Origin of the sequence: Bradyrhizobium sp. 186 (assembly GCF_023101685.1) — a bacterium.
Classification (GTDB): domain Bacteria; phylum Pseudomonadota; class Alphaproteobacteria; order Rhizobiales; family Xanthobacteraceae; genus Bradyrhizobium.
The window spans coordinates 7,956,810-8,187,495 of the sequence record NZ_CP082164.1 but is presented as its reverse complement, the minus strand read 5'-3'; the positions used below and the strand labels follow the sequence as shown (position 1 = coordinate 8,187,495).

Below are 230,686 nucleotides of genomic sequence, written 5' to 3'. Positions count from 1 at the left end.
CCGGCATTGGTGAAGTAGTTTGCGCACTCAGCTCAATGTGACTGTGTCGAGGATCGGAGCGATAGCATTTTGGGCCCCACCCGATCACGGACTTAGCCACATCGGCCGGCCACTTTCTATTTGGCATACCAGTAGCTCAAATTGCTGATGGCGGCTAAGGCGTGCGCGCACTCAGCGCATCAACGCAATTGGTATATCCTGAACCGTGGAGACTGGAGATGCCGTTTGTAACCTTCACCGTCCGGCGCGGCCTCAGCGCCGCCGACAAGTCCCGCTTATCGGAGGCAATGTTAGAAGCCCAGGTAGCTGCCGGCTATCACCGAGTCGACCGCTTTCACCGCTTTCTCGAGGTCGACCGGGATGACCTTCTGGTAGATCCCCGCTTCCCCGACTACGCAACGCAAAGCGGTCGTTGAGGTGTGGAAGTTAGATCTCGCAAGCTTCCGCTGCCTGTCCAAACTTCCTCTTGATGCTGGGGCCGACCATCATTGTCATGCCTCGCACCCCCTGCTGAGGAGCCGTACCCCTCTATGCCGAGATGGTGGCATCGGCCGCACTTGGGGAACTCAACCGCTCCGATTTGTGCAAAGGCACTAGATCATGCTCGATCATTTCGGTTCCGAGATCAGCCGTGACCAAACGTGCAAGTGGGGTATCGAGTGGGATACTTGTGCACCACGATTATTGTGTGTGTGGCTTCCGAACAAAGCTCTCTGCATTCGGCGACGATTTTCCAACGAAGTCGCTTACTTACTCGAACGAGGCAGAGTTGGAGTTTCAGTCCGCGCGCGCATATCGCGTTGTAAAATAAAGAAAAATCTGGCGCACCCGACACGATTCGAACGTGTGACCTTTGCCTTCGGAGGGCAACGGCCCGCGCCCAATTTCGCGGGGGCAGGCTGAGATGTGCCCGCGTTGGCTCAAAAAGTTGGAAATTTCGATCGCCCGGCGTCGCATTGCGCGGTGTCCTGTGCCGGACGCGCTCGTGATCCAATGCGCTCACGGACCGATCTAGCAGTGCGATCCAGTTTCATCATGTTGCTCACGTTCTATTGAGGTATTTCCTGAACTACGCCCGACGTCGCGGCACCTATGATTACCTCGCGCTGGCTTTGATCAATGCCGCCCTCACTGCCAAAGCTGATTTTTATTTCGCTTGAACGTGCATCGTTCTTGGCGTTTTCATTGCGAGGTGGATGGAGAAATGAGTGATTCCGGCCAGTTTCCGGAATGCAAGGAGTGAAGTTCGTCGTACGTGTGCAGTCGGTTTTTGGCGTGCACTATCCATGCAGTGAGAGTGCAGAAGTAACGATTTCGCTGCCAATTGGAGCGGATGTGATCCTAGAACGATCAACATGCGAATGGGAGGGCAAGATAAAAGCACTGACGCCCAGGACCTTCCGTCGAAAGGGTACTTCACTGCAAGCCGGGCGCCTTTAATGGCTATAGATTGATCCACGGACGAAAGTGACACGAGCAAATTAGCATCGTATCTGAGGCGGTTGGTAAAAGGTCCACTTCCAACCGTGCAAGAAATGCCCGATTTTATTGGTGGGCCCGGCAGGACTCGAACCTGCAACCAGACCGTTATGAGCGGCCGGCTCTAACCATTGAGCTACAGGCCCCGCCGCGAGGCGGCCGCGGGAGGCGCGGCCGGCAACGGTGCGCGGTCCGTTTACAGGGCCTGAGGCGAGGGTGCAATGCCGGCGCTAGCCGATCGAAACGCCGGCACCGCACCGACGGTAATTTCCGAATTACCGAAACGGGCGATGATGCGCTTATGCGCCTGTTTTGCCCGACGAGTCAAATGCCCCTGCGGTGCTCATTTTCGCTCGGGGTAACTCGCTGTGATCGCCCGCCTTTTCTACTGTGCATGGGGTTGTTTTCGCGTTTTTTGATTCGAGGGGGCCGCCGGTCACCCTATGTCTTGCCGGCGAGCTACAGGCGCCGCGGCGGGCCAACCCTAGTCCACCGAAACCCCCGCGAACTCCACCACCTTGCGCCACTTCTCCGTCTCATCCGTGACCAGCTTGCCGAACTCGGCCGGCGTCATCGGCTTCGGGATGCCGCCGGTCTCGGCGAGCCGTGCGACCAGCTTCGGGTCCTTCAGCGCTTCGCCGACGGCCTTGTTGAGGATCTCGACCACCTCGGGCGGCGTGCCCTTCGGGGCGGAGATGCCGTAGAAGCCGACCGACTCGAATCCCGGCACGGTCTCGGCGATCGCGGGCACATCGGGCACGATCGGCCAGCGCTGCGGCGAGGTCACCCCGAGCGCACGGACGTTGCCGCCCTTGGCCTGCTCCAGCGCCGACGGCAGGTTGTCGAAGATCAGCTGCACCTTGTTCGAGATGATGTCGGGGAAGGCGATCGCCGAGCCGCGATAGGGCACGTGCACCATGTCGCACTTGGTCATCACCTTGAACAGCTCCGCGGACATGTGCACCGAGGTGCCGTTGCCGGACGAGGCAAAGGAGATTTGTCCGGGATTGGCCTTGCAGTAGTCGATGAACTCCTGGACGGTCTTCACCGGCATCGCGTTGGCGACCACCAGCATGTTGGTGAGCTGCATGATGCTCGCGACAGGGGTGGTGTCGCGCAGGAAGTCGAACGGCAGCTTCTTGTAGAGCGAGGTCGAGATCGCGTTGTTGGGTGCGACGAACAAGAGCGTATAGCCGTCGGCCGGCGCGTTGATCGCGGCGGCGGCGGCGATGTTGCCGCCGGAGCCCGCGCGGTTCTCGACGATGAATTGCTGGCCGAGGCGGTCCGACAGCCACTGCGCCATGATCCGCGACACGATGTCGACCGGGCCGCCGGCGGCGAAGCCGATGATCCAGTGCACGGGGCGGTTGGGGTAGTCGGCGGCGGAGGCGGGAGGCGCGGCGCTGAACAGGCCTGAAATGATCGCGAGCCCGAAAACAGCGCTCCGCAGAATTCGCAACATGACGTCTCCCATTGCATTATTGTCGTTGGGCCGCATGCTTTCACAAAAACCGCCCGCTGCCTACATCGTCTCAAGTCGATGTTGACGCGGAGCGGCCGGGAATCATCATGAAATTCGCATCGATCACACTTCTCGCCGCGGCGCTGCTCGTGAGCCCCGCGGCCGCTCAAACCGGAGACAAGGCCATTTCGACCACAACGATCAGCCTTACGATCAGTCTTGGCACCGCGACGCCCGGCGGCGGCTTTCCGCTCTATGGCAATACCTTTGCGGAGGTGATGAACGCGGCCGATCCGTCGTTGACGATTGCCCCGCGCAACACCAAGGGCAGCAACGAGAACATTCCGCTGCTGGAGAAGGGCGAGCTCGATCTCGCGCTGGTCGCGGGCGAGCCGGCCTACGAGGCTTTTGCGGGCATCGGCCGCGCGCCGGTGCGGCTGAAGATCCTCACCGCGATCTATTCCAATCCCGGCATGTTCGTGGTGCGCGCGGACAGTCCCTACAAGACCATCCGCGATCTCGTCGGGCAGCCCGTCGCGTTCGGCGCCAAGGGCTCCGGCCTGCCGATCCTGGCGCGCTATGTGCTGGACGGGCTCGGCCTGAAGCAGGACGAGGACTTCAAGGCGATCTATCTCGATCGCGCCGGCGATGGCCCCGCGATGGTCGAGGACGGACGCGCCGTGGCGCTATGGGGCGCCGGCATCGGCTGGCCCGGTTTCGCAGCCGTGGCGTCGAGCGCATCAGGCGCGCGCTTCATCGCGCCGAGCGCCGAGGAGATCGCGCGCATCCGCGCCAAACATTCCTTCCTGAAGCCGCTGACCGTTCCGGCCGGCAGCTATCCAAAACAGTCCGAGCCGATCGCCTCGCTCGGCTCCTGGAGCTTTGTGCTGACGCGCGAGGACCTGCCGGACGAAGTCGCCTATCGGCTGGCGAAGACGCTGCATGGCGTCGAGGCGACGTTCTGCAACAAGCTCGCGCAGGCCTGCGAGACCACGGCCGCGAACACGCTCGCCGCCGCGCCGAAGCCGAAACTGATTCATCCGGGCGTGATGAAGTACTTTCGCGAGGTCGGCGTGGTGAAATAGCGAATGGCGAATGGCGAGTAGCGAGTAGCGCGGCCCGCTCCCATTCGCCACTCGCTACTCGCCATTCGCCCGTCTCACTTCTTCACCATCGCGCACGCCGGGTCCGGCGGCCCAAAGGCCTTGTCGCCCGAAATGGTCGTGAGGATCTTGTAATAGTCCCATGGGTACTTGCTCTCTTCCGGCGTCTTCACCTGCACCAGCCAGAGATCGTGCACCATCAGATTGTCCTCGCGCAGCCTGCCGTTGCGGGCGAAGAAATCCTCGATCGGCTTTTCCCGCATCTTCGCTGCCACTTTGAGCGGATCGTCACTGCCGGTCTCCTTGATGGCGTTGAGATAGTGCATCACGCTCGAATAGACGCCGGCCTGCCACATCGACGGCATCTTGTTCATCTTGGCGAAATAGCGCTTCGACCATTCGCGGGTCTTGTCGTCCATGTCCCAATAGAACGACGTGGTCAGCAACAGGCCCTGCGCGGCCTGGAGGCCGAGGCCGTGGATGTCGGTGATCAGCGCCAGCAGCGCCGCCATCTGCTGGCCGCCCTTGAACACGCCGAACTCGGAGCCGGTCTTGATCTCGTTCATGTTGTTGGGAGGACCGGCGGCAATGCCGATGATCTTGGCCTTGGAGGCCTGTGCCTGGAGCACGAAGGAGGAGAGGTCGGGCGTTGCCAGCGGCGGCCGCACCGAGCCCAGCACCTTGCCGCCATTGGCGGTCACGACGCTGGAGGCGTCGCGCTCCAGCGAATGGCCGAAAGCGTAGTCGTCGGTGATGAAGAACCAGCTGTCGCCGCCGCGCTTCACCACCGCATCCGCCGTGCCGACCGCGAGCGCGCGGGTATCGAACACCCACTGGATCGCGTAGGGCGAGCAGAATTTGCCGTGGAAATCGGCGGTGCCGGTGGAGTGGGTGATGAACAGCCGCTTTTTCTCGTTGGCGATGTTCTGCACCGCGAGCCCTACCGCCGAGACCGGCACGTCGACGATCAAATCGACCTGGTCGACGTCGTACCAGCGCCGCGCGATGGCGCCGCCGATGTCGGCCTTGAGCTGGTGGTCGCCGATCACGATCCTGATCGGCTTGCCGAGGACCGTGCCGCCGAAATCGTCGATCGCCATCTGCGCCGCAGTCACCGAACCCTGGCCGGTCGGCGCGGAGGCCGGGCCGTTCATGTCGGTGAGCACGCCGATCTTCACGACGTCGTCGGAAACCTGTGCCGACGCCGCGCCCGACATCAGCGTCGCCGCCAAGACGGCAGCGACCGGCAGTCCAAATCTGGCTGGATTCACGCTTGTCCTCCCTCATCCGGCTCGTTGGCCGGTGTTGCCCCGGGTATGGCCCGGCTGAATTGGTTTCTTTTGCAACTATTTGGGGGCGGGCGTCAACGTCAGGCCGCGAAGCGGATCTGCCCCGCCGGCGAGGGATCGTAGCCGGTCAGCTCCTCGGCGCGATGCCGCAGCCGTCTTTCGCAGAGAAACCGGATCAACGCCTGCATCGGCGGCCGGAAATAGCTGCGCTGCCGCAGCGCGAGATCGAAGTTTTCCCAGACCAGCGGCACGAAATCGAGGCCGGCGGAGCGCGCCGCCGCGCGCGTCGCCATCCCGCAATCGGCTTGGCCGGCGCGGATCACCTCGGCGAGATCCGGACCGGTCAGGCTCGGCGTCTCCACCCGGCGCAAATCCCGGGGCGAGGCGCCGGCACGCTTCAAGAGCACCTCGAGCAGCATCTGCGCGCCTGCGCCCTGTTGCCGCATCGCCATTCTGGCGCCGAGCGCGAGCACGTCGGACAGGCTGCGCAGCCGCTTCGGATTGCCATGCGGCAGCACGAGGCCCTGCTCGCGGCGCACGAGGCCCACCAGCACCGCATCATGCAGGTCCGGCGCGCCGCGCAGCGCCGCAACATTGGCGTCGTTGGCGAGATTGTCGGAAGCATCGAAACTGTGAAAATGCACCGCCGCGGCCATCACCTCGTCGCGCTGCAAGCGCTCGAACCCGCGCGCGGTCCCCTCGCTCAGCGAGGCGAGGCCGGAGCCGGATTGGCGCAAACTCCAATCCAAGAGGTCGTCCTGGCTGCCGCCAACGACAGGCGGCGGCTCGGCGGTCAGCATGCCAGCGGGCCGCGCCAGTCCCGACAACACCCAGAGGTCGAGCTCGTGCCGCGGAAACAGCCATTTTCCGGTCACCTTGGTGCAGGGGATCGCGCCGTTGGTGACGAGTTCGTACAGCTTGCGTTCGCCGAGCCGGAGATAGTCGGCGGCTTCGCTGGTCGTCAGGAATTCCATCCTGCATTCCTATGCAATTTCTTGCTTCCTTTTTGACGTCCGACGCAGGTGGAATTCTGCAGTTCATTTTCGTTCGCGGGAACCATGCCTGATGATCTCGCTGCTTTGCAACATATCCCGACTGCCGAATCGAATTCTCGCGCGTTCGCTTGGTGTGGGCCTTGCGCGCGTCGCAACGTGCTGCGTATCGCGACGACCATCTGCCAGAGGTAGTGGTTCGTATCTTGATCTATCTATTGTTGTCACGATCCGCGCAGTTCGGCGCGGAATCGCGTCACGAGCGCGGCGCAATCCGCCATCAGGATCATCCCGATTTCGCACCTCACGGGAACCAGCCCATGGCCCTTCGCCGCCTATCCGTTGCATTTGCGGTTCTCTGCGGCCTTGCCGTAGGCATTGCGGCGTCATTCGCGGAGGACCGCGCGATCGTCCTGGCCTCGACGACATCGACGCAGGATTCAGGCCTGCTCGATTATCTGCTGCCGATCTTCACCGCCAAAACCGGCATCGACGTGATAGTGATCGCACGCCGCGCCGACGAGGTGCTCGACGGAGCGCGAAGGGGTGAGGTCGATGTCGTGTTGATGCATGCGCGGCCGCAGGAAGAGAAATTCGTCGCCGACGGTTTTGGCGCAAAACGCTTCGACGTGATGTACAACGACTATGTGCTGATCGGGCCGAAGAGCGATCCTGCCGGGGTGAAGGGCAAGGACATCGCGACCGCGCTGAAAGCGATCGAGGCCAAGGGCGCGCCGTTCGTAACGCGCGGCGATCGCTCCGGCACCCATGCCGCGGAGCTTGCGCTCTGGATCGTCGCCGGCATCGATATCGCCAGCGTCAAGGGCGCCTGGTACCGCGAGGCAGGGCAGGGCATGGTCGCCGCCCTCGACGCAGCGCGTGCGTCGAATGCGTACGTACTGTCCGATCGCGGCTCCTGGATTTCTTTCAAGGAGCGCGGCGATCTCGACATCGTCGTCGAAGGCGACAAGCGGCTGCTCAACCAATACGGCGTGATGCTGGTGAACCCGGAGAAGCATCCGAACGTCAAGAAGGAGCTTGGGCAGATCTTCGTCGACTGGCTGATCTCGCCGGAGGGGCAGATGGCGATCGCCGGCTACAAGGTCGACGGGCAGCAGCTGTTCTTTCCCAATGCGGCCAAGTCGGGCGGCTGATGTCCGCATCACGAGCGATTGCCAAACCGCACGATGCATGGTCCATCATGGCGCATGATCCAGCGCCTGCCGCCCTCGCTCACATCGCTCGACACCGCGCTCGCTGCGTTGCTGCGCGGCGTTGATCCGATCGCGCCGATCGAGTTGCCGTTGGCGGAGGCCGCCGGCTGCATCGCGGCGGGGACGCCATTGCTGGCGTCCTATCCGCCCTATGACGCCGCCGCCGCGGACGGCTGGGCGTTGCGCGCAAATGATCTCGTCGGCGCGTCCTCCTATTCGCCGCTGCCTCTGACAAAAGCGCCGGCATGGGTCGAGGCTGGCGAGCCCATGCCCTATGGATGCGATTGTGTGCTCGATGCCGATGCGGTCGACATCTCGGGTCCGCTTGCGCAGGTGCTGGCAGAGGGGGTGCCGGGGCAGGGCGTCAGGCGCGGGGGAAGCGACATCGCCGAACACACGCCCGCCGGCGCGGAGGGATATCCGGTCAGCGCGACCGCTCTGCTGCTCGCGCGCGTCGCCGGGGGTAACGGACTGAGCGTGCGCCGGCCGCGGCTGCGCATCGTCAATGTCCCCGATGCGACGGCGACGACGCATATGATCGCCGACATCGCGTGCGCAGTGGGACTGGACGTGGAGACGCACCAAGCCGGCACGCGCGATGCGGCATCGATTGCGGAGGCTCTTGACGCTTCCGCCTGCGATCTCCTGCTGACGATCGGCGGCAGCGGCGTCGGTCGCCAGGATGCTGCCGTGAAGGCGCTGGCTCAACGTGGTGACGTGATCGCCCATGGGCTTGCGCTCCAGCCCGGACGCACCGCCGCGGTCGGGCGGCTCGGAAAAGTTCCGGTGGTGGCGTTGCCCGGCTCACCCGATCACGCGCTCGCCGTCTGGTTCGCGCTTGCGCTTCCGCTCATCGATCGATTGTCGGCGCGGCGACCGCGGCGGTCGGCGACCTTGCGGCTTGCGCGCAAGATCGCCTCCAATGTGGGGATCGCCGAAATCGTGCTGCTGGCTGAGGAACATGATGCGTGGATGCCGCTTGCGGTCGGCGAATGGCCGCTACAGGCAATTGCCGGTGCGGATGCATGGCTGCTCATTCCCGGCAGCAGCGAGGGCTTTGCGGCGGGCACATCGGTCGATGCCTATCTGATGCGGGAGTGATATGGGTTCCGGCATGACGACGATCCCACGACCGCGAGACCGCAGCGCACACGAGCAGGAGCAGTTCCTCAAGATCCTCTCGCGCGAGGATGCGCTGGCGCGCTTTGAGGCGGCACTCTTCCCGCGCGCGATCCCGAGCGAACCAAGCAATCTGGCCGATGCGCTCGGCGCGGCGCTCGCCGAAGACGTCACTGCGCCGATCGACGTGCCACCCTTCGACCGTTCCAATGTCGACGGGTTTGCCGTGCGCTCGGCGGATCTCGCCGCGGCGGGCGAGGGCGCACCTGTTCGTCTCGTGTTGAACGGCGAGACCATCCACTGTGGCACCGCGCCGACGCTGCAAGTGGCGACGGGAACCGCGACGCCGATCGCCACCGGCGGCCCGCTGCCGCGCGGCGCCGACGCCGTCGTCATGGTCGAGCACACCCAGCCGGCTGGATCGGATGCAATTGATGTCCGCCGTGCCGCATCTCCGGGGCAATTCGTCTCCTATGCAGGATCCGACATCGCGCGCGGCGAGGCGCTGTTGCGCGCCGGCACGATCATCGGCTCGCGTGAGATCGGCATGCTGGCTGCTTGCGGGATTGCCAAGGTGATTGTCGCGCGCAAGCCGCGGGTCGCCGTGATCTCCACCGGCGACGAACTGGTCCAGCCCGGCGAGGTGCTCGCGCCCGCCGCGATCTACGACACCAATGGCGCGATCGTCGCCGCCGCGATCGACGAGAACGGCGGCGAGGCGATCTTCCTCGGTGCCATTCCCGACGACGAAGCGAAACTCGAATCCGCCATGCGTCGCGCGCTGATTGATGCCGACATGCTGGTGCTGTCCGGCGGCACGTCCAAAGGTGCGGGCGACCTGTCCCATCGCATCATCGACCGGCTCGGCAAGCCCGGCATCATCGCGCATGGCGTTGCGCTCAAGCCCGGCAAGCCGCTGTGCCTCGCGGTATGCGACGGCAAGCCGGTGGTGATCCTGCCGGGCTTCCCGACTTCGGCGATGTTCACCTTCCACGACATGATCGTGCCGGTGCTGCGCAAAATGGCCGGCCTGCCGCCGCGCTCCGACGCCAAGGTGAGCGCGACCGTGCCGGTGCGCATTGCCTCCGAACTCGGCCGCACCGAATTCGTCATGGTCTCGCTGGTCGAGGGCAAGGAGGGCTTGATCGCCTATCCCTCCGGCAAAGGCTCGGGTGCGATCACGTCCTTTGCGCAGGCCGACGGCTTTCTGCGCATCGATGCGCTCGCCGACCAGATGCCGGCCGGCACCGAGGCCGAGGTGACGCTGTTCACGCCACATGTGCGCGTTCCGGATCTCGTCATCGTCGGCAGCCACTGCACCGGGCTCGATCTCGTCACCGCGCCGCTTGCGCATGCCGGCCTGACCGTGCGCTCGATCGCAGTCGGCAGCCTCGGCGGGCTTGCTGCAGCACGGCGCGGCGAATGCGATCTCGCGCCGATCCACCTGTTCGACGACAAGAGCGAGACCTATAACACGCCCTATCTCGTCGATGGGCTCGAGCTTGTGCCGGGCTGGCGGAGAATGCAGGGCATCGTGTTCCGCAAAGGCGACGAACGCTTCGAAGGGCTTGGCGCGAAGCAGGCCGTCGCGGCTGCGCTCTCTGACCCCGCCTGCATCATGGTCAACCGCAACCAGGGCGCCGGCACGCGCATCCTGATCGACCGGCTGCTCGGCGGTGCGCGCCCGGAAGGATACTGGAACCAGCCGCGCTCGCATAATGCGGTGGCCGCTGCGGTCGCGCAGCATCGCGCCGACTGGGGCATGACCATTGCGCCGGTCGCCCATGCCTCCAAACTCGGTTTCATTCCGCTCGCAGAAGAGCATTATGATTTCGCGCTGGTCACGGCGCGCAAGCAACGCCCGGCGGTGCAGGCCTTTCTCGACGCACTCGGCTCGGACGAAGCCCGCGTCGCCCTGGAGCAGGCCGGATTTCGGCCGGCGTAGACGTACGACCGCGCGGCGTTCAAGCCGGGCGCGCCGCATCCAGCGCCGCCAGCCGTTCGGCTTCGGCGATATCCTCGACGGTGTTGGCATTGAAAAAAGGATCGAGCGGCTCGGTCGGCCATATCACCGTCGCGAGCGGGTAGCGCGCGGTCCAGCGGTCGATCTTGCGCAGATCCTCGACCACCAGCGCATGGCGCAGCTCCTCGCGCAGGCCCACGCGCCACAGCCCGATCACCGGATGCGACTGGTCGCCTGATGCCGCGACCGCGAGCTGGGTGTTCTCCCGCTCTCGCGCTTCATGCAGGCGCTCGACCAGATCGCGCGGCAGGAACGGGCAATCGCCGGCGGCGCTGAGCACCCACTCCACCTCCGGGCGGTTCGCAGCGATCCAGTCCAGCGCCGCAAGGATGCCGGCGAGCGGCCCGGGAAATCCGGGAACGTCATCGGCAATGACCTGCAATCCGAACGCAGCGAAGCGAGCCGGATCGCCATTGGCATTGAGGATCAATCCGTCGCACTGAGGCTTCAGGCGCGCGATCACGCGCTCCAGAATGGTGCGGCCGCCGATGGTGCGCATCGGCTTGTCGCCGCCGCCCATGCGTCGCGCCAGGCCGCCGGCGAGCAGCACGCCAAGAGTCGCTGGAATGCTCGTCGACGGAATGCTCGTCGCCGGAATTCTAGTCGTCACCAGCTTCACCCTTGCGCTTGTGCTTCGCGGACTCCTCGTCGACGTAAGCGAGGTTCTGGTCGTAGACGATGCGCTCTTCACCCGCCAATGCGATGAACCGCTTGCCTCGCGCGCGGCCGACCAGCGTCAAGCCCACCTGCCGGGCGAGATCGACGCCCCAGGCGGTGAAGCCGGAGCGCGACACCAGGATCGGAATTCCCATCCGCACCGTCTTGATCACCATCTCCGAGGTGAGGCGTCCCGTGGTGTAGAGGATCTTGTCGGAGGCGTCGACGCCGTGGCGGTACATCCAGCCCGCGATCTTGTCGACGGCGTTGTGACGGCCGACATCCTCGGTGTAGCACAACGGGGTGCCTTCCTTGCACAGCACGCAGCCGTGGATCGCGCCGGCTTCGAGATAGAGCGAGGGCATGGTGTTGATGGTCTGCGTCATCTGGTAGAGCCAGGAGGTGCGCAACTCGGCCTTCGGCAGCGCAACGCTCTCGACCGCTTCGAGCAGATCACCGAAGGCCGTGCCCTGCGCGCAGCCTGAGGTCTGCGTGCGCTTCTTCAGTTTCGCCTCGAAATTGGTGTGGTGCTCGGTGCGCACCACCACGACCTGGAGGTCGTCGTCATATTCGACCTCGGTGACCGCGTCACTATATTTCAGCATGTTCTGGTTGAGCAGGTAGCCCAGTGCCAGATATTCGGGATAGTCGCCGATCGTCATCATGGTGACGATCTCCTGGGCGTTCAGGTAGAGCGTCAGGGGCCGCTCCACTGGTACCTTGATCTCGACTTTTGCGCCGCTCTGGTCGATCCCGGTCACGCTCTCGGTCAGGCGCGGGTCGTCCGGGTTCGGGACGATCAGGGGGACCGGGGCTTTGTCGATCTTCATCATGGCCGCGACGTTAGCATGACATTCGGATCAAGCCGATATAAGCATGGCGAAGGAAAGCGAAATGCCTCCCCTCGTCATTGCGAGCGCAGCGAAGCAATCCAGAAATTATCCGCGGAGGCACTCTGGATTGCTACGCCGCGCTCGCAATGACGGAACGGGCGGTTCCAGCCGGGTGATACGGCTGGCGGAGATCACGCTGTGATGAAAGTCATCGGCCTTGCAGGCTGGAGCGGTGCGGGCAAGACCACGCTGTTGACGCGGCTGATTCCGCATTTCAACGCGCAAGGCCTGCGTGTCTCCGTGATCAAGCACGCCCATCACCAGTTCGACGTCGACGTGCCCGGCAAGGATTCCTGGCTCCATCGCGAGGCGGGCGCGGCCGAGGTGCTGGTCGCTTCGTCAAACCGCTGGGCCTTGATGCATGAGTTGCGCGGCGCGGCGGAGCCTCGGCTGCCGGAACTATTAGGCAAGCTGTCCGCCGTCGATCTCGTCGTGGTCGAGGGCTTCAAGCGCGAGCCGCATCGCAAGATCGAGGTGTATCGCGCCGCCAACGACAAGCCGCTGCTGTTCCCCGACGATCCCGGGATTGCCGGGATTGCGAGCGACATCGCAGTTGAAACCCGGCTGCCGACCGTCCATCTGGATGATATCCCGGCTGCGGCAGCGTTGCTGCTGCACGCGGCGATGCCGGTCGAGGAAGCGGTCGCTAGAAGCGCTGCGATGCGCTGACGAGGCACCATGGCGCAACTGTCCGACGATTGCTTTGCCTTCGGTGGACCGATGATGTCGGTCGACGATGCCGTGAGCCTGATCACGACCCGCGTCAACGCGGTCACCGATCTCGAGACGGTGGCACTCGTCGATGCGGACGGACGCGTGCTGGCGCACGACATCGCGGCGCCCCTGCCGTTGCCGCCTTTCACCAATTCCGCCGTCGACGGCTATGCTGTGCGCAACGCGGACCTTCCGCAGGGCGAGGCGCAGGCGGTCCCGCTCGACGGCCGCATCCAGGCCGGCGGCCTCGCGCAAGTGCCGATCAAGCCCGGCCACACCGCGCGCATTTTCACCGGCGCGCCGATGCCGGCGGGCGCCGGAACCGTCTTCATGCAGGAAGATGTCCGCATCGACGAGGCCGGCAAGATCGTGCTGCCGCCGGGGCTGAAGCCCGGTGCCAATGTTCGTCCCGCGGGCGAGGACATTCCCGAGGGGCATATCGCGCTGCGTGCCGGCCAGCGGCTGCGGCCGCAGCACGTCGCGCTTGCCGCGGCGTTCGGGCTGACGCGCCTCGATGTCGTCCGGCGTATCCGCGTCGCGGTGTTCTCGACCGGCGATGAGCTGGCTTCGCCGGGCGAGCCGCGAGCGGCGTCGCAGCTTTTCGATTCCAACCGCTTCATGCTGATGGCGATGCTGCGCCGGCTCGGCTGCGAGGTCAGCGATCTCGGCATTCTGCGCGACGAGCGAACGTCGCTCGCGAATGGCCTGAAGCAGGTCGCGGGCGCGCACGATCTGATCCTCACCACCGGCGGCGTCTCGACCGGCGAGGAGGATCACGTCAAGGCGGCAGTCGAGAGCATCGGCTCGCTGGTGCTGTGGCGAATGGCGATCAAGCCCGGCCGGCCCGTGGCGATGGGCATCATCGATGGCACGCCGCTGATCGGGTTGCCCGGCAATCCCGTCGCAAGCTTCGTTACCTTCGTGCATGTGGTGCGGCCGACCGTGCTGGCACTCGCCGGTAGCTTGCCGGAGCCGCTGACGCCGATCCCGTTGCGAGCCGCTTTCACCTACAAGAAGAAGGAAGGCCGCCGCGAATATGTGCGCGCCTCCTTGCGGCGCGGAGACGACGGCACGTTGGAGGCGGTCAAGTTCCCGCGTGAGGGCGCCGGGCTCTTATCCTCGTTGGTCGATACCGACGGTCTCATTGAACTCGGTGAGGACATCAAGCGTGTCGAGCCGGGCCAGAGCGTAGGTTTCCTCTCCTATGCCGATCTGATCTGAGCGGCTGCGTTGACGCCATCGACTCGCCCCGCCATGTTGCGCCCATGACCAGAACCACACTTGATCTCACCGGGTTGAAATGCCCGTTGCCTGCCTTGAAAACTCGGAAGGCGCTAAAACCATTGCAGCCGGGGGACCAACTTGAAGTGCACTGCACCGATCCGTTGTCGGTAATTGATATTCCGAACCTGATCCGCGAGACCGGCGACAAGGTTGAGATCACCGAGCGCAACGACGCGGGCATCGTGTTCCTGATAGAAAAAGCAAATGACCCATTAGAGGACGTCAATGGTGCGTCGCGCTCCTGAGCGTTACCTCGCGGGTACCGACCTTTTATCTATCGACATCGCTGACGGCTTCTGACCCAATTGACTTTCTCCGTTGAGGCACGGAGGTTGAGTCTCGTCTGCCACACATGGATCAAACGGGCCGCTCACGACGCCCGCACGCCGTGTCGGGCATAGACCCCTGGCTCAAGGGGTTAGTGTCTCGTACGCGCGTGATGATCCTGACGCGCGTTCAACGATTGTGCGGAGCAGCAGGGACGCAGGCTGCACTGCATCGGGCTGAGGATGGGATCATAGCGGCAGATTTGCTCAGAAGGGCGGCTGCAGGGGAGGGACGTATGTCTACCATTGAAAGCGCTGGCAGAATTTCGAACGCTGGCGCGGGAATTCTCGATCGCGAGCATACGGTCGCAAAGGCCGGCTTCAATCGCTGGCTGGTGCCGCCGGCTGCACTGTGCATCCATCTCTGCATCGGCATGGCCTACGGCTTCTCGGTGTTCTGGCTGCCGCTGTCGCGCGCCATCGGGATCACCCAGAGCAAGGCGTGCGCCGACATTTCGTTGTGGCAGGAGCTCTTCACCGCGTCTTGCGACTGGAAGGTCGCGAGCCTGGGCTGGATGTACACGCTGTTCTTCGTCCTGCTCGGCGTCTCCGCCGCGATCTGGGGCGGCTGGCTCGAGCGCTCCGGGCCGCGCAAGGCGGGCGTCGTTGCGGCCTGCTGTTGGGGTGGCGGCCTGCTGATCGGCGCCTTCGGCGTCTATGTCCACCAGCTCTGGATCATGTGGCTGGGGTGTGGCGTGATCGGCGGCGTCGGCCTCGGTCTCGGCTACATCTCGCCGGTCTCGACGTTGATCAAATGGTTTCCGGATCGTCGCGGCATGGCGACCGGCATGGCGATCATGGGCTTCGGCGGTGGCGCGATGATCGGCGCACCATTGGCGAATCTGTTGATCAACTATTTCAAGACGTCGACCTCGGTCGGGGTCTGGGAGACGTTCGTCACCATGGGCGTCGTCTACTTTGTCTTCATGTTGATCGGCGCCTTCGCTTACCGCGTCACGTCCGCCGGCTGGCAGCCCGATGGATGGACGCCGCCGAGCGAAAAGAAGTCGATGATCTCCGAGCATCACGTCCACCTCAACAATGCGCACAAGACGCCGCAGTTCTGGCTGATCTGGTGGGTGCTCTGCCTCAACGTGTCGGCAGGTATCGGCGTGATCGGCATGGCGTCGCCGATGCTCCAGGAGATCTTCGCGGGCAAGCTGATCGGGCTGCCCGAATTGACCTTCAGCCAGCTCTCGGTCGAGCAGAAGACCGCGATCGCGGCGATCGCTGCCGGCTTCGCCGGCCTGCTGTCGCTGTTCAACATCGGCGGTCGGTTCTTCTGGGCCTCGCTGTCGGATCACATCGGCCGCAAGAACACCTATTACACGTTCTTCCTGCTCGGCATCGCGCTCTATGCGCTGGCGCCGACCTTCGCGGCAATGGGCTCGAAACTGCTGTTCGTGCTCGGCTTCGGCATCATCCTGTCGATGTATGGCGGCGGGTTCGCGACGGTGCCGGCCTATCTCGCCGACATGTTCGGAACCCAGTTCGTCGGCGCCATCCATGGCCGGCTGCTGACGGCGTGGTCAACCGCCGGCATCATCGGCCCCGTCGTGGTGAACTACATCCGCGAATTCCAGCTCGCAGCGGGTGTACCGCGTGACCAGCTCTACAACACCACGATGTACATCCTGTGCGCGATGCTGATCGCGGGCCTGATCTGCAACTACCTGATCAAGCCGGTCGATCCGAAATGGAACATGAGCGAGAAGGAGGTCGCCGGGCTCCAGGCGGCGAGCGCCAAGAGCGAGGCGTCGATCCAGCACGGCTCGTTCGGCATCGGCAAGGGCGGGCTCGACGGCAGGGCCGCGCTGTTCTGGGCCTTCGTCGGCATCCCGCTCGCTTGGGGCGTTTGGAAGACGCTGGAGAGCGCGCTCAAGATCTTCTGAGCGCACTGTGATTGCCGTGGCGCGCGTCGCGCGCGCCACGGGCGCCTCACCATGAAAAAGAACATCTGGGGGATTTCGATGGTTCGTAATTTCGTTTGTGTCGCCGCCATGCTGCTCGTTGCCGGCGCACTCCACTCCGCCTCCGCGCAGACTGCGACTGCGCCCGCGACGCCGGCGCCTGCGGCGACGACCGATGCCAAGCCGCCGGGCAAGATCAAGCTCACGATGCAGAAGCTGAAGGATATGAAGGCGAAGTGGTCCGCCAACAAGCCGAAGCTCAAGGCCTGTCGCGCCGATGTGAAATCCAAGGGTCTCGCCGGCGACGACCGCTGGTTCTACATCGAAGAGTGCATGAGCAAGACGTGAGGCCACGCCAGATCGAGCGTCGATGAGGGGCATGGAGCCTGGCGGCTGCATGCCCTTAAATGCTTATCGGAACGCATGAATTCTCTTGGCATCTGGTATGCCAGGGGCTAGACTTGGACTTGTTCTAAGGAAGAGTGACGAGACGCATCGATGAGCCACGACGTGCAACAAGTCCGCTCGTTCGAACATCCGGGCGAGGGACGGAAGCGAGCCAAGGCCACGCCCAAGGGCCGGCAGGTCGATCCCACCGCCGCGCATGAGATCGAGCAGCTCATCGGCGATCGCCCGCGGCGGCGCGATCTGCTGATCGAATGTCTGCACCTGATCCAGGACAAATATCACCAGATCTCGGCCGCGCATCTCGCGGCGCTGGCCGACGAAATGAATCTCGCCTTCGCCGAGGTGTTCGAGACCGCGACCTTCTATGCGCATTTCGACATAGTGAAGGAGGGCGAGCCCGATGTTGCGCCGCTCACCATCCGCGTCTGCGACTCCCTCACCTGCGCGATGATGGGCGGCGAGAAGCTGCTGGAAGATCTGCAGAGCGCGAGCGGCCCCGGCATTCGCGTGGTCCGCGCGCCCTGCGTCGGCCGCTGCGATACGGCGCCCGTCGCGGAAGTGGGACACAACTTCGTCGATCATGCCACCGTCGGCAACGTGCTTGCGGCTGCGAAGGCCGGCGACACCCACGCGCATCTGCCGAAATATGTCGACTACGAGGCCTATGTCGCCGGCGGCGGCTACAAGTTGCTCAACCGACTGCGCTCCGGTGAACTGTCGACCGATGATCTCCTGAAGGCGCTCGATGACGCCTCGTTGCGCGGCCTCGGCGGCGCCGGCTTCCCGACCGGACGCAAATGGCGCGCGGTGTTAGGGGAGCCCGGCCCGCGGCTGATGGCGATCAACGGCGACGAGGGCGAGCCCGGCACGTTCAAGGACCGCGTCTATCTCGAAAGCGATCCGCACCGCTTCATCGAGGGCATGCTGATCGGCGCGCATGTGGTTCAGGCCTCCGACGTCTACATCTACATCCGCGACGAATATCCGGCGGCGCGCGAAATCCTCGAACGCGAGCTTGCAAGGCTGCCTGCGGGCGGACCGACGCTGCACATGCGGCGCGGCGCCGGGGCTTACATCTGCGGCGAGGAATCCTCGCTGCTCGAAAGCCTCGAGGGCAAGCGTGGTCTGCCGCGGCACAAGCCGCCTTATCCGTTCCAGGTCGGCCTGTTCGGCCTGCCGACGCTGATCAACAACATCGAGACGCTGTGGTGGGTGCGCGACATCGTCGAGAAGGGCGCCGACTGGTGGAAGGGCCACGGCCGCCACGAGCGGCACGGCCTGCGCAGCTTCTCGGTCTCAGGGCGCGTCAAGAACCCCGGCATGAAGCTCGCGCCCGCCGGCATCACCGTTCGCGAGCTGATCGACGAATATTGCGGCGGCATGGCCGACGGCCATCAGTTCTACGCCTACCTTCCGGGCGGCGCGTCCGGCGGCATTCTGCCGGCGTCGATGGACGACATCCCGCTCGATTTCGGCACGCTGGAGAAATACGGCTGCTTCATCGGATCGGCCGCGATCGTGATCCTGTCGACGCAGGACAGCGTGAAAGCGGCGGCGTTGAACCTGATGAAGTTCTTCGAGGACGAGAGCTGCGGCCAGTGCACGCCGTGCCGCGTCGGAACCGAGAAGGCGGCGCTGTTGATGCAGAAGCCGGTCTGGAACCGCGCATTGCTGGAAGAATTGAGCCAGGTGATGCGCGATGCCTCGATCTGCGGGCTCGGACAGGCGGCGTCGAACCCGCTCTCAACCGTGATCAAATATTTCCCTGACGAGTTCAAGGAAGCGGCCGAATGACCAGGATTACGTTCGAGCTCGATGGCAAGCAGGTCGAGGCCAATCCCGGCGAGACGATCTGGCAGGTGGCCAAGCGCCAGGGCCGCGAGATTCCGCACCTCTGCTATTCACCGGAGCCCGACTACCGCCCCGACGGCAATTGCCGCGCCTGCATGGTCGAGATCGAGGGCGAGCGCGTGCTGGCGGCCTCCTGTAAGCGGACGCCGTCGGTCGGCATGAAGGTGAAGTCGGAGAGCCACCGCGCGGTCGCCGCGCAAAAAATGGTGATGGAGCTGCTGGTCGCCGATCAGCCGGCGCGCGCGACCTCGCACGACCCGGAGTCCAAATTCTGGCACTGGGCCGAGACCACCGGCGTTACCGAGAGCCGCTTCCCCGCCGCCGAGCGCTGGGAAACCGATGCCAGCCATCCGGCGATGCGCGTCAATCTCGACGCCTGCATCCAGTGCGGCCTGTGCGTGCGCGCCTGCCGCGAGGTTCAGGTCAACGACGTCATAGGCATGGCCTATCGCAATCACGATTCCAAAATCGTGTTCGACTTCGACGATCCCATGGGTGAATCCACCTGCGTCGCGTGCGGCGAATGCGTGCAGGCCTGCCCGACCGGCGCCCTGATGCCGGCCGTGATGCTCGACGACAAGCAGACCCGCGTCACCTACGCCGACAAGAAGGTCGACTCGCTCTGCCCGTTCTGCGGCGTCGGCTGCCAGGTGACCTACCAGGTCAAGGACGAGAAGGTGATCTATGCGGAAGGCCGTGACGGCCCCGCCAATCACAACCGCCTCTGCGTCAAGGGCCGCTTCGGCTTCGATTACATCCACCATCCGCATCGGCTGACAAAACCGCTGGTGCGGCTGCCCAATGCGAAGAAGGATTCCAACGACCAGGTCGATCCGGCCAATCCCTTCACGCATTTCCGGGAGGCGAGCTGGGACGAGGCGCTCGACATCGCAGCCAAGGGTCTGGTCAAGATCCGTGACGAGAACGGCGTCAAGGCGCTCGCAGGCTTCGGTTCGGCCAAGGGCTCGAACGAGGAAGCCTATCTGTTCCAGAAGCTGGTGCGCACCGGCTTCGGCTCCAACAATGTCGATCACTGCACCCGTCTGTGTCATGCCTCGTCGGTGGCTGCGCTGTTCGAAGGCTTGAGCTCGGGCGCGGTGTCGGCGCCGTTCGCCGCCGCGATGGACGCCGAGGTCATCATCGTGATCGGCGCCAACCCGACCGTGAACCACCCGGTCGCCGCGACCTACATCAAGAACGCGGTCAAGGAGAATGGCGCAAAGCTCTTCGTCATTGATCCGCGCCGGCAGTCGCTGTCGCGTCACGCGACCAAGCACTTGCAGTTCAAGCCCGGCTCCGACGTCGCCATGCTGAACGCGATGATCAACACGATCATCACCGAAGGCTTGACCGACGACCAGTACATCGCGGGCTACACCGAGGGCTTTGACGACCTCAAGGAGAAGATCAAGGAGTTCACGCCGGAGAAGATGGAGCCGATCTGCGGCGTCCCGGCGCAAACCCTGCGCGAGGTGGCGCGAACCTATGCGCGGGCGAAATCCTCGATCATCTTCTGGGGCATGGGCATCAGCCAGCATGTCCACGGCACCGACAATGCGCGCTGCCTGATTGCGCTAGCGCTGATCACCGGCCAGGTCGGCCGTCCCGGCACGGGTCTGCATCCGCTGCGCGGCCAGAACAACGTGCAGGGCGCCTCCGATGCCGGCCTGATCCCGATGTTCCTGCCGGATTATCAGCCGGTCGGGCGCGACGACATGCGCGGCAGTTTCGAGAAGCTGTGGGGACAAGACCTCGATCCCGTGCGCGGCCTGACCGTGGTCGAGATCATGAACGCGATCCATGCCGGCGAGATCAAGGGCATGTATATCGAGGGCGAGAACCCCGCGATGTCCGACCCCGATCTCCAGCATGCGCGCCACGCGCTTGCCATGCTCGATCATCTCGTGGTGCAGGATCTCTTCGTCACCGAAACCGCGTTCCACGCCGACGTCATCCTGCCGGCCTCGGCGTTCGCGGAAAAGGACGGCTCCTTCACCAACACCGATCGCCGCGTCCAGCTTGCGCGCCAGGTGATCAAGCCGCCGGGCGATGCGCGGCAAGATCTCTGGATCATCCAGGAGATCGGCAAGCGCATGGGCTTGCCGTGGAATTATTCCGGCCCCGGCGAGGTCTTCACCGAGATGGCGCAGTTGATGCCGTCGCTGAAGAACATCACCTGGGAGCGGCTGGTGCGCGAAGGCGCGGTCACCTATCCCGTCGACGGTCCCGACGAGCCCGGCAACGAGATCATCTTCACCACAGGCTTCCCGACTGAGAGCGGCCGCGGCAAGATCGTGCCGGCCAAGGTCATCCCGCCGGATGAGCTGCCCGACGCCGAATATCCGATGGTGCTCTCGACCGGCCGCGTGCTCGAGCACTGGCACACCGGTTCGATGACGCGCCGCGCGCAGGTGCTCGACCAGATCGAGCCCGAGGCGGTCGCCTTCATGTCGCCGAAGGACATGCGCAAGAAGCAGCTCGCGCCCGGCGATTTCATCCGGCTGGAGACCCGCCGCGGCGCGGTCGAGGTCAAGGTTCGTTCCGACCGCGACGTGCCGGAAAACATGGTGTTCATGCCGTTCTGCTACGCGGAAGCGGCCGCGAATTTGTTGACCAACCCGGCGCTCGATCCGTTCGGCAAGATCCCGGAGTTCAAGTTCTGCGCGGCCAGGGCGGAGCGCGCGGAGATGAGGGACGCTGCGGAGTAGGGCGCGCGGCAGTCTTTTGGCGACACCGTGCCACCAAATCCTCAGTGTCGTCCCGGCGAAGGCCGGGACCTATACCGCGTGATCTCTCGGTCATGGACAGTGGAAGTCCCGAACGACGACTCTTCGCCAAACTTATCCCTGTGGTTGATGGGGTGGACGGCCCCCTACGGCATCAGTGTGCCAGAATGAGGTTGTCAGAAACTCATTCGCAGGAGCCGCCCGTGAACCAGATTATCCGTATTGGGATGGATACGTCGAAGTATATTTTCGTGCTGCATGGGGTTGATGCGGCGGAGCAGCCGGTCTTGCGCAAGAAGCTGTCGCGCAAGCAGGTGGCGGAGTTCTTCGCCAAGTTGCCGCCGACCGTGATCGGGATGGAGGCCTGCGGGGCTTCGCAATATTGGGCGCGAGAGCTTCGCCAGCTCGGCCACGAGGTGAAGCTGATGGCGCCGCAACTGGTGAAGCCCTACGTGTCGCGGAACAAGAACGACGGGCGGGACGCGGAAGGGCTTTGCGAGGCGATGAGCCGACCGACCATGCGGTTCGTGCCGGTGAAGAGCGCCGAGCAGCAAGCCGCATTGATGCTGACGGGCGTCCGCGACGGGCTGATCGCCCGGCGCACTCAGTTGACCAATACGATCCGCGGCCATGCGGCGGAGTTTGGCCTGATTGCGCCCAAGGGGCTGGACAAGATCGAGCCGTTGCTGGCGCAGATCGCACTCAACAGGCCGGACATATGGATGCAAGCGATCCGATCTCACCAAAAAGCTCTTGTGCCACGGGGGCCGTCCACATATGGGTCCCGGCCTTCGCCGGGACGACAGCTGAGGGTGGGCGTGTATGTGTACCCACACCGTCATTGCTAGCGCAGCGAAGCAATCCAGATTGCCTCCACGGGGAGACTCTGGATCGCTTCGCCGCGGGCAATGACGGTGCTAGACGTAACGCATGTCCAAAGCCACCCCAGCCACCCGCGCGCTTGCAGCCGCCTCGATCTCCTTCACCGTCCACGCTTACGACTACGATCCCGACGCGGAAAGCATCGGCCTTCAGGCCGCATCAGCGTTGGCTGAGGACCCGGCGCGCGTGCTGAAGACGCTGATGGCGCTGGTCGACGGCAAGCCGGTCTGCGTCATCGTTCCGTCCGACCAGGAAGTCTCGATGAAGAAGCTCGCCGCGGCCGCCGGCGGCAAGTCGGCGCAGATGATGAAGCCGCCTGAAGCCGAACGCATCACCGGCTTCAAGGTTGGCGGCATCAGCCCGTTCGGGCAGCGGAGACCCGTGCGCACCGTGATCGAGCAAAGCGCAATGGCGCACGATCAGGTCTACGTCAATGGGGGCCAGCGCGGACTGCAGGTGCGGCTGAATCCGCGCGATCTGTGCGACGCAATGAAGGCGATAGCAGCGGATGTGATCGCCTGAGCGTCTCGCTGCTATTGCTTCTGCAACAGCTTCAGCCGGCAACGCAGCGCTTCGCGGATATGCGTGCGTGCGAGTTGCTCGGCCCTGTCGCCATCGCGTGCGGCAATGGCATCGATGATCGCCTGATGCTCCCCATGGCTGGTCAAGGGCCGGCCCGTCACCGTGAAGGTGGTCGGGCCCAGCAGCGCGATCCAGTCCTGCAACTCGCGGGAGGCATTGTCGAGATAGCGGTTGCGCGCGGCGCGGCAGATCGCCTCGTGAAAGCTGCGGTTGAGCCTCGCCATCCCGGCTGCGTCAGTCTCGGAGGCCTCGGTGAAGGCCTGCTCGATATCCCTCAGCGCATCGATCTCGGGCGCTGAGGCGTGCTCGGCGGCGAGGCGGGCGGCTGCGCCTTCCATGATCTCGCGCATCGCATAGAGCTCGAGCACCTCGGAAATGTCGAGGTTGCGCACGATCAGCCCGCGGCCGGCCGCCGGCTCGACGAAGCCGCGCGCGGCGAGCCGGCCGAGAGCTTCGCGGACCGGCGTGCGGCTGACCTTCAGCCGCTGCGCAACCTCTTCCTCGCGCAGGCGGTCGCCGGCGCGGTAGCTACCCGCCTGGAGCGCTTCGCAGAGCGAGCGGAACACGGCTTCGCCCAGCGCGAGGCTTCCGCCGCGCGCGATTGATCCGCCTGCCTTTGCCGGGCGCCTGGCCATGTGTCCTCGGGCTCGCGAACGCATCCTGCCCATGCAGAGATGCGGCTTGCAGCATCTCTGTATATCTTTGTATACAAAAGTACGCAATGCCGCGCCGAGTTGACCGAGGCCGCCGGCGAGCAGAATATCTCTAACTTCGTCGCATCGGGCAGACGGCATGAGCAGCAAATACGACGTGCTGGTGATCGGCGGCGGCAATGCGGCGCTGTGCGCCGCCATCAGCGCGCGGCGCGGCGGGGCGTCGGTGCTGGTTCTCGAGGGCGCGCCAAAATTCTATCGCGGCGGCAACACCCGCCATACCCGCAACATGCGCTGCGCCCATGACGCCGCCACCGACATCCTGACCGGCCCCTATACCGAGGAGGAGTTCTGGGAGGATCTTCTGCGCGTGACTGGCGGGCAGACCGACGAGGTGCTCGCCCGCCACATGATCCGGGAGTCCAAGGACATCCTGGACTGGATCGTGGAGCAGGGCGTGCGCTGGCAGCCCTCGCTCGGCGGCACGCTGAGCCTCGGCCGCACCAACTCCTTCTTTCTCGGCGGCGGCCGCGCAATGCTGAACGCACTCTATCTCACCGCCGAACGGCTCGGCGTCGAGGTTGAGTACGACGCCGAGGTCACCGACCTCGTGATCGAGGACGGTATGTTCCTCGCCGCCCGCGTCAAGCGGCCGATCAAGGGCGAGACCGAGATCCGTGCGACGTCGTTGGTCGCCGCGGCCGGCGGGTTCGAGGCCAACATCGAGTGGTTGAAGCAATATTGGGGCGAGGCCGCCGACAATTTCCTGATCCGCGGCACGCCCTATAACCGCGGCTCGATCCTGAAGATGCTGCTTGCCAAGGGCGTGCAGGAGGTCGGCGATCCCACCCAGTGCCATGCGGTCGCGATCGACGCCCGCGCGCCGAAATTCGACGGCGGCATCATCACGCGCCATGACTCCGTGGTGTTCGGCATCGTCGTCAACAAGCACGCCCAGCGCTTCTACGACGAGGGCGAAGACATCTGGCCGAAGCGCTATGCGATCTGGGGCCGGCTGGTCGCCGCGCAGCCCGACCAGATCGCCTACATCATCTTCGATTCGACCGTCGTCACCTCGTTCATGCCGACGCTGTTCCCGCCGATCGCCGGGCAGACGATTGTCGAGCTTGCCGGCAAGCTCGAGCTCGATCCGGCCGCGCTGGAAAAGACCATCACCGAATTTAACGCCGCGGTGCAGCCCGGCACCTTCGACCACACCATCCTGGACGACTGCCGCACCGAGGGCATCACGCCGCAGAAGACCCATTGGGCGCGGCGTATCGAGACGCCACCCTATCTCGCCTATCCGGTGCGGCCCGGCATCACCTTCACCTATCTCGGCACGCGCGTAACGAAGGAGGCGCGCATGCTGATGGCTGACGGCAAGCCGTCGGCCAACATGTTCGCGGCCGGCGAGATCATGGCGGGCAACGTGCTCGGCAAGGGCTATGCCGCCGGCATGGGCATGACCATCGGCAGCGTGTTCGGGCGGATCGCAGGACAGGAAGCGGCGAAACATGCACGGAACTAGGATTTTGGACGAAGCCGACCGTCTGATGACGGTCTGCAATTCCTGCCGCTACTGCGAGGGCCTCTGCGCCGTGTTCCCCGCCATGGAGATGCGACGCGCCTTCTCCGACGGCGACCTCAATTATCTCGCCAATCTCTGCCATGGCTGCGGTGCCTGCTATGTCGACTGCCAGTTCTCGCCGCCGCATGAATTCAACGTCAATGTTCCGCAGACGCTCGCGGTCGCGCGCGCCGAGTCCTATGCGGCCTATGCCTGGCCGCGGGCGCTGTCCGGCGCCTTTGCGCGCAACGGGCTCGTCATCAGCATCGTGGCGGCGCTCAGCATGGCGGCCTTTATTTTCGGCTTCGCCGCCATGAACGACCGCAGCGTGCTGCTCGGCGTTCACACCGGCCCGGGCGCCTTCTACAGACTGATGCCGCACAATGCGATGGCTGCGCTGTTCAGCGCCGCGTTCCTTTACGCAATCCTCGCGCTGGTCATGAGCGTGCGCGCGTTCTGGCGCGACATCGGCACGCCGATCGGCGGCCGAGCGGAGGGTGGCTCAATCTTGCAGGCCATCCGAGATGCCGGCGAGCTGCGCTATCTCGATGGCGGTGGCGTCGGTTGCTACAACGAGGACGACAAGCCGACCGACCGACGCAAGCTGTATCATCACCTGACCTTCTACGGCTTCATGCTGTGCTTCGCCGCGACGTCGGTGGCCACGCTCTATCATTATCTTTGGGGACGCGAGGCGCCCTATCCATGGTGGGATCTGCCTGTCGTGCTGGGCACGTTGGGCGGGATCGGCCTCGTGGTCGGCCCGATCGGGCTGTTCGCGGCCAAGATGCGGCGCGATCCCGCGTTGCTGGACGAGCAGCGCTACGGCATGGATGTCGGCTTCATCGCCATGCTGTTCCTGACCGGTTTCACCGGCATGGCGCTGCTGATTCTGCGCGAGACCGCCGCCATGGGGCCGCTGCTGGCGCTGCATCTCGGTGCCGTGTTCGCGCTGTTCATCACCATGCCCTACGGCAAGTTCGTGCACGGCATCTATCGCTTCGCCGCACTGGTGCGCTACGCGCAGGAGCGGCGGGCCGAGGCCTCCTGATCGGACGAGGGCGCGCCAGCGCTGACGGCCATCAGCCTCGCGCTGCGGCAATTTCGCGCTGCCGCGACGCGACCAGCACGACGTCCGGTCGCGCAGTGTCGACCTGAACCCGGTTGCGGCCCTTCTCCTTGGCGTGATAACAGGCGGCGTCGGCGCGCCGCAACGCGTCCTCGAGCGTGGTAGTTGCCGTCGGCGATGCAGGCAACGCCGATGCTGGCCGTCACCGCAAAGCAGCGGCCGTCCCAGGCGAAGCTGAACAGCTCGAGCGAGGTGCGTAATCGCTCGGCGATATTGACGGCATCGTAGGGCGAGCACTGCGGCAGGATCAGGCCGAATTCGTCGCCGCCAAGCCGGGCCACGAGATCCTGCGGCCGCCGGTTCTGCTGCAACAGGCGTGCGATCTGGCACAGCAGGCGATCGCCGGCGAGATGGCCGCAGGTGTCGTTGACGCTCTTGAACTGATCGAGGTCGAGCAGGATCAGACCCAGTGAAGCGCCACCCACGCCGTCGAGCTCGCTTTGCAGGCGCGCCGGTTGGCGAGGCCGGTCAGCCAGTCATGCGAGGCCTGCCAGGCGAGGCGGTCCTTCTCGGCATGCAAAGCGTCCTCGAAAGCCTGCCGTTGCAGCACCAATCGTCGCGTGTGCCAGATCAGGAGCAGGATCAGCGCTGCGGCGGTGACGACGTTGACGAACGTCAACGTCACCTTGATGGCGCGGGAACCCTCGCCGAGGACGGTGGAGAACCGCTTGGCATGTCCTGTGAACTGGCTGTTCAGCTCCGAGAGTCGCGACGACAGATATTGCAGGCGGTCGCTGTCGCGACTGGGCCCGTTCGTCCACTCAGACCGGATGACCTCGCCGAAAACGCTCAGCTCCAGCAGCACGGGATCGGTGGCGGCCCACTCCCGGATCGCGTCCCGCAGGAAGCTCACCTGGTTGAAATGGCGGAACAGCCACATCAAGCCGGGGACGTCGTCAGGATGGTTGCCGCCTTGCAGTAAGCCGATGCGGGCGGCCTCGACGTCGACCGGATCGCGCTCGAGCGCCCACCGCGCGAACTCGTCGCCGATCGGGACGGCAAGCGAGGCCTGATATTGCGCGAACTGGCTGGCGTCGCCCGAATGCAGATAGAGGTTGAGGAAATAGACGGCGTTCTTCTGTGAGCGCGACCACATCGCCTCGCCCGCGACATAGGCGCGGACCGACGACATCACCTCCAGGCTGAAGCCGGCGATCGCCGCCTGGAGCACGACGACCATGACGAAAGGCGAGACAAGTTTGATGACGTGAAGGATGCTGCGTCCCTTCGTCGACGTCGCTGTTCTGCGAAGCACTTTGCGTTCCCCAAGTCGCTCAACGACCCCAGCGGAGCGTCCGCTCATAACGCGGATTACGCGCAAACGGTGCTTAACTCGACCTGAAAATGTGGGGAGACTGCGTCGCAGGGTGAAGGCGTTGTGAAGTGGATGCGCGCAGATCGTTGCAAATGCCGCCAAACCGGAACTGGCGCGGCATCTGCGAGCCGATGTCTCGAATTCGTCCTGCGCGGTTTACTCGATCGAGAGCAATTGGCTTGCCGCTACACCAGCACCGGCTTGCGCACGCGGCCAGCGTCGCCGAACACGCGCAGGTAGCGCTCGATCTCCGAGGCCATGCCGGTCGCCTTCTCCGGGTTGTCCGAGAGCTTGACGGCCGGGCGGCCGTCGACCGACGACACCTTGCAGACGATCGAGATCGGATCGAGATTGATCGAGGCGTCCGGCGGACAGCCGACGAAATCATTGGTGAGGTTGGTGCCCCAGCCGAACGAGAGCCGCACGCGGCCGCCGAAGTGATGATAGGTCTCCTCGATCGAGCCGACGTCCATCGCGTCGGAGAACACGAGCAGCTTGTCCTTGGGATTACGGCCCTTCTGCTCCCACCATTTGATGATTTCCTCGCCCGCCTGGATCGGCGGCGCGCTGTCGGGGCGGAAGCCGGTCCAGTCGGCGACCCATTCCGGCGCATCGCGCAGGAAGGCTTTCGTGCCGAACGCGTCGGGCAGCGCGATCAGCAGATTGCCGCCATAGGTCTGGCGCCACTGGTCGAGGATGCGATAGGGCGCCCAGCGCAATTCCTCGTCGTCCTTGGCCAGCGCAGCCGCGACCATCGGCAGCTCATGCGCGTTGGTGCCGATCGCTTCGAGATCGTTGTCCATTGCGAGCAGCACGTTGGAGGTGCCGATGAAGGACGGCCCCAAGCCTTCTTTCACCGCCTCCACGCACCAGCGCTGCCAAAGGAAACCGTGGCGGCGGCGGGTGCCGAAGTCGGACAGGCGCAAATTCTCGAGCGTCCGGAGCCGCTCCACCTTGGTCCACAGCTTGGCCTTGGCGCGGGCAAACAGCACGTCGAGCTCGAACCGGCCGCGGCCCTTCATCGCCGAGCGCGAGCGCAGTTCGTTGAGGATGGCGAGCGCCGGAATCTCCCACATCGTGGTGTGGCTCCACGGCCCGTGGAAGTGCAGTTCGTACTGGCCTTCCACCTTGCGCAGCTCGTATTCGGGCAAACGGAATTCGGCGAGCCAGCGGATGAAGTCCGCCGAGAACATGTGGGTCTTGCCGTAGAAGGTGTTACCGGCAAGCCAGATCAGCTCTTTCTTGGTGAAGCGGATGGTGCGGGCATGGTCGAGCTGGGCCCGCAACTCGCCCTCGTCGATGATCTCGGCAAGGCGCACATGGCGCGAGCGGTTGATGACCGAGAAGGTCACCTTCTGACTCGGGTAGTATTCCCGAATCATCTGTAACATCAACAGCTTGTAGAAATCGGTATCGAGCAGGCTGCGGATGACGGGATCCAGCCGCCAGCTGTGATTGTAGGTCCTGCTCGCAATATCGGTCACGGTCATGGGGGAATTCTAGCGTGGCTGCGGCGGCGCAACCAGTGGGTTTGGCGAGGATCAGGTTTTCGCGGGGCCGGGGCCCATCGCTCAGGCCTCGGCCATCGCCGCCACGGTCTCGAGCTGGCTCCTGATCCAGCGATGGGCCGGGTCCTTCTGATAACGCTGGTGCCAGACCATGAACATCGGCAGCTCGGCCAGAGTCCTGGTGCGGGACGCCAGTGGAATGCGCGCATGCGCGAAGTCGTGCATCACGCCGGACGCCAGCAGGCTCGGCATGCTTGCCAGCATCCGCGAGCCGCGCAGGAACGACGGCACGCCGGAAAAGCTCGGCACGGAGATCGCAATGTCGCGGTGGAAGCCGCTCGCCGCGAGCCGGCGATCGAAGTCGAGCCGTTCATTGTCGGTGTAGACTACTGTGATGTGGCGCGCCGCGAGATAGGCGCCGCGGCTCGCCGGCGCGGTGCGTGCCCCGGGATCGTAGTAGCAGACGTAGTGATCCCTGAGCAGGCGCTTCTGTACAATGTCGACGCCGGACGGCGGCAGCGGCGTGATCAGCAGGTCGCAGCGGTTTTCGCGCAACATCGCAGGCGAGGGTGACTGCGAGGGGATCACGCGCAAATTCAGGCTCGTCACCTGCGCCATGACATGGCCGAAGAACCGCGGCAGCAGCAGGTCGCGCTGGAAATCGTTGGCGGCGACCGTGAGCGAAAGCTGCGCGCTTGCCGGATCGAACGTGACGCCGCCGGCAAAGCTCCGCATCTCGTCGATCAGTGCGCGCGCCTTCGCCGCGAGCGCCTGGGCGTGCGCGGTCGCGACGATGCTGCGGCCGGACTTGACGAACAGCGGATCGCCGGCGATCCGCCGCAGCTTGTTCAGGGCGTGGCTGACCGCGGATTGCGTCAGCCCCAGCCGCGTCGCCGCCGCCGTCACCGAGCCTTCCTCCAGCACGGCCAGGAACAGTTCGAGCGCGTGGCCGTCCAGCGCCAAATGATCGATTTCCTTCATGGAATTCATTATAATCGATCTATTTATCTTGAGAATAGCCGAGCCCATGATCGCCCGATAAGCCGTGCGCCCAGACGGGGCGACAGAGGGAGAGACAACGCCGATGAATGCCCAGGCGCCAGCCTTGCAGGATCCCCGCCTCAACCGTCCCGAACCGTTCACGGCTCGCGACGGCGGCTTCTTCCAGCGCGACCGCTCCATGCATCCGCCGGCGCATGCGCCCGGCTACAAATCCTCGGTGCTGCGCTCGCCGCGCCAGGCGCTGTTGTCGCTGGAGAACTCGGTCTCGGAGATCACCGGGCCGGTGTTCGGCCACAACGATCTCGGGCCGCTCGACAACGATTTGATCCGCAACTACGCCAAGGACGGCGATCCCGTCGGTGAGCGCATCATCGTCCACGGCCGCGTGCTCGACGAGACCGGCCGCGGCGTGCCGAACACGCTGGTCGAGTTCTGGCAGGCCAATGCCGGCGGCCGCTACCGGCACAAGAAGGACACCTATCTGGCGCCGATCGATCCGAATTTCGGCGGTTGCGGCCGCGCGCTGAGCGACGACACCGGCTACTACTATTTCCGCACCGTGAAGCCGGGGCCCTATCCCTGGCGCAACTACGTCAACAGCTGGCGCCCCGCCCACATCCACTTCTCGGTGTTCGGCTCGGGCTTCGCGCAACGCCTGATCACCCAGATGTATTTCGAGGGCGATCCCCTGATCCCGGTCTGCCCGATCCTGACGACGATCCCGGACAAGGATGCGCTCGACCGCCTCGTGGCGCCGCTCGACCTCAACGCCTCGACGCCGTTCGACTCGCTGGCCTACCGCTTCGACATCGTGCTGCGCGGGGCCCGCTCCACTTATTTCGAGAATCGCACCGAGGGAAACTGAGCCATGCCGCAGCCGCTCAACTATCTCAAGGAAACCGCCTCGCAGACCGCCGGGCCCTACGTCCATATCGGCCTGATCCCGGCCATGGCCGGCTTCGACATTTTTGAGAAGAATTTTTCCAACGTGCTGGTGACGCCGAATACCAAGGGCGAACGCATCACACTGGAAGGCAAGGTGCACGACGGCAGCGGCACGCCGTTGCGCGACGTGCTCCTCGAAGTCTGGCAAGCCAACGCGGCCGGCCGCTACAACCATCCGGCCGATCGCTCCGCTGGCCGGCTGGAGGAGGATTTTCGCGGCTGGGGCCGCGCCGGCTCGGATTTCGAGAGTGGGCTGGTGACGTTCGACACCATCAAGCCCGGCGCCATCACAGATAAAGCGGGCCGCAAATGCGCGCCGCATGTCAGCCTCTGGATCGTCGCGCGCGGCCTCAATATCGGGCTCAACACGCGGCTCTATTTCTCGGATCAGGAGGCCGCGAATGTCGCTGATCCCGTGCTCAACCTGGTCGAGCCGCCGGTCCGCCGCAAGACGCTGATCGCCACCCGCAGCGAGCGTGCCGGCAAGGTCGTGTATTCCTTCACGATCAATTTGCAGGGGCCGGAGGAGACTGTTTTCTTCGACGTCTGACGATCCGACGTGGTCCTATGCGATCATTCCACCCGGTCGCCTCGATTGATCGCTCCGCGCGCGGTGAATTGCGGTGGTTGTTGACGCATCTCGCGCGATCCCGGCCGTTCCGCCGGATCGCGCCCCACTCTTGGCTTCAGTTCCGCCAAGTCAATGAAGATGTCCGCTTGCCGGCGCAGTTCGTCGGCGACCATGGGCGGCTGGGTGGCCAGCGTAGAGACGACTGTCACGCGGACGCCACAGCGTTGCACGGCTTCCACCAGCGAACGAAAATCCCCATCGCCCGAGAACAACACGATCTGATCGATGTGCTCGGCGAGCTCCATCGCTTTCACCGCGAGTTCCACATCCATGCTGCCCTACACCTTGCGGCGGCCGGTGGTGGCGTCGACGAACTCCTTGGTGAGCTTGGTGACGACGGTATACCCGTTATAGGCGAGCCAATCGATCAACGGGCGGATTGACGAGTATTCCTGATCCTCGATGACGGTCGTGTAGTAGAAGGCCCGCAGCAACACACCTCGGCCGTGAAATTCGCTGAGCAGACGCCTGTAATCGATATCGAAACCGAGCGCCTTGGAGGTGGCATGGAGATTGGAGCCATCGATGAAGAGTGCGATCTTCTCAAACGAAGACATTATGCACAAATCTCCAGTTTCGCATGGAAGCCGGCAGTTTCGACCGCGAGGGCCCGATGTGTCGGCCGGAAAACTCGAAGGTCGCTGAGGGCTTGCTGAAAAAGTAGCGCAGACGACCGGCCAGGGATGTGGCCGTCTTGCGCCAAGTACGGGAGGTCGATGCCACCAGCGCCAGGGCGCCGAATGCAGCCACGTTAAGGCGTGGGCATTCCGGGCTCAATCGTACGGAGGTAAACGAATCTTATCCAAAGGGTTGGACGATCTATACGAAGGTAAGTAGATGCGCCGGAAATGGCGGCGAGCCCGGTCCAAATTGGCTGATCCCGGCTATGGCCGCCTTCTTTTTCGAACGATGAGCGCGCCGGCAAGGTCGTGTACTCCTTCGCGATCAATTTTAGGAGCCGGAAGAAACAGTCTTCTTCGACGTTTGCTTCATTTGGTCCGGAGTTGATCGGCCCCATTCCAAGATGGGGCCGATCCTGCCGTCACTAAAATCCCGTCGGTCCCACCGCTCCGATCCAGTGCTTGACCTTGCTGGGATCCTTTTCGTCCATATAGAAGAAATGGGCCATCGTCGGTCTCACCGGCGCGATGCCGGGGTCGTCGAAGCGCATCGAGACCTTGCCGTGAAATATCTTGAGCAGGGGGCTGTCCCAGTACTCGACGACGTCGTGGAGCGCGGTAAAGCCGCGGTCGATGAACTGCCGCAGATTGTTGCGGATCGTCTCGCGCCCATGCCAATCGGTGACGCCGAGATTGCAGATCGCGTCCTCAGCAAAGCAGTCAAAACCCTCGCCGAATGTCTTGTCGTCGATCTCCTTCCACATGGCGAGAAGCCATTCCGGCGGCGCGGTTTTCGTGAAGGTCGTCGTGCTCATGGTGTCTCCTGAAGTTGGTCGAACGTAAGGTCCTGCAACTGCGTGGCGCGCGGCTTTCAATTGGCGATCACTGGTGGCCTTCAATCCGGTGCATCGTTCACTGCGCCTATCCAGGGCAGCGGTCTGTGGCGAAGCTGCCAAACAGCCCTCAATTCGAGGGTGGACAAGTCCAGCCTAACGACGCAGGGTATGGCCGAAATGCCAAAGTCCCCTCGTTTTCCGCCAACGCCAGTTCTGCGCACCACTCGCGCGCCAGTTCGGGGCAACGTCGCTCGCGTCATCGAGGTGCTGGCTTTCCCGTCGGTGCAGTTGCTCGACGTCACGGGACCGCTACAGGTGTTCGCATCCGCCAACGAGCACATCGAGCAAAGCGGAGGAACGTCGCCCTATATCCTTCGGGTGGTGGCGAAAAAGTGCTCGCGCGTGACAGCCTCGTCCGGACTGGAGATCGCAACGAGCCCGCTGCCACGTAGTGCAAGCGCCCTCGATACTTTGCTGGTCGCGGGCGGCCCGGGTGTCGATCTGGCCACCGCCGATCCGGCGCTGCTCGATTGGCTGCGGCAGCGCGTGACGAAGGCGCGTCGCGTCGCGTCGGTTTGCACCGGAGCATTCCTGCTCGGTGCATCGGGCGCCCTCGACGGAAGGCGTGCGGTGACCCATTGGTCATACTGCGCCGAGCTCGCGCGCCGCTTCCCGGCCGTGCGCGTCGAGTCAGATCCGATCTTCGTGCGGGATGGCGCGATCTGGACGTCCGCAGGCGTGACCGCCGGCATCGACCTGGCGCTGGCCCTGGTCGAGGAGGATCTGGGCCGCGCCACGGCGCTGGCGGTGGCGCGCTATCTCGTCGTCTTTCTCAAGCGGCCGGGCGGGCAGGCGCAGTTCAGCGAGGCGCTGTCGCTGCAATCGGCCGAGGACGAATTCGGCGTGCTGCACCAATGGATCGACAAGCATCTCTCCGGCGACCTGTCGTTGCCCAGGCTGGCCAGCCAGGCCGGGATGAGCGAACGCAGTTTCAGTCGGCACTATACGAGAGCGACCGGACTGACGCCGGCGCGAGCCATCGAGCGATTGAGGGTGGAGGCCGCCCGGCGCATGCTGGCGGAAACGCGCCTGCCGGTGAAGAGCGTATCGCGACGCTGCGGCTTTGGATCGGAAGAGACCATGCGCCGCAGCTTCCTGCGCCTGCTGGCCGCGACGCCACAGGATTACCGCAGCCGGTTCGGCTCCTAGTTCAATTTAATGCGGCTACTCCACACCATGGAGCTGCGCGCGAAAAGCGCGCGGCGAAAGACCGGTGGCGGCGGCGTAGACCCGGCTGAAATAGGCGGGATCCTCGAAGCCGAGCGCATAGGCGATCGTCGAGACCGGCAGGTTGGTGTAGACGAGGTTGCGCCGTGCCTCGCGGATCAGGCGGTTGAGGATCAGATGCGAAGCGGTGTCGCCGGTCGCCGCCCGCGTCACCCTGTTGAGATGGGTGGGCGTGATCGACAGCGCTCTGGCGTAGTCCGCAACGCTCCAGCGCTCCAGATGATGCTGCTCCAGCAGTGCCTCGAAGCGACGGAACAGGCCGGATTCGGCCGTTCCATTGCCGCCGCTTTCGACTGCGAGCGCGCGTGCGACGAGTCCGATCATGGCCGCCGACAATGCGCGCAGCACATGCGCACGGCCGAAATTGCGCGCGGCGTGCTCGGCGAAGATCTGCTTCATGGTGGCGCGGATCTGTGGCGTGCCGCGCACGACGGCCGACCGCGACAGGGCGCCGCGCAGGCCTTCTGAAGCCAGCAACGCCTCGTCCAGGATTTCCGCGGCGATGGTCAGCACCCAGCCTTGTGTTCCCGGCAAGAAGCGAAAGCCATGGACATGGCCGACCGGCACATTGACGATCTGCATTGGCTTCAGCGTCGCGACGCGCCCGTCGAGCGTCGCCTCGCCGCCGCCGCGCTCGATCAGCAGCACCTGGTGCAGCCGGGCATGCCGGTGCACGGCCAGCGTCCAGTCGTGCAGCACCGAGCGGGACGCGATCGTCTCGCAGTGGACGACATCGGGCAGGTCGCCGGACTCGCCGAAGAGGTTGTAGACCCGGATCGCCGGGGCGGGGGCTGCGGTTCTCATGTTCGAATTGTACAAGACAAAGGCAAAACCCTCCATCGGTCCGTAGCAAAGAATCTGCAAAAAACGCGCGGACGGAGGACATAAAAATGAAAGTTCAGGTCTGCATCATCGGCGGCGGGCCGTCCGGGCTGCTATTGTCCCAGCTGCTGCACCTGAAGGGCATCGACACGGTCGTGCTGGAGAAATACAGCCGCGACCACGTGCTCGCTCGCATTCGTGCCGGCGTGCTCGAGCACGGCTTTGCCAAGCTGATGCGCGAGGCACAATGCGGCGAGCGGATGGACCGCGAAGGCGAGATCCACAAGGGGTTCGAGATCGCCCATGACGGGGTGCTCTCCCATGTCGACCTGCACAAGCATTCCGGCGGCAATTCGGTGCTGGTCTATGGCCAGACCGAGCTGACGCGCGACCTCTACGAGGCCCGCGACCGTCTCGGCGGCAAGATCGTGCACAATGCCGAGGACGTCACGCCGCACGATCTGACATCCGACCGGCCGTACGTGACGTACCGCTCGAACGGCGACAGCGTCCGCGTCGATTGCGACTACATCGTCGGCGCCGACGGCTTTCACGGCGTCAGCCGCAAGTCGATCCCGAAGGACGTGCTGCGCGAATATGAAAAGGTCTATCCATTCGGCTGGCTCGGCGTGCTGTCGCGCACCAAACCGGTATCGCCGGAGCTGATCTATGCGAAGCATGAGCGCGGCTTTGCGTTGTGCTCGCTGCGCTCCCAAGTGCTCAGCCGCTACTACATCCAGGTGCCGCTCACCGACAAAGTAGAGGATTGGCCGGACGATGCGTTCTGGGACGAGCTGAAGCGCCGTTTGCCGGACGAGGTCGCCGCGCGGCTGATCACCGGGCCTTCGATCGAGAAGAGCATTGCCCCCTTGCGCAGCTTCGTCGCCGAGCCGATGAGCTATGGCCGCCTGTTCCTCGCCGGCGATGCCGCCCATATCGTGCCGCCGACCGGCGCGCGCGGGCTGAACAGCGCCGCTTCCGACATCTACTATCTCTACCACGCCATGCTCGCGCATTATCAGAACGGCGACGATTCCGGGCTCAAGGGCTATTCGGCCAAGGCGCTCGCGCGGATCTGGAAGGCGCAGCGTTTCTCCTGGTGGATGACGATGCTGCTGCATCGCTTCCCCGACCGGCTCGACTACGAAGACAGGCTTCAGCAGACGGAGCTGGAGTATCTGTTCTCCTCCGAGACGGCGCAGCGGCTGCTGGCGGAGAACTATGTGGGGTTGCCGTTTTAGAGCGTGGTGATTGGTTGGCAAACTCGACGCACGAACCGACGCATTTCCTTCTCCCCTTGTGGGAGAAGGTGGCGCGAAGCGCCGGATGAGGGGTCTGCCTTCAGCAAGTCCAAACGCGAGAGGTTCGCTAGCGGAGAGAACCCCTCACCCGGCTTCGCTACGCGAAGCCACCCTCTCCCACAAGGGGCGAGGGTGCGCCGGCGTGTGTGGCCGCGCCGTTACTTCCCTTCCAGCGTATTGACCGGCGTCCAGTCTGGCGGCGGCGGATTTACGGCGAGGGCTCTGGCGCGTTTCCCGAATAGCGCTGACGCCGGATCGATCGTTGCCATACTCTCGAACGCTTCAACCGACTTGGCAAACTCCCGCGCCCGCCAGCTTGTCAGCCCTTCTGCGTACGCCACTGTCACCTTCTTCTGTTCGGCGCTCTCCGCGCCCTTCTCCGCTAGCGGCTCGAACACCTTGATCGCCTCACCGCGTCCGAGCACCTTGATCGCATCGAGCTCGCGCCAGGCGAAAGCGTCCCCGGTCTGCGCCATCGTCGTCTGCGAGGCCATGATCGCGGTGCCGTAATATTTGTTGGCGCCTTCGAGCCGCGAGGCGACATTCACGGTGTCGCTCATCACGGTGTAGTTGAAGCGGCGCCGCGAGCCGATATTGCCGACCACGGCCTCGCCGCTGTTGAGCCCGATGCGGTGCGACAGGCCGCGGCCGGCGAAGGCTGCGCTGCCGGCATTGAGCTCCGCGAGTCTTTCGTGGCACTTCAGGGCCGCTCGGACAGCGCTGCGCGCATGTTCGGGATCGTCGGCCGGGGCACCGAACATGGCGACGATGGAATCGCCGATATATTTGTCGACATAACCGCCATGGCTTTCGATGATGTCGGTCATCGCCGACAGATATTCGTTCATCAATGTCACCAGCTCGCCCGGCGTCATCGTCTCGGCAATCGATGAAAAGCCGCTGAGGTCGGAGAAGAACATGGTGACGTTGCGCATCTCGCCGCCGAGTGCCGGCATCTTGCCGGAGGCAACCATGGTGTCGATCACCTCGGGTGCGAGATAGAACGCGAAGCTCTTGCGCAGAAAACGCTCCTCGCGGTCGGCGACGACAAAGCGGTAGCCGATCATCATCGCCAGCGCGGTAAGGCCTGCGAGCGCAGGCTCGGTCAAGGGCAGCGCCAGTGCACGATTGAACAGAGCCAGGGCGAAGCCTGCATAGACGGAGGTGAGGCCGAGCCAGGTGATCACCGCGCCACCCGGCGCCAGCAAGCAAGCCGCCAGTGCGACGATCATCGCAAACACGATCGTGAGAACAGCCCGCATGGCGAAGCCGAGCTCGGTCACACCATCGCGCTCGATCAGATTTCGCACGACCGTGGCGTGCACGAACACGCCGGCGATGTCGCTGCGGGCCTTTGGAACCGCGCGCGCCGGGGCGGGCAGGGCGCATCGTGCGCCGGGCGTCCCGTCATATCCACCGGACAGGCGCACCGAGGTGAGCTTGCGGTCCTCGAAATTGAGGACAGTGCCGAGCAGCACGACCTTGCCCTCGAAGGCGCGGCGGAAGAAATCGCGATCGCCGTTCTCGACGCATGCGCGCAGGTCGGCAAAGGAGTATGTCGGAACGTCGCGGCCGAGCCCTCGGAAATTGAGCGTCAGCGTGTTGCTCACCGTGCTCGGGATGGCATAGCCGGCCAAGCCCGTCATGCCGGACGACGAGGTCTCCGGTTTTGCACCGAGCGCGCGGGAGGCCAGCTCGACAGCCATAGCGGGGACCGGCCTGCCTTGGATGGGAAAGCTCAGCGGCATCCGCCGGATCACGTGGTCGGTGTCGGTATGGACATTGAGCGCGCGGACGTTGTTGCGCACCGCCAGTTGCTGTGCACGATAAGGCACTTCCGGATGATCGTTGCTCAGGATATCGCCGAGCACGAGTTTGCCGCTGTCGGAGATCTGTCGCAGGGCGATCAAGTAGTCGCGATCGAATCCCTTCATGCGGTCACCGAGCGGCGCGTCGCCAAAGGGAATCTCCGACTGCTCGATCGAGCTCGGAAAGATGACGTCGAAGCCGATCACCTTGGCGCCGCCATCGGTGATGCTTCCCAGCACCCGGCCGATCTCGCGCGTCCAGGTCTGCGTCGGTGAACCCTTGAAGGGCGGCGTGTCGTAGGTCTCCCCGTCGATCGCCACGACGACAACCGGAGACGTGGCGGGATCGCGGCGGTCGCCGATGAGCTTGCCTCGCATTGCCGTAAGGATGTCGAGCGAGAGGCCTTGCAGCATCTGGAGCGGCGGGGACGTGAAGATCACGCCCGCAAGGAGCGCGATCAGGATCGCCGCTACGATGTCCCGCCTGCCGATCCCTCGCATCGCGCCGTCGCGGGCTGTCTATTCGAGCCGCAACAGGCGGCCGACGATCGGTGTCGGCGACGAGGTGGCGCTGGCGTCGACCTGGAAGGTGTAACGCTTGGCGCCGAGGGTCGCGAGATAGGTGCCGCCCGGGGTCAGCGACTTCCCGGCTTTGGCAAAGTCATAGAATTTGCCGCGGACCATGACGTCACTCTTGAGCGGCACGCTGATCGTCGGCTCCTTGCCGTCGGTGCGCTCGATGACGAGCGTGCTGCCGCTCTTGGCCTGGACCAGCGGCGCGACGCCGTAGATCGTCGGCAGCTTCGGCGGAGCGACCTTGGTGTCGGACCGCATGGTCCGGAACGTTGTCGCGGCGCTCTGGTTCGCCTCGCGCTCTGAGAGTTGCGCCGCGTTGGCATCGCAAGGCACCTTGACGCGCTGCACGTTGCCGAGCTGCACGGTGCTCTGCTCGGCGCCGACCAGGACGACGCCCTCTGTGATCGTTTCACGCCAGCAGGACTTGAGATAGCCGAGCGTGATGCTCGCCTTGGGTCCGAGCTTGATGATCTTGCCGGGCGCCACATAGTCCATGAACTCGACGCCGTCGACCTTTCCTTGCACGTCCTCGACAATCGCGGCCGGGATCTCCGCGAAGGCGGGGGCCGCCAGACAGAACGCGCCGACAGCGGCGCCGATCAGGCTTTTCATGGGTATTCTCATCCAATTCGACCGATGCTTTGCCGGTCCCCGTCCTGGTCCGATGCTTAGCAGCGCAGCGCCCAGGCAAGTGTGACCAGAATCACTCTTTAATATTGGTGCACTCTAGCAGGAAGAGGTTCAAACCCGTGATGGCAGAAAGCGGAGCTGTTGCAAACCGTTGCCGAACGGGCGACGTCAGGCCGCCGGGGCGGCCTGGGGTGAACGGTCTTCGACCGGACGGCTCTCGGCCGTTCTCTCCATCATGGGCACCAGTGCAGCCTCCGCTTTCTGAAATGGCGTGGCCTGCTGCCCGGCGGCGATCTCCATGACCTCGTCCCAGCGCGACAGAAAGGCCTCGACGCATTCGGGATCGAATTGTCGTCCTTTGTTCTCGACCAGGTAGTCGCGTGCGACCTCGAGCGGCATCGGCTCCTTATATGGACGCCGCGTCGTCAGGGCGTCGAAGACGTCGGCGACCGCGACCACGCGCGCGGCAACCGGTATCGCGTCCGCCTCGAGGCCGTTCGGATAGCCCGTGCCGTCCCAGCGCTCGTGATGGCCTGCGGCAATTTGCGCGCCGAGCTGGATCAGCTCGCAACCGGAGTTCGCCAAAATCCGTTCACCGATCGTCGCATGGGTCCGGATCACCGCCATCTCCTCGTCGGTCAGCCGGCCAGGCTTGAGGAGAATATTGTCGGGAATGGCGACCTTGCCGACGTCGTGCAGCGGCGCGGCGAGATAGATGTCGCGGCAGAGCCGGGCCGGCAGGCCGAGCTGCTCGGCGATGATGCGGCTGTACCTGGCGACGCGCAGCGTGTGTTCTCCGGTGTCGTTGTCGCGGTATTCGACCGCGAGCGCGAGCCGCAGGATGATCTCCTCCTCGCGCTCGCCGAGCTTCTGGGTCGCAGCCGCGACCGCACTCGCCAGATCCGCGGCGCGATCGTTCTGCTTGCGCACGGCTGCGCCGAGCCGGACCAGGTTGCGCAGGCGCACCGTCATCTCGACGCTCTGCGGTTGCTTGGGCAGGAAATCGCTTGCACCCGCCTGCAGCGCTTCCATCTTGATGTCATCGGTCTGACGCGAGGTGATCATCGCAATCGGGATATCGGCGCAGCCGGGCAGGGTGCGGAAGGCGCGGATGAAGCTGATGCCGTCCATATGCGGCATCTCGTAGTCGACCAGCACGAGGTCGAAGACGCGCTCCCGCGCGCAGGCCAGCGCCTCGACGGGATCGAGAAAGGAGGTGGCTTCGACCAGCCCTTCGGCCTCGATATGACGTTTCAGGAAGTTGAGGACGGAGCGGCTGTCGTCCACCAGAAGCGCTTGGGTCAGCATTGGGGCCGGGGCTCTCTTCGCTGGCAAAGGCACGAGCCCAAGGCATAACCCGATGGAATTTAACGAGGAGCAAATGCGTGGGCTGGGCAACGGTGCCGCGGATATGCGCGCCCCGCATCAGATTTCTACACGCTATGCATGTTTGCATGCAACTGCGCGAAGTTCCAGGTAATGTGACCCGTAGTTGTACGGACCGCTGCGTTAGGGGTTTGCTCATTCGGTTCGCGTTAAACGTGTAATCGGAATTCAGCAAAGGCGGGGCAGCGATGGCGCTCAATCCCACGGAGCCGAAGTGGTCGTTGCGGTTACCGGCCGATTGCAGCATCGCGGCCATTCGCGGAGTCTACGAGCTCATTCGCGAGGCCTTCGGTCGGCAGGACCGGCTCGAGATCGACTGCTCCCACGTCGACAAGGCTGACGTGACCTCGATCCAGCTGCTGCTGTCGACCGCCAGAACCGGCGAGGCCCAGGGGCGGCCGGTGGTCCTGACCTCTTTCTCCCAATCTCTGCGCAACACTCTTCGCCGCGCCGGCTTTGCCAGCGAGGCGATGATCGATCAGCATTTCCCGCAAAAGAAAGATGGCACCTAATGGCCACGATTCTGACCGTCGACGATTCCCCAAGCATTCGGCAGATGATCAAGGTCGTGCTCGAGCCGGCCGGTCATAGCGTGATCGAGGCCGGCGACGGCGCGCAGGGGCTGGCCAAGGCGCAGGCCGGCAAGCTCGACCTCGTGATCACCGACCTTAATATGCCCGTCATGAACGGGCTGGAGCTGATCCGGGCGCTGCGCAAGCTGCCGGGCGCGGTCGGCATGCCCATCGTGTTCCTGACCACCGAATCCAACGACACGGTCAAGCAGGAAGCCAAAAGCGCCGGCGCCACCGGCTGGATCACCAAGCCGTTCAAGCCCGAGCAGTTGCTCGCCGTCGTCGCCAAGCTGGTGCGTGCATGAGCGCGATGGACCCGACCGAGGTCTTTCGCCAGGAAGCCAGCGAGCTGTTCGAGGTCCTGGAAGGGGCCCTGCTCGACCTCGGCCTGCGTCCCGACGACCGCGAGCTGGTCGATTCCGCCTTCCGCGCCCTGCACACCATCAAGGGTTCGGGCGCGATGTTCGGCTTCGACAAGGTCGCCTCCTTCACCCACGAATTCGAGACCGCGTTCGACCGCGTCCGCAAGGGCGAGATCAAGCCGACCCAGGAGCTGATCTCGGTCGCGCTGGCCGCAAAAGACTATATCCGCGCGCTGATCGAAGATCCGCAATCGACCGACGACATCATCGGTGAAGGCATCCTCGACGACCTCAAGCGCTTCGTGTCGTTCGACCGGCCTGACGCTCCGGTCGCCGAGCTCACCGAGGCGCCGCCGCTGGCGCCGGCCGATAGCAAGCAGGCTGGCTGGCACCTGCATCTGGAATTCGAATCCCACATCCTGCGCAACGGCTCGAACCCGCTCGATCTGCTGGAAGATCTCTGCAAGCTCGGCCCCTGCTTCGTCGTGCCGATCACCGACGGCATCCCGTTCCTCGACGAGCTGGAGCCGGACGACTGCTATCTGAAGTGGGACGTCAAGCTGCACGCAGCCTGCGACAAGGACGCGATCGACGACGTCTTCATGTTCGTTCAGGACGAGATGAAGCTGACGCTCTCGCCGCTGGAACATGTCGAGGCGCCCGCGCCGCTGCCGTTGTTCCAGTTGCTCGACGAGGAGCCGGAGCCTGTAGCCGAAATGCCTGCGCCGGCGATCGAGGTTGTTGCGGAGCAGCCCGTCGCAAAGTCGGAACCAAAGTCCGAGATCAAGCGTGACGCGCCGCCCGCGCGCCGCGAGGAAGCCAAGCGCGACATCGCCACCGTTCGCGTCCAGGCCGAGCGCCTCGACGAGTTGATGGACCGGGTCGGCGAACTCGTCATCGCGCAGGCGCGGCTGACGCAGCTCGCCGCCTCAGGCTCCGACCTCTCGATCAAGATGATCGCCGAGGAAATCGAGCGCCTCGCTTCCAGCCTGCGCGACACCACGATGGGCGTGCGCATGGTGCCGATCGGCTCGCTGTTCGGGCGCTTCCGCCGCCTGATCCACGATCTGTCGCGCGATCTGTCGAAGCCGGTTGAATTCGTCACCACGGGCGAGGACACCGAACTCGACAAGACCATGATCGAGTGCCTGGCTGATCCGCTGGTGCACCTGATCCGCAACGCCATCGACCATGGCATCGAGGATACCGCGTCCCGCGCGGCCGCCGGCAAGAGCGAGCAAGGCCGGATCGAGCTCGCCGCCGTTCATTCCGGCGCGCAGGTGCTCGTTACCGTGAAGGACAATGGCAGCGGTCTTAACACCGCGCGCATTCGTGCCAAGGCCGAAGAGCAAGGGCTGATCGCAGCCGGCGCCGTGCTCTCGGACCACGAGATCCACCAGTTCCTGTTCCATCCGGGCTTCTCCACGGCGCAGACCATCTCGGCGCTGTCCGGCCGGGGCGTCGGCATGGACGTGGTCAAGCGCACCATCGAGAACATGCGCGGCTCGATCGATCTGTCGACCAGGCCGGGCCAGGGCACCACGGTGACGCTGCGCCTGCCGCTGACGCTCGCGATCATCGAGGGCCTCCTGATCCGCGTCGGCGAGGGTCGCTACATCATCCCGCTGTCGGCGGTGGAGGAATGCGTCGAGCTGACTGCCGAGGACGAGCGCTCGCGCGGCCGCAACTTCCTCAACGTGCGCGGCAATCTCGTGCCATTCCTGCGCTTGCGCGAGATCATGACCGCATCGGGCGCGCCCGACCGTCACCAGAAGGCGATCATCATCTCGACCGGCGAGACCCGGGTGGGTCTCGTCGTCGACCAGATCATCGGCAACCACCAGACCGTGATCAAGTCGCTCTCCAAGCTCCATTCGGACGTCACGATCTTCTCCGGTGCGACCATTCTGGGCGACGGCACGGCCGCGTTGATCCTTGATGTCGCGCAGCTCGTCGCGCTGGCGCAGTCGAAGATCGAGAAACAGCACATCAGCGAGGCGGCGTGATGAACGAGATGCAGGCTGGCGAGCATCAGGCCGGCGCGATGCAGGTCGTGATGATCGGTCTCGGCGAGGAGAAGTTCGCGCTCGATGCGGGCCTGGTGCGCGAGATCATCGACCCTGTTCCGGTGACCAGGGTCGCCGGCGCCCGATCCTTCGTTCCGAGCGTGATCAACGTGCGCGGCAACGTGATTCCGCTCGCGGACCTGCGCATCCGCTTCGGCATGCCGCAACTCGAGGATTCGGCCGACACGCGCATCGTCGTCATCGAGATCGAGATCGACGGCGAGCCGGTGCTGGTCGGCATGACTGCCGACAAGGTCTACGAGGTCACGGAAATTTCGCAAAGCGACGTGCAGCAGACGCCGCGCGTCGGCATGCACTGGAAGCCGGAGTTCATCCGCTTCATCGCCAAATGGCGCGAAGAGTTCGTCATCGTTCCCAACATGGAACGTATTTTGAATTGAAATGAAGTCCCGCGGGCGGGGCTTGAGGTTGGACTTGGGACTTAGGGGCTGGAAATGAGATTTACGGTCAAAGCGAAGCTTGCCAGCGCGTTCGGCGTGATTCTCCTGCTGTCGATGGCCGCGGGCGGCGTCGCCTACATGAAGCTCAGCGATATGATCGCCACCACCGAAAGCCTGGTGGCTCGCGCCGGACGGATGGAGCGTGCAGCCGAACTTGAGAAGGGCATTCTCCTGCAGGTTCGCGCTGAGAAGAACTCGATCGTGGCGCCCGACACCGAGTACGACAGATTTTCCTCGGAGATTGCGAAGCTGCGCGAGGGCTTGATGAAGTCGAAGGATGAGATCCATTCGGCAGCAACACCCGAGGGCAAGAAGCTGCTGGAGAGCTTCTCGGTGGCCTATACCCGCATGAACGCCGTCCAGGACGAGGCGCTCAAGCTTGCGAAGGTCGATAAAGCCAAGGCGGCCGAGCGCTCGATGACCGACGTCCGCAAGGCTGTCGGGGAGGCGATGGAAGCCGCGAACACCTACGTCGCCTATGTCAAGAAGACGATGGACGAGCAGTCGGCGCAAGCCCACGAAGACGGCAACCGGGCTCAGTTCTTGCTGATTACCTTCGTTCTGTCGTCGCTGGCGATAGGCATCGTCGCCGCGATCTGGATTTCGATCAGCATCGCTCGCGGCCTTGGCCGTGCGGTCGGCCTGGCCGGCGCGGTTGCCGATGGCGACCTCAGCCAGATGATCAAGGTTTCCAGCAATGACGAGATCGGCGACCTCACCAAGTCGCTGAACGTCATGGTCGAAAAGCTGCGGCAGATCGTGTCGGAAGCCCTGACCGCCGCGCAGAACGTCTCGGCCGGAAGCCAGGAGCTGTCCGCCAGCGCCGAGCAGCTCTCGCAGGGCGCGACCGAGCAGGCCTCGTCGGCGGAGGAAGCCTCCTCCTCGATGGAGGAGATGGCGTCCAACGTGAAGCAGAACGCCGACAACGCCAACCAGACCGAGAAGATCGCGGCGCAATCGGCCAAGGATGCGGAGGCCAGCGGCGCCGCGGTCGGCCGCGCGGTCAACGCGATGCAGACCATCGCCGAGAAGATCACCATCGTGCAGGAGATCGCGCGGCAGACCGACCTGTTGGCCCTGAACGCTGCGGTCGAGGCCGCGCGCGCCGGGGAGCACGGCAAGGGCTTTGCGGTGGTCGCTTCCGAAGTGCGCAAGCTTGCCGAGCGCAGCCAGGCTGCAGCGGCTGAGATCGGCACACTATCGACGGAAACCGTCAAGGTCGCCCAGGAAGCCGGCGGCATGCTGTCCAGGCTCGTGCCCGACATCAAGAAGACCGCCGAACTGGTCCAGGAGATCACCGCGGCCTGCCGCGAGCAGGATGTCGGTTCGGCCCAGATCAATCAGGCCATCCAGCAGCTCGACAAGGTCGGGCAGCAGAACGCCAGCGCGTCCGAGCAGGTGTCCTCGACCTCGGAAGAGCTGGCCTCGCAGGCTGAGCAGCTCCAATCGACCATCTCGTTCTTCCGCATCGAGCACGCGACGCGCAAGGAGAAGGCCGCAGCCGCGCCGATCGACCGCGCCGTCAGCCAGCTCCGCACCAAGGCCGCGCACATGGCGGCGGCCGATCGCGGCGCGAAGAAGCCGGCACCCGTTCGCCAGCCCGCGCGTGCGGTGAAGGTCGCCAATGGCGGCGGCTTCGCCTTCGACATGCATGACGGCGAAGACGACCGCGACGCCGAGTTTCAACGCTGACCAGCGGGGTCCGGCCCCGCGCCGGACCGCCGCTTCGGAACTCATCACCACCTGGAACGCATCATGGCCGCAACCTCGCAATATCTGACCCTCGGGCTCGCCGGCGAGACCTTCGGCATCAGCATCCGCAATGTCCGCGAAATTCTCGACATGCGGACGATCTCGCGATTGCCGCACGCGCCGCATTTCCTGCTCGGCATGATCGACGTGCGGGGCAGCGGTTATCCGATCGTGGATCTCAGGACCAAGCTGGGCTTGCCGAACGTGGCGGCGACCGAGGCCACCCGCATCATCATCCTGGACGTGCCGATGAAGGATCGCCTGGTCGGGGTCGGGTTCGTCGCCGATTGCGTCTTCGAGGTCACCGACATTGACGAGCAGGCGATCGAGCCCGTGCCCGAGGTTGGCGGCAAATGGCAATCCGACTATGCGGCCGGCATCGGGCGCAAGGGCGAGAAGTTCGTCGTCATTTTCGATCTCGCCAAGCTGATGGCGAACGACGAAATTCCGGAAGGGCGTGGCGCGGCTGCGGATGCATCTCGCGCCGCCTGAGTTTGCAAGCATGAAGCGTTGTCAAGCGTAAGCACCCCAATTCGAACCAACGAGACCAACATGAGATTCACCGTCAAAGCCAAGCTTGCGAGCGCCTTCGGCGTCGTCATCCTGCTCTCCATGATCGCCGGCGGGGTCGCCTATCTCAAATTGAGCGACATGGTGGGCACGGCTGAGCACCTGTCCGCACGGGCTGGCCGCTTGGCGAAGGTGGCGGAGCTTCAGGAAAGTGTCCTGCTTCAGGTCCGGGCCGAAAAGAACGCGATTCTTGCCGCTGAAGCCGACCAGGACAAGTTCATCAGCCAGATCGCCCAGTTGCGCGAACGCGCGACGAAGGTCAAGGAAGAGGCCTACAAGGGAGCCAGCGAGACCGGCAGGAAGATGATCGATGCGTTCTCGACCGCCTATGCCAGTTGGAGCGTGGTGCAGGACCAGACGCTCAAGGCGTTGAAGCAGGACAGGGCCAAAGCTGCCGAACGTTCGATGACCGAAGGCGTGAAGGCCTCGACGCCGGCACTCGAAGCTGCCAGCGAGTACATCAACTATGTCAAGAAGCAGATGGCCGAAGAGAGCGAGGCGGCCGGGATCGAGGGGACCCGGGCGAAAATCGTGCTGCTGAGCCTCATTCTGGTGTCCCTGATCATTGCGGTTGCAGCCGCTTCCTGGATCGCGCTGAGCATAAGCCGTGCTCTGTCGCGCGCCGTTGACCTTGCCGACGCCGTCGCGATTGGCGACCTCAGCGGGAAGATCGACGTCGTCAGCAATGACGAGCTCGGCGATCTGATCAAGTCCCTCAACAAGATGACGGTCAACCTCAACGGCACGGCCGCGGTCGCCAACGAGATCGCGCAAGGCAATCTCATGGTCGAAGCCAAGCCGCTGTCGGACAAGGACATGCTGGGCCTTGCGCTCGAGCGGATGGTGGAAAAGCTCCGCCAGATCGTGTCGGAGGCCCTGACCGCGGCGCAGAACGTCTCCGCCGGGAGCCAGGAGCTCTCCGCCAGCGCCGAGCAGCTTTCGCAGGGCGCGACCGAGCAGGCCTCGTCAGCGGAAGAGGCGTCCTCCTCGATGGAGGAGATGGCGTCGAACGTGAAGCAGAACGCCGACAACGCCAACCAGACCGAGAAGATCGCCGCGCGATCGGCCCAGGACGCCGAAGCCAGCGGCGCTGCCGTCGGCCGTGCCGTCAATGCGATGCAGACCATCGCCGAGAAGATCACCATCGTGCAGGAGATCGCACGGCAGACCGACCTGCTTGCCCTGAACGCCGCGGTCGAGGCCGCGCGCGCCGGCGAGCACGGCAAGGGCTTTGCGGTGGTCGCTTCCGAAGTGCGCAAGCTTGCCGAGCGCAGCCAGGCTGCAGCGACTGAGATCGGCACACTATCGACGGAAACGGTCAAGGCCGCGCAGGAAGCCGGCAATATGCTCGCCAAGCTTGTGCCGGACATCAAGAAGACCGCCGAGCTGGTCGAGGAGATCACCGCGGCCTGTCGCGAGCAGGACGTCGGCTCGGCCCAGATCAACCAGGCGATCCAGCAGCTCGACAAGGTCGGCCAGCAGAACGCCAGCGCTTCCGAGCAGGTCTCCTCGACCTCGGAAGAGCTCGCTTCGCAGGCCGAGCAGCTCCAGTCGACGATCGCCTACTTCCGCATCGAGCAAGGCGGGAAGAGCCAGGCGGCGGCGCCGATCGATCGCGCCATCAATCAGTTGCGTGCCAAGGCCGTGCACATGGCGGCGGCCGATCGTCCGGCCAGGAAGCCCCAGGCCAAGCCGGCGCGCGCCGTGAAGGCTGCCGGCGGTGGCGGCTTCGCCTTCGACATGAATGACGGCGAGGACGATCGCGACGCCGACTTCCAGCGCTAAGACCTTTGAGGCATCGGCCCGCCCTTCACAGGCGGGCCGATCCGTCTTCAGCGGTTTTAGTAAAAGTGTAGGAATCAAGATGGCCCGTATGGCCCGATATGCGATGCAGGCGGCCATCCCGGGCTCGGGCAGGCAACCATGATGCCTGCCGTGCATGATACCGCCGTGCATCTGTCGGACCGTCACTTTCGGACCATTGCCGAGCTGATCGAGGGCCAGGTCGGCATCAAGTTGCCGCAGGGCAAGCGGCTGATGCTCGAGGGACGGTTGCACAAGCGCGTGCGCGCGCTGAATTTTTCCGATCTCAACGAGTATGTCGACAACCTGTTCGTGGCGGATCATTTCGACACCGAGCTCACCCATCTCATCGACGTGGTGACCACCAACAAGACCGACTTCTTCCGCGAGCCGCAGCATTTCACCTTCATGCGGGACGTCGCGATCCCGGCTCTGCTCAAATCGCACGGACGCAGGACCGCGAACCTGAAGATCTGGAGCTCGGCCAGCTCCACCGGCATGGAGGCCTACACGACGGCCATGGTGCTCGACGACATGACGCGGGCCGGATCACGGTTTCAGTATCGTATCCTCGGGACCGACATCTCGACCGCTGTGCTGCGCCTCGCCAAGACCGCGATCTACACCCGCGACGTGCTGGCGCCCGTGCCCGAGGATTTCCTGAAGAGATATTTCCTGTCGTCACGCGATAAGTCGCGCGGCGAGCTCCGGGTGGCGCCGGAATTGCGGCGCATGACGCATTTCATGCGGATGAACCTCATGGATAAGTCCTATCCCGTCGACCGGGATGTCGACATCATCTTCTGCCGCAACGTCCTGATCTATTTCGACAAGCCGACGCAGCGCAAGGTCGTCGAGCAGCTCTGCAGCCATTTGCGGCCCGGCGGCTATCTGCTGGTCGGACATTCGGAATCGATGATTCACAGTGCGGTCCCGGGTCTGAAGCAGGTTCAGCCCACCATTTTCCAGGTCTGATTGGAGCGCCGCGCAAAATGCCGAAGGGGAAAGTTCGCGTACTGATCGTGGACGATTCGGCGTCGGTGCGCCAAATCCTTCAGACGATCCTCAACGAAGATCCCGACATCGAGGTGATGGGGACGGCCTCGGATCCGTTCGCGGCGGCGCGCCGCCTCCAGAGCGAAATCCCGGACGTCATCATTCTCGACATCGAGATGCCGCGCATGGACGGCATGACCTTCCTGCGCAAGATCATGGCGCAGCGACCGATCCCGGTGATCATCTGCTCCTCCCTCACGGAGGAGGGCTCGAATGTGATGTTCGAGGCGTTCGAGGCCGGCGCCGTCGACATCGTGCCGAAGCCGAAGATCGACACCCGGCAGGCGCTGCTCGAGTGTTCCACGCGGCTGCGCGAATCCGTGAAGTCGGCGGCGCGCGCGCGCGTGCGTCCGCGCGCGGAGCGGCGGGCGATCGAGAGGAAGCTGACGGCCGACGCAATCATCCCGCCGCCGGTGCAGGGCCGGTCGCGACCGACGACAGAAGGCATCGTCTGCATCGGCGCCTCCACCGGAGGCACGGAAGCGCTGAACGACGTGCTGGAGATGCTGCCGGCAAGCTGCCCGGGCATCCTCATCGTGCAGCACATGCCGGCGGGCTTTACCGCTGCGTTTGCCAGGCGTCTGGACGGTGTCTGCCAGATGCGGGTGAAGGAAGCCGAGGACGGCGAGCCGGTTTTGCCGGGCTGCGCCTATATCGCGCCGGGCGCCCGTCACATGCTGCTCCAGCGCATCGGCCTGCGCTACCAGATCGCGATCAAGGACGGTCCGCCGGTGTCGCGACATCGCCCGTCGGTCGACGTGCTGTTCCGCTCGGCGGCCCAGCATGCCGGCGCTAATGCGCTCGGCGTCATCATGACCGGGATGGGCGACGACGGCGCGCGCGGGATGCTGGAGATGCGCAAGCTCGGCGCTTCCACGCGAGCGCAGGATGAAGAAAGCTGCGTGGTGTTCGGCATGCCGAAGGAAGCCATTGCCCATGGCGGCGTCGAGAAGGTCGTGTCGCTGCACCACATCCCGCGCGAGATCATGCACTGGTATCAGGCCGGGCACGCAGCGGTGGCGGGTTGATCGCAATGTCCGCCGTTCCTGCCAGCATGCTCACGGAGGCGATTGCCGCGATCGAGGACGTCTCGTCGCGTATCGAGGATGTTTTCGCGCGCGTTGGTCACCAGCTCGGTCGCGGCCACATCATCTTCAAGGAACTGAACCAGGGTCTTGCGACGCTCTCCGAGGAACTATCGGGCGCCGAGATCGAGGGGGCCGCGACCGCGTTGCAGGAGATCGCCGCGCAGCTGAGCGAGCTGGCGCAGGCGCTGCCGGCCGAGAGCGCCCTGCTCGCGGCGATCGGCAAGAGCACAGCGGAGGCGTCCTCGCTGCTCAAGCCGCTGTTTAAGCACATCCAGATGATCACCATCATCGCGCGCTCCGCCCGGATCGAGGCCGCTTCGCTCGACGTCGATCGCGAGGGCTTTCTCGCCTTCACGCAGGAGGCCTACGATCTCGGCAAGGCCGTGCAGCGGTCGATCGAAGGGTGCGCACGGGATCAGCAACGGCTGTCGGAGGCGGTCGCCACCGCGTCCGGCCGGCAGAAGGAATTCGAGAGCCGTTACCGGGATCAACTGGTGTCGGAGAGCGCCGAACTCGGCGCGGCCTATTCCGGATTGCGTGACCAGCGCAGCAAGAGCAGCCATCTCGCCGACCTCGCGAGCTCCAGCACCAGGAAGATCGCCGAAGCGGTGGGCAGCGCGATCATCTCCTTGCAGGCCGGCGACAGCACGCGCCAACGCCTCGAGCATGTCTGTCACGGCCTTGGCCTCGCGTCCGGATCCGGCCCTGGCCTCGTTCCGGAACCGGTCGCGAGCGACGACGGCGCGCGCGCGGTCTGCCAGTTGCAGGCAACCCAGCTCAGGGACGCCCAGCGCGAGTTTGGCGGCGACATCGGCCAGATCGTTCGCACTCTGACGGCGATCCTGAATGATGCGGGCAATGTCGTCAGTCACGGCCGCTCGCTGTTCGGCGCCGAGGATGGCGGCTCGTCGTCGTTCCTGGCGCGCATCAAGCATACGCTGGCGCAGGCCTCGATCTTGATCGCCACCTGCGAGGGCGCAGGCCGCTCGGTCGACGATGCGCTCGCGATCGTCGAGGAGACGCTGGCGAAGTTCCGCGAGGCGATCGCCGGGCTCGCCGAGGCCACGGTCGACATCACCCTGATCGGGATGAATGCCGGCCTCAAGGCCAGCCATCTCGGCAGCCGTGGCAGCGCCTTCGTGGTCATCGCCAACGAGCTCAAGGCGACCGCCGACCATGTCTCGGCGGGCGCAGGGCGCTTGAGGCCCGTGCTTGACGGCATCGAACGGTCGGCCAACGAGCTGAAGGAGCTCCGCGTGCAGGGCGATCCCACGCAGCTCGCCAAGCTCGAGCCGCAGATACTCCAGGCGCTGCGCGAGGTCGAGGCCGGCAACGAACGGCTCGGCAGGCTGATGAGCCGGCTGATCGACGAGGGCGCGGAATTCGAAGGCTTGATGAATTCGGCGCAAGGCCTGATGACCACGCTCGGCGAGGGCTCCGCGGCATTGCCTGCGGTCGCCGCGCGCCTCGAGACCGCGAGCGCGGGCGTGCAGCGGCTGCAACCGCACGACGAGGCGATGCTCGACGATCTCTTCGCGCACTACACGATGGCGCGCGAGCGGGACGTCCACCGGGAATTTTTGCAAACGCTTGGGCTTGCGTCGATCGCCGCTACGCGCCGGGTCGAGGCGGTCGAGACCGCCGATGACGGCATAGAATTGTTTTGACGCCGGCCGCCGGCGTCGCCTGGCGCGTCGGGCAGCAATTTGACGGGTTGGCTTTGCGGGGCGTTAACCGTAGCGGAATGCTCACTGCATCGGTCATTGTCGCGCCCTAGAGTTCGTCGCAAATACGGATGAATTTCACGACGGATGTTTTTCATGCTGAGAGACGGCAAATACGCTGCCTGGTTCAGGACCCCGCATGGTCAGGGCACCGGCCTCGTGTATCTGACCGAGGGCCGGATCTCGGGCAGCGACAGCTTCTTCACCTATGGCGGTTCCTATCGTGTCGATGAGCTGCACTTCTCGGCCGTCCTGACCGTGTACCGGCATGCCGACGGCCCGCCGAGCGTGTTCGGGCCGGACGAGGTCGAGGTCAATCTTTCAGGTGTGTGCAACGGCTCGGTTGCGACGTGCGCGGGGACGGCCAAGGAAGTGCCCGATGTGAAGTTCGAGGCGACGCTGATCTACAGCCGGGAAGACGTGCCGGCCGCCGACGCCGGAGGCGCGGTCGTGAAGCTCAACGCCGACAAGCTGCCCAAGGGCCTCGACAGCCGTTCGCGGCCGCGCCATCCGTTCGTGCCGGGAACGCTTGGGTCAGAACGGAATCGACCATAGGACACTCGTCACGCGCTCTGATTGACGTCGATGACGTTGTCAGGCCCGCTTGAGCGGATGCGCCTTCTGGTGCCAGGCCCAGGCGGTGCGGATCACGCTCGGCAGGTCGGAATGGCGCGGCACGAAGTTCAGCACCTTTCGCGCAGCGGAGGGGTCGGCGACCAGATAGGTGGGGTCGCCGGCGCGGCGCGGCTTGATGGTGTGGGGTACCTCGCGCCCGGTCTCCTGCCTGATGGCGGTCAGAATCTCGCGCACCGAAAAGCCGGAGCCGGTGCCGAGATTGAAGCTGCCGCCGGCATGTCCCTGTTCCAGCAGTTTCAGCGCCGCGACATGCGCCGCGGCGAGATCGGTGACATGGATGTAGTCGCGGATCGCGGTGCCGTCGGGCGTGTCGTAGTCGTCGCCGAACACGGCAAAGTCGACGTGACCCTGCAAGGCCATCATGGCGCGCGGAATGAGATGGGTTTCGTTGTCACGCAACTCGCCGATGCCGCCGGCCGGATCGGCACCGCTGGCGTTGAAATAGCGCAGGCAGAAAGCGCCGAAGCCGTAGGCGGCGCGGTAATCGGCCAGCATGCGCTCGATCATCCACTTCGATGCGCCATAGGGGTTGATCGGCGCGCAGGGAAAATCCTCCGGCAGTTCCTTGGAATCGGCGTTGCCGTAGACGGCGCCGGTCGAGGAGAACACGATACGCTGGCAACCTGCGTTGCGCATCGCCTGCAACAGCGACAGCGTGCCCTGCAGATTGTTGATGTAGTATTTCTGCGGGTCGGTCATGGACTCGCCGACGAGGCTCGCCGCCGCGAAATGCATCACCGCCGTGACCTTGTAATCGGCGAAGGCGCGCGCCAGCGTCGCGCCGTCGAGCAGATCGCCGGTCACCAGTGGGCCGGCAACGAAGCTGCGATGACCTGTCGAGAGATTGTCATAGACGACGGGCTGGTAGCCGGCGGCGGACAGCGCGCGGCAGGCATGCGAGCCGATATAGCCCGCGCCCCCTGTGACGAGGATAGTTGGTCCGTTGGTCATGCCTGCTTACCTCAAAGCGAAATCAACAATCATCCAGGCAACCGCCGCCAGCAACAAATCGGCACAAAGCACCAGGAGTGCAATCGTGAGCCATTCGGGGCCTTTGCGGCGAAGCCGGGCCATACGTCGGCCAAGCGCCGTGGAGAAGGTCAGAGAATGCCGAGCGGCTGTCCCGGAGATGACATGACTCAAAGGGAAGGCTGTCGGAGTGACCTGTTCCAATGTGATTGCCCCTAAACTACCAGTGGATCGATCTGGGTAGCATAGAGCGATCTTCGCTGTACGCAACCTGGTAGTGTCTTAGTACGCTTGTCGTTCTGGCCGCCCGAGGTCTTCAGCTCACAAAATCAAGATTTAGCGGTGCGCCGGGTGCGCTCATGCCGATGCGGAAATGGCGGGATTACCCGCGGTTCGATTTGACGTCGATCCTACCGTACTGAGATGCGCTCGCGACGGGACCCAGACGTGCAGCCGTGAAAGGCAATTCCGAAAAGCCCTGACCTCTCGGTCTCGTAATCCGCTCGTGTCAAAGGTCTTTGTCTTAGCCTTGCGTTGACCCTGTTGGTACGAAAACGGTTTGCGACTGCGTCGCAGCAACCGTACCTTTAGGCACGAGAATTAGGTTGATGTTCGTGTAAAGGACGGACTGGAACATGCCACAGATCTGGATGACGTATGACGAACTGGCGGCACTTAGTGAGTGCACGCCCGCAGAAGCCAGAATGCGGGCCATCCATTTGTCGCTTGACCGTCGCAAAAGCCGCGATGGGGCAACCCGCGTTAAACTCGATCTGGCGCTAACGGCCAAATTCTTCGCGTCTGTCCGCGAGGCCGATTTTGATCTGGATAGCACCATCGAGGCGCTCCAGGCCACGCATCGGCAGATGGCAGAGCTCCTGACGCCGAACGAGTTCCTTGGCAGGCGCGGATCGGCTTGATCCGCCGCCCGCTGGCTTCAGGATGGGGGTCTGGGTATGAAGGCCAGAATCGTCTGGGCGAGGATCACACCGACGGTGCCGCCTGCCGCTTTCTGCAGCACATCCAAAAAGCCCGGATCACGATCGGGTGTGAGCGCCTGCAGGAGCTCCAGCCCCATTGCGACGGCGACGACAAGCGAGCAGGCCAAAGCGAGCCGTCCGGGCAGCAGGAAGGACAGAAGAAAGCCCAACAGGCCATAGGCGCTGAAGCGCTCGATCACAACGACCCAATAGGCCTCGTGATGACCCATGAGCGCCGGCCTCCCCGCAAGCCTCGCCAAGGTGGCGTAGGCGATGAGGGCGAGGCAGATTCCCGCGGCTACGAACAGGTGATTTCGGCGCATTGCCCAGCATAGCCGGTCGAGGGGCGGTTCGCTTCGAAAGACGAGAATATCGTTAAAGTGCTCGCTCCCAGCAGGGCGCTGGAGCGGAGGCCTTTGGCGGATGGGCGGCTGTCGCGGTGAACGCTCGAATTCGGTCAGGCGACACAACACCGCTCCCGCGGCCTCACGCCTGAAACGTCACACGGTCTGTAAGCAGCGTCCAACGAAGGAGACTTGTCTGGATGGTCCGGGAAGTGCCGAAAATCCTGAAGGCTGAGCGTACGATGGTCTCACCCTGGCTCGAGGTCATCGCTCGGGATGTGAGACTCTCTGCGGAGTCTTCCGTTGAGACCTATTATGCGATTGCGCAGCCGGACTATGTGGCCGTCCTGGCCATTACGCCGGACTCGCGTGTGCTCCTGGTGCGTCAATATCGTCCGGCGATCGAGCGCTTCTCCCTGGAACTACCCGCCGGCATGGTCGATCCAAACGAAGATCCGCTCGAGACCGCCAAGCGCGAGCTCCTGGAAGAGACCGGCTATCCCACGATGAGCATCGAACTCATCGGCAAAGGCGCGACCTGCTCCAGTCGGATCAGCAATACGACTCTTTCGTTCGTCGTCAGGACTGGCGATCGCGCGCCCGGATTTGTCGAAGAGCCAGGTGTCCAGGTCAGCTCTGTCTCAACGGATGAACTTCATAGCCTCGTCTTGTCAGGCGAGTTCGGCGAGCAGACCCATTTGGGTGTGCTGGCTCAGGCATCTGCGAGGGGGCTTCTGATCCTCTAGCGTGCATGAGGACCTGTTCGCCGTCATCACGAGATCGTTCGCAGATCACCGCAGCACGGGATCGCGGGCTGCGCCCGAGCGCAGGCGGAATGCTGCCGTTCTCGACGCATCGCTTCCGATTCTAGGCCTTCTTACCCGTCCTCGGTTTCAACGAAAGACCAAGCCGCAAGGCCATGCGCTTGATCGCATCGGGCGAGCGCCCGAGCTGTTTCGCCGCCTCTTCCAGCGAAGTCGAAGACTTGGCCAACTCCATCAGCCGGCGGTCTTCCTTGAACGACCAGGGCCTGCGCGCCATAACTGAAATCATCCTCTCGTCGACACAAAGACAAAGCCGCCAAGCGGACCCATGTTCGCTCGACGGCTTTGCTTGGGTGGGGCCGGGCCTGGGGGAGCCCGGTGAGGCGATGGATAAGCGATCGGTGAGACTTCGCAACAAACAACGCGGATTAAGCTAACCGCTCAACCTTACCGGGGCAGGATCGCGAGTCTGCATCCGTATAATCACGGAGATCTCCGCTCACCGAGTCCAGTTTGGGCGTGTTGATGGCCGCAGTCGAGAATGTCCCGTTGTGATTTCCGGACGTCGCAGCACCAACGCGTCGCCGCTCCCAAGATTCGCGCGGGCGTGCGCCTGCCGAGCTCGCGTTCGAGCTTGCGCACGTCCGAGGAACAAGCGCGGATCGAAGCCCGCGATCGATCTTGATCTGGTCACGAACAGAGGGTTCGGCACCAGGTCGAGCGGTAGAATGGTCGAAACGCGCGCTTCGACCCGAATGCCTCGCCGATGTCACTCTTTCAACAAATCAATTGCGGCATGACGGCCGGATCAGCCTGCTGCTTTTTGCGGGCGACTAATCTTCATGCAACCGGCTGCACAAGCTTCATCTTGATCTGACAAAACTTTCAGCGACACTGGACCTTGAAGTCGCCACAACTAGACGATGAAATGCCCCGGGAGGAACGTTCCGCAAATGTGGACACATTCCGATGTTGCCAGTTCTGGTCTTATCTTCGATCTTCGTGGCAGGCTTTTGTTGCGGCTATGGCGTGAGGGCCTGGCGCTCCCACAAGCGATCGGTGAAATACCGCCTCTACGCGCCCTATACGCCAGCTTCAGCTGGACAGAGTCAGACGCAGCGCCCATCGTGATGACGGCTGAGTGACGCGTCGCTGGATTAATCATGGTCGAGGTGTGGTCTCAGCGGAAGTAACCATGCGCGGTTAGGTTAACCCCGCGCTTTCCTTGTGGATTTTGGGAGTGGCGGCCTAGACGGGATCACTTTAATTGCACCGGTGGTTGTCCCGAATTGCGCGGGGCAGAGAAGCGCGGATGGCGTATTTGGTCGTGATGCTTGCCGTAACGGTTGGCGTTGTCGCTTTTGTGCGGGCGTACGGGCGTCGTCTTGAGGCTCTCTCCGGTCCTTGGATCGCGAAGGAGAATCTCCAACATGATTGACCAGAACAACAATGCGCCTCGCAGGTATTTCGTCGACGGAGCTGGGCGCCGCGTCTTGATTGGTCTCTCGTTGGAGGAGACGGTCGAGTTCGAGAGGTTGGAGGAGCGGGCCGCTTCTGGATCAGACGGCTTGCGAACTCACCAGAGTGGGGAGCCCGCCAAAATGCAGGAAGCGCGATGGCTCGAGCTCTATGCCAAACATAGCGAGGCATGGAAGGCCTGGATGGCGCAAAGTCGCGCGGAGCGGGTCGTTGATTTAAGCTTTGTTAACTATAGTTGACCGAAGCTGCAGGCTTCATTCGAATGGGGATGGCCCAAATGTTCCAGCTATTCCTGAGGGCGCGTGCATACAACCTGCTGAACCTTCGGCGGGACGACGAGCGCTTCAAGGCGCGGTCCGCCGAGCGCGACGCCAAGACCGACCGTGCTCGCATTGGCTCGGTGATGGCGGTGATCGACTCCGCCTTGAAGGAAGCCGAGAGGGAGCAGGCGGGACTGACCCGGCGTGTTGACGACGCGTTGGCGCGTGCTTCCGTGACATTCGGCAATGGCACCGACGAATATCTGGAGCGGGAGCCGCTAGATAACTACCACCAGGATTTGTTTGCCGCCGACATCTCCAACGGCCAGCGCCGGCTCAAGGAGCTGGCAAGCACAATCGCGCATCTTAAATTCGTCAAAACCACGATGCTGACCCGTTTCCCCGATTTCAAGCCGCCGCAGCTCAACAGCTAACTGTAGGCACGAGCCGCCGCCGTTCGACGCCTTCTCTCACGCCGATTGCCGGTAGCGGCCCTCCCGCCGAATGCGGCTGCCGAGCAGGCCGTGGCAAGCGATGACATCAGTGGTTGAGACTAGTCGTTGTTGCCGGTGCCCGTCCCCGGTGCGCCGATCGGGTTGCCGTTCGGAGCGTGGCCGGCCCCTGCATTGCGCCGGGCCTGCGCCTGCGCGGGCGTCTCTGTTGTCATCCCGGTGGTTTGCCCGGGCTGAGCATTCGGGGACCGCTGAGCATTCGGGGACTGTTGCGTGCCGGTTCCTGCCTGGGACGATGCTGTGCCCATCGTTCCGGTCGGTTGATCGGCTACCCCGGTGCCCGGGGTCGACATCTGCGAATTGCCGCCGGCGGTAGAGGTGCCTGTGTTTCCGCCGGTATTGGACGATGTCCCTGTTCCCGCCGAACTTGATGCGCTTCCCGTCCCCGACCCAGCGCTGGCGCCCCCTCCGCCCTGCGCTATCGCAGCGGTCGGAGCGGATATAACGGCGGCTGCCAGCAACAATGCGAGCTTGCGTGATGTCATCATTACGTCCTCCAGGCTTACCCCCAAGACCAATCAGCCCTATTAATCCGCCTGCAGCAGCAGCCGTTCCTCGGGCGGCAAGCTTTGCGGTCAGGTCGAGAGGCGGGCGCCTCCGGGTCTCGCTCAAGCAACAAATCAGACCAGGCAATCGACGGGCCGCGCCGCTTTCGCCTTTGGCCTGTGGAAGCTTTTTGATATGGTTCTGCGGGTGAATGCGGAAATGGATTGGGGAACGGGCCAAGTGTCAGTCAGAAACATGCGAAAGACGATCGGGTTTGCCGTTGTCCTGGCGTTGGCCGTGCCCGCGACGGCTTCGGCCATAACGGCAGATGTGGCCCGCACATGTGACGCGGCAGTTGCGAAGGCATTTCCGCCAAAGCAGATTGGCAATCCCGCCGCCGGTAGCACCAAGGGATCTGCCAAGGAAAAGCGCGATTATTTCAACAAATGCGTTGCGAACAACGGCAAGGTCGACGATCCGCCAGCGGATACGCCGAAGGACAGCAAGGCCAGCAAATAGCTACCTTCGCGGCGGGCAGGGCGAGTAAAATGCGCCGTTCGCCGCGTTGATGCGCTCGACGCATTGGCTGGGATCGGTCACCGCGCCCGCCACAGTGAAGTCGTAGCCCATGCCTTTGACGACCACGACGTAACGGCCGGGCGACAGCGCGAAGCCATCGGTTTCGGGCTGCAGCAACAACATCCTGGGTTGATCCTCCACCGGGCCCACCTTGTAGGGGAAGGACATGCTGCGAATGACCCAGGAATCGCCGGCGCTGACCATGGCGGCTTTGCCGGTGGCATCGACGCCCATCGCCCGGGAGACCTTCGCGACCACCCGAACCTCGGTCCCGCCTGCATCGACACCCCCGTCGGGCCGGAACACAATGAATCTGACGTCTCCACTCGTCAGCGTCGTCGCGCTCGGCGTGTTGATTGCTGCTGAGATCGCGACACGGCGATCCGGAATCTTTCCCGGGACCGGCTTGAGTTCCTGGAGCTGGCCCTCACTCAGGGCGTAGACACCGAACGTTGTCGGCAAAGGCATCGAGGGTTGCGCAGCTGGCGCCGGCTCCTTTGGATGATCCGGTGTCCGTTCGACTGTCTCACTGCTCGATGGAATCGGGGTGGCAGTCGGTTGCGGCTCGGCGCTTCTCAACGCGCGCTCGGTTAATGTCGCGGACTGCCACAGTGCGACGGATTGTGTCCTCAACCGCGGCCAATACGTAACCGCCGCACTGGCGCCGACAATGACCATGAGGATGGCGGTGAGGCGAACAAGAGAGTTGATGGTGCCGCTGCGCCGGGGGTGGTCAAGCGGTCTTGGCGGTGCGACAGGACGGCTTGGGGTTTCCGCAACCTTCGCAACGGCCGACACAGTCGGAAGGGACGGGGGAGCAGGGGTATTGGCCGCAGGAGGATCTGAAACGACGGCGGGCGTTAGATTGGGCGGTGCGGACACAGCATTGCGCTCAGCAGTGCTGCGCTCAAATGCAAGTTCAACCTCCCGAATGGCGCGTTCGAGCACTTGCTCGAGCTCGCGGGATTCCCGCGTGTCGGCGTGGGTGAATTGTTCCAGAAGCTTGATGCGGGCCAGCTCGTAAACGATCTCGCGGATCTGCCGCGGGTCGTCGGATAGGTCGCGGATCCGGCCGGACAGAAGACGGACAAACCCGGCCTTGATCTCATGCGTCTTTGAAGCGCTGGCCGCAGTGTCGCTGGGGTCGGTCATCAAGGCCGATCAAGTAACCCGGAAAAGGCCGTTTCGCTAGGCTTTTCCGCTTCGAACCCCTCCGCGTGGCAGGTCCGCGTCCATTGTAAGGTCCGCAAAGGCCCGGTCTTGGCCGACCAAGGTGCTTGCTTTTGGGCAAAAACCTGTGACATTTCGCCGAGCTCCTCTTTCCTTTCCGGTGGTTGACCATGCGCGGCGTTTTGACAGCACTCACGTTTTTGTCCTTCATGGTTCAGTCCGCCGTTGCGCAAGGGGTCAAGGATCAGGCCAATGTGACCAGCAACAGCATCCTGACGACACCCACAAAGAAGACGCAGACGACCCAGACCGCCTCACGGCCGACCGCTGTCCGGAACCTTGCCGGCAGCCTGCCCGCCGGAAAGGCGGCCCAGGGGGTCTGGCGGGATGGCAAGCTGATTGCTGTGCCGCGGTGAGCTCCCAAGCAACCGTGAAGGAACGGTGATCGCCTCCCTGACGTTCTCGCTCGGGAGATATCGTAATGAAACGATTAGTTTTGATCGCAGCGACGCTTCTTGTGCCCGCCAGCACCTCGGCCCAGGGAGTCAATGATCCGTCGACGCCCAACCGCAACGTGATTATCGTCAATCCGTCGCAGCCCTCGCCGAGCACGGCGACGCCGAATATCCCGAGCCAGATTCAGGCGCCACTGACTCGCGGAGGGCGCGCTCGTCCCTATTACGGAAGCAGAACCCGCGGTAGTGGATCGAGCTGGCGATAGTCGAAGCATAAGGCAGACTATTGAGGATTCACCTCGACCTCTAAGTGTCTGTCCGGGAACATCTTGAATCATCGGAATCATTTGTGATTCAAGGGTGGCGGTCCGATTCGAAGGGGCGCCCATGTGGACGAAGGAGAACCGCGGTCGTTACGACCGAAGCCGGCTACGCTATCCAAGCGATTTGACTGATGAGGAATGGGCGTTGGTGGAGCCGCTGATTGCGCCAGCCAAGCGAGGCGGCAACAAGCGCACGGTCGATGTGCGCGAGGTGATCAATGGCCTGATGTATGTGCTGAGCACCGGTTGCCAATGGCGAGCGATCCCGAAGGACCTGCCGCCACGCAGCACGGTGCACGACTATTTTGACTTGTGGGCTTGGAACGGCACGCTCGATCGCATCCATCACGCGCTCTATGTACAATGTCGAGAATTGGCTAACCGAGAACCCAGCCCGAGCGCCGCCATCATCGACAGTCAAAGCGTCAAGAGCGCGGAAAAAGGGGGGCGTGGATCGACCCGCATGGCTACGATGCGGGCAAGAAGATCAAGGGCAAGAAGCGCCACATCCTAGTCGATACTCAAGGCTTGCTGCTCCACGCCCTCGTGCATTCGGCGGACATCCAGGATCGTGACGGTGGGGTGCTGGTGATGGCCACGCTGTTTGGCCTGCATCCATTCCTGCTGAAGCTCTATGCTGACGGCGGCTATCAGGGGCCGATCTTTCAGTCCGCCGTTCGCAAAATCCTCCGGCAAATCGACGTCGAGATCGTCAAGCGCTCCGATACAGCAAAGAGTTTTGCGATCTTGCCCAAGCGATGGATCGTCGAACGCACCATCGCCTGGCTCAACCGCTGCCGCCGTTTGGCCAAGGATTGGGAGTGCCTCAACCGAAAGGCATTGGCGTTCTTGCGCCTCGCCTCAATCCGCCTCATGCTGCGAAAGCTCTGCCAAAAAACAGCATGATCCCGGACAGACTCTAACATTACAGTTGCTTTGTTTGCGGGTTTCTGAATCCATGGGCAACCATGATTCGAATGTCGTGGACGCGGGCCGCGTCGGTTGAGGAGACGCTTGCGTTGTGGGCGGCGTCGCTTCGAGAGATCAAGCAACGGATACGTCCGTTGTTCACGCAAGAGCGTGTGGCGACGAATGCAGGCTTGTTCCTGGAAGGTCTGCTCGGAGATGAGCAGCGCAAGACCGGCTGGATGCGCGCGGAGGCGGCTGGCGATCCTGGCCCATGGCGTCAGCAGGCAATTCTGGGTCGTGGAGATTGGGACGCTGATGCCCTGCGCGATATCGTCCGCGACTATGTCATCGAGCATTTGGCGGATGACGATGCGGTGCTGGTGATCGACGAGACCGGCTTTCTCAAGCAGGGTAAGGCCTCATGCGGAGTGGCACGGCAATACACTGGTTCGGCAGGGAAGATTACGAACTGCCAGATCGGCGTCTTCGCTACCTACGTTTCGCGTCATGGTCATGCGTTCATCGATCGCGCGTTGTATCTTCCGAAGGAATGGACTGACGATCCAGATCGTCTGGAAGCCGCATATGTGCCTGCCGATGTCGGCTTTGCGACCAAACCAAAGCTTGCGACGAGAATGATCGCACGTGCGATAGCCGCGTCTGTACCATTCAAGTGGGTTGCCGGTGACACGGTCTACGGTGTTGGCGATATCGAACAGCAGCTACGGCGGGCAGGCAAAGGCTATGTGCTCGGGGTCAGCAGCTCTCATGTCTTCCGATCCTGGGGCAAGCGACAGCCGGTCGCCGGCAAGGCCGAAGACATCGCCCGGACGCGGCGCCCGTCCGACTGGAAGCGCTTGTCGGCGGGAGCCGGAACCAAAGGACCGAGGCTGCATGACTGGTGTTATCTCGAACTGGCCGATCTCGAGGTCGAGCAGTTCAACAGCGCAAATGATGGTTTATGGACGCGCGGTCTGCTGATCCGTCGCCATATCGCCGATGGCGATCTCGCCTTCTTCACCACCTGGTGCCCAGCGGGAACATCAATTGAAACGCTGGTCGCGGTCGAAGGCCATCGATGGGCGATCGAGGACAGCTTTGAAACCGCGAAAAACGAGTTCGGGCTCGATCACAACGAGAGCAGGTCCTGGCATGGCTGGCATCGCCACGTGTCCCTGGTGATGCTCGCCTTCGCCATGATGGCGGCGATCCGCCATCGCGCCAATCCGCCACCGCCCAAAAAAACCAAACGCCGCCCCCCGGCAAAAGCCAAAGCACACCCACGCCGCCACTGATCCGTTGGTCAATCCAGGAAATCCGCCGCATCGCCATCAGGCTTGCTCGAAAGCGGATCCAACCCGCGCATGTCATCGCATGGTCATTCTGGCGCAGAGCTCACCAGGCTGCCGCTCAGCGCGCGCATCTCAAAGCAAAACGGCAACTGTAATGCTAAGGTCGATATGCCGGCATCATGACGGTTTCTGCCCGAGATCAGAAGGGTGAACCTATCGGTGCCTGGCTTTTCGGCTTCTGCCGAATAACGGAAGCCGGATCCAACCAGCGCCAGCTGTCCTCTTGATGGTCCGCTCACGACCGATACGTTGAAGATTTGCATATACGACCAACGCAGTCCTTGGATGCAGTCGGCCCCGGGCTGGATCGGCATCATCCACTTCACCGTGTCCTCTGACAGAGCAAACGGCGTCCGCTCCTTGACGCAGAGGGGGCTCGCTTGAGCCGCCATGCTGAACATCACGGAGGCTGCGATGCAGACAGCTAGCAGCAATATTGGCCTTTGACACATTCTCGGCAACCCCATGAGTGGAGTGTCCGAGACTAACAGCGAGGACCTAACGAGGTCTTAGACGCACGATCTTGCCAGATCGGCCGTCAACCTCGCGCCGGCCGACCGCGGCGATCAGCTGTAGGGGATGGCAGGCTCGACGCGGCGGGCTGGCTACTGTCCGTTCGGCGTCATCCCGCCGCCGGTGGGGAAGTTGCTGGACTTGAGGGTCATTCCGCTGACGCGGAAGCGGACATTGCCCGCCAGGTACAAATAGTCCGAGGCCGTACTGCTGACCGTCCGCACCTCGACATAGGTCAGTGTGATCGACCCCACGCTCGGGGTAATCTGGGTGATGTCGACAAACCGGGCTCCCGGGAAAAGCTTTTGGTCGAGGCCATAGAAGATCTTTTCCCGCTCTGACCACAGCACGAAGTGACCGCCGGCCTTCTGATCAACGGCTTCGTATTGCGTATGGATGACTTGCGGGTATTCGATCTGGCCTGCCGTTGCAGATTGAGTCCCAAACCAGATCACCAGAGCCAAGAAAGCAATGCTGCGAACCACGGGCTAAAATCCTCGCGAGCTAAAGCACGAAGCTTGCCCGCGAATTGGCTTTCTTGCAATCGGCAAAGGTATAGGCTGAAGAGGAAGAGATAAGGAGGGCTAGCCAATGATCGTCCTTATGACCCGTCTTTGGAGTTATCGGAGTGCGACCCGTTCGGCGTGACCACTCGCTAGCCGATGCAAGGCGGTTTGCGGCGCTGTCTCGAGCGGTCACCATCGCTGGTGGACTCGCCCTTGGTCTGGCCTGTTCGCACCCCTGTCTTGCTCAAACAGAGCCGGAGCCCTCGCTCAATGACTACCTTCCGCCAAGCGAGCCCGAACTGACGCGTGACGAATGGCGGCAGCGAATCGAAGATGCAAGGCGACGGGGCAAGGAGGTCGCGCGCGAGCGGCGCGAACACCCCGAACTCTATGTGCCGGTCCCGGAAGATCCAGAGATCGTCGCAACCGAGCGCGTGCTCAACGACGAAAGCCTGCAGCGAGGCGACATCATCTCGACCAAGAAGGGGATGTTCATCTACCAAGGGCGATCGGATCAACCCCGTCGCGAGCAGGACTTTGTGCCGATCGCCCCGAAATCGGCGCGTTGAAAATTCACCGCAAGCCGCAAGCTAAATCGCGATTGAACGTCAGTACCGCCGCAAAATCTGGTTGAACTTGGGATCGGTCCCCTGGGTGGCCTCCAGAAGCAGCGACTTGCCTTGCGGCGTCGCCTGCACGTAGGCCGCGATCAGAAGCTGCTCGTAGCGAGCGCGGTTGGCAAGCGCCGAGCGAATGTCCGATTGCGCCAGGAGCTTGATCTCTTCGTCGGCTGCCGCCGCGCTCGAGGTCACAGTCTGGATCCGCGCGAAGGCAACGGCGATCGGCACGGCGCCGGCCAAGTAAGACATTTTCACCGCAGGCGTCACCGGCTCGCCCGCCTGCGCCTTCAGCGTGCCGAGCGTGAGCCATAGCGCGGGCCGGATCGGCGATACTTTCAGGGCCGCAACCACGGCATCTTGGGCCGCCTTGTTCTCGGTAGCCCTGCTGTTCGCATCGGCTGCGGGATGGTGAAGAAAGTCCGCGGCTTTCGCTGCCGCGTAGTTCGCAAGCAAGTCGCCATCGAATGAAAAGGGCGCCAGAACGCCCGATGAGGCTACATTGACCTTCTCGGGCGGAAACTCGCCCAAGAACAAATCGCTCGCCCGAAAGTTCGATCGCGTGAGATCGCCATAAAATTCCAATCCGGCATAAAGCAGCAATATCACTGCGATGCAGACGCCAACGATGCGAAGCAAGATCATGCGGCTCATAATGAATTCGAGAGGCTCGGGAGGCGGAGCGCGGGAGTTGGCCAGCAACTCTGCAAAAGCCCTAAATTGCGAGCAGACTATCGCCCTGGATCGTGAGCAAGGTCAAGTTGCCGGTCGCGTAAGCGCCGGTGTCGATATTGATCCGGTTTGGCCGGATATCCGGAGCGCTGACCGGGGTATGGCCGTGGACGACATATTTGCCGAAGCGTCTTTCGGACTCGAGGAATTCCTCGCGGATCCAGAGCAGATCCTCCTCCTTTTGACGTTCGAGGGCTACGCCGGGCTTGACCCCGGCGTGAACAAAAAAGAAGTCGCCACACGCGAAGGACGAGCGGAGCTGCTGAAGAAAGGAAAGATGCTCCGGCGGAAGCGCGCGCCTCAAGCCCTCGATCAGCTCAATCTGCTCCTCCGGCGTCGGATTCATCGTCGGGTTAATGCCGTAGGAGACAAGTGTCAGCAGGCCTCCGTAGTGGCGCCATTCCTGCAACCGTGCCGGATCCTTGAGGACCTCGAGCAGGAAAACCTCGTGGTTGCCCTTGAGACAGACCGTCTCATGCGACTTCGAGCGTGCGATCAGGATATCAAGCACGGCGCGTGAGTCCGGACCCCGGTCGACATAGTCGCCAAGAAACACCTGGATCGCTCGTTCGGGAGCTGAGCGAGCAAGGTCGGCGTCGATGACGGTTAAGAGCGACTGAAGCAAGTCGGCGCGTCCATGCACATCGCCCATGGCATAGATCCTCACGCCGTCGGGAAGCCGAGGCTTGACGTTCTTACGAAAGCGCTTGGAAAGGCCCATCAGCTGGTCGAATCGCGTCTGGCGTCATGAATGGACGTCATGATCGCTCATAGCAGAACAAATTACGCATCGGTATTCTTAATTGTTTCTGACGGAGTCGCGGCCGTTTTGATTAAAGGATGGCTCGGCCTTTGAGCCGGATTTCAAGACGTCTCGCGTAGCGTTGCCCCAACAAAAACGGGGAGCGCGACATGCGCAAAGTTGTAAAGTTCCTGGCGGTGGCCGCCGCTCTATTGGCTGGGGGCCAGCACAAGGCCGAGGCCGCCTTTGTTGGTGCGCCGTTGGCGTTGCGCGGCGCCATCCAGTACATCAAGTTCGACCAGCCGACCTTGGCGCCGATGGCGTTCACGATCTTTTGCCTGAAGTACGAGGGCGAGTGTAAGCCGCGACCGCAGCAAATCGTGTTCAGGGGCGGTCGTCTAAAGCTCACGGCCGAACGCATGGCTCTGCTTCAGGAGGTCAATCACCGGGTCAACAGCGCGATCCGACCCGAGCCCAATTTGGACGGGCTGCGTGGCGAGAAGTGGCTGCTGCATCCTGCGAGCGGCGACTGCAACGATTACGCTGTGACAAAACGCCACGATCTGATCGCCAAGGGCTTCCCGGCGCGTTCGGTGTTGCTCAGCGAGGTCGTGACGACCTGGGGTGAGCATCATCTCGTGGTCGTGGTGCGCACGTTCTCCGGCGATCTCGTGCTGGACAACCTCACCGGGCATATCCTGCCCTGGTCGAAGAAGTCCTATCGCTGGGTCCGCATCCAGATGCCCAAGAATCCGAACTACTGGGCCTCACTTGGCGGCGATCGCAACGCCTGATGACCGGCGCGTCTATCGTGAGGACTGGCTGACGCTCTGCGACAATCCCAGTCCCACGATCACCGCGAGGCAAAGGATTGCTGCCGGGTGCAGCAGTCCCGGACCGGCGAAGCCCTGAACGAGCACGAAGACAACGCAGGCCGCCGCCGCCGCAGGGAAGAACGAGTCGCGGCCGCGCTGCAAAGCGCCGAAGAACAAGCGTCCCAGAGCCATCATGCCCGCCAGCAGCGCGGCAGAAAGACCGATCCATCCCAAATCCGCGAAGATGGCAAAAGCCGTTGAGGGTGCCATCAAAGCCGCGCCGGAATCGCTTAGATAGATCCTGGCCACGGCCGAAAATGTCCCTGCGCCCGCACCGAACCATCGCGTGTCGGCCAACATGCGTTCAAGCGCGGCTCTGGTTTCGGCCCCCACATCGGGGACAAGCCGCAAAAGAATCGGCCCGGCATTCTTTTCGAAGAGGAAGCTCAGGACGATAACCGTTCCGATCAGCGCGGCCAGCGACAGCGCGCCTGCGGCCAACGGCGATAAGTCGATCCTTCGAATGACGAGGATCAGCAGAATTAGCACGAAGCCGAAGGCTACGGCGATCGCGCTGTTCGTGCCGGACAAGCCAAAGATCGCAAGGGCGCTTGCCAGAGCGCCCAGAAGGCCGCAAAGGCCGATCGCAATCGAGCGAACGAGCGAGTGACGCGTTTCGGCCCGCTCAGCGGCCAGCTGCATGACGGCTAAATTCAGCATGGTCCCGAGGCCGGCAAAGCTTGTCGCCAGGTCGGAGGGGGCGGCGCCCATAAGTCCCGGCGAGAGCCAATGCAGATCCAAGGCCAGGGCGCCGGCCGTTGCTATGCCGCTCAGGACAAAAAGAACCAATTCGGCGCGGCCGCGGTCGCGGACCACCACGATGGTAACGCCGAGAAGAGCGAGAGCGACAAGCGCCAAGAACAGCGCGTTCAACGTCAAGCCGAGGTCGGCCGTGATTGGCCCAAAGGCCAGCCCGCCCAAGGCATCGTGTACACTCGCCCAGATCGGATGGGCCCAGCTCAGCCAGAGCGGCGCGAGTTGGGCTGCGATACAAAGAGGAATGGCGATCAGAACCCAGCGGCCCCAAGCGGTGGCACGGAGATAGTGCTCGTAGTCAGCCTTTCGTGCGCTGAAGGCGGCTGCCAATACGCTTAAGGCCGCAGCCATCATCCCGGGCTGTGCGCCGAATTTGGCGCCGGCAATTTCGAGAGCTGAAGCGGAAACAATAGCGACGATGAGGGCAAAATAAGCGAGGGACAAACGGGCGCCTGATGAGGAATCCTGAACCGGTCAGGTCACCATACTAGCCGTCGATCGATTTTCAAACAGAGCTGGGCTCGCAATGAACGCAGAATCGCAGACCCAACGAAGCTTTGCCCGGCGGACTCTCAGGCGGGCTCTCGATCGTCCCGCTGAAGAGGTCAGCGAACGGTGTTGACCGGCCGAGCAAACACCCGGGCGGCACGAGCGCTGGCAAGGGCAAAGCGCGCTGCCGAGCCGAACAGATAACCGGCCTGGAGAGCAACGGCCGCGAGCACCAGGTTCTTCAGGCTTTCAAGGAAGGTGACATTGGCCATCCATCCAACCGGGATGGCGACGAGCACCATGACAAAGGTTAGCGGCAGGAGCACCAAGACCCGAAAGCGTTGGCCCAGCACCGCACCTACAAGAAAGCAAAAAATCAAAAGCTCGGTCATCCGAAACACTCCGTGCTCCGGACCTTAGGTTCCGCCCCCTGAAAAGACCCTTAAGTCGTATGGCTAAATTTTGTCTACTGGCCGCAATTTGCCAGCAACGAGTTATAAGCCTCGCGGAGCCCGTTCAACGCCACCACGCCTTTGATTTCGCTATCGGTTTCTTTGACCAGGACCGTTAGGGAAGGCGTTGTCTGCCACTTCCCACCGGCAAAGGCGGAGACCTCGTCAGGCAAAAGGACGGCGGCACCAGCCGCGGCCATGCTGGCCTCGAACGTCAAGGTGCCTCCTGCCGCGGAGGAAAGCGTGACCTTGGGGTGGCTTCTGGGCGGGAACGGCCGGATCAAGGCCACCAACACGTCGATCTTGCCATGAGGCGCGCAGCGGACGATCAGGCCGGCGAAGTCCAGGTCGGATTTCGGCGGTCTTCATGATGGAGGCGAAGGTCTCACCTTCCTTTGTCCCTTGGGTGCGGGTGAACTTCCAGCTCGAGGCGGGCGCCGCTACGGGAATTAGAGGCTGGCCGAGGCAAGCCAGGTCGGCGCCACAGGATCGGCCGCCTGGGGGCTCCAGGCAATAAACAATGCTGCGACTGCGAAAAGCGCCACGTCAGAAATCCATTCAATCGGCCCGAATTTCTCCCAGAGACGCAGGCGAGCGGGAGTAGCCGGATTGCCTGATTAAGCAGCACACAGATTATAACAAAGGGTCACAAAGGCTTAATGCGGGTTCCCGAAAGTTGCGGAAGCGCAACACTCCCAACCAGATCGCACCGTTAACCACGCATTTGGGCTGCGAAGCCTTGTCGCAGTTCGCGGCGCACCGTACCAATTGACTCAATAGGGGAACCACCGGGCGCCTTCATGCATGCATTTGTGACGACTCGTGTTTTGACGCTGGCGCTTTTGAGCGTCGGCTTGGCGCTTGGGGGCTGTTCGACCAATCCCGGCTCGGGACCGTTAACCGACGACGTCAACAACCACATTCAGACGGAAAGCGCGCCGGCCTACGAGCTCGTGCCGATCAATCCGGCGACGGTCAACATCCTGCACACCCATGAACCCAAGGGGCTTGCGGGTGCGTTCACGGACAAACGGCCGCCGGCCAGCATCGTGTTCGGCATCGGCGACGTCGTCAGCGTCACCATCTTCGAAGCCGCGGCGGGTGGTCTGTTCATCCCGGCCGAAGCCGGCGTCCGTCCGGGCAACTTCGTGACGATCCCCGATCAGTCGGTCGACAATGACGGCTTCATCACCGTGCCCTACGCCGGGCAGGTCAAGGCCAACGGCCTCACGGCGGTCCAAATCCAGCGCTCCATCGTTGAAAAAATCGCCAACCGCGCCATCGAGCCGCAGGTCGTCGTTGCGATGTCCTCGCAGCGCACCCAGCTCATCAGCGTGCTCGGCGAGGTCAATACGCCGGCCCGTTATCCGGCGAGCGCCGCAGGCGCAAAGGACAAGGTGCTCGACGCGATCACCCGCGCCGGCGGCATCAAGGGCCAGGGCTTCGAGACCTGGGTCATGCTGGAACGTGCCGGCAAGCGCGCGACCGTGCCGTTCGAGAATCTCGTGATGGCGCCGGAGAACAACATCTTTGTTCGTCCGGACGACAGCGTCTATGTCTATCGCGAACAGCAGAAGTTCCTGGCGTTTGGCGCCAGCGGTCAGAGCGGCGAGTTCAACTTCGATGCCTGGCGCATCAACCTCGGCGAAGCCGTGGGCAAGGCCGGCGGCCTTCTGGACGGCCAAGCGGATCCGGCATCGGTGTACCTGTATCGCCGCGAGCCGCGTGAGGTCGCAGCTCAGCTCGGCATCGACGTCAGCAAGTACACAACCGAGACGATCCCGGTCATCTTCAACGTGAACTTCCGCGATCCGGGTGGCTTCTTCCTCGCCACCAAGGTCATGATGAAGAACCAGGACATCATCTACGTCTCGAACTCGCGCAACGTCGAGGTCACGAAGTTCCTGACCTTCCTCCGGGTGATCATGGCGACCGGCAGCGACGCGGTGAACCTGTCGAACGACGCGCTGATCTTCCGCAACAACATCAAGTTGGCGCCGTAAGGCGGAGCCAACCTGATCTAGCAAAACCGATGGCACCGGGGCTTTGTCCCGGTGCCATTTTCGTTTAAGGATCCAATCGGTACTGTCGGGCTATGGATCAAGGCACCACCGAACAAGGCGCGCCGGTCATCGGTCACCCCCGCAGTGTCGCGAGGCCTCATGCGCTTTCGACGACGAGCATTCTGGTGTTTTCTAACCCTCGTCCTCGTGGGCCCTGTTCTGCTCGAAGACGCTGTCGCCGCGGCGGGGGAGTTCGGAGTACGCCACCGGATCGATGTGGTGGTCTCAGCCGAGCCCGAGGCGCCGATCTTCCAGCGCCTCCGGGGCGCCAAGGGCGAAGTTTCATTCACCGTCCGATTGTCGGCGAACGCCAACGAGAGCCGCTTCTTCGGGATGCTGCATCCGTCCTTCCCGGATATCGTTGTCCCTGACAGACCAGACAAGTCGCTGGTCCAGCAGACCAAGCTATGGGAGGAGGAGGCCTGCCATCAGCGGCGCGGCTTGCCCAAGGTGACAGTCACCCGGGTTGGCGGCCACTTTGGCGAGGGGGAGGGGCGGGTCGAGATAAGCGGCATCAACCGCCATATCGGCCTTTTGGTCCCGCCCGATGAATTAACGCCTGGAATAAAACTCGATCCGGGCAGTGATAGCTTGGGGACATTCTATGCATTTCGGGCGCAGACCCGGAACAGCCGCCTTAACGTGGATCTAAAGATCTATCCGATCGACTGCTTCCTCTAGAAGCTAGAGCAAAGGCCGGCTTGAACGACGATGCGCCTTCGGCTTCCCAACATAAGCTGGTCGTGGAGCCTGCCCGCCACGTTCATCCTGTTCTTCGTGGTGGCCGGCGCGCCGTTTCCGTTCGGCTCGACCAACGACCTCTCGATCGCGTTCTGGTGCCTGTGCCTCGGCGCGGCATTGATCTTCGCGCCGACGCGAGACTTGCGAAGACCGCACTTGTGGATCATCGCTGGCATTGGCGTCATTGTTGCCGGCTACGCGTTCGTCTTGCACGAGCAGTTGTCCGACCACCCCTGGGTCGCGCCGTTCCAGCCGATCTGGAAGCAGGCGTCGGTTCTGTTGGGCGTGCCGATCGCCCCCTCGGCGTCCATCGTCAAGAACGAGGCATTCTTCGCGCTAGGCGCGCCGCTCGCCAACATTCTGGCGATCCTCCTCGGGATCACTGTTGGCGCGGACCGCGAGCGCGCCCGACGCATGTTGTGGGTCATTGCCGTCTCCGGAGCGCTCTACGCGCTGTATGGCGTCTTGTCCTTCCTGATCGAGCCCACTCTGATCCTGTGGCGGGACAAGACCGCCTATGTCGGCAGCGTCACCGGCACGTTCATCAACCGCAACACGGCGGCGGCTTATTTTGGCTCCTGCGCGGTGATCTGGATGCTGCTGATTCTGGAAGACGTCCGACGGCGTATTCCCGAACGGCACCTCGAATGGAAGCGACTGTCGCTTGATTTGCGGGCGATTCCGCCACGGAAAATCCTGCCACAGCTTCTTTCGCTACTGATCTGCCTGATGGCGATGTTCATGACCGGCTCGCGCGCGGGCGTCAGCCTGTCGCTGCTCGCTATGATCGTCTCGTTCATCGTGCTCCTGCGCAAGGATCTGCCACCCAAAACAGGCATCTGGATATCGCTCGGCTCGGGCCTGGTGGTCGCGCTCGGCCTCATGCAACTGCTGGGCGGGCGCGTCTCCAGCCGCTTCGATAGCCAGGGGCTGGTCGATGAGGGGCGGGTGGAAGCCTGGAAATCCACTCTCAAGATCATCGCCGACAACCCTTGGTTCGGCACCGGCATGGGCACCTTCCAGTGGGCATTCCCGCCGTACCGCAGCCCCAACATCTCGATTCGCGGCATCTGGGACATCGCACATTCGACGCCCCTGGAGCTTGCCTCCGACGTCGGCATTCCCCTGGCGCTTTTGGTGGCGCTCGCCTGGGCGATCATGCTGGTGATCCTTGCGCGCGGCGTGTTCGGCCGGCGGCGCGATGTGATCATTCCGCTCGGGGCGGCCGCGACCGCGACCTTGTCGCTGATGCACTCCTGCCTGGACTTCACGCTGCAAATTCCTGGCTACAGCATTCCGTTCTTTGCGCTTTTCGGTACTGGACTGTCGCAATCGTTCCGCTCTGACAAAGCTTCGCCAACGCTCGACGCGAGGCGGCAGGAGGATGGACGCGGAGACAGGGCCGAAAGGACGTCCTCGCGCGTCGCCGAGCTTCACAAAACTGTCTAGTTTTGAAGCAGTTGCGCTGTTTACGAAGTTTTTAGGATATGTGGACAGTCGCTTCTACTTGCGATAGCTTCCGCGCCGTAAAGCCATTTGCCCGCGGCAGGGGGCAGCAGATATTTTGGAGAGATATATGAGCGTAATTAGTGTTGCGCTGCGGTTGGCTGCGGCTGCGGCGGTGGCCGCAGCGATTTCAACGGCTGCCAGCGCGGCCGTCTATCCTCCGCAGCGGCAGCTACCCGTCCAGGTGACTTCGGATTTCAAGAGTTCACCGAACAGCCTCTTGCAGCAATATCCGACCGGTGGTGCGCAGATGGTCTCGCGTGTGCGCGACCTCGGTGCTTCCGATCCCGCGACGCTGCCGGGCCTTATCGCGCTCTTAAAGGATCCTGCGACGACGACAGACCAAATGCGCGCGATTGTGGCCGGGCTTGCGCAGGTCGCTCGCATGGCCGCACAGAGCGACGCCGCGTTCGCCAACGAAATCCAGACCGCGATTGCCAGCATCGGCAACGCAGACGTCATCGCTGCTTATCAAGCCGCGATCGGCGATGTTGCGATTGCTGCCACTGGCGGCGGCGGCACAGGCGGTGGCGGTGCGACGGGTGGCGGTGGCTCGACTGGTGGCGCCAACACCAGTTCAACGACGTTAGGCAACAACGGGACCCCCAACACGGCTCCGAATTTCAGCGGTTCGGTCGCTGCCGCGACGAGCAGCGTCAGCCCGCGCTGAAACACCCGGACGGTTATTAATAAGGCGTTGTCGCAGGCTTGCCGAGCGACAAAGGATCTTGTGAGGCGGCGCCTTCATGGCGCCGTTCGGCGCCTTTGATTGTTAAGCTTCATTCGATTTCTATGGTGTCGGCCGCGTTTGCACAGCGGCAATTCAGTTTCATGTTCGACGTCGGCCATGTTATTCCCTCTGTTCGCGTAAGTTCTTTTTTGAGGCGCATACCCTCCGGCTCGATCGTCCGTCCGGGGCGATCTCAAGACCAGTAAATGGGTTGATGACCGGACGGTTTCAGGAATTGCGATATGCTGCAGGTGAACAAGCCGAAGTCGGAAATCAACCGGGAGCTGATCGAATTCGAAGGTCCCGCCTCGCAGACGCTCACTTCTTATCTTGACATCGTGCGTCGCCAGTTTCCGACGATGATTGCCATCATCTCGGCCTGCCTCATCCTCGCGTTGCTCTATCTCTTCACCGCCGCGCCGCAATTCACCTCGACCGCGACGATGGTAATCGATACCCGCAAGGTGCAGCTATTCCAGCAGCAATCGGTGCTCGGCGACATTGCGATCGATTCTGCGACCGTCGAAACTCAAGTGGAAATCCTGAAATCCGAAAATATCAGCCTCGCCGTCGTTCGGGATTTGCATCTGATCGATGACCCCGAATTTACGGGGAGCGGAGGCGGCGTGCTTGGTGCGATGATCGGCTCGTTCACCGGGCTATTTTCGAGTGGATATGCCATCTCAGAATTCGAGCTGACACGGAAAGCGTTGCAGCGCTTTGAGCGCAGCCGGACGGTCAAGCGGTTGGGCCTCACCTATGTCATGGAGATCGGCTTCACCTCGCGCGATCCAGCCAAAGCTGCACGCATCGCCAATGCGATCGCGGACGCCTATATCGTCGATCAACTTGAGGCGAAATATCAGGCAACGCGGCGCGCCAGCGTCTGGCTACAGGACCGCATCAAGGAGCTGCGCACCCAGGCCTCCGCCGCGCAGAGGGCGGTGGTCGATTTCAAGACCGCCAACAACATCGTCGACACCGGCGGCCGATTGATGAACGAGCAGCAACTCGCCGAGGTGAACAGCCAGCTCATCATGGCGCATGCCGCCACCGCCGAGGCCAAGGCGCGGCTCGACCGCATGAACGAGATCCTCAAGCAGGAGGTCCCAGACGCCAACGTGGCCGACGCGCTGAAGAACGACACCATCGTCAAGCTGCGGGCGCAATATGTCGACATGGCCTCCAAGGAGTCGATCTGGGCGATGAAATACGGCTCGGATCACTTGGCCGCGGTCAACCTCCGCCGCCAGATGGCGGAAATCAAGAAGAACATCACGGATGAGCTGAAACGCATCCAGGAATCCTACAAGAGCGACCACGACATCGCGGTGACGCGCGAGGAGAGCATCAAGTCGAGCCTCGCCAACGTCGTCTCGGAATCCCAGCTCACCAACCAGGCGCAGGTGCAGCTCCGCGAGCTCGAGAGCAACGCGCAGTCCTACCAGGCGATGTATGACAATTTCCTGCAGCGCTACATGGAGAGCGTGCAGCAGCAGTCCTTCCCGATCACCGAGGCGCGCGTGATCAGCGCGGCGACCACGCCGCTAGGGAAGAGTTCTCCTAGGAGCATGGTGATTCTTGGTGCGGCACTGCTAGGCGGGCTCATGCTGAGCTTTGGCGCGGCGATGGCGCGCGAGCTTACCGATAAGGTATTCCGGACGACGGGGCAGGTGGAAGAGGTGCTCGGTACGAACTGCATCGCGATTCTGCCGGCGCTGGACGGGGCGGCGGCGCCATCCTTCCTTCCCGGTAAGCTGGGCAAGAAGACCGACGACCCTCAGCGCAATCTCCTGCGTTACGTGGTCGACACTCCACTCTCGCGCTTTGCGGAGGCCGTGCGATCGCTGAAAGTGGCGGTGGACCTCAATTCTATTGTGCGGGAGAACCGGACGCTAGCGGTCACTTCGACCCTGCCGAGCGAGGGCAAGAGCACGCTCTCGAGCAACCTCGCGCAACTGATGGCGCATAGCGGCGCCCGCGTCATCCTCGTCGACGCCGATCTGCGCAATCCCTCGCTGTCCCGCGCACTCTTACCAAACGCTGAGATTGGCCTGGTTGATGTCATCGCGCAGAAGGCCAATTTGGAAGATGCGCTCACGGTGGACCCCGAAACCAAACTGGCAATCCTGCCTGCTGGCAAAACCTCGAAGCTCCTGCACACCAACGAGATCCTCGCATCGAAGGCAATGCATGCCCTCATTACGCAACTGCGGTCCAAATTCGACTATGTAGTGCTAGACATGCCGCCGATGGCGCCGGTGGTGGACGTGCGAGTTACCTCTTCCTTGGTCGATTCCTATATCTTTGTGGTCGAGTGGGGCAAGACCAAGATGGATGTCGTTAAGCATAACCTGCGCAGCGCGCCTGAGATCCAGGACAAGTTGCTCGGCGTTGTGCTGAACAAGGCAGATACCAAGCTGCTCTCGCGCTACGAATCCTACCACGGTCGCTACTACTACCAGAAGTATTACGCCCGTTATGGGTATGTGGAATAGCCGCCGGATGGTGCGGCAGGCGTGGGTGCGAGCGTCGATCCTGCTGCTTGGCTTTGCTGGCGTGCTCTGGTCGTTGGTCGCGTTGCCATCGTTCTGGCGCGTGAATCCGGCCCGCGAGCTGTCGACGCGGATTCTGATGGATGATCGATTCAAGCCAGGTGTGCTGAGCGAAGTGCTGGTGCGGATCGAAGCTCAACCTGCGCCGATCCTCTTGCCCCATGAGCTCGCTCGAGCCGAAGCCCTAGTGCGCTTGCGTATTGCCGAGGCGGCGATCGAACGGAAGAGTTCGGAGGACGCTGATCGCGAAGCGGTGTCCACCATGGAGAAGGTGAAATCCTCTCTTTCGCTGAACCCCGCTGATTCCTTTATTTGGCTGACGCTCTATTCAGTGGAGACCGCCCGCAGCGGCTTCGATCGCAACAACATTAGCTACCTCGACCAATCCTACGCGATAGCTCCGCGGGAGGGCTGGATTGCGCTCCGCCGCAACAAGCTGGCGCTCGCGATCTTTCCGATGTTAAGCGAGGCGATGCGGGTAAAGGCAGTTTCAGAATTTGCTGAGATGGTTGAGGGCGGATTCATTGAAAATGTGGCGATCAATCTAACGACTGTTGGTTGGCCTCATCGGGACCGCCTCCTGGCGAGCGTGGAGCCCGTGGATATCATCCAGCGCAAGTTGCTTGCGAAAAGACTGGTTGCTGATGGCATGAAGGTCAGGGTTCCCGGCGTCGAGAGCGATGAGAGGTTATGGCGGTGATCATCAAATTCTCTTCCCGATCAGTTCCTGCAGCCGCCATTTGTTTCGCTTTTTTGCCCGTTTCGGCCGCCCAAGCGCAAAGCCTATCCCCGGCTGACGATGCAGCGTTCAGCAGAACAGTCTGACAAGCCTGTGGTCCGCGACGCACTCGGCCGACCCTGTCTCGACGTTGAAGCCGCTGCTCGCGTTCACGTCGTCAATCCGGCCGTAGTCGATCATGTTGTCAGCCTAAAGAATAGCTGCCCGCGTTGGATAAGCGTCAAAGTTTGCTACTTGAACTCTGACAAATGCAATTCATTGGATGTGGCCCCACTACAAGCGAACAGACGCGATTCTTGGAACGATGAGCGGAACAAAAAGCTTCAGATATGTCGTTCTGCAAAAGTAGAGGGGCGCGACGTCCAATGGCCTGCAAAATTATGATCAGAGAAGCGGCCTATTTCGCTGTCGTTGCATCGCGTACGTTGCCCAATACGCAATGGATGCGCACCCCAGGAATCTCCAAGTGGCTCCGACATCGTCACGGCGAAGCGTGAGAGGCGGATACGGGCGGCTCGCGCTGCTCGCTCTGCTTGCCATGGCCTTCGGCGTGGCGATCTTGGCGCTCGTGCCAGAGCCTCTGCCGACGAGGACGCGGATTGATACGACCGCGCAACCAAGCTTGCTGCTCGATGGTCCATTCGGCGCGCGGTTCGCGGGGGAAATGATCGCGCACAAGCAAGGATATTTCGCTCCAAGCATGACGCTGCGAGCCGACCCCGGCGATCCCGATTTTGTCGCGACAGTCGCACGCCAGCATGCCATCGGCGTGACGAGCGGCCAGAAGTTTCTCCTCGCGGCTTGGCGCGGCGTCCCGGTGACCGCCTTCGCAGCAAGCTTGCAAGATACCTCCACCGTCATCTTCACCCTGGAGCGCTCCGGGCTGCGGCGCCCGGCGGATCTTGTTGGAAAACGGATTGGCTACCGGAGGGCGAGCGAGGGGGATGTGGTTTTCGACGCAATGATGGCGCAACTCGGCCTTCCACGCAGTCAGTTGACCAAAGTGGCAGACCGCGACACGTTTGACGCCCTTCGTACCGGTCAGGTGGACGCGATCATCGCTGCGATTGGCCAGGAGCCGGGACCGTCCGAGCCGGGCTCTCTCCGACTGAATGCCATCAAGCCACAAGATTACGGGATTCACGTCCCGGGAATGGTGTATTTTGCGAGTTCGGATCTGGTTCATGATCGCCCCTCGGCTATTGCGGAGGTACTCAAGGGCCTCATTAAGGGCTGGCAATTCGTCTACAGCGACTACGCACGCAGCGTGCCGGTTCTCGTCGGCTTTGACCCGGAGAGGCTGAACCGTGACCGCATGAGTTTCGAGCTACAGCAACAGCGCGGGCTAATCCTGCTGACGGGCGGGCGGATCGCGGATTATGACGAAAGCCGCTGGAGAACCCTCCGCGACATTCTGGTCTTTGCGAAGCTTGGGCAGGAAGAGGTGCCTCTTGCCCAATCGGTCAGCTACCAGCTGTTGCGCGACGTCTACCGTCGCTCACCGGATCTTGCCGCACCCGGAGCGTGGGGCAGCGAGAAGTAGGTCGGACATGTCACAGTTCCGGGCTATTTCGTCCCCGGACAAGATTTCGTCAGATGCTACGGTTGCCTTGTTACCTAGCGGGTTGGTAATCTGTCTTGGCTATTTGAGCCCAATGTCTGGGTGGGCAAGGCGCTCGATCACCGTTGGGCCCATTTTCGGTTGGGAATCAGCTAGGCCATCAGCGTCGGTTGGGGCAAAGGGAGCTTTACGTATGTTGAGGACGTTCACGCGGGTTGGTCTTCTGGGGTTGGTCGCATCCTTTTGTGCAGCGAATGGCGCAAGCGCTGCGATGCAGCTTCCCGCGAGCGCGGTGATATTGACAGGCCAAGGCCAGGCAACGCCGGTCACCTTCTGGGCGCAGCCGTATCCCTACCGCTTCGTGCCACGGCATCGCTGCCCAGTGGTCCGCGTCGAAACGCCGTATGGTTGGTACTTGGATCGCGTCTGCGCGGCGCCTGGAGGCCCTGTCCTCCGCCGCGCCTATTGACTGCCGAGGCCATAAGAGACTGCGCGCCTGGTCGAACGAGCAATCGCTTTCGCGCGCTGCGCTGAACTGATTCCCTGAGGCAAGCAGGGCATCCGCACGCCCTGAGTGGGTTGGGTAAGGCCGGACTTCCGGCGCCCACCGCCGTGGAGCATCGCCACCGCCCCCGCTTATTTTCAACCGGAAACGGCGGACCTCGAATCCAGAGGTTGCAATCCGCTAAAACGGACTTGCAAGTGCCCCTCAGGCCCCTCTCAAACCGTTGGGCGCAATAATTTAAATAACTCAGATCTTGCTTTAATTATATAATGTGATTTAAATATAATAGAGTCGAAATTATATAATTACTACAGTAATAATAGGTAGGTTCCGTCGTGAACCGAACGACACCACAAAGATGCCACCTCAATGATGCCATCTGCTGGCGATCCGGCATGGGGGCAGGCAACAAGCGAAGGGGCCTGCATTGAGTGATATAGCCAATGTTACAGCCCTGGCGTTGTTGAACCTCGTCCGACTGCTGGCTGCCGAGCTGGTTGCCGGGGAGCATCGCGATGACTGCGCCAAGTTGATCGAGGCGATGGACAGAAAACTGACCGAGACGCCGTTGCCGCGAGGTACCGACGTCAACGACGCTCGTGCCGGCATAGAAGAGGCGCGAAAGCTTCTGCGCCCTTACGTCCTGCATCTTCGAGATCAGGCCCAAGCCGCGCGAGCCCGCGATCAGGCCGAGGCGGCGCTGGCCGAAGGCGTGGAGATCCCGACGACCCTGCCGAGGTCGAAATACCTCCAATAGGGCGGCCTCCAGCGGCATTCTGTTCCTCGAATAAGCGAGGCTCGATCGGACTGCCCAGGCTTTCGAGGTCATTCGCGCCTGTTAGCCCGAGTTGGATGTTGGCGCGCTCGATTGTAATTTGTCGACGAGCGATAAGGGGCGGGCTCTGAGCATCCGAGGCAATATTTTCTCTCTATGCTTTGACGCGCGACATTATTGTTACGACCACAACGGGGTGTTTATCCTTATCGGTAGGATAATCAGATCGCCGGAAAACGGGCCTGCGTCATTAGCTGGATCGCCTCAAGCACGGGCTCGCTCAGTCCCGCAAGTTCAGTCGAGATTGCGTAGCCCCGGGGCAGTATACCGGCCGAGAAGGCACGGACGTAAGCGAGCCGCGAAGCAATCGGGCCGCAGACCATCTCTCCCATTTCGCCGAGCGCCCCTACGATTTGCTGGCCTTCCAGCGTTCGGGAATCGACCCGATTTGGGACGAGAAAGGTCGGGACGTCGGCGTCCCGTTTGCTGCGCGCGAAGGCGATGGCTGAAATCGTTTCCTCTGTGGCGCTCAGATCGAGCCCCGAAGCTGTACAGGGCAGAACGACAATGTCAGCCACGGCAACCGCAGCGCCAACCGCGTATTCGTGCGGCGGGGTGTCGATAATGGTGACGCTCCCTGGCGATGAGCCGACGAGCCTCGCCCAGCGGGCTGCCTCACCATAATGCAGCGGCACCTCCGAGACGCGAAAGGGAAGCCGTCCAGGCGCAGCCCATTCCGCGGCGGATCGCTGTGGATCGGCATCAATCACATCCACCAAGATGCCGCGGTGGTGCAAATCGCCCGCCAAGCTTATCGCAATGGTCGTCTTGCCCGCCCCGCCTTTCCGCTGCACGACTGAAATCACCGAGCGCATATGCCTGTTCTCTATTCGAGCATTGCGCCCTTTCCGCCGATCGTCTCCCATCAATCCAACGAATGATTTTCTCATTCAAGTCTCGGTGAGTTGCGCCGGCTTTTTGGCCAAGGAGTGTTGCATTCTTGCCTGTCGAGCCTTCGTCCGTCCGGGGCGAGTCGGAGACGGGGAGTGATACCGCATCGCGGCAAATGACTCGCCAAACGTTGAAGATGGCCCTATAAGACGAGCTTAATTTTTCCTTAATTCGGTTACAGCTGAGTCAATATTGTGGCTGACATTACCGACTATCGGCTGTCCCGAGAAGTAGGGGGCGTGGCCAGGGTCTCGGGCCTCCGGCTTGGCATTCCCGGCTATTTGGTTGGTCCCGCAGTATTTTTCGCCGACCTTTGCCTGTTGATCCTAGCGAGTGTGGCCTCTGCTGTCGGCTATCACCGCATCATGCTGCAGGAGGTCGGAGATCTCACGACCTTCATTGGTCTGGCCTGCGCCGTATCCTTCTATCTCTCGATCTTTCTGACCTACCGCGGCACCTATTCCGTGAGACGGCTGATGCAGCCCGTTCTCCAGTGCCGCGAGGTCACGATGGCATGGATCGCGGTCTTCCTCATGCTCGTCACGCTGGCCTTCCTGCTGAAGGTCGGTCCCAATCTCTCCCGTGGTGCGACCGTCGCGTTCTTCCTGATCGGCTGGAGTGCGCTGGTCGGCTGGCGCGCGCTGCTCAGCGCGCAGCTGCACCAGGCGCGCGCCAGGCGCGTCATCGCGCCGCGGCAGGTGGTGGTCGTCAGCGATCGGCGCATCGAAGAGGCGCGCACCTACCTGCAGGATCTCGCCTTTCACGATTACGATGTTGCGCAGTTTCTGGTTCTCCCGGCGTCAGACGACCTTGACGAAATCGGTCGCGAAATGATCGAACTCGCTGGCCCAGAGCATCGCATCGACAGCATCTTTCTGCTGATGGACTGGGGCAGGCCCGATCGTATCGATCGGCTTGCGGATATCCTGCGTGCGGTGCCGCTATCGGTGCGGCTCTTTCCGGATCCCAAGGTTTCGCGCTTTCTTGGAGCGCATGAATTGTCTGTCGGGGGCGTTTGGGCGACGGAGATCCAGCGCGTGCCGCTCGGCCTCGAGGAGCGCCTGGCGAAGCGCACGCTCGACATCGCGGTCTCGGCCGTGCTGCTTATTTTCACGTCACTCTTGATGCTGACATCTGCGCTCCTCATCAAGCTCAGCTCAAAAGGACCTGTGTTCTTTACGCAGGCTCGGACCGGCTTCAGCGGAGTGCCGTTCAGAATTTTCAAGTTTCGCACGCTCACCACGATGGATGATGGTCCTGTGGTGAAGCAGGTATCGCGCAATGACAATCGCCTGACGGGCGTGGGCCGCTGGTTGCGACGGACGAGCATCGACGAGCTGCCGCAGCTGATCAATATTCTGCGCGGCGAGATGTCGTTGGTGGGGCCGCGGCCCCATGCTGCGGCGCATACAGACTACTACGGACAACTCATTGCCAACTATGCCTATCGGCATCACGTCAAGCCTGGCTTGACTGGATGGGCGCAGGTCAACGGTTTCCGCGGCGAGACCACGCTCTCGCAGATGAAAGCCCGTGTCGATCACGACCTCTGGTACATCGACAATTGGAATTTGTGGCTCGACGTCAAAATCCTGCTCAAGACCTGCATCGTCCTGCTCAGATCCCCCGCTTATTGAATGCGGCGAATCATTGGTATTTCCAAGGATTTCAACCGAGAGATGTGTGCCCATTGCATACCGAGGAATGAAAGTTCCGTAAATCTCTGTGTTCACCATCTCATCAAAAGCGTGCTCGCAAATTGGGCGTTATTGCGCGCAGGAGCGGCTGGTCGAGTTCCCGTGCGGTCCATGCTTTTGATCATAAAAGGAAATTTTCTAGATCGCGGTGCACAATTCTAATGATTGACTCATATACCTCTGGCCGGCTATCTAACCAATAGTTAAGCATACCTCGTGTTCCACCTGTCTTTATGGGCAAGTGGGCGTCCGTGGGTGCAAAAGGCGAATTTGTGGAATGAACCGAGGGTTGTTGCAACCTTCGGGCAAAAGGGGCAGTCAATGTCTACTTATGACTATACCGAAGCTCAATTTAACACGCTCATTGGCCCCCACGTCGATCCAACGACGCTTACCGAGATCGATAATTATCTGATTTCAAAGGGTTTCTTCCCGACGGCAGGTGATACGATCCGAGTTGAGGGCCTGAACGGCTATCAACCGATCGATCCGACGGCGAACGTCCTGATTGAAGGCGACTCGCCGGCTGCCATTACGACAGACGCCAACGACGCGCTGATTGTTGTCGAGCCTGGTGGCAACCTTACGGTTCGCGGCACGCAGGACGTCGGCATCGTGATCGCCGATGGTGGTCCCGCTAAGGTCACGCTACTCGATAGCGGCAACGACATCGTGTGGGGGGCTACGGGTGACGATACCATCACCGCAGGCGGCGGTAATGACACGATCTACGCCGGCAATGGCAACAACGTCTTGATCGCTGGCACCGGCAATAGCTCAATCTACGGCGGCACCGGCAACGATGTGTTCGTTGACGTGAACGGTGGCAGCAACCACTTCTTCGGAGGCGGCGGCGACGACACGATGTATGGCGGCTCGGGCAATGACACGCTTGAGGCGTCGGGAACCGGCCACAATTACCTCCAGGCTGGCAGTGGCAACCAGACGCTCATCGCCGGCAATGGCGGTGACACCCTGTATGGTGGCGCCGGCAGCGACTCGCTGGTCGGCGGCGCCGGCAATGATCAGATCGTTTCGCTTGGCTCTGGCAACAACACGCTGATTTCCGGCGGTGGTGACGACAAGCTCCAGGCTACCGGCGGCAACAACTCGCTGCAGGGCGGTTCGGGCAACAGCACGCTGATCGCGGGTACGGGCAACGACACGCTCACCGGCGGCACCGGCAACGAGCATTTTGTGTCGGAGCAGGGTGGCAATACCACCATGACCGGCGGTGGCGGCAACGACACGTTCGAGGCTTACGGCACCAGCAACGTGTCGATGACCGGTGGCAGCGGCAACGATACGATGTACGCCAATGGCAGCGGCAACGACACGCTGATTGCCGGTTCCGGTGCAACCTTGATGTACGCGGGCGGCAGCTCGGGAACCGACACCTTCGCGCTCAATGGCAACGACACGCTGTTCGGCGGTTCTGGCATCGACGTCATCAACATCAGCGGATCGGGCAACCAGGCGCATCTCGATGGTGCCTCGGTCGCGGTCGCCACCGTCACCGGCAGCGGTGCCAACACGGTCTGGGCCGGCTCGGGCAGCGACACCATCAATGGCAGTGCCTCCACGGGCAGCAACCTCTACATCACCGGCTCGGGCAGTGCCTCAATCGCCGGCGGCTCGGGCAACGATCAGTTCGAGATCACCTCGCTCACGAACAGCACGATCGATGGTGGCGCGGGCTCGAACGTGGCCTTCATGGACGGCCTCAACTCGACGGACGTCACGATCAACACGACGGCGGGTGTCACGACCGTCACTTCTGGCGGCAACACGATGACCTTCACAAATGTGCAGGACATCATCTTCAACGACACCGACTACAAGCCGTCTTAAGCCCAATAGCGAGAGATGCTGCAACGAGCGCCCCCGGTTTCGGGGGCGTTTTGTTTTTGCCAATGATCGCTCTCGGCGGCTCCGCCAAACCATTAAACAATGGCGGGTGCCAGCCGAACTCCGGCGCATGTGTCGCTTGGACCTATTCGGTGAAGTCGAGGCCGCCGTTGCGCAATTCCGTCAGGATCTGCGGCTTGTCGGCCTGTGGCATCAGCGCCAGCGCATAGAAGTCGTAACAATTGCCCTTGATCAACAGCACTTCATCGAAGCGGGCCTCCAACAGCAAACGCGCCATCCGCTCGTCGGTGAAGCCGGTGTTGTGGGCCATGAAGTAATTGCCCCTCTCGATGGACGCCGCGTGCCCGTAGATCATGTCGAGTGCGGTAATGGGGCCGAGCGGGGATTCGTAGGCGATCTCCTCGCCGCGGCCCTGGGCGACGAGTGCGGCGATTGGTTCGAGATCCGGTGAGGTGATGAGCGCGAAGCCATCTGGCTTCAGCACGCGGACGATTCCCCGCAGCGCAGAGCGGACGTCGTGGGGATGCAGGTGCTCCAGGCTGTGCGAACAGAAGACCGCGTCAAAGCTCCTGTCGGCAACCGGACTGAGATCCTCGAGTGACCCCACGATGTCCGGGGACACGCGCGGATCGACGTCCATGCGCACTTCTTGCCAGCCGCCGTTGCGGAAGGTGCGCTGTAGTCGTTCGGGATTGACGGGCCCGCTTCCAGCATTGAGGACCTTCTTCACCATTGCACAAAACCCAAGAAATGCATGACTTTCACGGCCAGCGGTTGATTTACAAACACGTGCACCTACTCACTATTCCCAACATCCGCCGCCTCCCAGCTCGTGGCTTAGCCGGCCGCATTTCGGCGCGCTTGGCGCTGCTAGAGGAGGTCGTGTTGAATTTCAACGACATTGATCAAAATCCGGGTGGGAGCTCGACGGATGAGGGAGGCAGATTGACGCGGGCTATCCGCCCCCGGGGAGGCCACGCCAGGGCGGAAAACGGCACCGCATCGAGCGAAAGATTGGGATTGTAGTAGGGATCCTCGAGAAGATGCTCGCCCCATTTGTTGCGGAGGTTCCGGAGCTCGCGCTCAAAGCGCGCGGCTTTGTCGCCAGCCTGGTCACGGCCGCGGCTAGCCGATTCGTGGTGATAAAGCCGGGCCGACGGGGTCCAGACGATGCGTTTCCCCTGGCTACGAAGCTTCAGGCAATAGTCGACGTCGTTGAAGTTCACGGGAAAGCGTACCTCGTCAAGCCCGCCCACGGCCAGATAGTCGCTGCGACGGGTCAATAGACAGGCCGCGGTGACCGACCCGCATTCGCGCGCAACCTTCAACATGTCGCCATATCCTGGATCACTGGCGAGCCGATCAGTACCGATGTGTTGGGCTCCAAAACTCGGACCGAGAGCAACGCCGGCATGCTGGACCATGCCGCTCGGCCACAACAGCAGTGCACCGACGGCGCCGACGTCTGGCTCGGCAAGCCGGCCCTGCATCTCGGCGAGCCAGGCGGCGTCCATCGCCCTGATGTCGTTGTTGAGCAGTAGAACGTCGTCACTGTCGCAAGCCTCGACGGCGAGATTGTTGAGCCGCGCGAAATTGAAAGCTCCGGGGACGGCGAGCACCCCCGTGCCGCCGCGTTTGAGTGCTTCGAGATAGTCGAGCATGTCGGCATCGCTGGAGTCGTTGTCGACGACCAGCACCCGCGCTCGCGCATGGCTGAGCGCCGGCGCAATGCTCGAAAGACAGGTTTGCAGCAACTCCTTGCGATTGCGAACCGGAATGATCACCGTGAGTGTGCGGGACTTCGGCTTTCGAACCACGCGGGCCACGGGCAACAGCGCACCGCGTTGAGCGGTTGCCTCTGCCGTAATCCCGCGTACGGACAGATGGGCGAGGCTTGCTTTGGCCAACAGACGGCTCTGCGCGACCAGATCCGGCAGCGTCATGCGCCCGAGCGGGATCGGTACATGCGCGACCTGCTGCTGGCGCAAGGCGTCATCGTCGTCGAACTGGCTGTTGAACAGGCGGTAGAGGTTGGTTGGACGGGTTTCGAGCGCAGCCTCCACGGAGGCGCGGTCCATCGCAAATAGCTGCGCGCAATAGCCCTGTTCCAGCATCCGTTCATAGTCGAAGGCTGGCAGAGCCAGTGGCCAGGGACGCCGATCCTCGCCATCGATCTCCAGATCGCAATAGATCATGCGAGCGTGCGGTACGGTGGCAAAGCCTGCAACGAGTTTTGATAGTGCAGACCTGTCGAAATCCGTCCCGGCCTGTGCGAACACCACGATTTCAGCGTCGCGTCCGTCGTAAGCCAGGAATTCGCGCAGCTCATCCGGATCAAACGTTCCCGGCCCGTCCAGTGGCGGGAGGGCGGCCGCGACCCAATTGTTGTGCTGTTGCTCCTCCAGGCTCTCCAGTGAGGTGTCCTCGTTGTCTCCCGCAACAAGCACCACGGCAGTGGCGCGGTCGGTGGAAGAGCCCGCACCGGGAGAAGGCGATTGCCCTGTTTCCAAGTCCCAGCGCTTGCGCCAGTCTTCATAAGCCGTGAACGGCGCAGAGGCGGGCAATAGACGATCGAGCATCCGACCGCGCAGACGTTCGGATTCCGTTTCGCCGAAGTCGGCAAAGAACCGCTCCACGGCATCCGGAAAGGCTACAAACGTCAAAGGCGCCGCGGTCAACTGCAACTCATCTTCCGTGATGAAGTGAACCCGCCTCACCCGTCCGTCCGCATAGTCGGTCGGCAGATGGAGATCGAAAGCCTTGACCAGGTTGGCATTGTCGATGCCGCCAACATGGCTGAAGCCGCTGGCGCGCGCTTCCGCGACAGGCTCGCCGTCGACGACGGCGCGAACCATCGGCGACTCCGCCGGTGGGCAGCGCACCCATCCCTGAAACCGCAAGCCGCCCATCCAATCGACAGCGCCCAAGCCGCGGCTATCGGTGGCTTTCTCCAAGGCTTCATCCAGCTGAATTGAAGAACCGATCGCGTCCGCGCCATTGGCGAGGCGGACCTCGACAATCCGGCTGTCGGCCAGCATGTCAGGCGTCAATGCAAAGGAGAAACCGTAGCAGGCATCGCCAATCCCTTCCGAGGCGAGCTCAGGCACATAAGCCTCGGCACGTGCAAGCCGCAGAGGCACACCATCGAGCAGGAGCTCGACCACCAGCCGGCGTGAAAGATCGTTCGGGTCGTAGATGAAGCCGGAGAAATTGGCCTCATCAGTCCGCCCGAATTCATGGCGAAGCTGGTCTATGGCCGAATGCGGCACTGGAGCCGCGCTGGCGCGCGATGGACGGCGGAGCTTCACCATTGTCTGGCGCTCCAGCCGAGTAGGTCTTGCGCGGTTGCGGCCACATTGCTTGAGGGCGTCATCGGCAAATCGGCACCGTGCGTGACGACACTGCCGAACGACCAGTCAAAGAAAGCGAGCGGCACGTCGACCTCGCTGAAGGCCGCCGTCATCAATGGGTGGCCGAACAATGGAGCACGCCGGGCAATCAGAACTCCGCCAAGGCCATGAAGTGCTGCCGTACCGGGCAAGTCCTTGGCGGAGACGGCGCCGGTGACCATCACGTCGCCAAGCGCCATCAGTGCCAGATCGTCGAGGGTTTCACCCAGCACGACGATTCCGGTTTCAGGTCGCTCATGTCGGATGCGTCGAATGAGATCCCGCATGAAGGCAAAATCGAGTGCTGCCAGGCCAACGGGAAGCACGCCGAGTGCCTCGCCACGCGGTATCACTGCGCCCGGCCGCTCGATGCTGTGGAAGACCTCGGAACTATTGACGAGCCTTACCCGCTTCGCGGCGTTCGGTGGCAGCCGTCGTCTCAAGAAGGTCTCCGCCACCGTATCGGGCGCGAGGATACAGCTGTCGCGGGTTAAGAGCTTGAGCCAGCTCTCGGACGTATCGCGGCCGCAGTTGCATTCCTTGTCATCAAGGAGGGCAGGGCAGAGACGGCCCTTTTGATCGAGACCTCCGCGAGAACACCACAGTCCGCCGTCGGCGACCAGGAGATCGACCACCGCGCCTCGGTCAACCAGGGGGCGCACAAGAGCGGTGGGTATATTGGCCGGATCAGCGACGACCACGCGCGGGGGCGCGATTGCGGTCAGGGTCTCGACCAGCGTCGGCTCGTCGGCAGGAAGCCGGAAGTCGAGGGATTGCGGAAAGTCGGAGCCGGCATCACGCATGGCAAGTGTGGTGTTGCCCCGGTTGAGAGACGCGAGAAGCGCTGGCTTGCCGGATTGGGCAGCGAACCGCTTTGCGACCTCCATCACCGCACCTACGCCGGACAAGACGATCGTCGTTCCCTTGCGTTCGGCGATGAGCTCGCGCTCAATCGCGCCACGGCTTGGCTTCAGCGGATCCAATGCCTTGAAGGTTGCGCTTTCATTGCGATAGTCCGGGAAGCGCAAACGAAGCCGTCCGAGATTGAGGACCACCAGGGCACGTTTTTCGGTCTTGAACGAGGCCGAGCCGGAGTGGCCCACATACACCGATGGGGCGCAAACATTGCGAAAGCCGCTCTGTCGCGCGCGAAGGCAGAGATCAACATCCTCGAGATAGCCGCGATGATAATGGTCGGATAGTCCACCGACCGCGTCGAGACAGGCGCGGGTGATGTAAAGGCAAAAGCCGATGCCGTCCGGCATATCGACCAGGCGACCGGCGTTGACGCGCGCGGCAATTGCGTCCAGGTGCGCGACGTGCTGGATCGAAGGCAAGGGATTGGCGCTAAAGGCGAGCGGCAGGCTGGTGGCTTCGCCATTGTTCGACAGCGGCGTGACTGTGCCGATATCGGGAGCAGCGTGGGCTACGTTGCTCAGTCGCTTCACGAAGCCGTCTGGCACCACGGTGTCAGAGTTGAGCAGGATCACATCGCCGGATGGAACGGCATCGAGCGCGCGATTGACGGCACCGATGAAACCAAGATTATCGACGTTGCGGATCAATCGCACGTTCGAGGCCGTTGCAACCGAGTCCAGCAGCATCGCGATGCGCTTGTCGGGCGTTGCATCGTCGACCAAGACTACCTTGATCCCTTTGTCATCCGTGATCGCGCTCATCAGGCTTTCGAGGCAGCGTTCGGTCGCTTCAAAATCGTCATAAACAGGGACGACCACCGTCACTTCGATGGTGCGATCCTTGCTGCGGCCAACCGATTTCGTCGTGACCGACGTGCCATGCTTTACGGCGCAGGCGGCAAGCGGCGCCGGAAAGGCGCTTTCTATCATGACGCGTCGGCCAAGCCGCAGGCTCACTACGCGACGGGTCTTAGAGGCAGGAAACAGCACGCTGAAGCTTGCCGCATGCTCGATTTTACTTGCCAGGGCGTGCTGCGGGTCGCTTTCGATCGCATGAGAGATGCGGGTCTTGTCAGTCTCGATCCATAGGCTCATTTGCTCGTGGCCCTGCCAGGCTGCCCAACCCGTGATGCTGTCCCCGATGCGGTGGATGGCACCCAACGTCGTTTCACCCTTGGCCTTCAGCCGTGCGACGGCTTCGCCCAACGCAGCCATGTCGCGGTCGAGCTCGATCAACCGGCGGGCAGCAGACGCACGTTGCTCGTCGTCGCCCCATTGCATCAGGCGCCGATTGGCGGCGAGGTCGTCTGGTGCGAGTTCGAGTGCTTTGGTGATGTCTGCAAGTGCTGCGGCTGCAAAGCCGGATTGACGGGCTATTTCGGCGCGGAGTGTGTAGTGGCGTGCCTGGGCAACGGGAAGGATGCGGCAGCGACGGTCGGCGAGGCGAAACGCCTCGGCCAGTTCGCCGCGGGCGAGATTTGCGATAGCTGCTCGTTCCAGCGCAGCAGGGTGTTGCTCCGGATCGAGCAGAGCTGCAACTCTGTCTAGCATCGCACCCATCGGCCCTAGCGCTTGCGGCTGGCCGCGGCCCGTTTCGGCCGTGCGGCGCGGCCTGTGGCAGCGATCCTGTAGAAATCCATCAGGCGCGGCAGGCAGACGGTCTCGAGATCGTAACGGCTGACCACGGTCTCGCGGGCGGCGCGGCGCAGGCCAGCAAAGCGGCGCGGATTGGCCAGCGCCTCGATCACGCGTCCGGACAACTGTTCGATATCGAAAAACGGCACCAGGAGGCCATTGGAGCCGTCAATGATCTCGCGCAAGGGGGCGGTATCGGAGCCGATCACGAGGCAGCCCGCGCTCATGGCTTCCAACAGCGACCAGGACAAGACGAATGGATAGGTGAAGTAGACGTGGGCGCTTGAGATCTGGAATGCCTTGAGGAAATCCTCGCGGCTCAAGTCTTCAGTGAAGTGAATGCGGCTGGTGTCGACCTTGCCTTCAATCTCGCGGAAGAAAAAAGAGCGCCAGCTATGGCCTTCCGGCGGTGACAGTCCGTATGGAATGCCGGAGCCGCCGACGATCAGAATCTGGGCCTTCGGTCGGGCCGCCATGATCGCTGGCAATGCGCGCAGGAAGCAATGGAAGCCGCGCAATGGTTCGTGGCTGCGGGTCGCAAAGGTGACGACCTCGTCGGCCTTGGTCAGAACCTTGCCCGAAGGTAGCGTCAATGCAGCGTTGTCTCGGGGACGAATGGCCTCGGTGTCCACGCCTTCGTGGATCACCTCGATTTTGCTCTGGAATTCGGCGGGATAGGTGGAGCGCTGCCACAATGTCGGCGAAAGGCCGGCGTCCGCATCGTCGAGCGCCAGCAGAGTCGCCGCGTTCTTCAAATGAATGCGGACGTGGCCATCCACGCCCATGTCGGGGAATTCGGCATCAAAGCCGACGTCCTGCCCGTTGGCGCGATAGTAGAATTCGCAATAGGCGATGATCCGCGCCTTGGGAAACAGCGGGCGCAAGGGCAGCATCTCGCCCCAGCCGGGATGGGCGACGACCAGATCGGGTATGAAGCCCTGCTGCTTCAAGTTGGAGGCTGAATAGAGCACCTGCTCGGCACGGCGGCATTCCGCCTCAAAACGCCGTGCAAAGGGGTGGGCGGCGGCGAGCTCGCCATCGGGGATCATGTACTTCTTTAAGGAGACGCCAGCAATCGAGCGCGCGTTCGGAGCTCCGATCGCCGCCATCTGGACGTCGTCGCGGCCGGAAAGGGCCTTACACAGTGGTAGAAACTGCGCGGGGAAATTATTATGAACAAAAAGAATTTTCTGCATGAGTCCTTCGCAGCGGCCTGCGTCCCAGTCTTAGCACTGGAATCGCGCACCTTGCAGAGCCGACACAATTTAACGCTAAAAAAGCTTTTGCTAAGCGGGCGCTGGCCTGCATATTGCTTAAGAAGTAGCGGGTTCGCTAAGATAGGGCATCTGGGGGTTCCTAAATGAAGTCACCAACGCTGCAGAAGTCGCTCGATCTGCAGAAGGGCCTGTTTTTGATCCGCTACGACTCGGCGGAGGACGCGGCGCAGCCGCCGAAGGTCAGCCTTTCTATCGATTCCCGAGCTGCTGGCTCGGTGGAATTCCTGCTGCCACCCGACGTTGAGGAGCCGGTCCTGTGGTCGCCGGGGGCCAATGTGGTCGTTCGGTTGTCTGCTCCAACTCGCATTCAGGTTGAGGTGAGTGCGCGGTCGGCCGGCGGTTCACTTGGCGCGCGTATCCAGTCGGCGTCGCTTTCGACGGACCCGCTTGGCTTGGCAGCGTTGGACGAGCCGCCGATTGATCTTTCCGGTCTCCGTCTGCTTGGTCACTTGGCCGGCCGCGGCGACACGTTCGCGGGGCTGGGCGAATGGCTCGGCGGCCCGATGGCCCCAACCCGCATCGAGGGGGTCGGTCTCGATTGGGCGGGGCGGCCGCAAAAATTCGGACTGCGTCATTCGGTTCGGGTGGGTGGACCGGGTGAGCCGAGGGCGACTGAGTTCGTCGAGGCTGGAGGATATTCGGGCACCCGGGGACGGGCGCTGCCGCTGGTCGGGGCTACGTTCGAAGTGTTCGGCGCTGCGGCCCAGCATTACGAGATCACGGCTGACGCCATTTTCCTGGGTTCGCCGCAGATGAAGGTGACAGGACAGCGGGTTGTGGTCTCGGGTCCAACCGGTCGAGAGCCCTTGGTCGGATTGCGACTGCAGATTGCCTCGACAAGGGTTGCGGCGCCGCCTGCCCGATCGGCGCCCGCGACGGCGAGGCAAGATATGCCCGTTGCGCCGGCCATAGCTGAGTCGGCGCCCACTGGTCCCGTTCGTAGTGGCAGCGGACGCGTTCGCGTGTTCCGCAGTCGGGCGGTAAAGGGTTAAAATTAAACGGAAATTTCTTGCAGTGCGGGATGACCGGCCTTGGGTATCGGCGACGGGTCGAGACAGTGTTTGTCAGGAGTTCAAAATCGCAAAATGTGCTCATGATTCAGGCATTTATGATGTTTTAATTCCGCCATGAACGAGCTTTGCCCGCGCAATGAAAGATTGGTTTTCGGCTTTCAAAACGCTAAAGTTGATTGAATGCTTCGCAGGTGCACAATGAAGCGAAGCGGATGCGTCGTCCGGTAGGACCGCTTCAGGAATAGAGGTTTGCATGGCCGTCGATGTTTCATCCGACACTGCTCCGGATGTCTCTCTTGCTGCGGTTGAGAACACTGAGCCTACTGGCCTTGCGGCGCTCGTCATCGTGGCGCGGCAGCATGGACTGCATCTAACCGTCTCGCAGCTCATCCACGAAAACGTGCTGGGCGGCGGCGAGGTTGCGACCTCCGAGATCGTCAAGTGCGCCAATAATTCCGGCATGAGGGCCAAGGTCGTCCATCTCGACTGGGACGGGCTCAGTCACTTGAAGAAGGCGCTGCCGGCGATCCTTGGTCTCAAGGATGGCAGCAAGATGGTGCTGCTGCGCCTGGAGGGCGATGAGAACAACCCGCGTGTCGTGCTGCGGGATCCCAACGTCGGCGAGGACGCGCTGTTGATCATCGACCGCATCCGGCTTGAGGATATCTGGACGGGTGAGGTCGTGCTCGCCAAGCGCGACTATGAAATCTCGGACGAGACCCAGCCGTTCAGCTTTGGATTTATCACGGCGTTGATCTTCCGTGAGCGCCGCATCGTGCGCGACGTCGCCGTCGCCGCGCTCGTGCTCGGACTTCTGGCACTGGCGCCGATCATGTTCTGGCGGCTGCTGACCGATAAAGTGATGTTCTATAGGGCGTTCAATACCTTCTATGTGCTGTGTCTTGCAATGGCCGTTATCATAGCCTTTGAGACGGCGTTCTTCGTGCTGCGCCAATATCTGGTTCACAGTCTGACCGCGCGGCTGGATGTCAAGCTTTCGACCTACGTATTCGAGAAGGTGCTCAATCTTCCGATCGACTACTTCGAACGCAACCAAATTGGCTTGATCGCGCGCGACATGCGCGAAATCTTCAGGGTGCGCACGTTCCTGGTAGGACAGGTCTTCGGGACGATTCTGGATTCGACTACACTGATCTTCTTCCTGCCCGTGATGTTCTTCTTCAGCCCGCTGCTGACATTCGTTGTACTTGGCTTTTCGGGACTGATCGTGGGGTGGCTGATCCTGATGCTGCCCTTCTATCGCAAGAAGTCGGCCGCCGTCATCGCGGCCGAGGGTGCGCAGGGCGCCTTCATGGTGCAGAACCTGAATGGCATTCGGACCGTGAAGTCGCTGGCGCTCGATGCGCGCCAGAAGCACACGTGGGATGTTCATGTCGCCCGTGTCGCCAAGGCGCGGCTGGCCGAGGGTATCGCGGGCGTGACGATCCAGGCGGTCGTGAAACCGCTGGAGCGGCTAACGGTGAGCGCACCTTTTGCGATCGGTGTCTATCTGGCGATCAGCACGGCCGACCCTGTTTATGTGGGAGCACTGTTTGCCTTCTTGCTGTTGTCCCAACGCGTAGCTGCGCCGCTGATGCAGATGGCGCAACTCGTCAACCAGCTCGATGAAGCACGAATGGCCGTCGCTATCGTGGGCAACCTCGTCAACCAGGAGCCGGAGGAGGGACGCTCCGGACACGGCGTGCAGAGCCTGCTGCAGGGCCACGTCGAGTTCGCCAATGTGACGTTCAAGTACAAGGGCGCGGTGTCGCCGGCGCTCAATGGTGTTTCGTTTGAGATTCCGACCGGCACCACGTTGGGCGTCATGGGCAAGAGCGGCTCCGGCAAGACCACGATCACGCGTCTTTTGCAGCGGCTGCATTCTGACTATGGCGGGCTGATCAAGATCGACGGGATCGACGTGCGCGAATACGACGTCGATCACCTTCGCCGCAACATCGGGGTCGTGCTGCAGGAAAACTTCCTGTTCAGCGGCTCGATCCGCGAGAACATCGCGGCGGCCAAGCCGGACGCGACGTTCGACGAGGTGGTGCAGGCGGCCCGTATGGCCGGCGCCGAAGAATTCATCGACAAGCTGCCGCGCGGCTACGAGACCTATATCTACGAAGGTTCGCCCAATCTGTCGGGTGGCCAGCGGCAGCGTCTTGCGATTGCGCGCGCCCTGATCGTCAACCCGCCGATCCTGATCCTGGACGAGGCGACCAGCGCGCTCGATGCCGAGAGCGAGGCGATCGTCAATGCCAACATCTCGCGGATCGCGCATGGCCGGACGCTGATCATCATCTCGCACCGCCTGTCATCGCTGGTCGATTGCGACGCGATCCTCGTGCTCAATCGCGGCGCGGTGGACGACATCGGCAAGCACGAGGAACTGCTAGCGCGCAATGAGATCTACAGCAGCCTCTGGCACCAGCAGAACAGCCACACCCTGCCGGCGCGTCGGCCGCGCGCGAAAGTCGGAGGGCCGACCCTTGTCTCGTAATTCCACGGCGCTCACCACCGTTCGGCAGTTCCAGTCCGAGACCGACGCAATCCGCGAGGCCGCGGAGCCGCTTGCCGCTCGTGCGACCCTGTGGGTTCTGGTCGCCTTTCTGGCCTCGCTCGTCGCGATCATGTTTCTGACGCGACTTGACCGCGTCGTCTCCAGCGTCGGCGGCAAGGTCGTGCCGCTGGACCAGATCAACGTGCTGCAGGCGCTCGATCCGTCGATCATCAAGACCATCGACGTGCGCGAAGGCGAACAGGTTCAGGCCGGCCAGTTGCTCGCGACACTGGATTCGACCTTCGCCTCGGCCGACGTCACCCAGTTCAGGCAACAGGTTGCAAGCCTCGAGGCGCAGGTCGTGCGCGACAAGGCGGAGCTCAGCAATTCACCGCTGGTTTTTCCCGACCGGCCGAATGCTGAATTCAAGAACTACGCCGCCCTGCAAAAGGCATTGTACGACCAAAGGAGGGCGCAATACGCTGCCCAGGTCACGAGCTTCGATTCCAAGATCAGCCAGACCGAGGCGACGATCCAGAAGCTGCAAAAGGATGACGAGCGCTATGGTCAGCGCGACGACGTCTTGCAGAAGATCGAATCGATGCGCTCCTCGCTGGCTGAAAGCGGCAGCGGGTCGAAGCTCAACCTCTATATCTCGCAGGATGCTCGTCTGGAGCTGTTGCGGCAGATGGACTCGACGCACAACAGCCTGGTCGAAGCACAGCACCAGCTCGACTCGCTGAAGGCCGATCGCAGGGCGTTTACCGAGCAGTGGAATGCGCAGCTCAGCCAGGATCTAGTGACGACGCAGAATACATTGGACGCGGCAAAGGCATCCTATGGCAAGGCTTTGAAGCATCAGGACCTTGTTCGCTTGACGGCTGACGAGCCGTCCGTGGTCTTGACCATGGCGAAGCTGTCGGTGGGCTCGGTGCTGAAGCAGGGCGATCCCTTTATTACGCTGATGCCGGTGAAGACGCGCCTCGAAGCCGAGATCAAGCTCGCCTCGCGTGACGTGGGTTTCGTCAGGGCCGGCGATCGATGCACGCTGAAGATCGACGCCTTCAATTTTGCCGAGCACGGCACCGCTGAAGGCAAGATCCGCTGGATCAGCGAGGGGGCCTTCACGACGGACGACAACGGCCAGCCGGTGGACGCCTACTACAAGGGGCGTTGTTCGGTGGACAAGGCGGATTTCCGCGACGTGCCGGCGAATTTCCGCCTGATCCCCGGCATGACGCTGACCGGCGATGTCCATGTCGGCACACGGTCGGTCGCGATGTATGTGATCGGCGACATGCTCAAAGGGCTCGGCCAGGCCATGCGCGAAGCTCAATGAGCATGGCCGCGAGCATGCGCAGGCCCGGACTGCTGAGCCGGCTGAAGCCATGGGCCGCGCTTGGCCCCGATGCGCTGGTCCAGCGCGGCGCAGCCGCCTATGACCGCGGCGCCTTCATGGAGGCCTTCGAGACATGGCGGCGTGCCGCGGAGGGCGGCGCCTCCGAGGCGGCGTTCCGGATCGGCCAGCTCTACGCGCGCAGTCAGGGCGTCGTGCGCTCGTTTCCAGATGCGGTGGCCTGGTACGAGAAAGCCGCCGAAGCGAGACACGTCGATGCGCAGCTTCAGCTCGGCATGATCCTGCTCGACGGCGTGGTGGCGGGTCTCGGCGGCTCGCCGGAAGCCTGGCGCCAGGCAGTCGAGACCAGGACCAGCGGCCAGGCGTCGATCGCAAACATGATGTTTCCGCGCGGGCTGTCGGTCGAGAAGGACCCCGAGCGCGGCTTCGCCTGGATTGCCAAGGCGGCCGCGTCCGGACGGGCCGAAGCGCAGGCGCTGCTTGCGGATCTTCATCGGCACGGGCGCGGCTGCGAGATGGACAAGACGGCGGCGCGGGAATGGTACGAGAAGGCCGCCGGGCAGAATTTGGCGGCCGGCGAATTCGGCCTCGGCGATGTCTACTATCAAGGCCTCGGCGTGCCCAAGGATCCCGAGACCGCCGCCGGCTGGTATCGCAAGGCCGCCGAGAGGGGACACGTCCGTGCCCAGGTCGCGCTCGCTTTCCTGCATTTGAATGGCTCCGGCGTCGCGCAGGACCGCACTGAGGCAGCGCGTCTGTTCAGTGAGGCCGCCCGGCACGAGGATGTGACTGCGCTCTACAATATCGCGCTGATGCGGCTTGGCGGCGACGGCCTGCCCAAATCCGCCGATAAGGCCGAAACCGCGCTGCGCAAAGCCGGCCGGCGCGGGCATCTGCCGTCGATCCTGGCGCTTGGCGAGTTCTATTCGCTCGGCGCCGCCGCCGAGCCCGACCTGCGCGAGGCCGCCTATTGGTACCTCCAGGCCGCCGAGCGCGGCGATGTCCAGTCGCAGTTCTTCACCGGCCGCTTCTACGCCACCGGCCAGGGCGTCGCGCCGAGCGTTCGCGAGGCTGCCAAATGGTTCTTGCGCGCCGCCGAGAATGGCCACCCGACCGCGGCCTATAACGTCGCCGTGTTCTATCTGAAGGGCACCGGCATCGCCCAGGATGTCACTGCGGCGATCAAATGGTTCGAGTTCGCCGCCAATGCCGGCATCTCGGCCGCGCAGGTGCAGCTCGGCCAGCTCTATTCCACCGGCCAGGGCGTCGATCGCGACCACGGCATCGCCGAGCAATGGCTGAAGACCGCCGCAGGTGGCGGCGATCCGGACGCCAGGCTCGCCTATGCGATGTTCCTGCTGCAATCGGACAAGAGCCTTGAGGCGATCGCGCGCTCGGCGGATCTGTTGGGTCTGGCGGCCGAGGCCGGCCACGCCGCGGCCAGCTTTCAGCTCGGCAATCTCCATGCCGGGCGCTTCGGCGGGACGCCCGACTGGGCGCAAGCCGCGAAGGCCTATGCCCGCGCGGCCGATGCCGGCCTGGCCGATGCGATGCTGGCGCTCGGCCAGCTTTATCTCGATCCGGCGCGCGGCATGGCCGATCCGAAAGTCGCTGCCGGCTGGTTCGCGAAGGCCGCGCAGGCGAGCCAACCGCTCGCGCAATTCCAACTCGGGGTGATGTACTGCACCGGCGCCGGCGTCGAGATGGATCTCGAGAAGGGCGTGTTCTGGTACGAGGCCGCCGCCAAGCAGGGCCACCTGCTCGGGCAGTTCAACCTGGCCGTGATGCTCTCCAAGGGCCAGGGCTGCGAGCGCAATCCGGAGAAGGCGTTCGAATGGTTCGCGCAGGCCGCCGAGCGGGGCATGGCGGCAGCGCAGCTGTCGGTGGGGGATGCGCTCTATGCGGGGAATGGCGTGGCGCAGGATATTGAGGCGGCGCGGGCGTGGTACGAGAAGGCGGCAGGGCAGGGGAATGAGGTGGCGCGGCAGCGGTTACACGCGATTTCAGGGCGCACTTAGTATCCGCATGTTGGCCGTTGGAGCAGCCGAGGCTCCGTTAAGCAAGCAGACTTTATTTCAGGCAGTCGAGGGCTGCGCTGTAGGCAGATTCGGTCAGAGTCTTCATGGCCTCGTAGTGGCACCACGCTATTATGTAACGGGACGTGTAGATGTGAGAGCTACGCCACGAAGCACTAACTGACGCGCTGTATGTGGATTGAAAATGAATCAGATGACCAAGTTCGAGTCGAGCATCAGCAAGCTCCAAATTCGAATTTCAGAGCTAAGGCCGCGGCTGCAGGACGTTGCCGCGCAGTTGAGCACAGATCCCGTCGCCGATCCCAAGCTCGTTGCGAGGATCGAGGCGATGCTTGCGTCCATTCGACGCGAGTGCTCCGACGTACTTGTTTCACTGAAGTCGCTATTTGAGCTTGTCGCATCGGCCAAGCCGAAACCCAGTCCGGCGTTGATCAGCAGGCTGCAGGAACTAAAACGCGATCACGAGAGAGTTGTGGATGGGCTTGCTGCTTGCATGGCGATTGGGAAGGGATCATCGACCGCAAGTACAACAGACGCGACCGCGCCAGTTGATATCAAGAAAGTAAGCATTCAAAAAGATGCTGGTGGGCTTGGCACGGATGGAAGTGCTCGATCCAGTTACTCGCAATTGTCGATCGAGAGCATTCTGGACCGCGAAGCGTCGATGCTAGCTCAATACGATCTCATCTTGTTGAGATTCGAGCGGTTGCAGAACGAACAGAGGCAATCCGCCGCCCGCGCAGCCAATTTGGAGCGAGAGTTCGCGACTAAGGAGCTTGCTTTCAATGAAAAGCTCGCCAAGCTAACTCGTGAGCTTGAGCAGGAACGTGAGCATCGCAGTCAGCAGATTGATGCCGCTTCGAAGTTCATCGGCTTTCTTTCAGAGAAGAGCCGGTGGCTGGAGGCAAAGGTGCAAAGGGGTCTTCCAGTACTCCAGTACGCGCTGAGGGATGAGCTGGAGCTATATCGAGAGGAAGAGCGATTCCTGAACCCGGATCTGATCAAAGCTGGTGATCCATCCAAGAGGAAAATATCGAAACAGATAGGATTGATCGCCGAAAGCGGCCTCTTTGATCCTGTATTCTATGCTTTACAATTTGAATCTCCTTTTCCTGCTCGCACGAATCTTGTCGCGCATTACGTGACGGAAGGCTGGCGGCAGGGTAAAAGCCCACAGCCGCTGTTCTCTGTTCCGTTTTACCTGATGCGCAACCAGCGGCTCGCGATGGACGGTGTTGAACCGTTGAGCCATTACATTGAAGTAGGATCAAGCGAGCGAAAGGATCCTCATCCTCTTTTTTCGACGGAGCACTATTCGAAACTGGTCCCCGAGCCCGATGACGGGCAGACTTGGTTGGGGCAATTTCTGCAAGTTGGGCCATCGCCGCCTAGCCCGCATCCTTTATTCGATCCCATCAAATACTCACGCACAGCAAGCGTCCCAGATGGCCACACCGCGCTGGCGCTGCTACATTACGTCACGAAGGGATGGCGGGAGGGAAAGTTCGCGTTTTCTCCGCTCTTCGACGTGGATCATTATAGGTCGCATTTCGGCGAGTCGGTTGAAATCGAGCCCTATCTGCATTTTGCAATCTTTGGTGCTGCGCATGGCATCAGCCCGCATCCCCTGTTCGACATCCAGTATTATCTTGACCAGTCACCAGATCTGGATCCCGCGGATGTTGATCTACTGCTTCATTATTTATTCAAGGGAGAGCAATCGGGGACCCGGCCTTCGCTCTTCTTTGATCCCGGGTTCTATCGCGAGAAATATCTGGAAGGGCACGGTGATACATCCGCGCTGCTCCATTATCTGCACGAGGGATCCGAGAAGTCGCATGACCCTCATCCCTGCTTCAGCGCGGTGCTCTACTCGGATTTGACGAAGGTAGGGAATTCAAGCCCGCAGCCGAGTTCAGGTGTGATCGATGCCCTAAATGGCGGCTTTCGGCAGCTATCTTCGGAAGCAATCGTCGCCTATTTCAAGGAGCTAAAAGTCCCGAAGGATGCTCCCCCAGCGTCCAAGGGCAAGTCGATAGCAACGTCATCTGAAAAGCCGCTCATTTCACGTCAATACCCGGGAAAAGTGGCGTATCGCGATGGGTGCCCCAACGTTCTTTTGGTGGCACACGTTGCCGGCGAGCACTTATTCGGAAGTGAGCGCAGCTTCCTCGACATGGTGGATGCAATCGGCCAGATTCCAGCCAACCTCTTCGTGGTGCTCCCGAGGAATGTTCCCGATTACACGAACGCGATCCGGCCCCTCTGCCACCGTGCGTACATCGTGGATTACCAGTGGTGGAGAAAAGGACAGGCGGCATCGGATCGGTCGACCCAGGCGTTCGAGCATCTCATCAAGACCGACAAAATCGATGTCGTCCACGTGAATACGATAATGCTCCGAGAGGCCTTACAGGCCGCCAGGAAATGTGGTGTTCCAGGGATCGTGCACGTGAGGGAACTCATCCAGCATGATCAAGCGCTTCAAGAGTTGATTGGCGAATCATCCGAGGAGATCATCAATCAGACCAAGAACAGAGCAGACTGGGTGATCGGAAACTCCGAGGTGACAGCGGAGGCATTTGCGAAGGACCGGCGGACCTTTACGATCCCGAACACGATCGACGTCGATGCGATGGACATTCCGAACTCGCCAAAGGACGAGATCAAGTTTGGTCTAATCAGCAGCAACGTGCCAAAGAAGGGAATTTCGGACGTTATCGAATTAGCTCGATTGGCGTCCGGACGCGTCAAGAATGCAAAGTTTGTCATCATCGGCCCAGATACGGATTTGGTCAAACAGCTCAAGGAAGAGCAGAAGGTTGGGGGTGTACCTGACAATGTTGTGTTTGCCGGTTATGCAGCGAGCCCAAGGCAGGCAGTTGAGCAGGTCAACGTTGTTCTAAACTTCTCGCATTTTGCTGAATCGTTCGGCCGGACTGTGTTGGAAGCAATGGCCGCAAGGCGGCCCGTCATCGCTTACCGATGGGGAGCGCTTCCGGAACTGGTGGAGCACAAGAAGAGCGGTTATCTCGTGCCCTTCAAGAAGGTGGAGGATGCGCTACCGTTTATTGAACATCTCTGCGATCAGCCAGAAGCGATAAAGCAGTTCGGAGAGCGTGGCAGAAGAATAGCCGTTTCCAGATTTGGCCTTCCAAGCTACCGGAAGCGAGTTGCTGAAGCCTACTCCCATATCCTCCCGCCCAAGGACGTACGGATCAGTTCGGCCAGTCCTGTCGTACGACCGGCACGCAATCCAACACTCAAAGTGCGGGAGGATCGACCGCGGATTGCGTACTTCTGTTGGCATTTTCCTGTGCCATCCGAAACGTTTGTTTTGAACGAATTGGAGGCGCTCGTCGCCTCCGGAGCGGATGTTCTTGTCTTTTGCCGTCAAATACCCTGGAAGGACTTCAAGCCATCCTTTCCCATTACGTTTGAACGAGTCGATTCACCCAAACAACTCGCGAAGCGGCTGAAGGAAACAGGGCGGACAATTGTTCATGCCCACTTCGTCTATCCCGTTGTGACGGACATGGTTTGGCCGGCGTGTGAAGAGGCGGAAATCCCGTTCACGTTCATTGCGCATGCCCAGGACATATTCCGTCACGACAATGATAAGAAAAATCGTCTCGCGGAGATTGGGGCATCCAGGTGGTGTCGTGCGCTGTTCACGCTGTCCAGGTTCCATCTGAACTACGTGGTCGAGCGGGGATTCCCGCGTGGAAAGGTCATCATCAACCCGAATGCCGTCGACACGAGGCGCTTCTCAGCCGCCTACGATGAAGAGAGGCAGAACAGGACAACAAAGAAGATTGTCGCAGTCCATCGGTTCGTGAAAAAGAAGGGGCTCGATCTTCTCATCCGCGCGGCGCCATTGGTTGCGGATCTTGGGGTGAAGGTGGAGCTCTATGGCTACGGAGATATGGAGGATGAGTACCGCCGCCTCATTGCAGAGACGGGCGCCACCAATGTCGAGATCAAAGGCCAGTTGACGCAGGACCAGGTCATCGAGACGATGAAGACCGCGGATCTGTTTGCGGCACCGTCGGTGCGAACCGAGAACGGTGACATGGACGGGATTCCGACCTCGGTAGTCGAGAGCATGGCGGCAGGCGTGCCGGTGCTCACGACCAACGTCGCCGGGATACCGGATCTAGTTGTTGATGAGGTCACAGGAATAGTGGCCGAGCCGACGCCGGAGGCGCTGGCCGAAGCTATTCGCCGATTCTACGGTATGCCCACCTTGAAGGTGCGCGCGATCATCAGGGCGGCCGCCGCCCGCGCGCGGGAGCGACACGATGTTGCCCGGCTCACACGAGTGCTGATGCGAGTTTGGCGGAATCAGACCGTCGATCTAGTGATCGTGGCTTGGAACAACCTTGACGAATTGAAAATGGTCGTTCGGAGGATAGTGGAAAACACTTCGCTCCCGTATCACTTGATCGTCTGTGACAACCAAAGCAGGCGCGAGCCTGTTGCGGAGTATCTGGATAGCCTCTGGCGAGAGCACGACCGCGTCACTGTCATCCACAATAACGTCAATGCCATGGTTGGCCCCGGCACAAATGCTGCTCTGGCGCAAGGCGACGGCGATTATGCCGTTTATGTCTGCGGCAGGGAAGGCGTTAGCTTTACGCGCGGGTGGGAGATCCCAATCGTGCATGCCTTGGAAGAGCAGCCGGATGTCGGCCTGGTCGGTACGATTGGTTATTCGCCGACCTATCTGTACGGTTCACAATATCCGACCGGCATCGAACTGTTTGACAAGTTCCGGAACAAGGACTTCGCGACCAAGAACCCCGCGCGGATTTTCGGTCACGTCCAAGGCGGTTTGTTCGGCATGAGGCGCAAGATGGTTGCCGAGATTGGAGGATTCAGCGCCGACGTGCCGCACAGCTATACGGATGTAGAATACAGCTATTATGCCGAGAGCAAGGGCTGGAAACTTGCAAATGTGCCAGGCATGCTCGCGCTCTTTAACAAGAGCCGTCCCACACTTTCGCAGAGGTTCGACGAGTCGTTGGTGGTGGCTCATCCGGTGCTTCCTGACGAGCTCGAGCGGTATGATGCAGTAGCCAACGGAAAGTTGAAGCATTGCAATCTCTGTGACTGGCATGGGCCTGCCTTCGCAGAAGGGGCGAAGTGTCCGTCCTGCGAGGCCTTGCCCGAAGATCGCTCGGTTTACAGATGGTTGAGTGATGGCATCCTGATGTATCGGCGCCTACCGGCTCTCGCCGCTGGATTGACTGGCGGACTTGAGAAAGAGTGGGCGCGGCAATTTCAGGGACCGCGCCTGACGATCGAAAGTTTGATCTCCGAGCTCCGGTCTAAAGGCCGTCTTCCCAATCGGCCGGGAACATTCCACTTATCACTTGTCCGATTGGGGCAATCAGACCGAGACCAGCTGTCACTGATTGTAAAGGAGCTGAATCGTTTGATGGTGAAAGGAGGAACGGCTCTCGTTCAAATTGCGGAAACGGATTCCCAATTGTTCAAGGAATGGAAGTACCTCTTACTCGAAAAGATGGAGAAGTCGGGCTTCAAGGCGTTACCTGACATCCAATTTTCTAGTAAGGCAGTTGAGTACTCGTTTGCCCCGGTTATCGCATTCGAGAAAATCTAACTTCGAACTCCTCGTAGGAGGTTGCGTTCGCGATGTGCTCGATCGAGGAAAAAATGGAGGCTGCCAAGGCTCGGCGCCAAGCGGAATTCGACCGGATCAAGGGATCTCCGCTTGAGCTCATCCATACCGAAGCATGCCGCGTGGTACCCACGAGGGAAGACATGCTCGACACTCTGCCGAAAGGTGGCGTTGCGGTCGAAGTCGGAGTCGCTTCTGGCGATTTCAGCGAAGAGATATTGAAGCGTCTTAAGCCAAGTAAATTGTACCTCATTGACGCATGGCAAGACCAGCGCTTTGCGGACGGTCTGCGGTTAGTCGAGCAGAAGTTTGCGCAGCAGATTAGAGAGGGGGCTATAGAGCTTCGCCGCGGGTTTTCGTCAGACGTCCTAGCTTCTTTTCCCGATGGCTGTTTTGACTTCATCTATCTCGATACAACGCACGCTTATGATCTCACCGTTCGGGAGCTGGACATATCCGCCCTGAAGTCGAGTGAACATGGAGTAATCGCGGGACACGATTTCAGTGCGGGCAATGTAGTTGTGCCTCACGTCTACGGTGTAATCCAAGCCACAGCAGCTTTTTGTAGGGAGAGGAGGTGGCGCTACAGGCATATCTCGATCGATCCCGACACCTACTTCAGCTTTTGCCTTGAACGAATTCCTGCCTAATGACAATTCATCCTTTTCGGGCGAGTTCGTCAATTTGGCGAACTCGCATTAGGAACGGGATTCTCCCTGGCAAGATCTCGAGCGCCTTGACTATATATGCGCGAGCCAACTCAAACTCTTGGGAAAGCGCACAAGCTTCGGCCATAACGTCGAAATAGATTGCCCGCTGTTTTTGATCAAACCGATCTTGGTACTTGTCGAATATCTTACCAGCTAACTTTCGGTTGCGCAAAGCCAGTGCGGTCGCAACCCCCGAATAGCGCGCTGGTGAGCGAGCCCTTAACGTCCGCATCAAGCTATGGATCTCGTCGTCTCTTGCTTCGAGGCAAAATTTGAGTAGCTTTATTGTGTTCGGTGCATTGCCCAAAACCTTGATCACTTCGTGACCAACGTTTCGTATCCGGACTAACCTAGTACCCGGCGCAACTTTCGATATGTATTCAGCGTTGCCTCTATCGAAGTCATCAGTCTGATCGTAAAAAATGTAGCAGTTTGCGCTAACGTCTTGGCCCCTGATCGCCATTCCGTCATGGAGCTCTGGCCGAAAATAGCTAGTGTAGCTACTTCGAGTGATTCCGTCCGCAGGGTCGATTGAAAATTGCGGACTGAAAGCAGCACATGCCGTCGCACCGAGTACCTTGCTATACTTCACTGCGCCATAAGCTCCCATGGAAGATCCATAGGTGATGCGCCTCGGCATATGTCGGATTCTTGGCATCACGGACTTCAGTCCTTCCTCGACGAAGCGTCGTGGATACCAATTGTTTTTTTTTGCAACAAAGCCTAGCGCAGAAATTCCGTTCTTTTCTGCAAAATACCTTCCCCAGAAAGCGTCCGTCTTTGTGCTGAAATCTAACGCAGAAAACGTCACTAATAGAAAGTCGCTTGCTCCGGGAAGAAAGGAAACATCTAGCTCCTCAGAGCTAAATAACAGCTCCACCATGCCAACCTCGTGGGACATCGTAACCGAAGCAGCTCGGTCATCCCGCCTATCACATACCCCAGATGAAAATAGGGCTCAAGCTTATTGCAGGTTGCAGAGACCCCCCTCAAAGTGAGCTCAGAGATGGCTAGGTTTCGCCATTGCCCCCACTTTTGTGCTATCTTTGACAACCCTACCAGCGACGATCGGACGTCGATATGAGTGGCTGCAACGACGTCGGCTCCATCTTCGGAGCCGGCCGCGCCACTAACTCTCAGGTCTACTGCTTTCTAGCCGCATCCTCTCGTTCGCGAGCCGCCAACATTTGCTTTGCATAAGCGCGCTGGACGCTGATTGCATAACGCTGCAGTTCTTCGCCCTTCAGTTCGCTCTTAGCGACCACTGCGGCTGCCAGTACTGCGCTCGGCATTTCGAAGTCGGATGGGCTTGCCATAATGGTCTGTTCCTTTCTTGGCGGCTCAATCGGCGGCGCAAAACTTGGTCGCCGCTTTCCTTTCTTGAAGAATGACATGCATTGTTCCTAGATCACTTACGGAAGTAACTAGCTTGAAACGGAGCTGATGAACAACTCCTCAGGCGAGGTAACCTTAATTGAACTCGGTGCAGCGAAGGTTTCTCTCGGTTAGAACGGACTCAGTTGAACCGCTGCCTATTCTGTCGGCAAGAGATCCATACCAAGAGATCCCTACTAGGCATGCGACTCCTATTTCTCCTGTCTTCCTTCACGGACTTTCTTCATGGACGTAAATTGACTAGTTTGTGCCACGGCATTTCGGGCTTTGCGTGAAACAGTCATGATATCTACTCCACATCTAATCGCACCGCTGCAAGTCATCATGCGGGGCTTCTTTTCAGTTCTTCTGCTTGGCGTATCGTTCGTCGCGGCAAATGGGCAAGACGCAGATGCACAGCGTTCAGGCTTGATTTCGTCCCTGCGTTTCTCGTTTGCCAATCAAATTGATACCTCGAAATTCTCAACCCGAGATATGTCTAAGCCGTTCTATTTCAGGATAGGTGGGTCTCATAACTTCGGATCTTACCCGTTCACAGTTGATATAGGATCGAGATTCAACGTATGGTTAGATGAGCGGGTACCTCCGGGAAAACGCGCGTCTATCGGCGATAGGTCTCTCGCAATCTCGCTAACCTCAGACCTCGATCAGAATGTAAAGGATAAGATTTTCCTCGACGCAGTACCTCACCAATCCGAACAGCGGACGACTGTGGACGGGTTGGACAATGAGCGGTTCATCAGTTTCGACATGATGCTCGATAGAAACTATCAGAAGCCGCTCTATTGGGTGATCCACTTTCAGGCATTCCAGTGTTGTGCAGGCCATCCGCCCTTTGTCATTCGAGTTGTTCCTGAGCAGACCAACGATCAGTTCGTGACGATGGAATTTGCGATTGCGAACAACGAGACCGAGGCTCGCGCCTTCGGTAAGCACTTGCGAATCGGCATCATCCAACTCGTTCGCGAGCAATGGGTTCACTTCACGTTGAATCTAAAGCCTTCCCCGTGTGGAGATGGAGCGTCTGGCAAGATTGCCGCTTGGGTGGACGGGGCCCAAGCCGTTAACTGGAGTGGATGTTGGGGATTTGTACCTGATCCAGCTTCAGTGACGGAGCGCGGTGAGGTCAGACCGAGCATAGGTTTCGACATAGGAGTCTATCGACGTCGACAACCGACTACCCAAACAATCTACATCGATAACATACTTTACGGCCGAACATTGGATAGCGTTGGGCGCTGATGCACTCCTGTCACTCTATCTCGTGCAATTGTTCTGGGTTAGCGAATCAAGTTAGACGAGCTGCGGTCGTTGGTGAAACGTGTTTACCTCGGCAATTTCGATGTGGGCTCGATCTTTCATTTGAAGGCATTAACTCTTAGCGTCCAGCCAGGAGTTCCTTCCTTCTCTCTAGGTAAATCTGAGACCTTGAGCGCCTAGCGCGTCGAGCATCGCAAAAGACGCGATTGTCAAAGTTGCCGTAGAGTAGTCTCAGCGTGAATTCGGTAAGTAATTCGGCCTCCCGCAAAAACGGCCCGACGGGATGGGAAGCAAAAGGTAGAGGAACTACCGTCGTCCTGGGAAAGGTGCGTCGAAGAAGCTTGGTGTGTCTGGCGTCGGGGTGCGTCGGATCGCTAAGGATGAAAACGTGCACTTCTGGCGTGCCATCCATTTCATCATCGATAAACGCTGTCCGACTCGCGTCAACCTTCCATCGCTGCTCATATGGAGGCTTAGAAGGATCGGGCGTAAACAGCGGCGACACCGCGACCGCTCGTTTTGCGCCAAGCGCACCAGCAAACTTGATCGCGGCGTAAGCTCCCATGCTACATCCATAGGTGACGAGGTGTTGGCTTCCGGCCGCTTCCCGAATTGCTGCCATAGCTCCTTTCATTTCGGGATATTGATACCAGTGATTTCCAGCGGACTTGATATAGAACCCGTCTATTCTATGAAAAGACGCGAAATCTTGGCCCCAGCCCTTTTCGGCGAGATCGGCCGTGTGCGTCTTTCGCTCAGCGAAAGATACCAAGACAATTTCTGAGCCGTAGCTATCGACCCGGTCAACGCGAATGTTGGGCGTTTCGAGAAACGGCATCAATTGGCTAAATCCCAGGGCCAGCTGAGGAGAGGCGAACAGGACGCCCCTGTTGCTGGATAGCAGCTGCTATTCAAAGATCGCAACAAGCTCCTTCGTCGTCAGGACCTCATTATCGTACAGACGTGCCAATCTTGGAGGCGGCGATAAATCTGTTTTTGTTAGATGATGTCTCAATCGCTTCAAGCCGGCTCCCGATGCTCTGCCCATGATGTCCTGAGCCGTCAATCTGTTCAGTTGGAGAAATTGCTGCCACTCCCTAGTCTCCGATGCCAAAAGGTCGCCCGAGACGACGCCTTCCCGGAGTTCATCCAACGTCAACAGAAGATGGTGCCATGGCGATTTGAAGTACTTGTATAGATGGGATCCGTGAGGAGAGAAGTAGAGGGGATTGCAGCAAACGAATAGTATTCCTCTCTCCGCAAGATGGCTCTTCAGCGTGGAAAAGATCTTGATCATCTTGTCTTCTTTGACGTGCTCAAACACGGACCAAGCATATATCAGATCGAACTTCTCATCTGATAGAGCCGTCAAGGACAGGGTGCGATAGCTCACATTGGAAGGAATGCCGCAGCCAATCTGCTTGTTGAGAAGGTTGCTCAGTTGTTGCTCCGGTACAGGCTCGATATCGACTCCAAGTACGCGAGCTTTCGGGTGTCGGAGAGCGAACGAAGCTGCCGGCACGCCTTGACCGCATCCGAAATCAAGAATGCGCGCTTCGTCGAGGTTAACGCGGCTCCCCACCCATTTTCGGACCTGCTGATACTCAAATGTGGCGCGCGCCTTAAAGGCCTGGTCCGTGGCCTTTTCGAGGGATGCCTCAAGAGAAGGCGTTTCGGCTGCATTTGGAAGTTTTTCCAACATTCGATTTCCTATTCTATGGCGATTGGCCCCAGCCGAACGCCTTGGCAGTCGATTAGCTAAAGTGTTTTAAGCAGAAGCCGAGCGCGCTATCACTACTTGCGCCACTTACTCAGCCCCACCCGCTTCGCCTGATACCCCCGCGCCAGGATCGCCTGCCACCACGGCTTCTGGTCGATATACCAGCGCGCCGTCTTCTCGATGCCGCTCTCGAAATTCTCCTCGGCGCACCAGCCGAGCTCGCGCTCCAGCTTTTGGGCGTCGCTATGCGACGTGAAAGCCGATGAAGCCGGCCGCGCCGGTGATCAGAATTGGGTCTCGTTGCATTGCTTCATCCCGGCGTAGCGCGGATTTTAGCTCATCGTCGCCCGATGCTCTCATATTTAAACCCAAGCCCCCGCACATCTTCCGGCCGATAGATATTTCGTAAATCAACGATCACAGGCGTAGCCATGCTGTTCTTAATCCGCTCGAGATCAAGCGCCCGGAACTGGCGCCACTCCGTCACGATGACCAATGCATCCGCGCCACGCGCGCACGTATAGGGGTCCTCGCAATATTCGATACCCGCTAATTCCTTCTTGGCCTGCTCCATGCCGACGGGATCATGCGCCTTTACCTTTGCGCCGAAGTCGAGCAGGCCCGTGATCAGGGGAATAGAGGCGGCTTCGCGCATGTCGTCGGTGTCGGGCTTGAAGGTCAGGCCGAGCACGGCGATCGTCTTGCCGTGGAGGTCGCCCCCGAGCGCGTTGGCCACCTTGCGCGCCATGGCGCGCTTGCGGTTGTCGTTCGCGGTCAGCGTGGCCTCCACGATTCGAAGCTGGATGCCATGATCGAGCGCGGTCTTGGCCAGCGCGCGCGTGTCCTTCGGAAAGCAGGAGCCGCCGTAGCCCGCGCCGGCGTGCAGGAATTTGGTGCCGATGCGATTGTCGAGCCCGATGCCGCGGGCGATCTCCTGCACATTGGCGCCGACCTGTTCGGCGAGGTCGGCCATCTCGTTGATGAAGGTGATCTTGGTCGCCAGGAAAGCGTTGGCGGCATATTTGATCAGTTCGGAGGTGCGCCGGCTCGTGAACATGATCGGCGCCTGGTTGAGGTAAAGCGGGCGATAAACGTCGCCCATCACCTTCTGCGCGCGCTCGTCCTCGGTGCCGACGACGATGCGATCCGGGTGCTGGAAGTCGCGGATCGCCGCACCCTCGCGCAGGAATTCGGGGTTCGACGCGACGGCAAAGTCGGCCGCCGGGTTGGTCTCCCGGATGATCCGCTCGACCTCGTCGCCGGTGCCGACCGGCACGGTTGACTTGGTCACGATCACGGTAAAGCCCTGGAGATGGGCGGCGATCTCGCGCGAGGCGGCGTGCACATAGCTCAGGTCGGCGTGGCCATCGCCGCGACGTGAGGGCGTCCCCACTGCGATGAACACGGCGTCGGCTTCGGCGATGTCGTCGAGGCCGGTCGAGAACTTGAGCCGGCCGCCGTCCATGCCCGTGCGTACGAGCTGGTCGAGATCGGGCTCGAAGATCGGAATTTCACAGCGCTTCAGCGCGGCGATCTTGTCGGCGTCCTTGTCCACGCACGTGACGAAATGGCCGAAATCCGCAAAGCAGGCGCCGGACACCAAACCGACGTAGCCGGAGCCGATCATTACAATTCGCATTGAAAGTCCAATCCACCAATCCTACACGCGAGCGGCCCCCCGGCCGGGGAATCAGCGCCGCGCCTATTGCTTCAATCCCACCCACGTGTCCGGATTCCCGGCCCATCACTGCGATTTGCGCGGATCGCGCCGCGATTGCTCCTTGGGGCTATTTTTGCCCGATGCATCAACCGCATCGCGGAGTTCACCGGGCACCATTCGCAAGATCGTCGTCTACTGTGCATGGGGTTGTTTTCACGATTTTTGATGGGCATGTCGCGACGCGCCGGCCAGCGGGCGCGTTTTAGACCGGTTATTTGCTCAACCCCACCCGCGTGACCTGATACCCCCGCTCCACGATGGCCTGCCACCACGGCTTCTGCTCGGTATACCAGCGCACCGTCTTCTCGATCCCGGTCTCGAAGTTCTCCTCCGCCCGCCAGCCAAGCTCGCGCTCGAGCTTTGAGGCGTCGATGGCGTAGCGGCGGTCGTGGCCGGGGCGATCGGTGACGAAGGAGATCAGGCCGCGGTGCGGACCGTCCGCGGTCGGGGCGAGGTCATCCAGCAGGTCGCAGATCGTCTCCACCACATGCAGGTTGCTGCGCTCGTTGCGGCCGCCGACATTGTAGGTCTCCCCTAGCTGCCCGTGCTCCAGCACCAGGCTCAAGGCGCGGGCGTGGTCCTCGACGAACAGCCAGTCGCGGATGTTCTTGCCGTCGCCATAGACGGGCAGCTTCTCGCCGGCGAGGCCCTTGATGATCATGTGCGGGATCAGCTTCTCCGGGAAGTGATACGGCCCGTAATTGTTGGAGCAGTTGGTCACCAGGGTCGGCAGCTCATAGGTCTCCCGCCAGGCGCGCACCAGGTGGTCGGACGAAGCCTTGCTCGCCGAATAGGGCGAGTTCGGCGCGTAAGGGCTGGTCTCCGTGAACAGGCCGTCGTCGCTGAGCGAGCCGAACACCTCGTCGGTCGAGATGTGCAGGAAGCGGAAGCGCTCGCGCTTCTCGCCGGCGAGCGAGCGCCAGTGGCGCAGCGCCTCCTGGAGGATGGTGAAGGTGCCGACGATGTTGGTCTGGATGAACTCGCCGGGGCCGTCGATCGAGCGGTCGACATGGCTCTCGGCGGCCAGATTCATCACCGCGTCGGGCTGGTACTTCTCGAACAGCTTTCGCAGGCCTGCCCCCTCGCAGATGCACTGCTGCTCGAAGGTGTAGTGCGGGTTGCCTGTCGCGCCCGGCAGCGAGTCGAGATTGGCGGCGTAGGTCAGCTTGTCGATGTTGACGACCCGCGCGTGGGTATCGCGGAGCAGGTGCCGCACCACGGCCGAGCCGATGAAGCCGGCGCCGCCGGTGACGAAGATCGTGGAACCCTTGAAGCGCATGCGTGCCCCCGCCAATGAATCAGCGCGCGAAGGAGCGCGCCACCGATTTCAGATATTCGCCATAGCTGCTCTTGGCAGACTTTTCGGCGACAATCTCGAATTGCTGCAGCGAAATATAACCTTGCCGAAGCGCAATCTCCTCGGGGCAGGCGATGCGCAGGCCCTGGCGCTGCTCCAGGATCTGCACGAAGTGGCTGGCCTCCACCAATGAGGCGTGGGTGCCGGTGTCGAGCCATGCAAAACCGCGGCCAAGCACCTCGACAAAAAGGTCGCCGCGCTCGAGATAGGCGTTGTTGACGGATGTGATCTCGATCTCGCCGCGCGCCGACGGCTTTACGTTGGCGGCGATGTCCAGCACGTCGTTGTCGTAGAAATAGAGCCCGGTCACCGCAACGTTGGATTTCGGCTGCTTCGGCTTCTCCTCGATCGACAGCGCGCGGCCGGTCGCGTCCAGCTCGACAACACCATATTGCTCGGGTTCGTTGACGACATAGCCAAACACCGTCGCGCCTTTCTTGCGGAACGAGGCGCTCGACAGCATGCTCGGCAGGCCGTGGCCGTAGAAGATGTTGTCGCCCAGGATCAGCGCGACCGAATCGGTGCCGACAAACTCCCGCCCGACGATGAAGGCGTCCGCGAGCCCACGCGGGGTCTCCTGGGTCGCATACTCAAATCGCAGGCCGATGCCCGAGCCGTCGCCAAGCAACCGCTGGAATAGCGGCTTGTCCTGCGGAGTCGAGATGATGAGGATGTCCCGGATTCCCGCCAACATCAGCGTCGACAGCGGGTAGTAGATCATCGGCTTGTCGAACACCGGCAGCAGCTGCTTCGATACCACCGTGGTCACCGGATAAAGGCGCGAGCCCGTACCGCCGGCGAGAATGATCCCCTTCATAGCCCCTCACAAAATTTACTATTCGGAAAGTAGCAGATAGCGTGCACTGCACAAGTTTGTTATCAATCTAGGGTAAACCGTAGAACGCCAGGAATATTTAGGCGCTGAATATGAATGTTATTGCGACCGAGCTTCCGGAAGTCCTGATTATCGAGCCAAAATTATTCGGGGACCAGCGGGGTTTCTTTTTGGAAACCTACCAGTTTCAACGTTACGTAGAAGCGGGCATACATCGTCCTTTCGTTCAGGACAACATGTCCCGCTCGGCCCGCGGCGTGCTGCGTGGGCTGCATCTGCAAAATCCGGGCACCCAGGGCAAGCTGGTCAGTGCGCTGCGCGGCAGCGTGCTCGACGTCGCGGTCGACGTCCGGGTCGGCAGCCCGAATTTTGGGCGGCATGTTGCCGTTGAATTGAGCGAAGAGAACCGCCAGCTGTGGGTGCCCCGCGGCTTCGCCCATGGCTTTGTCGTCCTCTCCGAAACGGCCGATTTCTTCTACAAATGCGATGACATCTACAGCCCGAAGGACGAGGTCTCCATCCGCTGGAATGACCCCGCAATCGGGATCAAATGGGGCGTCGAAAGCCCATCGCTTTCGGCAAAGGACGCGGCTGCTCCGCTGCTCGCCGACGTCAAGAACCTTCCGATTTACGGGCAAGTCTGATGCGGATCCTCTTGACCGGAACTGCAGGCCAGGTGGGTGGTGCACTGCTGCCCCTGCTGCGAGACCAGCATACCGTCCTTGCGCCGCCGCTTGAGGAGTTCGACTTGTCGAAGCCAGACACTCTGGCCAGCAAGCTCGATGCGTTCAAGCCCGATCTCATCATCAACCCCGCGGCCTATACCGCCGTCGACAAGGCCGAAGACGAGGCTGCACTCGCCTTCGTGATCAACGGTGACGCGCCGGCCGCTCTCGCCCGTTGGGCCGCAGCACACGGTGTGCCGATGGTCCATTTCTCGACGGATTATGTGTTCGACGGCAGCGACGGTCGCTTGTGGCGCGAGGACGATCCAACGGGCCCGCTCTCGGTCTACGGCCGCAGCAAGCTTGCAGGCGAGACCGCGGTTCGCAGCGCAGGTGGAGCGCATCTGGTGGTGCGAACCGCCTGGGTCTACGCCGCGCAAGGCGCGAATTTCATGCGCACCATTATCCGTCTCGCCAAGGAGCGCGAGTCGCTGCGGGTGGTCTCGGATCAGCTCGGAACGCCGACCACCGCGCACACGATTGCGTCTACGCTTGTTCAGATCTTGCGGAAAGGCGAGGCAGACTTGGACGCGGTCTTCGCCCAGGCAAAGGGGCTCATCCACCTGACCAATTCCGGTTCGACCAGTTGGCACGGCTTTGCCAGCGCGATTGTGGAGGGTCTGCGGTCCCGGGGCGCGGCCCTGAAGGCAGCCGAGGTGGTCCCGATCGTCACTAAGGACTACCCAACCAAGGCTACTCGTCCAGCCAACTCCCACCTGGACCTGACTCGACTTAAGGTTGCTTACGGCATAGTGCCATCTGCCTGGGAGGACGCGCTCGCTGCGGAACTCGACGCATTTTTGGAGCTCGAGCCAACGACTGGGTGAGTGTGTGAACTGGGTGGAGGGTGAGCTGTCGCGCCGCCTAACCCATCCTCGCTATTGATGCCGCGGATAGGACTTGCCCTCCACAATTCGTTGGCGATGGGCAAAGGTGCAATTTGCACGTTGGCCCACCAAGCCCTTTCATTGCCATGGCGATGCAACTCCTGATGATGCGGGCGGCAAAGAGGAACAGTGAACTCGTCGCTCACCTTCCGGCCTAAAGCCCTCGCTTGGGCAAATTTCAGGTGGTGCGCGTCGGTGGGGCTTTGCTTGCAAACAAGACAGGGCTGGCTCCGGACGAATAACAGGTGCTCCTTGCTTCTCTTCCGAGGAAGCTCTTTGGGAAAGGCAACGCCGCCGGTCTCTATGCCCGTGTTGAAGGGATGTTCGTGCTCCGCCTGGCCATCGGCGCGAGCCGCCAAGTGAGGCGTGCTGACTACCTTCTGCTCCAGATCAGCAGCCACCGCTTCCGCGACAGCATCGGTTTGCGAGGAGGCGACCGCGTCGAGTCTCTTCTGGTAGGCGACTTCGATGATTCTTGCGTCCGCCTCCACGAGGGTATTCTTCAGAGGTAGACTGACCCTCGCCCAGCCCAACAGGCCCTCGCTGCCCATCAGGCTCTCCAATTCTTGAAGGAGCCGTGCTCGAAGTTCGGCAGATGCTTCGGGCTGCAGCATCGAGACGCGGTTCAGGATGACCCTATTGGGCTTTCCTTTCGCGACAGGGACCGGTTGGGGTTCGCGGCTCGGTGCAGATCCGGCCACTACATCCGGCGCGTCCAGGTCGTCCTCTCCGGTAATCCCAACAAGGGCAAAGAGGGCGTAGCGTCGAGCATAGGTCAGTGCCGCCCCCATTCGATGCGGCGCCTCGACATCCTTACTGGCGCAGACCGGTAGGTCAGATGAGATCCATTCCCCCGACGAATGAGCAAGGAGGGTCGTAAGGTGGATCTGCCCCGTGTTGACCTCAGTGCGGGTCGTCTGCACCGTAGCAATCTCCTGCTGGCTTAGCGTCTTGCGGACGATATCCAGCCCACTGGCAAGCGAAGCGTACCGGAAGGTCCGGTCCTCCTCCCTGGGAAAGGGCGAGCGGATCGTGGCGGTAAGGGTTTTCTCAGGATTGGTCAGCTCTGCCTGCGCCTTGGCCAGGGCTGCGGCAATTGCTCCAATGCGCTCACTGGACCGGTGCATGAACGACCTCCATGGAAAGGGCTTCGAAGCTAATGGCGCCCGATTTTGAGCGCTTGGCCTTGAGGCCGTGGCCGGTTGCTTCCTTCGCGTCCTCAGGCACGAGCTTCTTCAGTTCAGCCTTTGCGAGTTCGTGATCTCCGTGTGCAGCCCGGGTGCGGAGGTACGTCGCCGCAAGGTCAGCCCAGGAGTTGGATGAGCCCATATCGACGACCTTGTTGGCTTCGAGCCGCGGACGGGGCGTCTCGATACCAAACAGGTGAGGTGGCTCGCCGGTCTGGACGCACCGCCAGAACTTCTTCTCGGCAGTCAAAAGCAGATGCTGATAGAGCGGGTCGGCATGGACCGTGATCTCAACCCACTTGCCGCCGCCTGTGATGATGGAGAGCACAGCCGAGCGCGCCGCGATCACCCACATGTTGTGTTGAAGCTGGGCCATATGTTTGCCGGCCGCTGCCTCCTCGGAAAAATTCCAGGGCAGCATGAACTTGGCTTCGAATACAGCTCCGGTCTGCTCAACGCGGCCGTCAAGTGTTGCGCCCATCCATTTGTGAATGGGGTGCCGGACCTTTCGCTGGACGTCTTCGACCCTGTGGCCGCTGTTGCGCTCGTACCAGGTCCGGTTGAGGTCCTCGGTGATGCTGCCGAGCTGGACGATCAGTTCTTGGCTTAGGTCCTGAGGTGCGAGCTCGCCGCGCTTCTCGCGCCATAGCCGGATGAGCCTGTCCTGGTCGTCTCCCATGATGATCCGGGCGTCGGATCCGCCGATAAAGGACTTTCGCTCCGAAGCAAAATTCTGGGGCTTTTGGTTAAGAATCACGGCACTTTCCTTTCTTGAATGTCATCAACATAAAATGTTGATTAAGCCACCCGAAAAGGACTGTCAACATAAAATGTTGAAACCCATGTCTCCCTCTCAATGCCGCGCTGCCCGGGCCCTGTTGGACATGACGCAACCCCAGTTGGCGGCTTCCGCGAAAGTCGGTCTCTCAACTGTGGTCGATTTCGAGCGAGACCGTCGTGCCGTTTCGGAGGAGGCTGTGAGCAAGATGCAGCAAGCGCTGGAACTGGCTGGGATTGTGCTGATTCCTGAAAACGGTGGAGGAGCTGGGGTTCGCATTCGAAACCAAGAAGGGCGTTCATAAATCGTACTTGGACGCTATGCGGGTGATCAGGACACTTTGAGAAGCACTCAGTGCGTAGCGAGGAGCAGGGTATCGCGTTCATTGATGCCAACGGAGGCCGCCCTGAGGAGAGTTTTCGCCTGCGGCGTCGTCGATGAAGCGCTTGAGCCCCTGACAGGGCGAGAGCGCATAGCGAATGGCATCGTCGAGTTTGATCCACTGGCTGATGAAGGCCTGCTTGGTAAAACCTAGCCAAGTCTCGAGGCCATGGGCCAGCAGCCGGCTTTTCTACTGCCGCACGACACGAAGCGGCGTACCTCAGGGCTCGGGCCGCAGATATTCTTCCCGATCGCGCAGAACGGGGCGATGTGCTTCAGCGGGGTTCGTAAATGTTGCGCCATGTGCACCCAGCAGAATGCGAGCTCGACCTCGCCTCGCCAACTTTGGATTGCTGTTCTGGAAAATTTGATCGCTAACAGAACTGGAAGCAGGTCGTCCTGAACCTCCATCGCCGCTACGCCTTGGAAAAAGCACTCAGGGAGACCAACAAGCAGTACTCGGCCTTGGCATCTCGGTGTTCATCGTCCATTGCCGCTGAAGCAAGGTCGATACTGTCCGCCTCAAGAACGGACGGCAAGCCAGCTTGCAAAGCTTGGGGCGCCCGCGCCCGATCCCACGCGGCCTGATCGGACCCCGCAGCCCGATAGCGCTCTGGCCCCCGCCATTGCGCTGGACTTCACGGCTGACGGTTGATGGAGATCGTCCCAGGTGGCGCGCGATCGACCGCAACGAGCAGCGCATGCTGAGCCATCGAGAGATCTCCTCTCGTTCAGTCAGGCTGAGCGCCTGTTTGGCACGGTGCCTATCTGGAGGACGAATTCCGCCGGTCGGCGAGATCACGGAGAAGACCGACGAGGACTGCCGGTCAAATCGGCGTCCGATCGAGCTCATCGGCTCGCCGGCCTGCCAGCGATCCCAGATTTCGGATCGCTGGGCTGCCGAGTAATAAATGCGACTTCGCCGTTTCATGTCCACACTCCATCTTTGCTAAAAGATTAGAGTGTTGCGCTGACCAATTGAGCCCGCCGCCAATAGGCGAGATCGCGCGTGCACCCCTCTGGACAGTTTTCTGAGTGAAGACCTTGCGTTCACGCGCAAAGGTCAAAGTGAACACGACTTTTCTTGTTGGCGAACGCTACGGCCGCCGCTCGACGCCGTGCTTGTGCTCGTAGCGGATGAGTACCCTTTTTTGCAAACAATTACGCATCAGATTCTATATTCATATCAACCAAAACTTCCCCGGCGATGATTTCGGGGTCTCCAAGATTAAGGTCAAGCAGGCTTGCTTGAACAAACTTCAGTACTTTATCGTTCGCGGCAATGGCGCTTTCGCGGTCCTCGAATATCATCACAGCGACACCGACGCCTTCGCCCCCGTCCAGTACATAATAAGATCTGAAACCGTGCGATTCCCTTAGGATCTGACCGATGCCGCTTTTGGCGCGACGGGCAGCATCCGCAACCGAACGAACCTTGGTGTACTTTCGAATGACTATGTACATGAGGCCACCCATGCGTCTCAGTTCCAGCCCCACGCATCAAAGCATATCGGGCCGCTGCTGGACTAGACTAGGGCCTACTTCCGAGAATGGGTCAAAAGCGACGCTTTGGCAGTTGTCCGGTCACCGGTCTACCCCGATAAGCAGACGATTTCAGATCCCGCCGTACTTCGCCTTAGGGCCCAGGCCGTGTGAAAATCGCGCAACTTGGGGCGCCACGGCGCATTTCGCGGCCGTCGAGCTTCTAATTCGGTGGAATCGACCTCCGGTCATCTCCCTGGCAACCAGGAGCTCCGTGTAGGCGCTGATTTGGTCGCGCAGCGGCCGGCCTCACGCCTGCATCGCCTCCAGCAATCCACCTACGCCCACGATCATCATCACGCGCTTCATGTTGTAGGCGAGCACGTTGAGCGCCATCTCGGTGGCCACCTTTGGTAGCTTTTTCGTGAGAAAGTGCGTTGCTCCCATCCAACACTTCATCGTGCCGAACGGATGCTCCGCTGTCTGACGGCGGACACCCATTGCATTGGGGTTGTGATGGAGCCGATCCTGAACTTTCTCCAGAACGGCCTCGTGCTCCCAGCGTGAGATGCGGCGCTCGGGGGCTGTCGTGCACTGAGCTTTGAGCGCGCAGGTTTTGCAGGTGCTCGTCCAATAGCGGCGCAGTGTCTTTCCATCCTCTACGTTCGTATAGTGATAGGTTAGCCGCTCGCCGGCGGGACAGCGATAAACATCGTCGGCGGCGACATAGACGAAGTCCTGTTTGCCGAAGCGGCCAGCAGCTTTGGCGCCCGAAGTCATCGGCTTCGGCAACGTCACCGTGATGTCGGCTTCCTCGCAGGCCCTGATCTCCTCTCCATCGTAATAGCCGCGGTCTGCCACGACTTCTAGTGTCTCGACAGCCATCTCGTCGCGAGCCTGCCTAGCCATGTTGGCGAGTTGGTGGCGATCGGTGCCCACGTTGGTCACCTCGTGAGCCACGATGAGATGATGCTGCGTATCAACTGCGATCTGCACGTTATAGCCAACGATCCCGGTGTCCTTGCCACTCGTCGCCATCGAGCGCGCGTCAGGATCGGTCAGCGAGATCTGCTTGTCCTCGCTCTTCATCATCTCCGCATTGATCGCGTTGAGCCGGACGATCTCCTCCTTGAGCTTCTCGATCTTGCCCTTCAACCTCGCAACTTTCGCCTCTGGCACTGCATCGCCATGCCGATCGGCGGTCTCGAGCTGCGAGAGATACCGGGCGATGCTCTCGTCGATCCGCTCCAGCCGTCGCTTCATCTTCGCCTCAGTGAAGTTCTTGTCCCGCGCATTGACGGCCTTGAACTTCGACCCATCGATGGCGACGCTCGCTGCAACAAGCAGGTCAAGCTTGCGGCACAGCGCGACGAACTCGCGGCAGACCTCACGAATGGCCTTGCCATTCTCCTTGCGGAAATCCGCGATGGTCTTGAAGTCCGGCGCCAACTGCCCGGTTAGACGATGGCCTGGCGGGACAGATGGCTGGCCGTGATCTTGGCGCGTTCATTCATCGCTTGCCTCCCTCGTCGACCTGGCCGAGATCATGCGGGCGATGAGACGTGCGAGGATCTCGAGCGCTGCGACGCGCGAGGCTTCGTCGAGCTGCTCCCACGCCGTCGCCGACGGGGCTGCTGGAAAGGGGTTCGGTGGAAGATCGGGGCGGTCGAGAAAGGCCAGGTTCAGTTGCATGGTTGCTCTCCTTGCACTGCACCGACTCGACGGGTCGGTCGTAGAGAGCGTCAATGATCTTGCGCAGGTGGAGCAAATCGCCAAGCCGGCCGAGATCGTGGGCACCACCAGCATCGTTCGCCGGCGTTCGCCTTGCCTGCTCGGCGTTCCAATCGGTCCAGTTGGCCGGAATCAGCGAGCGGCTACCGTCTGGCAAGACCACGAGAACGAGGAGGACGCCGCGCCGCCGGATGCTGCTGATCACGGCCAGCGACTGGCCTTCGAAGGCGTGGCGCTCGCGGGTGATGGTCAGCGAATCTGGAATATCACGGTGATGGGTAGTCTGTGGCCGCTTCCTTTGATCGAGTCAATCACGACAAACTGATGGGCCAGATCGCCAAGCGCGTCGGGGACAAGCGGCTGTTGAAGCTCATCCGGGCATTCCTGAATGCCGGGGTGATGGAGAACGGACTGGTCAGCCCCAGCGTGGAAGGAACTCCGCAAGGAGGACCGCTTTCGCCACTGCTAAGTAACCTCGTACTCGACGAACTCGACCGCGAACTGGAGCACCGGGGACACCGCTTTGTCCGTTATGCGGACGACTGCAACATCTACGTTCGCAGCGAACGCGCGGGTCAGCGGGTGATGGAGAGCATCTCGCGCTTCATCACACAAAAGCTCAAGCTCAAGGTGAATGAGGCGAAGAGTGCGGTGGCACGACCGCAGGAACGAAAGTTCCTCGGGTTCAGCTTCACGGCTGGTCCATGCATCAAGCGCACGATCGCGCCGAAATCGCTGGAACGGTTCAAGCAGCGAATCCGAGATACTACGCGAAGGGCCAAGGGCGTCAGCATCAAGACGACAATGGAGGAACTGGCCAAGTATATGCGGGGCTGGCGTGGCTATTTCGGCTTCTGCGAAACGCCCGAGGTGTTGATCGCCCTCACTCGTTGGGTCCGCTTGCGATTGCGGGCCGCTCTTTGGCGCCAATGGAAAACACCAGGACGTCGTCGAGCAGCACTCATCGCGCTGGGAGTCTCGGGGGAATTGCGCAACATGGCCGGTAGCGGCCGTGGACCCTGGCACCTCGCCCGGAGCAAAGCCCTCTCTGTTGGACTCTCCAATGCCCACTTCAAATCGCTCGGGTTCCTGTCCTTGATCGAAGCGCGTCAGCGTAACTTCTCGAACCGCCGTATACGGACCCGTACGTACGGTGGTGTGGGAGGGGTGGAGCCGCAAGGCTCCCCCCTATCCCGATCGTTGGCCCATCACGTCACTTAGCGCGGTGCAGCGAGATGTCCGGAGCTGGGGGCAAACCGGAGGTGGTTAGCCCACGGCCAAAATGACGCGATTGACCCATTAACGGAAGTCGGCTGGCCAGGTTTTCTCAAGCGCGCGCCCGCCACAGCGTAACCGCAAGCAGTATATAGGCAGCACAAGTCCACAGCGACTGCCAATTGTCCGGCCCTTCGCTAAGCGCCGCATAGATGGCTGCCACCAAGAATACGCCGGCAAATATCGCTTCCGCCATGGGGCGGATTCCTTTCTTGGGGCGATTGAGCTGCGTCATAGCCGCAAAAGGGACCGCCGCCATAGTGAGGGCCGCAAAAGGAAAATCCTTTTCGCGCGGGTCAAACATAAAGCCCAGCGCGGTCTCCGTGCCGATCACGATGGTTACGATCAAGATCAATCCGTGCATGATCGCCAGCCCCGATGGGGTCCGGTAGTCCTTCGGACCCAGCAATTCCAGAAATGTGGGCGGTGCGCGCCCGGACATCAGGGCGTTGGCGCCGAACAGCGGCGAGGCAGTTGCCGCCACCAGAAGTGCGCCCCACAGAAGCCAGCTGCCCGCGTCGTAGCTTTCATAGAACATCTTTTGAGCGGCCACCCCAAACAGGACTCCGGCGGTGGTTGCCGATATTCCGACCGCAAACCATGAGACGAGCCGGGGCTGCGAGGGCTTCCGGCGCGAGGTCAGCCATGCAGCGCCGAACACCAGGATCGCCAGCGCCATTCCGCTGCTCATTTGCAGTTTCCAGAGCGGATAATTGCTGACGGGGATGCCGGGCGGATATTTCAGCGTGCGCTGCGCGGAATCGAATAAGCCCCACGATCCGCCGACGGTGCCCTCGAACTCATGCTTCCACAATTCATCATACGCCTCGAACAGGTTGACGCGGAAATTCTCGCGCCGGGCAACATCGAGGACCTCCGAGATCACCCGCGCCTGATTGGTGCGCGACGGTAGCGCCGAATCGCGCATCCGCCCTTCGCTCGGCCAACCAGTTTCTCCAATCAGGATTTCCTTGCCCGGAAACGCCGACGCCACCTGCTTTCGGACGGCGTCGACGTGAGCAGCGGCAGATTTCGCCGGGACCGGGACATTTTCCCAATATGGCAGGATATGAACGGTGACGAAATCGACGGCGTCATCGAGTTCCCGATAGCGCAGCCAGTACTCCCAGACGTCGGAATAGGTGACGGGGACCGGCACTTGTGCCTTGACCGAGCGGATTAAGGCAGCAAGGTCGGAAGGCGTCATCTTCCGATGCAACAGAACCTCATTGCCGACCACGAGTGCGGTGATGGTTTCCGGATATTGCTGGGCGAGGCGTATGCCCGTGGATATCTGCGTCGCGTTCTTCTGTCGGTCCCTATCGAGCCAAATTCCCTGAATGACTTTCAGCCCCACCTTGGACGCAAGTTCGGGGATCTGATCGAGACCAAGATCAGTCGCATAGGTACGGATACAGTCGGTTATTTTGGCAAGCTGGGCGAGATCTTCCGCGATCTGGTCCCGCGGCACTGGTGTCGGCGACTCTGACGTTTGGTTGTTGCGGAAGGGCGCGTAGGATATGCATTGCAGTTTGGCATTCGGATCGATCGGTGCGCGCGCCAAGTTGATCGGTATGGCCAGCCACCACCACACCGCGGCGATCGCACCTAGGGATATGATGAGAAGCGCCAGAGGCGTGCGAAGCGAAATAGTTCGACCCTCCAACGTAGAGATCGTAGGTCAACCGGCATGCTGTCGTGACCCGACAACAACAGAAATCATTGTCCGCCGGTACCTACTTGACCTGTGAAAGCTGCTGCCAGATCGTCCGTGCCGCAAGAGGCGAGTCAATATCCAACGAAGGCCTTAAGGCTACCGCAGGGCAGGTAGAAATAATCTTCGCCATCTCCCGAGATGGCCTTCGGGGACCGGCAGCAGAGTGGCCTTTCTCTGACGGTCGCCGTGCCGGCTAACGAACGTCGCCTGTTGGCCCGTGGCTGACCTCTGCTCAGAGGGCTGCAATTTCTTGCTTTCAGGAGATAAGCGAACCAGGTCATGCAGGTTGTCGAAGTCAGCCTGTGACCCAAATGTATGGTCCGGCCGCGCGTTGCAAGAGGTTTCGTCAACCTGGCAGATGCGGTCTTGCATCAATGTATCCGGCCTCTGATTGGAGCGTGTTGTGCTCCGGGCCATCATGGATATCGGCGCGCATTCGAGCTAATTAGCGGACAGGCCTCGAAGGGGCCATTCGGGTCACCCGTGTTCGCATGCGCCGGGAAGACCGATTCTCCATCGTCGTCTCATCCTCTCGCAGACCTCGGCGGGTAAGGGATGTTGGTTACGTCATCGATAGCTCCTCACTTCGCACTGTTCCTTTGTTCGTGCCTGGCGGTCGTTCCTTCGTCCCGGCCTGCGCGCGCAGACGCGCCGCGCGCAAGGGCCGTCAAGGCCGGCCGTCGTGCTGTCCTGACGGCTTGCTCGACCGCTGCCAGGCTGCGCCTTGACGGCCCCGAGCACGGCGCGAGGATCAAGCAGGTCGGGACGCCATCTCATCTGTCTTGACGCACTCGAAGGCGCGCCCCTTGTTGAGAACCGCCCAGGCGATGCGGGCGAGCTTGTTGGCGAGCGCAATCGCCAGCACGTTGTGGTGCAATCGTTTCTTGGCGGCTTCGATCCAAGATTTGAGGCCATAGCGCTCCCAACACTTTACCTTGACCAGCACAACCCACGCGGCTTGCACGAACAGAACGCGCAGGTAGCGATTGCCGCGCCTTGATATCTTGCCGAGGATCGTGCGGTCGCCTGTCGATATCTGCTTCGGCACCAGTCCAAGCCAGGCGCCGAAGTCGCGGCCTTTCGAGAACACGTCTCCAGTGCCGATCGCGGCTACCATCGCGCTCGAGATGATCGGGCCGATGCCCGGGACCGTCATCAGTCGCTCGCAGCCTTTGTCTTGACGAGCCAATGCTTCGATCTCGCTGGAGAGGTCCTCAATGCGCGCGTCCAGTCGGCGCCAGTCTCCTGCCAGGTCCTCGATGATGCGCAACATGCGAGGCGCGAGGACATCGGTGCGCGTCGCGAGAATACCCGGCAACTCGGACCGCAGCGAACGCAGGCCTTGCCGCACGGCGATGCCCCGCTCCAGCAGGAACGCACGGATCTGATTGATGACGCCGGTACGCTGACCGACCAATCGCTCGCGCACGCGGTGCAGCGCCTGCAGGTCGAGCTGGTCGGCGGTCTTGGTCGCGACGAACTTCATGGTCGGGCGTTGGACAGCCTCGGCGATGGCTTCCGCATCACGGAAGTCATTCTTCTGTCCCTTCGAATAGGGGCGCACGTATTTCGCGGGCATCAGTCGGGCGTCGTGGCCGAGCATTTGGAGCTTGCGACTGAGATGATGCGCGCCGACGCAGGCCTCCATACCGATTAAGCACGCTGGCAGGTTGGCGAGCCGTGCTTCTACCTGGCCGCGTGACCACTTCTGCCGCAGCACGATTGCGCCGCGCTGATCGTGGCCCACGATGTGGAACGAGTTCTTGCCGATATCGATGCCTATCACGGCGATCGCTGAGCTGAGTTTCTGAGACATGGCGTGCTCCTGTCTTGGGCGCCCCTTGCCAGCTTGTCGTGCTGGCAGGGCCGGAGCACGGCCGGACCATCTCATTAACGGACATTGGGTCGCAGCGTCTGGGTGCCTTTTCTCAATCGCCGCCCCGTCGCAAAATGCTTGGCTACAGCTTGACTGGGCGGGTCAGGAGGGACGTCGTCAACACTCCTTCTCACCTTGTCGTTTAAAGCCTTATCGTGCGGCGCTCTTGTCGAGCTCGCCCAGCGTTTTTGTTATATCGCTATAGACATGGCTGAGACGTCTTTGTGCGAGGGTTGCGTCGCCCATACTGCCCATGTTCAGCACGTCCATGCGCTTGATCAGCGTTCTCGAAATCTCGATGTTCTCGATCATTGACTGCTTGAGAGCAAGCCGAAGGCTTTCGATGCTCTCGGCGAGCTTCACGGAGGGTGGCCGGCCCGGGTTTTTGGTGAGATCGACAAGAAGCGACTTATGCTGCCTTTGCAGCGAGCTCCGTTGCTGATCCAGGCGCAGCGCAGCCTTTTTTGTGTAATACATTTGAACTTTCTTAACGAATTGGCCTCTGGCTTCGTCTCTACGTTGAGCTAAGGTCAACCTCGCTGTGGATGTTCATTTGATTCGTCTTCCGCGCAAGTCCTCGAAAGCGTATTCCTCAAAGTGTCCTGCCCCGTCACGAGGCACGGCTTGGGATCGATGCGGGCGGCCAACGAAGTTTGAGCCTAACGCTCATGCCAACGCATCGGCTTGCGCTCTGGGTCTGCCGAGCGTTGCCGCTATGCGTGTCGTCGCGAGGTCAGTGGCGACCGACTATCCGCGCGTGCTCGCACAATTTGTGTAATTTCGTGCAAGAGTGAAGTTAACCGTGTTCAGCGAGTAGAGTGCTAAAGGACGTCCCTCGTGCCGAAGCATTACCGTCCAGAATCCTACCGGCCGGCGCCGAGCTGGCTGTCGATCTGGGACTCGATCTATTCGGCTCTGGCGCCCCACGCCGTCTCCATTTTGCAGCCGACGGGCTTCTACGAGATATACGACATCGACATTCCGCGAGTGGACGGACCGCGGCAACTCGCGGGAGAAGAGAAAGCCGCGATTGAGAGAATCGCAACGGCGTTGACCGTTGCAGCGCATTGCTCGCACGATACCTCGGCCGGCATCGTCCGGGCCTGGCTCGAGCGGATCGCAAAACAGCCGGCGCTGTTTCGCTCCAAGGGCCTTCCCCCAGGGGTGCACTGGGCCATCGTGTCCAACTACTGCCGTGACGCCGAAAAGCCCGGTACGCATCTGCAGGACCTGTTTGGGCGTCGTCGGGTGCATTTCGAGGCAACAGCCAGAAGGGCGACAGCCTCGAACATTGCAAAGGCTGCCCGCAGGGCACTTGAAGATCAACGGCGGCTGCGTGGTCGTCCCCGCAATGTCGCCAATCGCTCGCTTGCCGAAAGCCTGGCTGTGAGCTTCAAGGCCTTCGGCGGCCGCATCGTGCGGCGGCAGACCCCGATCGATGTGCAAGGCGGTGGCGTGCTCTATGTGGACAGCGGGCCATTCTTCTCCTTCCTTGAAAAGGTGATTGGTCCGTTGCAAGCACACCTTGATGAGCGTGGTTTGCCCGGCGTAACCCTCGAAACAATCGAGCGAATTGCTGCCGAACAGTTCGCTTAGTTTGCCGATTGCGCTGCCCCTTTTCACCCACAAGAAACGAGCTCCCCGGCCGCCGGCAATTCTGGTTTTGCTCTCCTGGACGGCATGCGTTGGTTGCGTGCCGGAAAATCAGGAGCCCCAGACATGGCCGAGAACGTAAAGCAATCTTCGCAAGCGATCCCGCGGTCGCAGCCCATTCCGCGCTTCATCCAGAGCCAGCTCGACCAGCCGCCGATTGGTCCGAATGAAAGTGTTGCCGAATTCAGGTCGCTCTTCCGCGAATTGGCGGAGGCCGTTCAGGGCGGTCACCGTTCGGCAGCGGAGTTCATCATGCTGCTGCAGGCGACAATTCTGACGTTTCGCATTATGGGATTGGAGCGCATTCGCAGCGCCATCATCGGGCACATGCGCCCTGAGGCGGTCGTGGCCTTGATCCGCCTGGCGAACGGTACAGTCGAGCCCAATTCCGTCACGGATTTCGGGGTCAACGACCGCAGGAAGGAATACTTCGCAAACAAGGACGGTAAGGCAAAGATCGAGGCGAGTTTCGCTCGCGTTGGCTATGCAGCGGACGCGGTCGATATCGAGGCATTCCAACTCGCGCTGCCCTCGCTGGCCCCGATCGATCGCCAGATCAATGCCTCCCAGAAGCAACTGATGGCGTTTTTAAAGGAGGTCGATCGCCGCGATGCCAAACGCGCCGAAGACCTGCGCAAGGCCACGCTCAACGCGGTCGTTCGCGCGCGCTCGGAAGTGGCCGATAAGCGCGAGGCGAACTAATGGCCACCGAGAAGCAGATCGCCGCCAATAGGAAAAACGCTGCCCGGAGCACCGGGCCGCGGACGACGTCGGGCAAGGCGCGCTCCAAGATGAACGCGCTCCGCCACGGCTTGGCAGCAGCCCTTGGGAATCAAGGTGAGGGTACGATGTCCGACACTGGCCTCGACCTGGAAGCGCTATCCGAGCGGATCGCGCGAATTGAGGCGGAGCGGGGCAAGCTCACCTTCGAGATCGAAACGCAACTGTGGGAGGGGAATCGCAAAGGCGTCGATGACCTCGTACGCCAGTTGGACGCTCTCGAGCGCTATGCCAAGCGCAGCGCCTCGGCGCTCCGCAAGAAATAGGCGATAAACTTCAAAACTTCAGTTTTGACAGAACGAACCCAATTTTGGGGAGCGAAAGAGGTATTTCAGACGACTTTGCCCACTGGCACTGCCAATTGGCAGTTCGCGGCCTGCCGCGCATTCCAGATTGCTGCGTTGCTCTACAAACGCCTCGAACCAACTGTGATCTACATCACTGCGTTGGTCGAGCCGACGTGTCAGGCTGCGACTCGTAGGCGGCGCGGGGGTAGGCGTGGTGGCGCCCCGTGCCGGCTGACGAACTCCTGATTTAACCAGTTGAACTTCGCGAAAAGTCGTAGAGACTTATCGGACGGACGAGGGGATTATTGGAAGGCGTTCGGGGGCCGTTTCTCGCAAGAGACTTTTGGAGCCGTGCATCCTCGTCGTGTGGCTGAATTTTTCGAACACGAAATGCTTTTCCGAAACATCTGGGGTCTTCGCGGCAATCGGGTCAATTTATCGAGATGACAGCGCGTGTGCATCATGCGTGTCACAACCATGTTGCTGCCATTAAGTTAATGAGGATTTGGCGTGAGCCTTGCTGAGTCGAGCAACGCCGGCTTGAAGTTATTGGGGGCGTCCTGATGAGTGGCAGAACTGTGCCAGAACGGATCAATGAATTCCTCGTCCGCTGTGCCGGGCGGGCCTATTGTGATCACTGCATCCAGGAACGCCTTGGGCTGCGCTGGCGCCAGCAAGTGCAGCTCGTGACCGCCACCCTTGGCGTTACCTCCAGCTATTGCCGCAGCATGTCGGAATGTTGCACCTGTCACGACACCAAGCAGGTTATAAGTTTTGTCGCTCCGGGTTCGCCTTCGCGTCCGAGCGCCACATTGTCCTTGCATGGAACGGCGCGCAGAAATGGGAATCTTCCAGTCGAGCCATCTCGCTCGCAGCAGCCGCCTGGTGACAGACCTGTCGAGATCTAATCAGTCGTCGTGGTTTTCAGGTCGACACCGGCGAGCCGGTTGAGCGCACCCGAAGGCGCGATATCTGATCTGGAGGACGCTCAAAAACCTAGCGTGCGATGGCCCTCTCCTCTCGCCCGTTTCAAGCGCCGCCTTTGTTGACAACAGGCACTCGCCCCCAAAACGTCCGCTCGATGAAATAGGCGAGCACCAGCGGGCCGATACAGAACAAGAGGAAATCGAGGATCTTGTAGCCGCCGTCACGGGCCCACTGCAGCAAAAGTCCGACTATCCAAAAATACGCACAGTAAAAATAGATCGAAATCTGCGGCTGGCAGAAGCGCCGAAACATCTTTCCAAAGAACCATCCGCACAAGCTCAACGTAGTTACCACGCCCAGGTAACCCAAGCTGATCCAACCATCTCCAACGAGTGAGGTGGTGCGAGAGGCGAAGTGACCATAGGCGTCGAGATTGACCCACGATACAGGCGATCCCACTGGCTTGTCCGGCCACAGTATCCGCGGAATGGGCTGGGTGAACATGCCGAGATACTGAGTGAAGTAGGAGTAGGTTCCGCTAACGGCGGGTACCTTGGCGATCACATAGGTGAGGAAATCAAAATTGGCGAAATCTGGATGGGCGCCGAACGAGGACTTTGCAAGGTCGAAGTCGAATTCGATCTCGCCAGTGGTCAGAAATTTGACCATACTGTCTCGATTCTGACCGATCATGACGAACAGCGCAAGAACGACCACCATCCCAGAGTAGTGGACCCAGGTAAATGCGCGCCGTTTGTGGATGTAGAGAGTCATCATGCTGGCGATCAGCCCCGAGATGACAATCTCCCACCTTTCGCCGAGCTGTAGTGCGATCAGCGCGCAAAAGGACATCGCAAGATAGGACCACCACCGCGCACGCGTCATATGGATCAGTAGTGCCGCGAACGGAAAGGCGAAATTGCGTGCATTGACGACATAGGCGGTGGTATCGGCAAACAGCTTTTGACCTGTCGCGGGGTCAACTGTCATGTTGATCTGGCCAAGTTCCAAAAGCACCCCCACGCCGTAGGTCTGGCGCATCGTGAGGGCGAGGAGAAACGAATAGAGGATCAGCGGGACGAGCAGGAGGAAGGCGATCAGGAAGGAGCGCGCTTCCGATTGGGTGGGGCGGATGTAATTGAATGTCGGTTCTACCGGCTTGAAACCCAGCGCTGCAAGGTAGGCCAGGACAAAACTCAACAAGCCCAGGTCGGTTACGAAGAGAGTTTGCAGAAAGACCTCGTCTGAGGGCATGTACCTCATGAACTCAAATTCGGACCGCAGATCGAACAGGTAGACGATCAAGGGCCGTTGCACGAAGACCATGAAATGAAAAGCCAGGTACAAGAAGAGTCCTGAATAGATGTTCAGGAAACCTCTCGCGTTTAATCCCGCGACCAGGGCGACAAAAAAAGCTATGTGAACTGCAAGACCGATTTCGATCATCTGATTGTCATGAATCGCACGAGGAGGTCGCCCAAAGCCGCAACTAGCCTCAGGGTAGTGCAATCTCGCCTGCGAAGTAATTAAAGTTGCCCATTTGTCCAAGTTTTGTGATTGGGAATTCCAGTTGCTTTTCCGCGATCGGCCGACCCTGATCCATGACCTTGATGATCACGGGACCTTCGAACATCTCGAAGCTATAGTGCTGGACGCCCGCCGGCATGGTTGTTGATTGTCGATGGCCTCCCACAGTCACATCGACCGTCAGAGGCCTCGGCAAAAAGGTGGACACGCAAATGCAGTCCACGAGGTTTTCCCATCCTTTCGGGCGTCCTTGTTCGCCGGTCTCGGGAGAGGCGATTCCGTAGGCCGACTTGGGATGGGGGCGATAGAAATAGTAGATTGATGGATGGTCGATGCTCGGGCGCCGCGATGACTTGAACCAGTCGATATAATAACGGCTCGCCTTCAGAAATGCCTCGTGGCTCAGGAGTGAGCCCCAGTGATAGTTCCAAAGATCCTGACGTCTGATGTCTCCATAAGGTGCGACGTAGGTGGATTCGCCCCAATCATTCCATGTCACGATTTCGATCCAGTTCGCCCCCGATTCGATGGCGGCCGTCCATTGTGCCGCCATGCCCTGGAAGCCTCCGCTCTCGAAGACGCGGAAATTGCCGCGTAGGCCCCGATAATATGGGCTAATGCCGATCATCGAGAGTTTGTCGGCCAATTTACTCCGCGCAGCCACCAGCGGACCATCTGTCGGTGGTTTTGCGTAACCGAGATCTGGACCGAACACGAAGTAGCCGTCGATATCAGGATGCTCGCGAAACAGGTCGTCGAGGAATTGCGCCGTCGGGCGGCTGTAGTTCCGCGACCAGAATTTGTCCGTGGGATACTGGTAGTTGGGCACTAGGAATGGCTTTACTCCCGAGGACGACAGCCGCTTCCTCAGAGACCCGCCCCATTCCGGCGTGCCCGAATAGGTGCTTACCACCGGACGGCCTTCAACCCGGAGATAGGCGGAGCTGGCCGAAAGCTCAAGCAACATCGTCGCGCTGTCATCGACGGGGGCATCGTCGAAGGACAGAAAAAGCCTGAACGACGGGGCAGACCGTTCTGCGGCTGCAAATATCCGCCGACTGATAGCCAGATAGTGAGGCTCTCGTGACCAACCCGGCACATTCAGGGCAAACCCATCGAGTCCATAAGATCTCGCGGTGGCGATTTCGCGCTCAAAGTCCTCGACAGTCGCGCCGAGCCCATTCGCAGGGCAGCAAACCATGTAGTGGGCGAAGACCATTTTGGGCGGCGAAATCCGATCCCCCGCACAACTTGTCTGGCCTAACGCTATCCAGGCAGAGATCGTCGCGAGGAGCATCCGGCCGACTGTGCTCAGCATGATCGTTGCCCGGGGTATGGGTGTTAATTGTCGACGATCCGCGTAGATTTCGCGCGGGGTTAACGGTTTGAGAGCTTGATACGAATCTCCTAGTCTTTAGGCAAGCAGGGACGCCGCAACGGCGAATCGGACGTGGGCTTCAGAAAGCGCAATATCGTAATCGCGGCCGCCTTCCCACCGCCGCTCCACGGCTTGTCAAAGATTTCCGATTCGATTGCCTCCGATCTCGCCAAACTGGCGATTGTTCATCGCTTTGACCTGTCGTCGCGTTCGCTTGCGCGGTCACCCGTCTACCATTTGCGAAGACTATTGTCCGTTCTCGTTGCAACCGGGGGTGTCCTGCGCAACAGCTTGCGTCCAAATCCCTGCCTTTATATTCCAGCGGACGGTGGGTTGGGCCTGGTCTATACGCTTTTCCTGACCGCACTTGCGCGGATTTCCGGCCAGACCATCTTCATTCATCACCACAGCTTTTCGGCAATCGACAGGCGGCAGCTAGCGATGTCGATGCTCGTTTCGGTCGCCGGCAGGCGTGCGACCCACATTTTCCTTTGCCAGTTGATGCTGCGCCGATTTCGCGACAACTATTCTGGCCAATGGAAGGGGCTGATTTCGTCGAACGTGGTTCATGTCCCTGGCACCCCAGAAATGCCGTCCCGCGTTACCGACAGGATCACGGTCGGCCTGCTGAGCAATCTGACGCAGGAAAAGGGACTTCATCTGTTTCTCGACCTGGTGCGGGCTTGCGTGAGCCGCGGTATGCCGGTCATGGGCCTGCTCGCAGGGCCGATAAAGGACGCCGCAGACGCAGCCATGGTCGAAGCTGCGCGGTCCGAAATCGGCGAGCATCTGGCTTACCTCGGCCCCCTCTACGGAGCCGACAAGGACCGTTTTCTTTGCGAGCTCGACATATTCATGTTTCCGACGAGGTATCGTAACGAGGCGCAACCCAACGCCGTTTTCGAGGCGATGTCTGCGGGAGCAGCCGTCGTGGTCTTTGCCAGGGGCTGTCTCGGGGAGGATGTGAGCTGCAACTGCGGACTTCTCGTCGAGCCATCAGCTGATTTCGTATCGGCTGCCTGCGAGCAGTTGGCGCGATGGAACGAGGATCGAGCCGCCCTCGCAGCCGCCAAGGCGGCTGCGCGCCAGCGATTTGCCGAACGCAAGGCTGCTGCCGTCGAGGGCTATCAGCAATTGCTCCGCGCAATTGCCGATTGCGAACCGGCTGTTCGGATTTAGATCTTCACGCTCACTTCGCGAATCTGGCAGTGTTCCTTGCCGTGTATGTTTGATGATAGGCAGCAGCTATCAGCTGCGCTGTTGTCGCCATGTCCGGGAAGGTATCGCGGCTTGCGATTGCACCTTGCCGAAGGCTTTGCTGGAGGGATCGCGAAGAGTAAACGTTCAAGATTGCCTCGGCAATTGCCTCCGCCGATCGCGTCGGAACGACAAATCCGTTCACGCCGGGCTTGATCACGTCGCGCGCTCCCACGTGTTCAGTTACGATCGCCGGAAGGCCGCAGGCAAGGGCCTCGGTTACTACGAAGCCGAAACCATCCTGAACCGACGGCAAGACCAAGAGCGAGCTTTCCTGATAGAGACGAACGAGATCGCCGCGTCCCAGCGGGCCAAGATAGGTGAATTGTCCTTCATAGCGTTTGAGAACAGTCTTCATCTCCCGCCTCATGGTACCGACGAAGATCAACTCAGCGTTCGCAAGCTTGAGCGTCTTCCAGGCCTCCAGCAGATAGATGTGTCCCTTGATCGGATTGAGTTCTGCAACGCAAAGCACCCGAAAGGGTAAGTCCTTTGCAGAAGCCCGCGCAGGAACGAAAGTATCAAGATCTGTAGGCAACTGGATTACGTCGATGGCGTCCGCCGAAAAGCCTGCGGCAACGAAACTGTCGCGAACTAGCCCCGAGAGGCAGAAGATCCTATCGCAAAGCTCGATCTCGGCGACACTATTGACGCTATCGGCGAGATAAGGGCCAGGCGCGATCGATAATCGTTCAAGTTCGATCCGCATTTCGCGTTCAAAGAACGCAGGATGGCATACGATGGGATGCCCAAGGATGGCGGCGCCCTGCCGCTTGGCCCTTTGCAAGAGGCTGAATGCCTTCCCTTGGATCACGGCATGCAGCACCTCACAGGGTTGCCAAGCGGCATGCGCGGCCGCAAGCCATATCGAGTCGTAGAGAGGATAGATCGTATCCGCAAAAGCGTGGTTCAGGTATCGCGCATGAAACTGAAGAAGATACTCCTTTAAGAAGATATTCCGCGCCTGGGATCGATCGATTTGAAGTCGTGCCGCATTGTTCGATCGCCGCGAGGCATAGTAGACGCGGCCCAAATGCGCTGCTTTGTTCAATTCGGGGATAAGCTGAAGCTGCTTGAAATCACCGCAGACCGCAATATTGACCGTCGGTCCGGCGGCGTCAGTCATCCTTGCGCCCGCGGCCAGCGACTTCGATAAGTCTTGCTTCGAACTCGTTCAGAATGGTTTCTTTGCGCCACCGCGCGCATGCCAACGCGCGTGCTTGCTCACCCATACGCATTCGCAAGCCGGGATCTCTAGCAAGCTTCGATATCGCTTCGGATAGTGCGTGCCGGTCAGACGGAGGCACCGCAATCCCGGCGCCTTCAATTTCGGTCGCAAGCTGAGTGCCTGGGTACGCCATCGCGACCGCTGGTCTTCCGGAGGCCAGAATTGGAGCAAGCTTGGAGGGCAGCATGAGATCGGAGACCTCGGCGCGTTGTGGAATCAAGTGGATATCCGCGGTCGCAAGCAATTCCCGCATTCGCTCGTCTGGTTGCAAGTCAAGGAATCTCACATTGCATAGGGGAGCCGTGATCTTGACAAGATGTTTCAACGACGCTCCGCCACCGCAAAAGACGAACACGACCTCAGGCACCTTGGCTTGCAACTCCGCTGCGGCCTCTGCAAGACTCTCGATGCCCTGTTTGGCTGCAATGCTTCCTGCATAGAGAGCAACGATGTGGCGATCCGACAAGCCGAGTTGCTCCCGGAATCGGGTCCTTCGATCGGCTGGGCTGATTGCATCCGTGTCGACCCAGTTTCTGAATTTTACAGTGCTTTTGGGCGGAGCGCCCTTCGCGTGCAGCCGATCCATCATGCGGGGCGAGATTGTCGACACCCGATCAAATTGGCGCAAGATGGCAGATTCGACGGACATCGCCGCACGGCGAAGATGGTTGCCCTCGAGCATGCCAAGTTCAAAGGCGGCATCTAGCTCGAAGTCCTGAATGTGGAGCCAGCTTGGAGTCCCAAACATTCGCGAAACTGCCAGAGCTGCAGGCGCGATTAGGAACGAGGGTGTTACGGCCAGCAGGATGTCCGGCCGCAGTTGGCGTACCGAGGCCATTAGCTTGGGGATGCTGGAAATTGCGAACGAGGCATGGCTCATGATCCGACCGCGCTTGCCGGTGGGTACAATCCGGGGCAAGAAGAGCGGGCAACGGCGGACCTTAACCTGGTTCCTTATTTCATGCTGGTAGGACCGGTTATCGTATCCCTCGGCAAGCACCCAAGTGGGGTAATAGGGATGAGCCGTCACGACCTCGACCGTGTGGCCGCGTCCTGCCAACCACTCGCACAGCTCGCTGGAATATTTCCCGATTCCGGTCAGCTCGGGAGCGTAATTGAGGCCGTAGGTCAGAATTTTCATAAAGTCAGAATTTTCATAAAGAAAGTCAGGTTGGGCAGCGCCACCTGCAGAGACACCCCTCAGCTTTAGGCTGTGCGGTCGGGACCACGCAGTTAATATATCGATAATGGCCCCAACCGCCGAGCAACCAAAGGGTCGGCGTAAAGCTCATCTTTAGATGGTATGTTCTATTAACGAAATACCCATTCTGGAACATTCCGGACGATTTCGATGGGTGGTTACCAGCCAAGAGCATTGCCACGATGCCAGATGCAGACAGCGTTCGCGTTCAAGATCTTTCCAGGTATGCGAATCCCAAAGGGCTCCGCGGTCGCTCGGCTCTGTTTGTCCAATTGTGGTGGGTCGTCGAGGCGCTTCTGGTCCGGCCGACGCCGCAGGTCTTCTTTGCTTGGCGAAGACTTATTCTGCGGCTTTTCGGCGCCAAGATCGGTCCAGGTGTACTGATCCGGCCATCGGTGCGCATAGTTTATCCTTGGAAAGTGTCAATTGGAGCGAATTCCTGGATCGGGGACGACGTGCATCTCTATAGTCTTGGCGAAATCGAGATCGGCCAAGACGTCGTCGTGTCGCAAGGGACCTATGTGTGTACCGGTTCGCACGATCACCGGAGTCCTGACTTTCCCATCTTCGTCCGTCCCATCGTCATTGAACCCGAGGCCTGGGTGGCAGCACAATGCTTCATCGCTCCAGGGGTCAGGATTGGTCGTGGCGCCGTCGTGCAGGCCCGCGCTGTCGTGATGGGGGACGTTTCAGCCGGAACAATCGTGGGTGGTCACCCCGCCGCCGTGATTGGCTCGCGGCTTCCGGACGGGCGCCCGTAAACCCCGGTCCCCATCGGTCTCATTTCGATCCAAGCTGCCGCGCCATCCGGCCAAGTATCCGATGACCAGAGAGCGCGCCGCCGATTTCGGGCAGAAGCAAACAGATCCCAATTGTCACCAGGCGACCGGTCCATGGCAGCAGGATCGCGGCGCCTACGATGCCAAGGAGAAGTCCCGTCGCGTAGCCGAACGAGATCAGCCCGACCTGATTGAGAGCGCTTGCTGCAAGCAGTGTCCCGTCGAAATAGCACCCCAGTAGTGCGACAAGCGCAAGTGCGATCATGAGCTCCCAATCCAGCGGAATATGTCCTCCGGTCCACCGCGGAATAATCCAGGGGGCCAGAACCAACTCTGCAACCAGCAATACCGCAGCGAGCAAAATCGCATTGCGGAGCATTCCCCGAACCAGCTGACGAGCACTCTTCGCTTCGCCGTTTGCCCACAATCGACCGATTTCGACCTGGGTGGCTTGCGAGGTCATGGTGGCAAGATTCCTGGCCGTCTTCGTATACGTGGCTAGAACGCTGAACGTTGCCAGCGCGACCGGGCCAAGGCTGTGCGATACCAACAGGCGCGGCATGTAGACGCCCAGAATGTTGACACAGACGAAGATCAGGAAAAAACCCGCAGCCGATCGCCAGATACCGGTGAGGAATTCAAGGTCGAAGTTCGCAAGCGAGAGTGAAAGCCATGCCACCCGGCGAAGCGCCCAGACCAAGTGAAGCGTGACGTTAAGCGTGGCTCCTGCGAGCATGATTCCGGCGACGGCGAGAGGACCTGCTCCAACACGAAGCGCGAAGCCGATGCAGACGAGCTCGATCGCTTTGGAGACTGCTGCAATTGCATTCGGCAAAGCGGCGCCCTGCGCCGCCGAAAGGCTACCGGCGAGGGGCTCGCTCAGGAATGTGATGAGTGTAGCCCCTGCAAGTATGATGACCAGAAGCACTGGGGTAGGCATATTATCGAGCCCTATCCCTGCGAGCGCTCGCAGGTCGGCAAGGGCAAGGATCACTCCTAGAACGACTAGGCCTGCTGCAATGCTCGCCACAATGGTGACGAGCGATGTGACGACGACGCGCGATGCCTTGCTAAACTCGTTCCGCGTCGATTGCAGTATGACTTCGGCGGCGGCTGCTTGTCCAACTCCGAGATTTGCCAGTGCGGCAAAGCCGGCCAGGGCCGCGAGTGCGAGCCATTCGCCGTACGATTGGGCCCCCCAGCTAGACAGAAGCAAAGGGACGAGAATGAGCTGTTCGGCGACCCGAACGGTTCGCGCGAACAAATAGGCAGCAAAGGCGCTGCGAATCCGTCGCCGGACCGCGGAGAAGTTAAGAACGGCGGTTGTCACTGCGGTTGGTCCTCAAAACTTTTAGGACATTAATCCAAAATCGGCAAAATTCAGAGAAACCTAAGCTGCAGTTTGATAGGCTAGCCACATTGTCGCTCGTTGGCATGTCTCGAACAGATCGCATTGGTGATCGAGAAATCGCAATTCGATGGTTAATTTGGCTCCGACCCGTCTCCTTTCGCTTGTTAAGAACTCGATGGTCCCCCCGGGCCGGTGCCCGCGACGCGTCAGATTGGGTCTGTACAAGGATATTGTACTCGATCTCAACCTTCGTTCGCAGAGCCAGATGATGCTAGGACTTTGGGAGAGGGAGACTTACGCCTTCGTGCAAACTGCCGGGACCGACATCCAATGGTTAATCGATATCGGAGCAGGTAGTGGAGAAATGACGCTGTACTTCCTGCGCCAGCCCGCTTCGATCAGAGCGATCGCAGCTGAGCCGGATCCGGCGGAGGTGGATGCGCTCCGACGCCACCTGAAGCTTAATGGATTTTCGGAGGATTCCTGCCAAATCATTAATGGCCGAATCGGCAGCGGTGAAGGAATGACCCCTTTGGCTGATCTGGTTCGTCCTCTGCGGGGGCGAGGCTTCATCAAGATCGATGTGGATGGTGCCGAGATGGAGGTTCTCGACAGTGCAGGAGACTGTCTCGACGAGATCAATGTTGCCATTTTGATCGAGACCCACTCGGAGCAGCTGGAAGCCGATTGCATCGCGTGGCTGCTGAAGCGCAACTACAAGACGTCGACCATCAAGAATGCTTGGTGGCGACGCATTCTGCCAGACGGGCGAACTATTGCACATAATCGCTGGTTATCGGCCATCCGGTAGAATAGGCATCATCCAAATCCCATCTGTTTTGAAAGCGCCGAGCAGCCTTTGGCGGAACCGTAATAAATGGCTCGGTGCTTGCGTCGCCAGCTTGGTGAGGTCAGGCGCCCGAAATGCGTGACGCTGGAGCAGAACAGTCCGGGGAGAAGCACTCTGCGAACATCGTGGATGATCCGGTATTTCAGGCTCGAGCTGCGGGTAGCGGTCTCGCGCTTTGGATCGTTCGGACGGCTAGATCTCAGGCAACCACGCCCGCTGTAGAGGGCTGACCTGGGCGGCCGATATGGCCAAGAAGAACAGAGTTCTAGGTAATTTTCATAAAGGAAACAACGCTCAGGGTTATTTGCCGGACGTGTTTGATAGGAGCAAGGCTTGGGATGAGAAATCGGATCGCTCTGATCACCGGCGTCACCGGACAGGACGGCGCCTATCTCGCCGAATATCTGCTGTCGCTCGGCTATGTCGTGCACGGCATCAAGCGGCGCTCGTCCTCGTTCAACACCGCGCGTGTCGATCATCTCTACCAGGACCCGCATGTCGGCAACGTGCCGTTCCTGATGCATTACGGCGACATGACGGATTCGACCAATTTGATCCGCCTGGTGCAGCAGATCCGGCCGACCGAGATCTACAATCTCGCGTCCCAGAGCCACGTGGCCGTCAGCTTCGAGAGCCCGGAATACACCGCCAATGCCGACGCCATCGGCGTGCTGCAGCTCTTGGAGGCGATCCGCATCCTCGGCATGGAGAAGGAGACGCGGTTCTACCAGGCCTCGACCTCCGAGCTCTATGGCCTGGTGCAGGAGATCCCGCAGAAGGAGACGACGCCGTTCTATCCGCGCTCGCCCTATGGCGTCGCCAAGCTCTACGGCTACTGGATCACGGTGAACTACCGCGAGGCCTATGGCATGTTCGCTAGCAACGGCATCCTGTTCAATCACGAGAGCCCGATCCGCGGCGAGACCTTCGTCACCCGCAAGATCACGCGTGGTGTGGCTCGCATCGAGGTTGGGCTGGAACAGACGCTCTATCTCGGCAATCTCGAAGCCAAGCGTGACTGGGACCATGCCAAGGACTACGTCGAAGGCATGCACAAGATCCTACAGGCCGACAAGCCGGACGACTTCGTGCTCGCCACCGGCGAGATGCGCTCGGTGCGCGAGATGGTCGAGCTGTCCTTTGCAGAGGTCGGCCGCCGCATCGCATGGCGCGGGGCGGGCGTCGAGGAGACCGGAATCGATGAGAACAGCGGCAAGACGGTGGTGAAGGTCGATCCGACCTATTTCCGCCCGACCGAGGTCGATCTCCTCGTCGGCGACGCCAGCAAGGCGCGCGCGGTGCTCGGCTGGAAACCGAAGCGGAGCTTTGCCGAGCTCGTCGCGGAGATGATGGCGAGCGATCTGGCGGACGCCAAACGGGACGCGGCCGGTGGCAAACGCACCGTTTGAGCTGACAGGCGCTGGCGGCGGTGGGATCGCGCCGCCAGCTCAAGGCATTTTGCAGCGTATAGTACTCGGCCTCATCCTCGAACTCGGGCGCGATGCCGACCAGATCGATGCGGCGCAGGGCCGCTGCGATCGCCTGCTGACGCTGGGTCTCCAGCAGCTGGTGGCGCAAACATCGGTAGCGCTGGATCTCCCAGGATAGCTCGGCGATATCGATCGCGAGCAGCCTTTCGATCGTGGATCGCGGCGCGAGATCGGCAAAGATCGCTTGCCGCAGCGCCTGGTGGTGCTCGCGGCTCTCACCGGAGGCGGCACCAGCACTTCCAGCTCAACCGGCATGGCGTTGACCGTGGGCTGCTGTGCGGTCTGGAAGGGGCCATTCATCGCCGTCGCGCCTCTGCGACGACGTGTGCGGACATGCTGCTGTCGACGATCGTTGCCGCGCTGGCAATTCCGTGGACGGGGCTTGCCGCCCACAAGTCCTGCGCGACCGGCAATGGCGCGATCTGCATATCGGACCACCACGCCCGCTCGTTGCCGTGCCGGTGCAGGTCCTGGTGATGGGTGCGGCACAGCGGCACGATGAACTCGTCGCTGACCTTGCGGCCCAGGGATCGAGGTTGCGCGAACTTCAGGTGATGCGGATCGGACGGAGTCTGCTGGCAGACCAGGCAGGGCTGTCCGCGCACAAACAGCCGGTGGACCTTGCTGCGCTTGCGGGGCTCCTTGGGAAAGGCAAGCCCCGCCTGTTCGAGGTTGCGCTCAACGTCTGATGCGGATGGCGGCGAGGCTTTCTCGACGCGTGTCTGGTAGGCAGCTTCGACCAGCCGGGCGTCCACCTCCAACAACGTGTTCTTGAGGGGCAGGCTGGTCTTGGCCCACCCCAACAGGTCCGCGTTGTCTCGCAAGCCGTCCAGTTGCTCCAGCAGACGCTGGCGCAGATCTGCCGAGGGCCTGTGGCCGAGCATCGGTGCGCGGTTGAGGATGCTCTTGGCGGATTTAGCTTTCGAGTTCGTTGGCGGCGCGGCGGGCGGTGGCGCGGTGATCAGATCTGGCGCATCGAGATCGTCTTCGCCAGCAATGCCGACCAGTGTGAACAGCGCGTAGCGGCGAGCATATGTCAACGCTGCGCCCATCCGCTGCGGGGCCGCCATGTCGGCGACGGGACATATCGGCCAGTCCGAGGCGATCCATTCCCCGGAGCTGTGCAGCAGGGTGGTTGTGAGCTTGATCAGTGCTGTCGCCGGCTCGACGGCGGTGGCCTGAATGATGGCGATCTCATGCTTGCTCAGGCACTTGCGCACGATCTCGAGCCCGCTCGCCAATGACGCGTAGCGGAAGCTGTAGCTTTCCTCCCGGGGGAAGGGAGAGACGATGGTGGCCGTGAGTGACTTCTCGGGATTTTCCAGTTCAGCCTGCGCGCGGGCTAACGCGCCGGCGATTTGGCTGATGGATTGACTGAAGGGCTGCATCATCGCTGGCTCCGTGAGGTGGCCAAAAGGCAAAACTACCGCCGGCAGACACGTTCAAGCTGCACCCCCAGCACGACGCCGGCGGCAACGATTTCGGCTTCCAGGTGGGCAATCAGCTCGGCGAGAAATGGATCGTCATGGCAAAGCGATCGGAAGCTGCGCACGCGACCCCAGAGTTCTGCCAGCAGCTCAAAGGCTGCCTGGTAGCGCTCCGGCGGATTGCAGGCGGGATCGAGTGGGGCAAAGTCGAAGAACGACGCCATGACTGGACCCCGGACGCTTGGGAAACAGGCGCGGTCGCCGGCTAGGCCATCGCGCGCGCGAGGCTACTCGAGTGCCGTCAGCTCGAAACTGACCGCACCAGACTTTGAGCGTTTCGCCCGCAGCCCATGGCCGGTTGCCTCTTTGGCATCTTCGGGCACCAGCACCTTCAGTTCGCCCTTGGCCCGCTCATGCTCCAGCGCCGCCGCGCGCGTCCGGCGATAGATCCCGGCGAACTCCGCCCACGAGTTTGAGGCGCTCATGTCCACCATGCGCACCGCCTCAAGACGCGGCCGCGGCGGCTCGATGCGGAACAGCTGCGGTGGCTCCCCGCTCTGCACGCAACGCCAAAACTTCTTTTCCGCGGTCAGCAGCAGATGCTGGTAGAGCGGGTCGGCATGGATCTGGATTTCGACCCATTTGCCGCCGCCGGTGATGATCGAGAGCACCGCCGACCGCGCCGCGACCACCCACATGTTGTGCTGCAGCTGCGCCGCGTGCTTTCCGCAGAAGGCGGAGGCCGCCGATCTGGTGTTGCCCTCGAAACTTGGCGCGATCTTCGCGTCCGCTCGGCCGGTCATTGCGATGGCCGAAGAGGGCGCGGGGCTGGCGGCGGAAGTGACCGGCGCAGGCATCGTAATCCCGCCCGGAGATTCGTCCGCTCTGAAAGTTGCAATATGCCAGCTCAGTGAGGCGCCCGCGCTTCGCCAGCATTACGGCGATGAAGGACGAAAGCGCGCGCTGGATCGATGGGATCGGCGGACCATCGTTCGGCGGTGGGCGGAAGTCATGGCTGGCGAGTCCAACTCAACTGAGAACGAGGAAAGCGGCTCGGCAGGCGCTAACGACAACGTTGCACTGCCGGTGGAGGATGCGGTTCGTGCGCCCTGAGGTGCCTGGTCTCGACCAGCTGCGCCGCGGCTAGCTTTGTCAACCGAGATTAGCCGGAAGTAAGCACCGCGATGAGCGCTCACACCCGAGTCTCGCTCGCTGCGGTGCTTGACCGATACGATCTTCCTCAGAGGGCAGCTTTTAGTTCTGCAGCGAGACGATCCATAAGGACTAGCGTGAAATCGACTGTGAGATGGTTTGCGTCTCTATAGACAACGACGCCGTCACGAATAGCTGGACATATCAAGTCTGTGCAAATCGACGATGTTAGGTCGATCATGCGTGCGTTGTTGATGGACGAGACGGCACGTTGCTCTGCTTCGAACACTTCGTTGCTTGTAGTGAGCGAAAGAGTACGGCTGCACGTGCTGAATGGTAGACCGCGCCATTCCGCCCGAGCGAGACAATTTCCGACCGGGTGGTAAGGAGTGGGATTGTCGCGGATCACAATGAGCTTGGCCTTGGCCGGCTCGAGCTTCTTGAGGGCTCCAGATAATCCACGCTCCCACGTCTCAATGCTCACCGCGTGAGGGCCAAGATTGGTAAATGGTCCCTTGACGTTTCCGCTCGAAAACTGCGCCAACAATATTGCGTCAGGGCCATCTTGAGTTTTTATCATAGCGATTGCCTGCTCGCGCCAGCTTGCGCACTGGGGCGAAAGCCGCCGAAGTCGCAAACTGTAGACTTTGGAAACCGGGATGTCGGCGACAGGACAGGAGGCCTTTAGGTAAGTGATAAGCCGCCATCCTCTCTGTTCAGCAATAGTCGCAAGCGCGGTCGTCCATTGATCGGCGTGAGAATCTCCCAACAGCACAATTGTCTTTGTATAGCTCGATGGGCCGAACACGCAGCGGATGGGACTTTTTGTCGTGAACCCGGCCAGGCAACCACTCTCGCTCGAAAGTGAATATTTCGAAGTCGAGGCGACTATCTTCGCCTGCGCGGCATTCGTGACGTGCTGCGCAATCGCGAACGAGAGGACGCCGGCAACTGTGGCGGTTAGCGTAAGTGCGCCACCCATGACAATTGATCGGACAGATCGTTGTGCCAGCCAGTGACTAGCTCTGATCGGGTATTCGAGCCAGGCGAGGCTGAGCGAGGAGAGAACGACTGTCATGACAAAGAAAAGGCAATTAGCGAGTGCCGTGCTGCCGACAAGCACCGTACCGAGAACTGCAATCGGCCAATGCCAGAGGTAAATGGCGTAGGACCGGGCACCGAAGAACTGAAACGGCTGCGTCCTGAGCAAAGCTGACGGTCCAGCAGGATTGTCCCCCGTGAGCAGCAGCAGTGCCGTAGCTATCACTGGAACAACGGCAACTACTCCCGGGAACGCCATGAAGCCGTCGATAGCAAAGAATGACAGGATGAGAATCGCAAATGACAACCATCCAACGATTGAACTCGCGCCAGGCTGCTTTGCCCACTGCTCGAAGGGTCTTGTTGCGATCAAAGCTCCTGCTCCAAACTCCCACGCTCGAGGGGGCGCGAGATAGAACGCCCAAGCTTGCTTGCCGTAAGTCAGGTGGATGCAGCCAGCGAACGATCCGAACACTACGATCAGTAAAGCTAGCAGGAGGACCTTTTGGCTGAAGCGACCGACAATGAGGAGAAACGCGGGCCAGACTAAGTAAAATTGTTCCTCGACTGAAAGTGACCACGTGTGAAGGAAGGGATTGAGCGAACTTTCGGGGGCGAAATAGTTCATGGACTGGTGGAGGAGCCAAACATTGGCCGCATACAGCGCAGAAGCTGCGCCCGACTTGGCCATCTCCTTCTGTTCAAAGGGCGCCAGCACGAAGTATCCGATGATCAAGGTCGCCAGCGTGACGGCGAGGGCGGCGGGCAAGAGTCTCTTAGCCCTGCGACCATAGAAGCCAAGAAAATCGAGCTGTCCGGTTGCGGCTATCTCCCGAAGCAGAAGTTGCGTGATCAGGAAACCGGATATGGCGAAGAAAACGTCTACGCCGACAAATCCGCCGGTTAAGCCTGGAACTCCGTAGTGAAAGGCGACGACGGATAGAACTGCGATCGCCCTTAGCCCCTCGACATCAGCTCTGAAATGGGTCGCCGCTCGCGATACGGGTTGCATATCTATTGCTGCACACGTTGCATCAAAACGCGGGAACATTCAGTACTGCGCATTTCGTTCGGGGAGTTTGGCCGTTTTCGGTTGTTCGTAGGGCGGCGCCGAGGCAAAGGCAACTGTCGCCGGGTACGCGAGGGAGAACGGGCGCGGCCCACCAGGAGCCGAGAGTAATCAGCAGACCAGATCCGCCTTCGGACCAAAGCCGACAGGTTCGCGTCATTGGGTGACTTCAGCCTTAGACGCGTTCGAACAAGATGTCGAAATAGGCGCCACCAGACGCACGCTTCGCAAACCGGTCCTCGCGTCTCACTTGAAAGCCAAAAGGTTTCAGATACGAGCATAATTGGTCAACGGTCGCACAATTCCGATATGACTCGAAGTCCGCCGCTTCGGTCTTGATAAATCTGAATTGCCCCAAGATTTCTTCCGCGCCCCGCAGAACCAGCAACTCCGAGCCCTGAGTGTCCAACACAAGGGCATTGTATTGACCGGGGTCGACCTCCCATGTTTCAAGAGCCGTTTTCAACGTCGAAGAATGAATCGCTATGTCGCGGACGTAGTGCACATCCGGCCAAAGGTCCTTGTGACCGTGCAACTCCAGAATGGACGATGACAGGCCATCATTATTTGAGACATGGAAAGTATAGGGCTTGCCATCAGTATCCGCGATCAGCGCATTGATTGCCCGCTGGTCAGGCAGCGAACGGATGTTTTGTCGAAGCTTTTCAAATTGCTCCGGTACAGGTTCTATCCACGCCACTTTGAGTTTGTGTCGGGCATAGAGGTCTCGTTCTTGACCAGCATTTGCCCCGACATGAATCACGCCGGAACATAGTTCCAGATAGTAGTCGGGATCGCCGTAAAGGCGCCGAGAAATGTAGCGGCGCAATCGGCCGGCAAAGCGTAGCGGCGCTGTAAGCATAATGAGTTCGCCTGTTCTGTCGCCTGAACAGCCCATCCGGCAATTAGACCTCCGCATGAAGGCAGGTCAACCCGCTCGATGCATAGACGCGCCAATGTTCCCGATCGTCGGACATAATGACGGCAACGCGGCGACGCATTCAATGAAGTACGCAATACGGCCCAGGCGCTTCAAAGTCGGTGAGAGGTCTATTGAAAAAGGCCTTTGCCGAAAGCACGAGAACGTATTGCCGCGATAGAGCGCGCGTTATTGGAGCGCCCGAAGTTGAGAGTGCGATCCGCGAGCCCGAGGTCGCGTGTCATAAATGTGGCAGCGCGGAACTTGACCGCACAGGTCAAATCTTTGCTGCCAACTCCAATGAGTGACGGGCTTGACGTTATGCGCCGGCATGGCGCAGCCTTGGTTGTCCGGAGGTGTCGATAGCTGGTTGTCTGGAGGTGTCGATATGGAGAATTCTTTCGCTGAGCATTACGGTGCGCAGTTCTTCAAGGAGCAGTCAGTCGGGTCTTTCGAATCTGCGTCGGTGATCGTCCCGCTGGTGCTTCGACTTTTCAAAGTGAATTCGGTCGTTGACGTCGGCTGCGGTGTCGGCGCCTGGCTGCACGAATTCGCTAGGAACGGTGTGAGCGATTATCTCGGAATTGACGGCGACTACGTGCCTCGCGATCAGCTCAGAATTCCGTCGGAATGGTTCAAATCCATGGATCTTCGATCCATCACCGATATCGGCCGCAAATTCGATTTGGCGTGTTCGTTAGAGGTCGCCGAGCATTTGCCCGAGAGTAGCGCAAATGATTTCGTCTCCGCGCTCGTAGACGCTGCGCCAATCGTACTGTTCTCTGCTGCCGTCAAGGGTCAAGGCGGTAGAAACCACCTGAACGAGCAGTGGCCATCCTACTGGGCAGAACGGTTCAGCGGCCATGGTTACAGCGCCTTCGATTGCGTCCGACCGCAGATATATGACGACAGCCGAATTCGGCCCTGGTATCGACAGAACCTTCTCGTCTTTTGTCGCGGCGATTGTTGTCCCGAAGGTTTTTCCCCTCTAACCAGCCCCTTCGATCTGGATCGCGTCTTGCCCGACTACTTTGAGTACAAGCTCCAGGAAGTCACCGAAGGCAAGAGTGCGGCGATAGCGGCAAGGCATCTGCTCGGAAACCTTGGGATCTTGGCGAGAGCAGCGAGACGTCGGTCCGGTCTCTAGTCTAACGCCTCGTTCCCCACTGCCGGTGGAAAATGCGGTTCGCTTGCCCTGAAGAGGGATGACACCGCGGTGACTTCGCTTGGCAAGAGCAAAGCGCCGCGAGAGCGCTTACCTCCTTATTAATCGCGATGACGACCTGCCGACAGGCTATTCGTGTCGCGCGAAGTAGCGGAAGCCGTGCTGCTTGATCAACTCGTCCCGCTTCGCCGATTCAACATCTTCCTTCATCATCTCGCGAACCAGGCTCTCGAATGAAGTTTTGGGTTCCCAGCCGAGCTTCTCTTTCGCCTTGGTAGGGTCACCTAGAAGGGTGGCGACTTCGGTCGGTCGGAAATACCGGGGATCCACAGAGACAATGCACTTTCCAGTCTTTGCATCGTATCCCTTTTCGTCCACTCCCGTGCCTTCCCAGCGGATACGCATTCCAACTTCGCTGGCCGCCACATCGACGAATTCTCTCACCGAGTGGCGATGACGAAATCGTCCGGCGTCTCCTGCTGCAGCATCAGCCATTGCATCTCGACATAGTCGCGGGCGTGGCCCCAATCGCGCAGTGCATCCAGATTGCCCAAGTATAGGCGTTCCTGCAGTCCCAAATGGATCCGCGCCATGGCGCGAGTAATTTTGCGGGTGACAAAGGTCTCGCCGCGCACCGGAGACTCGTGATTGAACAGAATGCCGTTGCAGGCGTACATGCCGTAGGGGCAGCAACTTTAGGAAGATGGGCGCCGCTGTCGTCAAGACGATCTCAAAGAGGATAATGAAATGTGGGCAACGAGCGCGACTAACGCTGATCCTGCTCGCTTTGCCTCAAAATGTTGCTCACCGCAGGCACGCTTCTCAATCTAGCTTGCCAAGAGTTGAGCGCAACGCGAGCCAGCATAATGCCAGAAGCAGCCCCGGCAACCTTGGTCATTGCATCTACCAGGCGACCGTGTCGGTCGGGCGTCAGGAGTTGCAGACCCTCAAGGAGGATGGCGCCGCCAACCGCGATTGTGATTGCATGGATCGACCGGTTTGGATAGGCCAGTGAGAATACCAAGCCCAACACCAGAAACGCTGCGAAATGTTCCAGATGAGGCGGCGCAACTTGGGGTCTGTCATGGACGGGACCAAGCGTCACGAACGCTATGGCCCCCAGCGCTAGCCATCCCGCAATGAGATAAAATCTTGTCATGCTTCCTCAATAGCGGGAACGCCACGAGCCCGCAACACATAGGGCTGGCAGCTGGAGCGACTCTCCGCAATCGATGATCAGGCAAAGGAGCTACTGCGCTCGCAATCAGGTCTTCTTTTAGGCAGAAGGATCGAGAATCAGCCTGCAACTGTGCCTGCAAATTGGGGGGCGGACTGCCGCCACGTGAAGGACGGTTAACACGTCTGATTGCCAGGTCTTGATCTGCGTTCAGCGCCAGAAAGCTTGATAGGCCTGGGGCCAGCGGACTGCGATTTTTGGAGACCGCCATCGGATCAAGCTGCTCAAAGAATTGCCTGTCGAGCTGTGGCTCGCCCTCTGGCGATACATCTAGCGAATATCGAAGGCAGGATTGTCCGGCTCAATCCGCGATGTCGACATCCTGCTCTGGAGCGAGATGGTTGATGTCGACCGGAGCGGCCGCAATATCGGTGTTTCGCCGGTGGGTGAGCGCATCCATCCCGTTGCGGTGCAGCCAAAGAAGGCCCCGTGCAAGTTGCCGAAGATCGTTCCGATTGGGACCGACTGGAAGTCGCCGCGCTCGCCTCAGTGCGTCCGCAGCTTGCTTTTCCAATGGCGAAAGCTCTCGTGTCATCCGCCCGACCTCGAAGACCAGAACGCTTGCCGGGCACCCTACTCGATCCTTTAAACAGTTCTGTGAATTAACCCACATCCGAGCACATCACCGCGATTAAATGCATCTGCTTCGCGGATCAGGTCTCCTTTGCAACCCGAGCGCTAGAAAACGGTCTATTTCCATTTTTCATTTTGAGCTGGCCCACCCTACGGACGTCATAACCGGGTCTCTCAACGCCAGCTCTAATCTCTTCGATCACGCTGACAATTTTCCCGGTTTAGGACAGGGGGTTCGCCACTCTGGACGCAGCGCCAGAACTTCTCTCGGCTGTCAGAAGAACGTGCTGATAGAGCGGATCAGCATGAATCTTGATGTCGACCCATTTGCCGCCTCCGGTGATGATTGAGAACGGCGCTGCGGGTAGTTGTGACCCACATGTTGTGCTGAAACTTGGCCAAGTGCTTGTCGGTCGCAGCCACCTCCGTGAATGCCAAGGGCAGCATGAACTTGGCTTCGAACACAGCACCGGTTTGCTCGACGACACCGTCCGGTGTTGCCGCCATCTATTTGTGGGCGGGTGGCGAATACGCTTCTGGATGTCATAGAGGGCAAGCTCCGCCGCTATGGTTGCAAGCCATGACGCGATCAGAGATTTCGTTCATGGAACAGACATCATCGACGCTTCGGCGATCTCTGGAGTGACGACTGTTCAGAGCTTAATAGGCGGGAGCGCCCAAATAGCTGCGCACAGCCTCGCGCGGCTTCAGAACACAATTCTCTACTGCACAGTTCTGCGGTCGGAGAGAAGCAACGTTCGGCGGACACGAAAATTGTTTTGACCAGCGCAATTGCGAATAGTTTGAGGACTTTTTCCACGTCTAACGGTGTGTATCCTGCTACCACAGAAGGCTAATCGATACCGCCATTTGGCTTTCGCCCTGCATTGTGGCGGTCGAAAGAGCAATGGCTAACAGGAACCGCGTTCCCTCGTCATAGTTAATGGCTCGGCCAAGGAGATTGTCCGATGTCCCATGCCATCCCTTTGGTTCTCGCCGCGATCGTCGCGAGCTCATCTCTGTTGGTCCTGGCGCAAGCAGGCGGCGCAAATGCGGGGTCCGCGGGTGCGGGTACGGGGACGGGGGCGAGCAGCGCCAACGCTGGCCCGTCGGCGCCTGCTGGGATGGGGACGCGTGCAGGCAATGCTGGTCCGTCAGCGCCCCCAGGAATGGGGACGAAAGACACCGCCACGGGCGCAAATCTGGGCACCAACGGCCAACCGAGAAATCCGAACGTTCAGCCCGCCACGCCGGTGAAGTCGCGGGCGGCAGCCCAGGCCGCAAGAAATGCCGGGGTTGGTCACGCTCAAAATGGTCTGCCGATCGGCGCGCTTGGGACGGGCACGAGCAATGAGGACCAGCTGATCATTGGCCCGTCGTCCACCCGAAACACATCAGCCCCTGCAGCACAGGCCAAAGCAAACATCAGTGTTGGTCACGCAACAAATGGTCGTCCGGTCGGAACGTTTGGGAAGGGCACCAGTCTTTCGGACGAGGTGAACCGCCCGCGCGCCGCGCGAGCTGGCGATAAAGTGCTGGACGCCAAAGCGCAAGTCGAGCGACGAACAACCGTTTCGGCCAAACGCGTTCTCGGTCGGATCAGGAACGGTTTGTAGTCTGCGAGCGCAGCGGCGAGCAGATTTATCAATATCGGTGCGACGGTCCGGCGGTGGAGGCGGACAGGCGTCTGTGTCCGCTTTACCGTGGACGGTCGCGGCATTTTCAAAGATCGACATTCCCCGCCTGCGCGAACCCATTCCAAGATCGCCGCAAACCTCAGAGGCTACAAATCGAAGCCAATCCGACAGGCCGCAACGCATATCCAACAAACAGGCCTGCTTCATCGACTGCTTAGAGCCTCAAGCTCAATCACAGTGTGTGGGCATGGCATCTGAAGCGATCTATCCAGCACCTGAATTAGGCGGGCATCGAAGGCAGGATTGTCCGGCTCAATCCGCGAGGTCGACATCCTGCTCTGGAGCGAGATGGTTGATGTCGACCGGGGCGGCCGCAATATCGGTGTTTCGCCGGTGGGTGAGCGCATCCATCCCGTTGCGGTGCAGCCAAGAAGGCCCCATGCAAGTTGCCGAAGATCGTTCCGATCGGGACCGACTGGAAGTCGCCGCGCTCGCCTCAGTGCGTCCGCAGCTTGCTTTTCCAATGGCGAAAGCTCTCGTGTCATCCGCCCGACCTCGAAGACCAGAACGCTTGCCGGGCACCCTACTCGATCCTTTAAACAGTTCTGTGAATTAACCCACATCCGAGCACATCACCGCGATTAAATGCATCTGCTTCGCGGATCAGGTCTCCTTTCCAACCCGAGCGCTAGAAAACGGTCTATTTCCATTTTTCATTTTGAGCTCGCCCACCCTACGGACGTCATAACTGGGTCTTCAATGCCAGCTCTAATCTCTTCGATCACGCTGACAATTTTCCCGGTTTTGTGCCTTTTTACGGATTACGGACGTGTGAGTCAGCGCCCGAGCGCGGTGCCCGGGTTGCCAAAAGGCGACAGTGCAGAATTCAGGATCGCAACCAAGTGCGCGAATTAAATGCGCCCACGGTTTTTTCGCGCTCGTCACGGTATTACCGCTCTCTCGCCATTATACCGCTGGTTGCCGAAATTAAATGTGGATTGTGGGACCGTTTTGTAAGCCGTGCCTTGCCCGCTGTTTGGGCTTGATTGATTAATGCTCTTAGAACCGGGGATGGAGCTATGAACATCGATCATCTGAAGTTGCTATCGCTTGACGAGCTTTTGAAAATTCACGACGAGGTGACCGCCAAACTTGGCGACACAATGTTGGCGGAAAAAGCCAGATTGGAGGAACGGCTGCGACGGATCGGAATGGCTCACGAGGTCACTCGGTTTGAGCGCAAGCGCCGCCAATACCCGCCCGTTCGTCCAAAGTATCGGAATCCGAAGAATCCGACGGAGACCTGGTCGGGGCGGGGCAGGGTGCCGCGATGGCTCAAGCCGCAACTTCGAGGTGGCCGGAAGCTGGATCATTTCCTCATTGTCTCAGCTTTTGATTAGACGCGGCAGATGACCTAATCAACGCGGGCAGCTGCACTCAGCCGGCCGAAGGAATATCATAGCTTGGGGTGTGCGGGGCTAGGCGGCGCACCGAGGAATGCCGTGGCCGCAGCGAGCTGATGCGGTTTGAAGGGAGCCCCCGCGGGATGCCCAAGGTCCGGCCATCTGTCGAAAGTCAGGCCGCGCGGCCACAGATCGTGAGCCAAGGCGCAAGCCCGCGCTCGGATGTCGGTCTCGCTCTCTCGCCCGCGGCGCACGGGTTTCTCTCTCAGAGAGCAAACTCGGCCGCTAGGCGTCTGAACAATGAACGCTTTGCGACTTGCATAGCTGCGCGAAGGTGGCCTTAGCCTCGTTACTGCCAAAGCAAAAATGCGTTCCTTTGTCTTGCTTCTCGACCCACCAGTCTGCCTCGCCTTGACGAGCGATGCGGGAGGCCTCAGCTCTCAGCCGGTCTATCTCGCGCGGAGCAGCGCTTACGATTAGACAGTGCACGATTTTGTCCTTCTTCACGAGATCCAACTAAACGACAAGTGACGTCCGGAGATTCAGGAGCGCATCGCGTCGATAGCGTGTGCGATTAAAATGCCCACGCTCAAAACAATTAGAAAAATGAGCAACCAGGTACTCACGTCCACCTCCTGGCTTGGAAGTGAACCTTCCGGTTTATGCATAGTCAAAGGCATCGCGCAGGGAACCGCGATTTCGGGGGCGGCTGAGGATTCATTGCCACACGGGCGGGCTATCGTCGGAACGCAAGGAAAAGGAGTGTGCCGACGACGGCGGTCGCGAGAAGTGGAAACCAAATGTCCGGCACTTCAAGGACTCCGACTCACTGCGTCGGATTAAATGCGCTCTGCGCTCTCAATTCTTCTATTTTTCACTATTCTCCACAGCTCAAAAGAAGTGGATGCAACTCGCAATGATTATTTGCGGTATTATGTTCGTGGTCGAGCGCCGTCAGCATTCAAAGCTTCTTCGATCTGGTGTGTTCGTTTAGCTAGCCGGCCCTCGCGTGCAGATTCATTCCTGTCGGCAGTTCCAGGTTTAACGCTTCTCGCGAGCATCAAGCTTAACGAGTGACATTAGTTGCCAAGTTGCCGAGACGGAATATCGTCGCGTCGATCGGGTATTTTCCCGAACCACCAGTTAGTGGGGGTTGCCTGAAAACAGGCATCGATTTCCATGATTCGATATTCGTCGTATGGAAGTTCGAACTATCGTGCACCAGCCGCGCAGTTCTCCTATCGCGACCCGCTGGAAGCCGAGTACCGTCAGCTCATCGAGCTGCGAGAGCGGGTCAGAAAGGCCGAAGCCGGGGCCTCAAAACGGCCTACGGTCGCGGCAATGAAAAAGAACTCGCCGCAACGAAGATGAATCCGCTAGCAGGGATCTGTTCGGTTGCGCGCGGCCGAGCTTGTGGCGCACGGCGCCAAGATTGTAACCACCAAAGTAAGGTCGTCTAGAGTGGTCGAGATGGCCTTGGCGGCAGGCTTGGGCGAGACCCGGCCCTGAAGGGTGGGCACAGCCAGTCTAATTATCGGAAGTCACGCCGAGCGCGGGGGTAGGAGCGCCGAGTGGAACGTGATCGGCAGAACCTACTTTTCGAGCTCGACGTACTGACGAAGCCTGAAGACGATATCCGGCAAAGCGTGGCGCAGGCGTGCAGCGTCTTGGGAAGTGGTCGAGAACGGTGCGAACCTGATCATGGCATTCCAAGGTCGACTTCCATAGACGGTGATCGAGACTCCGGATTTCGAAAAGCCATCAACTTTGCGAAGCTCACCAAGGACGAGGTCGGCGATCGCCACAGCGGGCAGTCGCGCTAGTTTTTCATCGGGGCCGCCGGCGGACAAGGGAGCGACTGGCTTCGCAGGTGGCGCTGCCGCGGTCACGGGCTCCTCTTGGAGCGTTGGCGGCATCGCCGGCGCCGGAGGCGCGGTGGCGGGCGACGCGGACGGAGCAAAAATGCCGCTGATTAGCGCCGCAAAGCCTGCATCTTTCGCGTCATCGCTCATCGCTCTCTCGCAGTTGAGCGTAGCCTAGCAGCTTTCGGAAAGGATACCACCACGCCCTGAGCAAGCGCAGGGCGGTTCCTGTGTTCGAACATTCAGGCGTGCAAAGTTTCGCTAAGCTCCTCCTCAGCGAGATACCTGATTCACGAAGGGGGCGTCGAAGGTGTTGGGCGGTCTGGTGATGCGCTGGCGTATGCGCAATTTGTTGTTGATTTGTCCATCTTGCAAAAATGCCGCTTCCGCGATCCGCGGGCGCTACATGCTCGGCCAGGAGCGATTGACGTGCGATCGCTGCGGAGCGACTGACTCTGTGACTTTCTGGCGTTTTGAAGGGATAGCTCACCGCGCGTGCGCGATGAGCAGTCGGAAGGACTCTTGCGTTCAGGGCTCGTTAGAACAGCGCTTTTTTTGGGGGGATAAGAGAATGACAAATTGTGTGATCGTTCGGGCCCATGGAAGGCAATTGGATCAGTTGCGCGGAGAGGCATCCCGCATTTCGCGGGCAAACAAAATCGACTGGTGGATCGAGCGCGGAGTCCTAGGCACACGATTTTGCTTTGAGGACGCTGAGGCGAAGAGGGCGTTCGTCTCAATCTGCGAAAACGTCGGTGTTTCGCATATTGATGGCGCCCCGCCAGCGTGAACAGGCGGGAGCGACTGGTTTGGTCGAGGCGTTCTCCGAATGCCTTGATGGCGGCAGCAGCCAACCGGAGCGTGAGCATCGACACTAATTCCATGAGGTTCGGAGCGACCCAGGCTCAAGGCTGGGGGAAAGTTGAGCCCGGCCTTACATCGGAATCCAGGCAACAATAAAAGAGCGAAGAATCGGCTTGGTTCCTATGCGGCCAGCACGTCCTCGCGCGACTTCAGCAGGCGTTTGGCCAGCCGATGGCGTATCCGAGCGCGTCGTCGGACGTCATCGAAGCGAGTGCGCCTTGCATGTCACGCGAATGATCCGGACTGCGCGAGCCGAATCAGCATCGTGAGAAGTCGATCCTGGCCAGCGCTTCACCCGGGTTGTCGCCTTTGCCACAGTCGTCGGGCGGCTTGGGGTTGCAGTCTTTCCGCGGCTGGCAGCAGTCCTTCTGTGAATGGCAGTCGTCGTCCTTGGCGTCTTTCCAGTCACTATCGCGCTTCGAGCAATCGCCCGTGGCGTCACCGGGGCAGTCATCGTGGCCGGTCTCGGCCGATTTCGCACCTTCGGCGGCAAACCCGGTGACAGCGACGTCTTGCGCAGGCCCCGCTTCTCGTCTGAGGCTCGTCATTCCGACCCGAAACGGTCTGGCCGCCGCGGCAAGATGGATGATGATATCCGCTCCGTGGGTGATTTCGGGACGGTGTGCTACGCTCACGCGCGTCATACTAAGGTGCCGGAGATTCGCATTGATTTCCTTCTCCTTCTCGGTGTCGAGATGTGCCGTGCCCTCGTCCAGAAACAGGATCTTTGGTCGGCGATAGAGCGCGCGCGCAAGCAATACTCGCTGTTTCTGCCCGCTGGATAACGAGCTTCCCATGTCGCCGATGAGGCTGTTGTAGCTCATCGGCATTGCCATGATGTCGTCGTGGATGCCGGCAATCCGCGCGCAATCGATCATCGCTTGCAGATCGAATGTTGTGTCAAAAAAGCAAATATTGTCGGCAATCGATCCCGACAGCAATTGATCCTCCTGCATCACCGCGCCAATTTGCTCGCGATAAGCGCGCGGTCCGATCTGGCCCAGCGGAAGGCCGTCGATCAGAACCTCTCCGCTCGTTGGCTCCAGCAGCCCAAGCATAATCTTGACAAGGGTTGACTTGCCACAGCCCGATGGTCCCATGATCGTTACGAATTGTCCGGGAGCAACGCACAGATTGACGTTGTTCAGAATCAGAGACTCTCCTTCTGCATACCGGAAGCACACGTTGCGCAGTTCGATCTCGCCGCGAATCTGGCGGATATAGGACAGGTCTCGGTCGTGCCCGCGCTCGAGCGGGGTGAGCGCAATGTCGGCGAGACGTTCCAGGTGCAGTCCGAGAATGCGGACATCCACCAGCTTCTCGATCAGCAGCGCTGTCCGCTCAGCGAACTGCAGCTTGTAGCTGACGAACGCGAATATCATGCCAACCGTGATGAGGTTGTCCAGTGCGAGGCGAGCGGCGAGGTAGATTGTGATTACGTTCTCCAAGCCGAATATCGTGTCGTTAATCGCTTTGAAGCTGATCCTCGCCCGACCTAGCCGCACGTTGGCAGTTATATACGCAGCATAGCGGTTCAGCCATTGGCTCTCCCGTTCGTTTTCTCGGTTGAGCAACTTTAGGCTTTGCACCGCTCGCACGGTTTCGATGAAAGTGGAGTTCTCGTCTGCCTTACTGTGAATGGCCGCTTCGCTCCGTTGCCGGAACATGCTGAAAAGAGCGAGCCGCAGGCTGGCATACAACGCGAACGCCAGCAGGACGACAAGTCCGAGCTGGACGCTGTAGCTGAACATCAACGCCAGCATCAACACCGACATGAGACCGTCGATCAACCCCGTGATCAGTCCCTCCGCGAGCACGTTGCGGATGGGCTCGATCGAGTTGAAGCGAGACAGGATATCGCCGATGTGCCGCTTTTCGAAGAATGAGAGTGGCAAACGCACCAAATGATGAAACAGCCGGGCGCCGATTTGAAAGCTCAACGTGTTCTGCAGAACAAGAATAATGAACGAGCGGGTCGTGGTCGATGCGACCCGTATCAGAAGAAGCAGAGCGAAACCCAGCCCGAGGACGACCAGAAGATCGACATCGCCTCTGGCGATGACCTCGTCAACGGTGAGCTGCATGTAGAAAGGGGCGGCGAGGAGAAGAATTTCGATGACCACCGACAGAACCAATAATTGGGCGAGGGCACAAGTGTTTCCGTTCATTCCGCTCCAGAATACCGAGAACGGCAATCGCGCTCTCTCGTCTGTGCGGCAGAACTCTTCAGTAGGCGAGAGCTCGAGCGCGACCCCGGTGAGATGTCTAGATGCTTCAGTGAGGGGAAACCATTTCTCGCCGGCTGCCGGATCGTGCACCACGATCCCCTTTTTCCTATATGCTTTCAGAACAACGAAATGAGCCATGTCCCAGTGCAGAATAGCCGGCAGACGCAATTGGCAGAGATGGCCGATCTCGATTCGCAGCGGCCGACACGCCAGCCCCAGGCGAGCTGCTATTTCCATGAGGTCGCGGAGAGTGACGCCTTTTAGGGACACTGGATGCCGGCGCCGCAGGCTGTTCAAGTCAGTTCGATGACCATGATAAGACGCTATCATGGCAAGGCACGCGAGCCCGCATTCCGTCGCCTCCGTCTGCCGAATGACCGGGAGGAATCTGCGTCCGCTGAAATTCAATAGTCCCTGCATGCGCTACATCCTTGCGCTTAACACCGGATCAAGCAGCCACCTCATCAGGGAGCGCTGCTCAAGGATAACGTCGGCCCTGAGCAGCATGTCCGGCTGAAGCGGCATCTTACGGCCATAGGCGTCGATGTCGGGCCGCTCGAGAGCCGCAGTCACACGGTAAGCCGGTTCCTTGAGGGCGATCGGCCCGGTCGTTTCGTTGCCGGTCAGAATCGTGTGAGAGACTTTTGTCACGCTGCCGCGGTAGGTGCCGAATTTCTGATAAGGAAATGCATCGTAAAGTATCCTAACCTGCTGGCCGGGGCGCACAAAACCAAACGCGCGCGTCGGAAAGAACAGCTCCGCCTGCAAGCGCGCATCAAGGGGAATGATTTCGAGCTGCATATGCCGTGGATCAGCGATCTGGCCGACAGTCGCCTGCAGCGTGGACACGCGCCCACTCGTGGGCGCCTTGATAACGTAAGCCTGCCGCCCGTTCACCTCGGCCACGCGCTGTTCGATCGAGGAGAGTTCATTACGCAGTCCTCGGATCCTCTCTGCGGCGATGGTTGGGAGTTGCTCGAGTGTATGCCGAGCGTCTGTCAACTGGGTGCGTCGCGCGGTGATCTGCTGATCGAGCGACACCACGCTCTGCTTTTGCTCAAGTGCGGCCTGCTCGCGGCGCTTGAGCTCAATCGTTGGCAATGCGCCGCTCGCGGTTAGCTTAGCGCCCGTTGATACGAAGCTCTCGGAAAGCTTCAGTCGCTCGTTTTGGATGTTCCGCTGATCCTCGAGTTGGGCAATCTCTCCTTCAATCCCCTTGATCGTGGAACCGAGGCGATCCTGTTCCGAGGCGGTTCGGCGATCTTCCGCATCGATCTGTCGCTCGACCACATTGCGTTGCTGCGTCAGCACCGCAAGTACGGTGGCATTGACGTCCTCGCCATTGGCTGTGATTTGGGAAGTGACTACGGTCAGGAGCGGGTCACCCTCCGCAACCTCCTGCCCCTCCTTCACGTGTATCGCTTTGATGAAACCCTGTTGTGATACGAAAATCTTAGCCGTGCCGGAGGTCGGCGTGAGATACCCGGAGACGGTCTCCTTGCGCGCGTATTGCGCGATGGAGAGAAAACACAAAATGAGTACGACGAGCGCCGCAAGACTCCAGCTAAGAAGCGTGCTCGATAGCGGCTGCAGCAATACGACCTCACCCCAGCTGTGGCGCTGACGCAAAAAGTCGACAGCTTCGTGGCGAAATAGAGCTGGCCGTGTCGCCATGGACGCACCTTATTGCTACGTTGCTTCGCTCTCATTCGTCGATTTGAGGCTGCGCGTAGTAGTCTCTCCGCCGCGCCACGGCTGCGGACGGGTATCGCCTGGTGCGGTGGAGAACCGCTCCCCCGCTATGGAGAAGCGGTTCGCCCGCGCATCTCGCCTTTACGTCTTTTGCACCTGGATCCCGAGGACGTTGACTCCGATGTTTGTGTCGTTGACGTTGACCAAGCCGACTTGTGTGGTTTCGTCGCCACCGCCACACTTGTCGTGGCCGCCGCCGGCGGCTACGAGGTCGAGCTCTTCGTCGCGCAGTTCAACAGGGTACGTAAATTCATGCATGTTACTCTCCTTTGTTGTGTACTATCTTGGGTGTTGATGGCGCCGCACTGACGGCGACCACTTATCCTCTAGTCGGAAGCCGCCAATCTGGATGCACCGTTGCGCAAATTTTTGTACGGCATGTGCTACGTGCTCGTTTTCATTGTGAACCGACAACGTTGTAAGCATGGCGCTTTGAAGTTGGGATCAGTGCGGTTTCGTCAGAGTGTGTTGGACGTTCTGATCTAACTGGCATCTTCGACGGCGGCAGGAATACGACATCGGGCCTTCCGAAGGAAAATGCGTTGCGACGCCATGGGCGGGTTCGCCCCCCAAGAAGCCGCTCAGCCTGTATCGATGGCACCGCACTCATCGCAATGGCTGCGCAAGTCGCCGCTCCGAGGGCAGCGCAAAGGCTTGGAGCCGTCGCAGCCTGATCGCGTTGCGGGCAGGTTTGCATAGAGGGTCGAATGTGAGGGTAGCGATATCGATCTTTTGAAGGGCTGCGAACGACCCTCGAAGGCATTACGGTACATCGGGGAAGTTGGATCTGATGCCTGCTCCGAAGTTATAAATGTGACTTAGCAGACTGTGCCACCCGGCGGCCGTTGGGCTCTCTTCGACAAAGCTGCCGAGCTAAATGACAAGGTCGAAGACGTTTCGCTCGAGAACGTGGCCTCGGTCCGCAAGCGGCCGACGTGGAGCGGCAAATGTGATCTGCGACGGCTTCGCCGGGCCTGAAAAAGACAACACGAATGCCGGGCCGCCTCCGCTCTCTCCGAACAACAGAAATCGACGGAATTCACATTGCACGGCTCACCTGGCCGGCGAGCACGACGTGCTATGGTCCGCCTGCACACTGACGACCACGTCGCCCTTTGGCGATTGGGGAAAAAAATTTTGAAAACTTCCGGGAACGAAGTCGATGCTTGCTGACTTGAGTTCGCCGACAGCCGATTTCGTATTTTTTTAAAATCGATCATTTAAATAAAATTAAATGCGTGGCATTAAATGCCGCAGATGGCCCTGTGCGTGAAAGTAGTCACGCATCTGCTCTGCCTTATGAGGGGTGACTTCGACCATGCCCCATCAGTGCCTCGATTTAACGAAGGCAAAGTCTCGCTCCGGCGCAGCGCGCCATGACAGCTATCTCACTGGCGAGACGGCTCTTAATTACGAAACAGCTCTGCTTGAGTGCGCCTCCGGATCGCAGTCCGCCGTCGGCAAGATCTACGCGCGGGAGAAGGAGCAGTTGCGCGCGATGGCGCACCGTATCGTGCACGACAGATCGCGTTCCGAAGACGTCATCCACGACGCATTCGCGCAGATTCTCCGATATGCGAAGAACTTCGATCCTGCACGCGGATCCGCCCGGGGCTGGATCTACACGATCGTCCGCAACACGGCGCTCAAGATGCGGCAGAACGCCAGGCGCGAACTCGCGCTCGAGGACGATGCATTGAATGCCATCTGTGCGCGGGAGCAGACCGCTCCGAACCCTGCGTGCTGTATCCCGGACAGCATGACGCTGCGAACCATGCTCGATCAACTCGAGCCACAGCGCCGCGCGAGCCTACTTCTGGCGATCGTCGACGGGCGCACGCACGAGGAGATTTCCGAATACCTCCGGGTTCCCGTCGGAACCGTCAAGGCGTGGATCCGGAGAGAGCTCGTGGCCATGCGCCGGCAGCTCGAATGAGGCGTGAATTTATTTTTTCGCCGCTGCATCCATAGGCGTGCTTCGGCGACAGTAGGGGTGACGGCGTGGTGATCCGGGCAGGGCAAGCGCGCGTGACGCACGTGCCTGTGACCGTCGCAAAGCTGAAGCGAGGAGCGAAGCCATGTCTATCCTGAGCAGTGTTACGAGCATTCTCGGGCTGATAAAGCTCGCGGGAACCGGCGTCCCACCCGAGCAATGCACGTCAACCAAGCCCGACGACTGTGGCGACGGCAAGCAGTCAAAGTGGAATGACGATCACAGCGGTAACGACGAGTATTCGAACGGCGACGGCAAAGACAATTATTCCAAGCTTAGCGGCATGGGCGCCTACCCGAAAGACGGCAACTACCCAGAGCACGATGGGGGCTGGAAGGACGCCAAGGACGGCGAATACCAGCCCAACGACCATTGCGATCTCGAGCCGGCTGACGATGGCAGCAGGGGCGACACCGATCGCAGTCCGGGTGACGCGCTGGCCAAGTTCGACTTCTCCCATGGTGAGTTCGCGGGTGATTTCAGCTCGCACGGTCCAGATCATTCGGGTGACATACACGGCGCGCTCGCTTCGATGTCTTCCGACGATGCGCTCGAATACGCCATCGGTTTGATGGGCCCAATGGATCACTTCGACGTAGGGCATTTCGACACGGCGACGGATACGTCGCACGACACGGACGCCTGACATGCCGAAGAGACTCGTCTGGCGGTGAATGCTGCCGGGCGAGGGTGGTTTTTGAATAAGAAAGGCGCCGGTCATGCAGGTAGAAAAGCGCGAATTGTTCGAACAAGAGCGGAAGATATTCGAAGCCGGAGTGCAGCGTGCCGACAAGCGATCCGGCTCTTTCAGTTTCTTGACCCGGTCGTTCTTTATTGCCCAGCTAGTTGCCTGCGAGGAGTTTCTTGCCGCCCCGTTCAAATCTGCGCTGGCCAAGCAAGAAGACGCGACAGCCGCTCAGGCAGGTGCGGGGCCGCAAGGGACAAACGACGAGCTGCCTGCGAGCGATCCCGCGAAACCGGGCGCGGAGGATGAGAGGCCCAAAGGGCCGGCCGCCTCGTCGGACACGCATGTGGCTCAGCTCGATCCGACCTGGGTCCTGGCGGAGCCGCATGAAGACGCGCCCAGACCAAGCACCGCTCGTGGCGAAGCAGTGGCTACTGCGAGCTCTGGGGGTGGGGGTGGGAGTGGCGACGATGTCGATTTTTGCAAGCACCATGCTCACCCCTCAGCCGACGTTAGTTGCGTCAACTCGCTGTCAGCGGATTCCGACCTCGGAAGCACTCAATTGCCCGGTGAGTCACCGCTCGAATCCGTTCGGTCTAATGTGTTTTGCGACTCGTTTAGCCCGTCGATCGTCAGCTCCTTTCCCCCGCTTGGAATGCTCGGCGATCTGAGCAATGACGTGGTGGTAGGGATTGCGCCGGTCGAGGCGGCGGTGCCGCCGACGCTAGCGACGGCGAGCGACACCGTCATCACGGTGCCCAACGACGTGGCCGGCACGATTGCGTCGGTCGCGGCGATGGTGCCGCCGGCGCTCGCGAAGACGAGCGACTCCGTCAGCACGCTATCCGATGACGAGGCCGGCGCGATCGCGCCGCTCGAGGCAACGGCGCAGCCGACGCTCACGACCCTGGCCGACACCGCGGGCACGCTGCCCAACGACGTGGTTGGCGCGATCGCGCCGGTCGAGACGACGGTGCCGGCGCTCGCGACGACGACTGACACCGTCAGCATGTTGAGCCATGGCGTGACCGGCACGATTGCGCCTGTCGAGGCGGCGGTGAAGCCGGCATTCGCCACGGCGACCGACACCGTCAGCACACTATCCAACGACGTGGTTGGCGCAATTGCGCCGGTTGAGGCGGCAGTGCCGCCGGCACTCGCGACGGCGAACGACACCGTCAGCATGCTGCCCAACGACGTGGCTGGCGCGATCGCGCCGCTCGAGGCGGCGGCGCAGCCGACGCTATCGACTCTGGCCGACACCGTGAGCACGCTATCCAACGACGTGGTTGGTGCAATTGCGCCGCTCGAGGCGGCGGCGCAGCCGACGCTATCGACTCTGGCCGACACTGCGGGCACGCTACCCAACGACGTGGTTGGCGTAATTGCGCCGGTCGAGGCGGCTGTAATGCCGGCACTCGCCACGGCGACCGACATCGTCAGCACGCTATCCAACGACGTGGTTGGTGCAATTGCGCCGGTCGAGACGGCGGTGCCGCCGGCACTCGCGACAGCGAGCGACACCGTCAGCACGCTGCCCAACGAAGTCGCCGGCGCGATCGCGCCGCTCGAGGCGGCGGTGCCCCCGGCACTCGCGACGGCGAGCGACACCGTCAGCACGCTACCCAACGAAGTCGCCGGCGCAATTGCGCCGGTCGAGGCGGCGGTGCCGCCGGCACTCGCGACGGCAACCGAAACCGTCAGCGCGCTGCCCAACGACGTGGTTGGCGCGATTGCGCCGCTCGAGGCGGCGGTGATGCCGGCACTCACCACGGCGAACGACACCGTCAGCGCGCTACCCAACGACGTGGTTGGCGCGATTGCGCCGGTCGAGGCGGCGGCGCAGCCGACGCTATCGACTCTGGCCGACACCGCGGGCACGCTGCCCAACGATGTGGTTGGTACGATTGCGCCAGTCGAGGCGGCCGTGATGCCGGCACTCACCACGGCGACCGATACCGTGAGCACGCTACCCAACGACGTGGTTGGCGCAATTGCGCCGGTCGAGGCGGCGCAGCCGACGCTCACGACCTTGGACGATACCGCGGGCACGCTGCCCGACGACGTGGTTGGAACAATTGCGCCGGTCGCGGCGGCGGTGCCGCCAGTACTCGCGACGGCGACCGACACCGTCAGCCCACTAGCTAACGACGCGGTTGGTGCGATTGCGCCGGTCGAGGCGACGGTGCCGCCGGCGCTCGCGACGGCTACCGACACCGTGAGCACGGTGAGCAACGAGGTGGTTGGCCAGACGACGGGTCCAGACACTCAGTCGACCGCGTTGTCGCAAACGGTTGCATCGGACAGCACGGGAACTCACACCTTTGATAGTTCAGCACCCCCCCTTGAGATCGCGGAGTCGGCACTGACCACGGGTAACGGTGCGCCTGGTGATGTATCACAGCCCACCGATGTTGCTGGCAATGCTCTTGCGAGTGGCGCGCCGGTCCTTGAGACGAGCGAGCCTGTGCTCACCACAACAGCTGCCGCTTCGACCAATCCGCCGAGCGAGCTGTCGCATCCGGCCAACACGGCGAGTGTGACTGGCGACGCTCTGGCGAGTGCGACGCCGGTTGCTGACATGACCGAGCCGGTGCTCACCACAACAGCTGCGGCTCCGACCGATCCGCCGAGCCAGCTGTCGCATCCGGCCAACACGGCGAGTGTGGCTGGCGACGCTCTGGCGAGTGCGGCGCCGGTTGCTGACATGACCCAGCCGGTGCTCACCACGACAGCTGCGGCTCCGACCGATCCACCGAGCGAGTTGTCGGATCCGGCCGACACGGCGAGTGTGGCTGGCGATGCTTTGGCGAGTCCGGCGCCAGTCGCTGACATGACCCAGCCGGTGCTCACCACAACAGCTGCGGCTCCGATCGATCCGCCGAGCGACGTGTCACATCCGGCCGACACGGGCAGTGTGGCTGGCGATGCTCTTGCGAGTGCCGCGTCGGTCCTGGACACAAGGGAGCCGGTGGTCAGCACAACAGCTGCCGCTCTGACCAATCCGACCAGCGACGTGTCGCATCCGGCCGACACTGAGAATGTCGCAAGCGACACTCTGGCGAGTGCGGCACCGGTCCTGGACACGAGCGAGCCGGTGCTCACCACAACAGCTGCGGCTCCAACCGATGCGCCGAGCGAGGTGTCGCAAGCGGCCGACACGGGCAGTGTGGCTGGCGATGCTTTGGCGAGTGCGGCGCCGGTTGCTGACATGACCGAGCCGGTGCTCACCACAACAGCTGCGGCTCCGACCGATGCGCCGAGCGAGGTGTCGCAAGCGGCCGACACGGGCAGTGTGGCTGGCGATGCTTTGGCGGGTGCGGCACCGGTCCTGGACACGAGCGAGCCGGTGCTCACCACAACAGCTGCGGCTCCGACCGATGCGCCGAGCGAGGTGTCGCAACCGGCCGACACGGGCAGCGTGGCTGGCGATGCTTTGGCGGGTGCGGCGCCGGTCCTGGACACGAGCGAGCCGGTGCTCACCACAACAGCTGCCGCGCTGACCGATGCGCCGAGCGACGTGTCGCAACCGGCGGACACGGGCAGCGTGGCTGGCGATGCTTTGGCGAGTGCGGCACCCGTCGCTGACACGACCGAGCCGGTGCTCACCAGCGCCGGAGACTCGCTCAGCAACCCCGCGACCGAACCGGTAGAGCCGGCCGTGCCGGACACCAGCAGCGCTCAAACTCCTGGATCGGCCGACACGCTTCTTGCGCTCGCCACTACCGCTGACGCACCGATCGAGAGTTCGGGATCCGCCACCACTGCGCCGGAGAACGTCGTGACGGACACATCAAATGCCGCGGCGACCACCGCCGTCGCGAGCGATGTGATCGCGTTGAACGATGCGCCACCGCCTCCGGCAGATTCGCTGTTCAACGGAACCCAGTATACAGACTATGGCGTCACGCTCAGCAGCGACATCGCGCCCTCCCAGACTGCCGTGTCTCAGGCGGACGCCGCATCGGCTCAAGACGTTTCGGCGCCGGTGGCTGCCGACGTCCAAAAACCCGCGCCGCCGCCTCCCGACATCGTGGATAATACTCCGATCGATCATGTTGGAACTCATGATGCCATCCTCTAGTGGGAGGCAAACATGGCAGCTGTCGAGACACTGGACGATCCGCCGCGCAACCACTCCGGAGCTCAACTTCGCGTCGCACCCGGCGGCGAGGCCCGCGACTATGTCGGACCTGTCAACGCGCTGGCCGCCTGGCGTTCGGTCGCGCGCACCAACCTGATAGCGGTCGCAGCATTTTCGGTCGTTGTGAATCTGCTGATGCTCACGTTGCCGATCTACCTCTTTCAAATATCCGATCGCGTGCTGACGAGCCGTAGTCTCGAGACACTGCTGATGCTCTCGGCTCTCGCGCTGGCGTTCATCGGTATCCTCTCGATCGTGGACATTCTGCGTCGGCAGGTGCTAGGGCGTCTTGCGACCAAGATGGAAGCGGTGCTTGGCGGCGCAGTGCTGGCGAGCAGCATCAACAACGCCAGGGCCGGCGAGGGAGGAACCATCCAGGCGATCCGCAGCCTTCACCAGGTGCGGGGCTTCATCTCGAGCCCTATCATGCTTCTACTGATGGACGCGCCACTCTCGCCCCTCTACTTCGCAGTCATATTCCTCGTTCACCGACATCTGGGCTGGATCGCAGTCGTATCGGGCTTGGTCCTCGCACTGATTGCGCTGATCAACCAGAAAGCGACCTCGGAGCGTCTGAGCGAGGCAGGCCTGCATGCCGCCGAGGCCGATGCGGCGGCCGAGTCGCTGGCGCGAAATTCGCAGGTGATCAATGCGATGGGAATGCTGAGCGAAAGCATTCTCCACTGGGGGCGCCGGCAGGCGCCGGCGCTGACGGTGCAGAGCCAGGCCCTTGACCGGAATTTCTGGATCATCGGTGCGTCGAAGTTCGTCCGGCTCGCGGCCCAGATCACGATCCTCGGCACCGGGGCCTATCTGGCCCTCCACGCCGAAATCACGGGGGGCATGATGATCGCGGCTTCGATCATTGCCGGCCGCGCCCTGCAGCCGCTCGAGGGCTTGATTGAGGGATGGCGCAGCTGCGTTCAGGCGCGATCGGCCTATGCCCGCGTCAAGCAGGCGGTCGAGTCATTCCAGCGCGAGGCGCCTAAGCTGCGCTTGCCCAGACCGCAAGGGCGCCTGAGCGTTGATCGGGTCTTGTATCTGCCGCCCGGCTCGAAGGAGCCGGTGCTCAATGGTGTGTCGCTCGAGCTCGCGCCCGGAGAGTCTTTGGCCATTGTCGGACCGTCCGGATCGGGCAAGTCGACTCTCGCGCGCGTTCTGGTGGGTTGTCTGGTGCCGACAGCCGGCAAGGTCAGGCTGGACGGAACGGAGCTGCGCAACTGGGATCGCCGCCAGTTCGGGGAATATAGCGGTTACCTGCCCCAGGAGGTCGAGCTATTTCCCGGGACCATCAAGCAGAACATCTGCCGCATGCGCGACGACTTGCCCGACGAGAGCATCTATGAGGCGGCGATGTTGTCGGGAATTCACGACATGGTCTGCCAGTTGAAGCAAGGATACGAGACCGTGCTCGACCGCAGTGGCGGGCCGCTCTCGGGAGGACAGAAGCAGCGCATCGCGCTCGCCCGGGCTTTCTTCGGTAATCCGTCCCTTGTCGTGCTCGACGAGCCCAACTCGAATCTCGACGCGGCGGGGGAGCAGGCTCTGACCGAGACCCTGCAGCGCGCCAAGAGGCGGGGGGTCACGGCGGTGGTCGTAACCCTGCGCCCGGCGCTACTGAACAGTGTTGACAAAGTGCTCATACTGCGGGCCGGACGCGCGGAAGCATTCGGCTCTCCGAGCGAGGTGTTGCATCGCCTGGTTCGGTCGCCCGGCAGGGCCGGCGGTGATGAGCCGGAGCAGCCGCAACGCATCGAATCCTCGGGCGGGTGACCAGCGCGGGAGGACAGCATGAGAGCGGTAAAGGACGACATCGGCGAGTGGTACCGCGGTGTTCCGCTGAGCGCCAAATGGCCCATCTTCACCGGCCTCGCCATCCTGGTTGTTTGGCTCGGGTGTTTCGGCGTTTGGGCCGCAGTCGCTCCACTCAACAGTGCGGTCGTCGCCTCGGGCACGTTCGTGGCTACCGGGCAGAACAAGTTAGTCCAGCACTTCGAGGGCGGCATCATCCGCGAGATTGCGGTCAAGGACGGAGATGTCGTCGAGGCCAACCAGGTCCTCGTTCGCATGGACGATACCGCTGCCAACGCCAAGCTGAAACGGCTGGTTTTGAAGAAGTATCGACTGCTCGCCATGAAGGCGCGTCTAGAAGCTGAACTGAGCTCTTCGGATGCAATCGAAACTCCGGCCGAATTCAGCGAGAAGGCTCGTGATCCAGAAATCAAAGCGATTCTTGAGCGGCAACGTGCCGAGCTTCAGGCGCGCCGGGCTAGTCTGGTGAGCGAGGAAAGCGTACTCGTAAAGCAAATCGCTGGGCTAGAGGAAAGCATCCGCGGATATCAGGCGCAAGTTCAGTCGACCAAAGAACGTATTGCCTTGTTCGCCGAAGAGCTGAAGGACAAGAATTCGCTTCTTGGCCAGCAGTTGGTCCGCAAGTCGGATGTGCTAGCGTTGCGACGCTCAGAGGCGAGTCTCGGGGGCGACCTCGGCGAGTATCTCGGCCGCATCGCCGATTCGAAGGAGCGGATCGCTCAGGCGAACGAAAGAATAGCGCAGCTGCACGCGACGGCGCTCCGGGACGCGATCAAGGAGCTGCGCGAGACCGAGGCGGAGCTGGACGACGTCGAGGAGCAGATTCGCGCCGCTCAGGATGTGGTTGACCGGGTCGATGTCCGTTCGCCGGTCCGAGGTATTGTGGTGAAGAACAACTTCCATACGCCGGGCGGCGTCGTCTCCCCTGGTGCCGTGATCCTTGAGCTCCTGCCAATCGGCGACGAGCGCATCATCGAGGCACATGTGAATCCCAAGGACATTTCGCATGTGAGCGTAGGCCAGCAGGCGCTGGTGCGGCTGTCGGCACTCAACCAGCGCATCACGCCCATGGTCGGGGCGAGCGTCATCTACGTGTCAGCGGACACTGTAGCGGAACAGGAGGTAAGGACGGAAACACGCCCTGACAATGACACGCGCCGAGGATACTATGTCGTTCGGGTGCGCCTCGACCAAGATGATGTTGTCAGGCGAATGCCTGAATTCATCCCGACGCCCGGGATGCCCGCGGACGTTTACATCAAGACCGGAGAGCGTACGTTTTTCGAGTACATCATGAAGCCTATCCTCGACAGCTTCTCCCGCGCGTTCCGTGAAACCTGAAGGGAGCGAGCATTTTGGACGTCAATGCTGAGCTCTCGCGAGTACGGTGAGCTCAAGCCTTTCGGTCTAGGCTTGCTAAAGCGGCGCCACTTCGCTCAGCCCTTCTCGCGTTCGTTTTTCATGGCGGCAGGACAGCCCCGAACTCCGTCCTGCTCGTTCCGGCCTCAGGTCCTGAACAGCGACTGCGCGACATACTGCGTCGCTTCCGTGCGGTATCGGCGCGCCATGATCGCGCTAATAAGTTACGCCTAGCGGCCGCAATCGTTGCTTTTGCGGTCTCCGTGCCATCGTTTGGGGTCTGGCGTCGAGCCGTTGGCCCGCGACGACAACGCTCAAACATATGGCGCCAAGATGCATTCCGATGGTAAAGCCTGCATGACATGCCTCCGTTGTTTGACTTTGGAGGCCCGATCGTCCGTGCAGTTCCCGGCCCCTGGCTCGAGCCGGTTGGTGAAGCAACCAAGCCCGGTGCCGTCCCCATAGACCATCTTGATGAGGTTGGCCCTGCGGGCCACGGAACACGAACAGGTGGCCCGCGAACACCGGCGCGGTTCACGGAGCAGCAGACGCGCCGCGATGCCGTCGTGGCGGGCGACCTCCGACAAGGCTGGCGCCGCATCACCTCCGTGACGATCCGTCGTTTGTCATCTTCGCTGAATCCCCGCCGGTGTCCCTCGCGTGGCGGCGGGGCGATCGAGCCGGCGGCTCGTTAGTCATATGACCAAGGCTATGACTTAGCCTATGACTAAGGGTGTGACTCAGGCCTCCGCGCCCGGTACAGAAGCTTTGGCGCCGCCGGTTGTGGTTCGGCCGTGAACTTGGCCGAACGCCTTCAGCGGAATCCCGTGCGCCTCGCAATACCTTCGTTGATTCCACGCGGTCCGCTGCCACGCCTCATGGTGCGCACGCCAAAGCGCCTCGCCATATCGCACACGCAGCTGGCTCTCGTTCGCCATCCTGGTCTCCTTTCATCGGCACATCGAGGAGGAGAACAGATCGCGTCCACGCGCCGCGAAACACGCGTGTGAGAAATGGATGCTTACCCGCCGGAGACTTTTTCCGTTGCTCAGGGCAACGCGAGTCCCTGTTCGCCGGCGAAAAATTCCCTGTTCCGATCCGGGTCGCGGCGCGCCGCGACGCTGGGGATTTCTGGGGATTTTCAGGTACTTCTCGCCAACTCTCGTTGCCAAGGCGGCGCCTTGCGGTGGGCGTTTTCCCTGCAAAAGTCCCTGTTGCCAGGGAATTAATGGCAAACAGGAACCGCGTTCCCCCGTCATGGTTAATGGCTCGGCCAAGGAGATTGTTCGATGTCCCATGCCATCCCTTTGGTTCTCGCCGCGATCGTCGCGAGCTCATCTCTGTTGGTCCTGGCGCAAGCAGGCGGCGCAAATGCGGGGTCCGCGGGTGCGGGCACGGGGACGGGGGCGAGCAGCGCCAACGCTGGCCCGTCGGCGCCTGCCGGGATGGGGACGCGTGCAGGCAGCGCTGGTCCGTCGGCGCCCCCAGGAATGGGGACGAAAGACACCGCCACGGGCGCAAATCTGGGCACCAACGGCCAACCGAGAAATCCGAACGTTCAGCCCGCCACGCCGGCGAAGTCGCGGGCGGCAGTCCAGGCCGCAAGAAATGCCGGGGTTGGTCACGCTCAAAATGGTCTGCCGATCGGCGCGCTTGGGACGGGCACGAGCAATGAGGACCAGCTAATCATTGGCCCGTCGTCCACCCGAAACACATCAGCCCCTGCAGCACAGGCCAAAGCAAACATCAGTGTTGGTCATGCAACAAATGGTCTTCCGGTCGGAACGTTTGGGAAGGGCACCAGTCTTTCGGACGAGGTGAACCGCCCGCGCGCCGCGCGAGCTGGCGATAAAGTGCTGGACGCCCAAGCGCGGGTCGAGCGACGAACAACTGTTTCGTCCAAGCGCATTCCCGGCCGGGTAAAATTAGGTTTGTAGTCTGCGAAGGAAGCAGCGTGCAGAGATACAATATCGTGGAGCGCGGTCGAGGCGGTCCTCGCACCAAGAGCGCTGTCGCGTTCAGCGCGCCCACGCCATCCTAGCCCGACTTCGCGGATTCGCGCTCGAAATCGCGGATTTTGAGATTTTTTGCTCGGCTAAGTGATTGATTTGCAAGGAGCGAGGTCGTCGGATTCGGCCGAAAATGGCTGTAGTGAAGACCTACCCGATTCCCAAGGGCGGGATGATGCGGATAGATTCTGCGCGTCATGTTCCTGCGACGCACCGAGCGAAAGAAGAACGGCAAGGCGCACCATTACTGGAACGTCGTCGAGAGCAAGCGGCTCGACGACGGACGCGTGGTACAGCGGCATGTGCTGTATCTCGGCGAGATCAACTCTTCGCAGGCGGCGGCCTGGCGCAAGGCGATCGAGGTGTTCGACGAGGATGCCGGCCGCCCGCGGACACTGGCGCTATTCCCGGAGGATCGATGCGATGCGGTCGCAGGCGATGCGTCTGTCGTTCAGCTTCGCCTGTCCGAGATGCAGCTTCGTCGCCCACGCCAATGGGGCGCGTGCTGGCTGGCCGGGCAGTTGTGGCAGGAACTTCAGCTTGATCGGTTCTGGGCCGATCGGTTGCCCCCGAGCCGCAAGAAGACGAGGTGGGATCAAATCCTGCAAGTGCTCGCGACCTATCGGCTGATCGCGCCGGGCAGCGAATGGCGGCTACATCGGCAATGGTTCGGCAACAGCGCGATGGCCGATCTCTTGGGGACTGACTTCGGCCTGGCTGAAGAGCACAAGCTCTATGCCTGCCATGACCTGTTGCTCGAGCATAAGGAGGCGCTGTTCTCGCATCTGGTCGGGCGTTGGCGCGATCTGTTCAACGCCGACTTCGACGTGCTGCTGTACGATCTGACCAGCACCTACTTCGAGGTCAACGCCTCGGACTTGCCGCAAGGCAGCAAGCGCCGCCACGGCTACAGCCGCGACAAGCGGCCGGACTGCCCGCAAGTCGTGATCGCGCTGGTGGTGACGCCGGACGGCTTGCCGCTGGCTTACGAGGTGCTGCCCGGCAACACCGCCGACAGCAAGACGCTGCGGATGTTCCTGGGCAAGATCGAACTGCAATATGGCAAGGCGCGGCGGGTCTGGGTGATGGATCGCGGCGTGCCGACCGAGGCGGTGCTGGCCGAGATGCGCAACAGCGATCCGCCGGTGCAGTATCTGGTGGGAACGCCGAAGGGACGCCTGAACCGGCTGGAGAAGCACCTGCTGCAAAAGCCATGGCAGGAGGCGCGGGAGGGCGTGAAGGTGAAGCTGTTGGCCGAGGACGGCGAGCTTTATGTCTTCGCGCAAAGCGCCGATCGGGTCACCAAGGAACGCGCGATGCGGCGGCGGCAGTTGAAGTGGCTGTGGAGGCGGCTCCGGCAAATCGACGCGATGGAGGTCACGCGCGAAGAGCTGCTGATGAAACTCGGCGGCGCGCGTTCGAAGGCGCCGGCCGCCTGGCGTCTGGTTGATATCGAGATCGACAAGGAGCGCCCGAGCTTCACCTTCGCGCTCAATCGCAAGAAGCTGCGAACGACACGGCGGCGCGAAGGCCGCTACCTGCTGCGCACCAATCTCAGCGACAACGATCCCGCCCAACTATGGCAATACTACACCCAGCTCGTCGCCGTCGAAGAGGCCTTCCGCAATCTCAAAGGCGACCTGGCGATCCGTCCGGTCTTCCATCAGGACGAGAAGCGGATCGAAGCCCACATCTTCATCGCCTTCCTGGCCTACTGCATGCAGATCACGCTGACCCGTCGCCTTCATGCGCTGGCGCCCGGGCTGACCGCGCGCAGCGCGCTCGAAAAGTTCGCCGCCGTCCAGATGATCGACGTCCATCTGCCGACCACCGACGGGCGCGAGATCCTGCTCACTCGCTATACCCACCCAGAACCCGAACTGCAGCTCTTGATCGACCGGCTGAAACTCCGCCTGCCACCGCAGCCGCCGCCCAGGATCACCACAGCCGCCGTCACCCAAGCCAACCGCCGTAGTGAAGACCTTTTGACATAAGCCTTTGATTTACAACGACCGGGTATCTTCAAAACCCGCCAATCCGCGAAGACGGGCTAGTCCTGGTGCCCTCTGAAGCGCCGCCCAACTGCCTCCCACACTTGAACGAATGGAAGGACGAAGACGGAAAGAACTCTGATCGCAACCGGAATAATAACACGCCGCAGTGATGGTGGCTCATCATCCAATCGACAGGCCATCTTATTGATCGGTGCCGGGGATGGAGTTTCCTCCGAGGGTCTTGGAGGGGGAACAGGCCTGCGTGAGGGCACGACGACCATAACAAACAGGACGTTGATCAGTAGCCATATTCCCAAAATGAGAAGGATAGTACTCACGAGGAACGACCATGGTTTGATTTAGAATCTGCCGAGCTTACCTCCTGCCTCATACCTAGGATGCAGTCGGCACCACAGCGCGTTGCGAAGGAGCTGCTTAGCGAGTCCGGGCAAAAACGGCCTCGACATCCACCCTACCAAGATGCCGAGGCCGTCAGGCCCGGAGCGCGTTGGCGAGCGCCCGGGATTGGTCGCAGCCTAGTCCGGCGCAAAACTCGGGTCTGTGCGCTTTCGAACATTCACGCACCTTCCTGGCGCCGTGTTCCAACTCATCCGGCGAGGGCCAGACAGGGATGGCTCAGCCTGGGTGGCCCGTAGTCAGCCGCTGGGTAACCGGATGGATCGGCGGCGGCTGGGACGGGATGACAGGGCCCGCCGCGAAACGCCACTCGACATCCTCAGCCCGCAACGTCCGAATTGGGTCCAGAGTCTCGGATTTGGCTAAGCCGCCACGTGGCTCCATATCGCACGGTGAAAAGCGGCTAATTTGCAGCTAAGAAAGAACCAATATCCTGTTCCGGGAGTTGACTCATGCGCCATTCGAACAAGCAAGGTTGTTGTTTGCGCCGAAGATGAGTTTAGAACCTGAGCCGGAACAACATGAAGGACCTCAGGCCACGATTGGAGAAGGTCCGCGCCGAAGCGAGAGGCTTTGCCCATATGAGTCAGCTGGCGACGGACGTAGAAAAGCGCGCGCTGTTTAAGCGCTTGGCGGATGAACTCGCCATCGAAGCTCTTGAGCTTGAGCAAATCGTGAAACAACAGGAGCAATTAGATCCCAGCGACCAGCACGAGGTCGTGGAATTTAAGCCGTCCTCCCAGAAGAAGCGCGGCTGACGCGGGAGAGAAGCTAAGCGGCCGGCTTATCTCCTTATCCGCCCGCGCGTAACGACCTTTGAGCATAGCTTCGTCAACGGCCGCTGCGCCGCCGTCGCCTCATCCCCGCGCACGGATCCGGACATCGCGCTCTTTGATCGATCCTCAAGATCACGGTTCGGCGCGGTCACCGCATTCGGTGCCGTTGTCAGGCGTAGACGAGATGCGGAGCGGGAATCGGTTTGGATTTGCTGCCGCGGGCCGCCGCTAAACTGCATTCACGCTTGGGCCTTGGAGCCTGTCGTCGCCGCGGTGGGCCCTGAAATCCGCCGGGCCGCCGTCATTAACTTTCGGCTAAAGCGACAAACGATTCACATAAGTAAGTGCGGGAACGACCTCGTCGCACTTCATTCACGAGGGCATCATTTTCCGATTCGTCCAGCGGCGGCCATGGTCCAAGCTTTCAAGCGTGGAGTGGAGGCTTCTGCAACATACGTGAACACCGAGTTCGAGCGGTCGACGCCACTGCGCTGCTGTATGAGCACCTAGAATGGCTCACTTCTCAGCGCTACGAATTGGAGAACCTTCGCGTCAGGGTGCGCGAGGCAGAGCGGAAAACGACAGCGACATACCCAAAGCGGAAGAGGGCAGCTGCTGCGGCGGTTAGCACGGCGAAAGCGAAAGCCTCCGCGCATCAAGCGACACGGACTGCGCGCAGTAGCGTCATCAGCCAAATCACAGGCTAGAGCAGGCCGGTCGACGAAGCCTAATGTTGGGTTTGATCCAACGCTTTGAGCAAGGCGTGGAGAAACGCGCTGGCATGGTCATAATTTGCATCGTCGTCCGCCACCGCGCGAGCGCGTGGACCGATCACGCTGCCGTCAATTTCCGGTTCAGGTGCCTCAACGCGCTCTGGCCACTGATCGAGGAGGTCATCGGAGGTAGTTCGGCCCGACGTAAATAGCTTCAGCAGCCGAGATGCACGATCGTGCTGCTTGTCATGTCGGGCCGCGAATACAAAGAGGGCGAATAAGCTTCGCGAATCATCGCGGGATACTGCTCGCATGAACATTCTCCGACGTGAAAACAACGGTCAGCAAATCACACTGACAATATGCGCGTTTTCCAGCCGACAGATATATAACGAAAGTGTTAAGTTGCCCGGCGATCAAGATGCAAGTTAGACCCGGCGGTCGCAAGCTAAACGACCGCCGGGTTTCACCGCGCTGGCATTGGGGTACGCTCTCAGTTTTTCTGCTTTGGCGGCACGCGTCGGTTCGGTTTACGACTCTCATTGCATCCAACAGCCAAATGTTGCGCGAGCGCAACGCAGCTCGGCCGCAACGCCGTCCGGTACATTAGACATCCCGGCCAGGGTTTGATCCGACGGGGCCCGCGGGACTACCCCGGACCATGCGTGCCCGGCTCCGTGGACAAGCCCGACGGCGACGCGATCTCGTGTGGCGAGCAGCTCCGCGCCTCGGCGTTCAAACCGCCGACCGGTCGATCCATTTTATCGAAGTTGCGAGAGGCCGTGCAAATCGGTCGTGCGATTTAATTGAGGCGGAAGAGAAAATCGCCATAGATTATTTCCTGTTTCTGGAATTGCTCCCTGCTCGACGGTGAAAATCCCGTATATTTGCGGAGTTGCGCCCAGTGTGGCGACAAATCAGTTTACTGAAGCTATTAATAATTAAATATCTTTGTGCGGGTGACATATAGACAGTGGATTAAAATTAGAGCATCTTATATTTAATTTAGAATAAAGGGCTTGGGAATCCGCGGCACTCCGGGCAGCGGAGATACGGCATCAAGGCCGGTCGGCCTGCGCGGGAGTGCATTGCCGAATATAAAACAGGGCAGGGATGAGGGCGTTCGGAATCTTTTCACATTAGGTCGCTGCGCAAATAGAAGACAGGCAATTGCCTGTTGACCACGCCTGCTCCGTTTGGGTGTAGGCGCCGGCACTTTGTGAATTCGCTTTCGACTGCAGTCACACCTGCTCTGCGTCAGCAGAGTTGAGGGAGTGCATATTGAGTGGCGTAAATGTTTTCCGCAGTCCCGAATTGTCAGCCGCTTGGTCGCTCATCGAATGGCGCCTGCAAGGGAAATCGAACTCCGCTCTTCTTTCTTCGTCGTTCGATCGGTCGGTCGATGTCGCGGTACGCGCGGCGAACAATGCGCCCGCTCTGATCAATCAGGCGGCGTTGAAGCTGCCATCTCATTGTGGCGACCGGTCGATAGTGACCGAACGCGCTCCGGTTGCGGAGATGTCATCCATCTTAACATCCATTCGATCCCGGCAGAATGAAGCTGTTTCATGTGATTTTCTGATTGTGAGGACGTAAGCCATGGCGACGCAGACGACCGGTGGGGGCAGCACGATTTCGTTCGGAAATGCCCCGCAAGCCAACAATGACAGCTTTGCGTTCACAGAAGACGCCAACAACATTCTTGTTTTGAATGTCATGGCGAATGATCTGGGTGGCGCAGCGAAGACGCTGTTCTCCGTAGATGATGGAACGAGCGCCTCGGCATCGACCAAGACCTATGCACCGGCGGATCTGCTGGTCAAAGATGTCGTCTACAGCAGCGACACAGCCGGAATGACCGGAACGAGCGACCATAGCGCGCTCGGTGCGCGCATCTGGATCGAATCGGACGGCTCCATCCATTACGACAAGGGCGACATCAACGCCCAGCTACAGGCGCTTGCGGTCGGCAACACGCTGACCGACACATTTACCTACGCGATCCAGCTGGGCAACGGGACGCTTAGCTGGGCGACGGTGACACTCCAGTTCAATGGCGCAAACGACTCCGTCTCTATCACATCGAGTCCGCAGAATGGCTCGGTGGTAGAAGACGCGAATGCCACGCCAGATCTCTCGGATTCGCAGGGCGCGGCCGGCACCATCAGCTTCAACGACGCGGATCTCAGCGACACGCATTCAGCCTCGTTCGCGGCGGCCTCCTCCAACACCACTACGCTCGGCACCTTCTCGCTTGATCCTGTTAACGAGGCGCCCAATGCCGCCAACGGCTCTGTGCAATGGCACTACAGCTTGAACAACTCGGCCGCGCAGTACCTCGCCGCGGGGCAGAGCGTGGTCGAGCAGTATACCGTAACAGTGAGCGACGGTCACGGCTCGACGACCAGCCAGCTCGTCACCGTCACCATCCACGGCACCAACGACACCGCCGTGATCGGCGGCGTCGCCACCGGCGACGTCACCGAAGATGTGGCCGTCACCGCCGGCAACCTGACCACCAGCGGCGCGCTGACCATCGCCGACGCCGATCAGGGCCAGGCCAATTTCACCACCCAAGCCGCCACCGCCGGCAGCAACGGCTACGGCACCTTCACGCTCGCCGCAGACGGCAGCTGGACCTACACCGCTGACGACTCGCAGACCGCGATCCAGCAGCTCGGCGCCGGCCAGTCGATCACCGACAGCTTCACCGCCGTCTCCTCCGACGGCTCCGCCAGCCAGCTCGTCACCGTCACCATCCACGGCACCAACGACACCGCCGTGATCGGCGGCGTCGCCACCGGCGACGTCACCGAAGATGTGGCCGTCACCGCCGGCAACCTGACCACCAGCGGCGCGCTGACCATCGCCGACGCCGATCAGGGCCAGGCCAATTTCACCACCCAAGCCGCCACCGCCGGCAGCAACGGCTACGGCACCTTCACGCTCGCCGCAGACGGCAGCTGGACCTACACCGCTGACGACTCGCAGACCGCGATCCAGCAGCTCGGCGCCGGCCAGTCGATCACCGACAGCTTCACCGCCGTCTCCTCCGACGGCTCCGCCAGCCAGCTCGTCACCGTCACCATCCACGGCACCAACGACACCGCCGTGATCGGCGGCGTCGCCACCGGCGACGTCACCGAAGATGTGGCCGTCACCGCCGGCAACCTGACCACCAGCGGCGCGCTGACCATCGCCGACGCCGATCAGGGCCAGGCCAATTTCACCACCCAAGCCGCCACCGCCGGCAGCAACGGCTACGGCACCTTCACGCTCGCCGCAGACGGCAGCTGGACCTACACCGCTGACGACTCGCAGACCGCGATCCAGCAGCTCGGCGCCGGCCAGTCGATCACCGACAGCTTCACCGCCGTCTCCTCCGACGGCTCCGCCAGCCAGCTCGTCACCGTCACCATCCACGGCACCAACGACACCGCCGTGATCGGCGGCGTCGCCACCGGCGACGTCACCGAAGATGTGGCCGTCACCGCCGGCAACCTGACCACCAGCGGCGCGCTGACCATCGCCGACGCCGATCAGGGCCAGGCCAATTTCACCACCCAAGCCGCCACCGCCGGCAGCAACGGCTACGGCACCTTCACGCTCGCCGCAGACGGCAGCTGGACCTACACCGCTGACGACTCGCAGACCGCGATCCAGCAGCTCGGCGCCGGCCAGTCGATCACCGACAGCTTCACCGCCGTCTCCTCCGACGGCTCCGCCAGCCAGCTCGTCACCGTCACCATCCACGGCACCAACGACACCGCCGTGATCGGCGGCGTCGCCACCGGCGACGTCACCGAAGATGTGGCCGTCACCGCCGGCAACCTGACCACCAGCGGCGCGCTGACCATCGCCGACGCCGATCAGGGCCAGGCCAATTTCACCACCCAAGCCGCCACCGCCGGCAGCAACGGCTACGGCACCTTCACGCTCGCCGCAGACGGCAGCTGGACCTACACCGCTGACGACTCGCAGACCGCGATCCAGCAGCTCGGCGCCGGCCAGTCGATCACCGACAGCTTCACCGCCGTCTCCTCCGACGGCTCCGCCAGCCAGCTCGTCACCGTCACCATCCACGGCACCAACGACACCGCCGTGATCGGCGGCGTCGCCACCGGCGACGTCACCGAAGATGTGGCCGTCACCGCCGGCAACCTGACCACCAGCGGCGCGCTGACCATCGCCGACGCCGATCAGGGCCAGGCCAATTTCACCACCCAAGCCGCCACCGCCGGCAGCAACGGCTACGGCACCTTCACGCTCGCCGCAGACGGCAGCTGGACCTACACCGCTGACGACTCGCAGACCGCGATCCAGCAGCTCGGCGCCGGCCAGTCGATCACCGACAGCTTCACCGCCGTCTCCTCCGACGGCTCCGCCAGCCAGCTCGTCACCGTCACCATCCACGGCACCAACGACACCGCCGTGATCGGCGGCGTCGCCACCGGCGACGTCACCGAAGATGTGGCCGTCACCGCCGGCAACCTGACCACCAGCGGCGCGCTGACCATCGCCGACGCCGATCAGGGCCAGGCCAATTTCACCACCCAAGCCGCCACCGCCGGCAGCAACGGCTACGGCACCTTCACGCTCGCCGCAGACGGCAGCTGGACCTACACCGCTGACGACTCGCAGACCGCGATCCAGCAGCTCGGCGCCGGCCAGTCGATCACCGACAGCTTCACCGCCGTCTCCTCCGACGGCTCCGCCAGCCAGCTCGTCACCGTCACCATCCACGGCACCAACGACACCGCCGTGATCGGCGGCGTCGCCACCGGCGACGTCACCGAAGATGTGGCCGTCACCGCCGGCAACCTGACCACCAGCGGCGCGCTGACCATCGCCGACGCCGATCAGGGCCAGGCCAATTTCACCACCCAAGCCGCCACCGCCGGCAGCAACGGCTACGGCACCTTCACGCTCGCCGCAGACGGCAGCTGGACCTACACCGCTGACGACTCGCAGACCGCGATCCAGCAGCTCGGCGCCGGCCAGTCGATCACCGACAGCTTCACCGCCGTCTCCTCCGACGGCTCCGCCAGCCAGCTCGTCACCGTCACCATCCACGGCACCAACGACACCGCCGTGATCGGCGGCGTCGCCACCGGCGACGTCACCGAAGATGTGGCCGTCACCGCCGGCAACCTGACCACCAGCGGCGCGCTGACCATCGCCGACGCCGATCAGGGCCAGGCCAATTTCACCACCCAAGCCGCCACCGCCGGCAGCAACGGCTACGGCACCTTCACGCTCGCCGCAGACGGCAGCTGGACCTACACCGCTGACGACTCGCAGACCGCGATCCAGCAGCTCGGCGCCGGCCAGTCGATCACCGACAGCTTCACCGCCGTCTCCTCCGACGGCTCCGCCAGCCAGCTCGTCACCGTCACCATCCACGGCACCAACGACACCGCCGTGATCGGCGGCGTCGCCACCGGCGACGTCACCGAAGATGTGGCCGTCACCGCCGGCAACCTGACCACCAGCGGCGCGCTGACCATCGCCGACGCCGATCAGGGCCAGGCCAATTTCACCACCCAAGCCGCCACCGCCGGCAGCAACGGCTACGGCACCTTCACGCTCGCCGCAGACGGCAGCTGGACCTACACCGCTGACGACTCGCAGACCGCGATCCAGCAGCTCGGCGCCGGCCAGTCGATCACCGACAGCTTCACCGCCGTCTCCTCCGACGGCTCCGCCAGCCAGCTCGTCACCGTCACCATCCACGGCACCAACGACACCGCCGTGATCGGCGGCGTCGCCACCGGCGACGTCACCGAAGATGTGGCCGTCACCGCCGGCAACCTGACCACCAGCGGCGCGCTGACCATCGCCGACGCCGATCAGGGCCAGGCCAATTTCACCACCCAAGCCGCCACCGCCGGCAGCAACGGCTACGGCACCTTCACGCTCGCCGCAGACGGCAGCTGGACCTACACCGCTGACGACTCGCAGACCGCGATCCAGCAGCTCGGCGCCGGCCAGTCGATCACCGACAGCTTCACCGCCGTCTCCTCCGACGGCTCCGCCAGCCAGCTCGTCACCGTCACCATCCACGGCACCAACGACACCGCCGTGATCGGCGGCGTCGCCACCGGCGACGTCACCGAAGATGTGGCCGTCACCGCCGGCAACCTGACCACCAGCGGCGCGCTGACCATCGCCGACGCCGATCAGGGCCAGGCCAATTTCACCACCCAAGCCGCCACCGCCGGCAGCAACGGCTACGGCACCTTCACGCTCGCCGCAGACGGCAGCTGGACCTACACCGCTGACGACTCGCAGACCGCGATCCAGCAGCTCGGCGCCGGCCAGTCGATCACCGACAGCTTCACCGCCGTCTCCTCCGACGGCTCCGCCAGCCAGCTCGTCACCGTCACCATCCACGGCACCAACGACACCGCCGTGATCGGCGGCGTCGCCACCGGCGACGTCACCGAAGATGTGGCCGTCACCGCCGGCAACCTGACCACCAGCGGCGCGCTGACCATCGCCGACGCCGATCAGGGCCAGGCCAATTTCACCACCCAAGCCGCCACCGCCGGCAGCAACGGCTACGGCACCTTCACGCTCGCCGCAGACGGCAGCTGGACCTACACCGCTGACGACTCGCAGACCGCGATCCAGCAGCTCGGCGCCGGCCAGTCGATCACCGACAGCTTCACCGCCGTCTCCTCCGACGGCTCCGCCAGCCAGCTCGTCACCGTCACCATCCACGGCACCAACGACACCGCCGTGATCGGCGGCGTCGCCACCGGCGACGTCACCGAAGATGTGGCCGTCACCGCCGGCAACCTGACCACCAGCGGCGCGCTGACCATCGCCGACGCCGATCAGGGCCAGGCCAATTTCACCACCCAAGCCGCCACCGCCGGCAGCAACGGCTACGGCACCTTCACGCTCGCCGCAGACGGCAGCTGGACCTACACCGCTGACGACTCGCAGACCGCGATCCAGCAGCTCGGCGCCGGCCAGTCGATCACCGACAGCTTCACCGCCGTCTCCTCCGACGGCTCCGCCAGCCAGCTCGTCACCGTCACCATCCACGGCACCAACGACACCGCCGTGATCGGCGGCGTCGCCACCGGCGACGTCACCGAAGATGTGGCCGTCACCGCCGGCAACCTGACCACCAGCGGCGCGCTGACCATCGCCGACGCCGATCAGGGCCAGGCCAATTTCACCACCCAAGCCGCCACCGCCGGCAGCAACGGCTACGGCACCTTCACGCTCGCCGCAGACGGCAGCTGGACCTACACCGCTGACGACTCGCAGACCGCGATCCAGCAGCTCGGCGCCGGCCAGTCGATCACCGACAGCTTCACCGCCGTCTCCTCCGACGGCTCCGCCAGCCAGCTCGTCACCGTCACCATCCACGGCACCAACGACACCGCCGTGATCGGCGGCGTCGCCACCGGCGACGTCACCGAAGATGTGGCCGTCACCGCCGGCAACCTGACCACCAGCGGCGCGCTGACCATCGCCGACGCCGATCAGGGCCAGGCCAATTTCACCACCCAAGCCGCCACCGCCGGCAGCAACGGCTACGGCACCTTCACGCTCGCCGCAGACGGCAGCTGGACCTACACCGCTGACGACTCGCAGACCGCGATCCAGCAGCTCGGCGCCGGCCAGTCGATCACCGACAGCTTCACCGCCGTCTCCTCCGACGGCTCCGCCAGCCAGCTCGTCACCGTCACCATCCACGGCACCAACGACACCGCCGTGATCGGCGGCGTCGCCACCGGCGACGTCACCGAAGATGTGGCCGTCACCGCCGGCAACCTGACCACCAGCGGCGCGCTGACCATCGCCGACGCCGATCAGGGCCAGGCCAATTTCACCACCCAAGCCGCCACCGCCGGCAGCAACGGCTACGGCACCTTCACGCTCGCCGCAGACGGCAGCTGGACCTACACCGCTGACGACTCGCAGACCGCGATCCAGCAGCTCGGCGCCGGCCAGTCGATCACCGACAGCTTCACCGCCGTCTCCTCCGACGGCTCCGCCAGCCAGCTCGTCACCGTCACCATCCACGGCACCAACGACACCGCCGTGATCGGCGGCGTCGCCACCGGCGACGTCACCGAAGATGTGGCCGTCACCGCCGGCAACCTGACCACCAGCGGCGCGCTGACCATCGCCGACGCCGATCAGGGCCAGGCCAATTTCACCACCCAAGCCGCCACCGCCGGCAGCAACGGCTACGGCACCTTCACGCTCGCCGCAGACGGCAGCTGGACCTACACCGCTGACGACTCGCAGACCGCGATCCAGCAGCTCGGCGCCGGCCAGTCGATCACCGACAGCTTCACCGCCGTCTCCTCCGACGGCTCCGCCAGCCAGCTCGTCACCGTCACCATCCACGGCACCAACGACACCGCCGTGATCGGCGGCGTCGCCACCGGCGACGTCACCGAAGATGTGGCCGTCACCGCCGGCAACCTGACCACCAGCGGCGCGCTGACCATCGCCGACGCCGATCAGGGCCAGGCCAATTTCACCACCCAAGCCGCCACCGCCGGCAGCAACGGCTACGGCACCTTCACGCTCGCCGCAGACGGCAGCTGGACCTACACCGCTGACGACTCGCAGACCGCGATCCAGCAGCTCGGCGCCGGCCAGTCGATCACCGACAGCTTCACCGCCGTCTCCTCCGACGGCTCCGCCAGCCAGCTCGTCACCGTCACCATCCACGGCACCAACGACACCGCCGTGATCGGCGGCGTCGCCACCGGCGACGTCACCGAAGATGTGGCCGTCACCGCCGGCAACCTGACCACCAGCGGCGCGCTGACCATCGCCGACGCCGATCAGGGCCAGGCCAATTTCACCACCCAAGCCGCCACCGCCGGCAGCAACGGCTACGGCACCTTCACGCTCGCCGCAGACGGCAGCTGGACCTACACCGCTGACGACTCGCAGACCGCGATCCAGCAGCTCGGCGCCGGCCAGTCGATCACCGACAGCTTCACCGCCGTCTCCTCCGACGGCTCCGCCAGCCAGCTCGTCACCGTCACCATCCACGGCACCAACGACACCGCCGTGATCGGCGGCGTCGCCACCGGCGACGTCACCGAAGATGTGGCCGTCACCGCCGGCAACCTGACCACCAGCGGCGCGCTGACCATCGCCGACGCCGATCAGGGCCAGGCCAATTTCACCACCCAAGCCGCCACCGCCGGCAGCAACGGCTACGGCACCTTCACGCTCGCCGCAGACGGCAGCTGGACCTACACCGCTGACGACTCGCAGACCGCGATCCAGCAGCTCGGCGCCGGCCAGTCGATCACCGACAGCTTCACCGCCGTCTCCTCCGACGGCTCCGCCAGCCAGCTCGTCACCGTCACCATCCACGGCACCAACGACACCGCCGTGATCGGCGGCGTCGCCACCGGCGACGTCACCGAAGATGTGGCCGTCACCGCCGGCAACCTGACCACCAGCGGCGCGCTGACCATCGCCGACGCCGATCAGGGCCAGGCCAATTTCACCACCCAAGCCGCCACCGCCGGCAGCAACGGCTACGGCACCTTCACGCTCGCCGCAGACGGCAGCTGGACCTACACCGCTGACGACTCGCAGACCGCGATCCAGCAGCTCGGCGCCGGCCAGTCGATCACCGACAGCTTCACCGCCGTCTCCTCCGACGGCTCCGCCAGCCAGCTCGTCACCGTCACCATCCACGGCACCAACGACACCGCCGTGATCGGCGGCGTCGCCACCGGCGACGTCACCGAAGATGTGGCCGTCACCGCCGGCAACCTGACCACCAGCGGCGCGCTGACCATCGCCGACGCCGATCAGGGCCAGGCCAATTTCACCACCCAAGCCGCCACCGCCGGCAGCAACGGCTACGGCACCTTCACGCTCGCCGCAGACGGCAGCTGGACCTACACCGCTGACGACTCGCAGACCGCGATCCAGCAGCTCGGCGCCGGCCAGTCGATCACCGACAGCTTCACCGCCGTCTCCTCCGACGGCTCCGCCAGCCAGCTCGTCACCGTCACCATCCACGGCACCAACGACACCGCCGTGATCGGCGGCGTCGCCACCGGCGACGTCACCGAAGATGTGGCCGTCACCGCCGGCAACCTGACCACCAGCGGCGCGCTGACCATCGCCGACGCCGATCAGGGCCAGGCCAATTTCACCACCCAAGCCGCCACCGCCGGCAGCAACGGCTACGGCACCTTCACGCTCGCCGCAGACGGCAGCTGGACCTACACCGCTGACGACTCGCAGACCGCGATCCAGCAGCTCGGCGCCGGCCAGTCGATCACCGACAGCTTCACCGCCGTCTCCTCCGACGGCTCCGCCAGCCAGCTCGTCACCGTCACCATCCACGGCACCAACGACACCGCCGTGATCGGCGGCGTCGCCACCGGCGACGTCACCGAAGATGTGGCCGTCACCGCCGGCAACCTGACCACCAGCGGCGCGCTGACCATCGCCGACGCCGATCAGGGCCAGGCCAATTTCACCACCCAAGCCGCCACCGCCGGCAGCAACGGCTACGGCACCTTCACGCTCGCCGCAGACGGCAGCTGGACCTACACCGCTGACGACTCGCAGACCGCGATCCAGCAGCTCGGCGCCGGCCAGTCGATCACCGACAGCTTCACCGCCGTCTCCTCCGACGGCTCCGCCAGCCAGCTCGTCACCGTCACCATCCACGGCACCAACGACACCGCCGTGATCGGCGGCGTCGCCACCGGCGACGTCACCGAAGATGTGGCCGTCACCGCCGGCAACCTGACCACCAGCGGCGCGCTGACCATCGCCGACGCCGATCAGGGCCAGGCCAATTTCACCACCCAAGCCGCCACCGCCGGCAGCAACGGCTACGGCACCTTCACGCTCGCCGCAGACGGCAGCTGGACCTACACCGCTGACGACTCGCAGACCGCGATCCAGCAGCTCGGCGCCGGCCAGTCGATCACCGACAGCTTCACCGCCGTCTCCTCCGACGGCTCCGCCAGCCAGCTCGTCACCGTCACCATCCACGGCACCAACGACACCGCCGTGATCGGCGGCGTCGCCACCGGCGACGTCACCGAAGATGTGGCCGTCACCGCCGGCAACCTGACCACCAGCGGCGCGCTGACCATCGCCGACGCCGATCAGGGCCAGGCCAATTTCACCACCCAAGCCGCCACCGCCGGCAGCAACGGCTACGGCACCTTCACGCTCGCCGCAGACGGCAGCTGGACCTACACCGCTGACGACTCGCAGACCGCGATCCAGCAGCTCGGCGCCGGCCAGTCGATCACCGACAGCTTCACCGCCGTCTCCTCCGACGGCTCCGCCAGCCAGCTCGTCACCGTCACCATCCACGGCACCAACGACACCGCCGTGATCGGCGGCGTCGCCACCGGCGACGTCACCGAAGATGTGGCCGTCACCGCCGGCAACCTGACCACCAGCGGCGCGCTGACCATCGCCGACGCCGATCAGGGCCAGGCCAATTTCACCACCCAAGCCGCCACCGCCGGCAGCAACGGCTACGGCACCTTCACGCTCGCCGCAGACGGCAGCTGGACCTACACCGCTGACGACTCGCAGACCGCGATCCAGCAGCTCGGCGCCGGCCAGTCGATCACCGACAGCTTCACCGCCGTCTCCTCCGACGGCTCCGCCAGCCAGCTCGTCACCGTCACCATCCACGGCACCAACGACACCGCCGTGATCGGCGGCGTCGCCACCGGCGACGTCACCGAAGATGTGGCCGTCACCGCCGGCAACCTGACCACCAGCGGCGCGCTGACCATCGCCGACGCCGATCAGGGCCAGGCCAATTTCACCACCCAAGCCGCCACCGCCGGCAGCAACGGCTACGGCACCTTCACGCTCGCCGCAGACGGCAGCTGGACCTACACCGCTGACGACTCGCAGACCGCGATCCAGCAGCTCGGCGCCGGCCAGTCGATCACCGACAGCTTCACCGCCGTCTCCTCCGACGGCTCCGCCAGCCAGCTCGTCACCGTCACCATCCACGGCACCAACGACACCGCCGTGATCGGCGGCGTCGCCACCGGCGACGTCACCGAAGATGTGGCCGTCACCGCCGGCAACCTGACCACCAGCGGCGCGCTGACCATCGCCGACGCCGATCAGGGCCAGGCCAATTTCACCACCCAAGCCGCCACCGCCGGCAGCAACGGCTACGGCACCTTCACGCTCGCCGCAGACGGCAGCTGGACCTACACCGCTGACGACTCGCAGACCGCGATCCAGCAGCTCGGCGCCGGCCAGTCGATCACCGACAGCTTCACCGCCGTCTCCTCCGACGGCTCCGCCAGCCAGCTCGTCACCGTCACCATCCACGGCACCAACGACACGCCCGTTGTGGACCTCAATGGTCCGACGCCGGGAAATGATACGACCGCTTCGTTCACCGAGCAGACGCCCCTGGTGGTTGCGCCTTCGGCGACGATCATTGACATCGACTCGGCCAACTTGACTTCATTGACAGCTACCTTGACGACGCGGCCCGACGGCAACACGGTCGAATCGCTGTCCTTGAATGCGGCGGCAACGGCAGCCGCGGCAGGTCTAACCGTGAGCTATACCCAGACCACAGGGGTACTGTCGGTTACCGGCTCGGCTTCAAAGGCTACCTACCAGACCATCCTGGACGGCATCGTTTACAACGATACCAGCGATACGCCGACCACGACATTGCGGACGGTGAACGTGGTAGTCAGTGACGGCACCGACTCGAGCGTCTCGCACAGCGTCAGCATCAGCGTCGCCGCCGCAAATGACGTCCCGGTCGTGGACCTCAACGGTGCAGGAGCTGGCAACGACGCCACGGCCGCGTTCACGGAACAGACGCCTGTCGTGATTGCACCGTCGGCGACCATCACCGATGTCGACTCGGCCAATCTGACCTCAATGACGGCCACCTTGACGACACGGCCCGACGGCAACACGGTCGAATCGCTGTCCTTGACTGCGGCGGCGGCGGCAGCCGCGGCAGGTCTGACCGTGAGCTATACCCAGACCACCGGGGTATTGTCGGTTACCGGCGCGGCTTCAAAGGCCACTTACCAGACGATCCTGGATGGCGTCGTCTACAGCAACACCAGCGACGCGCCAACCACGACGGGCCGCACGGTGAACGTGGTGGTCAATGACGGCGCCGGCTCCAGCGTCTCGCACAGTGTCGTCATCAGCGTCGCCGCCGTAAACGACGCTCCCGTGGCGGTGAACGACAACTACATCTTGGATACCAGCGTCGGTAATACGTTGACTGTGTCCGCGGCAGGTGTCCTTGCCAATGACAGCGATCCCGACAGTGCGATCACGGCGGTGAAAGACACAAACCCCACCCACGGAACAGTGACGTTGACTGCAAATGGCTCGTTTACATATACGCGAACTGACACCTCCTTCTTGGGCACGGACAGTTTCACTTACCACGCGACGGACGGTTCCCTTTCCAGCAGTCTGGTGACTGTAACAATCACTCTTGCAGGCAGCGTTAGTGGGCACACGATCAATTTCGGAAACGGTGCCGACGATGCGAACTTCGCCGACACGACTTTCGACTTTAACGCGCCATCGGCGCCCGGCAATTGGTCGATATTGATGGGCAATGGCGCTGATACTCTGGTGACAGCGTGGAATCACATCAATGGGACGACCACCTATAACGGTGGAAATGGTACAGACGACATCACGCTGGTTTTCTCCTCCGCCCAGCTCGAACAAATCCTCTCGAATGCAACGTTCGAAAGCGCGTTGCAAAACTACTTTGACGGTTCTCCAACAGGAACTCTCGATCTCCTGGCTTCGAGCTGGCAGGCTAGCGCCACTGCTTTCGAAAACGGAAATCTCGCGATCGCACTCAATGGAGGCGGCACCGCGACCTATTCCGCGATCACCGATAATTTGCCTGATCTGCTGGCGGGGTTAACCGGCAATTCGTCGGATAATACTCTGGTCGGAACCGCCAGCGGTGAGACAATCTCGGGCAGCGACGGCAACGATATCGTGGTGGGCCTCGGTGGCGACGATACCTTGAATGGCGGAAATGGCTCCGATCTGCTTCTCGGAGGTTCTGGGAACGATACGCTGACCGGCGGAGCGGGCATTGACATTCTCTCGGGCGGCACTGGCAACGACACGTTCAGGTATACCGTCGCCAGCGACTCAAACCACGCCGGCTTTGACAGGATCACCGATTTTGCGTCGGGGTCCGATAAAATTGCGGCCACCTCGGGCTTTGCAATCACGTCGGTTGGCACGTCATTGGCCACGGCGACGAGCTCGGTTGCGGCGCATACGTTTGCCTGGTTCGTCGATACCGCCAACAACCAGACGATCGTCTACGGTAACGCCGCGAATGGCGCTCTCAACGGCGGCAACGCCAGCCTGCTGGAAATACGCCTCGCAGGGGTGACATCATTGACTGCCGCCGACTTTGCGACGGGAGTAGCTCCGGCCGGGATCACCGGCGAGCAGATCAACCTTGGCCTGGCCGATCCCTCGTCGGACCTGAACGACCTGATAACGGTCACAGTCAGCGGTGTTCCGTTGGGTTGGAGTTTGAACGCGGGGACGAACAACGGCAACGGTACCTGGACGGTGCAAACGAGTGATGTCCGGTCGCTGGCGGTTACCACACTCGCCGACTTCGCGGGTGCGGTTGTCCTGAACGTCGCCGAAACATGGACGGAGGCCGACGGCACTACGGGAGCCAAATTTGTTTTCGACAATGTTGAAGCCTACGCGGCCGGTTCCCCAATCTTCGCCATTTCGGGGGACGACAACCTGACCGCTTCCAGCGGCAACGACTTGATCGTTTTCGCTCAACCGATTGGCCACGATACGATCTACAATTTTAACACCGCGCACGACCAGATCGACCTGATCGGCTATGCGGAGTTCACCGGCTTTGGCGACATTCAGGCGCACACGGCCAATGACGGTGACGGCAACGCGGTGATCTCAGTGGGAGAAGGTCAGTCGATCACGCTGCACGGCGTCGATGCGAATTCGCTCACCTCGAGCGACTTTGTATTCGATCAAACACCAGTCACGGAAAATTCCGGCAGGCTGGTGATAGGCGATGGTGCGATGCTTCCGTTGAGCGGCATCATCGACAACACCGGCACAATCGAGTTGAACTCGACCGGAAACGGGACAGACCTCGAGCTGATCGAGCACGGTATCACGCTCCAAGGTCATGGGCAGGTCGTGCTGTCCGATAGCAGTCAGAACCTGATCACCGGAACGGCCTCCGACGTCATGCTGACGAATGTGGACAACACGATGTCCGGCGCGGGTCACCTCGGGGATGGGATGATGGGGCTGATCAACGAAGGCACGATCATCGCCACCGGCAGCAATGCACTCGACATCGATACCGGAGCTAACGCCGTAACTAACACGGGCACCATCGAGGCAATCGGAACCGGTGGGTTGGTCATCCATAGCGATGTCGTTAACAACGCCGTCGTCAACAGCGATGGCATAAGTTCGGCGGGGCTTCTCTGGGCGAACGGCGGAAATATAACTATCGACGGCAATGTCAGCGGTAACGGAACGGCTCAGATTAGCGGTTCGGCTACACTCGAATTCGGAGCGGCCTCATCTGCGCATGTAGCGCTTGATGCCCAAGCGGCCGGAACCATCGTGCTGCATGACTCCTTCGACTTTAGCGGGGTCGTGTCCGGATTTAACGGGGACGACCACCTGGATCTCCTCGATGTGGCATTCGGGGCCGGCACGACCGCGAGCTATGTCGCAAATCAGGCCGGTACTGGAGGAACCCTGTCGGTGACCGACGGAGTCCATACCGCCAATGTTACCCTGTTGGGCCAGTACGACCCCGCGGGCTTCCAGACAGAGGCAGACAAGACCACGGGAACGCTTATCAGCTACCACGACCATCTGGCCTGATGCGCTGCGAGGAAATGGGTCGGGGCGAATGTTGCGGCCCGACTTTGGACGACGATGCCCGGCGTTCGGCATTAATTTTGAAGAGGGGCGGATGTTCCGCTGAGCTGTGTGAGTACTCCGTTCAAAAGACCCGACGAACTCCGGCGTTTGCTGCAAAGCTGCCAGGGCTATTTCGTCACCGCCGCGTTCTTCAGCTTGGCGATCAATCTGCTTTACCTGGCAGGGCCGCTCTACATGCTTCAGGTCTATGACCGGGTGATCGCAAGCGCCAGCGGGATCACGCTGCTGATGCTCACGATCGCGCTCTTGACGGCGTTCCTGGCGCTGGCAGGGCTGGACGCCATTCGGGCCCGCGTGTTGACCCGCGCCAGCATTCGCCTTGACCAGACGATCGCGCCCCGCGTCATGACCGCCATCATCGATCGTGCCGCCGGTGGTGCGCGAAGCTACCTGCTGCGCGATTTCGACACCTTCCGCCAGTTCATCACCGGCACCGGGGTTCACGCCATCCTCGATCTGCCCTGGACGCCGATCTATATCGCGGTGATCTTTGGTCTGCATCCCGCGCTGGGCATGTTTGCGCTGGGAAGTTCAATCATTCTGATCCTGATGGCCGTCCTCAACGAATGGATCGTCAAGCCGCCGTTGTCGGAGGCCAATGAAGCGGCGAGCAAGAACTATAATTTTACCGAGATGAGCCTGCGCAACACCGAAGTGGTGCGCGCGATGGGGATGACGGCGGGACTTTTGAAGCGCTGGAGCCGGGATCGCAACCGGATGCTCGAGCGCCAAGTGGTCGCAAGCGACCGCGCCGCCACCATGCAGAGCCTGATCCGTTTTCTGCGGCTGTCGATGCAATCCTTGATTCTCGGTCTCGGCGCCTATCTGGTGATCGAGCGGCTCACGACGGCCGGCGCGATGTTCGCCGCCAGCATCCTGCTTGGCCGCGCCTTGCAGCCGGTCGAGCAGATCGTTGGATCATGGCGCGGCCTCGTCTCGGCGCGCGTCGCCTTCTTGCGCCTGCGCGAGCTGCTGGCTGGCGCTCAAGCCCAGGAGCCCCGGCTCACACTCCCGCGACCCGAGGGCGGCCTTTCGGTCGAAGCACTGTCCTACGCCGCACCTGGCATGCCGAAACCGATTCTCCGTGGCGTCAGCTTTCAGATCGAGCCGGGTGAGGTGCTGGGAATCATCGGCCCGTCCGGCGCCGGCAAATCCACGCTGGCGCGCCACATCGTCGGTGTACAGGCCCCATCGGCAGGCGCCGTTCGTATCGACGGAGCCGATGTGTCCAGCTGGATCAAAACCTCGCTCGGCCAGCACCTCGGATATCTTCCGCAGGACGTCGAATTGTTCGCCGATAGCGTTGCCGCAAATATCTGCCGGTTCAATGACGGCGAGGATAGCGAGGTTATCCTGGCGGCACGCATGGCCGGGGTGCACGAGATGATCCTGCGACTTTCCGCGGGTTATGACAGCCAGGTCGGAGAGGCGGGCGCGATCCTCTCGGGAGGTTACCGCCAGCGCATCGGGCTGGCGCGCGCGGTCTATGGCAATCCAAGTCTGGTGGTGCTGGACGAGCCGAGTTCGAATCTCGATTCGGATGGTGACGCTGCTCTCGCCGCCTGCATCATGCAGCTGAAGAAGCGCGGAACGACGGTGATAATCATTTCGCATCGGCCCACCACCATTGGCGTGGTCGATAAGATATTGGTGCTCCGTGAAGGCGTCGTCGAGATGTTCGGCCCACGCGCCGAAATCCTGGCGCGTTTGACCCGGCCCGTGCCGATCCATGCAGTCCGGGAAACGACGGGTTAGGACACGGCAGATGGCGCTGTTGGAGCTTGCAGACCGATCGAAACGACCCGCAGCGGCCCCGAGCTGGACCAAAGGCGGGCAGGACGGTGTGCCGAGTGATTCCATCCGCCATGTGGCGCTGGCCGGATGGCTGATCATCGCCGTCTTTTTCGGCGGCATCGGCACCTGGGCGCTGACCGCGCCGCTCAACGGTGCCGTGGTCGCCAATGCGGTCGTCAAGGTTGACGGCAATCGCAAAAGCGTCCAGCACCTCGACGGTGGCATCGTCAAGGAACTGCATGTCCGGGAAGGCGAGCGGGTGCTCGCGGGAGATCTCCTGATCGTTCTCGACGAAACCCAGACGCGTGCTGAGTATGAGGTGCTCACGCAGCAATATGCGGTGCTTCGGGCGACGGAAGTACGGCTTCTGACTGAGCTTGATCACAGATCCGATCTCGTGTTGCCAGCGGATCTGAAGGCGCGCACTGAGGATCCCTATTTCACAAGCGTCTGGAACGGTCAGCGCAGCCAGTTCGAAAGTCGACGGGCCTCGCTGGAAGGACAAGGAAGCGTGATCCGCGAGAAGATCAACCAGCTGCGGTCGCAGATCGTTGGTGCGGAGGCGCAGGTCAAGTCGTTTAGCGATCAGATCAGCTCGGTTCGCAACGAGGCAAAAGATATTGCGCCGCTGGTCGAGCGAGGACTGATCGCGCGGCCCCGGATTCTGCAATTGGAGCGGACGGCTTACGGTCTGGAAGGCCAGATTGCTGACACGAACGCCAATATCGCCAAGTTGCGTCAGGCGATCGCCGAACAGGAGCAACAGATCTCGCAACTGGACAATGATCGAATGACCGAGGTCAGCAAGGACCTCCGCGATACGCAGGCCAGACTCCTCGAGGTGATTCCGAAGGCGCTGAGTGCCAAGGCAATAATGGGCCGAATGGAAATTCGCGCACCCTATACCGGCCGGGTCGTGGGACTGAATGTCTTCTCGGTGGGAGGCGTCATTCAGCGCGGCGATAAGATCCTGGATATCGTACCTGACGAGGAGTCGCTCACGATTGAAGCCCAGGTTGCCGTCGAGGACATCAGTGACGTGCATCCGAATACGCGGGCCGAGGTTCACCTCACGGCCTACAAGCAGCGCATCGTGCCGATCATCCACGGCGACGTCATTCAAGTGTCCGCCGATCGCCTGACTGATCCCAAGACCAACAATCCGTACTACACGGCTTTCGTCCGCATCGATCGCGACGAGCTGGCGACCATGCCGAACATACAGCTCTACCCAGGGATGCCGGCAACCGTCATGATCCCGACGGTTCAGCGCACCGCATTTGAATACATCGTTGGGCCGCTGGTCATGTCGTTCAACCAGTCATTCCGGCAGAAGTAACAACATCATCAGTTCGGCGAAAGAGGTGCCGTAGCGCTGGGAGCCTCCGAGGCTCTCGCAAAGGCGGCCGCACCAATGCCTCAACCTCGCCCGGCAGTGCAGCCGCCGTGAGCGGTAGGGAACGGCCGGTGCTGGGCGGCTGCGACCAGCGCCCAGCCGGACACCACCCGGCGTTTGGCATCAACGACAATGGGGAGAACGAATCCGAACTCCTGCAGGCTCGCCGCGAGCTTGCCGATCTGGCTCTTCGCGTGTCGGCGCGTCTGCTGGCCAAGCGGTTTGAGCTCCTCGATCCGCACATGGACGGTAAGCGTTGCGCCGAGGCCCTTCAGATTGTTTGTGCGCAGTCTTGGGAGCACCGCTAGAAGAGTCATCTTCGGCAAGGGTGCTCACAATGGACGACCATTCGGACGACATAAGACGACCGTTGTCGCCGCGTATCGAAGTGTATGCTGGCGTAGGTCGAAAGCATTGGCCGGATGATTTGAAGGCACAGATTGTCGCGGAAAGCCTCGAGCCAGGCGCGGTTGTAACAGATATCGCACGCCGCCATGGCTGCCGGCCACAGCAGGTGCATGATTGGCGGCGCCGGGCGCGTTTAGGTCAATTGGTGCTGCCAGCTTCGACGGATACATTATCGTTCGTGCCTTTGGTGTCGGATTCTTCGGAACCGGCGGCTGCGGAGCCATCCGTATCACCGGAAGCAGCCACTGTTACGGTTGAGCTCCTGGGTGCGCGGGTAGAGGTGCGCGGAACGCCTGGGCTTGCCGTGCTGAGTGATGTGTTTATGGCGTTACGCCGGACACGTTCATGCTGACGGCTCCCGCTGGCCTCGTGATTTACGTTGCGACCCGACCTGTAGACTTCAGGAAGGGCGCGGATGGCCTGGCGCTCTTAGCGAAGGAGGCGCTGGGCCACGATCCGATGAAGGGCGTGGCGGTGGTCTTCCGTGCGAAGCGCGCCGATCGGGTGAAGATTGTCGTCTGGGATGGCAGTGGCCTTGTGCTGTATTGGAAGCGGCTTGAGGGCGGCGGCTTCAAGTGGCCACCTGTTGTTGACGGCGTGATGCGGATGAACGCCGCGCAGTTGTCGGCGCTTCTGGCCGGCATGGATTGGACACGCATGCACACGCACCTCGAATCCCGCAGCCGAAAGCGCTTGCGTAAGGATATAAAATCTTCGCTGCATCGGGGCGCGAAGCATGGCAGGCCAATGAGTGATTTGCCTGATGAGCTGCCGAGCGATCCAGCCGAGCTGCGTGTCTTTGCCGCGGCTCTGCTGGATCGCTGTGCCAGGCTCGAGCGGTTGCTCAAGCTTGCAAAAGATGCGCAGTTCGGTCGATCGTCGGAAAAGCTTGACGCTGATCAGCTACAGCTTGTTCTGGAGGATATCGATGAGGCCGTCGCGGTTCTCGAAGCAGCCGAGGATCGCGCCGATCCCAAAAAATGCGAGAGCAGAACTGCCGAGCGCAGGGCCAATCGTGGCAAGCTGCCGGAGCATTTGCCACGTATCGTCGAAACCCTGATGCCCGCTGAAACCTGTTGCCCGTCCTGCGAAAGCGTCCTTTTTGAGATTGGGAGCGATGAGAGCCAGAGGCTGGACGTGGTACCGGCGCAGTATCGCGTAATCGTCACCCGCCGACCCAAGCTGGCCTGCCGCGCCTGTCATGGCGTCGTTCTCCAGCGCGCCGCGCCGGAACGCTTGATTAGGGGTGGGCTGCCTACAGAGCGGCTCGTCGCGCATGTGATCGATGCCAAGTATCATTGGCATTTGCCGCTCTATCGTCAGGCGCAGATGCTGGCGACCCACGGTATCGCGCTCGACCGCTCCACGCTCGCCTTCTGGGTCGGCTACGCCGCCCAGGAGCTGAAACCCTTGTGGCATCGTCTTCGCGAGATGTTGCTCGCCTCCTCGAAGATTTGTGTCGATGAGACGCCAGCACCGGTATTGGATCCGGGGCGCGGCAGGACCAAGACCGGTTACTTCTGGGCGCTGTCGCGCGATGACAGGCCTTGGGAACCACCTGGGGTGGTCTATGCCTATGCACCGGGCCGTGGCGCCATTCATGGCTTGAGGCTGCTCGAAGGCTACCGCGGCATCATCCACTGCGATGGCTATGAGGCCTACAAGACCATGACCCGGACGACGCGTGCGGACGCACTGTCCGGCACGCTCGCCTTCTGTTGGTCGCATCTACGGCGCCAGTTTGTGAAGATCGAGCGCGAGGCTGCTCCGGCGCCGGCGCCGGTTGCCCGCGAGGCTCTCGAGCGCATCGCCCAGCTCTACGCGATAGAGAAAGCCCTCCGCGGCCGATCTGATGCCGAGCGCCGAGCGGGCCGGCAGGCGCATGCCCAGCCTCTGGCCGCAGCCTTGAAGCAGTGGTTTGAGGCAAAGCTTGGTCACCTCGCGCAGAAGGGTGAGACGGCGAAGGCTTTGCGCTATGCGCTGCGTCATTGGGACGGTCTGACGCTCTACCTTGATGACGGGCGCATCGAAATGGACACCAACGCGGTCGAGCGTGCGATGCGGCCGATCAAGCTCAATGCCAAGAACGCCCTGTTCGCGGGGTGCGACGAGGGTGCCGAGAATTGGGCATTGCTGGCTTCGCTGATTGAGACGTGCAAGCTAAATGGCGTCAGTGCCGAGCACTGGCTTACTGACGTCCTCGCGAAGCTCGTCAATGGTTGGCCTGCGGCACGACTGGATGAGCTGCTCCCCTGGGCATCGACTTACACGATGCATGCTCACGATCCGGGGCTGGCAGCATGAGCCTCAACACGACCGCTGTCCGGATCAAGGTGACCCTCAAGGACGTGAAACCGGCGGTGATGCGGTGCCTCGTCGTACCCATCACCCTGCGTCTTGATCGGCTGCATCTGACGCTTCAGGCGGCCTTTGGCTGGACGGATAGCCACCTCTTCGAGTTCCTCGCTGGCGAAGGGTGGCATTGGGGCATTCCTGATCCCGATAACGATTTTGGCCACCAGCCCATCGATGCCCGCAAGGCGCGCCTCTCCGATATCGTTCACGAGACCGGCGCCAAGACGATCCATTATCTCTATGACTTCGGCGACAGTTGGGATCATGTGATCAAGCTCGAAAAATGGTTCGAGAACACGTCGACGGACGGTCTTCCCCTCTTGCTCGATGCCGTCGGCCGCTGCCCTCCGGAAGATGTTGGCGGGCCGCCCGGCTATGCCGACTACCTCGAAGCCATTGGCGATCCTGCCCACCAGAGCATGAACATATGCGTACCTGGGGCCCAGACCGGTTCGATCCCAACGTCGTCGATCGGGCTGCGCTCGAGGCCGCCGTCAGCGCATTACCGGAAAAGTGGAAGCCGTCGGTACACGACGCGATCAAAATAGACGTCAAGCGTCAATCAAAAGGGCCGCTGAGCTAGGTGTAAGGTCATGTCGCAGCGGATAACCAAACCGTTGGTCCGGGCCCCATCGGTTCGTTAAGGATTCATCGCAGTGCGCGGAGGCCGAGCTTGCATCAGCGGTTGCTTGAGTACACACGCGCTAGCCGTTGCTGATCCGTTGCGCGCGCATCTCTCTGTTTGCCCGGCTGTTTTGCGTGCAAATTCTCTGTTCACGAGGGAAAATTTCCCTGTTCCGATTTGGCGCAACGCAGGCACGACGGCCGGGATCGCTTTGCGATTCCAAGGCGTTGCCGCAGTTTGGGAATGCGCTGGCGGCCCGCGGCAGGCGCGCCTTTCCCTGCAGAATTCCCTGTTCGCAGGGAAAGGAACTTCCTGCGTCTGTGGTGGATTGCGGGCTTCAAACCAAAGGGAGATCGTCCATGATCAGAAAATCCGGTGGTGGCGGAGCAGGCCGGCAAGGCACCACTACGGGCGCGAACCACCGCAATGCTTCGCAGAACAATCCGAACGTCCAGCCCCCTACAACGGAACGTCTCCATCCGCCGCCCAGGCGGATACTGCGAATGGCTTGCCAATCGGCAGTCCAAGCACCGGCACCAGCCACTCATCTCGGTCGACCAATAGATCGGACAGCCCGTGGCCACTGTGTTAAAGCCGGGGATGAAAAGATTCATTTTGGCGACGCTGCTCGTCACGACGCCGGCGGCTGCGCAGAACGAACCGCTACCTCCGAAGGCATCCGTAACCGATCGCGAACGGGTTCAGGCCGATCGCGCGCGGGCGGCCGCGGACGAGAAGGACGCCCCTACAGCGCGCCCCTGGGATAGGGGAGCGGATGGCAAGCGGCCTTGGGAGCGGAGCGCGGCACCGAAATAGCGGCCTCTAAGTAGCAGCCTCAAATTAGCGGCATTGCAGGTAATCGGCTGTCTTGTCCTGAGCAAACGAAGGTTCACTCGCCCAATCGGCTTGAAGGAGCGCCACACCATCGGGCGGCCCAGTGTAACAATAGGGCTATGGTCCGGTTATCGGAGCCCCCCTCTAAGCGACACGACTTTATCGGACAGTCACTTCCACAATGATGACCGATGATCCGCGCTGCCTGCGGTTTTCGCCCGACACCGAAATTCGAAACTGGTCAGGTCCTGGGCTCGGAGGGGCTTGGTAGCGAAACGACGGTCCGGCGATCGTCACGATACCGGTACTCGGCGCCTCGACCAGTTTAACTTCGTCCAAAAGCTGTGTTTTGCCGCGCAGGCCTTGCAGGCATTCCGTCCCGGATGGGATCGAAACAGTCCAATACACGGTGTCAGAAAGCAGTACGAAGCGCTCGGGCCGGGAGACGCATTCACCCGCGGTCGCAGCACGCGCTTGCAACCAGTATTCAGCGAAAAAGCATAGGCTCGCAGCCGCTGTTTTGATTTTCATGCAGCCGCCCATTCAATCGTCATGGTTGGATCGGCTCAAGCAGACCTCAAACAAAACCGCCGCCACCGGCTCCCCGGTGTTGCGGCGGTTCATGGTTGAATGCAGCTACTGACTAAAAGATTCGCCGTTCACCGAGCGTACCAATACCCCCACCAGCGTTGGGACACGGGTCGCGCTTCCGCCTTGAGCGCCGCTACTTCCTCAACAGAGCGAAGATTGGGGCCATAGACCGCAGGCGGGTAAACATCATCCCAAAATACGTAACCAGTTCGGACGTCGGCCGCTCGATGATGCGCCGGAGCCAGCGCGAGCTCCGCGGCTGGAGCTGCGGTCGTTATCAAAGCGAGGCCAAGAACAGAAAGAGCAATGGATGGAGTAAGGGTGCAGAAGTTCATTGGATTGTTCCCTCTCGAAATGGGCGAGAAATAATGCGACGGCCTCTGAAAGGTTGCAAGCGCGACATTCCGCAGAATGGCTGCGAAATCCGTTTTTCCGGTGCGCGCAATCCGCCCCGGACGGAACAGACTTGAGAGCAACCTGCTCAGGTTAGGATCAGGCGTTGAGCAATCTTTCGGCGCCAAGATTCACCAAGAATCATGATGTCGACACACTACTCACTCTTGATGAGCAACCGCACTATTCAGGACGGGCTCCTATGGCTTCTGCATTTGTGTTCGCCTTGATCTTCTGCATCTTCTGCGCTGGTGTCATTTTACGCTATGCGCTGCGCACCTGGCGCCTCCAACGAACGACGACGATCGGGCCCTGCGGCACCTCAGGCCGCCCGGCCCGACCGATTCCCAACTCAACGTTCGGCCACGCCCGACGCGCCTTTTAGGCCTCGTCCAGCGTGCGAGCGGCACCTCGGTTCTCACGACAAGAGATGGTACAGGACATGACCGAGCCGAAGAAGGACGCTCCGCGACGGTATATCGTGGATGGCGCCGGACAGCGCGTCCTTGTCGGTCTGACGATTGCGGAGACGATCGAGTTCGAGACGTTGGACAATCCCGACGGCCGTCCCGGCGCTGACCATCGTATCGATCAGAACAAGCCTGGGCAGCGATGGCTGGAGCTTTACGCCAAGCATGAGCAAGCCTGGAGCAATTGGATGGCCGAAACGGCAGCACTGCGGGAAAAGCCGCTCGCGCTCAACTAGGTGACGCCGTTAGCTCGTGACCTCCGAACTCCACCCGTTCGTTTCGGGGGAACGATCTGCCTCACGAATCAGCGGACATTTCCTGGCTGTTCACACCGCGAGCATCCGGCTGCCTTGTATACTCATGAGGGTCAGATTGCCCGTCGCGTAGGCGCCGGTGTCGATGTTAACGCGGTTTGCCAGGATTTCGGCGGTACGGACCGGAGTGTGACCATGGACAATATACTTGCCGAACTGCTCTTGGCTCCGAAGGAACTCTTCGCGAATCCAGAGTAGATCGCTTTCTCTTTGCTCGGCTAAAGCTACGCCCGGACGAACGCCGGCGTGGACAAAGAAGAAGTCTCCACAGGTATAGCTAAGCCGCAGATCGTCGAGGAACTCCAGATGCTCGCCCGGCATTGCGCGGATCAAATCGCGCAGTATCGACACCGGGTCGTCGCGCTTCAGATCTGGCGGCGCGAGTCCATAGGACATGAGTGTCTGGGCGCCGCCGATGCGAATCCAGTCTTCGAACAAGGATGGCTCTTCGAACACTCTCACCAGAAATGCCTCGTGGTTTCCCTTGAGGAAAACTGCATTCCCCCGACGGCTCCGTTCGACCAAAATGTCGAGGGTGGAGCGCGTGTCCGGGCCGCGATCGATATAGTCGCCCATGAACACCTCTATCGCATAGCCCGGCCGGCTATTGGCGATGTCTGCATCGATGACCCGTAGCATTTGCTCGAGCAAGTGCGCGCAGCCGTGGATATCGGACATCGCGAAAATCCGAACCCCCTCCGGTAGCATCGGCTTATTCTTGGGCGGACGAGATCGGAAAAGAGAAAACATGAGGAGCCTAGGTCCAAAAAGCAGTTGACCGAGTTTTGGTGAGGAGGAGTGGGTTCGAGACCGGTCAAGATGTTACGCTGAAAAGTTCCCAGTGCGAGGTGCGCCTTCTATGAGATGCGCCTTCTATAGGGTCATCGTGAGGCGAACACGAGCACCGACTCCATGGCAGGCGATGCGGAAGTCCAGAGTTTCGGGAACCGAGTTTGTTCCCGCGGTGGCATCTTTTCTAGATCATTTTGTGGGCTCCGTTCGTCCCGGACAGGACCGCCAATTGAGAATTGCACAGAATACAATTGTAAGTTGCTCATGAATTTTGCACATACGTTGGAACTGAGCAAAGGAGCTACGCATACGCTTGTGCGATTGCTAACTAATATGGCACGGCATCAGTGCGTGAAAATATGGCCTACGATAAGTTTGCAATGATACCGCCGCGAGTACAGGCGCAGCGATGAGTCTTGAGGCTTACGATGCAAATCGCAGCGTATAACGCATCAAATAAATCGGCGTCGTCACACAACACATCCCTGCATCGCAAAAATCACGCGTGCAATGCCACAATATCGCTGCGATCAGTTAACACGATCTGCCGCGAAGGTCACAATCTTCAGGGTCGCGACGAGTATCCTGCGCTTCAGGGATTGCGTCTGCTCTTGGAAGCAATCTCAATCGACATGTAGAGGTTAAATGGCTGTAGCAACGTACGGTTCCGATGATGTCCAGCCAGTCGCGTCAGCGCGTGGCGCCGTTCTGCATCGCCCGTTTCAGGTCTTCATCATTGCGGGCGACTTCCTGCTGATCCTGCTTTGCTATGCCGCGGCTTCCCTGTTCTATAGCGGCATTGTCGCTTCCAGTGCTGACGGTGCGTCGATTGGTGCAGGACTAATCGTAGGCGTAGTGTTTGTTGCGATCGCCTATTTCCATGGAGTGTACGCGACACATCGATTGCTGAATCTCGTCTGGCAGTTGCGCAAAGCTGTCATCATTTGGCTCGCGTCACTGACGATTCTTGCCGTTGCGGCGTTTCTACTGAAGTCGACGGACAATCTCTCCCGCGGCACCATCATCGTCTTTGCCGCTGTCGGCGGCCTCGGATTGGTCAGTCTCCGCTTCGCTTGGCAGCTTGCACTCGGCACGAGCTTTGCGAAGGGGCGATTGGTGGATCGCAAGGTTGTGCTGCTTAGCTTAAAGCCGCTTGATTTCACCGCAACCCGGTTCAAGGACCTGCGCAGGAACGGGTTCGATGTCGTGCGCCACTTCGTGCTTGGCAGCGATAACGGCGACAGCGCGTGGGAGAAGCAGATTCGCGACGTCATCCGGCAGTCCGGCACGGCTGACGTCGACGAGTACCTTCTTGCAGTCGACTGGAATGAGCTCCCGATGTTGCCCAAACTTGGGCAACATCTACGCGCGGTACCCCAGCCGATTCGCGTGCTACCAGATAATTCGATCGCCGATCTCGTCTCGCGTCCGTTCTTGCCGGTCAGCGGCACGGTGGCGATCGAAATCCAGCGACCTCCGCTTACCGTGTTCGAGCGCCTGCAAAAGCGCTGTCTCGATGTAGGGGTAGCCTTGTTGGCGCTCGTCATACTTACACCACTGCTGCTGACAGTCGCCGTTCTGATCAAGCTCGGCTCGCCGGGAACTGCCATCTTCCGCCAGTCGCGCCGAGGGTTCAACGGCAAGCCCTTCGAGATCTGGAAATTTCGGACTATGACGGTCTGCGAAAACGGGCGGACGATTACCCAGGCCACCAAGCGGGATGCTCGGGTCACCAAGATCGGGCGTTTCCTTCGAATGACAAGCATCGATGAATTGCCACAGCTTTGGAACGTCTTGCGCGGCGACATGTCCTTGGTCGGGCCGCGCCCGCATGCGCTCGCCCATGACAATTACTATGACGAGATCATCAGCAACTACGTATACCGCCATCACATGAAGCCTGGCCTCACAGGCTGGGCTCAGGTCAATGGCTTCCGTGGCGAAACGCCGACCATCGACCTGATGGAAAAGCGAGTGGAATATGACGTCTGGTATGTGAGGAACTGGAGCATTTGGCTCGACCTTAAAATAATGGCGCGGACCGCATCCACTGTGCTGTTCCAGAAGGAGGCCTATTAGCGCCTGCATGAAGCCTATGGAGAAGCAACCACGATCGTCCGCAGTCTAACCTCGCATTAGGTCATTGCCCCGCGGTCCTAAGTCTCATGTCCCCGCGCCCTCTTCCAAAGTCGCACGATTGCATCACGTAGTGCGATCAGCGGAGAGGCGAGGACAAAAAAGGCTGCCATTGCAAGTGATACGAAGGCATGGCGAAGGGAGGATGGTTCGTCGTGATCGAACCGGTCTTGATGCTTGTCGATCGGCACCGGCGCAAGAGACTTTCCCGACGCGTCGAGTCGAGAGCGTGACTTGCAGGCAGGAACCACAATCAGCACGAACAGAACGTTGAGCAGCAGCCACACGCTCAATATGATAAGTATCTTCAGCATCAGTCTTACCGAAAAAGCAGGATTGAGAGAGGGTCAAGAATTCCTCGGAGCCTCGGAAGGAAAGGGGGCATCGCCGATTAGGGGGTCGGCCGGCTCGTTCCGGCGCTCTGGAACGAAGAGGTCACGAGAACTTTTATGTGAGTTGCGCCACGGCTACCTTTATCAATTCGGGCAAAAGTCGGCTACGGCAACAATCGTCGTTTGTGGATTCCGGGCAACTACGGCCTGCGATTGACGCGACGAGTCACGCCTTCGGGCGGAAGCGCTTGGCCGCACGGAGCCGCTCGCTTGGGGCGCTCAGGCCTCAAGGCGGAGCACAATATCGTCAGAAACAGCCGACGAACGATGTCGGCGCAACAGCTCTAGGGCCCTCAACACGCACGCATTCAGGCCCGCATGGCCACGGTGGGAGCATTCGCTCGATACGAATTGATTGATTGCGCCTGCGATCGAACCAGCGGCTCATAATTGCAGTGCAAGGAACGAGTCAATTTTGTTGGTGCGGCGCCACAATGTCGCTGTTTTTGGCAAGCAACTTCCGTTTGCAGCCCGCGCGAATCCAAGCTTGGATCGCATCAGTTTGATGCAGGCCATTTCGCGTTGTTCTCGCCCTTTTCGCCCCAAATTCGTTGTGTTTATTCGCTTTTGGGTTCGTGCGGCTATCGCCGTTGAAGTGAAGGGATTCGAGATGCCTGCAACCACGTACGGCTCAGATAATCTCCGCGTATCGACGTCGAACCGCGGCAGCCCACTGCAGAGACCGTTTCAGCTTTTCATCATCGCGGGTGACTTCCTGCTCATCCTGCTGAGCTGCAGGGCTGCGAGCGCGCTCTATCGCCAGTTCATGAACTTGCCGATCGATCCGGATGCTTGGATCGGTGCTGGAGTCATAGTCGGCATTGTGTTCATCATGGCCGCTTATTTTCAGAGCGCCTATGATAGCCACAGATTGTCGAATACGCTCTGGCAAACTCGCAAGCTCCTCGGCGCCTGGCTGTTCGCGCTCGCGACGCTCGCCGTCCTCGCCTTCCTGCTGAAGTCGGCGTCCGACCTATCCCGCGGGACAATCATCCTGTTCGCAGTGTTGGGAGCGGTCGCGCTCATCACGCACCGCGTGATCTGGCGCTACTGCCTGTCGTCGGCCTTCGCCAAGGAGCGGTTGCTCGACCGCAAGGTCATCCTGCTCAGCCTAGCGCCGCTGGATTTCACCTCCAACCGCTTCAAGGATCTTCGCAAGCACGGTTTTGATGTCGTGCGTCACTTCGTGCTCAACGCGGAAATGGACCAGGACGACAAGGTCTGGAATCAGCAGATCTCGGATGTGATCCGGCAATCGCGCGCCGCCAACGTTGACGAGTACCTGGTGGCAATCGACTGGAACGAGCTGCCAATGCTGCGGAAGCTCAGCCAGCATCTGCGGATGGTTCCGCAGCCGATTCGCCTTTTGCCCGATTTAACGATCGCGGATCTAGTTTCGCGGCCGTTTCTGCCGGTCAGCGGAACCATTGCTATTGAGTTTCAGAGGCCACCCCTGACGCTCCTCGAACGGCTTCAGAAGCGCTGTCTCGACGTTGGCTTTGCGTCCTTCGCCCTTCTGATGCTGGCGCCGCTCATCATCACGGCCGCGATCCTGATAAAATTGGATACGCCGGGTCCGATCGTCCTTCGGCAGTCGCGTCGCGGCTTCAAAGGCAAGCCGTTCGAGATATGGAAGTTCCGCAGCGTGCGCGTGACCGAGAACGGCTTCGCGATCACGCAGGCCACGAGGCACGACTCGCGGGTCACTCGAGTCGGACGCTTCTTGCGCAAGACCAGCATTGACGAGCTGCCCCAGCTCTGGAACGTGCTGCGAGGCGAGATGTCCCTGGTCGGACCGCGCCCGCACGCGCTGGCCCACGACAGCTACTACGACCAGCTAATCAGCAAATACGTCTGCCGCCATCACATGAAACCCGGCCTGACCGGCTGGGCCCAGGTCAACGGCTTGCGGGGCGAGACGCCCACTGTCGATCTGATGGAGAAGCGCGTCGAGTGCGACGTCTGGTATGCGAGCAACTGGAGCATGTGGCTCGACATCCGGATTATTTTTCGGACCGCAGCAGCGCTGATGTATCAGGAAGCCTAGGTCCAGATAGGATTGCGACGGGCATTTATTGCAGGTTACCCGGCTTGGGCTGCGGTTGCGAGGGTGAACAGCTTCAGGAGGTTGTGGGCGGTGCAGACCACGGCCCACTCACCACACTGCTCACTGCACTCAACCGCGCAGCGTCGCAAGGAACGAGGCATCGATCGATTCAATAGCGTCTTCCAGGAAAGCCTTGCCAAGGTTTGATGCCCGCCGATAAGCCGACACGAGTGCCCATTTCGACTCAGGCCGGCGGTTCAAGATAAGCCGAACGTCGTTGCGTACCAGCTCCTTGACGTCTGGAATAGCAAGCGCATCGAAGCGGCTCGCGATGTCGATCCGCACTGGCATCAACCGCATGTCGTTTGGCGCAATAAAGTACGCCATCTTTAACGCCTCAACCACGACTGGGTCGTACGGGTCGCGCTGGGCTCGAAGCAGCGCCAGCGCCAACCAGAGTTCAGGATTGTAAGGCGAGATTGATAGTGTCCGGCTGACTCTGTCGACGGCATCGGCGTGCCCTGTCGATCGTACGGTCGCCGGCTTTTGCTGGCCTGACTGGATCGCCTGCAGCGCGGCGATCAACGCATGATTGCTCTCCAGCTCCGATCTGAAAGGAGAGAGTGTTATCAGCAGCGAGGGCACGTCACCAGTCCAGCGCGAGCTGATCCTGGATGCATCGGCAGGAAATGTCGCGCGCTCCAACGCCGTCACCTCCGCTATAGCCGAGACGATCGCGTGGGATCCGATGATCAGCGCCAACGCAGTCAGAAGAATGCGAAATCTGCTCGAGGAGGTCATTTCTGATCGACTAACTTGTTGTAAAGACAAACTTATGGCGCGGGCATGCTCCCCTACTGGTTGGCGCCGCTGGTCCGACCCGCAGATTGTGCAAGTCCAAGTCCGACCATCACCAACAGGAGGGTCTGGATCGTGCGGCTTGATAGGCTTGAATCGAGGAAGCTCTCGCAAAGTGCAACCAGAACGCCGGCGGCGGCCGCGGCCGCGAAGAAAAAATCGCGCCCTCGCCGAACGGCGCCGCGAAAGGTAACGAAGAAGAGGTGGGCGGCGAAGCTTGCCAGAATCACGATCGCAAATCGTCCCGACTCAATAGCGACCAAGATCGCGGTGGAAGGAGGTACCGCCGACGCTGTGGCGCCAAACTCCTGATAGGCTACCGAAGTCAGCCCAAATGTTCCGACGCCGTTTCCCAACATCGGTGCATCAAAGAGCAGGTGTTCTGCCGGTGCAACTGCTTCCGGAGGGAGGCTTACGAAACCGAGGAGACCCAAACCAGCGGATCGCGAGTGCGGCACCGCCATGAGCCAGGCGACAGTTGCAACGACTGAAAACAAAATTGCCGATGGCCAGGAGCGAAATCCCAAACGGCGGACAGCGGCGATGAAAACGAGGACAGTGAGCCCCCAGCCAGTGACGGCCAACAAAGCGCCCCGTTCCAGGGCCGACATTGCGGCAAATGCCACGGCCATTCCGAATAGTCCGGAAAGAACCCCGACCCACAACTGGGTCGATGCCAGATTGCGGATGTCCTGTTGGTGCAGGTGGCGTTCGAGTGCCCTGGCAACGAGCGCGCCGTTTGCCAAAATTGCCAAAGCGGCTGCTGCGGGAAACGGGCTCGTAGCCGTGCCTGTTGCGGGAATCGTGCCGGCGAACAAATCAAGTCGGCCGAGCAGGACTTCGACCGACATGAAAGTCGTTACCACGCATAATACGATCAGGATGGTTTCGGCCCTTTGGCGATCCTTGGCGATGATGACGGTCGACACCAGCAGGGCCACGTCGACCAGATAATGAAACAGGCTTTGCAACGTCGCGCCGGGATCCACGCTGATGCGACCCGGTAGCGATGGCTGGTTCAATGCGATCGAAGTCGCCGACCAGATGGGGTTTGCGAGCAAAAAAGTGGGCATCGGAGAAAGTTGCAAAGCCATCCAAATGGCCGGAAGCAGGAAAACCGGCAAAAATTGCTTCAGCGACTGCGCGGCAGATGCGTCAGCTTCCGATCCTCTTACCGCAATGATCAACATCGCGGCAGTAATAAGCGCAACCACGTGCTGTGCAAAGATGCCGTTTGCATTTGCCAAGATCGGAGTCGCAGCCAACAATGCGATTAGAAGGCAATGAGCAATCGATAAACCGTGAGACTTTGAAGCCGGAAGTGAGTTCATTGTGACTAAGGGCGGGCGTTGCTGGCTATCGCATAGCCGAACATGCGACGCCAACGCCGTCTTGCTGACCGCGATGATTGTTGACAGTGTGATTCATCACCAGTCCGCGGCACGCAAATCTGGTCGAACGCAGTCAGTTTGCGGGGATTGACCGGCATGAAAGTTCTGGTCGTCGGCTGAATCATCGAGCGTGGCAGTTGTGCTGCAAGTAACCCAGAGCCGTAGCCAGCCCTGCGATCGGCACCGCTCCACGGATAGCAGTCGGCGTGGCCCCGATTTCGACCGAAAGTTCGTTTGCGTTCTGCCAGTCAATGGTAGCAAGATTCGCGGCGTCTGCGGGCAGTAGCAGTGCCAAGCCGCCCTGGATCACGGATGCTTGGAACTCTGTACGCCTTTCTCCTGCGATCAGCGCCACGTTCGGTCGCGTCGAGCGGGACAGTGGTTCGAGAACGATGAGCAGAACTTCGATACCGTCCTGCCCGCATTGCAGGTTCAAGCCTGCAAGGCGCGTATCCGACTTGGCGCTATCGACGACATGCATCACTGAGATGGCATCGGCGCCGCCGTCAGGATTTTTACTTTTCACCAATCGCCATCCGCCCTCCAGTTGGGTCGATTGGCTACCGGACTGGACCTGCCTGAAGGCCTCTTCGTCACAACGTCGACGCTGTTCGGCGCTGACGCCCGATGCGCAATTCAGAATGCCCGGACGCGGCGGCTCGGCTCGGCTGGAACCATCGATTAGGACCAAGAGACCAGCGCAGAACACGATGACCCGCATGGTCATAAACGCAGACGTAAGCCCCGCTAGAGCCAAATTCTTCATGTCGTACTCGACGGCCAGATCAAAAACATGGTTCATTGCACCGTATAACTTTGTCGCCGCTGGGGCGGAATTGCCAGACAGGGCATTCGGCTCCATGCCGTGAACGGTCACCTGCGGACCAATGGGGTTCGCAAACCCGCCCGCGCATTGGCTGATTTAAGACGGGCTCGACGCCGTGGTCGCGCCCGCTCTATTGCGAGGACGAACAAATCCACATCGAAGCCCTCTTCTTGATTAGGTTTGCTGCTCAAGCCCGGCGGGGCCGATCCGATCTGGTCAGTCCACATCCGATCCGGCCGCCGTGGAACCACCCTCCACGTCCAGATGAACCCTTTATGTCAATCGACGTAACCATACCTCTTGTAGTATCGATTACGATAGTAGGCTCCGCCGTACGTATCGTAGCGGCTCATCACCGACACGTTCACTTTGTTAAGAACCGCACCGAGCATGCGCTCGCGCACAATCGGCGTTTCACTTAGCACCCGCTCGACGATATCCACTTTCGACTTCGCCCATTCGATGACGAGTATATAGGAATTGGCCAGCCCTCCAGTCGCCCGAACGTCGACGACCGGCGCCAGCGGGCTAAGATCGAGAACGATTCGATCATAGTGTTGGCGCAGCTGTTGGAACAGATGTTCCATCTGCTGGGACGCCAGCAGGTCGCTCGAATTCGAGAAGCGCGATGTAACGGCACAAGGAAGAAAATGCAGATTTGTCTGCGGGTCGATCCAGACCACATCCTTCCAGTCGGCTTGGCCGACGACGACGTGGATCAAGCCAAGCTGCGCAGCCGGCGTAAGTCTCGCGGTGAGGCTTGGATTGCGAATATCGCCGTCGATCAGCAGTGTGCGGCAGCCGCTTTGGGCAAGCGTCTGTGCCAGCGCTTCGCTGATGGTCGACTTGCCCTCGTTGGGAAGGGCGGAGGTAATTCCCAGGACCTTGTTGGACGCTGAGCCGTAATTTGCAAGATCGCTGGCCAGCTTGATTGATCGAAAACCCTCTGCGAAGCGCGAAAATGGGGCGTTGATCACGTAACGCCCGACGCTCTCCTCGGTCGAAAGCAAACGCTCGCGATGGGGTTGCGGGTGGCTAGGGCCCGGCTCCGCCCCCTGGAGTGGCAACGTCGTGCCGCGACCGCCGTATCTCGGTGGCGGCGCCTGCTGCGGTTTTGGCTTGCCGCGTTTGCCGAACCGCCAGGCCGCTTTGCTAGGCTGCGTAGAGGTAGCGTTGACGGCACCTTGCTCTATGACCGGAATTGAAGCGAGACAGCTTGTGTGCACGAACTGTTCGACTTGAGAAGCGGTTCGGAAGACGCGATCCATCATGTCGAGCAGGACTGCGACGACACCCGCAAGAATCGATCCGCCCACGAACGCTGCAAGCAGGATGAGTGTCGTCTTCGGCGACGTCTTGTTTGGAAGATTCGACGCGGCCTGGGTGATCACCCTCGCTTCGGTAATGGGAAACGACTGCTGCTGAACCGAGACCATGTACAACTGGAGGAAGTTGTCAGACAACGCGCGGGCGCTCTGCGCGTTGCTTTCCAGATCCCTCAGGACGATTTGCGCTTGGCCGGTATTGTTCGACACCGCGATGGTATCATTCAAGCTCTTCTGGCTTGACTCTTCGCGTGACTTGGCGATTTCAAGGTCGCTCTTGTACACCTCGGCCGTACGTCGCAGTTCGTCAATGATCGAGCGTCGGATTTCGCGCATCTGGTTGCGCAGATTGACGACGGCCAGATGGGTTGATCCATACCGGTTCGACCAATCCGCCTGCTTGGCCGCGTACTCGAGATAGGTCTGGCGCAATTTGGTGATCACCGGGTTGGCCATCGTCTCGCTCACGGTCGCCAAGTCGTTCAGAATGACCTTTGAATCCTCGTTGTCCGCATTCAATATCGCTGTGATGCGTTCGAGCTTGGCCTGTGCCTCGGCACGCTGGCTACGAGCAGTTGTCAGCGAAGTGTTGATTTCGGCGAGTTGCTGCTCGGTGAGCAGTCGCCCGCCTGCGTCGATGATATTGTTTTTGGCCTTGAAGTCGGCGACGGTCCGTTCGGCGGTGGACGCCTGCGACCGCAGTTCCTTCAATCGGTCCTGCAGCCAGACCGCCGCGCGCCTAGAGGCCTGATATTTCGACTCTAGCGAGTCCACGATATAGTCGTCGGCGACCGCGTTGGCGATCTGCGCGGCCTGCTCCTGCGATAACGCCTGAAAGGAGATCTCAATAACATAGCTCACGCCGACCCGCTTGATGCTGAGGCCGTTTGCAAAGCGAGCGAGAGCTCCGCGCAGCAGTTGTTCTTGCGTCGGAGGCTTCGATTCGGAAAATAATCCGGAAATCGTGTTGCTGATGGTGCTGAGCACTCCGGCGCCGTCGCTCATAAACTCTGACGACTCCACAAGCTTCAGGTCCTTGATGACCTTGGAAGCGATCGCTTCGGACTTGAGGAGTTCGACCTGACTATCGACCATCGCCGAGTCGATAGGGTTGTCGGTGCCGGTTGTCTGCGCCTGCGTCTGCAGGCCCTGCATTTTGCGGCTATCGATCATCAGGATAGCGGTTCCGGTATATCGTTTTGGTGCCGTGAACACGTAGACTCCGGCAAGACAGATGCACAGGAGCAGCGTGAAAATCATCACGGGATACTGCCGGCTGACCAGCGCAAGCGCAGAAGAGATCGTCTGCTCCAGCGACGGGGCCTCGGGCGCAGTGGATTCGATCTCACGAGATGTGATTTTGGTTTGAAGCATCCGCCTCGCCTACGTGAACGTGTTGTAGATTGCAACGCGTGGCAGCAGGCTCGCCTTGCCGCCGCACTGAATCCGTGAACGTGTAAAGTGCCGCTTCCAACGGCCTAACGTCAGCAAGAGTTCGACACGGCGGATACAGTGGTCGAGGTCGCAGCGGTCGAGAGTTGACCGACGCCGCCGACACTATCGGTGGAACAGCCAGACAGATTGTTTGAGTAATTGAGGGCTAAGGAATTTTCGGCAACGCCGCCGGGTGCCATTGCCGGTTCCGCTCGCCGCAAAATCGTCATAATGCGCATCTCCGCCAACCCGCCTAGGACCGCGACTTTCAGGATGAAGACAATTTGCACCGCTTTAGAAGGTCATCTTTCGCTGATCTGCTGGATAGGGATCGACCTGATCCCGTACCGAGCAGATGGAACAACGCGGACGAACCAATAAATTCTGCAATGCAATATCGGCCTGAGTGTGGCCGATGGCGAGCAGGTGGATCGAAAACCGCAATGGAAACGCATCCTGTCTCAGCCTTCCGATCGAGCGCGAACGGCACGACTGCGGGGGGAGCCCGTTTTCGGTGCATCCGCTGCGATGGCGAGCATCGGTTGCGAAGCTCCACTGGTGAATTGAATTTGCCCGGATGCTGGAAAAGTCAAGCGGTCGAGTTCTCAATCAAAATCCTTGATGGAGGATTCCTGTTTCCATTCCGCAAGCGAGCTTGCCAGGTCGTAATCGAATCTGAACCCGCTTGCGACCAGCCGCTTCGGCAATATGTTAGTAGAAAACCACAACTTCCTGATCCGGTCGCGATTTATGCCGGTCTTGATGCCGACAGCGTGCAGTATCTCGAATGGAAGTACCGCCAGATTCATCAGCCATATCGGAATGGTTATCGTTGGCTTGGCGTAATCGGCGGCTTGAGAGAAGGCAGAGCAAATCTCGCCGATGGTGTAACGGTGCTCGTAGCAGAAATTGTAGATCGAGAGGCTGTCGTTGCGGAGCGCCATGAACAACATAGACGAGACCAGATCCTTCACGTAGCCGCACGACTTGATCGTGTCGGTTCGGCCGGGATAGATGAAGGCCCGCCTCTCGAGAAGCCTCGACAATCGCGTGAAATTGCCCCGCTCGTAGCGTCCGTAGATCACGGCGGGGCGAACGATCGTGAGCCGCCTGTCCGGGGCCTCCGACTGCCACAGGCGATGGATCGCTTCGGCCGAGAATTTGGAGCGTCCATAGGCGCTGACCGGCGCCGGCGTCGCGTCCTCGTCGAGCGGGGCTTCGGTCGGGCCGTAGATTGATATCGAGCTGGTGAAGATGACATTCCGGCTGCCCGTCTCCTTCGCAAATCGGCAGACGTTCAACGCGCCGAGCACGTTTGTATAGTAATAGTCACCCTCCGGGTGACCCGGAGTGACGTGGATCGCAGCCAGGTTGAAGATGTCGGCAGGCATTCCGCCCCCGAGCTTCGGATCGATCGGCTCACGGACGTCATGATGGACATATTCGACGCCATCGACCTGCGCCCTCGGCTTGCCGATATCGACCGAGACGATCCGGTTATAGCTCCTGGAAACGACCAAACGCGTCATCAGATGTGTACCGATGAAGCCTGCGCCTCCGAATACGATAGCCTGGGTAGGATTGGACATGAGCTCGAGGGTCAACGTGAGTGAGGATACTGAATCAAGTGCGAAGAATTTCGGTCCGGGCGTAATCGACTGAGCGAAGGAGATCGATGAGTTGCACTACGTTCCGCTGCAAGAGCTGTGCCTGCAAAGAGCACGATCGCTTTGACGTGCAGAGCGTTTGCTGGGTGCCGAAAGGTTCCCGCTGCTGCACATAAGCGGACAATCGGGACAGCAGTTGGTTGGTCATCCGTTGATCATGCGGCGATAACATGATTGTGACCCGTAGTGCGTGTGATATTCTCGAGATCATCGTTCCGCCAGAGTCATCGACAAATGCCGCGATGGCTGGCAGCATGAGGTGGACAAAAGGGCGCGTCCGCGAGTTGCTCGCATATTGCTCGTAAGAGTTTGATTGCAATCCAGCTACGGCCGCTCGTCTGCATCGGCGAGCTCAATAGAGCTCGCGATACTCAAATTGAAAGCTGGTTGACCCAGCCGCGACGCCCAGCGCCCTCTGCAGCTTCTGGTAGCCTGCGAGCGGAACGACGATGCAATCGGAGCTGCCAGCATAGCAAACCTGAACCCGGATCGATTCGCCGCAAATGTTTTGAACCAGAACTATTTGGTCGATGATCTTAGGATTCATAGCTTGCGGGTGCGTCAACGGATTGACCGATATGCAAAGCTTCCCGTCCGGCGTCTTGTGATTTGGAGCGTAAGTGCCTTCCATGGGCCGGATTGAACTCGAAGGCCGAGTCGAAATGCCGGAGCCGCCATACATCGGTGGAGATGTGCGGCCGTAGCCGGAAAGTTGTGCATCGGCCGTCGTTGTGAGCAGCGATGAAACGACCGCCACGCATATCGCCACGAAACCATCTGAGCTCGTCGATCGGTCGTCACACATCGTCACTACATATCTCCACTGCTCGTTCTGCATGGATAGCGTTGCAGTTGCGGCAACAGAATGACGAACAAATTGTTCCATCGATCGCAAGCGATCGAAACCTGCCTCTTCCTTTGCGATGGAAAACCCGTGCTAGAGAGTGCACCATTCGTAGATGGAGTGTCTGGTCATTGAACATCTGTCGAATATGATACTGTGTCGGCAGTCATATGATGAGTATCCTCAACGCGAGTATTCCCGGCGTCCAATGCTGAAGCAGACACCAAGTCACACTGTGGTGCGGGGCGCTGAATTGGCGAGCGTTTCCGTCATCATTCCGAATCACAACTACGCCGCTTACGTGGGATCTGCGATCCGCAGCGCGCTGGATATTCGATGGCCGAAAGTGGAAGTGATCGTCGTTGATGACGGTTCGACGGACAATTCGCTTGACGTCATCAACGAATTTGCAGACGAGGTCGCGATCATCAGTCAGGCGAACGCTGGGCAGATGCCGTCTTGTGTGAACGGCTTTCGCAGATCCTCTGGCGACGTCATCATATTTCTCGACTCGGACGATGCCCTGCATCCCGATGTGATGACGGAGATTGCATCCGTCTGGTCGAAGGCCGCGAGCAAATATCAGTTTCAGATGCGCGTTATCGACGCAAGGGGGCAGCCGACTGGAAATGTCCTGCCGCAGTTCTTCTCCCGTCCAGCCTCGGAGGACATCCGCAAGTGGATGACGACGACCGGTGCCTATCCGACGCCGCCCGGGTCGGGAAATGCCTATCCGAGATGGTTTGTCCAGCGTGTTTTCGGCTTTGAATCCGACTTTGTCGACCGGGCGCCGGACAGTTATCTTCTGGCGGCCGCCCCCGCGTGTGGCCATATCGTGACGATTACCAAGCCCTTGGCAGATTATCGCGTGCATGGCCTCAATCACGGGGCCTTCCTTCAACTGGACGATACCCGTTTTGCGAGAGAGATCGACCTCACGCGGCGGCGCTACAAATTCTTTGCCGAGATCGCGAGCACCGAAAAACTACCGGTGGCGCCCGATGCGCTCAACAGAAATGTCATATTTCTTTGTTTGCGGACGGCGTCGTTCAAGCTGCGGCCAGATCTCCATCCAATCGCCCAGGACAGCTCATTGCGCGTCGCTGTCGACGCGCTTCGGGCCGTTGCGACTCCGCAAGGGTTCTCGATATCCCAGCGCATATCGTTGCTGGGCTGGATTTTGTGCGTACTGATCAGTCCGCGGTACTTTCGACGTGCCCTGGTGAGTTTGCGATACGTACCTGCCCAGCGGCCGAAATGGTTGCGCGCTTTGCTCGGTCTATTCCGCGTCATTCGATGATCGGGGCAGCGCTGGACTGCATCCGTTGGACGGAAGCTGGACGGCGGATCGACCTCAGGCGGGCGCTTGGCGGCTGCGACCATACGCACAGCATTGCCATCATGATCAGAAATGGAGCCATGGCGAGGTTGCCGCCGCCGAGCTGATAGCAAGCCAGCATCGTCAATGCGAGCATAGAGTTGTCTTTCCGGAATATCGAGAAGACGAGATAAAACAGGAAAATTATAAGCCCGATAATTCCGTAATCTGCGACGAGTTTGAGAACGGGATTCCCGCTGCCGCCAAAGTAGGCAGGCGACCGCTCCAATCCGCCAGGCCCGGAGCCGATAAGCACTCTGTCGGTCTGAAAGAGATAGTTCCAGGTCTGTAGTTGTGCGACGTAGCGTGCATAGCCGCTCGACTTGGTTGAACTGAATTCATCCAACCTATTGACGATTGGATCGAAGGGTTCCGGCGCAACGAGGTAGGCAGTTCCGATCATCAAGACAGCGATCGCTCCAATGGCGATAACGCGCAGCGATTTGAGCGGAGCAATCAGGGGATAGACGCCGAGGGACACGGCGAGCACCAAGAGGCCCGATCCGGATCGGGTCAGGACGTATGAGATGGCGTACAGCGGAAGATAGCTAAATCGCCGCAAAAGGAAGACATCGACGATTACACCTATAGCGAGCAATTGGGATAGCGCTCCGGGCTCCATCGGGAAAAACCCGTTCGCGCGTCGATTCAAGGACCCATAAAATTCCACCGCATTTTGATTGTACGCAGACTCAACGAGGACCGGATCAAGCGCCGGGATTGCATCCTTGAACGAGAAGATGCGTATGCCGCCGAACTGGAGGACAATCTGAACGATTGCCAGAACGGCGCACAAGCGAACATAGAACAAGAAAGTGGGAAGGACAGCCTCGTTCGAGAATCTTGTTGAGGGTCCGAATAGGAAGATCGAATTCGTGACAAGAACCATCGCAAGCGACGCCGGGCTGGTCTCCACACCGCGATCAGGAGATTCGGCCGCGGCGACTGCGCTGACGAGAAACCAGACGACGACAAGTCCGAACGCGAGAGTCTGTGGCAGGCGAAGGCGCACAAGGCCAACCCACCATCCCCACGTGACGAGCGCAAAGAATCCGAACAGCGAAAAGAAGATCTGTCCGGTTCCTACGAGGAGTCCGAAGCGCTGCATGCAAATGCACAGAATGAAGGCGATATGCGCGAAAATGACGCTGTTGCTCTCGTCACTTGACGCTGCTGCAGCGCGCTTGTTAGACGAGCTTCTGGCTGGGAATGTATCGAGGCTCACCATGTTCGGACTCGTCGATTCCTGTTTCTTGGCGCCTCGGTTGGTAGTGTCCGCTTGGGCGGCGCGGGACAACAATCGCGATCGACCTTGGTCTCGCTCGTGAGGCTGTTAAACCCTCTATACTGGAGCCGGTAGCAACTTCCACATGGAACACGACACGAGCGCAAAATTTAACCCTTACGTTCATGGTGGCAGAGGTTTGTTTTGCCTCATGGTATTCGTCTATCACGTTGTTCATTCCGGACTCCCGACGTTCGAATGGTTTGCCAGGGGGGTGTTGGGAGAAGCGCTGCAGACCGGAAAGTTCGGTGTCGAGTTTTTTTTCGGCATCAGCGGAATCGTCATTCTGCCAAGCCTGTATCGGGCATCCTCGGTCGTGACCTTTATCCTTGACCGCTATGCGAGGATTCTACCGGTCCTCTGGGCGACGGTGATCGCGATTGCGATTTTCGGCTGGCTTTCAGGAAAGGGTCAAAGTCTGCTGCTGGTGGGCGCAAATCTGTTGGCTCCGCCTCCATTTATTGACGTCATTCAAATCAATCCTGCTGCGTGGTCGCTCGGATACGAATTCCTGTTCTATGGCGTATGCGCCGTCGTCTTCCTGATCAGCGGCTTCAGTCGGCCGCTGGCGTTGGCACTGGCCGCCGGTTCTCTGATCTTCGTCGTGTACTACCCCCGCGCGCTCCTAATGATCGGCGGCGTGCTTGTTGCGGAGAAGTATCTATCGTCGACGTTATTGCAATCCTTGGCGAAATACCCGGCTATCTTCTTCGTGCTGTTCTTGACTGTCTGGAGAGGCCTCGAGCTTGCCAGCGCAACGGATTACGTGGGCTTTGTCACGCCGGCGCATCTCTCATTCCATGACTGGATCTCTGCTTTTCCATTTGTCGTTCTTGGTGGCGTCTTTGGGACCATTTTCCTGCTGGGCATGTCCCGCGGAAACGGTCCGTTCGGAAGAACGCTCCGTTGGCCGGTCATGCAGTGGTTGGGGACGATCAGCTTCAGTTTTTATCTCTGGCCGCCGCTCGTCATGGCCGGGGTCAAGCTAATCATGTATCGAACTGGTGTGGTCGATGCGTTGGGCCACGGGTCGCAACTGGTGTTCTTCCTGGTCTCGCTTCCGCCGTCGCTTATCGTTGCAACGATCAGCCATCGGTTCCTTGAAGTAAAGGCGACGGGAAAGATACGAAAACGGATTGATAGGGTCTCGAAGGTGAAGCCGGCAGTCCGGCCGATCATGGAGGACGCGACAGCGCTCAAGGAGGGAACCTGATCGGGGGAGCAGTCAAATGTTCTTGAGTGGTCGACAAGTCATCGCCTCAAAACGATCGCAAGTTGAACATCTGCTCGGGAAAAAGCAGCAGGGCCGTGTGCTTGAGCGTGCCGGCTCGCGACGTGGCAGCGTCACCGTTGCCATAGTCTTTGCGCATTGGACCGGCACAGCGTCCCCGCCGGAGCCAACAGCCGAACCGAAAGGATCTCGATGATGATCGCAGTCGCGCGCAGGCAAGCCCTTTGTGTTGCCTCGATAGTTCTTGCGCTCGGATCGGCAACGCCGGTGTGGTGCGCCGGCTGGGAGCTGGTGTTTTCGGATGAGTTCAATGGCGACAAGCTTGATCGAACCAAATGGGCGACCCGGTACATCTACAACAACGAAACGATGGACCGGTTCAACGACGAAAAGCAGCGCTACCGCGACAACCACGTGGTGTCCGGAGGTGTCCTGAGTCTGACTGCAAAAAAGAATGAGGCGTCGGACACGTTCGATTCCGCGATGATCCGAAGCCACCAGACATTCTATTACGGCTACTATGAGGCGCGGGTCTTTCTTCCGAATGCGCGGGGATCGTGGCCGGCATTCTGGCTCGAAGCCGATTACGACATCGATGGAAAATTTTGGCATCCACCGGAGATCGACATTTTCGAGTACGTCATCAACGGCGTGGAAGACAAGCCGAACATGCTGCACTCGAACGCCATGAGCAAGGACAAGTGGACGCCGCAGTCCTACACCTATTTGGACAACTCGTTCGTGCTCAGGTTTCAGGACATGGTCAGCAAGGAGGACCTGAACAAGGATTGGCATATTGCCGGTTTCGTTTGGGCGCCTGACCGCATTTCGTTCTTCTGGGACGGCCGCCTCATCTACACGCGCACGTACCAGTGGCTCAGGAAGGACGACCAACTGGGGCCGCCGGCGCATATCGATTTTAATTTCGCTGTCGGCGGAGCGGCTTGGGCAGGCCGGCACGGGGTCGATGACGCGGCTTTCCCGCAGACGTTCAAGATCGACTACGTTCGTGTGTGCCAGTTCACAACGTCCGAGCGGGGAGGCCGGAAATGTGGTCCGAGCGACGTGACACCCGATCCGAATGATTTTGGATATACGGCAGCGCTCAACGATATGCCGAAGCCGACATTCCTCAACGTCACGAAGGCGGTAGCGGACAAGAAGCCGAATGCAGGGGTATTGTCGCTGAACACGACCGATCCGCTCAAGATCGAAGTTCCGATCAAGATTCCGGATGACTATCCAACAAATCGAACGCTTCACGTATACGTCTTCGATGAAACGACCGGCGCCATCATCGCATCGGCGAAGAAGCCGCTGCAACCGGTCTCTCGCAAGGAAGGGGAAGATGGCGCCAGTCTAGTCGAATTTGCGCTGCCGGCCGTGCCGCGCGAGGGAAACTACCTGCTGGGCAGCAAACTGACGGCTGACGTTGCGGGCGAGGTTGGCCCCAAAGAAGTCCCCGTTGCCTGCGACACTACGCTGATCCAACCAAAAAAAGCCCGATCTTGCCGTCTATTGTCGCTGCATGTGGGACGCTGATCGGGAAGGGTGGTTCTGGCCCAAGTACAACTCGTCGTGATCTGGATCAGGCCGAGTAGCGCTGGTTCCGATCGGCACGCTGTCCGATGTCGGTCTGAGTTTTGCTTTGGCTGTGGCAGGTGAGCCCCCGTCGTGCGGGCTTACCTGCCACAGTCGGTGTCTTGCAAAGGTAATCGTCCATGAACTCCAAGGTTCGGGCCGTCAGGCAAATCCTCCGTGGTGCATTGCGCGGCAGCCCGAGCCGGCTCTGCGATCATCGCACGTGGCGAAGCGAACATCCGCACACCTGGCTGACTGCAGTCGAAGAAGAGGTGCTTGCGCGGAGGGCGCCGATTCGATTCGGCAGCCGCGACGCAGGGTTCGGTGAAAGCGTTGACAATAGAATGCCTGAGCTGGGCGTTCTCAGCCTGAACAATGCCCGCATCCTCGGTCCGGACGGTTGGCTCGTGACGGAGGATGGATCGCTGCTCTACGAGAGCACCTGGTACGGATCGTCTTTCTCGCGCCATCCAAGATCAATTGCCTACGGGACACCGCTGCCGCTGAGCGGCACCTGTCTCTCGCTGGCGAGCGATTTCGCCGGAGGGAACTATGGGCACTTCCTCCTCGATTGCCTGGGACGCCTGGCGCTTTTCCAGAACAGTGGCCTGTCGCTCGATGATGTGGATTATATCTATTTGCCCAAACCGACGTCCGAAACAGCAGCCAAACTCGTTCGCCGGCTTGGAATTCCAATGCACAAGTGCGTGTGGGCAGGCCAGGACGATATCCAGGCCGATCTCGTGATCGGCACTTCGTTTCCGGGCTTGCGGCGGAACTATGCGCCGTGGCTCACTGAGTTCTTCCGCTCGCAGGTAGCCAAGTCGCCGCTTCGTCACGACGGGCGCGTATACGTTCCGCGCAAAGGGCAAAGGAAGGTCGCCAACGAAGAAGAGCTGATGCCTGCGCTGAAAAAGTTCGGGTTCCAGATCTACGACTTTGATGATGTCGAGGATGAAGCGACGTTTTTCTCGGAATGCTCGATTGTCGTTGGCCCACATGGTGCAGGCCTGACAAATCTCGTATTCTGCCCACCGGGAACAAAGGTCCTTGAGCTGATACCCTCAGACCACGTGCATCCCTACTACTACACGATCGCAACATCCGCCGGCGCGGAATATTCTTACATTGTGGGGCCCAGCAAGGGAACGCGCCCGCAGGGCGCGTTTGGACCAAGTCCATTCGATTTCGAGGTTGCGCCTGACGTCTTCGAGCGCGCACTGGAAACCATCTGTCAATGAACGAGCATTGAAAATGGTCGCTGCTGGTGCGCATGCGGGGCTTCCTTTGTCGAAAAATTCAATCGCCATCGGAGCTGCCTGGATCGGCGTGAGCCGGCTGGTAGTCGCCAGTCTCGGCTTCCTGAACACGCTCATATTGGCGAGAATGCTCACGCCGGAAGATTTCGGCCTGGTTGCCGTCGCGACGGCCATCATTGCTATCCTGACGTCGATGACCGAACTGTCCCTGACATCGGCGCTCATTCACCACAAGGATCCAACTGAAGACCAATTCCACGCCGCGTGGACGTTGAGCTTGGCTCGCGCTTGCTTGCTCGCACTCTTGCTGTCGTTGCTCGCTTATCCGGTGTCGTTGTCCTACGGCGATGGCCGTTTGGTTCCGATCCTGTTGGTCCTGAGCTGCTCGATTGCGATATCCGGTCTTCGAAATCCGATGCTCGCAATGATGCAGCGGCAACTCGTCTTCTGGCAGGAATTCGTGACGAGCATCAGCCGGGCGCTCGCAACCATTCTGGTCTCCTCCGGGATCGCCATTTGCTTCAAGAGCTATTGGGCGCTGATCGCCGGGGCCGTCGCCGCCAATCTCGTCGACGTCGTCGCCTCCTATTTGATCCGGCCGTTCCGGCCAAAATTCCGGATAAAGGGCAGTCGCTCCCTGTGGTCGTTCTCTGTGTGGCTATCACTCGGACAGGCCGTCAGCACGCTGAATTGGCGTTTCGACCAGATCATCATCGGATATTTTCTCGGGAAATCCGCCCTGGGCGGATATGTGCTGGGCAGCGACCTGGCCGCCACACCGACAAGAGAAGCCACAAACCCGCTTGCAGGAACGCTGTTTCCCGCGTTCGTCAAGCTGAGGGACGACAAAGCCGCCCTGCAGCGAGCTTATCTGTCGGCGCAATCAATGCTGTGTGCGATCGCCTTTCCGGCGGGGTTCGGCTTCGCGCTGATCGCCGACCAGTTCGTGCCGCTTGCTCTGGGTAAGGCCTGGGCAGGCGCGACGATCGTGATCCAGCTTCTCGGTGGCGCAATTGCGTTGCACACACTCAGCGCGACCGTCCAGCCCCTTGGTCTGGCTCTTGGGCAGACCCGCAGATTATTTCATCGCGACGTTGCGATCCTGATCGTGAGGCTGCCTATCATCGTTGCCGGCTTGTGGGTAGGAGGGATACTTGGCCTGCTTGTCGCTCGCGTGGCGGTTACGCTCGGCGGTATCGTATACAACATGGTCCTCGTCCGCGAACTGATCGACACTTCGGTCTCCCGGCAATTTCTCGTGAATCTGAGGACCGTTCTGTCCACCTGCACGATGATCATTGCCGGTCTTCTGACCAATTGGGCTTTCGTCACATTTTTTGGCCATGAGTCTCACGTCTATGCTCGATTGATCGCTGTAGTTCTCGTGAGCGCTCTTGCCTATGTCGGGTCACTGTTTGGAGTCTGGCGAGCGGCAGGCTCGCCGACTGGGCCCGAGCTTGAGATCCTGCGAATCCTCGTCGCAATCGCCAACAGGTTTGGGAAACTGGGAAAATCGTCAATGACAACCGCGCAGCCGGGTGAGCAATTATGAATGAAAGGTCGAAGCGCCGCGTCGCGCTGATTACGGGTATCACTGGTCAGGACGGTGCCTATCTCGCCGAGTATCTGCTCGGCCTGGGCTACACCGTCCACGGCATCAAGCGGCGATCGTCGTCATTCAACACCGCCCGTGTCGATCATCTCTATCAGGATCCGCATGCTGGCAACGTGCCGTTCCTGATGCATTACGGCGACATGACGGATTCAACGAATCTGATCCGCCTGATGCAGCAGATCCGGCCGACCGAGGTCTACAATCTGGCCGCGCAGAGCCACGTCGCGGTCAGTTTCGAGAGCCCGGAATACACCGCGAACGCGGATGCGATCGGAACGCTGCGGTTGTTGGAAGCGATCCGGATTCTCGGCATGGAGATGGAGACGCGGTTTTACCAGGCGTCCACCTCCGAGCTCTACGGCCTCGTGCAGGAAGTGCCGCAGAAGGAGACGACGCCATTCTATCCGCGTTCGCCTTACGGCGTCGCAAAATTGTACGGCTACTGGATTACGGTGAACTACCGTGAGGCCTACGGCATGTATGCTTGCAACGGCATCCTGTTCAACCACGAGAGCCCGATCCGCGGCGAAACCTTCGTCACCCGCAAGATCACGCGCGGCGTCGCCCGCATCGAGACGGGCCTCGAAGAAATGCTCTATCTCGGCAATATCGAGGCCAAGCGCGACTGGGGCCATGCCAGGGATTATGTCGAAGGCATGCACATGATCTTGCAGGCCGACGGGCCCGACGATTTCGTGCTGGCAACCGGGGAGACCCGCTCGGTGCGCGAGTTCGTGGAGCTCGCCTTTGCCGAAGTCGGCCGCAGTGTCGAATGGCGGGGCAAGGGCGTCGAGGAAACCGGCATCGACAAGAAGTCAGGCAAGATCGTGGTGCGGATCGACCCGACCTATTTCCGTCCCACCGAGGTCGATCTCTTGATCGGCGATCCCAGCAAGGCGCGCGAGAAGCTCGGCTGGAAACCCAGGACCCCGTTCGCGCAACTGGTCAAGGAAATGATGGCGGGCGATTTGCTCGAGGCCAGGCGAGAGGTTGCCAATGGTAAGCACTCCGTTTGAACTGGCCGGTAAGACCGTCTTCGTTGCCGGCCATCGCGGCATGGTTGGCGCCGCGCTGGTGCGGCGGCTGGCAGTGGAAAATGTCGAGCTGCTGACGGTGTCGCGGAGCGAGGTCGACCTGCGCGACCAGACCGCTGTCGACAAATGGTTCGCTGCAAAGCGTCCGCAGGCAGTGTTCCTTGCTGCCGCCAAAGTCGGTGGCATCGTCGCCAACAACACGCTGCGCGCCGAGTTCCTCTACGATAATCTGGCGATCGCAACCAACGTCATTCACGCAGCGCACGTCAATCGATGCGAGAAGCTGATGTTCTTCGGCTCATCCTGTATCTATCCCAAACTCGCAGCCCAGCCGCTGCGCGAAGAGTCGATGCTGACCGGCCCGCTGGAGCCGACCAACGAGCCTTACGCGATCGCCAAGATCGCGGGCATCAAGATGATCGAGGCGTATCGCAGCCAGTACGGATCAAACTTCATTAGCGTGATGCCGACCAATCTTTACGGTCGCGGCGACAATTATCATCCCGAATACAGCCACGTCGTCGCGGCGTTGATCTGCCGCTTCCACGAGGCCAAGATGTCGGGGGCGAAGAACGTCGAGGTGTGGGGCACCGGCACGCCGCGGCGCGAATTTCTCTTCGTCGGCGATCTGGCGGACGCCTGCATCCACCTGATGAAGACCTATTCGAGCGGCGAGCTCGTCAATATCGGCACCGGCGAGGACATCACGATCGCCGAATTCGCTCGCGTGGTCGCGGCGATCGTCGGCTATTCTGGCGAGATCAGCTATGACACCTCGCGCCCCGACGGCACCCCGCGCAAATTGCTCGACGTCAGCCGGTTGGCGAAACTGGGTTGGCGGGCCAAGACCTCACTCGGGGATGGGCTCAAGCTGGCCTATCAGGCGTATCTCAGCGAAAACGCGCAGGCGGCGGAGTAGGGAGCGCTACCGCTTTGTTGTGCGGGCCAACGGTCGCTTGAACGCGCGCCCGTTGTCGGCGGTTGGCGCGATTGCATCGGAGCGATCACTCCGGGGCGAACCAGCAGTTCGGCAGCGCGACGTCGTCTCTGTCTGTGACGTTTCTCCTGTCGAGGTCGTGAGGAAACCTTTTCGCAGGCGTCCGACGAGAAACGCGATCCTTGCGCAAGAACGAGAATTCCATGATCGGCGGGACCTTGAAGTCCCTGTATTCGATCGGTTTGAAGTAATTATTCGGATGGATGTGTACGACGTCGAAGTGCTTGGTGATCTTCTTGAAAACGGCTCCGATGAGTTTGAGACCGATGGGATTGAGAAGTCTGTCCAAGGAATGGAACTCGATAATCATGATCCTGAAGCGGTTCAGGTAGTCTGAGCTCGTTTCGATGAGAACCTCGTATTCGCCGCCCTCAATATCCATCTGGAGAATGAGGTCGCCGGTCTGAGGGCCCTTTCTCGACATCCAATTCTCTAAAGTCATGAACTTGGCGTTGTTTTCGTTCCCGAGGAATTTCTTTTCGAAATCCAGCAGGTCATTCTGGATCGCGGGTGCATCCACTGAGAAGTCGGCTAGGAAACATGGTATGCCGCGTTTGGATAGCCCGAGCTCGAAATCAGAGACGTTGTAAACGCCCGGGGAAAAGCAACCGACGCATCCATCTAGGTCGTCCGGAACCAAATAGCCACCGTCAGCCAGTCCGCCCAGTCGAATCAAGTTCTTGTCCGTTGCCACAGGGAAGAGGTCCCGGAAGTACTCCCTGAGCTCCTCCTCCTTTGAGGTGCCGGATATCATAAGGTCGTTATCGAGCAGGCGTGACTTCACATAGTCCTTCAACAAACCAATCATGCGGTTGACTCCGAGCTCGCTAACGCGTCCGGGTGCCGCTTGCTGCAAGAAGCGGCACTCCGGGTAGGTACGTTGCCTATGTTCGCTGCGATGGACACATTTGCCTGCCTTAAGACTTCAATAGATTCGATTTTTGTCATGAATATGTGCGGTGCTATCGGTAGTCGGCAGCGTTGCCGACACTGCCTTTGGCTGCTAAGCGGATCTATCCGTTCCCTGGAATCTGATCTGTTCCGCGCCGGCGAGGGACACCAGGGGACGCGAGAGCGTGATTGAGGCAGACGCCGGCTGAGCGCGAAAGATCGAATCTGATGCCTGACGCAGGAAGCCCGGCACCGCAAACTGTCCGGCACTCTCGCTGGCAGCACGCAGATGCGTCCTTACCCAGCTGTAGCAAGTACCTCGCGGAACGCGGAAGTGGATTTGTCGAATGCGGATTTTGGGTAATGCATCAGAAGCCGTTCGATGCTGTGATGCGACCGGCGGCACCGAAGAGTTCAGGACGATGGCCGAAAATCCCATGAAGGGTTCTCATACCCTCATCACGGAATTGCAGAGTGAGATCGACAGGGTCATCGGGCCCTATCTGGAAGGCGTCGACGACTTTGCGCTGGTTGACTTCCCCAACCATCCAAATGTGGGAGACAGCGCGATATGGTTGGGTGAAGAGACCTATCTGCAAAAGAAGCTGGGAAGAGCGCCGTCCTACGTGTGCACGTACGACACCTGGGCAAAGGAGGATTTTGAAAGAGCGGTTCCTGCCGGACCTATCCTCATCCATGGCGGCGGCAATTTCGGTGACCTTTGGCCAAGTCATCAGGAGTTTCGTCTCAGGCTTCTATCGGAGTTTCCCGACCGCCAGATCATCCAGTTGCCGCAAACCATACACTTCTCCTCGAAGGCAAGCCTCCAGCGCGCCGCGGGCATCATCAACGCTCACAAAAAGTTCCTGATTCTGGTTCGCGACGTGCAAAGTTTGAAGGTCGCGAGAGAGGAATTCACGGCGCCCGTCGATCTCTGTCCAGACATGGCATTTTGCCTGGGGCCGCAGAGCTCACGAGCGGCAATAGCGAGGAATTTGTTGCTGCTGCTTCGAACCGATCACGAGAAGGTAGAGCGGGCGCGTTCTCGTCCGCTTCCGAGCTTTGCAGTCGTCGAGGACTGGTTGACGGAACAGCGCGGCTTGGGAAAGTGGTTGTTTCTCAAGGCGCTGCTTGAGACGTCCCTTCTCGTGTTCAAAGGCAGGATGCCATCCGAGCTCGACGTGCGCATTCGATGGTTTCACCTTTTGGCGTCGAACCGTGTAGCGCGTGGAATGAAGCAGGTTGGATCGTCGGCCTATGTGATCACGGACCGGCTTCACACGCACATATTTTGCGTGTTGTTGAATGTTCCGCACTCGGTCCTTGACAACAATTATGGAAAGATCAGCACTTTTGTCGATGCCTGGAGCAAGCCCTTCGAGAAGTTGGGCCGACCATTGAGCACGAGTGTGGACGAGGCGGTCGCAACCTTTCTGGATATATGCAAAGGCGCTCCGGCGTCGCCGGATCAAGGATGACGGTCTAGCATCATCTTCCGTCCAAGCGGCCCGCCGGATTGTGCGCATCGACGGTGAATGTGGTCGCCCTCGTTGTTGTCTGGCCCGCGTTGTTTGTGCAGGAGATTGTCGGGGTGCTGACCCCTGTTGCCGTTGGTGCGCCGGTGATGAGTCCAGTGGAAGCGTCAAAGGAGAGACCCTGCGGTAGTCCTTTAACGGACAGGATCTTCGGCGTCATGACGCCGGCGTCGCACTCCCCATAGATATCGTGGCGGTAGCGGTCGCCCGCGGCGGCCGAAAGGGGGCCGGTCGTCATTCGTGGGCCGCGATTGATGGAAAATCGCAGGGGTTCCATCGTCGAGCCATCGGGCTTGTAGCCATAGACGACCACGTGAGACCGCCCGGCATTGCCCGTGCCGGCGGTGAAGTCCGCCCTGACCGTGCGCGAGGCCGCGTCGTACGAAATTCCTGCCGGGAACTGCGTAAACGTCGTCTGCTCCGCCATGCCCGGTTCGGAGCTGTCGTAGGGTACGACCTGGACGAATTCGGTGACGCTTGCATCACCCCACAGGGCCTTGGCGCTCGGGAGCACGACCTTGCCGCTGCCGTCATAATCGACATTAAGGTCTTCGACCGAAACCAGCGGCTTCCAATGCGCGACGCCTGCCATCCGCCAGCCGCGGATCCAGTCCACATCGAGATAGACCGCGGTCGCCGAGCCGGCCCACGCCGCGGCGTCATACGCCTCGCCCGCGAACGTATTGTTGAATATGTGTGACGTCAGCAGCACAAATGACGGCATATTCTTGGTATTGGAGTCCACGCCAATAAACTGGGATCGAAGGGCACCATCGACGTAAAGCTGGGTGCTTCCGCCGTTTCGAAAGACGAAGCTGAAGACGTGGAACGTATCGTCCATATAGTCGAACGGTCCGGCGCTGTTGTCGGTCGAGATTGCCCTCGACGTGTGGACGATATTGCTGAAGTGCATCCCTTGAGAGTTGCACTCCAGATCCCACTCGTTGCCGGTTGGATTGAGCACGGGTGTGACGGAATAGGTCCAGAATGCTGGATGAAAGCCAGCCGGATTTGTAAGCCTGGAGCTGAACCGAGCACGTATCTCGATGATGACGGCATTGGTGGTCGGGTAGTATGCAAATGCCCCGGCCGTATGGATCATCGCGGAGAGGTGCGGGCGGACGCCTCCGTTGATGGACCGGTCGGTCGGTGTAAGGAATGCCTGCTCGCGCACTGTTGCCTTGCGCGCCCCGAGCCGCAGCACCGAACTGGAAACCCACATGTTGTCGAAGTCGACCGCGACGCCGCGGTTACGGTCTTTGTAACCTGTCGTTAGCGGGTCGGCATCAAAGGCTGTCCCTAGCGACGTGGTATTGCCGCGGATGCCTGGATGATAGGCGCCAGTCGGGAAGAACTTGCCGCGAGGGTTTGCCGGACCAACGATATCGAGGGTGTCGAAATCGTCACCCCAGGACAGCGTATAGCCCGCATACAACCCGCTGCCATTCTGGCCGACGACGGCGCCACCGACGATCTGGCTGCTTCGCTTGAAGGGCGTGATGGATCGCAGGCGCTGTCGCACACCATCGTTGCTCAGGCCTAGATAAAGTGCTGAGCCAGCAACAACCAACGATGCGACGAATAGTGCTGCCATGGTGCCGTTGATTCGACGCTTTGATGGCATCCACGCCTCTCTTGCCTGACCGTCATGATCTTCGCGGCGTACACATTCACTCGCAAGTGTGGAACCTTCGGTTCGCACCAAGGCGTCCGAATGCGGACCATTTCAGCGTATAGCCGCAGATTTCGTGGTGACGGGGATAACAATGTGAAACATCGTCGCGAGCATGGCAGCCTGGGCGCTTGCCTCCTCCTTGTCAGCAGAGACAAGTTCGCGCTAATTCTTTCGAGATCATGTGCAATGCGGTTCCAAGTTGACAGCGCAGGACTGACTAATCAATGGGCAGCAATCTCAGAGTTGTGGCGATTAGTTTGGCCGGTTCCCAGCGCCGCGAGCGCGCGAGTGCAAATCTGGATTCGCTTGGTATTCCGTGGACCTTCTTTGATGCCTTGCGTGTGCCAGCCACGGGGCTCCCGCAATATGATGAAGCGCTGGCCATTCGCTTTTGGGGCAGGGGCCTTTCACGAGCCGAGATCGGCTGCGCAGCGAGCCATATGAGCGTCATGGCGCAACTGGGGGCATCGGACACCGACGATTCATGGACACTTGTGGTGGAAGACGACGTCGTTCTCGATACCGGATTCAGCTTTCGATCGCTTCCGGATATCTGCAAGGCTGCCGAGATCGGTTATCTCCGGCTGTATGGGCGACACATGGCGCCGTGCAAGCACGTGGCCTGGCTGGATCAGCGGGAATTGGTGCGGTTTGAGCGCGCGCCAATGGGAACGCAGGCCTATTTGATCTCCAGCCGCGCAGCACGTCGATTCATCGACAGCGTGACGACGATCCATCGGCCAGTCGACTGGGAGATGGATCGCTTCTGGACAAATGGGCTGTACAACTATGGCTTGTTTCCATTTCCGTGCCTTGAGCTGACGCTGCCATCGTCGATTGCAAAAGCGGCGGAGTCGCTCCGCGAGCCTACTGCGCTTGACAGGGCGGCGTGGTTTGCGTGGAAATCGAAGGAATACGTTCTGCGCTTGTCGGAAAATATTCGCCTTCGCCAGTCCGACAGGCGGATTCGCGCCCGCCTTGCCGGCGTAACCAGTCTTTACGGGCCAATGCCGGGGACAATTCGCAGGATCGAAAGCCTGTGATTGATGCCTGAAGGGCGTGCGACGAGGATCTGACGAGCCGGGTTGCCTTTGCGCCATCGCGCATTCAGGCGTGCTTGCGTCGGATAACGCTGCCGAACCTCAGGAGCGGCCTCAGGAGTTCTGCCCTATTGAACCGGAGCATGATCAGCCGGTATGCAAACCAGGAAGGACTCAAGAATAACGCAGTGAACCAGACGATATGAGAGGCGGCGGTCCGCCATTGTGTCGTCTCGGTCAGAGCCAGCCATATGCCGCGACGCAGAAGCGAACTCGATGTGTCCGTCTCCTGGGCGACATATCTCAGTCCCAATTTTCGGGACGCTAGGCGATAGTTGATAAAGACGATCTCGTTATCGATTGGCCTTGCCGATTGCACATGTACCGACTTCCTGTCGCAATGCGCCTTCAGGATATCGAACTCGGCGACGCGAAACCCGATTTGCCTAGGGAAATCGGGAAAGCGCTGCGCGCGGCCCTTCGCGTCGTTCCGGCTGATATTTCGACCATGGAGCCGATATTGCCCCAAGGTCGCCTGCACCGTGACGACGTCCCCGTAAAGAGGCGCAATCGAGTTGAGAGCGCCATCGTATCCGACGGGCGGATTGAGAGGGATGACCTGACGAAGAAACTCTCTGGAATACGCATTTCCCGACATGACCGGCCAGATGTACGTTCCTGACCGGATAAATTCTGCATGCACGTCCTGTGACGTATACGACGTCGGAAACGCACAAAATGGGCGTCCAAGAGGCGTGCCAGCGCCGTCGATGAGTTCCAGATTGAATTGAACTTTCGAGAGACCCTCGCGCCAGTGTGCGACGACATTTTCCACTGCTGTCGGCATCAGGATATCGTCCGCATCGAGGAACAGCAGCACATCGCCTGTCGCTTCGCGATACCCAACTTCGAATGCTGCGATGTTGCCTTGATTTGCCTGAAATATGGCTCGAATCCTGTCACCATACCCGGCGATGATCTGACGGGAACCGTCGATCGAGCCATCGTCGACGACAACGATTTCATCCGCTGGGCGCGTCTGATTCAACGCGCTGTCGATTGCCAATCCGACATACCGTTCGTAATTGTAGACTGTTATGACGATGCTAATCTTCAACGTGTGTCGCTCAGGAAATCCGCCAGTGTCATCGAAGGCTATCAATCCATGCGTTGATGAGCCAGAAGTAATTTCACGGTCCGCAAGCATGGTTGGTGAGACAATCGCATGAAAATCGCTCTGATCGATCCGTCACTGTTTACCTGGCCGTATGATCTTAAATTAGCCAAAGGATTGACCGATATTGGGCATGCAGCCAGCATTGTCGGGCGCCAGCTTGGGCAGAAGCCGTCCGTCGACGAAGTGCGGTTTCTTGACCGGCATTTTTATCCTGGGATGCAGTCGCGCTTTTTCAAGAAACTTCCGCGCAACGTGCAGCTGGGACTGAAGGGTCTCAGTCACGCTGAATCAATGGCTCGGCTGATCAGGCGCTTCAGGAGAGCGCCGCCCGATGTGATCCATTTCCAGTGGGCGCCTCTGGCGATCGTTGACAGCCAGTTCGTTCCCAAGTTCAGA

Annotated in this window: 176 protein-coding genes, 1 tRNA gene and 9 pseudogenes (1 of these 186 running past the window's edge); 104 read left to right on the top strand and 82 right to left on the bottom strand. The window is 61.0% G+C overall.

Features of this window, described 5'->3' with window-relative positions; genetic code table 11:
• The first annotated feature begins 218 nt into the window (after positions 1-218).
• Positions 219-416 carry a hypothetical protein gene (locus tag IVB18_RS39230; RefSeq protein WP_247985589.1) on the top strand — a complete coding sequence of 66 codons (198 nt, stop codon included), beginning with the start codon at positions 219-221 and terminating at the stop codon, positions 414-416.
• Between the two features lie 1,133 nt (positions 417-1,549).
• Here the strand turns inward: IVB18_RS39230 and IVB18_RS39225 are convergent.
• Positions 1,550-1,625, bottom strand: a tRNA-Ile gene (locus tag IVB18_RS39225).
• 338 nt (positions 1,626-1,963) lie between these two features.
• Entirely contained in the window at positions 1,964-2,941 is a 978-nt protein-coding gene (locus IVB18_RS39220) for a tripartite tricarboxylate transporter substrate binding protein (RefSeq protein ID WP_247985588.1), read from the bottom strand.
• A 107-nt stretch (positions 2,942-3,048) separates the two neighbouring features.
• Between IVB18_RS39220 and IVB18_RS39215 the strand changes: the two genes are divergently transcribed.
• Entirely contained in the window at positions 3,049-4,026 is a 978-nt protein-coding gene (locus IVB18_RS39215; RefSeq protein ID WP_247985587.1) for a TAXI family TRAP transporter solute-binding subunit, read from the top strand.
• A 74-nt stretch (positions 4,027-4,100) separates the two neighbouring features.
• Here IVB18_RS39215 and IVB18_RS39210 read toward each other — a convergent pair whose 3' ends face one another.
• Both IVB18_RS39210 and IVB18_RS39205 read right to left on the bottom strand, forming a co-directional pair.
• Positions 4,101-5,315 (bottom strand): ABC transporter substrate-binding protein, encoded by a 1,215-nt coding sequence (locus IVB18_RS39210; protein WP_247985586.1) that lies wholly within the window; start codon positions 5,313-5,315, stop codon positions 4,101-4,103.
• A gap of 98 nt (positions 5,316-5,413) precedes the next feature.
• Complete coding sequence (locus tag IVB18_RS39205; RefSeq protein ID WP_247985585.1) at positions 5,414-6,307, bottom strand: helix-turn-helix transcriptional regulator; 894 nt, start codon at positions 6,305-6,307, stop codon at positions 5,414-5,416.
• A gap of 338 nt (positions 6,308-6,645) precedes the next feature.
• On the opposite strand from IVB18_RS39205, the gene IVB18_RS39200 reads away from it, so the two are divergent.
• Genes IVB18_RS39200 through IVB18_RS39190 form a run of 3 tightly spaced genes read left to right on the top strand, consistent with a single transcriptional unit; the run spans position 6,646 to position 10,603 of the window.
• Complete coding sequence (locus IVB18_RS39200) at positions 6,646-7,479, top strand: substrate-binding domain-containing protein (RefSeq protein WP_247985584.1); 834 nt, start codon at positions 6,646-6,648, stop codon at positions 7,477-7,479.
• Positions 7,480-7,533: 54 nt separating this feature from the next.
• On the top strand, positions 7,534-8,640 hold the full coding sequence (locus tag IVB18_RS39195; RefSeq protein ID WP_247985583.1) for a molybdopterin-binding protein: 1,107 nt from the start codon (positions 7,534-7,536) through the stop codon (positions 8,638-8,640).
• 13 nt (positions 8,641-8,653) lie between these two features.
• Positions 8,654-10,603: a molybdopterin biosynthesis protein gene (locus IVB18_RS39190; RefSeq protein ID WP_247985582.1), complete on the top strand. Its 1,950-nt coding sequence runs from the start codon at positions 8,654-8,656 to the stop codon at positions 10,601-10,603.
• A 19-nt stretch (positions 10,604-10,622) separates the two neighbouring features.
• On the opposite strand, the gene mobA is transcribed toward IVB18_RS39190, so the two are convergent.
• On the bottom strand, positions 10,623-11,264 hold the full coding sequence (gene mobA, locus IVB18_RS39185) for a molybdenum cofactor guanylyltransferase MobA (RefSeq protein WP_247991838.1): 642 nt from the start codon (positions 11,262-11,264) through the stop codon (positions 10,623-10,625).
• Between the two features lie 16 nt (positions 11,265-11,280).
• On the bottom strand, positions 11,281-12,171 hold the full coding sequence (gene fdhD, locus IVB18_RS39180; protein WP_247985581.1) for a formate dehydrogenase accessory sulfurtransferase FdhD: 891 nt from the start codon (positions 12,169-12,171) through the stop codon (positions 11,281-11,283).
• A gap of 201 nt (positions 12,172-12,372) precedes the next feature.
• Here fdhD and mobB point away from each other — a divergent pair, with 201 nt between their 5' ends.
• The 9 genes and pseudogenes from mobB to ybaK all read left to right on the top strand — a co-directional run bounded on the left by mobB (position 12,373) and on the right by ybaK (position 22,854).
• Positions 12,373-12,900 (top strand): molybdopterin-guanine dinucleotide biosynthesis protein B, encoded by a 528-nt coding sequence (mobB, locus tag IVB18_RS39175; RefSeq protein WP_247985580.1) that lies wholly within the window; start codon positions 12,373-12,375, stop codon positions 12,898-12,900.
• 9 nt (positions 12,901-12,909) lie between these two features.
• A complete protein-coding gene (gene glp, locus IVB18_RS39170; RefSeq protein ID WP_247985579.1) occupies positions 12,910-14,166 on the top strand; it encodes a gephyrin-like molybdotransferase Glp in 1,257 nt (418 codons plus the stop codon).
• Between the two features lie 44 nt (positions 14,167-14,210).
• A complete protein-coding gene (locus tag IVB18_RS39165; protein ID WP_247985578.1) occupies positions 14,211-14,474 on the top strand; it encodes a sulfurtransferase TusA family protein in 264 nt (87 codons plus the stop codon).
• 317 nt (positions 14,475-14,791) lie between these two features.
• Positions 14,792-16,447 carry an OFA family MFS transporter gene (locus IVB18_RS39160; RefSeq protein ID WP_247985577.1) on the top strand — a complete coding sequence of 552 codons (1,656 nt, stop codon included), beginning with the start codon at positions 14,792-14,794 and terminating at the stop codon, positions 16,445-16,447.
• Positions 16,448-16,525: 78 nt separating this feature from the next.
• Entirely contained in the window at positions 16,526-16,813 is a 288-nt protein-coding gene (locus tag IVB18_RS39155; RefSeq protein WP_247991837.1) for a hypothetical protein, read from the top strand.
• A gap of 150 nt (positions 16,814-16,963) precedes the next feature.
• On the top strand, positions 16,964-18,667 hold the full coding sequence (locus IVB18_RS39150) for an NADH-ubiquinone oxidoreductase-F iron-sulfur binding region domain-containing protein (protein WP_247985576.1): 1,704 nt from the start codon (positions 16,964-16,966) through the stop codon (positions 18,665-18,667).
• Positions 18,664-21,432 (top strand): formate dehydrogenase subunit alpha, encoded by a 2,769-nt coding sequence (fdhF, locus tag IVB18_RS39145; RefSeq protein WP_247985575.1) that lies wholly within the window; start codon positions 18,664-18,666, stop codon positions 21,430-21,432. The genes IVB18_RS39150 and fdhF overlap by 4 nt, the downstream gene beginning before the upstream one ends.
• Positions 21,433-21,653: 221 nt before the next feature.
• A pseudogene (locus IVB18_RS39140) lies at positions 21,654-22,157 on the top strand (IS110 family transposase); the annotation flags it as partial.
• Between the two features lie 223 nt (positions 22,158-22,380).
• Positions 22,381-22,854, top strand: a complete 474-nt coding sequence (ybaK, locus tag IVB18_RS39135) for a Cys-tRNA(Pro) deacylase (protein ID WP_247985574.1) — start codon at positions 22,381-22,383, stop codon at positions 22,852-22,854.
• A gap of 11 nt (positions 22,855-22,865) precedes the next feature.
• Here ybaK and IVB18_RS39130 read toward each other — a convergent pair whose 3' ends face one another.
• Complete coding sequence (locus IVB18_RS39130) at positions 22,866-23,549, bottom strand: GntR family transcriptional regulator (protein ID WP_247985573.1); 684 nt, start codon at positions 23,547-23,549, stop codon at positions 22,866-22,868.
• 157 nt (positions 23,550-23,706) lie between these two features.
• Between IVB18_RS39130 and tcuA the strand changes: the two genes are divergently transcribed.
• Both tcuA and tcuB read left to right on the top strand, forming a co-directional pair.
• Positions 23,707-25,098 carry an FAD-dependent tricarballylate dehydrogenase TcuA gene (gene tcuA / locus IVB18_RS39125; protein WP_247985572.1) on the top strand — a complete coding sequence of 464 codons (1,392 nt, stop codon included), beginning with the start codon at positions 23,707-23,709 and terminating at the stop codon, positions 25,096-25,098.
• The gene (gene tcuB, locus IVB18_RS39120) at positions 25,085-26,188 is read left to right on the top strand and encodes a tricarballylate utilization 4Fe-4S protein TcuB (RefSeq protein ID WP_247985571.1); all 1,104 of its coding nucleotides are present in this window, start codon (positions 25,085-25,087) and stop codon (positions 26,186-26,188) included. Before tcuA ends, tcuB begins: the two co-directional genes overlap by 14 nt.
• A 31-nt stretch (positions 26,189-26,219) precedes the next feature.
• Here tcuB and IVB18_RS39110 read toward each other — a convergent pair.
• The 3 genes and pseudogenes from IVB18_RS39110 to IVB18_RS39100 form a co-directional block, all read right to left on the bottom strand.
• A pseudogene (locus IVB18_RS39110) lies at positions 26,220-27,521 on the bottom strand (GGDEF domain-containing protein).
• A 245-nt stretch (positions 27,522-27,766) separates the two neighbouring features.
• Positions 27,767-29,071, bottom strand: a complete 1,305-nt coding sequence (pncB, locus tag IVB18_RS39105) for a nicotinate phosphoribosyltransferase (protein WP_247985568.1) — start codon at positions 29,069-29,071, stop codon at positions 27,767-27,769.
• A gap of 81 nt (positions 29,072-29,152) precedes the next feature.
• Positions 29,153-30,079: a LysR family transcriptional regulator gene (locus IVB18_RS39100; RefSeq protein ID WP_247985567.1), complete on the bottom strand. Its 927-nt coding sequence runs from the start codon at positions 30,077-30,079 to the stop codon at positions 29,153-29,155.
• Between the two features lie 94 nt (positions 30,080-30,173).
• Here IVB18_RS39100 and pcaH point away from each other — a divergent pair, with 94 nt between their 5' ends.
• Both pcaH and pcaG read left to right on the top strand, forming a co-directional pair.
• Positions 30,174-30,956 (top strand): protocatechuate 3,4-dioxygenase subunit beta, encoded by a 783-nt coding sequence (gene pcaH, locus IVB18_RS39095; protein WP_247985566.1) that lies wholly within the window; start codon positions 30,174-30,176, stop codon positions 30,954-30,956.
• A gap of 3 nt (positions 30,957-30,959) precedes the next feature.
• Entirely contained in the window at positions 30,960-31,586 is a 627-nt protein-coding gene (gene pcaG / locus IVB18_RS39090) for a protocatechuate 3,4-dioxygenase subunit alpha (protein WP_247985565.1), read from the top strand.
• Between the two features lie 23 nt (positions 31,587-31,609).
• Here pcaG and IVB18_RS39085 read toward each other — a convergent pair.
• Together IVB18_RS39085 and IVB18_RS39080 are read right to left on the bottom strand one after the other, a co-directional pair.
• A pseudogene (locus IVB18_RS39085) lies at positions 31,610-32,224 on the bottom strand (NYN domain-containing protein).
• 488 nt (positions 32,225-32,712) lie between these two features.
• Positions 32,713-33,102: a nuclear transport factor 2 family protein gene (locus IVB18_RS39080; RefSeq protein WP_247985564.1), complete on the bottom strand. Its 390-nt coding sequence runs from the start codon at positions 33,100-33,102 to the stop codon at positions 32,713-32,715.
• Positions 33,103-33,300: 198 nt separating this feature from the next.
• On the opposite strand from IVB18_RS39080, the gene IVB18_RS39075 reads away from it, so the two are divergent.
• On the top strand, positions 33,301-34,332 hold the full coding sequence (locus IVB18_RS39075) for a GlxA family transcriptional regulator (RefSeq protein WP_247985563.1): 1,032 nt from the start codon (positions 33,301-33,303) through the stop codon (positions 34,330-34,332).
• Positions 34,333-34,347: 15 nt separating this feature from the next.
• Here the strand turns inward: IVB18_RS39075 and IVB18_RS39070 are convergent, their stop codons facing one another.
• Positions 34,348-35,250 carry a helix-turn-helix domain-containing protein gene (locus IVB18_RS39070; protein WP_247985562.1) on the bottom strand — a complete coding sequence of 301 codons (903 nt, stop codon included), beginning with the start codon at positions 35,248-35,250 and terminating at the stop codon, positions 34,348-34,350.
• 50 nt (positions 35,251-35,300) lie between these two features.
• Here IVB18_RS39070 and pobA point away from each other — a divergent pair, with 50 nt between their 5' ends.
• Positions 35,301-36,473, top strand: a complete 1,173-nt coding sequence (gene pobA / locus IVB18_RS39065) for a 4-hydroxybenzoate 3-monooxygenase (protein WP_247985561.1) — start codon at positions 35,301-35,303, stop codon at positions 36,471-36,473.
• 218 nt (positions 36,474-36,691) lie between these two features.
• Here the strand turns inward: pobA and IVB18_RS39060 are convergent, their stop codons facing one another.
• From IVB18_RS39060 to IVB18_RS39050, 3 genes are all read right to left on the bottom strand, one after another.
• On the bottom strand, positions 36,692-38,842 hold the full coding sequence (locus IVB18_RS39060; protein ID WP_247985560.1) for an adenylate/guanylate cyclase domain-containing protein: 2,151 nt from the start codon (positions 38,840-38,842) through the stop codon (positions 36,692-36,694).
• A gap of 18 nt (positions 38,843-38,860) precedes the next feature.
• Entirely contained in the window at positions 38,861-39,529 is a 669-nt protein-coding gene (locus IVB18_RS39055) for a hypothetical protein (protein ID WP_247985559.1), read from the bottom strand.
• 186 nt (positions 39,530-39,715) lie between these two features.
• A complete protein-coding gene (locus tag IVB18_RS39050) occupies positions 39,716-40,855 on the bottom strand; it encodes an HD domain-containing phosphohydrolase (RefSeq protein ID WP_247985558.1) in 1,140 nt (379 codons plus the stop codon).
• A gap of 266 nt (positions 40,856-41,121) precedes the next feature.
• Here IVB18_RS39050 and IVB18_RS39045 point away from each other — a divergent pair, with 266 nt between their 5' ends.
• From IVB18_RS39045 to IVB18_RS38995, 11 genes are all read left to right on the top strand, one after another.
• Positions 41,122-41,445, top strand: a complete 324-nt coding sequence (locus tag IVB18_RS39045) for an STAS domain-containing protein (protein WP_247985557.1) — start codon at positions 41,122-41,124, stop codon at positions 41,443-41,445.
• Complete coding sequence (locus tag IVB18_RS39040; protein WP_247985556.1) at positions 41,445-41,810, top strand: response regulator; 366 nt, start codon at positions 41,445-41,447, stop codon at positions 41,808-41,810. Before IVB18_RS39045 ends, IVB18_RS39040 begins: the two co-directional genes overlap by 1 nt.
• Positions 41,807-43,873 carry a chemotaxis protein CheA gene (locus IVB18_RS39035; protein WP_247985555.1) on the top strand — a complete coding sequence of 689 codons (2,067 nt, stop codon included), beginning with the start codon at positions 41,807-41,809 and terminating at the stop codon, positions 43,871-43,873. The genes IVB18_RS39040 and IVB18_RS39035 overlap by 4 nt, the downstream gene beginning before the upstream one ends.
• Entirely contained in the window at positions 43,873-44,334 is a 462-nt protein-coding gene (locus IVB18_RS39030; RefSeq protein WP_247985554.1) for a chemotaxis protein CheW, read from the top strand. The genes IVB18_RS39035 and IVB18_RS39030 overlap by 1 nt, the downstream gene beginning before the upstream one ends.
• Positions 44,335-44,388: 54 nt before the next feature.
• On the top strand, positions 44,389-46,086 hold the full coding sequence (locus IVB18_RS39025; RefSeq protein ID WP_247985553.1) for a methyl-accepting chemotaxis protein: 1,698 nt from the start codon (positions 44,389-44,391) through the stop codon (positions 46,084-46,086).
• 63 nt (positions 46,087-46,149) lie between these two features.
• Positions 46,150-46,638 (top strand): chemotaxis protein CheW, encoded by a 489-nt coding sequence (locus IVB18_RS39020; protein ID WP_247985552.1) that lies wholly within the window; start codon positions 46,150-46,152, stop codon positions 46,636-46,638.
• Between the two features lie 60 nt (positions 46,639-46,698).
• Positions 46,699-48,501 carry a methyl-accepting chemotaxis protein gene (locus IVB18_RS39015; protein ID WP_247985551.1) on the top strand — a complete coding sequence of 601 codons (1,803 nt, stop codon included), beginning with the start codon at positions 46,699-46,701 and terminating at the stop codon, positions 48,499-48,501.
• Between the two features lie 138 nt (positions 48,502-48,639).
• Positions 48,640-49,494: a CheR family methyltransferase gene (locus IVB18_RS39010; protein WP_247985550.1), complete on the top strand. Its 855-nt coding sequence runs from the start codon at positions 48,640-48,642 to the stop codon at positions 49,492-49,494.
• A gap of 17 nt (positions 49,495-49,511) precedes the next feature.
• A complete protein-coding gene (locus IVB18_RS39005) occupies positions 49,512-50,603 on the top strand; it encodes a chemotaxis response regulator protein-glutamate methylesterase (protein ID WP_247985549.1) in 1,092 nt (363 codons plus the stop codon).
• 5 nt (positions 50,604-50,608) lie between these two features.
• A complete protein-coding gene (locus tag IVB18_RS39000; protein WP_247985548.1) occupies positions 50,609-52,330 on the top strand; it encodes a chemotaxis protein in 1,722 nt (573 codons plus the stop codon).
• A 153-nt stretch (positions 52,331-52,483) separates the two neighbouring features.
• A complete protein-coding gene (locus IVB18_RS38995) occupies positions 52,484-52,942 on the top strand; it encodes a hypothetical protein (RefSeq protein ID WP_247985547.1) in 459 nt (152 codons plus the stop codon).
• A gap of 39 nt (positions 52,943-52,981) precedes the next feature.
• Here IVB18_RS38995 and galE read toward each other — a convergent pair whose 3' ends face one another.
• Entirely contained in the window at positions 52,982-53,974 is a 993-nt protein-coding gene (galE, locus tag IVB18_RS38990) for a UDP-glucose 4-epimerase GalE (RefSeq protein ID WP_247985546.1), read from the bottom strand.
• 653 nt (positions 53,975-54,627) lie between these two features.
• On the opposite strand from galE, the gene IVB18_RS38985 reads away from it, so the two are divergent.
• Positions 54,628-54,912: a hypothetical protein gene (locus IVB18_RS38985; RefSeq protein ID WP_247985545.1), complete on the top strand. Its 285-nt coding sequence runs from the start codon at positions 54,628-54,630 to the stop codon at positions 54,910-54,912.
• Between the two features lie 17 nt (positions 54,913-54,929).
• Here IVB18_RS38985 and IVB18_RS38980 read toward each other — a convergent pair whose 3' ends face one another.
• A complete protein-coding gene (locus tag IVB18_RS38980; RefSeq protein WP_346732577.1) occupies positions 54,930-55,295 on the bottom strand; it encodes a VanZ family protein in 366 nt (121 codons plus the stop codon).
• Between the two features lie 221 nt (positions 55,296-55,516).
• Between IVB18_RS38980 and IVB18_RS38975 the strand changes: the two genes are divergently transcribed.
• Positions 55,517-56,062, top strand: a complete 546-nt coding sequence (locus IVB18_RS38975; RefSeq protein ID WP_247985543.1) for an NUDIX hydrolase — start codon at positions 55,517-55,519, stop codon at positions 56,060-56,062.
• 121 nt (positions 56,063-56,183) lie between these two features.
• On the opposite strand, the gene IVB18_RS38970 is transcribed toward IVB18_RS38975, so the two are convergent.
• A complete protein-coding gene (locus tag IVB18_RS38970; RefSeq protein ID WP_247985542.1) occupies positions 56,184-56,357 on the bottom strand; it encodes a hypothetical protein in 174 nt (57 codons plus the stop codon).
• 1,153 nt (positions 56,358-57,510) lie between these two features.
• On the opposite strand from IVB18_RS38970, the gene IVB18_RS38965 reads away from it, so the two are divergent.
• From IVB18_RS38965 to IVB18_RS38955, 3 genes are all read left to right on the top strand, one after another.
• Entirely contained in the window at positions 57,511-57,798 is a 288-nt protein-coding gene (locus IVB18_RS38965; RefSeq protein WP_247985541.1) for a hypothetical protein, read from the top strand.
• A 38-nt stretch (positions 57,799-57,836) separates the two neighbouring features.
• Positions 57,837-58,253, top strand: a complete 417-nt coding sequence (locus IVB18_RS38960; protein WP_247991836.1) for a hypothetical protein — start codon at positions 57,837-57,839, stop codon at positions 58,251-58,253.
• A 759-nt stretch (positions 58,254-59,012) separates the two neighbouring features.
• Positions 59,013-59,336, top strand: a complete 324-nt coding sequence (locus IVB18_RS38955; protein ID WP_247985540.1) for a hypothetical protein — start codon at positions 59,013-59,015, stop codon at positions 59,334-59,336.
• Here IVB18_RS38955 and IVB18_RS38950 read toward each other — a convergent pair whose 3' ends face one another.
• On the bottom strand, positions 59,337-60,548 hold the full coding sequence (locus IVB18_RS38950) for a hypothetical protein (RefSeq protein ID WP_247985539.1): 1,212 nt from the start codon (positions 60,546-60,548) through the stop codon (positions 59,337-59,339).
• A gap of 188 nt (positions 60,549-60,736) precedes the next feature.
• Between IVB18_RS38950 and IVB18_RS38945 the strand changes: the two genes are divergently transcribed.
• The 3 genes from IVB18_RS38945 to IVB18_RS38935 all read left to right on the top strand — a co-directional run bounded on the left by IVB18_RS38945 (position 60,737) and on the right by IVB18_RS38935 (position 63,548).
• A complete protein-coding gene (locus IVB18_RS38945) occupies positions 60,737-60,982 on the top strand; it encodes a hypothetical protein (protein WP_247985538.1) in 246 nt (81 codons plus the stop codon).
• 426 nt (positions 60,983-61,408) lie between these two features.
• Positions 61,409-62,250 (top strand): IS5 family transposase gene (locus IVB18_RS38940; protein WP_247801096.1). Its coding sequence is split into 2 segments (ribosomal slippage): positions 61,409-61,781 and positions 61,781-62,250, totalling 843 coding nucleotides; the frame shifts between segments, so codons are not numbered across the junction.
• Between the two features lie 62 nt (positions 62,251-62,312).
• The gene (locus tag IVB18_RS38935) at positions 62,313-63,548 is read left to right on the top strand and encodes an IS701 family transposase (protein ID WP_247985537.1); all 1,236 of its coding nucleotides are present in this window, start codon (positions 62,313-62,315) and stop codon (positions 63,546-63,548) included.
• 83 nt (positions 63,549-63,631) lie between these two features.
• On the opposite strand, the gene IVB18_RS38930 is transcribed toward IVB18_RS38935, so the two are convergent.
• The gene (locus tag IVB18_RS38930) at positions 63,632-63,931 is read right to left on the bottom strand and encodes an Ig-like domain-containing protein (RefSeq protein ID WP_247985536.1); all 300 of its coding nucleotides are present in this window, start codon (positions 63,929-63,931) and stop codon (positions 63,632-63,634) included.
• A 279-nt stretch (positions 63,932-64,210) separates the two neighbouring features.
• Complete coding sequence (locus IVB18_RS38925; RefSeq protein WP_247985535.1) at positions 64,211-64,603, bottom strand: hypothetical protein; 393 nt, start codon at positions 64,601-64,603, stop codon at positions 64,211-64,213.
• A 143-nt stretch (positions 64,604-64,746) separates the two neighbouring features.
• Between IVB18_RS38925 and IVB18_RS38920 the strand changes: the two genes are divergently transcribed.
• Positions 64,747-65,193, top strand: a complete 447-nt coding sequence (locus IVB18_RS38920; protein WP_247985534.1) for a hypothetical protein — start codon at positions 64,747-64,749, stop codon at positions 65,191-65,193.
• A gap of 39 nt (positions 65,194-65,232) precedes the next feature.
• Here the strand turns inward: IVB18_RS38920 and IVB18_RS38915 are convergent, their stop codons facing one another.
• Positions 65,233-65,895 (bottom strand): hypothetical protein, encoded by a 663-nt coding sequence (locus IVB18_RS38915; protein ID WP_247985533.1) that lies wholly within the window; start codon positions 65,893-65,895, stop codon positions 65,233-65,235.
• A 61-nt stretch (positions 65,896-65,956) separates the two neighbouring features.
• Complete coding sequence (locus IVB18_RS38910; RefSeq protein WP_247985532.1) at positions 65,957-66,694, bottom strand: metallophosphoesterase family protein; 738 nt, start codon at positions 66,692-66,694, stop codon at positions 65,957-65,959.
• A gap of 191 nt (positions 66,695-66,885) precedes the next feature.
• Here IVB18_RS38910 and IVB18_RS38905 point away from each other — a divergent pair, with 191 nt between their 5' ends.
• Entirely contained in the window at positions 66,886-67,509 is a 624-nt protein-coding gene (locus IVB18_RS38905; protein WP_247985531.1) for a transglutaminase-like cysteine peptidase, read from the top strand.
• Between the two features lie 12 nt (positions 67,510-67,521).
• Here the strand turns inward: IVB18_RS38905 and IVB18_RS38900 are convergent, their stop codons facing one another.
• The 3 genes from IVB18_RS38900 to IVB18_RS38890 all read right to left on the bottom strand — a co-directional run bounded on the left by IVB18_RS38900 (position 67,522) and on the right by IVB18_RS38890 (position 69,505).
• On the bottom strand, positions 67,522-68,790 hold the full coding sequence (locus IVB18_RS38900; protein ID WP_247985530.1) for a hypothetical protein: 1,269 nt from the start codon (positions 68,788-68,790) through the stop codon (positions 67,522-67,524).
• A gap of 161 nt (positions 68,791-68,951) precedes the next feature.
• Positions 68,952-69,227, bottom strand: coding sequence for a hypothetical protein (locus IVB18_RS38895; protein WP_247985529.1), 276 nt, complete (start codon positions 69,225-69,227; stop codon positions 68,952-68,954).
• Positions 69,228-69,301: 74 nt separating this feature from the next.
• Entirely contained in the window at positions 69,302-69,505 is a 204-nt protein-coding gene (locus IVB18_RS38890) for a hypothetical protein (RefSeq protein WP_247985528.1), read from the bottom strand.
• A 582-nt stretch (positions 69,506-70,087) separates the two neighbouring features.
• Between IVB18_RS38890 and IVB18_RS38885 the strand changes: the two genes are divergently transcribed.
• The 8 genes from IVB18_RS38885 to IVB18_RS38850 all read left to right on the top strand — a co-directional run bounded on the left by IVB18_RS38885 (position 70,088) and on the right by IVB18_RS38850 (position 80,444).
• Positions 70,088-71,290: a polysaccharide biosynthesis/export family protein gene (locus IVB18_RS38885; protein ID WP_247985527.1), complete on the top strand. Its 1,203-nt coding sequence runs from the start codon at positions 70,088-70,090 to the stop codon at positions 71,288-71,290.
• Between the two features lie 159 nt (positions 71,291-71,449).
• Entirely contained in the window at positions 71,450-72,031 is a 582-nt protein-coding gene (locus IVB18_RS38880) for a hypothetical protein (RefSeq protein WP_247985526.1), read from the top strand.
• Positions 72,032-72,061: 30 nt separating this feature from the next.
• Positions 72,062-73,540 carry an O-antigen ligase family protein gene (locus IVB18_RS38875; protein ID WP_247985525.1) on the top strand — a complete coding sequence of 493 codons (1,479 nt, stop codon included), beginning with the start codon at positions 72,062-72,064 and terminating at the stop codon, positions 73,538-73,540.
• A 127-nt stretch (positions 73,541-73,667) separates the two neighbouring features.
• Positions 73,668-74,267, top strand: coding sequence for a hypothetical protein (locus IVB18_RS38870; RefSeq protein WP_247985524.1), 600 nt, complete (start codon positions 73,668-73,670; stop codon positions 74,265-74,267).
• Between the two features lie 302 nt (positions 74,268-74,569).
• Complete coding sequence (locus IVB18_RS38865) at positions 74,570-76,825, top strand: polysaccharide biosynthesis tyrosine autokinase (RefSeq protein ID WP_247985523.1); 2,256 nt, start codon at positions 74,570-74,572, stop codon at positions 76,823-76,825.
• 7 nt (positions 76,826-76,832) lie between these two features.
• Positions 76,833-77,582, top strand: a complete 750-nt coding sequence (locus IVB18_RS38860; protein WP_247985522.1) for a hypothetical protein — start codon at positions 76,833-76,835, stop codon at positions 77,580-77,582.
• A gap of 577 nt (positions 77,583-78,159) precedes the next feature.
• Positions 78,160-79,164, top strand: coding sequence for an ABC transporter substrate-binding protein (locus IVB18_RS38855; RefSeq protein WP_247985521.1), 1,005 nt, complete (start codon positions 78,160-78,162; stop codon positions 79,162-79,164).
• Positions 79,165-80,114: 950 nt separating this feature from the next.
• Entirely contained in the window at positions 80,115-80,444 is a 330-nt protein-coding gene (locus tag IVB18_RS38850) for a hypothetical protein (RefSeq protein ID WP_247985520.1), read from the top strand.
• Positions 80,445-80,683: 239 nt separating this feature from the next.
• On the opposite strand, the gene IVB18_RS38845 is transcribed toward IVB18_RS38850, so the two are convergent.
• Positions 80,684-81,412, bottom strand: a complete 729-nt coding sequence (locus tag IVB18_RS38845; RefSeq protein WP_247985519.1) for a ParA family protein — start codon at positions 81,410-81,412, stop codon at positions 80,684-80,686.
• A 195-nt stretch (positions 81,413-81,607) separates the two neighbouring features.
• Between IVB18_RS38845 and IVB18_RS38840 the strand changes: the two genes are divergently transcribed.
• The gene (locus IVB18_RS38840; RefSeq protein ID WP_247985518.1) at positions 81,608-83,050 is read left to right on the top strand and encodes an exopolysaccharide biosynthesis polyprenyl glycosylphosphotransferase; all 1,443 of its coding nucleotides are present in this window, start codon (positions 81,608-81,610) and stop codon (positions 83,048-83,050) included.
• A 315-nt stretch (positions 83,051-83,365) separates the two neighbouring features.
• The gene (locus IVB18_RS38835) at positions 83,366-84,961 is read left to right on the top strand and encodes a calcium-binding protein (protein WP_247985517.1); all 1,596 of its coding nucleotides are present in this window, start codon (positions 83,366-83,368) and stop codon (positions 84,959-84,961) included.
• 142 nt (positions 84,962-85,103) lie between these two features.
• On the opposite strand, the gene IVB18_RS38830 is transcribed toward IVB18_RS38835, so the two are convergent.
• The 3 genes from IVB18_RS38830 to IVB18_RS38820 form a co-directional block, all read right to left on the bottom strand.
• On the bottom strand, positions 85,104-85,709 hold the full coding sequence (locus tag IVB18_RS38830; protein WP_247985516.1) for a class I SAM-dependent methyltransferase: 606 nt from the start codon (positions 85,707-85,709) through the stop codon (positions 85,104-85,106).
• A gap of 175 nt (positions 85,710-85,884) precedes the next feature.
• Positions 85,885-88,290 carry a glycosyltransferase gene (locus tag IVB18_RS38825; RefSeq protein WP_247985515.1) on the bottom strand — a complete coding sequence of 802 codons (2,406 nt, stop codon included), beginning with the start codon at positions 88,288-88,290 and terminating at the stop codon, positions 85,885-85,887.
• On the bottom strand, positions 88,284-90,521 hold the full coding sequence (locus IVB18_RS38820; protein ID WP_247985514.1) for a glycosyltransferase family 2 protein: 2,238 nt from the start codon (positions 90,519-90,521) through the stop codon (positions 88,284-88,286). Before IVB18_RS38820 ends, IVB18_RS38825 begins: the two co-directional genes overlap by 7 nt.
• 21 nt (positions 90,522-90,542) lie before the next feature.
• Here IVB18_RS38820 and IVB18_RS38815 point away from each other — a divergent pair, with 21 nt between their 5' ends.
• Positions 90,543-90,833: a hypothetical protein gene (locus IVB18_RS38815; protein ID WP_247985513.1), complete on the top strand. Its 291-nt coding sequence runs from the start codon at positions 90,543-90,545 to the stop codon at positions 90,831-90,833.
• A gap of 17 nt (positions 90,834-90,850) precedes the next feature.
• On the opposite strand, the gene IVB18_RS38810 is transcribed toward IVB18_RS38815, so the two are convergent.
• On the bottom strand, positions 90,851-92,116 hold the full coding sequence (locus IVB18_RS38810) for a glycosyltransferase (protein WP_247985512.1): 1,266 nt from the start codon (positions 92,114-92,116) through the stop codon (positions 90,851-90,853).
• 164 nt (positions 92,117-92,280) lie between these two features.
• Here IVB18_RS38810 and IVB18_RS38805 point away from each other — a divergent pair, with 164 nt between their 5' ends.
• The 6 genes from IVB18_RS38805 to IVB18_RS38780 all read left to right on the top strand — a co-directional run bounded on the left by IVB18_RS38805 (position 92,281) and on the right by IVB18_RS38780 (position 105,400).
• The gene (locus tag IVB18_RS38805) at positions 92,281-93,189 is read left to right on the top strand and encodes a hypothetical protein (protein ID WP_247985511.1); all 909 of its coding nucleotides are present in this window, start codon (positions 92,281-92,283) and stop codon (positions 93,187-93,189) included.
• Positions 93,190-93,463: 274 nt separating this feature from the next.
• Positions 93,464-95,713, top strand: a complete 2,250-nt coding sequence (locus tag IVB18_RS38800) for a peptidase domain-containing ABC transporter (protein WP_247985510.1) — start codon at positions 93,464-93,466, stop codon at positions 95,711-95,713.
• The gene (locus IVB18_RS38795; protein WP_247985509.1) at positions 95,703-97,052 is read left to right on the top strand and encodes an HlyD family type I secretion periplasmic adaptor subunit; all 1,350 of its coding nucleotides are present in this window, start codon (positions 95,703-95,705) and stop codon (positions 97,050-97,052) included. The genes IVB18_RS38800 and IVB18_RS38795 overlap by 11 nt, the downstream gene beginning before the upstream one ends.
• A complete protein-coding gene (locus IVB18_RS38790) occupies positions 97,049-99,088 on the top strand; it encodes a tetratricopeptide repeat protein (protein WP_247985508.1) in 2,040 nt (679 codons plus the stop codon). The genes IVB18_RS38795 and IVB18_RS38790 overlap by 4 nt, the downstream gene beginning before the upstream one ends.
• A 202-nt stretch (positions 99,089-99,290) precedes the next feature.
• Positions 99,291-104,732 carry a glycosyltransferase gene (locus tag IVB18_RS38785; protein WP_247985507.1) on the top strand — a complete coding sequence of 1,814 codons (5,442 nt, stop codon included), beginning with the start codon at positions 99,291-99,293 and terminating at the stop codon, positions 104,730-104,732.
• A gap of 32 nt (positions 104,733-104,764) precedes the next feature.
• Complete coding sequence (locus IVB18_RS38780; protein ID WP_247985506.1) at positions 104,765-105,400, top strand: class I SAM-dependent methyltransferase; 636 nt, start codon at positions 104,765-104,767, stop codon at positions 105,398-105,400.
• A 7-nt stretch (positions 105,401-105,407) separates the two neighbouring features.
• Here the strand turns inward: IVB18_RS38780 and IVB18_RS38775 are convergent, their stop codons facing one another.
• Together IVB18_RS38775 and IVB18_RS38770 are read right to left on the bottom strand one after the other, a co-directional pair.
• On the bottom strand, positions 105,408-106,343 hold the full coding sequence (locus tag IVB18_RS38775; protein WP_247985505.1) for a hypothetical protein: 936 nt from the start codon (positions 106,341-106,343) through the stop codon (positions 105,408-105,410).
• Between the two features lie 259 nt (positions 106,344-106,602).
• Positions 106,603-106,854 carry a hypothetical protein gene (locus IVB18_RS38770; RefSeq protein WP_247985504.1) on the bottom strand — a complete coding sequence of 84 codons (252 nt, stop codon included), beginning with the start codon at positions 106,852-106,854 and terminating at the stop codon, positions 106,603-106,605.
• A 283-nt stretch (positions 106,855-107,137) separates the two neighbouring features.
• Here IVB18_RS38770 and IVB18_RS38765 point away from each other — a divergent pair, with 283 nt between their 5' ends.
• On the top strand, positions 107,138-108,097 hold the full coding sequence (locus IVB18_RS38765; protein WP_247985503.1) for a heparin lyase I family protein: 960 nt from the start codon (positions 107,138-107,140) through the stop codon (positions 108,095-108,097).
• 136 nt (positions 108,098-108,233) lie between these two features.
• On the opposite strand, the gene IVB18_RS38760 is transcribed toward IVB18_RS38765, so the two are convergent.
• From IVB18_RS38760 to rfbA, 6 genes and pseudogenes are all read right to left on the bottom strand, one after another.
• Positions 108,234-108,953: a hypothetical protein gene (locus IVB18_RS38760; RefSeq protein ID WP_247985502.1), complete on the bottom strand. Its 720-nt coding sequence runs from the start codon at positions 108,951-108,953 to the stop codon at positions 108,234-108,236.
• 69 nt (positions 108,954-109,022) lie between these two features.
• A complete protein-coding gene (locus IVB18_RS38755; RefSeq protein WP_247985501.1) occupies positions 109,023-109,817 on the bottom strand; it encodes a class I SAM-dependent methyltransferase in 795 nt (264 codons plus the stop codon).
• Between the two features lie 92 nt (positions 109,818-109,909).
• A pseudogene (locus tag IVB18_RS38750) lies at positions 109,910-110,077 on the bottom strand (dTDP-glucose 4,6-dehydratase); the annotation flags it as partial.
• A gap of 95 nt (positions 110,078-110,172) precedes the next feature.
• A complete protein-coding gene (locus IVB18_RS38745; RefSeq protein ID WP_247985500.1) occupies positions 110,173-111,474 on the bottom strand; it encodes a UDP-glucose/GDP-mannose dehydrogenase family protein in 1,302 nt (433 codons plus the stop codon).
• Between the two features lie 292 nt (positions 111,475-111,766).
• Complete coding sequence (rfbB, locus tag IVB18_RS38740; protein ID WP_247985499.1) at positions 111,767-112,834, bottom strand: dTDP-glucose 4,6-dehydratase; 1,068 nt, start codon at positions 112,832-112,834, stop codon at positions 111,767-111,769.
• A 19-nt stretch (positions 112,835-112,853) separates the two neighbouring features.
• A complete protein-coding gene (gene rfbA, locus IVB18_RS38735; RefSeq protein ID WP_247985498.1) occupies positions 112,854-113,729 on the bottom strand; it encodes a glucose-1-phosphate thymidylyltransferase RfbA in 876 nt (291 codons plus the stop codon).
• A 110-nt stretch (positions 113,730-113,839) separates the two neighbouring features.
• On the opposite strand from rfbA, the gene rfbC reads away from it, so the two are divergent.
• Positions 113,840-114,391 (top strand): dTDP-4-dehydrorhamnose 3,5-epimerase, encoded by a 552-nt coding sequence (gene rfbC, locus IVB18_RS38730; protein ID WP_247985497.1) that lies wholly within the window; start codon positions 113,840-113,842, stop codon positions 114,389-114,391.
• A complete protein-coding gene (gene rfbD, locus IVB18_RS38725; protein ID WP_247985496.1) occupies positions 114,391-115,299 on the top strand; it encodes a dTDP-4-dehydrorhamnose reductase in 909 nt (302 codons plus the stop codon). The genes rfbC and rfbD overlap by 1 nt, the downstream gene beginning before the upstream one ends.
• On the opposite strand, the gene IVB18_RS38720 is transcribed toward rfbD, so the two are convergent.
• Positions 115,215-116,486 (bottom strand): ERF family protein, encoded by a 1,272-nt coding sequence (locus IVB18_RS38720; protein ID WP_247985495.1) that lies wholly within the window; start codon positions 116,484-116,486, stop codon positions 115,215-115,217. The genes rfbD and IVB18_RS38720 overlap by 85 nt on opposite strands.
• A complete protein-coding gene (locus IVB18_RS38715; RefSeq protein ID WP_247991835.1) occupies positions 116,470-117,300 on the bottom strand; it encodes a YqaJ viral recombinase family protein in 831 nt (276 codons plus the stop codon). The genes IVB18_RS38720 and IVB18_RS38715 overlap by 17 nt, the downstream gene beginning before the upstream one ends.
• Between IVB18_RS38715 and IVB18_RS38710 the strand changes: the two genes are divergently transcribed.
• Positions 117,224-117,628, top strand: a complete 405-nt coding sequence (locus IVB18_RS38710; protein WP_247985494.1) for a helix-turn-helix transcriptional regulator — start codon at positions 117,224-117,226, stop codon at positions 117,626-117,628. The two genes, IVB18_RS38715 and IVB18_RS38710, sit on opposite strands and share 77 nt — an antisense overlap.
• Before the next feature lie 513 nt (positions 117,629-118,141).
• Here the strand turns inward: IVB18_RS38710 and IVB18_RS51750 are convergent.
• The 4 genes and pseudogenes from IVB18_RS51750 to IVB18_RS38690 all read right to left on the bottom strand — a co-directional run bounded on the left by IVB18_RS51750 (position 118,142) and on the right by IVB18_RS38690 (position 120,879).
• Positions 118,142-118,558 (bottom strand): helix-turn-helix domain-containing protein, encoded by a 417-nt coding sequence (locus IVB18_RS51750; protein ID WP_256477123.1) that lies wholly within the window; start codon positions 118,556-118,558, stop codon positions 118,142-118,144.
• Positions 118,559-118,866: 308 nt separating this feature from the next.
• Complete coding sequence (locus IVB18_RS38700; protein WP_247991833.1) at positions 118,867-119,169, bottom strand: hypothetical protein; 303 nt, start codon at positions 119,167-119,169, stop codon at positions 118,867-118,869.
• A gap of 327 nt (positions 119,170-119,496) precedes the next feature.
• Positions 119,497-120,648, bottom strand: a pseudogene (locus IVB18_RS38695) (IS1182 family transposase); the annotation flags it as partial.
• A 45-nt stretch (positions 120,649-120,693) separates the two neighbouring features.
• A complete protein-coding gene (locus tag IVB18_RS38690) occupies positions 120,694-120,879 on the bottom strand; it encodes a hypothetical protein (protein WP_247985493.1) in 186 nt (61 codons plus the stop codon).
• Here IVB18_RS38690 and IVB18_RS38685 point away from each other — a divergent pair.
• Both IVB18_RS38685 and IVB18_RS38680 read left to right on the top strand, forming a co-directional pair.
• The gene (locus IVB18_RS38685; protein WP_247985492.1) at positions 120,878-121,243 is read left to right on the top strand and encodes a hypothetical protein; all 366 of its coding nucleotides are present in this window, start codon (positions 120,878-120,880) and stop codon (positions 121,241-121,243) included. The two genes, IVB18_RS38690 and IVB18_RS38685, sit on opposite strands and share 2 nt — an antisense overlap.
• Positions 121,243-122,139: a reverse transcriptase domain-containing protein gene (locus IVB18_RS38680; RefSeq protein ID WP_247985491.1), complete on the top strand. Its 897-nt coding sequence runs from the start codon at positions 121,243-121,245 to the stop codon at positions 122,137-122,139. The genes IVB18_RS38685 and IVB18_RS38680 overlap by 1 nt, the downstream gene beginning before the upstream one ends.
• Positions 122,140-122,245: 106 nt before the next feature.
• Here the strand turns inward: IVB18_RS38680 and IVB18_RS38675 are convergent, their stop codons facing one another.
• From IVB18_RS38675 to IVB18_RS38665, 3 genes are all read right to left on the bottom strand, one after another.
• On the bottom strand, positions 122,246-123,787 hold the full coding sequence (locus IVB18_RS38675; protein ID WP_247985490.1) for a glycosyl hydrolase family 17 protein: 1,542 nt from the start codon (positions 123,785-123,787) through the stop codon (positions 122,246-122,248).
• An 874-nt stretch (positions 123,788-124,661) separates the two neighbouring features.
• A complete protein-coding gene (locus tag IVB18_RS38670; RefSeq protein ID WP_247985489.1) occupies positions 124,662-125,726 on the bottom strand; it encodes an IS110 family transposase in 1,065 nt (354 codons plus the stop codon).
• 210 nt (positions 125,727-125,936) lie between these two features.
• Positions 125,937-126,149, bottom strand: a complete 213-nt coding sequence (locus IVB18_RS38665; protein WP_247985488.1) for a hypothetical protein — start codon at positions 126,147-126,149, stop codon at positions 125,937-125,939.
• Between the two features lie 474 nt (positions 126,150-126,623).
• Between IVB18_RS38665 and IVB18_RS38660 the strand changes: the two genes are divergently transcribed.
• The 3 genes from IVB18_RS38660 (at position 126,624) to IVB18_RS38650 (ending at position 128,485) form a co-directional block, all read left to right on the top strand.
• Positions 126,624-127,382 (top strand): hypothetical protein, encoded by a 759-nt coding sequence (locus tag IVB18_RS38660; RefSeq protein ID WP_247985487.1) that lies wholly within the window; start codon positions 126,624-126,626, stop codon positions 127,380-127,382.
• 309 nt (positions 127,383-127,691) lie between these two features.
• Positions 127,692-128,141 (top strand): hypothetical protein, encoded by a 450-nt coding sequence (locus tag IVB18_RS38655; RefSeq protein WP_247985486.1) that lies wholly within the window; start codon positions 127,692-127,694, stop codon positions 128,139-128,141.
• Positions 128,141-128,485 (top strand): hypothetical protein, encoded by a 345-nt coding sequence (locus IVB18_RS38650; protein ID WP_247985485.1) that lies wholly within the window; start codon positions 128,141-128,143, stop codon positions 128,483-128,485. Before IVB18_RS38655 ends, IVB18_RS38650 begins: the two co-directional genes overlap by 1 nt.
• A gap of 1,050 nt (positions 128,486-129,535) precedes the next feature.
• On the opposite strand, the gene IVB18_RS38645 is transcribed toward IVB18_RS38650, so the two are convergent.
• Positions 129,536-130,879, bottom strand: a complete 1,344-nt coding sequence (locus tag IVB18_RS38645; protein WP_247985484.1) for a hypothetical protein — start codon at positions 130,877-130,879, stop codon at positions 129,536-129,538.
• Between the two features lie 49 nt (positions 130,880-130,928).
• Positions 130,929-132,278 (bottom strand): glycoside hydrolase family 71 protein, encoded by a 1,350-nt coding sequence (locus IVB18_RS38640; RefSeq protein ID WP_247985483.1) that lies wholly within the window; start codon positions 132,276-132,278, stop codon positions 130,929-130,931.
• Positions 132,279-132,410: 132 nt separating this feature from the next.
• On the opposite strand from IVB18_RS38640, the gene IVB18_RS38635 reads away from it, so the two are divergent.
• The gene (locus tag IVB18_RS38635) at positions 132,411-133,517 is read left to right on the top strand and encodes a glycosyltransferase (RefSeq protein WP_247985482.1); all 1,107 of its coding nucleotides are present in this window, start codon (positions 132,411-132,413) and stop codon (positions 133,515-133,517) included.
• A gap of 10 nt (positions 133,518-133,527) precedes the next feature.
• Here the strand turns inward: IVB18_RS38635 and IVB18_RS38630 are convergent, their stop codons facing one another.
• Both IVB18_RS38630 and IVB18_RS38625 read right to left on the bottom strand, forming a co-directional pair.
• Positions 133,528-134,721, bottom strand: coding sequence for a glycosyltransferase family 4 protein (locus IVB18_RS38630; protein ID WP_247985481.1), 1,194 nt, complete (start codon positions 134,719-134,721; stop codon positions 133,528-133,530).
• Positions 134,714-135,964: a WcaI family glycosyltransferase gene (locus IVB18_RS38625; protein ID WP_247985480.1), complete on the bottom strand. Its 1,251-nt coding sequence runs from the start codon at positions 135,962-135,964 to the stop codon at positions 134,714-134,716. Before IVB18_RS38625 ends, IVB18_RS38630 begins: the two co-directional genes overlap by 8 nt.
• Before the next feature lie 242 nt (positions 135,965-136,206).
• Here IVB18_RS38625 and IVB18_RS38620 point away from each other — a divergent pair, with 242 nt between their 5' ends.
• On the top strand, positions 136,207-136,785 hold the full coding sequence (locus IVB18_RS38620; RefSeq protein ID WP_247985479.1) for a WcaF family extracellular polysaccharide biosynthesis acetyltransferase: 579 nt from the start codon (positions 136,207-136,209) through the stop codon (positions 136,783-136,785).
• 19 nt (positions 136,786-136,804) lie between these two features.
• Here IVB18_RS38620 and IVB18_RS38615 read toward each other — a convergent pair whose 3' ends face one another.
• Positions 136,805-138,133: a hypothetical protein gene (locus tag IVB18_RS38615; protein WP_247985478.1), complete on the bottom strand. Its 1,329-nt coding sequence runs from the start codon at positions 138,131-138,133 to the stop codon at positions 136,805-136,807.
• A 232-nt stretch (positions 138,134-138,365) separates the two neighbouring features.
• Here IVB18_RS38615 and IVB18_RS38610 point away from each other — a divergent pair, with 232 nt between their 5' ends.
• From IVB18_RS38610 to IVB18_RS38600, 3 genes are all read left to right on the top strand, one after another.
• A complete protein-coding gene (locus IVB18_RS38610; RefSeq protein ID WP_247985477.1) occupies positions 138,366-138,965 on the top strand; it encodes an FkbM family methyltransferase in 600 nt (199 codons plus the stop codon).
• Between the two features lie 377 nt (positions 138,966-139,342).
• Positions 139,343-140,413 carry a GDP-mannose 4,6-dehydratase gene (gene gmd, locus IVB18_RS38605; RefSeq protein WP_247985476.1) on the top strand — a complete coding sequence of 357 codons (1,071 nt, stop codon included), beginning with the start codon at positions 139,343-139,345 and terminating at the stop codon, positions 140,411-140,413.
• Positions 140,394-140,612, top strand: a complete 219-nt coding sequence (locus IVB18_RS38600; RefSeq protein WP_247985475.1) for a hypothetical protein — start codon at positions 140,394-140,396, stop codon at positions 140,610-140,612. Before gmd (IVB18_RS38605) ends, IVB18_RS38600 begins: the two co-directional genes overlap by 20 nt.
• A gap of 178 nt (positions 140,613-140,790) precedes the next feature.
• On the opposite strand, the gene IVB18_RS38595 is transcribed toward IVB18_RS38600, so the two are convergent.
• The 3 genes and pseudogenes from IVB18_RS38595 to IVB18_RS38585 form a co-directional block, all read right to left on the bottom strand.
• Positions 140,791-141,882, bottom strand: a complete 1,092-nt coding sequence (locus IVB18_RS38595; RefSeq protein WP_247991832.1) for an ERF family protein — start codon at positions 141,880-141,882, stop codon at positions 140,791-140,793.
• Positions 141,883-141,917: 35 nt separating this feature from the next.
• Positions 141,918-142,145, bottom strand: coding sequence for a hypothetical protein (locus IVB18_RS38590; RefSeq protein ID WP_247985474.1), 228 nt, complete (start codon positions 142,143-142,145; stop codon positions 141,918-141,920).
• A 63-nt stretch (positions 142,146-142,208) separates the two neighbouring features.
• Positions 142,209-142,646: pseudogene (locus IVB18_RS38585) on the bottom strand (endonuclease); the annotation flags it as partial.
• On the opposite strand from IVB18_RS38585, the gene IVB18_RS38580 reads away from it, so the two are divergent.
• Positions 142,579-143,034, top strand: a complete 456-nt coding sequence (locus IVB18_RS38580; RefSeq protein ID WP_247991964.1) for a hypothetical protein — start codon at positions 142,579-142,581, stop codon at positions 143,032-143,034. The pseudogene IVB18_RS38585 and the gene IVB18_RS38580 sit on opposite strands and share 68 nt — an antisense overlap.
• A gap of 127 nt (positions 143,035-143,161) precedes the next feature.
• Here the strand turns inward: IVB18_RS38580 and IVB18_RS38575 are convergent, their stop codons facing one another.
• Together IVB18_RS38575 and IVB18_RS38570 are read right to left on the bottom strand one after the other, a co-directional pair.
• Positions 143,162-145,165: an acyltransferase family protein gene (locus IVB18_RS38575; protein ID WP_247985473.1), complete on the bottom strand. Its 2,004-nt coding sequence runs from the start codon at positions 145,163-145,165 to the stop codon at positions 143,162-143,164.
• Between the two features lie 193 nt (positions 145,166-145,358).
• Positions 145,359-146,045 carry an FkbM family methyltransferase gene (locus IVB18_RS38570; RefSeq protein WP_247985472.1) on the bottom strand — a complete coding sequence of 229 codons (687 nt, stop codon included), beginning with the start codon at positions 146,043-146,045 and terminating at the stop codon, positions 145,359-145,361.
• Between the two features lie 445 nt (positions 146,046-146,490).
• Here IVB18_RS38570 and IVB18_RS38565 point away from each other — a divergent pair, with 445 nt between their 5' ends.
• Positions 146,491-147,249 (top strand): methyltransferase domain-containing protein, encoded by a 759-nt coding sequence (locus IVB18_RS38565; RefSeq protein WP_247985471.1) that lies wholly within the window; start codon positions 146,491-146,493, stop codon positions 147,247-147,249.
• Between the two features lie 147 nt (positions 147,250-147,396).
• Here the strand turns inward: IVB18_RS38565 and IVB18_RS38560 are convergent.
• The 3 genes and pseudogenes from IVB18_RS38560 to IVB18_RS38550 form a co-directional block, all read right to left on the bottom strand.
• Positions 147,397-147,950: pseudogene (locus IVB18_RS38560) on the bottom strand (GDP-mannose 4,6-dehydratase); the annotation flags it as partial.
• A gap of 83 nt (positions 147,951-148,033) precedes the next feature.
• Positions 148,034-148,426, bottom strand: a complete 393-nt coding sequence (locus IVB18_RS38555; protein WP_247985470.1) for a VanZ family protein — start codon at positions 148,424-148,426, stop codon at positions 148,034-148,036.
• Between the two features lie 873 nt (positions 148,427-149,299).
• Positions 149,300-149,631: pseudogene (locus tag IVB18_RS38550) on the bottom strand (endonuclease); the annotation flags it as partial.
• Positions 149,632-150,246: 615 nt separating this feature from the next.
• Here IVB18_RS38550 and IVB18_RS38545 point away from each other — a divergent pair.
• Entirely contained in the window at positions 150,247-150,693 is a 447-nt protein-coding gene (locus tag IVB18_RS38545) for a hypothetical protein (RefSeq protein ID WP_247985469.1), read from the top strand.
• Between the two features lie 333 nt (positions 150,694-151,026).
• Here IVB18_RS38545 and IVB18_RS51745 read toward each other — a convergent pair whose 3' ends face one another.
• Entirely contained in the window at positions 151,027-151,155 is a 129-nt protein-coding gene (locus IVB18_RS51745) for a hypothetical protein (RefSeq protein WP_256476583.1), read from the bottom strand.
• A 638-nt stretch (positions 151,156-151,793) separates the two neighbouring features.
• Here IVB18_RS51745 and IVB18_RS38540 point away from each other — a divergent pair.
• Positions 151,794-152,114, top strand: a complete 321-nt coding sequence (locus IVB18_RS38540) for an H-NS histone family protein (RefSeq protein ID WP_247985468.1) — start codon at positions 151,794-151,796, stop codon at positions 152,112-152,114.
• 1,595 nt (positions 152,115-153,709) lie between these two features.
• Here IVB18_RS38540 and IVB18_RS38535 read toward each other — a convergent pair.
• From IVB18_RS38535 to IVB18_RS38520, 4 genes are all read right to left on the bottom strand, one after another.
• A complete protein-coding gene (locus IVB18_RS38535; RefSeq protein ID WP_247985467.1) occupies positions 153,710-154,129 on the bottom strand; it encodes a hypothetical protein in 420 nt (139 codons plus the stop codon).
• A 971-nt stretch (positions 154,130-155,100) separates the two neighbouring features.
• On the bottom strand, positions 155,101-157,491 hold the full coding sequence (locus tag IVB18_RS38530) for a peptidase domain-containing ABC transporter (protein ID WP_247985466.1): 2,391 nt from the start codon (positions 157,489-157,491) through the stop codon (positions 155,101-155,103).
• 3 nt (positions 157,492-157,494) lie between these two features.
• Positions 157,495-158,745, bottom strand: coding sequence for an HlyD family efflux transporter periplasmic adaptor subunit (locus IVB18_RS38525; RefSeq protein ID WP_247985465.1), 1,251 nt, complete (start codon positions 158,743-158,745; stop codon positions 157,495-157,497).
• Between the two features lie 159 nt (positions 158,746-158,904).
• A complete protein-coding gene (locus tag IVB18_RS38520) occupies positions 158,905-159,081 on the bottom strand; it encodes a hypothetical protein (protein WP_247985464.1) in 177 nt (58 codons plus the stop codon).
• A gap of 1,060 nt (positions 159,082-160,141) precedes the next feature.
• Between IVB18_RS38520 and IVB18_RS38515 the strand changes: the two genes are divergently transcribed.
• The 8 genes from IVB18_RS38515 to IVB18_RS38480 all read left to right on the top strand — a co-directional run bounded on the left by IVB18_RS38515 (position 160,142) and on the right by IVB18_RS38480 (position 173,994).
• Complete coding sequence (locus IVB18_RS38515) at positions 160,142-160,759, top strand: sigma-70 family RNA polymerase sigma factor (RefSeq protein WP_256476582.1); 618 nt, start codon at positions 160,142-160,144, stop codon at positions 160,757-160,759.
• A gap of 142 nt (positions 160,760-160,901) precedes the next feature.
• Positions 160,902-161,462: a hypothetical protein gene (locus IVB18_RS38510; protein ID WP_247985462.1), complete on the top strand. Its 561-nt coding sequence runs from the start codon at positions 160,902-160,904 to the stop codon at positions 161,460-161,462.
• Between the two features lie 694 nt (positions 161,463-162,156).
• A complete protein-coding gene (locus IVB18_RS38505) occupies positions 162,157-165,585 on the top strand; it encodes a hypothetical protein (RefSeq protein ID WP_247985461.1) in 3,429 nt (1,142 codons plus the stop codon).
• A 12-nt stretch (positions 165,586-165,597) separates the two neighbouring features.
• Positions 165,598-167,418: a type I secretion system permease/ATPase gene (locus IVB18_RS38500; RefSeq protein WP_256476581.1), complete on the top strand. Its 1,821-nt coding sequence runs from the start codon at positions 165,598-165,600 to the stop codon at positions 167,416-167,418.
• Positions 167,419-167,436: 18 nt separating this feature from the next.
• A complete protein-coding gene (locus tag IVB18_RS38495; RefSeq protein WP_247985459.1) occupies positions 167,437-168,798 on the top strand; it encodes an HlyD family type I secretion periplasmic adaptor subunit in 1,362 nt (453 codons plus the stop codon).
• Positions 168,799-170,306: 1,508 nt separating this feature from the next.
• Positions 170,307-170,753, top strand: a complete 447-nt coding sequence (locus tag IVB18_RS38490; RefSeq protein ID WP_247985458.1) for a hypothetical protein — start codon at positions 170,307-170,309, stop codon at positions 170,751-170,753.
• A 269-nt stretch (positions 170,754-171,022) separates the two neighbouring features.
• Complete coding sequence (locus IVB18_RS38485) at positions 171,023-172,819, top strand: IS1634 family transposase (protein ID WP_247983193.1); 1,797 nt, start codon at positions 171,023-171,025, stop codon at positions 172,817-172,819.
• A 938-nt stretch (positions 172,820-173,757) separates the two neighbouring features.
• Positions 173,758-173,994, top strand: a complete 237-nt coding sequence (locus IVB18_RS38480; protein ID WP_247985457.1) for a hypothetical protein — start codon at positions 173,758-173,760, stop codon at positions 173,992-173,994.
• A 745-nt stretch (positions 173,995-174,739) separates the two neighbouring features.
• Here IVB18_RS38480 and IVB18_RS38475 read toward each other — a convergent pair.
• Positions 174,740-175,039, bottom strand: coding sequence for a hypothetical protein (locus tag IVB18_RS38475; protein WP_247985456.1), 300 nt, complete (start codon positions 175,037-175,039; stop codon positions 174,740-174,742).
• A 1,285-nt stretch (positions 175,040-176,324) separates the two neighbouring features.
• Here IVB18_RS38475 and IVB18_RS38470 point away from each other — a divergent pair.
• The 3 genes from IVB18_RS38470 (at position 176,325) to IVB18_RS38460 (ending at position 193,833) form a co-directional block, all read left to right on the top strand.
• Positions 176,325-190,640 (top strand): VCBS domain-containing protein, encoded by a 14,316-nt coding sequence (locus IVB18_RS38470; RefSeq protein ID WP_247985455.1) that lies wholly within the window; start codon positions 176,325-176,327, stop codon positions 190,638-190,640.
• 147 nt (positions 190,641-190,787) lie between these two features.
• Positions 190,788-192,455 (top strand): type I secretion system permease/ATPase, encoded by a 1,668-nt coding sequence (locus IVB18_RS38465; protein ID WP_247985454.1) that lies wholly within the window; start codon positions 190,788-190,790, stop codon positions 192,453-192,455.
• 10 nt (positions 192,456-192,465) lie between these two features.
• On the top strand, positions 192,466-193,833 hold the full coding sequence (locus IVB18_RS38460; RefSeq protein WP_247985453.1) for an HlyD family type I secretion periplasmic adaptor subunit: 1,368 nt from the start codon (positions 192,466-192,468) through the stop codon (positions 193,831-193,833).
• A gap of 80 nt (positions 193,834-193,913) precedes the next feature.
• On the opposite strand, the gene IVB18_RS38455 is transcribed toward IVB18_RS38460, so the two are convergent.
• Positions 193,914-194,207 carry a ParB N-terminal domain-containing protein gene (locus IVB18_RS38455; protein ID WP_346732682.1) on the bottom strand — a complete coding sequence of 98 codons (294 nt, stop codon included), beginning with the start codon at positions 194,205-194,207 and terminating at the stop codon, positions 193,914-193,916.
• Between the two features lie 20 nt (positions 194,208-194,227).
• Between IVB18_RS38455 and IVB18_RS38450 the strand changes: the two genes are divergently transcribed.
• From IVB18_RS38450 to IVB18_RS38435, 4 genes and pseudogenes are all read left to right on the top strand, one after another.
• Positions 194,228-194,650, top strand: a complete 423-nt coding sequence (locus tag IVB18_RS38450; RefSeq protein WP_247985451.1) for a transposase — start codon at positions 194,228-194,230, stop codon at positions 194,648-194,650.
• Positions 194,644-194,949 (top strand): annotated as a pseudogene (gene tnpB / locus IVB18_RS38445) (IS66 family insertion sequence element accessory protein TnpB); the annotation flags it as partial. The gene IVB18_RS38450 and the pseudogene tnpB, both read left to right, overlap by 7 nt.
• Positions 194,950-195,045: 96 nt before the next feature.
• Positions 195,046-196,602, top strand: coding sequence for an IS66 family transposase (locus IVB18_RS38440; protein ID WP_247991831.1), 1,557 nt, complete (start codon positions 195,046-195,048; stop codon positions 196,600-196,602).
• Positions 196,599-197,201: a plasmid pRiA4b ORF-3 family protein gene (locus tag IVB18_RS38435; RefSeq protein ID WP_247985450.1), complete on the top strand. Its 603-nt coding sequence runs from the start codon at positions 196,599-196,601 to the stop codon at positions 197,199-197,201. Before IVB18_RS38440 ends, IVB18_RS38435 begins: the two co-directional genes overlap by 4 nt.
• 1,070 nt (positions 197,202-198,271) lie before the next feature.
• On the opposite strand, the gene IVB18_RS38430 is transcribed toward IVB18_RS38435, so the two are convergent.
• Positions 198,272-198,643, bottom strand: coding sequence for a hypothetical protein (locus tag IVB18_RS38430; protein ID WP_247985449.1), 372 nt, complete (start codon positions 198,641-198,643; stop codon positions 198,272-198,274).
• Positions 198,644-199,538: 895 nt separating this feature from the next.
• Here IVB18_RS38430 and IVB18_RS38425 point away from each other — a divergent pair.
• Positions 199,539-199,802 (top strand): hypothetical protein, encoded by a 264-nt coding sequence (locus IVB18_RS38425; protein ID WP_247985448.1) that lies wholly within the window; start codon positions 199,539-199,541, stop codon positions 199,800-199,802.
• 90 nt (positions 199,803-199,892) lie between these two features.
• Here the strand turns inward: IVB18_RS38425 and IVB18_RS38420 are convergent, their stop codons facing one another.
• The gene (locus IVB18_RS38420) at positions 199,893-200,630 is read right to left on the bottom strand and encodes a metallophosphoesterase (RefSeq protein WP_247985447.1); all 738 of its coding nucleotides are present in this window, start codon (positions 200,628-200,630) and stop codon (positions 199,893-199,895) included.
• Between the two features lie 687 nt (positions 200,631-201,317).
• Here IVB18_RS38420 and IVB18_RS38415 point away from each other — a divergent pair.
• Positions 201,318-202,751 carry an undecaprenyl-phosphate glucose phosphotransferase gene (locus IVB18_RS38415; RefSeq protein ID WP_247985446.1) on the top strand — a complete coding sequence of 478 codons (1,434 nt, stop codon included), beginning with the start codon at positions 201,318-201,320 and terminating at the stop codon, positions 202,749-202,751.
• 77 nt (positions 202,752-202,828) lie between these two features.
• Here the strand turns inward: IVB18_RS38415 and IVB18_RS38410 are convergent, their stop codons facing one another.
• A complete protein-coding gene (locus tag IVB18_RS38410; RefSeq protein ID WP_247985445.1) occupies positions 202,829-203,122 on the bottom strand; it encodes a hypothetical protein in 294 nt (97 codons plus the stop codon).
• A 499-nt stretch (positions 203,123-203,621) separates the two neighbouring features.
• Here IVB18_RS38410 and IVB18_RS38405 point away from each other — a divergent pair, with 499 nt between their 5' ends.
• Complete coding sequence (locus IVB18_RS38405) at positions 203,622-205,247, top strand: undecaprenyl-phosphate glucose phosphotransferase (RefSeq protein WP_247991830.1); 1,626 nt, start codon at positions 203,622-203,624, stop codon at positions 205,245-205,247.
• 129 nt (positions 205,248-205,376) lie between these two features.
• On the opposite strand, the gene IVB18_RS38400 is transcribed toward IVB18_RS38405, so the two are convergent.
• The 6 genes from IVB18_RS38400 to IVB18_RS38375 form a co-directional block, all read right to left on the bottom strand.
• On the bottom strand, positions 205,377-206,048 hold the full coding sequence (locus tag IVB18_RS38400) for a hypothetical protein (protein ID WP_247985444.1): 672 nt from the start codon (positions 206,046-206,048) through the stop codon (positions 205,377-205,379).
• Between the two features lie 53 nt (positions 206,049-206,101).
• Complete coding sequence (locus tag IVB18_RS38395; RefSeq protein WP_247985443.1) at positions 206,102-207,352, bottom strand: hypothetical protein; 1,251 nt, start codon at positions 207,350-207,352, stop codon at positions 206,102-206,104.
• A gap of 265 nt (positions 207,353-207,617) precedes the next feature.
• Positions 207,618-208,298, bottom strand: a complete 681-nt coding sequence (locus IVB18_RS38390) for a hypothetical protein (protein WP_247985442.1) — start codon at positions 208,296-208,298, stop codon at positions 207,618-207,620.
• Positions 208,299-208,600: 302 nt separating this feature from the next.
• Positions 208,601-211,021: a polysaccharide biosynthesis tyrosine autokinase gene (locus tag IVB18_RS38385; RefSeq protein ID WP_247985441.1), complete on the bottom strand. Its 2,421-nt coding sequence runs from the start codon at positions 211,019-211,021 to the stop codon at positions 208,601-208,603.
• Between the two features lie 665 nt (positions 211,022-211,686).
• On the bottom strand, positions 211,687-212,670 hold the full coding sequence (locus IVB18_RS38380) for an NAD-dependent epimerase/dehydratase family protein (RefSeq protein ID WP_256476580.1): 984 nt from the start codon (positions 212,668-212,670) through the stop codon (positions 211,687-211,689).
• A 430-nt stretch (positions 212,671-213,100) separates the two neighbouring features.
• A complete protein-coding gene (locus tag IVB18_RS38375; RefSeq protein ID WP_247985439.1) occupies positions 213,101-213,634 on the bottom strand; it encodes a hypothetical protein in 534 nt (177 codons plus the stop codon).
• A 166-nt stretch (positions 213,635-213,800) separates the two neighbouring features.
• Here IVB18_RS38375 and IVB18_RS38370 point away from each other — a divergent pair, with 166 nt between their 5' ends.
• Positions 213,801-214,892, top strand: coding sequence for a glycosyltransferase family 2 protein (locus IVB18_RS38370; RefSeq protein ID WP_247985438.1), 1,092 nt, complete (start codon positions 213,801-213,803; stop codon positions 214,890-214,892).
• Here IVB18_RS38370 and IVB18_RS38365 read toward each other — a convergent pair.
• On the bottom strand, positions 214,882-216,198 hold the full coding sequence (locus IVB18_RS38365; protein WP_247985437.1) for a hypothetical protein: 1,317 nt from the start codon (positions 216,196-216,198) through the stop codon (positions 214,882-214,884). The genes IVB18_RS38370 and IVB18_RS38365 overlap by 11 nt on opposite strands.
• A gap of 142 nt (positions 216,199-216,340) precedes the next feature.
• Between IVB18_RS38365 and IVB18_RS38360 the strand changes: the two genes are divergently transcribed.
• From IVB18_RS38360 to IVB18_RS38335, 6 genes are all read left to right on the top strand, one after another.
• Positions 216,341-217,468, top strand: a complete 1,128-nt coding sequence (locus tag IVB18_RS38360) for an acyltransferase (RefSeq protein WP_247985436.1) — start codon at positions 216,341-216,343, stop codon at positions 217,466-217,468.
• Positions 217,469-217,681: 213 nt separating this feature from the next.
• The gene (locus tag IVB18_RS38355) at positions 217,682-219,028 is read left to right on the top strand and encodes a glycoside hydrolase family 16 protein (RefSeq protein ID WP_247985435.1); all 1,347 of its coding nucleotides are present in this window, start codon (positions 217,682-217,684) and stop codon (positions 219,026-219,028) included.
• Positions 219,029-219,207: 179 nt separating this feature from the next.
• On the top strand, positions 219,208-220,308 hold the full coding sequence (locus IVB18_RS38350; RefSeq protein ID WP_247985434.1) for a glycosyltransferase family 61 protein: 1,101 nt from the start codon (positions 219,208-219,210) through the stop codon (positions 220,306-220,308).
• A 13-nt stretch (positions 220,309-220,321) separates the two neighbouring features.
• On the top strand, positions 220,322-221,878 hold the full coding sequence (locus IVB18_RS38345; RefSeq protein WP_247991829.1) for a lipopolysaccharide biosynthesis protein: 1,557 nt from the start codon (positions 220,322-220,324) through the stop codon (positions 221,876-221,878).
• Positions 221,875-222,957, top strand: coding sequence for a GDP-mannose 4,6-dehydratase (gmd, locus tag IVB18_RS38340; RefSeq protein WP_247985433.1), 1,083 nt, complete (start codon positions 221,875-221,877; stop codon positions 222,955-222,957). Before IVB18_RS38345 ends, gmd (IVB18_RS38340) begins: the two co-directional genes overlap by 4 nt.
• Positions 222,938-223,894, top strand: coding sequence for a GDP-L-fucose synthase (locus IVB18_RS38335; RefSeq protein WP_276581204.1), 957 nt, complete (start codon positions 222,938-222,940; stop codon positions 223,892-223,894). Before gmd (IVB18_RS38340) ends, IVB18_RS38335 begins: the two co-directional genes overlap by 20 nt.
• An 85-nt stretch (positions 223,895-223,979) precedes the next feature.
• Here the strand turns inward: IVB18_RS38335 and IVB18_RS38330 are convergent, their stop codons facing one another.
• Complete coding sequence (locus tag IVB18_RS38330) at positions 223,980-224,780, bottom strand: FkbM family methyltransferase (protein ID WP_247985432.1); 801 nt, start codon at positions 224,778-224,780, stop codon at positions 223,980-223,982.
• A gap of 430 nt (positions 224,781-225,210) precedes the next feature.
• On the opposite strand from IVB18_RS38330, the gene IVB18_RS38325 reads away from it, so the two are divergent.
• Complete coding sequence (locus IVB18_RS38325; protein WP_247985431.1) at positions 225,211-226,341, top strand: polysaccharide pyruvyl transferase family protein; 1,131 nt, start codon at positions 225,211-225,213, stop codon at positions 226,339-226,341.
• Positions 226,342-226,351: 10 nt separating this feature from the next.
• On the opposite strand, the gene IVB18_RS38320 is transcribed toward IVB18_RS38325, so the two are convergent.
• Complete coding sequence (locus IVB18_RS38320) at positions 226,352-228,022, bottom strand: putative Ig domain-containing protein (protein WP_247985430.1); 1,671 nt, start codon at positions 228,020-228,022, stop codon at positions 226,352-226,354.
• Positions 228,023-228,297: 275 nt separating this feature from the next.
• Here IVB18_RS38320 and IVB18_RS38315 point away from each other — a divergent pair, with 275 nt between their 5' ends.
• Positions 228,298-229,116: a glycosyltransferase family 25 protein gene (locus IVB18_RS38315; protein WP_247985429.1), complete on the top strand. Its 819-nt coding sequence runs from the start codon at positions 228,298-228,300 to the stop codon at positions 229,114-229,116.
• A 64-nt stretch (positions 229,117-229,180) separates the two neighbouring features.
• Here IVB18_RS38315 and IVB18_RS38310 read toward each other — a convergent pair whose 3' ends face one another.
• On the bottom strand, positions 229,181-230,230 hold the full coding sequence (locus IVB18_RS38310; RefSeq protein WP_247985428.1) for a glycosyltransferase: 1,050 nt from the start codon (positions 230,228-230,230) through the stop codon (positions 229,181-229,183).
• Positions 230,231-230,338: 108 nt separating this feature from the next.
• Between IVB18_RS38310 and IVB18_RS38305 the strand changes: the two genes are divergently transcribed.
• A protein-coding gene (locus IVB18_RS38305) for a glycosyltransferase (RefSeq protein WP_247985427.1) crosses the window boundary here: on the top strand, positions 230,339-230,686 show its 5' portion. 849 nt of this gene lie beyond the right edge of the window; only the first 348 of its 1,197 coding nucleotides appear in the window; its start codon is at positions 230,339-230,341; the stop codon falls past the right edge of the window.

Bases quoted from the DNA above. Each gene is read 5' to 3' on its own strand.
- IVB18_RS38965 (WP_247985541.1), top strand. From the start codon at position 57,511: ATGATTGACCAGAACAACAATGCGCCTCGCAGGTATTTCGTCGACGGA.
- IVB18_RS38670 (WP_247985489.1), bottom strand. From the start codon at position 125,726: ATGTCTCAGAAACTCAGCTCAGCGATCGCCGTGATAGGCATCGATATC.
- IVB18_RS38575 (WP_247985473.1), bottom strand. From the start codon at position 145,165: ATGTTCCCGCGTTTTGATGCAACGTGTGCAGCAATAGATATGCAACCC.
- IVB18_RS38755 (WP_247985501.1), bottom strand. From the start codon at position 109,817: ATGTTGGAAAAACTTCCAAATGCAGCCGAAACGCCTTCTCTTGAGGCA.
- IVB18_RS38595 (WP_247991832.1), bottom strand. From the start codon at position 141,882: ATGCAGCCCTTCAGTCAATCCATCAGCCAAATCGCCGGCGCGTTAGCC.
- IVB18_RS38355 (WP_247985435.1), top strand. From the start codon at position 217,682: ATGATCGCAGTCGCGCGCAGGCAAGCCCTTTGTGTTGCCTCGATAGTT.
- IVB18_RS38765 (WP_247985503.1), top strand. From the start codon at position 107,138: ATGATATCTACTCCACATCTAATCGCACCGCTGCAAGTCATCATGCGG.
- fdhD (WP_247985581.1), bottom strand. From the start codon at position 12,171: ATGATGAAGATCGACAAAGCCCCGGTCCCCCTGATCGTCCCGAACCCG.
- IVB18_RS38860 (WP_247985522.1), top strand. From the start codon at position 76,833: ATGGTGCGGCAGGCGTGGGTGCGAGCGTCGATCCTGCTGCTTGGCTTT.
- IVB18_RS39070 (WP_247985562.1), bottom strand. From the start codon at position 35,250: ATGGAGGGTTTTGCCTTTGTCTTGTACAATTCGAACATGAGAACCGCA.
- IVB18_RS38810 (WP_247985512.1), bottom strand. From the start codon at position 92,116: ATGCAGAAAATTCTTTTTGTTCATAATAATTTCCCCGCGCAGTTTCTA.
- IVB18_RS38390 (WP_247985442.1), bottom strand. From the start codon at position 208,298: ATGAACCATGTTTTTGATCTGGCCGTCGAGTACGACATGAAGAATTTG.
- pcaG (WP_247985565.1), top strand. From the start codon at position 30,960: ATGCCGCAGCCGCTCAACTATCTCAAGGAAACCGCCTCGCAGACCGCC.
- IVB18_RS38650 (WP_247985485.1), top strand. From the start codon at position 128,141: ATGGCCACCGAGAAGCAGATCGCCGCCAATAGGAAAAACGCTGCCCGG.
- IVB18_RS38505 (WP_247985461.1), top strand. From the start codon at position 162,157: ATGCTCGGCGATCTGAGCAATGACGTGGTGGTAGGGATTGCGCCGGTC.
- IVB18_RS38970 (WP_247985542.1), bottom strand. From the start codon at position 56,357: ATGGCGCGCAGGCCCTGGTCGTTCAAGGAAGACCGCCGGCTGATGGAG.
- IVB18_RS38645 (WP_247985484.1), bottom strand. From the start codon at position 130,879: ATGATCGAAATCGGTCTTGCAGTTCACATAGCTTTTTTTGTCGCCCTG.
- galE (WP_247985546.1), bottom strand. From the start codon at position 53,974: ATGACCAACGGACCAACTATCCTCGTCACAGGGGGCGCGGGCTATATC.
- IVB18_RS38480 (WP_247985457.1), top strand. From the start codon at position 173,758: ATGAAGGACCTCAGGCCACGATTGGAGAAGGTCCGCGCCGAAGCGAGA.
- IVB18_RS38870 (WP_247985524.1), top strand. From the start codon at position 73,668: ATGAGCGTAATTAGTGTTGCGCTGCGGTTGGCTGCGGCTGCGGCGGTG.
- IVB18_RS38380 (WP_256476580.1), bottom strand. From the start codon at position 212,670: ATGTCCAATCCTACCCAGGCTATCGTATTCGGAGGCGCAGGCTTCATC.
- IVB18_RS38485 (WP_247983193.1), top strand. From the start codon at position 171,023: ATGTTCCTGCGACGCACCGAGCGAAAGAAGAACGGCAAGGCGCACCAT.
- IVB18_RS38895 (WP_247985529.1), bottom strand. From the start codon at position 69,227: ATGACCGAGCTTTTGATTTTTTGCTTTCTTGTAGGTGCGGTGCTGGGC.
- IVB18_RS38845 (WP_247985519.1), bottom strand. From the start codon at position 81,412: ATGAGAAAATCATTCGTTGGATTGATGGGAGACGATCGGCGGAAAGGG.
- IVB18_RS38490 (WP_247985458.1), top strand. From the start codon at position 170,307: ATGGGGACGAAAGACACCGCCACGGGCGCAAATCTGGGCACCAACGGC.
- IVB18_RS38785 (WP_247985507.1), top strand. From the start codon at position 99,291: ATGAATCAGATGACCAAGTTCGAGTCGAGCATCAGCAAGCTCCAAATT.
- IVB18_RS38555 (WP_247985470.1), bottom strand. From the start codon at position 148,426: ATGACAAGATTTTATCTCATTGCGGGATGGCTAGCGCTGGGGGCCATA.
- IVB18_RS38455 (WP_346732682.1), bottom strand. From the start codon at position 194,207: ATGACTCTTCTAGCGGTGCTCCCAAGACTGCGCACAAACAATCTGAAG.
- IVB18_RS39220 (WP_247985588.1), bottom strand. From the start codon at position 2,941: ATGTTGCGAATTCTGCGGAGCGCTGTTTTCGGGCTCGCGATCATTTCA.
- IVB18_RS38410 (WP_247985445.1), bottom strand. From the start codon at position 203,122: ATGCTGAAGATACTTATCATATTGAGCGTGTGGCTGCTGCTCAACGTT.
- IVB18_RS38535 (WP_247985467.1), bottom strand. From the start codon at position 154,129: ATGAGCGATGACGCGAAAGATGCAGGCTTTGCGGCGCTAATCAGCGGC.
- IVB18_RS39050 (WP_247985558.1), bottom strand. From the start codon at position 40,855: ATGCTGACCCAAGCGCTTCTGGTGGACGACAGCCGCTCCGTCCTCAAC.
- IVB18_RS38630 (WP_247985481.1), bottom strand. From the start codon at position 134,721: ATGACTGACGCCGCCGGACCGACGGTCAATATTGCGGTCTGCGGTGAT.
- rfbD (WP_247985496.1), top strand. From the start codon at position 114,391: ATGCGGATCCTCTTGACCGGAACTGCAGGCCAGGTGGGTGGTGCACTG.
- IVB18_RS38915 (WP_247985533.1), bottom strand. From the start codon at position 65,895: ATGAGCCGCATGATCTTGCTTCGCATCGTTGGCGTCTGCATCGCAGTG.
- mobB (WP_247985580.1), top strand. From the start codon at position 12,373: ATGAAAGTCATCGGCCTTGCAGGCTGGAGCGGTGCGGGCAAGACCACG.
- IVB18_RS38880 (WP_247985526.1), top strand. From the start codon at position 71,450: ATGCGCTTTCGACGACGAGCATTCTGGTGTTTTCTAACCCTCGTCCTC.
- IVB18_RS38685 (WP_247985492.1), top strand. From the start codon at position 120,878: ATGGTTGCTCTCCTTGCACTGCACCGACTCGACGGGTCGGTCGTAGAG.
- IVB18_RS38680 (WP_247985491.1), top strand. From the start codon at position 121,243: ATGGGCCAGATCGCCAAGCGCGTCGGGGACAAGCGGCTGTTGAAGCTC.
- IVB18_RS38350 (WP_247985434.1), top strand. From the start codon at position 219,208: ATGAACTCCAAGGTTCGGGCCGTCAGGCAAATCCTCCGTGGTGCATTG.
- IVB18_RS38905 (WP_247985531.1), top strand. From the start codon at position 66,886: ATGCGCAAAGTTGTAAAGTTCCTGGCGGTGGCCGCCGCTCTATTGGCT.
- IVB18_RS38425 (WP_247985448.1), top strand. From the start codon at position 199,539: ATGACCGAGCCGAAGAAGGACGCTCCGCGACGGTATATCGTGGATGGC.
- IVB18_RS38460 (WP_247985453.1), top strand. From the start codon at position 192,466: ATGGCGCTGTTGGAGCTTGCAGACCGATCGAAACGACCCGCAGCGGCC.
- IVB18_RS38995 (WP_247985547.1), top strand. From the start codon at position 52,484: ATGCTGAGAGACGGCAAATACGCTGCCTGGTTCAGGACCCCGCATGGT.
- IVB18_RS38690 (WP_247985493.1), bottom strand. From the start codon at position 120,879: ATGCAACTGAACCTGGCCTTTCTCGACCGCCCCGATCTTCCACCGAAC.
- IVB18_RS38450 (WP_247985451.1), top strand. From the start codon at position 194,228: ATGGACGACCATTCGGACGACATAAGACGACCGTTGTCGCCGCGTATC.
- IVB18_RS39100 (WP_247985567.1), bottom strand. From the start codon at position 30,079: ATGAATTCCATGAAGGAAATCGATCATTTGGCGCTGGACGGCCACGCG.
- IVB18_RS38855 (WP_247985521.1), top strand. From the start codon at position 78,160: ATGGCCTTCGGCGTGGCGATCTTGGCGCTCGTGCCAGAGCCTCTGCCG.
- IVB18_RS39030 (WP_247985554.1), top strand. From the start codon at position 43,873: ATGAACGAGATGCAGGCTGGCGAGCATCAGGCCGGCGCGATGCAGGTC.
- IVB18_RS38950 (WP_247985539.1), bottom strand. From the start codon at position 60,548: ATGACCGACCCCAGCGACACTGCGGCCAGCGCTTCAAAGACGCATGAG.
- IVB18_RS38400 (WP_247985444.1), bottom strand. From the start codon at position 206,048: ATGACCTCCTCGAGCAGATTTCGCATTCTTCTGACTGCGTTGGCGCTG.
- IVB18_RS38530 (WP_247985466.1), bottom strand. From the start codon at position 157,491: ATGCAGGGACTATTGAATTTCAGCGGACGCAGATTCCTCCCGGTCATT.
- IVB18_RS39080 (WP_247985564.1), bottom strand. From the start codon at position 33,102: ATGAGCACGACGACCTTCACGAAAACCGCGCCGCCGGAATGGCTTCTC.
- IVB18_RS38545 (WP_247985469.1), top strand. From the start codon at position 150,247: ATGGGGACGAAAGACACCGCCACGGGCGCAAATCTGGGCACCAACGGC.
- IVB18_RS38415 (WP_247985446.1), top strand. From the start codon at position 201,318: ATGGCTGTAGCAACGTACGGTTCCGATGATGTCCAGCCAGTCGCGTCA.
- IVB18_RS38370 (WP_247985438.1), top strand. From the start codon at position 213,801: ATGCTGAAGCAGACACCAAGTCACACTGTGGTGCGGGGCGCTGAATTG.
- IVB18_RS38365 (WP_247985437.1), bottom strand. From the start codon at position 216,198: ATGGTGAGCCTCGATACATTCCCAGCCAGAAGCTCGTCTAACAAGCGC.
- IVB18_RS39205 (WP_247985585.1), bottom strand. From the start codon at position 6,307: ATGGAATTCCTGACGACCAGCGAAGCCGCCGACTATCTCCGGCTCGGC.
- IVB18_RS38540 (WP_247985468.1), top strand. From the start codon at position 151,794: ATGAACATCGATCATCTGAAGTTGCTATCGCTTGACGAGCTTTTGAAA.
- IVB18_RS38960 (WP_247991836.1), top strand. From the start codon at position 57,837: ATGTTCCAGCTATTCCTGAGGGCGCGTGCATACAACCTGCTGAACCTT.
- IVB18_RS38775 (WP_247985505.1), bottom strand. From the start codon at position 106,343: ATGGTGGAGCTGTTATTTAGCTCTGAGGAGCTAGATGTTTCCTTTCTT.
- IVB18_RS38805 (WP_247985511.1), top strand. From the start codon at position 92,281: ATGAAGTCACCAACGCTGCAGAAGTCGCTCGATCTGCAGAAGGGCCTG.
- IVB18_RS39130 (WP_247985573.1), bottom strand. From the start codon at position 23,549: ATGGCCAGGCGCCCGGCAAAGGCAGGCGGATCAATCGCGCGCGGCGGA.
- IVB18_RS38430 (WP_247985449.1), bottom strand. From the start codon at position 198,643: ATGAAAATCAAAACAGCGGCTGCGAGCCTATGCTTTTTCGCTGAATAC.
- IVB18_RS38800 (WP_247985510.1), top strand. From the start codon at position 93,464: ATGGCCGTCGATGTTTCATCCGACACTGCTCCGGATGTCTCTCTTGCT.
- IVB18_RS38780 (WP_247985506.1), top strand. From the start codon at position 104,765: ATGTGCTCGATCGAGGAAAAAATGGAGGCTGCCAAGGCTCGGCGCCAA.
- IVB18_RS38375 (WP_247985439.1), bottom strand. From the start codon at position 213,634: ATGGAACAATTTGTTCGTCATTCTGTTGCCGCAACTGCAACGCTATCC.
- gmd (WP_247985433.1), top strand. From the start codon at position 221,875: ATGAATGAAAGGTCGAAGCGCCGCGTCGCGCTGATTACGGGTATCACT.
- IVB18_RS51745 (WP_256476583.1), bottom strand. From the start codon at position 151,155: ATGGGGCCTTCTTGGCTGCACCGCAACGGGATGGATGCGCTCACCCAC.
- IVB18_RS39215 (WP_247985587.1), top strand. From the start codon at position 3,049: ATGAAATTCGCATCGATCACACTTCTCGCCGCGGCGCTGCTCGTGAGC.
- IVB18_RS39155 (WP_247991837.1), top strand. From the start codon at position 16,526: ATGGTTCGTAATTTCGTTTGTGTCGCCGCCATGCTGCTCGTTGCCGGC.
- IVB18_RS38640 (WP_247985483.1), bottom strand. From the start codon at position 132,278: ATGCTGAGCACAGTCGGCCGGATGCTCCTCGCGACGATCTCTGCCTGG.
- IVB18_RS38360 (WP_247985436.1), top strand. From the start codon at position 216,341: ATGGAACACGACACGAGCGCAAAATTTAACCCTTACGTTCATGGTGGC.
- IVB18_RS38580 (WP_247991964.1), top strand. From the start codon at position 142,579: ATGATCGAGAGCACCGCCGACCGCGCCGCGACCACCCACATGTTGTGC.
- IVB18_RS38710 (WP_247985494.1), top strand. From the start codon at position 117,224: ATGATGATCCGGGCGTCGGATCCGCCGATAAAGGACTTTCGCTCCGAA.
- IVB18_RS38620 (WP_247985479.1), top strand. From the start codon at position 136,207: ATGCCAGATGCAGACAGCGTTCGCGTTCAAGATCTTTCCAGGTATGCG.
- IVB18_RS38790 (WP_247985508.1), top strand. From the start codon at position 97,049: ATGAGCATGGCCGCGAGCATGCGCAGGCCCGGACTGCTGAGCCGGCTG.
- glp (WP_247985579.1), top strand. From the start codon at position 12,910: ATGGCGCAACTGTCCGACGATTGCTTTGCCTTCGGTGGACCGATGATG.
- IVB18_RS51750 (WP_256477123.1), bottom strand. From the start codon at position 118,558: ATGAGCTCGATCGGACGCCGATTTGACCGGCAGTCCTCGTCGGTCTTC.
- IVB18_RS39160 (WP_247985577.1), top strand. From the start codon at position 14,792: ATGTCTACCATTGAAAGCGCTGGCAGAATTTCGAACGCTGGCGCGGGA.
- IVB18_RS39055 (WP_247985559.1), bottom strand. From the start codon at position 39,529: ATGAAAAGCCTGATCGGCGCCGCTGTCGGCGCGTTCTGTCTGGCGGCC.
- IVB18_RS38945 (WP_247985538.1), top strand. From the start codon at position 60,737: ATGCGCGGCGTTTTGACAGCACTCACGTTTTTGTCCTTCATGGTTCAG.
- IVB18_RS38510 (WP_247985462.1), top strand. From the start codon at position 160,902: ATGTCTATCCTGAGCAGTGTTACGAGCATTCTCGGGCTGATAAAGCTC.
- pncB (WP_247985568.1), bottom strand. From the start codon at position 29,071: ATGACCGTGACCGATATTGCGAGCAGGACCTACAATCACAGCTGGCGG.
- IVB18_RS38935 (WP_247985537.1), top strand. From the start codon at position 62,313: ATGATTCGAATGTCGTGGACGCGGGCCGCGTCGGTTGAGGAGACGCTT.
- IVB18_RS39165 (WP_247985578.1), top strand. From the start codon at position 14,211: ATGACCAGAACCACACTTGATCTCACCGGGTTGAAATGCCCGTTGCCT.
- rfbA (WP_247985498.1), bottom strand. From the start codon at position 113,729: ATGAAGGGGATCATTCTCGCCGGCGGTACGGGCTCGCGCCTTTATCCG.
- IVB18_RS39060 (WP_247985560.1), bottom strand. From the start codon at position 38,842: ATGCGAGGGATCGGCAGGCGGGACATCGTAGCGGCGATCCTGATCGCG.
- IVB18_RS38980 (WP_346732577.1), bottom strand. From the start codon at position 55,295: ATGCGCCGAAATCACCTGTTCGTAGCCGCGGGAATCTGCCTCGCCCTC.
- IVB18_RS39200 (WP_247985584.1), top strand. From the start codon at position 6,646: ATGGCCCTTCGCCGCCTATCCGTTGCATTTGCGGTTCTCTGCGGCCTT.
- IVB18_RS38440 (WP_247991831.1), top strand. From the start codon at position 195,046: ATGAGTGATTTGCCTGATGAGCTGCCGAGCGATCCAGCCGAGCTGCGT.
- IVB18_RS38475 (WP_247985456.1), bottom strand. From the start codon at position 175,039: ATGCGAGCAGTATCCCGCGATGATTCGCGAAGCTTATTCGCCCTCTTT.
- IVB18_RS38885 (WP_247985527.1), top strand. From the start codon at position 70,088: ATGCATGCATTTGTGACGACTCGTGTTTTGACGCTGGCGCTTTTGAGC.
- IVB18_RS38335 (WP_276581204.1), top strand. From the start codon at position 222,938: ATGGTAAGCACTCCGTTTGAACTGGCCGGTAAGACCGTCTTCGTTGCC.
- IVB18_RS38760 (WP_247985502.1), bottom strand. From the start codon at position 108,953: ATGCCGTTTCTCGAAACGCCCAACATTCGCGTTGACCGGGTCGATAGC.
- IVB18_RS38565 (WP_247985471.1), top strand. From the start codon at position 146,491: ATGGAGAATTCTTTCGCTGAGCATTACGGTGCGCAGTTCTTCAAGGAG.
- IVB18_RS39020 (WP_247985552.1), top strand. From the start codon at position 46,150: ATGGCCGCAACCTCGCAATATCTGACCCTCGGGCTCGCCGGCGAGACC.
- IVB18_RS39010 (WP_247985550.1), top strand. From the start codon at position 48,640: ATGATGCCTGCCGTGCATGATACCGCCGTGCATCTGTCGGACCGTCAC.
- IVB18_RS38745 (WP_247985500.1), bottom strand. From the start codon at position 111,474: ATGCGAATTGTAATGATCGGCTCCGGCTACGTCGGTTTGGTGTCCGGC.
- IVB18_RS38520 (WP_247985464.1), bottom strand. From the start codon at position 159,081: ATGCATGAATTTACGTACCCTGTTGAACTGCGCGACGAAGAGCTCGAC.
- IVB18_RS38955 (WP_247985540.1), top strand. From the start codon at position 59,013: ATGGTTCTGCGGGTGAATGCGGAAATGGATTGGGGAACGGGCCAAGTG.
- IVB18_RS38865 (WP_247985523.1), top strand. From the start codon at position 74,570: ATGCTGCAGGTGAACAAGCCGAAGTCGGAAATCAACCGGGAGCTGATC.
- IVB18_RS38985 (WP_247985545.1), top strand. From the start codon at position 54,628: ATGCCACAGATCTGGATGACGTATGACGAACTGGCGGCACTTAGTGAG.
- IVB18_RS38315 (WP_247985429.1), top strand. From the start codon at position 228,298: ATGGGCAGCAATCTCAGAGTTGTGGCGATTAGTTTGGCCGGTTCCCAG.
- IVB18_RS38910 (WP_247985532.1), bottom strand. From the start codon at position 66,694: ATGGGCCTTTCCAAGCGCTTTCGTAAGAACGTCAAGCCTCGGCTTCCC.
- rfbB (WP_247985499.1), bottom strand. From the start codon at position 112,834: ATGCGCTTCAAGGGTTCCACGATCTTCGTCACCGGCGGCGCCGGCTTC.
- IVB18_RS39075 (WP_247985563.1), top strand. From the start codon at position 33,301: ATGCCAAAGTCCCCTCGTTTTCCGCCAACGCCAGTTCTGCGCACCACT.
- ybaK (WP_247985574.1), top strand. From the start codon at position 22,381: ATGTCCAAAGCCACCCCAGCCACCCGCGCGCTTGCAGCCGCCTCGATC.
- IVB18_RS38655 (WP_247985486.1), top strand. From the start codon at position 127,692: ATGCTGCTGCAGGCGACAATTCTGACGTTTCGCATTATGGGATTGGAG.
- IVB18_RS38470 (WP_247985455.1), top strand. From the start codon at position 176,325: ATGGCGACGCAGACGACCGGTGGGGGCAGCACGATTTCGTTCGGAAAT.
- fdhF (WP_247985575.1), top strand. From the start codon at position 18,664: ATGACCAGGATTACGTTCGAGCTCGATGGCAAGCAGGTCGAGGCCAAT.
- IVB18_RS38625 (WP_247985480.1), bottom strand. From the start codon at position 135,964: ATGAAAATTCTGACCTACGGCCTCAATTACGCTCCCGAGCTGACCGGA.
- IVB18_RS38720 (WP_247985495.1), bottom strand. From the start codon at position 116,486: ATGCACCGGTCCAGTGAGCGCATTGGAGCAATTGCCGCAGCCCTGGCC.
- IVB18_RS39150 (WP_247985576.1), top strand. From the start codon at position 16,964: ATGAGCCACGACGTGCAACAAGTCCGCTCGTTCGAACATCCGGGCGAG.
- IVB18_RS38570 (WP_247985472.1), bottom strand. From the start codon at position 146,045: ATGCTTACAGCGCCGCTACGCTTTGCCGGCCGATTGCGCCGCTACATT.
- IVB18_RS38435 (WP_247985450.1), top strand. From the start codon at position 196,599: ATGAGCCTCAACACGACCGCTGTCCGGATCAAGGTGACCCTCAAGGAC.
- IVB18_RS39230 (WP_247985589.1), top strand. From the start codon at position 219: ATGCCGTTTGTAACCTTCACCGTCCGGCGCGGCCTCAGCGCCGCCGAC.
- IVB18_RS38590 (WP_247985474.1), bottom strand. From the start codon at position 142,145: ATGGCGTCGTTCTTCGACTTTGCCCCACTCGATCCCGCCTGCAATCCG.
- IVB18_RS38330 (WP_247985432.1), bottom strand. From the start codon at position 224,780: ATGATTGGTTTGTTGAAGGACTATGTGAAGTCACGCCTGCTCGATAAC.
- IVB18_RS39025 (WP_247985553.1), top strand. From the start codon at position 44,389: ATGAGATTTACGGTCAAAGCGAAGCTTGCCAGCGCGTTCGGCGTGATT.
- pobA (WP_247985561.1), top strand. From the start codon at position 35,301: ATGAAAGTTCAGGTCTGCATCATCGGCGGCGGGCCGTCCGGGCTGCTA.
- IVB18_RS39195 (WP_247985583.1), top strand. From the start codon at position 7,534: ATGATCCAGCGCCTGCCGCCCTCGCTCACATCGCTCGACACCGCGCTC.
- IVB18_RS39015 (WP_247985551.1), top strand. From the start codon at position 46,699: ATGAGATTCACCGTCAAAGCCAAGCTTGCGAGCGCCTTCGGCGTCGTC.
- IVB18_RS38700 (WP_247991833.1), bottom strand. From the start codon at position 119,169: ATGTACATAGTCATTCGAAAGTACACCAAGGTTCGTTCGGTTGCGGAT.
- IVB18_RS39045 (WP_247985557.1), top strand. From the start codon at position 41,122: ATGGCGCTCAATCCCACGGAGCCGAAGTGGTCGTTGCGGTTACCGGCC.
- pcaH (WP_247985566.1), top strand. From the start codon at position 30,174: ATGAATGCCCAGGCGCCAGCCTTGCAGGATCCCCGCCTCAACCGTCCC.
- IVB18_RS38420 (WP_247985447.1), bottom strand. From the start codon at position 200,630: ATGTTTTCTCTTTTCCGATCTCGTCCGCCCAAGAATAAGCCGATGCTA.
- IVB18_RS38320 (WP_247985430.1), bottom strand. From the start codon at position 228,022: ATGCCATCAAAGCGTCGAATCAACGGCACCATGGCAGCACTATTCGTC.
- IVB18_RS39035 (WP_247985555.1), top strand. From the start codon at position 41,807: ATGAGCGCGATGGACCCGACCGAGGTCTTTCGCCAGGAAGCCAGCGAG.
- IVB18_RS38325 (WP_247985431.1), top strand. From the start codon at position 225,211: ATGCGGATTTTGGGTAATGCATCAGAAGCCGTTCGATGCTGTGATGCG.
- tcuB (WP_247985571.1), top strand. From the start codon at position 25,085: ATGCACGGAACTAGGATTTTGGACGAAGCCGACCGTCTGATGACGGTC.
- IVB18_RS38525 (WP_247985465.1), bottom strand. From the start codon at position 158,745: ATGGCGACACGGCCAGCTCTATTTCGCCACGAAGCTGTCGACTTTTTG.
- IVB18_RS39000 (WP_247985548.1), top strand. From the start codon at position 50,609: ATGTCCGCCGTTCCTGCCAGCATGCTCACGGAGGCGATTGCCGCGATC.
- IVB18_RS38875 (WP_247985525.1), top strand. From the start codon at position 72,062: ATGCGCCTTCGGCTTCCCAACATAAGCTGGTCGTGGAGCCTGCCCGCC.
- IVB18_RS38495 (WP_247985459.1), top strand. From the start codon at position 167,437: ATGAGAGCGGTAAAGGACGACATCGGCGAGTGGTACCGCGGTGTTCCG.
- IVB18_RS38825 (WP_247985515.1), bottom strand. From the start codon at position 88,290: ATGGTGAAGCTCCGCCGTCCATCGCGCGCCAGCGCGGCTCCAGTGCCG.
- IVB18_RS39005 (WP_247985549.1), top strand. From the start codon at position 49,512: ATGCCGAAGGGGAAAGTTCGCGTACTGATCGTGGACGATTCGGCGTCG.
- IVB18_RS39040 (WP_247985556.1), top strand. From the start codon at position 41,445: ATGGCCACGATTCTGACCGTCGACGATTCCCCAAGCATTCGGCAGATG.
- IVB18_RS38975 (WP_247985543.1), top strand. From the start codon at position 55,517: ATGGTCCGGGAAGTGCCGAAAATCCTGAAGGCTGAGCGTACGATGGTC.
- IVB18_RS39190 (WP_247985582.1), top strand. From the start codon at position 8,654: ATGACGACGATCCCACGACCGCGAGACCGCAGCGCACACGAGCAGGAG.
- IVB18_RS38770 (WP_247985504.1), bottom strand. From the start codon at position 106,854: ATGTCATTCTTCAAGAAAGGAAAGCGGCGACCAAGTTTTGCGCCGCCG.
- IVB18_RS38385 (WP_247985441.1), bottom strand. From the start codon at position 211,021: ATGCTTCAAACCAAAATCACATCTCGTGAGATCGAATCCACTGCGCCC.
- IVB18_RS38515 (WP_256476582.1), top strand. From the start codon at position 160,142: ATGCCCCATCAGTGCCTCGATTTAACGAAGGCAAAGTCTCGCTCCGGC.
- IVB18_RS38500 (WP_256476581.1), top strand. From the start codon at position 165,598: ATGGCAGCTGTCGAGACACTGGACGATCCGCCGCGCAACCACTCCGGA.
- gmd (WP_247985476.1), top strand. From the start codon at position 139,343: ATGAGAAATCGGATCGCTCTGATCACCGGCGTCACCGGACAGGACGGC.
- tcuA (WP_247985572.1), top strand. From the start codon at position 23,707: ATGAGCAGCAAATACGACGTGCTGGTGATCGGCGGCGGCAATGCGGCG.
- IVB18_RS38345 (WP_247991829.1), top strand. From the start codon at position 220,322: ATGGTCGCTGCTGGTGCGCATGCGGGGCTTCCTTTGTCGAAAAATTCA.
- rfbC (WP_247985497.1), top strand. From the start codon at position 113,840: ATGAATGTTATTGCGACCGAGCTTCCGGAAGTCCTGATTATCGAGCCA.